The organism is Bradyrhizobium sp. th-b2 (assembly GCF_000426785.1).
In the GTDB taxonomy this organism is placed as follows: Bacteria; Pseudomonadota; Alphaproteobacteria; order Rhizobiales; family Xanthobacteraceae; genus Bradyrhizobium; species Bradyrhizobium septentrionale.
Map to the genome: position 1 here is coordinate 229702 of NZ_AUGA01000002.1, position 230686 is coordinate 460387.

Annotated in this window: 185 protein-coding genes and 3 pseudogenes (2 of these 188 running past the window's edge); 77 read left to right on the forward strand and 111 right to left on the reverse strand. The window is 63.2% G+C overall.

Going from position 1 to position 230686, the window contains the following annotated elements; genetic code table 11:
- Both K359_RS0103990 and K359_RS0103995 read left to right on the forward strand, forming a co-directional pair.
- A protein-coding gene (locus K359_RS0103990) for a selenium-binding protein SBP56-related protein (RefSeq protein WP_029078196.1) crosses the window boundary here: on the forward strand, window positions 1–1243 show its 3' portion. 158 nt of this gene lie to the left of the window's left edge; 1243 of the gene's 1401 nt are visible here — the last part of the coding sequence; its start codon lies beyond the left edge, outside the window; its stop codon occupies window positions 1241–1243.
- A 2-nt stretch (window positions 1244–1245) separates the two neighbouring features.
- Window positions 1246–1914: a hypothetical protein gene (locus K359_RS0103995; protein ID WP_029078197.1), complete on the forward strand. Its 669-nt coding sequence runs from the start codon at window positions 1246–1248 to the stop codon at window positions 1912–1914.
- 270 nt (window positions 1915–2184) lie between these two features.
- Here K359_RS0103995 and K359_RS0104000 read toward each other — a convergent pair whose 3' ends face one another.
- The 8 genes from K359_RS0104000 to K359_RS0104035 all read right to left on the reverse strand — a co-directional run bounded on the left by K359_RS0104000 (window position 2185) and on the right by K359_RS0104035 (window position 10399).
- Window positions 2185–2640 (reverse strand): MarR family winged helix-turn-helix transcriptional regulator, encoded by a 456-nt coding sequence (locus K359_RS0104000; protein WP_029078198.1) that lies wholly within the window; start codon window positions 2638–2640, stop codon window positions 2185–2187.
- Window positions 2641–2655: 15 nt separating this feature from the next.
- A complete protein-coding gene (locus tag K359_RS0104005; RefSeq protein ID WP_029078199.1) occupies window positions 2656–3360 on the reverse strand; it encodes an ABC transporter ATP-binding protein in 705 nt (234 codons plus the stop codon).
- Window positions 3357–4148 (reverse strand): ABC transporter ATP-binding protein, encoded by a 792-nt coding sequence (locus K359_RS0104010; protein WP_029078200.1) that lies wholly within the window; start codon window positions 4146–4148, stop codon window positions 3357–3359. The genes K359_RS0104005 and K359_RS0104010 overlap by 4 nt, the downstream gene beginning before the upstream one ends.
- Complete coding sequence (locus K359_RS0104015) at window positions 4145–6034, reverse strand: ABC transporter permease (protein WP_029078201.1); 1890 nt, start codon at window positions 6032–6034, stop codon at window positions 4145–4147. Before K359_RS0104015 ends, K359_RS0104010 begins: the two co-directional genes overlap by 4 nt.
- A 163-nt stretch (window positions 6035–6197) precedes the next feature.
- Window positions 6198–7412: an ABC transporter substrate-binding protein gene (locus K359_RS0104020; RefSeq protein WP_029078202.1), complete on the reverse strand. Its 1215-nt coding sequence runs from the start codon at window positions 7410–7412 to the stop codon at window positions 6198–6200.
- A 28-nt stretch (window positions 7413–7440) separates the two neighbouring features.
- Entirely contained in the window at window positions 7441–8025 is a 585-nt protein-coding gene (locus tag K359_RS0104025) for an amino acid synthesis family protein (protein ID WP_029078203.1), read from the reverse strand.
- 20 nt (window positions 8026–8045) lie between these two features.
- Entirely contained in the window at window positions 8046–8954 is a 909-nt protein-coding gene (locus tag K359_RS51005) for a UPF0280 family protein (RefSeq protein ID WP_051345967.1), read from the reverse strand.
- Window positions 8951–10399, reverse strand: a complete 1449-nt coding sequence (locus K359_RS0104035; protein WP_029078204.1) for a hypothetical protein — start codon at window positions 10397–10399, stop codon at window positions 8951–8953. The genes K359_RS51005 and K359_RS0104035 overlap by 4 nt, the downstream gene beginning before the upstream one ends.
- 276 nt (window positions 10400–10675) lie before the next feature.
- Here K359_RS0104035 and K359_RS0104040 point away from each other — a divergent pair, with 276 nt between their 5' ends.
- The 5 genes from K359_RS0104040 (at window position 10676) to K359_RS0104060 (ending at window position 18163) form a co-directional block, all read left to right on the forward strand.
- Window positions 10676–11143: a (2Fe-2S)-binding protein gene (locus K359_RS0104040; RefSeq protein ID WP_029078205.1), complete on the forward strand. Its 468-nt coding sequence runs from the start codon at window positions 10676–10678 to the stop codon at window positions 11141–11143.
- A complete protein-coding gene (locus K359_RS0104045) occupies window positions 11143–14673 on the forward strand; it encodes a molybdopterin cofactor-binding domain-containing protein (RefSeq protein WP_029078206.1) in 3531 nt (1176 codons plus the stop codon). Before K359_RS0104040 ends, K359_RS0104045 begins: the two co-directional genes overlap by 1 nt.
- A 61-nt stretch (window positions 14674–14734) precedes the next feature.
- A complete protein-coding gene (gene pncB, locus K359_RS0104050) occupies window positions 14735–16039 on the forward strand; it encodes a nicotinate phosphoribosyltransferase (RefSeq protein ID WP_029078207.1) in 1305 nt (434 codons plus the stop codon).
- A 45-nt stretch (window positions 16040–16084) separates the two neighbouring features.
- The gene (locus tag K359_RS0104055) at window positions 16085–17380 is read left to right on the forward strand and encodes an O-acetylhomoserine aminocarboxypropyltransferase (RefSeq protein ID WP_029078208.1); all 1296 of its coding nucleotides are present in this window, start codon (window positions 16085–16087) and stop codon (window positions 17378–17380) included.
- Window positions 17381–17383: 3 nt separating this feature from the next.
- A complete protein-coding gene (locus K359_RS0104060) occupies window positions 17384–18163 on the forward strand; it encodes an alpha/beta fold hydrolase (protein ID WP_029078209.1) in 780 nt (259 codons plus the stop codon).
- 1124 nt (window positions 18164–19287) lie between these two features.
- Here the strand turns inward: K359_RS0104060 and K359_RS58580 are convergent.
- From K359_RS58580 to K359_RS0104100, 7 genes and pseudogenes are all read right to left on the reverse strand, one after another.
- Window positions 19288–19620, reverse strand: coding sequence for a lipocalin-like domain-containing protein (locus K359_RS58580; protein ID WP_084518254.1), 333 nt, complete (start codon window positions 19618–19620; stop codon window positions 19288–19290).
- A gap of 245 nt (window positions 19621–19865) precedes the next feature.
- Window positions 19866–20300, reverse strand: coding sequence for a DUF4440 domain-containing protein (locus tag K359_RS0104070; protein ID WP_029078211.1), 435 nt, complete (start codon window positions 20298–20300; stop codon window positions 19866–19868).
- A 1003-nt stretch (window positions 20301–21303) separates the two neighbouring features.
- Entirely contained in the window at window positions 21304–21858 is a 555-nt protein-coding gene (locus tag K359_RS61050; protein WP_156928346.1) for a hypothetical protein, read from the reverse strand.
- A gap of 566 nt (window positions 21859–22424) precedes the next feature.
- Complete coding sequence (locus tag K359_RS0104085; protein ID WP_029078212.1) at window positions 22425–23447, reverse strand: S1C family serine protease; 1023 nt, start codon at window positions 23445–23447, stop codon at window positions 22425–22427.
- A gap of 85 nt (window positions 23448–23532) precedes the next feature.
- A complete protein-coding gene (locus K359_RS0104090; protein ID WP_029078213.1) occupies window positions 23533–23982 on the reverse strand; it encodes a hypothetical protein in 450 nt (149 codons plus the stop codon).
- A gap of 7 nt (window positions 23983–23989) precedes the next feature.
- Window positions 23990–25564: pseudogene (locus K359_RS66110) on the reverse strand (GMC family oxidoreductase).
- Window positions 25565–25671: 107 nt separating this feature from the next.
- The gene (locus tag K359_RS0104100; RefSeq protein ID WP_029078214.1) at window positions 25672–26889 is read right to left on the reverse strand and encodes a cytochrome P450; all 1218 of its coding nucleotides are present in this window, start codon (window positions 26887–26889) and stop codon (window positions 25672–25674) included.
- Window positions 26890–27126: 237 nt separating this feature from the next.
- On the opposite strand from K359_RS0104100, the gene K359_RS0104105 reads away from it, so the two are divergent.
- On the forward strand, window positions 27127–28761 hold the full coding sequence (locus K359_RS0104105; RefSeq protein WP_051345968.1) for an NAD(P)/FAD-dependent oxidoreductase: 1635 nt from the start codon (window positions 27127–27129) through the stop codon (window positions 28759–28761).
- 400 nt (window positions 28762–29161) lie between these two features.
- Here the strand turns inward: K359_RS0104105 and K359_RS0104110 are convergent, their stop codons facing one another.
- The 5 genes from K359_RS0104110 to K359_RS0104130 form a co-directional block, all read right to left on the reverse strand.
- Window positions 29162–32476 (reverse strand): carboxyl transferase domain-containing protein, encoded by a 3315-nt coding sequence (locus K359_RS0104110; RefSeq protein ID WP_029078216.1) that lies wholly within the window; start codon window positions 32474–32476, stop codon window positions 29162–29164.
- A gap of 137 nt (window positions 32477–32613) precedes the next feature.
- The gene (locus K359_RS0104115) at window positions 32614–34020 is read right to left on the reverse strand and encodes an amidohydrolase family protein (protein WP_029078217.1); all 1407 of its coding nucleotides are present in this window, start codon (window positions 34018–34020) and stop codon (window positions 32614–32616) included.
- Window positions 34021–34124: 104 nt separating this feature from the next.
- Window positions 34125–35150 (reverse strand): ABC transporter substrate-binding protein, encoded by a 1026-nt coding sequence (locus K359_RS0104120; protein ID WP_029078218.1) that lies wholly within the window; start codon window positions 35148–35150, stop codon window positions 34125–34127.
- A 38-nt stretch (window positions 35151–35188) separates the two neighbouring features.
- On the reverse strand, window positions 35189–35965 hold the full coding sequence (locus tag K359_RS0104125) for an ABC transporter permease (protein WP_029078219.1): 777 nt from the start codon (window positions 35963–35965) through the stop codon (window positions 35189–35191).
- A gap of 2 nt (window positions 35966–35967) precedes the next feature.
- Entirely contained in the window at window positions 35968–36822 is an 855-nt protein-coding gene (locus K359_RS0104130) for an ABC transporter ATP-binding protein (protein WP_051345999.1), read from the reverse strand.
- 201 nt (window positions 36823–37023) lie between these two features.
- Here K359_RS0104130 and K359_RS0104135 point away from each other — a divergent pair, with 201 nt between their 5' ends.
- Window positions 37024–37782 carry a GntR family transcriptional regulator gene (locus K359_RS0104135; RefSeq protein WP_029078221.1) on the forward strand — a complete coding sequence of 253 codons (759 nt, stop codon included), beginning with the start codon at window positions 37024–37026 and terminating at the stop codon, window positions 37780–37782.
- Window positions 37783–37942: 160 nt separating this feature from the next.
- On the opposite strand, the gene K359_RS0104140 is transcribed toward K359_RS0104135, so the two are convergent.
- Together K359_RS0104140 and K359_RS0104145 are read right to left on the reverse strand one after the other, a co-directional pair.
- Complete coding sequence (locus K359_RS0104140; protein ID WP_029078222.1) at window positions 37943–40504, reverse strand: fused MFS/spermidine synthase; 2562 nt, start codon at window positions 40502–40504, stop codon at window positions 37943–37945.
- A 265-nt stretch (window positions 40505–40769) separates the two neighbouring features.
- Window positions 40770–41189: a hypothetical protein gene (locus K359_RS0104145; protein ID WP_029078223.1), complete on the reverse strand. Its 420-nt coding sequence runs from the start codon at window positions 41187–41189 to the stop codon at window positions 40770–40772.
- 153 nt (window positions 41190–41342) lie between these two features.
- Between K359_RS0104145 and K359_RS0104155 the strand changes: the two genes are divergently transcribed.
- Together K359_RS0104155 and K359_RS0104160 are read left to right on the forward strand one after the other, a co-directional pair.
- The gene (locus tag K359_RS0104155) at window positions 41343–42602 is read left to right on the forward strand and encodes an amidohydrolase family protein (RefSeq protein WP_029078224.1); all 1260 of its coding nucleotides are present in this window, start codon (window positions 41343–41345) and stop codon (window positions 42600–42602) included.
- A 257-nt stretch (window positions 42603–42859) separates the two neighbouring features.
- Window positions 42860–44074 (forward strand): mandelate racemase/muconate lactonizing enzyme family protein, encoded by a 1215-nt coding sequence (locus K359_RS0104160; protein ID WP_029078225.1) that lies wholly within the window; start codon window positions 42860–42862, stop codon window positions 44072–44074.
- A 157-nt stretch (window positions 44075–44231) separates the two neighbouring features.
- Here K359_RS0104160 and K359_RS0104165 read toward each other — a convergent pair whose 3' ends face one another.
- The 3 genes from K359_RS0104165 to K359_RS0104175 form a co-directional block, all read right to left on the reverse strand.
- Window positions 44232–45464, reverse strand: a complete 1233-nt coding sequence (locus tag K359_RS0104165) for an ABC transporter substrate-binding protein (protein WP_035976100.1) — start codon at window positions 45462–45464, stop codon at window positions 44232–44234.
- A 106-nt stretch (window positions 45465–45570) separates the two neighbouring features.
- Entirely contained in the window at window positions 45571–47610 is a 2040-nt protein-coding gene (locus K359_RS0104170; protein ID WP_029078227.1) for a hydantoinase/oxoprolinase family protein, read from the reverse strand.
- A gap of 7 nt (window positions 47611–47617) precedes the next feature.
- Window positions 47618–49270 carry a hydantoinase B/oxoprolinase family protein gene (locus tag K359_RS0104175; protein WP_029078228.1) on the reverse strand — a complete coding sequence of 551 codons (1653 nt, stop codon included), beginning with the start codon at window positions 49268–49270 and terminating at the stop codon, window positions 47618–47620.
- 264 nt (window positions 49271–49534) lie between these two features.
- Here K359_RS0104175 and K359_RS0104180 point away from each other — a divergent pair, with 264 nt between their 5' ends.
- The 4 genes from K359_RS0104180 to K359_RS0104195 are packed head-to-tail and all read left to right on the forward strand — an operon-like array spanning window position 49535 to window position 52758.
- Window positions 49535–50002, forward strand: a complete 468-nt coding sequence (locus K359_RS0104180; protein ID WP_029078229.1) for a DUF305 domain-containing protein — start codon at window positions 49535–49537, stop codon at window positions 50000–50002.
- A 13-nt stretch (window positions 50003–50015) separates the two neighbouring features.
- Window positions 50016–51473: a YncE family protein gene (locus K359_RS0104185; RefSeq protein ID WP_029078230.1), complete on the forward strand. Its 1458-nt coding sequence runs from the start codon at window positions 50016–50018 to the stop codon at window positions 51471–51473.
- Entirely contained in the window at window positions 51470–51997 is a 528-nt protein-coding gene (locus K359_RS0104190; RefSeq protein ID WP_029078231.1) for an RNA polymerase sigma factor, read from the forward strand. Before K359_RS0104185 ends, K359_RS0104190 begins: the two co-directional genes overlap by 4 nt.
- Entirely contained in the window at window positions 51994–52758 is a 765-nt protein-coding gene (locus K359_RS0104195; protein ID WP_029078232.1) for an anti-sigma factor, read from the forward strand. The genes K359_RS0104190 and K359_RS0104195 overlap by 4 nt, the downstream gene beginning before the upstream one ends.
- Before the next feature lie 96 nt (window positions 52759–52854).
- On the opposite strand, the gene K359_RS0104200 is transcribed toward K359_RS0104195, so the two are convergent.
- From K359_RS0104200 to K359_RS0104235, 8 genes and pseudogenes are all read right to left on the reverse strand, one after another.
- On the reverse strand, window positions 52855–54090 hold the full coding sequence (locus K359_RS0104200) for an MFS transporter (RefSeq protein WP_029078233.1): 1236 nt from the start codon (window positions 54088–54090) through the stop codon (window positions 52855–52857).
- A gap of 146 nt (window positions 54091–54236) precedes the next feature.
- A complete protein-coding gene (locus K359_RS0104205) occupies window positions 54237–55082 on the reverse strand; it encodes a CmcJ/NvfI family oxidoreductase (RefSeq protein WP_029078234.1) in 846 nt (281 codons plus the stop codon).
- Between the two features lie 365 nt (window positions 55083–55447).
- Window positions 55448–56390, reverse strand: a pseudogene (locus K359_RS51020) (ABC transporter substrate-binding protein).
- The gene (locus K359_RS0104215; protein ID WP_029078235.1) at window positions 56387–57481 is read right to left on the reverse strand and encodes an LLM class flavin-dependent oxidoreductase; all 1095 of its coding nucleotides are present in this window, start codon (window positions 57479–57481) and stop codon (window positions 56387–56389) included. Before K359_RS0104215 ends, K359_RS51020 begins: the two are co-directional and overlap by 4 nt.
- 33 nt (window positions 57482–57514) lie before the next feature.
- Entirely contained in the window at window positions 57515–58687 is a 1173-nt protein-coding gene (locus tag K359_RS0104220; RefSeq protein ID WP_029078236.1) for an acyl-CoA dehydrogenase family protein, read from the reverse strand.
- A complete protein-coding gene (locus tag K359_RS0104225) occupies window positions 58681–59478 on the reverse strand; it encodes an ABC transporter ATP-binding protein (RefSeq protein WP_029078237.1) in 798 nt (265 codons plus the stop codon). Before K359_RS0104225 ends, K359_RS0104220 begins: the two co-directional genes overlap by 7 nt.
- Window positions 59472–60488, reverse strand: coding sequence for an ABC transporter permease (locus K359_RS0104230; RefSeq protein ID WP_029078238.1), 1017 nt, complete (start codon window positions 60486–60488; stop codon window positions 59472–59474). Before K359_RS0104230 ends, K359_RS0104225 begins: the two co-directional genes overlap by 7 nt.
- On the reverse strand, window positions 60466–61560 hold the full coding sequence (locus K359_RS0104235) for an ABC transporter substrate-binding protein (RefSeq protein WP_029078239.1): 1095 nt from the start codon (window positions 61558–61560) through the stop codon (window positions 60466–60468). Before K359_RS0104235 ends, K359_RS0104230 begins: the two co-directional genes overlap by 23 nt.
- Window positions 61561–62036: 476 nt before the next feature.
- Between K359_RS0104235 and K359_RS0104240 the strand changes: the two genes are divergently transcribed.
- Both K359_RS0104240 and K359_RS0104245 read left to right on the forward strand, forming a co-directional pair.
- On the forward strand, window positions 62037–63023 hold the full coding sequence (locus K359_RS0104240) for an ABC transporter substrate-binding protein (protein ID WP_156928347.1): 987 nt from the start codon (window positions 62037–62039) through the stop codon (window positions 63021–63023).
- Between the two features lie 312 nt (window positions 63024–63335).
- Window positions 63336–64115, forward strand: a complete 780-nt coding sequence (locus K359_RS0104245) for an SDR family oxidoreductase (RefSeq protein ID WP_029078241.1) — start codon at window positions 63336–63338, stop codon at window positions 64113–64115.
- Between the two features lie 163 nt (window positions 64116–64278).
- Here K359_RS0104245 and K359_RS0104250 read toward each other — a convergent pair whose 3' ends face one another.
- Entirely contained in the window at window positions 64279–64578 is a 300-nt protein-coding gene (locus K359_RS0104250) for an HU family DNA-binding protein (RefSeq protein WP_021077434.1), read from the reverse strand.
- Window positions 64579–65010: 432 nt separating this feature from the next.
- On the opposite strand from K359_RS0104250, the gene K359_RS0104255 reads away from it, so the two are divergent.
- From K359_RS0104255 to K359_RS0104270, 4 genes are all read left to right on the forward strand, one after another.
- A complete protein-coding gene (locus K359_RS0104255; protein ID WP_029078242.1) occupies window positions 65011–66624 on the forward strand; it encodes an ABC transporter substrate-binding protein in 1614 nt (537 codons plus the stop codon).
- Between the two features lie 219 nt (window positions 66625–66843).
- On the forward strand, window positions 66844–67821 hold the full coding sequence (locus K359_RS0104260) for an ABC transporter permease (protein WP_029078243.1): 978 nt from the start codon (window positions 66844–66846) through the stop codon (window positions 67819–67821).
- A 2-nt stretch (window positions 67822–67823) separates the two neighbouring features.
- Entirely contained in the window at window positions 67824–68654 is an 831-nt protein-coding gene (locus K359_RS0104265; RefSeq protein WP_029078244.1) for an ABC transporter permease, read from the forward strand.
- Window positions 68651–70276: an ABC transporter ATP-binding protein gene (locus K359_RS0104270; RefSeq protein ID WP_029078245.1), complete on the forward strand. Its 1626-nt coding sequence runs from the start codon at window positions 68651–68653 to the stop codon at window positions 70274–70276. Before K359_RS0104265 ends, K359_RS0104270 begins: the two co-directional genes overlap by 4 nt.
- A gap of 29 nt (window positions 70277–70305) precedes the next feature.
- On the opposite strand, the gene K359_RS0104275 is transcribed toward K359_RS0104270, so the two are convergent.
- A complete protein-coding gene (locus K359_RS0104275; RefSeq protein ID WP_029078246.1) occupies window positions 70306–71673 on the reverse strand; it encodes an FAD-binding oxidoreductase in 1368 nt (455 codons plus the stop codon).
- A gap of 135 nt (window positions 71674–71808) precedes the next feature.
- Here K359_RS0104275 and K359_RS0104280 point away from each other — a divergent pair, with 135 nt between their 5' ends.
- The 4 genes from K359_RS0104280 to K359_RS0104295 all read left to right on the forward strand — a co-directional run bounded on the left by K359_RS0104280 (window position 71809) and on the right by K359_RS0104295 (window position 75951).
- Window positions 71809–72663, forward strand: a complete 855-nt coding sequence (locus K359_RS0104280) for a VOC family protein (RefSeq protein ID WP_029078247.1) — start codon at window positions 71809–71811, stop codon at window positions 72661–72663.
- Between the two features lie 119 nt (window positions 72664–72782).
- Window positions 72783–74105 carry a sugar ABC transporter substrate-binding protein gene (locus K359_RS0104285; RefSeq protein WP_029078248.1) on the forward strand — a complete coding sequence of 441 codons (1323 nt, stop codon included), beginning with the start codon at window positions 72783–72785 and terminating at the stop codon, window positions 74103–74105.
- Between the two features lie 158 nt (window positions 74106–74263).
- Window positions 74264–75115 carry a carbohydrate ABC transporter permease gene (locus K359_RS0104290; RefSeq protein ID WP_245284505.1) on the forward strand — a complete coding sequence of 284 codons (852 nt, stop codon included), beginning with the start codon at window positions 74264–74266 and terminating at the stop codon, window positions 75113–75115.
- Window positions 75116–75126: 11 nt separating this feature from the next.
- Entirely contained in the window at window positions 75127–75951 is an 825-nt protein-coding gene (locus tag K359_RS0104295; protein WP_029078250.1) for a carbohydrate ABC transporter permease, read from the forward strand.
- 166 nt (window positions 75952–76117) lie between these two features.
- Here K359_RS0104295 and K359_RS0104300 read toward each other — a convergent pair whose 3' ends face one another.
- A complete protein-coding gene (locus K359_RS0104300; RefSeq protein WP_029078251.1) occupies window positions 76118–77080 on the reverse strand; it encodes an AraC family transcriptional regulator in 963 nt (320 codons plus the stop codon).
- A gap of 216 nt (window positions 77081–77296) precedes the next feature.
- Here K359_RS0104300 and K359_RS0104305 point away from each other — a divergent pair, with 216 nt between their 5' ends.
- The 4 genes from K359_RS0104305 (at window position 77297) to K359_RS0104320 (ending at window position 80325) form a co-directional block, all read left to right on the forward strand.
- Entirely contained in the window at window positions 77297–78067 is a 771-nt protein-coding gene (locus tag K359_RS0104305; RefSeq protein ID WP_029078252.1) for an alpha/beta fold hydrolase, read from the forward strand.
- Between the two features lie 191 nt (window positions 78068–78258).
- Window positions 78259–79134, forward strand: a complete 876-nt coding sequence (locus K359_RS0104310) for an alpha/beta fold hydrolase (RefSeq protein ID WP_029078253.1) — start codon at window positions 78259–78261, stop codon at window positions 79132–79134.
- A 60-nt stretch (window positions 79135–79194) separates the two neighbouring features.
- Window positions 79195–79689 (forward strand): DUF302 domain-containing protein, encoded by a 495-nt coding sequence (locus tag K359_RS0104315; protein ID WP_029078254.1) that lies wholly within the window; start codon window positions 79195–79197, stop codon window positions 79687–79689.
- Between the two features lie 108 nt (window positions 79690–79797).
- The gene (locus K359_RS0104320; RefSeq protein ID WP_029078255.1) at window positions 79798–80325 is read left to right on the forward strand and encodes a hypothetical protein; all 528 of its coding nucleotides are present in this window, start codon (window positions 79798–79800) and stop codon (window positions 80323–80325) included.
- 109 nt (window positions 80326–80434) lie between these two features.
- Here K359_RS0104320 and K359_RS0104325 read toward each other — a convergent pair whose 3' ends face one another.
- A complete protein-coding gene (locus tag K359_RS0104325; protein WP_029078256.1) occupies window positions 80435–81112 on the reverse strand; it encodes a cysteine hydrolase family protein in 678 nt (225 codons plus the stop codon).
- A 163-nt stretch (window positions 81113–81275) separates the two neighbouring features.
- On the opposite strand from K359_RS0104325, the gene K359_RS0104330 reads away from it, so the two are divergent.
- Window positions 81276–82289, forward strand: a complete 1014-nt coding sequence (locus tag K359_RS0104330) for a formamidase (protein WP_029078257.1) — start codon at window positions 81276–81278, stop codon at window positions 82287–82289.
- Window positions 82290–82532: 243 nt separating this feature from the next.
- Here the strand turns inward: K359_RS0104330 and K359_RS0104335 are convergent, their stop codons facing one another.
- Window positions 82533–83603, reverse strand: coding sequence for a YeiH family protein (locus K359_RS0104335; protein ID WP_029078258.1), 1071 nt, complete (start codon window positions 83601–83603; stop codon window positions 82533–82535).
- An 86-nt stretch (window positions 83604–83689) separates the two neighbouring features.
- Between K359_RS0104335 and K359_RS0104340 the strand changes: the two genes are divergently transcribed.
- Window positions 83690–84661 (forward strand): LysR family transcriptional regulator, encoded by a 972-nt coding sequence (locus K359_RS0104340; protein WP_029078259.1) that lies wholly within the window; start codon window positions 83690–83692, stop codon window positions 84659–84661.
- Here the strand turns inward: K359_RS0104340 and K359_RS0104345 are convergent.
- From K359_RS0104345 to K359_RS0104355, 3 genes are all read right to left on the reverse strand, one after another.
- A complete protein-coding gene (locus K359_RS0104345; protein ID WP_029078260.1) occupies window positions 84609–84830 on the reverse strand; it encodes a hypothetical protein in 222 nt (73 codons plus the stop codon). The genes K359_RS0104340 and K359_RS0104345 overlap by 53 nt on opposite strands.
- A 149-nt stretch (window positions 84831–84979) precedes the next feature.
- Window positions 84980–86218 (reverse strand): ATP-binding protein, encoded by a 1239-nt coding sequence (locus K359_RS0104350; protein WP_029078261.1) that lies wholly within the window; start codon window positions 86216–86218, stop codon window positions 84980–84982.
- 174 nt (window positions 86219–86392) lie between these two features.
- Window positions 86393–87664, reverse strand: coding sequence for an allantoate amidohydrolase (locus K359_RS0104355; RefSeq protein WP_035976025.1), 1272 nt, complete (start codon window positions 87662–87664; stop codon window positions 86393–86395).
- A 374-nt stretch (window positions 87665–88038) separates the two neighbouring features.
- Between K359_RS0104355 and K359_RS0104360 the strand changes: the two genes are divergently transcribed.
- From K359_RS0104360 to K359_RS0104380, 5 genes are read left to right on the forward strand one after another with little or no spacing between them, the layout of a single operon-like run.
- The gene (locus tag K359_RS0104360) at window positions 88039–89148 is read left to right on the forward strand and encodes a BMP family ABC transporter substrate-binding protein (protein ID WP_029078263.1); all 1110 of its coding nucleotides are present in this window, start codon (window positions 88039–88041) and stop codon (window positions 89146–89148) included.
- Window positions 89145–90257, forward strand: coding sequence for an ABC transporter permease (locus K359_RS0104365; RefSeq protein ID WP_029078264.1), 1113 nt, complete (start codon window positions 89145–89147; stop codon window positions 90255–90257). Before K359_RS0104360 ends, K359_RS0104365 begins: the two co-directional genes overlap by 4 nt.
- A 1-nt stretch (window position 90258) precedes the next feature.
- Complete coding sequence (locus K359_RS0104370) at window positions 90259–91185, forward strand: ABC transporter permease (protein ID WP_029078265.1); 927 nt, start codon at window positions 90259–90261, stop codon at window positions 91183–91185.
- Window positions 91186–91204: 19 nt separating this feature from the next.
- Window positions 91205–91888: a cysteine hydrolase family protein gene (locus K359_RS0104375; protein WP_029078266.1), complete on the forward strand. Its 684-nt coding sequence runs from the start codon at window positions 91205–91207 to the stop codon at window positions 91886–91888.
- Window positions 91885–93417, forward strand: coding sequence for an ABC transporter ATP-binding protein (locus K359_RS0104380; protein ID WP_029078267.1), 1533 nt, complete (start codon window positions 91885–91887; stop codon window positions 93415–93417). Before K359_RS0104375 ends, K359_RS0104380 begins: the two co-directional genes overlap by 4 nt.
- A 202-nt stretch (window positions 93418–93619) precedes the next feature.
- On the opposite strand, the gene puuE is transcribed toward K359_RS0104380, so the two are convergent.
- Together puuE and K359_RS0104390 are read right to left on the reverse strand one after the other, a co-directional pair.
- Complete coding sequence (gene puuE, locus K359_RS0104385; RefSeq protein ID WP_029078268.1) at window positions 93620–94558, reverse strand: allantoinase PuuE; 939 nt, start codon at window positions 94556–94558, stop codon at window positions 93620–93622.
- Window position 94559: 1 nt separating this feature from the next.
- The gene (locus K359_RS0104390) at window positions 94560–94973 is read right to left on the reverse strand and encodes a DUF3830 family protein (RefSeq protein WP_029078269.1); all 414 of its coding nucleotides are present in this window, start codon (window positions 94971–94973) and stop codon (window positions 94560–94562) included.
- Window positions 94974–95172: 199 nt separating this feature from the next.
- On the opposite strand from K359_RS0104390, the gene K359_RS0104395 reads away from it, so the two are divergent.
- The 3 genes from K359_RS0104395 to K359_RS0104405 all read left to right on the forward strand — a co-directional run bounded on the left by K359_RS0104395 (window position 95173) and on the right by K359_RS0104405 (window position 97414).
- Window positions 95173–95907 (forward strand): SDR family NAD(P)-dependent oxidoreductase, encoded by a 735-nt coding sequence (locus tag K359_RS0104395; protein WP_029078270.1) that lies wholly within the window; start codon window positions 95173–95175, stop codon window positions 95905–95907.
- 206 nt (window positions 95908–96113) lie between these two features.
- Window positions 96114–97130, forward strand: coding sequence for a tryptophan--tRNA ligase (gene trpS / locus K359_RS0104400; protein WP_029078271.1), 1017 nt, complete (start codon window positions 96114–96116; stop codon window positions 97128–97130).
- An 83-nt stretch (window positions 97131–97213) separates the two neighbouring features.
- On the forward strand, window positions 97214–97414 hold the full coding sequence (locus tag K359_RS0104405; RefSeq protein ID WP_029078272.1) for a hypothetical protein: 201 nt from the start codon (window positions 97214–97216) through the stop codon (window positions 97412–97414).
- 21 nt (window positions 97415–97435) lie between these two features.
- Here the strand turns inward: K359_RS0104405 and K359_RS0104410 are convergent, their stop codons facing one another.
- The 3 genes from K359_RS0104410 to K359_RS0104420 all read right to left on the reverse strand — a co-directional run bounded on the left by K359_RS0104410 (window position 97436) and on the right by K359_RS0104420 (window position 99717).
- Window positions 97436–98326 carry an aldose 1-epimerase family protein gene (locus tag K359_RS0104410; protein WP_029078273.1) on the reverse strand — a complete coding sequence of 297 codons (891 nt, stop codon included), beginning with the start codon at window positions 98324–98326 and terminating at the stop codon, window positions 97436–97438.
- Between the two features lie 111 nt (window positions 98327–98437).
- Window positions 98438–99205, reverse strand: coding sequence for an enoyl-CoA hydratase-related protein (locus K359_RS0104415; RefSeq protein ID WP_029078274.1), 768 nt, complete (start codon window positions 99203–99205; stop codon window positions 98438–98440).
- Window positions 99206–99282: 77 nt separating this feature from the next.
- On the reverse strand, window positions 99283–99717 hold the full coding sequence (locus tag K359_RS0104420; protein ID WP_029078275.1) for a MarR family winged helix-turn-helix transcriptional regulator: 435 nt from the start codon (window positions 99715–99717) through the stop codon (window positions 99283–99285).
- A gap of 267 nt (window positions 99718–99984) precedes the next feature.
- On the opposite strand from K359_RS0104420, the gene K359_RS0104425 reads away from it, so the two are divergent.
- A complete protein-coding gene (locus K359_RS0104425; protein ID WP_245284506.1) occupies window positions 99985–100884 on the forward strand; it encodes a CHAD domain-containing protein in 900 nt (299 codons plus the stop codon).
- Window positions 100885–100944: 60 nt separating this feature from the next.
- Window positions 100945–102183 (forward strand): annotated as a pseudogene (locus tag K359_RS0104430) (SulP family inorganic anion transporter); the annotation flags it as partial.
- A gap of 156 nt (window positions 102184–102339) precedes the next feature.
- On the opposite strand, the gene K359_RS0104435 reads toward K359_RS0104430, so the two are convergent.
- On the reverse strand, window positions 102340–103338 hold the full coding sequence (locus K359_RS0104435) for a LacI family DNA-binding transcriptional regulator (RefSeq protein ID WP_029078278.1): 999 nt from the start codon (window positions 103336–103338) through the stop codon (window positions 102340–102342).
- Between the two features lie 109 nt (window positions 103339–103447).
- Here K359_RS0104435 and K359_RS0104440 point away from each other — a divergent pair, with 109 nt between their 5' ends.
- The 4 genes from K359_RS0104440 to K359_RS0104455 all read left to right on the forward strand — a co-directional run bounded on the left by K359_RS0104440 (window position 103448) and on the right by K359_RS0104455 (window position 108218).
- The gene (locus K359_RS0104440) at window positions 103448–104320 is read left to right on the forward strand and encodes a phytanoyl-CoA dioxygenase family protein (protein ID WP_029078279.1); all 873 of its coding nucleotides are present in this window, start codon (window positions 103448–103450) and stop codon (window positions 104318–104320) included.
- 120 nt (window positions 104321–104440) lie between these two features.
- A complete protein-coding gene (locus K359_RS0104445) occupies window positions 104441–105787 on the forward strand; it encodes an MFS transporter (RefSeq protein ID WP_029078280.1) in 1347 nt (448 codons plus the stop codon).
- Between the two features lie 3 nt (window positions 105788–105790).
- Window positions 105791–106651 carry a sugar phosphate isomerase/epimerase gene (locus tag K359_RS0104450; protein WP_029078281.1) on the forward strand — a complete coding sequence of 287 codons (861 nt, stop codon included), beginning with the start codon at window positions 105791–105793 and terminating at the stop codon, window positions 106649–106651.
- Window positions 106652–106709: 58 nt separating this feature from the next.
- Complete coding sequence (locus K359_RS0104455; RefSeq protein ID WP_029078282.1) at window positions 106710–108218, forward strand: hypothetical protein; 1509 nt, start codon at window positions 106710–106712, stop codon at window positions 108216–108218.
- A gap of 14 nt (window positions 108219–108232) precedes the next feature.
- On the opposite strand, the gene K359_RS51025 is transcribed toward K359_RS0104455, so the two are convergent.
- Together K359_RS51025 and K359_RS0104465 are read right to left on the reverse strand one after the other, a co-directional pair.
- Window positions 108233–109084: a division plane positioning ATPase MipZ gene (locus K359_RS51025; protein ID WP_035976103.1), complete on the reverse strand. Its 852-nt coding sequence runs from the start codon at window positions 109082–109084 to the stop codon at window positions 108233–108235.
- 197 nt (window positions 109085–109281) lie between these two features.
- Window positions 109282–110070 (reverse strand): crotonase/enoyl-CoA hydratase family protein, encoded by a 789-nt coding sequence (locus K359_RS0104465; protein ID WP_029078283.1) that lies wholly within the window; start codon window positions 110068–110070, stop codon window positions 109282–109284.
- Window positions 110071–110175: 105 nt separating this feature from the next.
- Between K359_RS0104465 and K359_RS0104470 the strand changes: the two genes are divergently transcribed.
- The 3 genes from K359_RS0104470 to K359_RS0104480 all read left to right on the forward strand — a co-directional run bounded on the left by K359_RS0104470 (window position 110176) and on the right by K359_RS0104480 (window position 112779).
- Window positions 110176–110745 carry a TetR/AcrR family transcriptional regulator gene (locus tag K359_RS0104470; RefSeq protein WP_029078284.1) on the forward strand — a complete coding sequence of 190 codons (570 nt, stop codon included), beginning with the start codon at window positions 110176–110178 and terminating at the stop codon, window positions 110743–110745.
- A 37-nt stretch (window positions 110746–110782) separates the two neighbouring features.
- Complete coding sequence (locus K359_RS0104475) at window positions 110783–111541, forward strand: SDR family NAD(P)-dependent oxidoreductase (RefSeq protein ID WP_035976030.1); 759 nt, start codon at window positions 110783–110785, stop codon at window positions 111539–111541.
- A 203-nt stretch (window positions 111542–111744) separates the two neighbouring features.
- The gene (locus tag K359_RS0104480) at window positions 111745–112779 is read left to right on the forward strand and encodes an LLM class flavin-dependent oxidoreductase (RefSeq protein WP_029078286.1); all 1035 of its coding nucleotides are present in this window, start codon (window positions 111745–111747) and stop codon (window positions 112777–112779) included.
- 154 nt (window positions 112780–112933) lie between these two features.
- On the opposite strand, the gene K359_RS0104485 is transcribed toward K359_RS0104480, so the two are convergent.
- Both K359_RS0104485 and K359_RS0104490 read right to left on the reverse strand, forming a co-directional pair.
- Window positions 112934–114604, reverse strand: a complete 1671-nt coding sequence (locus tag K359_RS0104485) for an arylsulfatase (RefSeq protein WP_198031110.1) — start codon at window positions 114602–114604, stop codon at window positions 112934–112936.
- Between the two features lie 29 nt (window positions 114605–114633).
- Window positions 114634–115557 carry a formylglycine-generating enzyme family protein gene (locus tag K359_RS0104490; protein ID WP_371261122.1) on the reverse strand — a complete coding sequence of 308 codons (924 nt, stop codon included), beginning with the start codon at window positions 115555–115557 and terminating at the stop codon, window positions 114634–114636.
- Window positions 115558–116071: 514 nt separating this feature from the next.
- Between K359_RS0104490 and K359_RS0104495 the strand changes: the two genes are divergently transcribed.
- The gene (locus K359_RS0104495; RefSeq protein ID WP_029078289.1) at window positions 116072–117142 is read left to right on the forward strand and encodes a transporter; all 1071 of its coding nucleotides are present in this window, start codon (window positions 116072–116074) and stop codon (window positions 117140–117142) included.
- 324 nt (window positions 117143–117466) lie between these two features.
- Here K359_RS0104495 and K359_RS51030 read toward each other — a convergent pair whose 3' ends face one another.
- The 11 genes from K359_RS51030 to K359_RS0104555 all read right to left on the reverse strand — a co-directional run bounded on the left by K359_RS51030 (window position 117467) and on the right by K359_RS0104555 (window position 138984).
- Complete coding sequence (locus tag K359_RS51030) at window positions 117467–119158, reverse strand: arylsulfatase (protein WP_084518257.1); 1692 nt, start codon at window positions 119156–119158, stop codon at window positions 117467–117469.
- Window positions 119159–119445: 287 nt separating this feature from the next.
- Window positions 119446–120294 (reverse strand): helix-turn-helix domain-containing protein, encoded by an 849-nt coding sequence (locus tag K359_RS0104505; protein WP_029078290.1) that lies wholly within the window; start codon window positions 120292–120294, stop codon window positions 119446–119448.
- Window positions 120295–120410: 116 nt separating this feature from the next.
- Window positions 120411–121412 carry a helix-turn-helix domain-containing protein gene (locus tag K359_RS57105; RefSeq protein WP_029078291.1) on the reverse strand — a complete coding sequence of 334 codons (1002 nt, stop codon included), beginning with the start codon at window positions 121410–121412 and terminating at the stop codon, window positions 120411–120413.
- Between the two features lie 608 nt (window positions 121413–122020).
- Window positions 122021–123592: a porin gene (locus K359_RS0104515; protein WP_029078292.1), complete on the reverse strand. Its 1572-nt coding sequence runs from the start codon at window positions 123590–123592 to the stop codon at window positions 122021–122023.
- A 731-nt stretch (window positions 123593–124323) separates the two neighbouring features.
- Window positions 124324–127428: a helicase-related protein gene (locus K359_RS0104520; RefSeq protein WP_029078293.1), complete on the reverse strand. Its 3105-nt coding sequence runs from the start codon at window positions 127426–127428 to the stop codon at window positions 124324–124326.
- An 887-nt stretch (window positions 127429–128315) separates the two neighbouring features.
- Complete coding sequence (locus K359_RS0104530; RefSeq protein ID WP_029078295.1) at window positions 128316–128840, reverse strand: DUF3455 domain-containing protein; 525 nt, start codon at window positions 128838–128840, stop codon at window positions 128316–128318.
- A 74-nt stretch (window positions 128841–128914) separates the two neighbouring features.
- The gene (locus tag K359_RS0104535) at window positions 128915–130369 is read right to left on the reverse strand and encodes an HlyD family type I secretion periplasmic adaptor subunit (RefSeq protein ID WP_029078296.1); all 1455 of its coding nucleotides are present in this window, start codon (window positions 130367–130369) and stop codon (window positions 128915–128917) included.
- A complete protein-coding gene (locus tag K359_RS0104540; protein ID WP_029078297.1) occupies window positions 130356–132494 on the reverse strand; it encodes a type I secretion system permease/ATPase in 2139 nt (712 codons plus the stop codon). Before K359_RS0104540 ends, K359_RS0104535 begins: the two co-directional genes overlap by 14 nt.
- 25 nt (window positions 132495–132519) lie before the next feature.
- A complete protein-coding gene (locus tag K359_RS51040; RefSeq protein ID WP_051345970.1) occupies window positions 132520–135351 on the reverse strand; it encodes a calcium-binding protein in 2832 nt (943 codons plus the stop codon).
- A 190-nt stretch (window positions 135352–135541) separates the two neighbouring features.
- Complete coding sequence (locus K359_RS0104550; protein ID WP_029078298.1) at window positions 135542–138013, reverse strand: two-component system VirA-like sensor kinase; 2472 nt, start codon at window positions 138011–138013, stop codon at window positions 135542–135544.
- Complete coding sequence (locus K359_RS0104555; RefSeq protein WP_029078299.1) at window positions 138010–138984, reverse strand: cytochrome c peroxidase; 975 nt, start codon at window positions 138982–138984, stop codon at window positions 138010–138012. The genes K359_RS0104550 and K359_RS0104555 overlap by 4 nt, the downstream gene beginning before the upstream one ends.
- A gap of 29 nt (window positions 138985–139013) precedes the next feature.
- Between K359_RS0104555 and K359_RS0104560 the strand changes: the two genes are divergently transcribed.
- Window positions 139014–139778 carry a response regulator gene (locus tag K359_RS0104560; protein ID WP_035976035.1) on the forward strand — a complete coding sequence of 255 codons (765 nt, stop codon included), beginning with the start codon at window positions 139014–139016 and terminating at the stop codon, window positions 139776–139778.
- A gap of 157 nt (window positions 139779–139935) precedes the next feature.
- Here the strand turns inward: K359_RS0104560 and serA are convergent, their stop codons facing one another.
- A complete protein-coding gene (gene serA, locus K359_RS0104565; protein WP_035976037.1) occupies window positions 139936–141186 on the reverse strand; it encodes a phosphoglycerate dehydrogenase in 1251 nt (416 codons plus the stop codon).
- 1050 nt (window positions 141187–142236) lie between these two features.
- Here serA and K359_RS63120 point away from each other — a divergent pair.
- Together K359_RS63120 and K359_RS0104580 are read left to right on the forward strand one after the other, a co-directional pair.
- Window positions 142237–142374 (forward strand): hypothetical protein, encoded by a 138-nt coding sequence (locus K359_RS63120; RefSeq protein WP_165128587.1) that lies wholly within the window; start codon window positions 142237–142239, stop codon window positions 142372–142374.
- 116 nt (window positions 142375–142490) lie between these two features.
- Window positions 142491–144503 (forward strand): winged helix-turn-helix domain-containing protein, encoded by a 2013-nt coding sequence (locus tag K359_RS0104580; protein ID WP_165128585.1) that lies wholly within the window; start codon window positions 142491–142493, stop codon window positions 144501–144503.
- Window positions 144504–144647: 144 nt separating this feature from the next.
- Here the strand turns inward: K359_RS0104580 and K359_RS51045 are convergent, their stop codons facing one another.
- The 3 genes from K359_RS51045 to K359_RS51050 form a co-directional block, all read right to left on the reverse strand.
- Window positions 144648–146321 carry a hypothetical protein gene (locus K359_RS51045; RefSeq protein ID WP_051345971.1) on the reverse strand — a complete coding sequence of 558 codons (1674 nt, stop codon included), beginning with the start codon at window positions 146319–146321 and terminating at the stop codon, window positions 144648–144650.
- Between the two features lie 171 nt (window positions 146322–146492).
- Complete coding sequence (locus K359_RS0104590; RefSeq protein WP_029078304.1) at window positions 146493–147674, reverse strand: OpgC domain-containing protein; 1182 nt, start codon at window positions 147672–147674, stop codon at window positions 146493–146495.
- A gap of 159 nt (window positions 147675–147833) precedes the next feature.
- On the reverse strand, window positions 147834–149111 hold the full coding sequence (locus K359_RS51050; protein WP_035976039.1) for an OpgC family protein: 1278 nt from the start codon (window positions 149109–149111) through the stop codon (window positions 147834–147836).
- Window positions 149112–149497: 386 nt separating this feature from the next.
- Between K359_RS51050 and K359_RS66115 the strand changes: the two genes are divergently transcribed.
- The 3 genes from K359_RS66115 (at window position 149498) to K359_RS0104610 (ending at window position 151304) form a co-directional block, all read left to right on the forward strand.
- Window positions 149498–149860, forward strand: coding sequence for a hypothetical protein (locus K359_RS66115; protein ID WP_029078305.1), 363 nt, complete (start codon window positions 149498–149500; stop codon window positions 149858–149860).
- A 102-nt stretch (window positions 149861–149962) separates the two neighbouring features.
- The gene (locus K359_RS66120) at window positions 149963–150244 is read left to right on the forward strand and encodes a hypothetical protein (RefSeq protein WP_334262028.1); all 282 of its coding nucleotides are present in this window, start codon (window positions 149963–149965) and stop codon (window positions 150242–150244) included.
- Between the two features lie 214 nt (window positions 150245–150458).
- Window positions 150459–151304: an HD domain-containing protein gene (locus K359_RS0104610; RefSeq protein WP_029078307.1), complete on the forward strand. Its 846-nt coding sequence runs from the start codon at window positions 150459–150461 to the stop codon at window positions 151302–151304.
- 244 nt (window positions 151305–151548) lie between these two features.
- Here K359_RS0104610 and K359_RS0104615 read toward each other — a convergent pair whose 3' ends face one another.
- From K359_RS0104615 to K359_RS0104670, 12 genes are all read right to left on the reverse strand, one after another.
- Entirely contained in the window at window positions 151549–153261 is a 1713-nt protein-coding gene (locus K359_RS0104615) for an alpha/beta hydrolase (RefSeq protein ID WP_245284507.1), read from the reverse strand.
- Window positions 153262–153369: 108 nt separating this feature from the next.
- Window positions 153370–154581, reverse strand: a complete 1212-nt coding sequence (locus tag K359_RS0104620; protein ID WP_029078309.1) for an acyl-CoA dehydrogenase family protein — start codon at window positions 154579–154581, stop codon at window positions 153370–153372.
- Window positions 154582–154692: 111 nt separating this feature from the next.
- A complete protein-coding gene (locus tag K359_RS0104625; RefSeq protein WP_029078310.1) occupies window positions 154693–156693 on the reverse strand; it encodes an acyl CoA:acetate/3-ketoacid CoA transferase in 2001 nt (666 codons plus the stop codon).
- 34 nt (window positions 156694–156727) lie between these two features.
- A complete protein-coding gene (locus K359_RS0104630; RefSeq protein WP_084518260.1) occupies window positions 156728–158185 on the reverse strand; it encodes an NAD(P)/FAD-dependent oxidoreductase in 1458 nt (485 codons plus the stop codon).
- A 45-nt stretch (window positions 158186–158230) separates the two neighbouring features.
- Window positions 158231–159433, reverse strand: a complete 1203-nt coding sequence (locus K359_RS0104635) for an acetyl-CoA C-acyltransferase (protein WP_029078312.1) — start codon at window positions 159431–159433, stop codon at window positions 158231–158233.
- A gap of 48 nt (window positions 159434–159481) precedes the next feature.
- Complete coding sequence (locus K359_RS0104640) at window positions 159482–161866, reverse strand: 3-hydroxyacyl-CoA dehydrogenase/enoyl-CoA hydratase family protein (protein ID WP_029078313.1); 2385 nt, start codon at window positions 161864–161866, stop codon at window positions 159482–159484.
- A 130-nt stretch (window positions 161867–161996) separates the two neighbouring features.
- On the reverse strand, window positions 161997–162206 hold the full coding sequence (locus K359_RS0104645; protein WP_029078314.1) for a dodecin family protein: 210 nt from the start codon (window positions 162204–162206) through the stop codon (window positions 161997–161999).
- 179 nt (window positions 162207–162385) lie between these two features.
- Window positions 162386–163300, reverse strand: coding sequence for a bestrophin family protein (locus K359_RS58590; RefSeq protein WP_165128579.1), 915 nt, complete (start codon window positions 163298–163300; stop codon window positions 162386–162388).
- Window positions 163301–163356: 56 nt separating this feature from the next.
- Window positions 163357–163638 carry a DUF6489 family protein gene (locus K359_RS63125; protein ID WP_051345973.1) on the reverse strand — a complete coding sequence of 94 codons (282 nt, stop codon included), beginning with the start codon at window positions 163636–163638 and terminating at the stop codon, window positions 163357–163359.
- Between the two features lie 143 nt (window positions 163639–163781).
- The gene (locus K359_RS0104660; RefSeq protein ID WP_029078316.1) at window positions 163782–164234 is read right to left on the reverse strand and encodes a phasin family protein; all 453 of its coding nucleotides are present in this window, start codon (window positions 164232–164234) and stop codon (window positions 163782–163784) included.
- 71 nt (window positions 164235–164305) lie between these two features.
- The gene (locus K359_RS0104665; protein ID WP_029078317.1) at window positions 164306–164770 is read right to left on the reverse strand and encodes a MaoC family dehydratase; all 465 of its coding nucleotides are present in this window, start codon (window positions 164768–164770) and stop codon (window positions 164306–164308) included.
- Between the two features lie 442 nt (window positions 164771–165212).
- Window positions 165213–166301 (reverse strand): AraC family transcriptional regulator, encoded by a 1089-nt coding sequence (locus K359_RS0104670; protein WP_029078318.1) that lies wholly within the window; start codon window positions 166299–166301, stop codon window positions 165213–165215.
- A gap of 408 nt (window positions 166302–166709) precedes the next feature.
- On the opposite strand from K359_RS0104670, the gene K359_RS51060 reads away from it, so the two are divergent.
- From K359_RS51060 to K359_RS0104685, 3 genes are all read left to right on the forward strand, one after another.
- Entirely contained in the window at window positions 166710–168128 is a 1419-nt protein-coding gene (locus K359_RS51060) for a cytochrome ubiquinol oxidase subunit I (protein WP_035976041.1), read from the forward strand.
- Between the two features lie 2 nt (window positions 168129–168130).
- A complete protein-coding gene (cydB, locus tag K359_RS0104680) occupies window positions 168131–169135 on the forward strand; it encodes a cytochrome d ubiquinol oxidase subunit II (protein ID WP_029078319.1) in 1005 nt (334 codons plus the stop codon).
- 127 nt (window positions 169136–169262) lie between these two features.
- Window positions 169263–171164: a potassium transporter Kup gene (locus K359_RS0104685; RefSeq protein ID WP_051345974.1), complete on the forward strand. Its 1902-nt coding sequence runs from the start codon at window positions 169263–169265 to the stop codon at window positions 171162–171164.
- A 54-nt stretch (window positions 171165–171218) separates the two neighbouring features.
- Here K359_RS0104685 and phaZ read toward each other — a convergent pair whose 3' ends face one another.
- Together phaZ and K359_RS51065 are read right to left on the reverse strand one after the other, a co-directional pair.
- On the reverse strand, window positions 171219–172034 hold the full coding sequence (gene phaZ, locus K359_RS0104690; RefSeq protein WP_029078321.1) for a poly(3-hydroxyalkanoate) depolymerase: 816 nt from the start codon (window positions 172032–172034) through the stop codon (window positions 171219–171221).
- A 576-nt stretch (window positions 172035–172610) separates the two neighbouring features.
- Complete coding sequence (locus tag K359_RS51065; RefSeq protein WP_156928352.1) at window positions 172611–175661, reverse strand: winged helix-turn-helix domain-containing protein; 3051 nt, start codon at window positions 175659–175661, stop codon at window positions 172611–172613.
- Window positions 175662–175894: 233 nt separating this feature from the next.
- Here K359_RS51065 and K359_RS0104705 point away from each other — a divergent pair, with 233 nt between their 5' ends.
- Complete coding sequence (locus tag K359_RS0104705; protein ID WP_156928353.1) at window positions 175895–178573, forward strand: LuxR C-terminal-related transcriptional regulator; 2679 nt, start codon at window positions 175895–175897, stop codon at window positions 178571–178573.
- Between the two features lie 86 nt (window positions 178574–178659).
- Here the strand turns inward: K359_RS0104705 and K359_RS51070 are convergent, their stop codons facing one another.
- From K359_RS51070 to cyoA, 9 genes are all read right to left on the reverse strand, one after another.
- Entirely contained in the window at window positions 178660–181551 is a 2892-nt protein-coding gene (locus tag K359_RS51070) for a winged helix-turn-helix domain-containing protein (RefSeq protein WP_051345977.1), read from the reverse strand.
- A gap of 114 nt (window positions 181552–181665) precedes the next feature.
- A complete protein-coding gene (locus tag K359_RS0104715; RefSeq protein ID WP_029078323.1) occupies window positions 181666–184515 on the reverse strand; it encodes a winged helix-turn-helix domain-containing protein in 2850 nt (949 codons plus the stop codon).
- Window positions 184512–185099: a helix-turn-helix domain-containing protein gene (locus tag K359_RS51075; RefSeq protein ID WP_198031100.1), complete on the reverse strand. Its 588-nt coding sequence runs from the start codon at window positions 185097–185099 to the stop codon at window positions 184512–184514. Before K359_RS51075 ends, K359_RS0104715 begins: the two co-directional genes overlap by 4 nt.
- A 236-nt stretch (window positions 185100–185335) precedes the next feature.
- A complete protein-coding gene (locus K359_RS0104725) occupies window positions 185336–186154 on the reverse strand; it encodes an acetoacetate decarboxylase family protein (protein ID WP_245284508.1) in 819 nt (272 codons plus the stop codon).
- A gap of 114 nt (window positions 186155–186268) precedes the next feature.
- Entirely contained in the window at window positions 186269–187069 is an 801-nt protein-coding gene (locus K359_RS51080) for an acetoacetate decarboxylase family protein (protein WP_035976044.1), read from the reverse strand.
- Window positions 187070–187242: 173 nt separating this feature from the next.
- Entirely contained in the window at window positions 187243–187638 is a 396-nt protein-coding gene (gene cyoD, locus K359_RS0104740) for a cytochrome o ubiquinol oxidase subunit IV (protein WP_029078326.1), read from the reverse strand.
- Window positions 187635–188270: a cytochrome o ubiquinol oxidase subunit III gene (cyoC, locus tag K359_RS51085; protein WP_035976046.1), complete on the reverse strand. Its 636-nt coding sequence runs from the start codon at window positions 188268–188270 to the stop codon at window positions 187635–187637. The genes cyoD and cyoC overlap by 4 nt, the downstream gene beginning before the upstream one ends.
- A complete protein-coding gene (gene cyoB / locus K359_RS0104750) occupies window positions 188267–190249 on the reverse strand; it encodes a cytochrome o ubiquinol oxidase subunit I (protein WP_029078327.1) in 1983 nt (660 codons plus the stop codon). The genes cyoC and cyoB overlap by 4 nt, the downstream gene beginning before the upstream one ends.
- Window positions 190246–191124, reverse strand: a complete 879-nt coding sequence (cyoA, locus tag K359_RS0104755) for a ubiquinol oxidase subunit II (RefSeq protein ID WP_029078328.1) — start codon at window positions 191122–191124, stop codon at window positions 190246–190248. Before cyoA ends, cyoB begins: the two co-directional genes overlap by 4 nt.
- Window positions 191125–191212: 88 nt before the next feature.
- On the opposite strand from cyoA, the gene K359_RS64245 reads away from it, so the two are divergent.
- The 5 genes from K359_RS64245 (at window position 191213) to K359_RS0104775 (ending at window position 195062) form a co-directional block, all read left to right on the forward strand.
- Window positions 191213–191854 (forward strand): hypothetical protein, encoded by a 642-nt coding sequence (locus K359_RS64245; protein ID WP_245284509.1) that lies wholly within the window; start codon window positions 191213–191215, stop codon window positions 191852–191854.
- Window positions 191794–192675, forward strand: a complete 882-nt coding sequence (locus tag K359_RS64250; protein ID WP_245284510.1) for a threonine/serine exporter family protein — start codon at window positions 191794–191796, stop codon at window positions 192673–192675. Before K359_RS64245 ends, K359_RS64250 begins: the two co-directional genes overlap by 61 nt.
- Window positions 192672–193115 (forward strand): threonine/serine exporter family protein, encoded by a 444-nt coding sequence (locus K359_RS64255; protein WP_245284511.1) that lies wholly within the window; start codon window positions 192672–192674, stop codon window positions 193113–193115. The genes K359_RS64250 and K359_RS64255 overlap by 4 nt, the downstream gene beginning before the upstream one ends.
- Window positions 193116–193300: 185 nt before the next feature.
- On the forward strand, window positions 193301–194551 hold the full coding sequence (locus K359_RS0104770) for an NAD(P)/FAD-dependent oxidoreductase (protein ID WP_029078330.1): 1251 nt from the start codon (window positions 193301–193303) through the stop codon (window positions 194549–194551).
- 61 nt (window positions 194552–194612) lie between these two features.
- The gene (locus tag K359_RS0104775; RefSeq protein WP_029078331.1) at window positions 194613–195062 is read left to right on the forward strand and encodes a hypothetical protein; all 450 of its coding nucleotides are present in this window, start codon (window positions 194613–194615) and stop codon (window positions 195060–195062) included.
- Window positions 195063–195065: 3 nt separating this feature from the next.
- On the opposite strand, the gene K359_RS0104780 is transcribed toward K359_RS0104775, so the two are convergent.
- From K359_RS0104780 to K359_RS0104810, 7 genes are all read right to left on the reverse strand, one after another.
- Window positions 195066–195641 (reverse strand): NADPH-dependent FMN reductase, encoded by a 576-nt coding sequence (locus tag K359_RS0104780; protein ID WP_371261127.1) that lies wholly within the window; start codon window positions 195639–195641, stop codon window positions 195066–195068.
- Between the two features lie 98 nt (window positions 195642–195739).
- Entirely contained in the window at window positions 195740–196525 is a 786-nt protein-coding gene (locus K359_RS0104785; RefSeq protein ID WP_029078333.1) for an enoyl-CoA hydratase, read from the reverse strand.
- A 72-nt stretch (window positions 196526–196597) separates the two neighbouring features.
- A complete protein-coding gene (locus tag K359_RS0104790) occupies window positions 196598–197812 on the reverse strand; it encodes a CaiB/BaiF CoA-transferase family protein (RefSeq protein WP_029078334.1) in 1215 nt (404 codons plus the stop codon).
- Between the two features lie 36 nt (window positions 197813–197848).
- Window positions 197849–198670: an enoyl-CoA hydratase-related protein gene (locus K359_RS0104795; protein ID WP_156928354.1), complete on the reverse strand. Its 822-nt coding sequence runs from the start codon at window positions 198668–198670 to the stop codon at window positions 197849–197851.
- Window positions 198671–198725: 55 nt separating this feature from the next.
- Window positions 198726–199943 carry an acyl-CoA dehydrogenase family protein gene (locus tag K359_RS0104800; RefSeq protein WP_029078336.1) on the reverse strand — a complete coding sequence of 406 codons (1218 nt, stop codon included), beginning with the start codon at window positions 199941–199943 and terminating at the stop codon, window positions 198726–198728.
- Window positions 199944–200030: 87 nt separating this feature from the next.
- Window positions 200031–200981 carry a 3-hydroxyacyl-CoA dehydrogenase NAD-binding domain-containing protein gene (locus tag K359_RS0104805; protein ID WP_029078337.1) on the reverse strand — a complete coding sequence of 317 codons (951 nt, stop codon included), beginning with the start codon at window positions 200979–200981 and terminating at the stop codon, window positions 200031–200033.
- A 21-nt stretch (window positions 200982–201002) separates the two neighbouring features.
- Window positions 201003–201908: a hypothetical protein gene (locus K359_RS0104810; RefSeq protein ID WP_029078338.1), complete on the reverse strand. Its 906-nt coding sequence runs from the start codon at window positions 201906–201908 to the stop codon at window positions 201003–201005.
- Window positions 201909–202943: 1035 nt separating this feature from the next.
- Here K359_RS0104810 and K359_RS0104820 point away from each other — a divergent pair.
- The 5 genes from K359_RS0104820 to K359_RS0104840 all read left to right on the forward strand — a co-directional run bounded on the left by K359_RS0104820 (window position 202944) and on the right by K359_RS0104840 (window position 206937).
- On the forward strand, window positions 202944–204002 hold the full coding sequence (locus K359_RS0104820; protein ID WP_084518263.1) for a YeiH family protein: 1059 nt from the start codon (window positions 202944–202946) through the stop codon (window positions 204000–204002).
- Window positions 204003–204010: 8 nt separating this feature from the next.
- Window positions 204011–204901 carry a LysR family transcriptional regulator gene (locus K359_RS0104825; RefSeq protein WP_029078341.1) on the forward strand — a complete coding sequence of 297 codons (891 nt, stop codon included), beginning with the start codon at window positions 204011–204013 and terminating at the stop codon, window positions 204899–204901.
- Window positions 204902–205073: 172 nt separating this feature from the next.
- The gene (locus tag K359_RS61055; protein WP_156928355.1) at window positions 205074–205307 is read left to right on the forward strand and encodes a hypothetical protein; all 234 of its coding nucleotides are present in this window, start codon (window positions 205074–205076) and stop codon (window positions 205305–205307) included.
- A gap of 45 nt (window positions 205308–205352) precedes the next feature.
- The gene (locus K359_RS0104835) at window positions 205353–206594 is read left to right on the forward strand and encodes a molybdopterin-dependent oxidoreductase (RefSeq protein WP_035976051.1); all 1242 of its coding nucleotides are present in this window, start codon (window positions 205353–205355) and stop codon (window positions 206592–206594) included.
- Window positions 206595–206604: 10 nt separating this feature from the next.
- Entirely contained in the window at window positions 206605–206937 is a 333-nt protein-coding gene (locus K359_RS0104840) for a sulfite:cytochrome C oxidoreductase subunit b precursor (RefSeq protein ID WP_029078344.1), read from the forward strand.
- Between the two features lie 65 nt (window positions 206938–207002).
- Here K359_RS0104840 and K359_RS51095 read toward each other — a convergent pair whose 3' ends face one another.
- From K359_RS51095 to K359_RS0104860, 4 genes are all read right to left on the reverse strand, one after another.
- Window positions 207003–207230: a hypothetical protein gene (locus tag K359_RS51095; RefSeq protein WP_156928356.1), complete on the reverse strand. Its 228-nt coding sequence runs from the start codon at window positions 207228–207230 to the stop codon at window positions 207003–207005.
- Window positions 207231–207345: 115 nt separating this feature from the next.
- Window positions 207346–208062 (reverse strand): LrgB family protein, encoded by a 717-nt coding sequence (locus K359_RS0104850; RefSeq protein WP_029078345.1) that lies wholly within the window; start codon window positions 208060–208062, stop codon window positions 207346–207348.
- An 18-nt stretch (window positions 208063–208080) separates the two neighbouring features.
- A complete protein-coding gene (locus K359_RS0104855) occupies window positions 208081–208488 on the reverse strand; it encodes a CidA/LrgA family protein (protein ID WP_051345982.1) in 408 nt (135 codons plus the stop codon).
- A 12-nt stretch (window positions 208489–208500) separates the two neighbouring features.
- The gene (locus K359_RS0104860; protein ID WP_029078347.1) at window positions 208501–208806 is read right to left on the reverse strand and encodes a hypothetical protein; all 306 of its coding nucleotides are present in this window, start codon (window positions 208804–208806) and stop codon (window positions 208501–208503) included.
- Between the two features lie 260 nt (window positions 208807–209066).
- On the opposite strand from K359_RS0104860, the gene K359_RS0104865 reads away from it, so the two are divergent.
- A complete protein-coding gene (locus K359_RS0104865; RefSeq protein WP_029078348.1) occupies window positions 209067–209309 on the forward strand; it encodes a hypothetical protein in 243 nt (80 codons plus the stop codon).
- A gap of 230 nt (window positions 209310–209539) precedes the next feature.
- Here the strand turns inward: K359_RS0104865 and K359_RS0104870 are convergent, their stop codons facing one another.
- The 5 genes from K359_RS0104870 to rpoH all read right to left on the reverse strand — a co-directional run bounded on the left by K359_RS0104870 (window position 209540) and on the right by rpoH (window position 216113).
- Window positions 209540–210097 carry a hypothetical protein gene (locus tag K359_RS0104870; protein ID WP_156928357.1) on the reverse strand — a complete coding sequence of 186 codons (558 nt, stop codon included), beginning with the start codon at window positions 210095–210097 and terminating at the stop codon, window positions 209540–209542.
- 36 nt (window positions 210098–210133) lie between these two features.
- The gene (locus K359_RS61060) at window positions 210134–210295 is read right to left on the reverse strand and encodes a hypothetical protein (RefSeq protein ID WP_156928358.1); all 162 of its coding nucleotides are present in this window, start codon (window positions 210293–210295) and stop codon (window positions 210134–210136) included.
- A 239-nt stretch (window positions 210296–210534) separates the two neighbouring features.
- Window positions 210535–211800, reverse strand: a complete 1266-nt coding sequence (locus K359_RS0104880; protein WP_029078350.1) for an efflux RND transporter periplasmic adaptor subunit — start codon at window positions 211798–211800, stop codon at window positions 210535–210537.
- On the reverse strand, window positions 211797–214979 hold the full coding sequence (locus tag K359_RS0104885) for an efflux RND transporter permease subunit (protein WP_029078351.1): 3183 nt from the start codon (window positions 214977–214979) through the stop codon (window positions 211797–211799). The genes K359_RS0104880 and K359_RS0104885 overlap by 4 nt, the downstream gene beginning before the upstream one ends.
- Before the next feature lie 225 nt (window positions 214980–215204).
- Entirely contained in the window at window positions 215205–216113 is a 909-nt protein-coding gene (rpoH, locus tag K359_RS0104890) for an RNA polymerase sigma factor RpoH (RefSeq protein ID WP_029078352.1), read from the reverse strand.
- A 223-nt stretch (window positions 216114–216336) separates the two neighbouring features.
- Between rpoH and K359_RS51100 the strand changes: the two genes are divergently transcribed.
- Both K359_RS51100 and K359_RS57115 read left to right on the forward strand, forming a co-directional pair.
- Window positions 216337–216789 (forward strand): DUF305 domain-containing protein, encoded by a 453-nt coding sequence (locus tag K359_RS51100; RefSeq protein ID WP_051345983.1) that lies wholly within the window; start codon window positions 216337–216339, stop codon window positions 216787–216789.
- Window positions 216790–216987: 198 nt separating this feature from the next.
- Complete coding sequence (locus K359_RS57115) at window positions 216988–217677, forward strand: helix-turn-helix domain-containing protein (protein ID WP_198031101.1); 690 nt, start codon at window positions 216988–216990, stop codon at window positions 217675–217677.
- A gap of 96 nt (window positions 217678–217773) precedes the next feature.
- Here the strand turns inward: K359_RS57115 and K359_RS0104905 are convergent, their stop codons facing one another.
- Both K359_RS0104905 and K359_RS0104910 read right to left on the reverse strand, forming a co-directional pair.
- Window positions 217774–218181, reverse strand: a complete 408-nt coding sequence (locus K359_RS0104905) for a thioesterase family protein (protein WP_029078353.1) — start codon at window positions 218179–218181, stop codon at window positions 217774–217776.
- A 4-nt stretch (window positions 218182–218185) separates the two neighbouring features.
- Window positions 218186–220501 (reverse strand): FdhF/YdeP family oxidoreductase, encoded by a 2316-nt coding sequence (locus tag K359_RS0104910; RefSeq protein WP_029078354.1) that lies wholly within the window; start codon window positions 220499–220501, stop codon window positions 218186–218188.
- A 239-nt stretch (window positions 220502–220740) separates the two neighbouring features.
- On the opposite strand from K359_RS0104910, the gene K359_RS0104915 reads away from it, so the two are divergent.
- Window positions 220741–221988, forward strand: coding sequence for a cupin domain-containing protein (locus K359_RS0104915; protein WP_035976147.1), 1248 nt, complete (start codon window positions 220741–220743; stop codon window positions 221986–221988).
- Between the two features lie 131 nt (window positions 221989–222119).
- Here K359_RS0104915 and K359_RS0104920 read toward each other — a convergent pair whose 3' ends face one another.
- Window positions 222120–223028, reverse strand: coding sequence for a LysR substrate-binding domain-containing protein (locus K359_RS0104920; RefSeq protein ID WP_029078356.1), 909 nt, complete (start codon window positions 223026–223028; stop codon window positions 222120–222122).
- A gap of 429 nt (window positions 223029–223457) precedes the next feature.
- Between K359_RS0104920 and K359_RS0104925 the strand changes: the two genes are divergently transcribed.
- Both K359_RS0104925 and hemA read left to right on the forward strand, forming a co-directional pair.
- On the forward strand, window positions 223458–224921 hold the full coding sequence (locus K359_RS0104925) for a catalase (RefSeq protein ID WP_029078357.1): 1464 nt from the start codon (window positions 223458–223460) through the stop codon (window positions 224919–224921).
- A gap of 126 nt (window positions 224922–225047) precedes the next feature.
- Complete coding sequence (gene hemA / locus K359_RS51110) at window positions 225048–226307, forward strand: 5-aminolevulinate synthase (RefSeq protein WP_051345985.1); 1260 nt, start codon at window positions 225048–225050, stop codon at window positions 226305–226307.
- Window positions 226308–226546: 239 nt separating this feature from the next.
- On the opposite strand, the gene cydB (K359_RS0104935) is transcribed toward hemA, so the two are convergent.
- The 3 genes from cydB (K359_RS0104935) to fdhD form a co-directional block, all read right to left on the reverse strand.
- Window positions 226547–227536 (reverse strand): cytochrome d ubiquinol oxidase subunit II, encoded by a 990-nt coding sequence (cydB, locus tag K359_RS0104935; RefSeq protein WP_029078358.1) that lies wholly within the window; start codon window positions 227534–227536, stop codon window positions 226547–226549.
- Window positions 227537–227538: 2 nt separating this feature from the next.
- The gene (locus K359_RS0104940) at window positions 227539–228942 is read right to left on the reverse strand and encodes a cytochrome ubiquinol oxidase subunit I (protein WP_029078359.1); all 1404 of its coding nucleotides are present in this window, start codon (window positions 228940–228942) and stop codon (window positions 227539–227541) included.
- Window positions 228943–229094: 152 nt separating this feature from the next.
- Window positions 229095–229922 carry a formate dehydrogenase accessory sulfurtransferase FdhD gene (gene fdhD, locus K359_RS0104945; RefSeq protein WP_029078360.1) on the reverse strand — a complete coding sequence of 276 codons (828 nt, stop codon included), beginning with the start codon at window positions 229920–229922 and terminating at the stop codon, window positions 229095–229097.
- Between the two features lie 276 nt (window positions 229923–230198).
- Here fdhD and K359_RS0104950 point away from each other — a divergent pair, with 276 nt between their 5' ends.
- Together K359_RS0104950 and K359_RS0104955 are read left to right on the forward strand one after the other, a co-directional pair.
- The gene (locus K359_RS0104950) at window positions 230199–230648 is read left to right on the forward strand and encodes a DUF2231 domain-containing protein (protein WP_029078361.1); all 450 of its coding nucleotides are present in this window, start codon (window positions 230199–230201) and stop codon (window positions 230646–230648) included.
- Window positions 230645–230686 carry the 5' portion of a sorbosone dehydrogenase family protein gene (locus tag K359_RS0104955; protein WP_051345987.1) on the forward strand. It continues 1308 nt past the right edge of the window, so only the first 42 of its 1350 coding nucleotides appear in the window; its start codon is at window positions 230645–230647; its stop codon lies off the right edge, out of view. The genes K359_RS0104950 and K359_RS0104955 overlap by 4 nt, the downstream gene beginning before the upstream one ends.

Below are 230686 nucleotides of genomic sequence, written 5' to 3' on the forward strand. Positions count from 1 at the left end.
CAAGATCGTCCACACCGTGACGATGCCCAACAAGGGCGACGAGTTTCACCATTTCGGCTGGAACGCCTGTTCCTCGGCATTGTCCCCGCTTGCAGGACATGCCTTCATCGAGCGCCGCTATCTCATCGTCCCCGGCATGCGGTCGTCGCGGATATACATCATCGACACCAAGCCGGATCCGACGCAGGCCAAGATCCACAAGATCATCGAGCCCGAGGAGGTGTTCAGGAAGACCGGCTATTCGCGGCCGCATACCATCCACTGCGGACCGGACGGCATCTACGTCTCCACGCTCGGCGGCGGCGGCAAGGACGGCACCGATGGGCCGCCCGGCGTCTTCATCATGGACTGCGAGACCTTCGAGGTGCTCGGACGCTGGGAGATCGATCGCGGTCCCCAGACCAAGCACTATGACTTCTGGTGGAACCTGCCGCGCGACTACATGGTGAGCAGCGAATGGGCGCTGCCGCCGCAATTCGAGAACGGGATCGTGCCGGAGGATTTGCTCTCGAACAAATACGGCCATCGCCTCCACTTCTGGGATCTGCGCGCGCGGCGCAATGTCCAGACCATCGATCTCGGCGCCAATCATCAGATGGCGCTGGAGGTGCGTCCTGCACACGATCCGGTTCGAGAATACGGCTTCGTCGGCGTCGTGGTCGATACCACCAACCTCGAGGGGTCGATCTGGACCTGGTGGCGGGAGGGCGGCAAGTTTCACATCGAGAAGACGGTGACGATACCGCCCGAGCCCGCGCCGAAGGAGCAGCTGCCGCCGCTGCTGCAAGGCTTCGGCGCCGTACCGCCGCTGGTGACCGACATCGATCTGTCGATGGACGACAAGTTCCTTTACGTCGCCTGCTGGGCCACCGGCGAGATGCGCCAATACGATGTCAGCAATCCGCGCAAGCCGAAGCTTGCCGGATCGGTCCGCATCGGCGGTATCGTCAGCCGCACTCCTCACCCCAACGGCCAGCCATTTGCCGGCGGTCCGCAAATGGTCGAGATCAGCCGCGACGGCAAACGGGTCTACTGGACCAATTCGCTCTACTCGACCTGGGACGACCAGTTCTATCCGCAAGGCATTCCCGGCGCCCAGGTGATGGCGAATGCGAGCCCAGGCGGCGGCCTTGAACTGGCAAAGAACTACTGGGTCACCTTCCCCGACGGCTACCGCGCCCACCAGATCCGGCTCGACGGCGGCGACTGCTCGACGGATTCGTTCTGCTATCCGTCGGCCTGAATGTGAGTGCAGCCCACTGGACACCGGCCTGGCTTTGGCTGGCGGTCATCGCGAGCGGCCTCTACCACGGGATCAACCCGGGCATGGGCTGGCCGCTCGCGGTTTCAGCGGGTTTGATGCAAAGGAGTTCGCGCGCGCTGCTCGCCGCGCTTGGCCCGCTCGCAATCGGTCACCTGCTGGCGATGCTGCTCGTGATCCTGCCCTTTGCATTGCTCGTCGCTCTTGTCGAATGGCAGCGCACGCTCCGGATCGGCGCCAGCCTGCTTGTGATCGCCTTCGGCCTCTATCGGCTGATCGACCGGCGCCATCCGCGAGCCCTGGCGCGGATCCCGCCGACGCAACTCGCCCTATGGTCGTTTGCGGTGGCGATCGCCCACGGCGCGGCGCTGATGCTGGTACCGATCTATCTGGGGCTATGCCGCGGGGCTGCGCCGGACCAAGGCCACGCCGCCGCCAACAGCCTGATCGACACCAGCCTCACGATGGCCGTGCTGGTCTCCCTCGTCCATGCCGGCGCGATGATCGCCGCCGGCGGATGTCTGGCGTGGCTGGTCTACCGCTATCTGGGTCTCAAATTCGTGGCGCGGAGCTGGTTCAATCTGGACACGGTTTGGGCCCTCAGCCTCGTGCTGGTCGGCGCGGTCGCGCTGGCGCTCGGTGTTGCGACATAATTCGCGCGTGATGCGCCAGTCAGCAAGCAAGGTGGCGGAGGTCGTGGCGACGTAGGCGCGATAGATGACCCGTCATCCCCGCGCAACGGCTCTGCCGTTGTCGCTGGAGGTACGAGCCTTGCGGCGCACTTGCGCCGCGGGGCGAGCCTCGAAGGATGCACGGCCCATGGCAGACAGCCGGGCCGTCGCCCTTTCGAGACGCCGCCTTCCGCGCGGCTCCTGCAGCGACAAAGGCGAAGCCTTTGCGCGGGGGTGACGGTGATAGATAGATCACCGCAACTTGCCGAGCAGCGCCATCAGCGTCTCGCGCTCCTTGGCGTCGAGCGGCGCCAATGTCTCCTTGGAGATCGTAAACGCGTTCGGCGCGGCCTTGTCGGCCATCTGCTGGCCCGCGCGCGTCAAACTGACCATCAGCCGGCGGCCGTCGTCGGGATCGGGCGAGGTTTCGGTCAGGCCGCGCGCCGTCAGGCGGTCGATCACGCCCTTGATGGTCGCAACGTCCATCGAGGTCAGCCGCCCCAATTGGTTCTGCGAGCACGCGCCGACCTCCGACAGCTTCGACAGCGCCGCCCACTGCGTCGGCGTCAGGTTGATGCCGATCTCGCGGGCGAAGATCATGGCGTGGCGCTGCGACACCTGGCGCAGGATGAAGCCGATCTGCTCGTCCAGCACGTAACCCGGCTTCGCCGCCTTCCCGTTTCGCTTCTGTGCTGCGCTCCTCGCCATTGTTTTACCCCGCCCTTACAGCGACAGATGCGCGTCGCGGACATCCGGACGTGCATCGAGTTCCGCCATGGTGCCGCCGAAACAGATCCGGCCGCGCTCGATAATATAGGCGCGATCCGAGATCAGCCGAGCGAAATGCAAATTCTGCTCGGAGACGACGATGCTGACGCCCTCTTTCTTCATCGCCAGGATCGCATCGACCATCTGCTCGACGATCTTCGGCGACAGGCCTTCCGAGGGCTCATCGAGTAGCACCAGCGACGGATTACCCATCAGCGTGCGCGCAATGGTCAGCATCTGCTGCTCGCCGCCGCTCATACGGCCACCGGGCCGTCCCCGCATCTCGCCAAGGTTCGGAAACAGCTTGAACAGCTTGTCGCGGTCCCATTGCGGCGCGCCCGCCCGTTTCGGCTGGCGGCCGACCTCGAGATTTTCCTCGACCGTCAGGTCAGTGAAGATGCGCCGCTCTTCCGGCACATAGCCGAGGCCGCCGCGCACGATCGCGTGCGTCGGCAGCTCCGAGACATCCCTGCCCTCGAACATGATGCGGCCCGAGCGGTTCTCGACCAGGCCGACGATGGAGCGGAACGTGGTCGACTTGCCGGCGCCGTTGCGCCCGAGCAAAGCAACCACCTCGCCCTCGCCGACCTCGAGCGCGATGTCGAACAGGATGTGCGCCGGACCGTAGAAGCTGTTGAGGTCCCTCACCGTGAGCTTCATGCGGATGCTCCCTCGCGATGCCGCGCATCGTAAAGCAAGCCTTCGCCGAGATAGATCGCCCGCACCAGGGCATTGCCGCGCACCTCTTCGGGTGAGCCCTCGGCGATCAGGCTGCCGCGGTTGAGCACCAGGATGCGGTCGGCATGCTCGAACACGACATCCATGTCGTGCTCGGTGAAGAGAACGCCGATCGACTGCTCGCGCGCGATCCGCGCCGTCAGCCGCATCAGCTCGACGCGCTCGCGCGGCGCCATGCCGGCGGTCGGCTCGTCCATCAGCAGCAGCTTCGGCTGATTGGCGAGCGCGATCGCAAGCTCCAGCCGCTTGACGTCGCCATAGGCAAGCTCGCCGCAGGGCCGCTCCGCATAGGCGCCCATGCCGACCAGATCGAGCAGCCGTCCGGCCTCGCCGCGCGCCTGGCCCGCGGTCGAGGCCCACAGATTGAACAATTGCCCGCCATACGACACCAGCGCGACCTGCACGTTCTCGCGCACCGTCATGGTCGGGAACGTCGCCGCGATCTGGAAGGTGCGGCCGACGCCCATGCGCCAGATCACGCGCGGCTTCTTGCCGGTGGTCTCCGCCCCCAGCACGCGGATGCGGCCGCTATCGGGAATATTCTGGCCGTTGAGCATGTCGAAGCAGGTGCTCTTGCCCGCGCCGTTCGGCCCGATCAGCGCCAGGATCTCGCCGGCGCGCAATTCGAAGGAGACACCGCGCACGGCATGCACGCCGCCATAGGACTTCGTCAGCCCTTCGACCGACAGCAATATGGGGGCCATGCTCATTCGGCGGTCTCGATGCGGGAGGTGAGCAGCGGTGACGATGACGATCCGGACTTGCGCCGGCGATGCAGCAGCGCTTCCAGCGTGCCGACGATACCCTTAGGGAAGGCGACCACGATCAGCACGACGAAGCCGCCGAGCACGAGTTTTGACAAATCGGTCTGGCTGACCAGCCAGATGTTGAGCGCCTTATAGACGATCGCCCCGACCACCGCGCCCGATACGGTCTCGACGCCGCCGAGCAGCACCATGACCAGCGCATCGACCGACAGCGAGATGCTCATGTTGTCGGGGAACACGCTGCCCTTGAGATAGGCGAACAGCGCGCCGGCGAGACCGGCGACGGTGCCCGCGATCACGAAGGCGGTCCACTGGATGCGCTTGCCGTTGATGCCGACCGCTTCGCTGCGCAGCGGAGAGTCGCGCGTGGCGCGCAGGGCGAAGCCGAACGGCGAGAACACGATGATGCGGAGGATCACGACCGCGAGCGCGGCGACGCCGAGCGACAGCCAGTAGAAGTGCGCCGGGCTCGCCGCCCAGCTCGAAGGCCAGACGCCGAGAATGCCGTTGTCGCCACCGGTGACCGACACCCACTGGAACGCGATCGACCAGACGATCTGGGCAAAGGCCAGCGTCAGCATCGCGAAATAGACCCCGGAGAGCTGCACGGCGAAGAAGCCGAACACGGCCGCACCGAGCAGCCCGAGCAGCGGGCCAAGTAGCAGGCAGGCGATCATCGGCAGGCCCGCCATCTTGGCGAGCAGCGCCACGCCATAGGCGCCGAGGCCGAAATAGGCGGCATGGCCGAACGAGGCGAGCCCGCCGACCGACATCAGGAAGTGCAGGCTGACTGCGAAGATCACGAAGATCGCGATCTCCGAGCCGACCGTGAGCACGTAATTGCCGGCGACGAACGGCAGCGCCGCGGCGACGACGAGCACCGCGATCGCGGCAAGCCGCTCGTTCGCCGTCAGCGGCCGCCACGGGTTGACGGTGAGGCCCGGCGTGCGCCGCGCCGGCGCTTCCGGCTTGCCGAACAGGCCCCACGGACGGACGATCAGCACCACCGCCATCACCAGGAACACCAGGATGATGGAGATCTTCGGGAAGATCAGGATGCCGAAGGCGTTGAGCTCCGACACCAGCACCGCGGCGACAAAGGCGCCGATGATGCTGCCGAGGCCGCCGATCACGACCACGACGAAGACCTCGACGATGATGCGCAGGTCCATCGCGTGATGCACGGCATCGCGCGGAATCTGCAATGCGCCGCCGAGCGCGGCGAGGAAGACGCCGAGCGCGAACACGCTGGTGAACAGCCATTTCTGATTGACGCCGAGCGCTGCGACCATGTCGCGATCCTGCGTCGCCGCCCGCACCAGGACGCCCCAGCGGGTGCGCTGGAACAAGAGCCAGAGGACGCCAAGCACGACCGGCCCGAGCACGATCAGGAACAGATCGTAGCTTGGAATGTTCTGGCCGAAGAAATCGACCGCGCCCTTGAAGCCCGGCGCGCGGCGGCCGACCAGATCGTCCGGGCCCCAGATCAACACCACGAGGTCTTCGACCATCAGCGTCAGGCCGAAGGTCGCCAACAGCTGGAACAGCTCGGGAGCATGATAGATCCGGCGCAGCAGCAGCATCTCCACCAGCACGCCGATCACGGCAACGATCAACGCCGCAACGACGATGCCGCCCCAGAAGCCGAGCGCGCCGGCGAAGCGCTCGGTCAGCGTGAAGGCAACATAGGCGCCGAGCATGTAGAACGCGCCATGCGCGAAATTCACGATCCGCGTCACGCCGAAGATGATCGACAGACCCGAAGCGACCAGGAACAGCGACGCCGCGCTGGCAAGACCGGTCAGGAACTGGACGATATAGAAGGCCATGGGCGGTCCGCGTTGGAGAACACAAGCGTCACTTCGTAGGGCGGGTTAGCGCAAGCGTAACCCGCCGTTTCACCGCGAGGCGGTGGGTTACGCCTTCCGCCTTCGCTCGTTGAGGTACGGCGGACGTAGTCGGCTAACCCACCCTACGTAGAGAACGAGAGGCCTAATCCTTCGGCCGCAGCTTCTCGATTTCGGCATCGCTGGGCAGATAGTCCGAGCCCTTGCGATAGGCGCTGTCGACCATGATGCCCTTGCCGTCCTTCAGCGCCGTCTTGCCGGTGAAGGCCCCGAGCGTCGACTGGTGATCGATCTTGCGGAAGGTGATCTCGCCGAACGGCGACGGCATCGAGATGCCCTCGGCCGCCGCGATCAGCTTCTCCGGATCGGTCGAGCCGGCTTTCGCAAGGATCGCCGCCGCCGCCTTGATGGTCTGGTAGCCGACGATCGAACCGAGCCGCGGATAGTCGTTGTACTTGGCCTGGTAAGCCTTCAGGAACGCGTCGTGCTCGGGTGTCTTGATCGAATACCAGGGATAGCCGGTGACGATCCAGCCCTCCGGCGTCTCGTCCTTCAGCGGATCGAGATATTCCGGCTCGCCGGTCAGGAAGCTGACGACCTTGCGGTCCTTGAACAAACCGCGGGTGTTACCCTCGCGCACGAGTTTCACAAGGTCGGCACCGAAGGTGACGTTGAGGATGGCCTCCGGGTTTGCCGCGGCCACCGCCTGCACCACCGGGCCGGCGTCGATCTTACCCTGCGGCGGCCACTGCTCGTCGACCCACTGGATGTCGGGCCGCTTCTCCGACATCAGCTTCTTGAACACCGCGACCGCCGACTGACCATATTCATAGTTCGGCGCGATCGTCGCCCAGCGTTTTGCGGGAAGCTTCGCCGCTTCCTCGACCAGCATCGCGGCCTGCATATAGTTGGAGGGACGCAGACGGAATGTGTAGCGGTTACCCTTCGACCAGGTGATGGCGTCGGTTAGCGGCTCTGCTGCCAGGAAAAACACCTTCTTCTGATTTGCAAAATCGCTGACGGCGAGGCCGATATTGGAGAGGAACGTGCCGGTGAGCATCGCGACGTTTTCGCTCGACACCAGCTCGTTCGCCGCGGTCTGCGCATCCGCCGGCTTGCCGCCATCATCCTTGGAGACGACCACGAGCTTCTTGCCGTTGATGCCGCCGGCCGCGTTGATCTCTTCCACCGCCAGCTGCCAGCCCTTGCGATAGGGCTCGGTGAACGCCGGCAGCAGGGAATAAGAGTTGATCTCGCCGACCTTGATCTCGCTCTGCGCCAAGGCCTGCGTTGTCATGGCGCTCGTTGCCATGGTCGCAACCGCGATCGCCAATCCCGCCCCTACGAAATAACCACGCATCCCGTCCTCCAGTTGTTCTGCAAAAAGATTATCGCAATCCGTCTTCGCCCTTGACCTCATCGACCGTCAGCCCACCGACGCGCGGCAGCGGCCGGCCGCTGTCGGTCACCGCGACCGCGACCATGATCTCGTTGGCCCGCGGCGCGTCGTTGATCTGCACCTCCATGCCGTCGAAATGGCTGCGCACGAACGCGGCGTCCTTGTGCCCGAGCGGAATATCCAGCGTGGTGCCGGGCCCCGAGCGCTTCTTCGAGGACGGGATCAGCGCAGCGCCCTTCGACAGCACCTTGCGCACCGGCGCGCCCATCTTGGGATGCAAGATCGCGGCCGCGTGCTCGAGCTCGCCATTTTCGCCGACGGCGGCGGCCTTGCCGTAGCTATGCGCCTTGGCGCCGTCGATGCCGAGCGCGGCCACTGCCCGCTTCGAGAGCAACTCGCCGAGCTCCTCGCCGATCGCGATCAGCGGCGACAGATCCTCGACATAGCGGCCGGCAAAGGGGTTTTCGATCACCGCGATCGCGGCGGCGCGCCGGGTCGGTGGCGCAATGGTCTTGCCCATCTCCAGATGGGTCTCCTCGACCACGGTGACGATTTTGCGAATGACGGCGCTCATCGTATCAGCCTCGCTCCCGGTCATGCCTGCAGCATGCTGTCTGTCGTTCGTCCCTGAAACGCGTGCGACGCCGGCCCTCCGTCCCCAGTTGCACCGACAATTCGCGTTTCGCCCAGTAGACGCAATGCCGCGCCCTCGATCAATCCCGACATCAGGAGGTCGCGCGCCCGCGCCGCCCCCGCCTCGAGCGCCTGCTCGATCTCATGTTCCGCCAGACGTCCGACGTCGCGGGTCACCAGCCGTGCGCCGAGGTCGCTGTCGGGCTGCAACTCGCTCGCCGGAACGCGCAGGATCGCCGGATGACCCGGCAGATCGACCGCATTGGCGATCACGGTCGCCGCGGCATCGGCCTGCGACGCCGTGCGCGCCAGCACGGTGACGGCATCGGCAATGCCGAGCGAGAAGCTGCGGCCGTGGCGGCCGCTGGTCGCGATGCCGCGGACCGGCATGTCGCCATCTACGGTCATCGTGCGCATCACGCCATGACGGTCCGGCCGGTCCATCAGGCCGACGCTGAACTGTTCGCCATCGCCCAGATATAGCGCGATATCGCCGCCATTGTTGACATAGGCGCGGTCGAGCGTCGCCGCCGCGAGCATCGCGCCAAGGATTTCCTCGGCGACCGAGCCCGCGACCGCCGCCATCGGCGTGATGAAGCAACCGGCGGCAAACGGCGCGACCGCCGCATGCATCCGCCGCGCGACGACGCCTTTCAGCGCATTGTGCTTCGGGTTGGCCGCGCTGCGCAACTCAGAGAGTTCCATGCAGAGTTCGTCAAGCAAGCCGGTAAAGCGCTCCGCCGCAGCCTGATAGGCGGCCGACACGTCCACATCCCTGCCCTTGACCTCGACGACCAGATCAATCGGGCCGTCCTGCAAATGCAGCCGCTTTCCGTCAGGAAGAAGCGCGATTTGCGGGAGCCTGGTCATGCGCGCCGCCCGGGAAGATACGGCATCGGCCGAACTTCCGCGCTGTCCCGCAGCGACGACAGCGGCCGGACATAATCCATATGGCCGCCGAGCGCCGCATAGTCGGACAGTTTCATCGTGAACTCGATCGGCGCCACCAGCGCAGGCGTCGGCACATAGCCGAAGGCGCCGGCCGGCATTTGCGTGACATCGACCATGAAGGTGATGCCGCCGCCGGGCCAGACATAGACCGGCGCGCCGCCACTGGTCACCCGCGTCAGCGCGTCCTTGACCGAGCGCGTCAGCCGCACCGGATTGTCGGTGACCCCGGCGCGCAGCGATCCGCCCGCGCCGCCCATGAACAGCACGGTGCACAGCGCCGGCTCGCAATTCTCCTGGATGCGTTCGACCGAAAATCTGAGGTCCGCCGGCATCTCGGTCTCAACCGGCTTCAGCGCCTCGTCGAGCACGTAGTAGGAGGCATGCTCGCCGGTGGTCGAGACCATCAGCATGGTGAGCCCGGGCCGCGCCTCCTTGGCATTGAAGGGACCGAGGATCGACAGCGGATCGGAGATGTTGGTGCCGCCCCATCCGGTGCCGGGATCGGCGACCTGGAAATAGCGGCCGGGCGTCGAGCGCCGGCCCTTCATCTTGATGCCGGTATCGGCGATGTCGAGCAGCTTGCCGGCCTGATGCTCGCTGAGCACGCCGGTGATGTGGTCGTCGACCACCACGACCTCATCGACCTTGCCGTGCCATTGCTTGGCGAACATGCCGATGGTGGCCGAGCCGCAGCCGACCCGCATCCGCTCTTCCGCCACACCGTTGACGATCGGCGGCTGGCCGGCCTGCACCACGACAGTGGCGCCGCCGTCGATCACAAGCTCCACCGCCTTGCAGTTGGAGAGATCCATCAGCGTGTCGCAGGTGACGCGGCCTTCCTTCTTGGAGCCGCCGGTCAGATGATGCACGCCGCCGAGCGAGAGCATCTGCGAGCCATATTCGCTGGTCGTGACGTGGCCGACCGCCTCGCCCTCCGCGCGGACAATAGCGGTTTCCGGGCCGAGATAGCGGTCGGTATCGATCTTCACCTTGACGCCGCAATAGGAGAAAATGCCTTCGGTCACCACCGTCACCATGTCGACGCCGTCAACCTCCGACGACACGATGAAAGGCGCCGGCTTGTAATCCGGATAGGTGGTTCCGGCGCCGATCGCGGTGACGAAGAGATCGGGCTGGCGGACGATCTTGCCGTCCCAGTCGCCGCTCACCTGGAACGGCACCAGCTTGCCGCCGTGCGACACGGTGCGCTCCAACACGACATGCGGATCGACGCGCACCAGCGTGCCATCATGGTTGGCGTAGCGATCGCAGGCGCCGGCCGCGCCCGGCTTGATGTAACACATCACCGGACAGGCATCGCAGCGGATCTTGTCGCCGGCGGCGACGGTGATTGTGTCAGCCATCGTGACCCAGCCTGGACTTGCGGGGACGGTCGATCATACTGCGCTTCCGCCTCCCGACTATATCGTTCGTATACGAATGATCCTGCGCGCGAGCTTGAGACCTGTCAAGCGGCCTTTGCAATCAAACCCTGCCATTCGCTTGCGCACCCTGTTCATAAAGCGTGCACTCGCTGCAGCGCGGCATGCCGCCGCTTGCACGTTTGTATACAAACGTTATCCTCATCCGCGATTTGGACGCTGGCGTTGCAGCGCAAACTTCAGGGGAGAACCGGGGCAATGCGCCTGACCGTGAACGGCAGGAATCATGATGTCGACGCCGCTCCCGACACCGCATTGCTTTACGTGCTGCGCAACGATCTCGCATTGAACGGACCGAAATATGGCTGCGGGCTCGGCGAGTGCGGCGCCTGCGCGGTGCTGATCGACGGCGTCGCCGCACGCGCCTGCGTGATTCCGATCGAAGGCTGCGCCGGGCGCAGCATCGTCACGCTCGAAGGTCTCGGCAGCCGCGAGCATCCCGATCCCGTGCAGGATGCATTCATCCGAGAGCAGGCCGCACAGTGCGGCTATTGCCTCAACGGCATGATCATCACCACCAAGGCGCTGCTGACGCGCAACCCGACCCCTTCCGAGCACGAGGTGCTGGAAGCGCTGCGCTACAATCTCTGCCGCTGCGGCGCGCATATCGAGATCGTCCGCGCCGCGAGGCGCGCAGCTGGCCACACACTTGAGGCGCGCGATTGATGGCCGGTTCGGAGCAACGCGCGCGCGGCTCACTGTCCGTCCTTCGCCCTGCGGTGCTGGGCGCGGAAGGCGCGTTCGAGACCTTCATCACCGTCAGCGCGGACGGTTCGGTCAATGCCTATAACGGCCATGTCGATCTCGGCACCGGCATCCGCACTGCGCTCGGGCAGATCGTCGCCGAAGAGCTCGACGTGTCGTTTGCCCGCGTCGTCGTAATCCTCGGTGACACCGCAATGGTGCCGAACCAGGGCGCGACGATCGCGAGCGAGACCATCCAGATCACCGCCGTTCCCTTGCGCAAGGCGGCGGCGCAGGCGCGGCATTTCCTGCTCGCACGCGCGGCCGAGCGGCTCGAACTGCCGCTCGGCGACCTCACGATCGAGGACGGCCTGGTCCGCGGTCACGACAACCGCAGCGTCAGCTATGGCGAATTGATCGCGGACGAGACCATCCGGCTTGAGCTCGCCGACGACGTTCCGGTCAAGGCCGTCAGCGCCTATTCGGTCGTCGGCAAGTCCGTGCCGCGGGTCGACCTGCCGGCGAAGGCCACCGGCGAGCTCGTCTATGTCCACGATGTACGCGTACCCGGCATGCTGCACGGCCGCGTCGTCCGCCCGCCTTACGCCGGCGTCGATGCCGGACCGTTCGTCGGCACCAGCCTGATCGCGGTCGATGAGGATTCGGTGCGCGACATCCCCGGCCTCGTCGCGGTGGTGCGGATCGCTGATTTCGTCGGTGTCGTTGCCGAGCGCGAGGAGAACGCCATCAAGGCCGCCGCACAGCTCAAGGTGAGCTGGAAGCCGGGACCGGCACTGACCGATCTTGCCGACATCGAGAAGGCGCTGCGCGCCAATCCCTCGACGCCGCGCCAGCTGATCGACAAGGGCGACGTCGATGCCGCGATCAAGGCGGCGGCCAAGCCGATGCAGCGGACCTATCTCTGGCCCTACCAGATGCACGGCTCGATCGGGCCGTCCTGTGCGGTTGCCGACTATAGCGAGAGCGCGATCCGCGTCTGGTCCGGCACCCAGAACCCGCACATCCTGCGCAGCGATCTTGCGCTGCTGATCCAGCGGCCGGAATCCGAGATCGACGTGATCAGGATGGAGGCCGCCGGCTGCTACGGCCGCAACTGCGCCGACGACGTCTCCGCTGATGCGCTGCTGCTGTCGCGCGCGGTCGGTCGCCCGGTGCGCGTCCAGCTCACCCGCGAGCAGGAACATGCGTGGGAGCCGAAGGGCACCGCGCAGCTGATGGACGTCAATGGCGGCCTCAACGCCGACGGCAGCGTCGCCGGTTACGATTTTTCCACGCGCTATCCGTCGAACGGCGCGCCGACGCTGGCACTGCTGCTCACCGGGCGGATCGCGCCTGAAGCCGCCGTGTTCGAGATGGGCGACCGCACCGCGATCCCGCCCTACGACTACGAGAATATGCGCGTCGTCGCCAACGACATGCCGCCGATCGTGCGCGCGTCCTGGTTTCGCGGCGTGTCGGCGCTGCCAAACACCTTTGCACATGAATCCTATATCGACGAGCTTGCCGCCGAAGCCGAGGCCGATCCAATCGAGTACCGGCTGCGCTATCTGAAGGACAAGCGCGCGATCGATCTTGTCAACGCGGTCGCCGAGCGCGCCGGCTGGACGCCGCGCCCGGTGCGCGAGGCGCCCGAGGCGGAAGGCGACATCGTTCGCGGCCGCGGCTTTGCCTATGCGCTCTACGTGCACAGCAAGTTTCCCGGCTACGGCGCGGCATGGTCGGCCTGGATTGCCGACGTCGCGGTGAACAAGGCAACCGGTGACGTCAGCGTGACGCGCGTCGTGGCCGGCCAGGATTCCGGGCTGATGATCAATCCGGACGGGGTACGGCACCAGATCGAAGGCAATGTCATCCAGTCGACCAGCCGCGCGCTCATGGAAGAAGTCTCCTTCGAGCGCGGCGCGGTGGCGGCGCGGGAATGGGGCGCCTACCCCATCATCCAATTCCCCGATCTGCCCAAGATCGATGTGTTGATGCTGCCGCGGCAGGACCAGCCGCCGCTCGGTGTCGGCGAGTCCGCCTCGGTGCCGAGCGCCGCCGCCATCGCCAATGCGATCTTTGACGCGACCGGCGTGCGTTTTCGCGAGCTGCCGTTCACACCGGAGCGCATTTTGAAGGGATTGCGTGGCGAGCAACCCGTCGCGCCCGCGCCGCTTCCACCGCCCGCGCAGACGGCTGACCTCAGATGGCAGAATCCGTTTGCAAAGCGCGGCGGTCTGCTCGCCGGCATTGCCGCGCTCTGCGCCGCGGCGATCGGTGTCGGCGCGGCCGTGCTGCCCTGGCGCGCAATCGCGCCGATCGCCCGGCCCGATACCGCGGTCTATTCCGCCGCGACGATCGCGCGCGGCAAAGAGCTTGCGGCACTCGGCGCCTGCGCGGTCTGCCACACGGCGGAGCATGGCATCGTGAACGCCGGCGGCCGGCCGCTCGAGACGCCGTTCGGCGTCATCACCACGACCAACATCACGCCCGATGTCGCGACCGGGATCGGTGCCTGGTCCTACCCCGCCTTCGAGCGCGCGATGCGCGAGGGCATTCATCGCGACGGGCGCCATCTCTATCCGGCGTTTCCATACACGCATTTTGCCAAGACTACCGATGCCGACCTGCAGGCGCTGTATGCCTATCTGATGGCGCAGGCGCCGGTGCGCGCCGAGACGCCGCCGAACACGCTGGCATTTCCGTTCAACCTGCGGCCGCTGCTCGCCGGATGGAATGCGCTGTTCCATCAGCCGGGTACGTTCCAGCCCGATCCATCGAAATCAGTGATATGGAATCGCGGTGCCTATCTGATCGAAGGTCTCGGCCATTGCAGCGCCTGTCACTCGCCACGCAACGCGCTCGGCGCCGAACGGCAGGCCGCCTATCTCGCCGGCGGCTTCGCCGAGGGCTGGGAGGCTCCGGCGCTGACGTCGCTGTCGAAGGCGCCGGTGCCCTGGAGCGAGGATGAGCTTTACGCCTATCTGCGCACCGGCGAGTCCCGCTTCCACGGCGTTGCCGCGGGCCCGATGGCGCCGGTCGTGCAGGAGCTCGTCGCGCTGCCCGATCAGGACATCCGCGCGATGGCGGTCTACCTCGCCTCGTTCAACGAGCGCGCTGACCGGCCGGCTCACGATGCACTGGTAGCCAAGCTCGAAACCGCCACCGCCGTCACCACCGCCGCGTCCGCGGGCGGGCGGATCTATCAAGGCGCCTGCGCCGTCTGCCATGAGGTCGGCGGACCGCCGCTGTTCGGCAGCCGGCCATCGCTGGCGCTCAACAGCAATTTGCACAGCGATGTCCCCGACAATCTGATCCAGGTAATCCTGCACGGCATCGCCAAGCCGGCCGTGACTGATCTCGGCTACATGCCGGCCTTCAGGGACAGCATGAGCGACGGCCAGATCGCCGAGCTCGTCACGTTCCTCCGGCGGCAATTTGCCCCGGGCAAGCCTGAATGGACCGATGTCGCCGCCACGGTCGGCCGTATACGGCGGACCATAGCGCGCTGACCTGCCATGTTCCGCTGGATACCCACTGGGCGGGCGGCGTTCGGCAGGCTAAGGTTCCCGCATGACCGTGACAGATATCGCGACCCGGACCTACAACCATGGCTGGCGGCTCGACCCGATCGTGCGCAGCCTGCTGGACACCGATTTCTACAAGCTGTTGATGCTGCAGATGATCCGGGAATGCTATCCGGACACGCGCACGACCTTTTCGGTGATCAACCGCTCGACCCATATCCGGCTCGCCGAGGTCATCGACGAGGGCGAGCTGCGCGCCCAGCTCGACCACGCCCGCACCATCCGCTTCACCAAGAAGGAACTGATCTGGCTCGCCGGCAACACGTTCTACGGCAAGACCCAGATGTTCTCGCCCGACTTCATCAACTGGCTCTCGGCCTTCCGCCTGCCCGAATACGAGCTGCACAAGGTCGACGGCCAGTACGAGCTGCATTTCCACGGGCCGTGGACCCACACCACGATGTGGGAGATCCCGGCGCTCGCGATCCTCAATGAGCTGCGCTCCCGCGCCGCGACCAAGACCTACGGACGCTTCGCGCTCGACGTGCTCTACGCCCGCGCCAAGGCCAAGCTGTGGGCCAAGGTCGAGCGGCTGCGCAAGCTGGATGGCTTGCGGCTGTCCGATTTCGGCACGCGCCGCCGCCACGGTTTCCTATGGCAGCGCTGGTGCGTCGAGGCGGTGAAGGAAGGTCTCGGTCCGTCCTTCACCGGAACGTCGAACGTGCTGCTCGCGATGGACAACGACCTCGAGGCGATCGGCACCAACGCCCATGAGCTGCCGATGGTGGCGGCCGCGCTCGCCAATGACGACGAGGCGCTGCGCTGGGCCCCCTATCGCATCCTCGACCAGTGGCGCCACACCTATGGCGGCAACCTGCTGATCGCCCTGCCCGATGCGTTCGGCACCAAACCGTTCCTGCGCGATGCGCCCGACTGGGTCGCCGACTGGACCGGCTTTCGTCCCGATAGCGCGCCGCCGATCACGGCCGGCGAAGACATCATCAAGTGGTGGAAGCAGAAGGGCCGCGATCCCAAGGAGAAGCTTTTGGTGTTCTCCGACGCGATGGATGTCGGCTCGATCGAGGAGACGTTCCATCACTTCAAGGGCCGCGTGCGCGTCAGCTTCGGCTGGGGCACCAACCTCACCAACGATTTCGTCGGCTGCGCGCCCGACGGCACCGCGGCCCTCGATCCGATCTCGATCGTCTGCAAGGTGACGTCGGTCGACGGCCGGCCCGCCGTCAAACTCTCCGACAATCCGGAGAAGGCGACCGGCATCCCGTCCGAGGTCGAGCGCTATTTGCGCGTGTTCGGCAATGTCGGCCGTGTTCGCACCGCAGTTCACGTCTAAATCAACGCACCGATCACTCCGATCGACTGACCTGACGAGTTTCGCATGCCCGCACCCAAGCCGCCTGCCTTCGAAACCCTGAGCCTGCACGCCGGCCAGCGCCCCGATCCCGCGACCGGCGCGCGCGCGGTTCCGATCTATCAGACCACGTCCTACGTCTTCCAGGACGCCGACCACGCCGCGGCGCTGTTCAACCTGGAACGCGCCGGTCACATCTATACGCGGATCTCGAACCCGACCACCGCGGTTCTGGAGGAGCGCATCGCCGCGCTCGAATGCGGCGTCGGCGCGATCTGCACCGCCAGCGGCATGGCCGCGATGCATCTGGCGATCGCAACCCTGCTCAATGCCGGCGACCATATCGTCGCCTCGGCCTCGCTCTATGGCGGCACCATCAACATTTTGGCACATACGCTGCCGCGCTTCGGCATCACCACCACCTTCGTGAAGCCGCGCGCGCTCGACGAATTCCGCGCCGCGATCAAGCCGAACACGCGGCTCGTGATCGGCGAGACCATCGGCAATCCTGGCCTCGAGGTGCTCGATATCCCGGCGGTCGCGCAGATCGCGCATGATGCGAAGATTCCGCTTCTGATCGACAACACCTTCGCGACGCCTTATCTGAGCCAGCCGATCGAGCTCGGCGCCGATATCACGATGAATTCGGCGACCAAATGGATGGGCGGCCACGGCATCGCGATCGGCGGCGTCATCGTCGACGGAGGCCGGTTCGACTGGCGCGCCTCCGGCAAATTCCCGCAGATCACCGAGCCCTATGCCGGCTATCACGGCATCGTCTTCGACGAGCAGTTCGGCAAGGCCGCCTTCATCATGCGCGCCCGCACCGAGGGCCTGCGCGATTTCGGCGCCTGCCTGTCGCCGACCAACGCATTCCAGCTGTTGCAGGGCATCGAGACGTTGGGCGTCCGCATGGACCGCCATGTCAGCAACACCCATGCGGTGCTGGACGCCCTCGCCGCGAACAAAGCGGTCGACTGGGTGCTGCATCCGTCGCTGGAGACGCATCCGGACTACGCGCTGGCAAAGAAGCTGCTGCCGCGCGGCGCCGGCTCGATCATCAGCTTCGGCATCAAGGGCGGCCGCGCCGCCGGCAAGAAGTTCATCGAGTCCCTGAAGCTGATCAGCCATCTCGCCAATGTCGGCGACGCCAAGACGCTGGTGATCCACCCCGCCAGCACCACGCATCAGCAGATGGATGCCGATCAGCTCAAGGCCGCCGGGATCGGCGAGGAGCTGGTGCGGCTCTCGGTCGGCATCGAGACCGCGCAGGACATCATCGACGATCTCGGCCAGGCGCTGCGCGCCTCGCAAAGGACCTGAGCCATGCAGCTTTCCGTCAACGGCATCGACACCTTTGTTGCGACCGGCGGCAAGCCGTTCGATGCGGAGCTCGCCACGGTGGTGATGATCCACGGCGCCGGCTTCGACTCTTCGACCTGGGCGCTGCACAGCCGCTGGTTCGCACATCATGGTTTTTCGGTGCTGGCGCCAGATCTCCCCGGCCACGGCCGCTCCGCCGGCAAGCCGCTGAAGACAATCGCCGAGATGGCCGACTGGACCGCAGCGCTGATTGCCGCGGCCGGCGCAGCGAAGGCCCGGCTGATCGGCCATTCGATGGGGTCGCTGATCGCGATCGAGACCTCGGCGCGGCATCCCGACAAGGTCTCCGGCCTTGCGCTGATCGGCACCGCCGCGACCATGACGGTCGGCCCCGACCTGTTGAAGGCCGCCGAGGCCAACGATGCCGACGCGATCGACATGGTCTCGATCTGGGGCCTCGGCTTCAAGGCCGAGCTCGGCGGTAGCCTCGCGCCGGGGATGTGGATGCACCAGGGCGCGCAGCGGGTGCTGCAGGAGGCGAAGCCGGGCGTGCTGTACAACGACCTCAACGCCTGCAACGCCTACCAGAACGCGCTCACGGCGGCGGCCGCGGTCAAGGTGCCCGCGACCTTCGTCCTCGGCGAGCGCGACATGATGACCCCGGCCAAGGCCGGCAAGACACTCGCCGCTGCGACGCCGAATGCCCGCATTGTGGTGCTGCCGGGCGCGGGCCACATGATGATGGTCGAGCAGCCCGACGAACTGCTGGCCGCGCTGCAGTAACAGCCCTCTTCCCTTCTCCCCTTGTGGGAGAAGGTGGCGTAGGCGGCCTACGGCCGCCGTCAATTAAATGACGCCGACGCATAGCGTCGGCTACGGCGCCGGATGAGGGGTCTGTCTCCGCGGATAGAGACCCCTCAGCCGGCTCCGATGCTTTCGCATTCGAAGTGCCCAGCCGCCACTACTGCTGGTGACGCTGGAGAACTCAAAAATATCGAAAACAACCCCATGCAAAGTAGCAGGGCGGCCGCCGGCAACCGGACAAGCAACTTGACGCGTCGGGCAAATCAGCGATATCTTCTATTATTCAGAAATCCCGCGGACATCCCGGCGCAAGAGCGTAGGCGTCCGTCGCGATTCTCACCCACCATGCCGGTGCAAGGGCGACTTGCCGGGTAAGCACTCGATTCCTATCAATCACCAATGGCGGGTCGTATTCCGGTGAACCGACACCGGTCCGGCGGACGTGGAGATAATCGACTACCACTAGCTGGGGCGTGTACTCATAAATCGAGGTGGCTCGGATCACGCGTGTTGGACGTCTGCCATGGCCCTGACAGGAGCGCGACAGCGGGCATTGCCGCAAGTCCGAGAGGGGCCAGAAGCGGTGATTCAAGCCAGCCAAGAGCGAATTAGCTTGCCTTGCTTTGAGTCCTTTTGCACTCTCAGGTTAGGAGGCCGATGCATGAAGATGAAGATTATGACCGTCGTGTGCACTGTCGGAGCGGCCCTGGTGCTGTGTAACCTCGGGGCGTCCGGTGCTGAAGCCCGGGCGCGGAAGGTACAAGTCGTTCATGAACGAACGAGGGTCGTTATCACGACGCCCGTGATAAGGCCGACTCCGTGGGACTATTATATTGTTCCACGATATCGCTATCGCCCCGAAGACGACCGGGTCGATCCATATGCGCCGCCCCTGGTGTCGTCTTGGCGCCTCTATGAGGGGTGGCGGTGGCCATACTGGTGGTGAACAGCGATCACGCCAAACAGATCGCATTCCGGGAAAAGTGGTGATCGCTGGCGCGGTCCTGCCCGGTGTTTTCTTGTAGCCCGACGCTGTGGCGCGCTCTAGGGCCTTCTAATGGCCGAGCCGCTCACGCCTGTTCCTGAAGCTAATGACGCATTAATTACTTTTCGCGACGCCATCTTAGATCGCCAAATCCTCTTCGACCGGGATAGCGAGGGTGTTCATGAATTGGTGTGCGCAAGGAAAGAATGTCGCCGTCGAGGTGTACATAACGAAGCTGCTCCGTACCCAGCCACTCGGTAACCCAACTTATATCGACGGTCGTTGTAAATGTGTCGCCGCTCAGTTTGAATTTTCCCGAATAAGCCAGCATCGTGTTGAATAGCTCGGCTTTGCTATGGTCGTCACCCGTTGTGGGGCGATTATTGGCGGTCAAGATAGCTATCATCCTCCCTTGTTCGCCAAAAACCACCGCCCATCGGATTTGGGCCATAGATTTCGATAATTTCCCCGTCCTCAAATTCAAAGTTCGCGGATTGGAGTACCCATCCGCCCGTCAAAAGCTTCATGGAAACATTCATCACGTACCTTCGGCTCGTAGTGTTTATCGAGAGCCGCACGCCAGCGTACGCATCACCGCGAGCCGGCATCGAGCGCGCACGCGCGATGACGTGATGCCGTTCGCTATCGGTCGCCCTCTCTTGTCGTGGTGATCAAAATCAAATGCGCCTTGGCTGGTTATTCCCGAACGAAAATATGGGACTTAACCTTCCATTCGCCGTTGGACTGGTGTTCGTAAAGCTTAACGGTACTTCCGGACAGCTTGGTCGTTTCCTCGCCTTTGACCAAGGAAGCTTTGAAGCGCGAGGTCACGTATGCGTAGTTCCCCATTGGTAGAACCTCGACAAGCTCGAGCTTGTGATTTCTGACGCTCGTCCCCCTTTTGGCAAAGAAGTCGCGTATCGCAGTCGCACCCGAAACGGGCGGTGCGCCGGGCGGGATTAGACTGGCATCGGTTTCATACATTGGCAGCAAGGCATCGAAATTTGGATCGTTGATCGCGGCGTCCCATTGCGCATTGAGTTTCGTCATGTCCTCAGTGAGCGGGTCCGCCCGCGCATGGCCGATAGTGACGAACAACAGCACCAGTAGCAGCGACAAGGTTTTGCTCATGACTTTGCCCTCTTTGATCTAATCGTGTCCGACAGTCGGGCGCACCTGTACAGCGCGCACGCTGGTGATCTGTGAATGGCCAGTTCTGAAGATCGCGCCTGCCAATGGCACCAAGGCTGCAATTTGAAGAGAAGCGGAGAGTTCGGCGTGTCTCCGTTTTGTGGGCAGCGGCTTCCGGCAAGCAAAGGGCGTGACGGTGCGAGGAAGCTACACGGTTCTCGGAATAATGCCTACGATTGCTTTTGCCTCAAGCGCGGACACCCCATTGTCGATGGCTCGCACCGTGTCGTCGGATGACGTGATGTCCGCGACAGTCTGGCGGGGATCGTCGAAGGATGGCGGTCCCTCCGCAATCTGTCGGCAGTCGCGACATAACGTGACGCCGTCGGCTATCGGTCGCCCGCTCCTGTCGTGGCGGTGCTGTCGCTGTTGTCGTCGGTCGTGATGATGCTATGAGCGCGAAGGGCTCCGGCAATGGCCGCTGGCCTCGTCCTCGACCAGATCATCAGCCGCGCGAACTCCCCCGACGCCGCTATCCGATCCCAATTTTTTCGATTTCCTCCTGAATGGCACGCATTAGCTTGCGCAACTCGTCCAGTTCGCGTTCAAACTGCAATTAGAGAACGGGGTCTTTCCCAACATCGTCACGCGCGCGCTCCGCAACGGCAACTGCCTCGGCGAACAGCTTCACTAGCTGCTGCTTTCTTTCGTCGGTCGTTTTTCCATCGCGACCTCGCTCAGGCTTCCTCGGCGTCGCTCTCGACCCGTTGAGCATAGCGCAGCTCGTCCATCAGCGCCCGCCGTCGTCTCGAAGCGGACAGTGGCGGTGGCGGCAGTGGAAGACCGGACTGGTGTGGGCACCACATTTCGGGCAGACCGGCTACGCCGGTGTGGTGTCGCCTGATAACGCGGCGGGGCGTTTTGCTGTTGACGCGCCACACAACAATCAAAGCACCAACAGCCGTATATGTGCGAACGGTATAATCGCCTTTTCTTTAGGAGATCAGCATTTGACAACGTTCTTTCCAACACGGTTCTGCAGGAAATAATTGCCGATATACATCCGCATCTCGGATATGACGCCGGCACCGATGTGTTGAGCAAATCCAAAAACTGTAGGTGTCATAATCTTCGATACGAGCTTGCCATATGAATGCGCCGTATCGCAGCCTGCGATCAGAACTCGCCCGCCGTCGCCGATTCCCCAACCAATTCGCCGCCAAAATCGGAGCGCCTCATCGCTAAGTGCGGTGCCCGCCCCGGTGGTGGGCCAAGGTTGCTCACCTTCCGGACCTATCATCGGGCCGTCTTGTATGCCGCTATGGGAAAGCGAAATGAAAGTATCTGCTGCGGCGACTGACTCCCAAAAATTCGTGCTGAACCCTGTTGGAACTCCACCAATAGGAGAAGCCGAAGGCCCGGTTGAGGGCGTCCCATCCCAGGTAACCGCAAAAATAACTGATTTCTTGCAAAAATTTGCTTTCAGGTCACGCGCTACGGCGAGGAAATTATCTTTACTGTCGCCCTGATTAGGGACAAGCAAGAGCGCAATCGTCATTTCAACTCTCCGCAGTAACGTCACATTTCGGACTAACGGGTTCCGGTCTGTGAAGGGTGATGCATACAACACCCCGCCGCGAATTATCCGGCGTCGGTCACTAAAAACCGTGACGACGCAATCGCGTGTCGTAATACGATCTGGGCTCGGATTGAGCTCAACAAAATACTGTCGAGCTTAGCAACAGCATAGCAATCGCAGTCGTCATGCAAGGAAGCATCGTAATTCCTTGCTTCACGTAAAGCTTTAAGACTAAGCGACGCGAGACGGTCGCGCGCAAATGGAAGTGCAGTTTACTAGAAAATGGATCGGATTTCAACCTTGTAGGAAGACCGGCTGACTTCAACCGAGTATACGAGCACTCTAGCGGCCGCCGAAAGGCTTGGGCTTGACGGCCCCGAACACAGACCGATGGTGTTCTTGGGAGAAGGTGGCGCGAAGCGCCGGATGAGGGGTTCTCTCCACAGATGAGATCGCGGAGAAAGACCCCTCACCCCGCTTCGCTGCGCGAAGCGACCCTCTCCCACAAGGAGAGAGAGTGCATCTCGTGCGGGGATGGGATTGTCTTACTGTTTCGCCGGCTTCCTCTCGATCGGGTGGATGTCGATCGCGCGCAGGCGGCCGAGGCGCAGCACGTCCATCGACAGCGTGCGATCGATCCGGCTGTGATCGAGCGCGCGGATCAGATCGTCGACACCGTTGATCTCGATGCCGTCGAGCCTGATCACGACGTCGCCCGGCAGCAGCGCCGCGCGCGCGGCCGGACTGTCCGGCTCGATCTGCATCAGCAGCGCGCCCATCTTGTTCTCGACGCCGGCGAGCACCGCATGCCGCCGCGGCACCGGCGCGGTCTGGCCTGCGACGCCGATATAGGCGCGGCGGACATAGCCGTGACGGATGATCTCCGACAGCACGAATTGCGCGGTGTTAGAGGCGACCGCAAAGCAGATGCCCTGCGCGCCGTTGATGATCGCGGTGTTGATCCCGATCACCTCGCCCTTCGACGACACCAGCGGGCCGCCGGAATTGCCCGGATTGAGCGCGGCGTCGGTCTGGATCACGTCCTCGATGGTCCGCCCGCTGACCGAGCGGATCGAGCGTCCCAGCGCCGAGACCACGCCGGCGGTCACCGTCGATTCGAAGCCGAGCGGATTGCCGATCGCGACCACGAGCTGGCCGCGCCGCAGCGTCTTGGAGTTACCGAGCGAGGCATAGGCCAGATCTCGCGCGCCATCGGCGCGCAGCAGCGCGAGATCGGTGTCGGGATCGACGCCGAGCACATGGGCGTCGGTGTCGAAGCCCTCGGTGTCGCGCAGGCGGATCTCCTTCGACGATCCGACCACATGGCTGTTGGTGACCACGAGCCCGTCGGGCGAGATCACGATGCCCGAACCGAGCCCGCCGCGCTCGCGCGCATTGCGTACCTTCGGCCCGGTTTCGACGCGGACCACGGCGGGGCCGACGCGTTCGGTCACATCGATCACGGCATTGGAATAGGCATCCAGCAAAGCCCGGTCATCGTCACGGGCAGCGTCAGCCGCCCGCGATGACAGCGTGTCACCGGCGGTATCTGAGGTAAAATCCAGCATGGCGAGAGTCCTTTGGTCTCCTCAGATGGTGACCGGCTCCCGCCGCCGCAAGTGGTTACGCGCCCGCGCAGGCCTGCCCGGCTGGCTAGGGCACCCGCCGCAGCACCCCGCCGCGCTCCCTGACCGGATCGAGCAGCGACCAGTCGCCGTCCGGCAGCACGTGCCCCTTGGGGAACGGTGCGCGCACCTCGAGCCCGAGCGAGCGCAGCACGCGGTCGTCGCGGTAGTAACATTGCAGCACGACGCGAATGAGCGTCGCCGCGGCAGGGCCGCCGCGGGCGCGAAATTCCTGCGCCACCGCGCTGCGCCCGGCAACGTCGAGCTCGGCGAGCGGCTTGCCGGCGAGATCAGCCAGATGATCCAGCGCCTGCGCGACCGGCGCGGTGTCGCGGCCGAGCGTTGCCAGCATGTCGGCCTGGATCGCGGCATCGTCCGCGCCCGGTACCTTGTACTCTTCACTTGCGGGAACGATCATCGCGGCGACGGTGCGGAGATCGGCGCGCTGGGCTGCGGTCAGTTCTTTTACATCGGACATGACGGTCTCAGTCGAACAGATTGGCGAGGCGCTGCTTCATCTGGTCGGCGATGTAGAGCGCGAGGGCCTGGATGGTGGAGGTCGGGTTCACGCCGCCCGAGGTGACGAAGATGCTGCCGTCGACGATGAAGAGGTTCTTCACGTCGTGCGAGCGGCCCCATTCGTTGACCACGGAGCGCGCGGGATCGGTGCCCATCCGCGCGGTGCCGAGCAGATGCCAGCCGCCCCACGAGATCGGTGCGTTGATGCAGAAATCGGTCGCGCCGGCGGCTTCGAGTACTTCGCGGCCGCGCGCCAGCGCGTGGTCCATCATCTTCCGGCTGTTCTCGCTGATCGTGTAGTCGATCCTGGGCGCGGGAATGCCGTGGCTGTCCTTCAGCACGGGATCGAGCGTGACGCGATTATGCTCCTCCGGAAGGTCTTCGCAGATCGCGGAGAATCCGAGCCGATGACCGTTGAGCTTGCGGAACGCACGGTGATGATCCTTGCCCCAGGGCAGAATGCCCTTCTGCTCGCTCGTCACGGCCTCGAATACCGGTCCCGCGCCGCGGACGAACTGGACGCCGTAGCCGCGGACGAAGCCGCGCGACAGGTCCGTGTCATACCACTCCTTGCTCCACAGGCAGGTCGGCGGCGCTCGGTTGGAATCGGTCGGCTCTTCGACATAGCCGTAAATCTGCGCATAGGGGTGGAACATCAGGTTCTTGCCGATCAGGCCGGACGAGTTCGCCAGCCCGTTCGGAAATTTCCCTGACACCGAGTTCAGCAGCAGCCGCGGCGTGCCGACGCCGTTGCAGGCGATGATGACGACCTCGGCCGGCTGAAACTGCTCGACGCCGTCCTTGTCGTAGTACACGACGCCGGACGCCATGCCGTGCTCGTTGGTCAGGATCTCGCGTACCCGGCAATGAGTCTTGACCTCGACCCCGGCGCGGATCGCGTGCGGCCAATAGGTGATGTCGGTCGAGATTGATGCAGCGCGCCCTGCCCTCATAGTCCATCGTCGCGACGGTCGTGTCCGATGGCCACCAGTGCCAGCCGAGCTTGTTCATGGCCTTGCCGATCAGCGGGCCCGATAGACCGAGCGGCTGCGGCGGCATCGGCGGATGGCTCAGCGGCGACAGCGGATCGCCCGACAGGCCCGACGTACCCATGATGCGATCGTTCTCCTCGAAGAACGGCGTCAGCGCGTCGTAATCGATCGGCCAGTCGTCGGCGACACCGTCGAGCGTCTTCACCTTGAAGTCGGACGGATGCAGCCGCGGCCAATGCGCGGTGTACATCACGGTCGAGCCGCCGACGGCGTTGAAGTTGACGACCTTGATCGGCGAATTGTCGTCGTTAACAGGGTAATCCTCGGGCCGCTTGCGGATGTTCGGGCTCGACGACCAGTCGCCGTAGAACTTCGCCTCCCAGTCGCGCCCGGTGCTCGGATATTCGGCGGGATTCATCCAGCCGCCCTGATCGAGGCAGAGGATATGCATCTTGGTATCGGCGAGGCTCCAGGCCACCGCGGCGCCGGAGGCGCCGGCGCCGATGATCAGGACGTCAACGGGATCGTTCTTCATTCTTATTCCTTGATATGTCCTCTTTCGTCATTGCGAGCGAAGCGAAGCAATCCATTCTTTCCCCACGCGACGAGATGGATTGCTTCGTCGCTTCGCTCCTCGCAATGACGGGTAATGCGGCTCAATCCACGATTATCACCGGCAAGCTTCGTATACCGCGGATGAAATTGGAATAGAGCCTTTGTGGTGGGCCCATGATCTCAAAGCGGAGGTCGCGCGCCAAAACCTCCTCCCAGAGGATGCGGAGTTGCTGCTCGGCGAGGCGGTCGCCGACGCAGCGGTGGATACCGGCGCCGAAGGCGAGATGCTGGCGCGGCTTGGCGCGGTCGATGATGAATTCATCGGCACGCTCGATCTTGTCTTCGTCGCGGTTGCCGGAGATGTACCACATCACGACCTTGTCGCCCTTCCTGATCCGGCGGCCGGCGAGCTCGACATCGTTGCGGGCGGTACGGCGCATGTGCAGCACCGGCGTGTGGTAGCGGATGGTCTCGGACACCAGGCTCGGGGTCAGCTCGCGGCGGGCGCGGACCAGCTCGAACTGCTCGGGGTTCTCGCACAGCGCCATCAGCCCGGCCGACATCGAATTGCGCGTGGTGTCGTTGCCGCCGACGATCAGAAGCGCCAGCGTGCCGAGGAATTCGCGCGGTTGCAGGTTTCGCGTCGCCTCCGAATGCACCAGCATCGAGATCAGGTCGAAGGTCGGCGGCGCGTCGGCGCGCGCATCCCACAATTTGCGAAAATACTCGCCCATCTTGACCATCTCCTCGAAACGCTCGTGCTCCGAATGCACGACAGCGTCGGGCGAATCGACGTTGGCGATTGCGACATCGGACCACCAGGTCAGCTTCATGCGATCTTCCCAGGGAAAATCGAACAAGGTCGCCAGCATCATGTTGGTGAGATTGGTCGAGACCCGCTCGACCCAGTCGAAGGTCTCGTTGCGCGGCAGCGCGTCGAGCACAGCAGAGGTGCGTTTGCGGATCAGCGGCTCGAAATTGGCGAGGTTGGACGGCGCCACGATAGGGGCCACCGTGCGGCGCTGCGCCGTATGGCCCGGCGGATCCATCCTGATGAAATTTGCGATTTCCTGGCCCTTGGGCTGATCGACCACCTGAATCCCGCCGATTTCCGACGAATAGTTGTCGTGATCCAGCTCGACGTCGAAGATGTCGTCGTAGCGCGTCACCGACCAGTACGGGCCGTAGGCCGAAGTCTCGCAATAATGCACGGGATCGTCGCGGCGAAGCTGCGCGAACAGCGGCCGCCAAATGTCGTCCTGATAGAGCCGGGGATTGCTGACATCGATTGATGCCGGCCTGCGCAGCGCCTCTGCCATCGCTTCACTCCCGCTGGTTCCGTCGCCGCTTGGCGGGCGATCGTTGTGCCGGGCCGACGATAAAGGGAATCCCGCGGCCGAGTAAAGCTGTGGAGCCCGCGATCCGCCTCACGGAATGTCGTGGACAGGCCGACGCACCCGGCAAATCCCGATAGCTGCCCCGCTCCTCGATGTTTGTCGGCAGCGGTGAGACCGGCTAGCCTTCCCGGCAATCAACCGATCAGGGAGCAACGACAGGTGGCCGCACTGCGCCAGGACAACACCCCCCAGACGGCTGCGCTGGACTACGACGTCATCATCATCGGCGCCGGCCTGTCCGGCATGTACCAGCTCTACCGGCTGCGCGAGCTCGGCCTCAAAACGCGGGTGTTCGAGGCCGGCACCGGCGTCGGCGGCACCTGGTACTGGAACCGCTATCCCGGCGCGCGCTTCGATTCGGAAAGCTATTCCTACGGCTATTCGTTCTCGAAGGAGCTGCTGCAGGAATGGGAATGGTCGGAGCATTTCGCCGGCCAGCCCGAGACCCTGCGCTACTGCAACTATGTCGCCGACAAGTTCGATCTGCGCCGCGACATCCAGTTCGAGAGCCGGATTACCGCCGCGATCTACCAGGACGAGACGCGAAGCTGGCAGATCACGCTTGAGAACGGTGCGCGCCACTCTTGCCGCTTCCTGATCACCGCGATCGGCCCGTTGTCGACACCGACCTTGCCGCGCATCGAGGGCCGCGACGATTTCAAGGGCCAGTCGTTTCACACCGCGCGCTGGCCGAAACAGAAGGTGGATTTCGCCGGCAAGCGCGTCGCCGTGATCGGCACCGGCGCGACCGGCATCCAGACCATCCAGACCATCGCCGGCGAGGTCGGACACCTCACCGTGTTCCAGCGCACCGCCAACTGGGCGGCGCCGCTGCACAACGGCAAGATCGACGCCGAGACGCAAGCGAGGATCAAGGCCGGCTATCCCGAGATCTTTGCGCGCTGCAAGGAGACCTTCGCCTGCTTCGTGCACACGCCCGATCCGCGCGGCGCGTTCGAGGTCAGCGATGCCGAGCGCGAAGCGTTCTACGAGAAGCTCTATGGCGAGCGCGGCTTCGGCATCTGGCAGGGCAATTTCAGGGATATCCTGATTGATCGCGCGGCGAATGCGACGATCAGCGATTTTGTCGCGCGAAAAATCCGTGAGCGCGTGAAGAACCAGGCGGTGGCCGAGAAGCTGATCCCCAGGAATCACGGCTTTGGCACAAGGCGGCTGCCGCTCGAGACCTTCTATTACGAAGTCTACAACCGCGACAATGTCGAGCTGGTCGACATCTTGGAGACGCCGATTGAAAAGATCACGCCCGAGGGCATCGAGACCAGCGACAGGGATTACGCCTTCGACATCATCATCTACGCCACCGGCTTCGATGCCATCACCGGCAGTTTCGACAAGATCGATTTTCGCGGTGCGCATGGTGCGCGGCTGAAGGAGAAATGGACGCACGGCCCGGAAACCTATCTCGGGCTGATGGTCGACGGCTTCCCCAACATGATGATGCTGATGGGCCCGCACACCGCGCTCGGCAACATCCCGCGCAGCATCGAGTATAGCGTCGACTGGGTTACCGGCCTGCTCCGCTTCGCGCGAGACAAAGGCCTGACCTTCCTCGACGCCACGCCCGAGGGCACCGCCGGCTGGACCGATCATGTCAAGACGCTCGGCACAGGCCTGCTCTCCAACGAGGTCGATTCCTGGATGACCGGCATCAACCGCAACGTCGAGGGCAAGCAAACTCGCATCGTCGCCCGCTACAGCGGCAGCGCGCCGGCGTATCGCGAACGCTGCGACGCGGTCGCGGCGCAGGGGTATGTTGAGTTGAGGTTGGAGTAGCTCTTGTGTCGACGAGAGGTGCCCTCCCCATCCACCGCCGTCGTCCCGGCGAAGGCCGGGACCCATACGCCGCGGCGGATGTAGTGAACGGGACTCGTCATTCCAACGACGCGCAACAAGCAGCATTTGTGGTTATGGGTCCCGGCCTTCGCCGGGACGACACTGCGTGTGTGGCGCGGCCTGTGAATCATACGTCCGCGTTCTCGCGTGAGAGAGACACCGGCGGAAGGGTTCCCTCTCCCCTTACGGGAGAGGGTTAGGGAGAGGGGTGCCGCACGACGTGCGCTCTCCGAATTCAACCCCGTAAGATGGGTGGAGCAAAGCGATACCCATTATTGCACCGCGGATGAAGAATTGATGGGTTTCGCTTCGCTCTACCCATCCTACGCATCCAGCTTCCCTACCACGCATCGATGCACGGCCTTTTGCGGTGGGTCCGCGGCTCCACCTTCGGCACCGAGCGGAGGCCGGCCATGATCCAGTGCCTGGTGTCGGCGGGGTCGATCACCTCGTCGATCTCCAAGACCGACGCGATCGAGACGGCCTTGCCGTTGGCGTAGAGCTCGGCGACCTTGGTCTGGAAATATTTCTCGCGTTCGAGGGGGTCCGCGATCGCCTCCATCTCCTTGCGGAAGCCGAGGCGGACATAGCCTTCGAGGCCCATGCCGCCGAACTCGCCGGTCGGCCACGCCACCGTGAAGAACGAGGCGTGGAAGCCGCCGCCGATCATCGATTGCGCGCCGAGACCGTAGCCCTTGCGCAGCACGATTCCGAACAGCGGCACCGTGATGCTGGCGCCGGTGACGAACATCCGCGCGACATGGCGCACGATCGCGGTCTTCTCGGCCTCGGGCCCGACCATGAAGCCCGGCGTGTCGCAGAGCGAGACGATCGGTATGTCGAAGGCGTCGCAGAGCTGCATGAAGCGCGCGGCCTTGTCGCCGGCCGCAGCATCGATCGCGCCGCCAAGATGCTTTGGATTGTTGGCGATCAGGCCGAACGGCTTGCCTTCGATGCGGATGAAAGCGGTGATCATGCCGACGCCGAAATCGCGCCGGATCTCCAGCACCGAGCCCTCGTCGGCGATCAGGTCGATCACATTGCGGATGTCATAGACCCGCAGACGATTTTCCGGGATCGCGCGGCGCAGCAGCCGCTGGTCCGGCGCGGTCCAGTCCTTCACCGCGCCCTGGAAGTAGGACAGATATTTCTGCGCCACCGCCGTCGCCTCTTCCTCGTCCTCCACGAGGATGTCGATCACGCCGTTCGGCGACTGGAACGACACAGGGCCGACCTCGGCCGGATGATAGACACCAAGCCCACCGCCCTCGATCATCGCTGGGCCACCCATGCCGATCGAGGCATTCTTGGTGGCGATGATGACATCGCAGACGCCGAGCATCGCGGCGTTACCGGCGAAGCAATAGCCAGAGACCACGCCGACCACAGGCACGAGCCCGGAGAGTTTTGCGAACTGCACGAAGGACGGACCGTCGAGGCCGGTCATGCCGAGCCGGTCGGTATCGCCGGGACGGCCGCCGCCGCCCTCGGCGTAGAACACCAGCGGAAGCCGCCACTGCTCCGTCAGCGAGAGCATGCGATCGATCTTCTTGTGGTTCATGTGGCCCTGGGTGCCGGCCAGCACGGTGTAGTCATACGAGATCACCATGCAGCGCGCGCCTTCGGGACCGAAGTCTTTCGCGTTGACGGTAGCAACGCCGGAAATCAACCCATCGGCCGGCGTGTTCTTGATGAGGTCCTCGACCTTGCGTCGGCGGCGTTGTGCGGCGATCGCGAGCGAGCCGTATTCGACGAACGAGCCCTCATCGACCAGCTGCGCGATGTTCTCGCGCGCGGTGCGCTGGTTGGTCTTGCGGCGGCGCTCCACCGAGGCCGGACGGTTCTCGTCCAGCGTGATCGCCTTGCGCGCGATCAGCTCGGCCAGATCAGGGCGGATGTGATCAAGATCGATCGCGGCCTCTTCCGCCGCATGATGGCCGTCGACCTCGGCAGGCTCGAGGAACAGGATCGGCTCGCCATGCATCAGGGTGATGCCGGGACCACCTGCGATCTTCGTCACCCGGCCGCCATGCGGCGCTGTGACGAGATGCTCCATCTTCATCGATTCCAGCACCGCGATCTGCTGGCCGGGACGGACCAGATCGCCCTCCGCGACCTCGATCGCCACGATCGTGCCCTGCAGCGGCGCGGGCACCGGCAGCGAGCCCTCGGGTGCCGCCTCAGTGGCGACGGCCTTCGTCGCTGCGGCCTCGCTCACCTCGACCAGTGGCGCCGCGAGGTCGTTCGCCGTGCCGACCAGCGCCGCCACATGGGTATCGATGAAATTGGTGCTGATCTTGTTCCGCGCAAAACTCTGATGCGCCAGGATGGCACCGAGCAAGGGGATGTTGGTCGCAACGCCGCCGATGCGGAATTCGCGCAAGGTGCGCGACGCCTTGTGCACCACGTCGGACCATTCTTGGCTCGGCGAATGCACGATCACCTTTGCCAGCAGCGAGTCGAACGCGGCACTCGTCCGGTAGCCGGAATAGCCGAACGTATCGACGCGGACGCCGGGGCCGGACGGCAGGTCGAACACACTGAGCGTGCCGCCGGTCGGCTTCGTCACGCCCTTCTCGTCCATCACCTCCATGTTGACGCGGAGCTGCATGGCATAGCCGCGCGGCAGCGGCACCGCTGATTGTGCCAGCCCAAGTGAGGCCAGCGTGGCGCCGGCGGCGACCGCGAGCTGCGAACGGACGAGATCGACGCCGAGCACCGCCTCGGTGACGGTGTGCTCGACCTGCAGCCGCGGATTGGCCTCGATGAAGGCGAAGGCACCCTCGCCTTCGCCTTTGCTTTCCTCTGCCTCGTCATCGACCAGGAACTCGAAGGTGCCGAGATTGTCGTAGCGCGCGGCCGACGCGAGCTGCTTTGCCGCCTCGATAATGCGGACGCGCAAGCCATCGCTCAGCGACGGGCTCGGCGCCACCTCGATGAGCTTCTGGTTGCGGCGCTGGATGGTGCATTCGCGCTCCCAGAGATGGCTGATGGCGCCGTGACGGTCGCCGATGATCTGCACCTCGATATGGCGCGCCTTGCGGATCAGCCGCTCGACATAGACGGCATCGTTGCCGAACGCCGCCTTGGCTTCCGACTGGCAGCGCGCATAGGCCTCCTCGAGTTTTGCGGCATCCTCGACCACCCGCATGCCCCGCCCGCCGCCGCCGGCGATCGCCTTGATCATCACCGCGGCGTTCGCGCCGAGCGAGGCGAAGAAGGCTTTTGCCTCGTCGAGCGAGGTCGCGTCGGCGGTGCCGGCAATGATCGGCACGCCGCATTTCTTGGCGAGGTCCTTTGCCTTGGCCTTGTCGCCGAACAGATCGAGCGCCTCCGGCGACGGGCCGACGAAGGTGATCTTTTCCTCGGCACAGCGCCGCGCCAGCTCCGTGTTCTCGCTGAGGAAACCATAGCCCGGATGCAGCGCATCGCAGCCCGCAGCCTTGGCCGCCGCGATCACCGCCTCGATGTCCAGATAGGCGCGCGCGCCGCGGCCGGGGATCTCGCAGGCATCGTCGGCGGCGCGGACATGCAACGAGGCCGCATCATCGGCGGGATAGATCGCGACGGTTGCAATACCGCTGTCGGCCGCGGCACGGACGATACGGATCGCGATCTCACCGCGGTTGGCAATCAGCAATTTCTTGAAGGACATGATCGATTCCAGCCTTGCGCTTCTGTTTGAACTTGAAGCCGTGCGCCGAAAGTGATGCAAGTGGAATTTTCTTCCGTTTGACGGAATTCGCGCGGCCGACCGCGCTTGCCGCGCGATGCGAAGCGAATGCTCTCAGCTTAGTTGCAGGTGAGTTGTGTCTCGAACCAGTCTTGCAACGATACTGAAAGCCGCGGCCATGCGCCCAGCACATGCGCGTATGTGGCCGCGCTCGCCCGGTAGAGGCCACGCAGTTCCTGCTCGATGGCAGGAAGGTCGACACCCACGCACCGACCATTGCTGACGATGGTGCGTCCGTTGACGACCACGTCGCGGACCAGCGACGCATTGCCGCGCGCGAACAAGAGATCGATCGGATCGGCCGGCAAGATCTGATCGCCCTCGAGGCGGTCGAGATCGATGCGGACGAAGTCGGCCGGCGCACCGGTGACGCGGCGGCCGTTGCCGATCGCGAGCGCGAAGAAATCCTGCGCCGTCCAGGTGCGCTGAAAGCCGAGACCGCCCTGCATCATCTGCACCAGGCGCGTCTCGCGCAGCACATCGTCATCCTCATCGAGCGCCAGACCATCGACGCCGACCGCAATCGCGCAGCCGCAAGCGTGCGCCGCCGCGATCGGCGCCAGCCCGGACCGCAGATGCAGGTTGGAGGAGTAATTGGTGACGATGCGCGCGCCTGACGCTGCGATCATCTCGATCTCGTCGGGCCGGGCATGGATGCAATGCGCGAGCGTCAGCCGCCCGGAGAGGAAGCCGATGTCGCGGAGATAGCGGACGATGCCGCCGGGAAAATGCTGATCGGCCCAGGCACGCTGATAGATCGTCTCGAGCAGATGCATGTGGATGCGGCGGCCGGTGTGCGCGGAATTGTCCGCGACCGCCTCCAAGAGCGGCTTCGAGCACCACTGTACCCCCGCGGGCCCGAGCTGCACATCGACCTTCGGCCCGCCGATCGCCGCGGCGATGGCATCGGTCAGCTCGATATAGGCCTTTGGCGACATCGGCGCGCGGACGAACAGCTCCTCGATCGTCTTGCGGTCGTCGCTGGCGAGACTTGCGAGCACCGGTTCGCTGTCGCCATAGACGATCGGGTTCTGGTCGCGCACCGCGATCGCAAAGCCGATGCGGATGCCGACATCGCCGGCGGCCCGCGCAATCGCTCTGGTCTCGTCGAGCAGCGGCATGATGCCGCTCGGCCGGGTGTAGTGCACCATCATCGCCGCGCAGCCGGCCTGCGCCGCGCGCGCCAGCGCGGAGGCCGCGGCGAAACAAGGATCGACCGGCGTGCCCACCACCGTGCGCAGGATCCAGCTCTCCAGCGGCATGCCGACCGCGCCGAAGGCGGACGCCCGCGGGCGGGCGTGGTCGTGGGCGTTGACGAAGGCGGGGAGGATGAGGGAGCGCGGGCCTGTCGCTGGGCTCGTGGCTTCGGAGATGTCGGTGATGACGCCGCCGTCGTGGCGGAGCACGACATTGTCGCGCGTGCCGCGGTCAGGTCCAGAAAACAGACGGGTTGCCGTGACGTCCATCGCTAACCTCCGCCGTCATTGCGAGCGCAGCGAAGCAATCCAGGTCTCAACACGAGGAGAGATGGATTGCTTCGTCGCTTCGCTCCTCGCAATGACGAGTAAGCTCAGTTCGCAGTGTACACCAGCTCCCGCTCCGCGCGCGGCGGCAGAAATTCGCGTGAAAACACTTCCGCCGGGGTCGGCGCACGGGCGAGCTGGTAGCCCTCGACGATGAAGCCGATGTTGCGGACCATGCGGTCGTCCTTGATGTCGCCGACACCGATGTCCTTCATCTCCGGCGAGACGATCAGCTTCTCGAAGGAATATTGCAGCCGGCGCTTCTCGACATCGACATTGATCAGATTGTCATAGTTCAGCGCGGCCTTCATGCCGGCATTCTGGTCCTTGGCAACCGCGATCGCGCCCTTGTTGATGGCACGCACCAGGCCGGCCACCGCCTTCGGGTTCGAGGCGATCAGCTTGCGCGACACCATCACGCCATTGGAATAGAGATCGAGCCCGTAATCGCCGAACGAGAACCATTTGAAGTCCTTGTCGGGATCCTGGCGGTTCAGCACGAGATTAAAGTAACTCGTGATGTTGAAGACCAGCGCGGCATCGATGTCACCCTTGATCAGCATCGGCTCCTGCAGGTTCGGCGCCATGTTGGAGATCTTGATCTTCTCGCCGTCGAGCCCGTTCTTGTGCACGAACACCGGCAGCAGCCGCGTGGTCGGCGTGCCCTGCGCGCCGCCGAGCGTGTGGCCCTCGAAATCCTTGATCGACTTGATGCCGCTCGAATTCTTGGCGACGATCGCGAACGGCGGCTGGTTCCACATCATGTAGACCATCACAGGCGCATCCTGCGGCCTGGTCGAGGCATTCTGGATGATGGCGTTGACGTCGCCGAAGCCGGCGTCATAGGCGCCCGACATGATGCGCGTCACCGTCGCGCCGGAGCCCTCGCCCTGGTCAATCACGACGTTGAGGCCTTCCTCCTTGAAGTAGCCATTGTCCTTCGCATAGAAGAACGCCGCATCGCTGCCTTGCGTCTTCCAGCCCAGCGTGAACTTGATGGTGGTTTCCTCGGCACGCGCCGCTCCCGCGACCAGAGCCAATCCCACGAGCGCAGCGCCTATTGTCTTCAGCATGACGACCTCCTCAACTCCAGCGATGGACGAAACAACCTTCAGGTGGCGATGACGTTGTCCTTGCGCGTCGCCCAGCCCGTGACCTGGCCCTCGATCAGCGAGAACAGGACGTAGAGCGCGACACCGAGGCCGGCGAGCACGAACAGCCCGGCGAACACCAGCGGCACATTGAAATTGGAGGACGCCGTCATCATCACGTTGCCGATGCCGCGGTTCGAGGCGACGGTCTCCGACAGCACCGCGCCGACAAAGGCGTAGGACACCGCGACCTTCAGCGAGGCAAAGAAGAACGGCATCGTCCGCGGCAGGCCGACATTCCAGAGGATGTCGAACTTGCTGGCGCCGAGCGCCTTCAGGACATCCTCGAGCTCGGGCTCGGTGGTGGCAAGACCGGTGGCGATGTTGACGACGATCGGGAAGAAGCAGATCGACAGCGAGGTCAACACAGCGGGCACCGTGCCGGAGCCGAACCACAGCACGAAGATCGGCACCACCGCGACCTTCGGGATCGACGAGAAGCCGACCAGCAGCGGATAGCAGGTGTCGTAGGCGGTCTTTGACACCCCGATCACGGCGCCGAGTGCGACGCCCAGCGCCACGCCGAGCACGAAGCCGATCATGGTGGTGACCAATGTCTGGATGATGTGCGGCCAAAGGATCGGGAATTTCTCGAACAGCGTGACGAAGATCTGCGACGGCCGCGGCAGCACGAGATCCGACATCCCCGTCATCAGGCAGAACAGCTCCCAGGCGACGAAGAACAGCACGATCAGGGCCGCGGACCAGGCCTTCTGCCTGATATCTGACACGGACATGGTCAGGCTCCCTCTTGCGCAGCGGTGCGCGCATCGACGATGAAGGCGCGGAGTTTCTGGTTGAGCGCGACAAAATCGGGCTCAAAGGTCATCGCCACGGTGCGCGGGCGCGCGAAGTCGACGCTGGAGTCGTCGAGGATGCGGCCGGGCCGCGCGCTCATCACGCAGATGCGGTTGGCGAGGAAGCCGGCCTCGCGCAGGTCATGGGTGACCAGCAGCACGGTCGGCTTGTGCGTCATCCAGAGCGCTTGCAGGATTCCCCACAGCTCCTCGCGGGTGAACTGGTCGAGCGCGCCGAACGGCTCGTCGAGCAGCAGCATGCGCGGCTCATGGATCAGCGCGCGGCACAGATTGGCGCGCTGGAGCATGCCGCCGGAGAGCTGCCAGGGATAGCGGCCGCCAAACCCTTTCAGCCCGACCTGCTCGAGCAGCGCATTGGCCTTGTCGCGGAACTCGGTCTTGCGCAGCCGGCGGAACTGCGAGCGGAACGGCTCGACGATCTTCAGCGGCAGCATGATGTTCTTTTCGATCGTCATCCACGGCAGCATGGTCGGGTTCTGGAACGCCATGCCGACCCGCAGCGCGCGCGCCGCGACCTCGCGGCCGCCGACGATGACGACGCCGGTGGTCGGCCGCACCAGGCCCGACACCAGCCGCAGGATGGTGGACTTGCCGCAGCCGGATGGGCCGACCAGCGCGACGAACTCGCCATCGGCGATCCGCAGCGTGGTCGTGGACAGAGCCGGCACGGCGCGGGCGCCGCGGCCGAAGGTCACGGAGGCTTCCGACAGCTCGATCGCGGTCGGCGCAGATCCGGCGGCAACAGGCTCGCCGGCAAATTCGGAATTTGGTTGCATGCGCATCACGAGCAAAGTGCATGCAAGCTGGATGCCAGCGCGCCGCCCGTTGAAAATCAAGGGGATCGCGCGATCAGCAGGCAAAACGCGGGATTCCTTTTAGGCAATCGGCGGCCAAAACTGCATGCAATTCGAGCGCCCGATTGTTTCGCCGGTATGATAAAGAGGCGTTCGAAGCACATTCGAGAGGGAATCGCGGCGATGGCGGGGCGCGCCGGCAACAGCAAGACGGCTGAATCGTCAGACAAGGTCAGCGTGATCTGCCGCGCGCTGCGGCGCGCGATCATCGAGCAGGCGCTGGAGCCCGGCGCAAAACTGCCCGAAGATTCGCTCGGCGAGCGTTTCGGCGTCAGCCGCACCATTGCGCGGCACGCGCTCGGGCAATTGGCCGCGGAAGGCCTCGTCGAGCTGCGCCGCAACCGCATCGCGGTGGTGGCGACGCCGAGCTGGCAGGAGGCGCGCGATGCCTTCGACATCCGCATCGAGCTGGAGCGGCTGGTGGTGCGGCAGCTCGCCGGCAAGCTGACCAAGGCGCAGGTCGCCGAACTCACCGCCCATGTCGACGCCGAGGATCGCGCCCGCGACGGCACCGACGCGGTCTCGATCCGGCTCGCCACGGAATTCCACATCCTGCTCGCCCAGATGACCAACAGCCCGATCCTGGTGCGTTATGTCAGCGAAGTCGCCTATCGCTGCTGCCTGACGCTGTCGCTGTACAGCCGGCCGCACTCCACGGAATGCGCGATCAATGAGCACCGCGCGATCATCGCTGCGCTGGTGAAGGGCGACGTCGCCAAGGTGATGGAGCTGATGCACCACCATCTGGATTCCGTCGCCACCCGCGCGCTGGTCGCACCGAGCCCGCAGCGCGGGCGGGATCTGCTGGATATTCTGGCGCCCTATGCGGATGAGGCGACCAGCGATCGGGTGGTCAAGCTGCCGAAGGCGGTGCGGCGCTGACGGTTGCGGCTACTCTATCCCCGTCATCCTGAGGAGCGCGTAGCGCGTCTCGAAGGATGCACGGCCACCGGCCGGGCCGTCGACCCTTCGAGACGGCCGCTGCGCGGCCTCCTCAGGATGACGGGGAAAGAGTCGTCACCTGGTGCCGGATGCTACCCGCTCACTCGCGCAGCTTGCGGTCCAGGAAGCCGACATAGGAATTGTCCGGCTGCAGCTTGACGGCCAGGCGAAGCGCTGCACGGGCGGCGGATTTGTCGCCGTCAGCCGTGGCTCTGTGCTCATCCAGAATCGCATCGGCCACCGTGCGCGCGGTGTCGAGACGGGCCTCGTCGATGGAATGAGGGGCAAGATAGTCCTCGACGGGCTCGCGGAGGCGCTTCAATTCGTCCACGCTGATCGAACTCAGCGGATACCAGTTATAATATTCGAGGCGCGGCCGATCATCGGTGAGGCTCGGCACATCGCCGACAAAGGCCGCGAGCTTTTCATCAGCGGCGATGAATGTCGCCAGGAAATCCTCTGGCGAGCGCAGGCCGTTTGCGGTCAGGTCTTCAGCCACCGCGGGCGCGGACATCCGCATGGCGAGCGCGCGAGGATCGATGTTCAAGGGTTCATCGGAGGCGATCGCCACGCCTTCCATTCTGGACGGCAGCCACAGCGAGACATGCTTGAACTGGCCCATCATGGCCTTGAGGATCATCTTCGGAAGAATGCCGCGGTTGAAATCCAGCGGCACCCATTGCGCGAGAACGCCGCCGAGGCGCATCCTCTGCTTTGCCAGCGCATAGAATTCCTCGGTGTAGAGGTTGATGACGCCGGCGTCGTGGGGCGGCGGGGGCTCGAGGGTGATGACGTCGAACGTCTCCTTTGTCCCGAGCAGGAAGTGGCGCCCGTCCGCGACGATCTGATGAACCCTGGGATTCTGATAGAACTGCTGGTTGATCGGCACAAAATGCGGCGCAAACTCGAAGACCGTCGAGGCCAGATCGACCGCGTCGATGGATTTTAGTTCCTGATGGGTGCTCACCGCGCCCACCGTGGTTCCGGTCCCGATGCAGATCACGACAGCCGTTTCAACCGGGCCCCGGTGCAGCAGAATAGGATAGTGCCCCATCGCGGCCATGTAGCGTCTGCCCTCGGGACGGTTGTTGGCATAGCTTTTCGAATTCACCACCAATTGCTGATAGGTTCCTGCCGCCTTTTCGCGATACTCGACCACCGCAAATGTTGCTTGCCGCGTTTCTCGCAGCTCGAGGACATCAGCGCCTTCGATCGCGGTCAGGACCCGTTCCAGATAGTGTGGGGTGAGGAGCAAGAGCGCAAAGGCGATGACGCTTGCGGCGATTGCCCCTTGCCGCCACAGGCTGCCTTCTCTCAGAAGAGCCGGTTGCGATAGTGTCGTCGCGACAAACAGCAGGACGTTCAGAACAATCAGTGCGGTGAGCGCCCCCTGGCTGCCCAGATAGGGAATCAGAAGGAATCCCGCCGCCAGCGAGCCGAGGACGCCACCGATCGTGTTCAAGGCGTAGAGCGTGCCTACCCTGCGGCCCAGTGCGCTCATCTGCATCACGGTCAGTTCGCTGGCCAGCGGAAAACTGATGCCGATCAGCGTGGTCGGCAGCAACAGGGCAACGGCGCAGATCAGGAAGAATGAAACGTCACCGCCCAAAAGCTGCTGCACCGGGACCGGGAGCAGGCCCGACACGATGGGAGACAGCACTGCTCCCACAGTACGCGCCTTGCCGAGGATTGCGACGGTCAGCGTGGCCGCAACCGCGATCAGCAGCTGCGTCACGGCGAAGTAGCGCAGCAATTGATCCTTGCGCGGCGCGAGCAGCCTGGCGCAGATCAGGGCGCCGATCACCAGGCCCAGCAGGTAAACGCCGAGCATGCCCGAGAAAGCGAAAACGCTCGAGGTGCTGACATTGGTCAGGAAGCGGAACCAGACGACTTCATAGGTGATCGACACGAAACCGGAGCACGCGAAGATCCCGATCAGGATGGACGTCCTGCCGTGCTCCCGCCCTTCGGTTTGCACCGGCGCGGCTGCCGTGACCGGCGACAGCGGGCTTGCGTTGCGCGCAACTACGAGGGCCACGCCGCCGACGCAGATGTACAGCGCCGCGGCAACCAGGCTCGATCCCGTGATCCCCCAGAGGCCCATCAGGACAAAGCCGACAACGAGCGTGCCGATAGCGGCGCCGAGGGTGTTGAACCCGTAGAGCAGGCCGATGCGATTGGCGAGGTCCGTTTGCGTGCGGGTCAGGAATTTCACCAGGAACGGCAGCGTCGCGCCCATCAACATCGTCGGCAGCGACAGGATGGCGAGCGACAGCGCGACCATCAGCGGCAACCGGAATGGAGACTCCAGGTCCAGCATCGGCGACAGCCAGCCCACCCATGTCGACCAGTGCGACAGGAACGCGGTCACCGCCAGGGAAACGACTGCGAGGGCGAGTTCGAGGAAGCCGTAGATTTTCAGGGGGCGGCTGACCGTGTCGGCGATCCGGCCGCCGAGCGCGCTGCCCAGCGAGAGACCGAAAAAGAAGCTCGCCACCGTGACGCTGACCGAGACGGTGGCACTTCCCAGCACGAATTGCAGTTGCTTGAACCAGAGCACCTGAAGGATCAGGGATGCCGCGCCCGATGCCAGAAAGATCGCGGTGACCAGAACCCGGCTCTTCAGGCCTATGGTGTCTCGAACACCACCACGATTGCGCACTGGACGGCTCTCCCGCTGAACGGGAGAACAGGTAAGGCAGATGCGGTTAATATTGCCCTTATGGGGCGGCGGACGAGGCGGGTGCAGACCGGATGGTGAAGCTGCCGAAGGTGGGCGGAACTGACGACAGCCGCGCTCTATCACCGTCATCCTGAGGAGGCCGCAACGCGGCCGTCTCGAAGGATCGACGGCCACCAGCCGGGCCGTGCATCCTTCGAGACGCCGCTTCGCGGCTCCTCAGGATGACGGGAAAAGTGCGCTGCGCCTAAGCCTCGATCCCTCGCTGCACCAGGATCCGCTCGGCGCTGTCGTTCCAGACGTCCATCTTGACGATCTGGCCACCTTTGACCACGAAGCGGTCGACATAGCGGTTGCCTTCGAACGGTGTGCCGTCGATCCACTCGCCGTAGAGCGTGCCGACGCTGTAGACGACGGTCTCGCCCGCGCCGGGGCAGACGTCGAACCGGTCCATCCGCTTCTTCACCCAGCGATAGCGCTTGGCGTTGAAGCCGGTCGGCCCGCGCGGATGGTCGAATTCGCGCCCGCCGGTGAAGGTGATCACCGTGCCAGGCTTCATATAGGCCGCCGCCGCATCGGGGTCGGGGATCATCGACGCGGTCAGGCAGGCTTCGACGATCTCGGCATCGGACAGCGGGTGGGCATCGGCTTTGGCGGTGACGGACATGGCGGGCCTCCAGGAATTCGCAAAACTCTACAATCCGGTCGGCAAAGTGTATGCATATTTTTTGGACAATCTGACTGACAAACTGCACACAATCTGGTGCTGCCGCTTCCCTGCCCTTCCGCTAGGCTGAGACCAACCTGAAATCTGCTCTCGATGATTGCGAAACCTGCATTCGACCTGGTCTTCCGTCATGCCGTGACGCGCACCTCCGCGTCGACGGTCGATATCGGCGTCGCCGGCGGCCGGATCGCCGCGATCGCGCCGCACCTCTCCTGCGAGGCCGTCGAGATCGACCTCGCGGGACGGCTGGCGCTGCCCGGCTTCGTCGACACCCATATCCATCTCGACAAGGCCTGCCTGCTCGGCCGCTGCGGCCACGACCATGCCGGCGTCGCCGAGGCCATCCGCGCGGTGGCGGCGATGAAGCGCGACTTCACGGTCGAAGACGTCTATGCCCGCGGCGCAAAAGTGATCGAGCGAGCGATCACCGCAGGCACCACGCGGATGCGGACCCATGTCGAGGCCGACCCGCGGATCGGGCTGCGTGGCTTCGAAGCGGTCAAGGCGCTGAAGCGCGACTATGCCTGGGCGCTCGATCTTTCTCTTTGTGTCTTCCCGCAGGAAGGCCTGACCAACGATCCCGGCACTGATGAGCTGTTGGTCGCGGCGCTCAACGACGGTGCCGAGGCGATCGGCGGCTGTCCTTATGTCGACAGCGATCCGAACGCGCAGATCGCGCGCATCTTCGACCTGGCGCAGCAGTTCGATATCGATGTCGACCTGCATCTCGATTTCGACCTCGATCCCTCCTGGTGGCACATGGAGGAAGTCTGCCGGCAAACCGAGCGGCGCAACTATCACGGGCGCGTCGCGATCGGGCACGCGACAAAACTCTCCGCGCTGCCGCCCGAGCGGCTGAAGACGGCGAGCGCGCGCCTCGCCGCGGCCGGCGTCGCGGTCACCGTACTGCCGGCGACCGACCTCTATCTGATGGGGCGTGAGGCCACCCACAATGCGCCGCGCGGCCTCACCGCCGCGCATCGCCTGGTCGCCGATGGCGTGCTGTGCTCGGTCGCGACCAACAATGTGCAAAATCCCTTCACGCCGTTCGGCGACGCGTCGCTGCTGCGGATGGCCAATCTCTACGCCAATGCCGCGCATGCCGGGATCGGCGAGTTCGATGCCTGCCTCGATCTCGTCACCGAGCTGCCGGCGCGGCTGATGAATCTCAGGGATTACGGCATCGCAGTCGGCAACCCCGCCGACATCGTCGTGCTCGACACCGACAGCGCAACCAACGCGATCGCCGAACTGCCCGACGTGCTCCTGGGCTTCAGGCGCGGCCGCAAGACGTTCGAACGGCAAAAGCCGACGCTGTTCCGGCCTGTGACTGCTCTCCCCCCGTCATCCTGAGGAGCCGCGAAGCGGCGTCTCGAAGGATGCGCGGCCCCGCCCTTTCCGTACGGAGAAAGCCGGGCCGTCGACCCTTCGAGACGCGCGCAAGAGCGCGCTCCTCAGGGTGACGGGACAGCAAAGCGAGCTAACACCAACGTCCGTATGTCGCAGCACCCACCTGTACGCATTGTCGCCCTGCCCTGGCGCGAATTGACGCGTCAGGCGATCCGTTGTTGGTATCCGCCCAACACCAACAACAAGCCGGGCAGGAAACCATGAGCATATCACCCACGATCAAAAGCGTCGAAACGCTCGCCTGCGATGCCGGCTGGCGGAATTATCACTTCGTTAAGGTGACGACGTCAGACGGGCTGGTCGGCTGGAGCGAATATGACGAGGGCTTTGGCGCGCCCGGCGTCACCGCGGCGATCGAGCGGCTGTCGGCGCGGGTGATCGGCAAGAACGCCTTCGAGCATGAGCGGATCTATGTCGAGCTGTTCGCCGCGACGCGTCCCGCCGCCGGCGGCGTGGTGGCGCTGGCGTTAGGTGCCATCGAGAACGCGCTGCTTGACGTCAAGGCCAAGGCGCTCGGCGTGCCCTGCTACGATTTGCTCGGCGGCAAGATCCGCGACCGCGTGCGGGTGTACTGGTCGCATTGCGCGACCTGGCGCATCAATCATCCCGACTGGTACAAGCCGGCGATCACCGACCTCGACGGCGTCAAGGCGATCGGGGCCGAGGTGCGCGAGAAGAAATTCTCGGCGATGAAGACCAACATCTTCGTCTACACCGACGGCAAGCCGATGGGCTGGCGACCCGGTTTCGGCGCGCCGTTCCAGCCCGAGATCAATGTCGACCGCACGGTGCTGCGCAATCTCTGCATGCATCTGGAGGCGATCCGCGACGGCGCCGGGCCGGATGTCGATCTGCTGCTCGACCTCAACTTCAACGCCAAGACCGAAGGCTATCTCAAGATCCTGCGCGCGATCGAGAAGATGGACATGTTCTGGGTCGAGATCGACACCTTCAACCCGCAGGCGCTCGGCTACATCCGCCGCCAGAGCCCGCACCCGATCTCGTCATGCGAGACGCTCTTGGGCTTACGCGAATTCCTGCCCTACTTCACCGAGCAGGCGATGGACGTCGCGATCATCGACACGCCGTGGAACGGGGTCTGGCAGTCGATGAAGATCGCCGCGGCCGCCGAGCATTTCGAGGTCAACGTCGCGCCGCATAATTTCTACGGCCACCTCTGCACCATGATGAACGCGCATTTCTGCGCGGCGGTGCCGAACCTGCGCATCATGGAGACCGATATCGACCGCCTGGCCTGGGACCACGAATTGTTCACCCACGTGCCGGAGTTTATCGACGGTCATCTCGTGATCCCGGATCGACCGGGCTGGGGCACCGAGCCGAACGAGGAAAGCCTGCGCGCGCATCCGCCGAAGAACAAGGGCGGGTTGTTGAATTATGGGTTGAAGAAGTAGCTCTCCCCACGCCGTCGTCCCGGCCTAGTGCGCAATTGCGCACGGGAGCAGGGACCCATAACCACCGCTCTGCGATGTGAGCGGTATCAACGCCCCAGCGGAGCAAAATAACTTCCAGTTGGGTAATGGGTCCCGGCCTTCGCCGGGACGACAAGAACTAATTATCGTCCCGCACGGTCGTGAACGCGCTATCGACCACGTCGCCGATCGGCTGCCAGGCGTTGCCGTCGAACTGCACCAGCCGCATCTGCTTGATCGGGCGGAAATCCTTCGGCCCGGTGTTGATCACGATCCCGGGCAGCGCGATCGGGCTTTGATAGTCCTTCAGCGAGGCCGCCTGCCGCATGATGTTCTCGCGGGAGAAATCATCGCCGCATTGGCGCAAGACCTGGTGCAGCGTATCGGCGGCGGCATAGCCGAACATGGCGTAGATGTCGTCCTTGCCGCCGTCGGGGAAATATCTGTCCATGAAGTCGGACCACGCCTTGATATGCGGATCGTCCTTCCAGGAGGCGTCGCCGGCGTCCTTGAGGAACGAGGTCGAGATCACGCCGAGTGAATTCTGCAGGCCGGCCGGCTGCAAGGCGCTGGCGATCGAGGCCGACGCATTGTCGAGGATGAACACCGGATGCCAATCCATCCCGGCCACGATGCGGATCGCGCGCGCCGCGATCGCCGGCGCGCCGTCGAACACCAGGATGTCGGCGCCGGAGTCCTTCAATATCCCGAGCTGGTTCTCGATCCTGGTCTCCGACGCGTCGAAGGCGAGATCGGCGACGATCATGCCGGCAGTGTCGCCGAGCCCCTCCTGCAAACCCCGGAACAGATCGCGGCCGAACTGGTCGTTCTGCCAGAGCACCGCGATCTTGCGCGACGGATAGGCGGCCTGGACGTAATTGGCGTAGATCCGCCCCTCGGCGCGGAAGGTCGGCTGCCAGCCCATGGTCCAGGGAAACGTCCTCGGATGCGCCCATTCCTCGTCGCCGGAGGCGACGAATAGCTGCGGGATATTCTTCTCGTTGAGGTACTTTCGCACGGCGAGGTTGCTCGGCGTGCCGAACGAGCCGAACATCAACAGCACGTCCTGCTTCTCGACGAGATCGCGGGTCTGCTCCATCGCGGTCTTCGGATTGGAGCTGTCATCGACCGATACGAATTTGACCTTGCGGCCGTTGATGCCGCCATGCTCGTTGACCATGTCGAAATAGGCCGCTTCCGCCCGCCCGATGGTGGCGAACGCAGCGAGCGGCCCGGTGTATGGCATCACATTGCCGACACGGATCTCACCGCCGGCGGCTTGCGGCGCCTGCTGCGCGGCGAGCGGCGCCGCCGCGAGCATCGCTGCGAAGACAAGAGATATCGAAAGCGCCGTTTGTCTTTTTGTTTGCATCAACATCGCCACAAACGCCGGCAGCGACCGGCGCTCCTCCCGAGGACTCGACCTTATCGCCCAAGGCAACACCGGGACAATGAAATGTTGATGGCGGAGGCTCACCTCAGCGCAATGTTATGTCGAGCCATCCCAACGCATTGACCGCGACGCGGTCGCCATTGCCGACCAGAACCGTCGTGGTTTCGGCCTCGATAATCGCCGGGCCGGCCAGCGAATGGCCGGGCTTGAGATCGTCGAGCGCATAGACCGGCACCTCGCGCCAGGCACTGAGCCAGGCCTGCCGCTTGCCGCGCGGCGCGCAGGGCACAGCTGACGCAGCCTCGCCGACATCGCCGCCGCCGCGCGCAACCTTGCCGACCGCGGCGACACGGGCATTGACGAACACCACCTCCTGCCCGCGCGAGGCATAGGTGTAGAGTTCCTCGTGGCGGCGATGGAAGCGGTCCTCGATCTGCGCCACCAGGTCGGCGGCGCCGAGATCGAGGTCGCCAAGCGGCACATCGATCTCGAACACCTGCTCGCCATAGCGCATCTCCGCCGAGCGCTCGATCGCGATATCGCCCTTGAACCAGTCGCGCAGCCGGCCAGCCGCCTGCTCTTCGAGTCCGGCGAACAGCTTACACACCTCATCGGCGGAAATCCGGCCCGCGCCATAATGGGTGCGGCTGACCTCGTAACGCAAATCGCTGGTCAGCATGCCCCAGGCCGACAGCACGGAGGCAACCGTCGGCACGATGATGCGCTTGATCTCGAGCTCGCGCGCGACCTCGGCGGCATGCATCCCGGCGGCGCCGCCGAAGCTGAGCAGCGCGAAGCGCCTGGGATCGACGCCACGGCGCAGCGTCATCAGGCGGATGCCGTCGGCCATCTTCAGATTGATCATCTTGTAGATGCCGGCGGCAGCCTCGATCCGCGACAGCTCCAGCGCTTCGGCAATCCGATCGACGGCCGCTTCCGAGGCCGCGCGATCGAGCGGGCGTGCGCCGCCCATGAAGGCGGCGGCATCGAGATAGCCGAGCACGACATTGGCGTCGGTGACCGTGGCCGCGGTGCCGCCATTGCCGTAGCAGGCCGGCCCCGGCACCGAGCCTGCGCTCTCCGGCCCCACGCGCAGCGTGCGGCTGCCGTCGACACCGGCGATCGAGCCGCCGCCGGCCGCGATGCTGGCGATGTCGAGGCTGCGCAACGCGATGCGCTGGCCCGCCAGCATGCCGTCGGCGGAGAGCGAGGCCTCGCCGTCTGCGATCAACGAAATGTCGGTCGAGGTGCCGCCCATGTCGAACGGCACGAGGTCGGGAATCCCAAGCATCTCCGCGCAGCGGCGGCTGCCGGAGATGCCGCCGGCAGGACCCGACAGCACGGTGCCGGCAGCGAGCCGCGAGGCCTCTTCCACCGGCGCCATGCCGCCATGCGACAGCACCACGAACAGCGAGCCCTTGAAGCCGGCTTCATGCAGGCTGCGTTCCAAATTGGTGAGATAGCGCCGCACCGTCGGTTCGACATAGGCGTTCACGATCGTGGTCGAGACGCGCTCATATTCCTTGATCTGCGGCAGCACGTCACTGGAGCGCGACACGCTGACATCGGGCAACTCCCTGGCGAGCCGTTCGACCGCGGCGAGCTCATGCGTCGGGTTGAGATAGGCGTGCAGGAAGCAGACCGCGACCGAGTTGGCGCCGGAGCGTTTCACCTCGGCGATGACCTCGCCGAGGGCTGCGGCATCCAGCGCAACCGCGGCACTGCCGTCGGCCTTCAGCCGCTCGCGCACGCCGAAGCGGCGCTCGCGCGGCACCAGCGGCTCCGGCGGCGGCGTACGCAGGTCGTAGCGATCCGGCTTCAACCCTTCGCGCATCTCGACGACGTCGCGATGGCCCTCGGTGGTCAACAGCGCAACCCTGGCGCCCTTGCGTTCCAGCAGCGCGTTGGTCGCAACTGTCGTGCCGTGCACCAGGCGATCGGTCGCGGCCAGCATTGCCGCGCGCGTCACGCCGAGCCGGCGCGCCAGTTCCTCCAGTCCCGCCATGACACCGATCGATTGATCGGCCGGCGTGGACGGTGATTTCGCGAAAACCGTGCGCCCGGTTTTGTCAGTTGCAACCAGGTCGGTGTAGGTGCCGCCGACGTCTACCCCAATCGTGTACATCGCTGCCCTATACCGCTTTCGAAACCAGACCCTGCGCGGTGTCGCGCGCCCGCGCCTCCGCCGATCGCTTCTCCGGCGGACCCCAGCCGCCGCCACCGGAGGAGCGGATCTCCAGGCAATCGCCGGGACGCAGCTCGATGCCGACCTCCTTGGTCTTGAGGACGCGCGGCTCGCGTCCCTCAGACAGCAGCCGGTAACGATGCGGCTCGCCGTCCTTACCGCCGAGCATGCCGCAGGGGCCGTGGCGCGCGCCGTCGCCGGCGGTGTTGCCCTTGGCGGGCTTTGCCGTCTCCAGCACCATGTCGAGCGCGACGCCGAGCCCGCCTCGATGCTGGCCGTCGCCTCCGGAATCCGGCCGGAATTCGTGCTGGCGGAAATGCAGCGGAAAGCGCACCTCGGCGACCTCGATGCTGCCGAATTTGAGGCCACCGACCGAGTGCCACTCGCCGATCGATGAATAGCCGTCGCCGCCGGGCGATGCGCCGCCGCCGGGCCGCGCCTGGAACATGTGCCAGATGAAGTTACGCCCGTTACGCGGGTCTTCGCCCTGAATCGCGATGCGGAATCTGCGGCCCCAGCCGCCCATCACGCGGTCCGGACAGGACGCCGACATCGCCTTGATGATCGCTTCGACGATCTCGTTGGACGGATGGCTGGTGCACAAGGTCACGGGACGGCCGGGATCGGCCCACACAATCGTGCCCTGCTTCGCCACCACCTTCAGCGGCCGCAGCGCGCCGGTGTTTTTCGGGATGTCGGCATCGATCAGATAGGCAAAGGCCATCGCGACCGCGGCCTGCATGTTGGCGTGCGAGGAGTTCACAAAACTGGTCGATTGCGGATCGGAGCCGGTGAGATCGACCTCGATGTCACTGCCTTTCTTGGTCACTTTGGCCGCGATCTTGATGTCGGTGCGGCCGTGGCCGTCATCGTCGAGCAGCGCCTCGCCGTAGAACACGCCGTCCTTCCAGGTCGACACCACGGCGCGGGTCTGCTGCTCGGTGGCGTCGAGAATGGCCTCGATCGCAGCTTCGACCGTCTCGGCGCCGAACTCGCTGAACAGTTTTGAGACGCGGCGCTCGCCGAGATGTGCAGCGCCGAGCATCGCCGCGAGGTCGCCGCGGAATTCCCTGGGATTGCGGATGTTCAACGCCAGAAGGTCGAGCAGATCCTCGCGCGGCTTACCGGCCTCGTAGAGTTTGATCGGCGGAATGCGAATGCCTTCCTGATAGATCTCGGTGGCGGCCGGATTGTAGGCGCCGTGGGTGGCGCCGCCGATGTCGCTCTGATGCGCACGCACGATGGTCCAGAGCAGCCGCTTGCCGCCATCGAACACCGGCACGAAGGCGGTGAGATCGGGCAGATGGCTGCCGCCCTGATAGGGATCGTTGAGCAGGATGACATCGCCCGGTGCGACATCCTTGAAGCGCTCCTCGACCGCGAGCGTCGCCCACGGCAAGGCGCCGACATGCACCGGGATGTGATCGGCCTGCGCGATCAGCCGCCCGCCCGTGTCGCAGATCGCCAGCGAAAAATCGCGGCTGGAATTGAGGATCTGCGAATAGGAGGTGCGAAGCATGGCTTCGCCCATTTCCTTCACGATCGACGACAGGCGGTGCTGGACGACGGAGCGGGTGATCGGATCGATCTTGGCGGACATCTTGGCCGTTGTTGGCGCCCGGATGGCGCGGGGAGGATCGGGGAACCGGCCCACCGGAACCGGAATTCCTTCTTATAGCCAGCGGCTTGCCGATCGCAAATCGGTCGGCTCGGCGGCAACGGGTCATTCCGTCGATCAGCAAGTCGTGATCGAGAAGAGACTACCCGGCGACGGAATAGAACTCACGCTGCTGCGTCCCACCCATGCAAGCCGGCCCGAGGCCGGACCGCTCGGGCTTCCCCGACAACCCCAGGGTAAACGTAGATGCTTCCTCGATCCTTCAGACCCGCTCTCGCGCCGCTCGGCGCGTCCGTCCTGCTCGCCTTTGTCGCCGCCGCGGCGTTCGCGCAAGACGCCCATCATCCGGACCAGACCGCGCAGTCGACTGAGGAGAGCGCCTTCCTCGCGGAAAACGATGCCGCGATGACCAAGATGATGAATGACATGGCCGCCAAGCCGAGCGGCGATATCGATCGCGACTTCGTTGCGATGATGACGCCGCATCATCAGGGCGCGATCGACATGGCCGTGATCGAGCTCCGCTACGGCAAGAACGAGCAACTGCGGCGGATCGCGCAGGAGATCATCGTCGAGCAGCAGCAGGAGATCGACGCCATGAAACTTGCGATCGGTGATCCGGTCACGGCATCCGCGCCCGCCCCGACGCAGCCGAGCGCGGCGCCCGCCGCGGCTCACGATCACATGAACATGTCCCACGGAATGAAGAACTAGGAGTTTTCGAACGATGAACCGTCAAGTCCTGAAGTGCCTGCTGGCCACGACCGTGCTGGCGATATCGAGTTCCGCCTTCGCCGGACAGGCGCCGGACGCGGCATCCTCGCCCGACATTGCGATCAGCCATCACGACCGCGTCTATGCCGCCGAGCAGTTCTCGAACACGGTGTCCGTCACCGATCCGGTCGACAACAAGCTGCTCGGCGTGATCCGGCTCGGCGATCCGCAACCGGGCAATTTCAGCCCACTCTACAAGGGACAGGTGCTGGTTCACGGCATGGGCTACTCACCCGATCATCAAACCCTTGCGGTGGTGTCGATCGGCTCCAACTCGGTGACCTTCATCGACACAGCAACCAACTCGGTCAAGCACACCACTTACGTCGGGCGCTCGCCGCACGAGGCCTTCTTCACGCCCGACGGCAAGGAGGTCTGGGTCACCGTTCGCGGCGAAAACTACATCTCGGTGATCGACGCAAAGACGTTCAAGGAAACGATGCGGATCGAGGTGCCGGCCGGACCGGGCATGCAGATCTTCTCGCCGGACGGCAAGTACGGCTATATCTGCTCGTCGTTCAATCCGGAGACCGACGTGGTCTCGGTGGCCGACCATCAGATCGTCGGGAAAGTGAAGCAGGAAAGCCCGTTCTGCCCGAACATCGCGGCTTCACCCGATGGCGAGCAGGTGTGGTTCACGCTGAAGGATACCGGCAAGACGCAGGTGTTCAACGCCAAGCCGCCGTTCAACCCGATCAAGACCATCGACACCGGCCCGATCACCAATCACGTCAATTTCGCCAGGACCTCCAAAGGCACATTCGCCTACGTGACCATCGGCGGTACCAACCAGGTCAAGGTGTTTCGAACCGACGACTTCTCGGAAGTCGCGACCATTCCCGTGGGCAATCTCCCGCATGGTGTCTGGCCGTCCGGCGACGGCACAAGGATCTATGTTGGTCTCGAGAATGCCGATGCGTTGGCCGCGATCGACACCGCGACCAACAAGGTGATCGCCAACATCCCGATCGGCCAGGCGCCGCAGGCCATCGCCTATGTGCCGAACGCCGCGCCGAATCCGGATGACCGCCAGAACCTGCAGGCGCTCGGCGTCGCCGGCCAAGCCGCCCATCTCGCGCTCGCGCCGAAGAAGAACGCCAAGAGTGACAAGCCGCCGACCAGCGTCTCGCTGTTCGACCAGGGGCTGATCCAGGTGCTGCAGGCATCGGTCACCGGGCTCGAACCCAAGCAGCACTACGTGCTAGGATTGGCCGAACGTGCCGATGGCACGGGATCGGTGGAGCCTCTCGCAGCCTTCATGACCAATCCCGCCGGCTCCGCCATCGTCAACGTCACGGGACCGATCCGCCAGATCGTGCAGAGCGCAGCCAAGGCCGAACGACGCTATCTCGTCATCACGTCAGGCGAACCGACGAAGCTCGGCGCGGTCATTCAGGTGCAAACGCCATGAACGACATGCTGCGCCTGGTCGAGCCGCTGATACCCGCCTTGCGGCGGTATGCGCGGGCCCTGGTCCGCGATCACGCGGCGGCCGACGACCTGGTGCAGGACTGCCTCGAACGCGCCGTCACTCACTGGGAGCAGCGGCGGTCGGACAATCCGCGGCCGTGGCTGTTCGCGATCCTGCATAATCTCGCCATCAACCAGTTTCGCCGCGCAACGGGACGCGGCGTCCATGTCGCGATCGACGAAACCAACGAGGATACATTCGGTCAGGAGGCGGAACAGGAGCATAAGGTGATGTATCGCGATGTCATGGCGAAGCTCGCAAAGCTTCCGCATGACCAGCGTGCAGTGCTCCTGCTCGTCGGCGTCGAGGATCTGTCCTATGCCGATGCCGCGAAGGTGCTCGGTGTGCCGATTGGCACGGTGATGTCGCGCCTGGCGCGCGCCCGCGAGCGGCTCCATCACGAGCTAGAGGGGACGTCAGGCCAGCTGAATCATAATATCGTGCAGTTGCGGAACAAGACATGAGCAATCGACCCATCACCGAAGACGATCTGCACGCCTATGTGGATCGCGCGCTCGAACCGGAGCGCGAGGCGGAAGTCGGCGCCTATCTGGAGAAGCATCCTGATGTGGCCAGGCGCATAGAAGCCTACTCCAATCAGCGCACCCTTCTGCGATCGGCATTGCTGCCGATTGCCGAGGAGCCGCTGCCGCCGCAGCTCAACCTCGCCAGGATGATCGAGAGCCCGCGCCGCCGTCCCGCGTCATGGCGCTGGGCCATCGCGGCCATGCTGATGATTTCGATCGGCGGCCTCGGCGGCTGGGTGATCCGTGGCGCGACGCTGGCGCCAGCCGGCGGGATTGCAGCGCTCGCTGAGGAAGCGAGCGATTCCTACAAGGTGTACGCCTCCGATCGCACGCGGCCGGTCGAGCTGCGCGACAGCGCCGAGCTTGTGCAATGGGTCTCCAACCGGTTGCGTCAGCCGGTCAAGCTGCCGGACCTGACGAAGTCGGGCTATCGCTTCATGGGCGGACGCGTGGTGCCGACCGCGCACGGCCCTGCGGCGATGTTCATGTACGACGACGATCGCGGCGACCGGCTTGTGGTCCTGACCCGTCCGATGACGTCAGACAAGAACGCCGCGATGGCCCCGCATTCGGGCGGTGACGTGGCCGGCCTGTCCTGGGCTGACGATGGCACAGGCTACAGCCTCGTGGGGCCACGCGGGCTCGGTGCCTTGAAACCGCTTGCCGACGAAATCCGCAAGCAGGCGCAGACGATCTAAAGCGTTTTCGAGCGAAGTGAACGCCGGTTCGCGTGAAGAAAACGCGTCAAAACAAAAAAACAGAGCATCGGTCCTGATTCAATCAGAACCGATGCTCTAGGCCCTGGTGTAAACCAGGAACAACACGATCCCGATCACCAGCGCACCGGCGATGAACAGCAGCACCGCCGGCAGTCCGAACAGCGCCGCGACGCCGGCGGTGCTCGATTGCAGCAACGCCGCGCCCAGGAAGAAGGCGAGATTGACCGACGACAGCGCCTTGCCGGTGTTCTGGGCGTCGACCAGCTGCCGCGTCATGCCGTAGATCAGCGGCTGCGCCGAGGTCGCGAGCCCGATCAGGATCAGCAGCACCAGATCATATTGCGACGGCATCACGGCAACGCCAAGCAGGTTCGAAACCGGGAAATGCGGCGCGCCGGCCGCCATCAGCACGAGCAGCAGCGCGGCAACGGCATGCGTTGATGCCACCATGGCGCGGCGATGTCCGAACTTGCGATCGAAGGCGCCGATGCAGGCCGGCCCAACGATCATCGCCAGCGTGAACAGGCCGAGCACATTGCCGGCCTCGATGCGGCTCAACCCCTTCACATCCATCAGCCACGGCCCGCCCCACAGGCCGCGCAGCACCAGCGAGGCGCCGAGCGACACCAGCGACAGTGCGATCAAACCGCGCAGGCCGCGCGACAGGCCGAGCCGCAGCACCTCGGCCATCTGCTGCAGCGGCGAGGAATCGTCCGCATGCGCTGCCGGCTGCCGCGGCACCAGTGCAAACACCGCGATCAGCACCACAATGCCGAAACCGGCAGAAACCCAGAAGCCGGCGCGCCAGCCGAACTGATCGACCACGAAGGCCAGCGGGCTCGCCGACAGCAGCATGCCGATATTGCCGATCGAGAGGATCAGCCCGGACCACAGGCCGAACTTCGCCGCCGACATCTGCTTGGCCGCCAGCGTCATCGGGCACATCAGCATGCCCGAGGTGGCGACGCCGAGCATGAATTGTCCGAGCACGAAGCTGGCAGGACCCGTCGCAATCGCCGAGACCAGTGTTCCGACCACGGTGCCGGCAAGCAGGCTGAGCGACACCGGCCGCACGCCAAAACGGTCCATCGCGGCGCCGACCGGGATTTGCGAGGCGGCAAAGGAGAAATGATAGATCGAGGTGAGGCTCGCCAGCGCCTGCGGCGAGGTGCCGAAATCCCGCGCCATCAGATCGAGGCTGATCGCCGGGATCGTGCGCAGCAGCGTCGACAGCATGTGGCCAGAGGCCAACGCCAGAAGCGCAAGAACCAGGGCGCGGAAACCGATCCCCGCCTCTTCCTTCGTCACCACGCCATCCACGAATCGCCTCTTCCCTGAGCGCTTTCGGGAGGGCGTAACACTATTGGGTGCGGGGTGCCAACTTTAGAGGCAGTGCAACTTTACCTCCCCCGCAAGCGGGAGAGGGAGCGCACCTATCTCGCGGCTACTCTTCACCCTTACTGCTTATGGAACACCAGCGTACGCAGCTCGATGCTCTCGCGCGGCGCGGCGTCCGCCGGCGTGGTCGGATCGACAAACGCCGTGTGCGGCCCAAATCGCGTGCGGCCGTCGGTCGCCGAGTCGTAGCATTTCAGCAGGATCGCCTCGTCCGGCGTCATCTCGGGAATGTAGAACCAGCGATGGTTCGGATTGTACTTCACCGAATAGGTCTCGCCGCTGCGGTTCGGATAGATCAGGTCGGAGGCGATCAGATCCTCCGGCGCCACCGTGGTGCCGTCAGCCATCGCGAGCGGTGAATCGCGCAGGGGACCGCGGATCGGACGCCACAGGTTGATCACCTGGACGCGCCCCTTGACGAGTTCATTGGCTTCATTGGGCAGGTGCTCGAACACGCGGTTGTGGCCGGAGATTGCGGTCTGGTCGACGTGAACGCGCGTCGCGGGCTGGCGCGGGCCGCCGCCGCGGATATCCGCTGCACCCTCGACGCGCTTGCGCACGGTATGGTCGAAGACGAAGACGCGGTCCGCCTTCAGCGTCGCCTTCAGGAAGGCTTCGACGGCGGGGTAGTAGACGTTGCGGACTTCGTTGTCGTCGTAATAGTCCTTCACGCTGGTCGGATGCTTGACCAGCGCAAAGCCCTCGCGGTCGAGCGAGAAACTGTCGGCGATCAGGCGGCCGTCAAAGATCGGAACGTTGTGGGCTTCGGGCAGCGCGGTGGATTTGGCTTCGCCGGGCGGCGGATCGAAAGCGTAGGTCCGGGGCTTGCCCGGCGTCGGTGCGAGATAGTTCAGTTCAGCGGTCACAAACGGCAGCGACTCGATGCGAGTTTGTTGAAGGCCCATGGTGATCTCCCGGACTCGATTGTTCGTCCGTCTGATCTTGGCAGCGCCGGTGGGTACGACAAGGCCGCGGCGAAAATAGCAACGTTGCGGTTTTGGAAGGCGCCGAACGGGGAAAATCCTTGCTGGGCGGCGCTTGCGGACCGAATGGATGTTTTGAGGGATCACGGATTCGTTAGCGGCGCGTTGACCAGATCGCTTCCGCAGACCGATCACCTCTCCCGCTTGCGGGGGAGGTCGGATCGCATCGCCAGATGCGATCCGGGTGGGGGCTCTCTCCACGATATGACACGCGGAGAGAGCCCCCACCCCGGCCCTCCCCCGCAAGCGGGAGAGGGACTGCAATGCCGATGCGGCGCTTAAGCGCGCTACAACCCCGCGCCCTTCTCCACGGCTGCGCCAAACGACCGGTCGACGATGTCGGCGGCGCTGACCTGCTGCCGAATCAGGCCCCAGCGGTCGTAGAGATCGATGGTCTTCTGCTCGTCGGCCACGACGCCGTCGTCGATCGGCGCGATGCGGATTTTTGCCCGCGTCAGCCAGTTCAGCGGCACTGCGGGCGGGATGTTCATCAGCCTGCCCCAGGTCGCCGCGTACCCCTCGACATTGTTCTGCGACCAGGCGCGCGCGGCCGCGAGGCGGCGCACGAAATCCTCCGAGCTCGGCGCGCTTGTCCTTGATCGCGTCAGGTGTCGCGACCTGGAAGCCGAGGCCGGGCGTGATGCCGTCGGCCGTGATGACGCGGCGCGACTTGAACAGCACCTCCTCCTGGCTGACATAGGGCTCCCAGGTCGACCAGGCGTCGACCGAGCCTTGCGTGTAGGCGACCTTCGCATCCGACGGCGCGAGGAACACGATCTGCACGTCGGCCGCCTGCCATCCCTTCGCTTCCAGCGCCGCCAGGATCAACTGATGGCCGATCGAGCCGCGGCCGGTTGCGATCTTCTTGCCGCGCAGATCGTCAAAGCTCTTGATCGCGGAGTTCTCCGGCACCACGATCGCGAGCCCGTCGCGCGACTGCCTGACAGCCGCGATCGCCTTGACCGGAATTTTCGCGGCGGCCGCAAAGGTGAACGGCGCGTCGCCGACCAGGCCGGTGTCGATCGCACCCGCCCCTAGCGCCTCCAGCAGCGGCGCCGCCGCGGCGAACTCCTTCCATTCGATCTTATAGGGAACATCCTTGAGCACGCCGGCTGCTTCCATCACGGCCTGCGAATTGCCCTTCTGGTCGCCGACGCGCAGCGTGGTCTGCGCGAAGGCTGCATCGATGCTGGCGAGCGCAAGCGCCGCCGCGACAATGAGACGGATCATTCGGCCGCGATCCCCCGCTGCTGGTCGCGTGCTTCGATCAGCCTGCGGGTCAGCGGGATCAGCTCACGGCCGTAGTCGATGGCATCGACCAGCGGATCGAAACCGCGGATCAGGAAGTGGCTGACGCCGAGATCGTAATAGTCGGCGAACACCTCGGCGACCTGCTCGGGCGTGCCGACCAGCGCGGTGGTGTTGCTGTTGGCGCCGGTGAGTTTTGCGATCTCGGTCCACAGCCGCTTGTCGATCCGGGTGCCCTGATCGGCGAGCGCCAGCAGCCGCTTGGCACCGTCGGTCGCGTGGTTGGGGCGGCGATAACCGGTCTGGTCCTGCAGCGCGGTGGCGCGCTCGAGGATATGCTCCGCCTTCGCCCACGCCTTCTCCTCGGTGTCGGCCAGGATCGGCCGCACCGACAGGCTGAAGCGCGGCGTCGGCCGGCCATGCCTGGCCGCAGCGGCGCGCACCCGCGCGGTGACGTCGCGCACCTGGGCGTAGGATTCACCCCACAGCGCGAAGGTGTCGGCGTGCTTGCCGGCGACCTCGACCGCGGCGTCCGAGCCGCCGCCGACGAAGGTGTAGATGCCGCCCTTCTGCAGCGGCTTCACCTGCGAGAAACCGTTCTCGACGTTGTAATACTTGCCGCTGTAGTTGAACGGCTTCTGGCTGGTCCATTCCAGCCGCACCACGTCGAGGAATTCGCTGGTGCGGGCGTAGCGCTCGTCCTTGTCGTCGAGCGTGTTGCCGTCCTGGCGCAGCTCGATGGCGTTGCCGCCGGTGATGACGTGCAGCGAGACGCGGCCGCCATAGAACTGATCCAGCGTCGCGAGCTGACGCGCCAGCAATGTCGGCGCGGTGAAGCCCGGCCGCTGCGCGATCATCACCTTCAGCTGCTTGGTGATGGTCAGCACATGCTGCGCGACCTGCAATGCGTCCGGCGTCGTCGAGTGGAATGCCAGCAGCGCGCGATCGAAGCCGGCGAGCTCATGGGCCTTGGCGACCGTCTCGATATAGGGCGGATCGAGCACCGGGCCTGTGCGGACGATGGTCTCGGAGGCATTGTTGTTGGTGATGAAGCCGATGAACTCGACCGGCATGACGGGAAACTCCGTTGTTGTTGGCTATTGTTTTCAGACGCCCAGCGCGGAGCGTCCGGCGGAGACACGGGTGGCATCGTCCTGCGGGGTATGGACGCGGCCGCACAGCACGTCACGGTAATGCCGCTCCAGCGGATTGGTTCGCGACAGGCCGTGATTGCTGGTCAGCGACAAGGCATCCTCCACCACTGCTGCGGCGTTATTGGTCACCGTCAGCTTGATGATGTTAGACTCGATCGCGGAAAGCGGGAAGCCGTCATCGAAATCGGTTGCAAAGCTGTCGATCAGGCGGGCATTGACCGCCAGCCGCGCTTCAATCCCGCCGACAACCTCCTGCATGCGCGGCAGCGTCGCCAGCGGCGCGCCGAGATTGGCGGGCACCCGTTCCTTCAGGAATTTGACCAGCCAGTCGCGGGCCGCACGGGCGATACCGTCATAGATCGCGGCGACGAAGATCGCGTGCACGGTCGCATGGGTGACGTCAGGAACCTTCCAGTCGTCGGGCTTGCGGACGTCGATCTCGTAATCCAGCGGAAACAACACGTCGTCGAAGACCACTGTGTGGCTGCCGCTGGCGCGCAGGCCGAGATGATCCCAGCTTTCCTCGATCCGCGTTCCGGGAAGCCCGGCGGGAACCAGAAACAGTCCGACACGGGTCTCCGCCTCGTCGGTCTTCGCCCAGACCGCGTACCATTTCAGGATCGGCGCGCCGGTCGAATAGATCTTGCGGCCGGTCAGCCGCCAGCCGGTCTCGGTGCGACGCGCCGTTGTCGCCGGCAGGCCGCCGCGCGCGGGCGAACCGAGCTCGGGCTCGACGCGCAACGCATTGATCAACGCCACGCCCTCGACGGTCTCCTTGGCGAGCTTGCGCGACAGACGGGTGGGCCAGCGCGTGCTGCGCGCCATCACCAGATGCTGGATATAATGCATCGACAGCACCAGCGCGGTCGACGGATCGGCCTTGCCGATGATGCCGAGCACGCGGGTGGCATCGCGGGCGCCCGCTCCGCCGCCGCCGAGCGCCGCCGGCACGGTCAGCGCCAGCAGCCCTTCGCGCGAAAGGTCAACGAAATTCTCGAACGGAAAGCTGGCGTCGCGGTCATGTGCGGGTGCACGCGCGGCAAATACCTCGGCAAGCCGCAACGCGCGCGCGATGTGCTCCGGCTCGTTCGCCGGCGGCAGCTCCCTCGCCGCTGTCGTCACCATGTCGCCTCCAGCCCGAGCAGACCGAGGATCTGCTTGCGCAACTCGGCCAGATAAGGATCGCCGCGATGCCGCGGGTATGGCCGGGCGACAGCGATGTCGGCCTTGATCCGCGCCGGCCGGTCGGAGAGCACGATGACGCGGTTGGCGAGCACCAGCGCTTCCTCGACATCATGGGTGACCAGCAGCGTGGTAAAGCCCTTGCGCTGCCACAATGCGACGAGCTCGGACTGCATCGCGATCCGCGTCAGCGAGTCGAGCTTGCCGAGCGGCTCGTCGAGCACCAGGATTTTCGGATCGTTGACCAGCGCACGCGCCAGCGCCACGCGCTGCGCCATGCCGCCGGAGAGCTGGTGCGGATAGGCATTCCGGAACGACGACAGGCCGACCAGCTCGATGACAGCATCGACCCGGTGCCGCTGCGCCTTCAGGATGCCCTGTGCCTCAAGCCCGAGCGCGACATTGTCCCAGACCGAGCGCCACGGAAACAGCGTCGGATCCTGGAACACGACGACGCGCGACGGATGCGGGCCGGCAATCCGCACTTCATCCTCGCGCAGCGTGCCGCTGCGCGGCTTCTCCAGCCCGGCCACCAGCCGCAGCAAGGTCGACTTGCCGCAGCCCGACGGACCGAGCAGCGCGACGAACTCGCCCGGCGCGATCGAAAGATTGACATTGTCGAGCACCGGCAGAACAGCTCCGTCGATGTCGAAGGCATGGCTGACGCCTTCGATGTCGAGCTCGGCGCCGACCGCGGGATAGGTGATCGCCTCGGCGGCGGATTGCACTACCATTTGACGACGCCCTTCTGCCAGACCAGCAGGCGGTCGCGGGTGCGGAACAGCAGCGTGATCGCGCCGGAGCAGAGCAGCGACATCACGATCAGCGCCGCATACATGTTGGCATAGGCCGCCCAGCCTTGCGCCCATTGCAGGTACCAGCCGAGCCCGGCCTTGACGCCGATCATCTCGGCGACAACGAGCACGGCAAAGGACGAGCCGAGCCCCATGAACAGGCCGACGAACACATGCGGCAACGCCGCCGGGATCGCGACCTTCAGCACCAGGAATGAGGGCTTGGCGCCGAGCGTGCGCGCGACGTCGTAATAGGCGCTGCTGACGCTGGCGACACCCGACCAGGTCAAGACCGTCACCGGGAAACCGGTGGCGAGCGCGATCAGGAAGGTCGAGGCGCTCCAGCTCGACGGGAACGTGAAGAAGGCGATCGGCAGCCAGGCGGTGGCCGGCAGCGGGCCGATGAAGCGCAGCACCGGATGCACCCAGTAGCCGATCTTCTGCGACCAGCCGATCGAGACGCCAGTCACGAAGCCGACCGTCGCGCCGATGACGTAGCCGCCGAGCTGCAGCTTGATCGAGGCGAACACGCTGTCGAGCAGTTTCGGCAGATCGTCGGTGTAGACCTCGAGGATCGACTGCGGCGGCGGGAAGAACGGCAGCGGCAGCCAGGCGAATTTCGCGGTGGCGACCTCCCAGAGCGTCACGAACGCGCCGAAGGCCACCAACCATGGCGCCCGCTTGCGCAGCGCCTGCCCGGCGCTGCCGAGATAATCGGCGGCAAATGTGCCGAACAGGATGAAGGCCGCGATCACGATGGCGCCGATGCCGAGCGACGAGGTCCGCGACCAGTCGCCGACATCAGGCCAATACAGGCACGACAGGCCGAAGGCGAGCCAGGCGAGGCTCGCCGCGAGCCCGACGCCATAGCTGCCGGAGAGGTTCGAGAACGTGACCGTGGCGCGCGGCGCGGCCGCGGCCGTCGTGTCAGACACTGAATACGTCGACATAGATCCGCTCCGCGAATTTGGCCGTGTCGGTGCTCTGCTTGAACACCTGCACCGATTTCAAATCGTCGGCGTAGCCCTTCAGTTCGCTCTTGAGCACCGCGCCGGTCGGATGATGGTGATGGGTGTGGTAGCGCGCCATCGCCTCGAGATCGGCGAGGCTCGCCGCCTTCGGCGCATAGGGCTGGAACGATTTCGCCGCCTTGTCCGGGTTCTGCGAGGTGAACATGGCGGCATCGAGCAGCGCCTGGGTGACGGCGCGCGCGACGTGAGGCTCTTCCCGTACCAAACTGCCGCGCAGGCCGACGATGCAGCAGCTCTTGTCACGGTACTCGCCGTCGAGATTGGAGGCGACCTCCTTGTACTGCGCGTCCTTCAGCCAGAGATAGGCCAGCGGGTCCGACGACAGGAAGGCCTGCACCTCGCCCTTCTCGACCGCGACATTGAGCAGGTTGCCGGGATAGGCGCGCCAGTCGACATCCTTGACCGGGTCGATGCCGAGCTTGGAGAGCTGGATCGAGAAGAAGTTCTTGTCGGGTCCGGCAAGGTCGCCGACCGCGACAATCTTGCCCTTGAGATCGGCGAGCTTGTCGACGCCGGAGCTGGTGCGGGTCAGGACGCGCATGCAGCCGCCGTGGGTGCCGGCGGCGATCTTGACGTCAAAGCCCTGCTCCAGCGGCTTCAGCCAGCGCAGCGCCATGCCGAGACCGGCGTCGCTCTTGCCGGTGGCGATCGCCTCCAGCAGCTGGTCGGTCGAGCCGGAATAGTTGACGAGCTCGACGTCGAGGTTCTGCTTCTGGAAGAAGCCATGGTCGATCGCGACCGGCAGCGGCGCGAGGCAGACCGCGCCGGCGTTCCAGGACAGTTTCAGCTTGCGCGGCGCGCCGGTCAGAGGCGGCGCATCGGATACGGTCTTGCAGATCGGGAATTCCGAGAAGTCGATCGCCGGCGTGATCGCCCGCGGCGCGAAGGCCTGCGCGCTATAGGCCCCGATCGGCGCGCCAAAGGCCGCAGCGGCGCCCGCACGCAGCAATGTGCGGCGATCCATCACCGTCTTCTTGTTGTCGACAGACATGTTCACTCCTGCATTTCGGCAAGGCTCCGCCCCGCGCGCAAAACGTCGTCGTCTGCGCGCCCCGTCGTTCGAAGCTCATGGTTTTAGAAAAAGCGGATTTCTCCGGCGCTATTGCACTCAAAGCAACGCGCAAATGATGCGGCGCGACAAGTTCATCGTCAATGAAATGGAATTTCGAATGTTGTCGGCGCGACAGCTGATATCTCCACGATCGCATCGCGCAACGATGAAAGGATTTTGCTGTTATCGCGACGCGCGACATGCGGCGTCGTCACCGCGACTGCATCAAATTTGAGCGTTTTGCGGCCGCGTGCGCGATGTCTTCTACGCGCGGCACGCTTGACGAGATCATCCTTGCCGTGCGGGGAGCGAATTCAGATTTCCGTTTCGTTGACGGCGAACGGCTTGCTCATAGACTCGATCAAACGCTGCCGCGCGTTCCGCCGCGCAGCGAACTTCTCGGAAAGAAAAGTCATATGCGCAAACTGACCCGCTCGGGCCCTCCTTATACCTTCACCCGCCGCACCGCGGCCGCGCTGTTTGCCGCCGCGATCACGCTGTCGACATCAGCAGCGGCGTTCGCGACTGACGCGATCGTGCTGCGGGTCGGCGACCAGAAGGGTGGCAACCGCTCGCTGCTCGAGATTTCCGGCCTCGCCAAGGGCCTGCCCTACAAGATCGAGTGGTCGGAATTTCCGGCCGCAGCACCGATCCTGGAGGCAATCAATGCCGGCGCGCTCGACGTCGGCTACACCGGCGACCTGTCGTTCCTCACGGTCTATGCGTCGGGCGCGCCGATCAAGGCGATCGGCGGCACGCGCTCCGACGCGCGGACGCAGGCGATCCTGGTGCGTGGGGATTCGCCGATCAAGACGGCGGCCGATCTCAGGGGCAAGCGGCTCGCCGGCACGCGGGGCGGCTGGGGCCAGTTCCTGATCAACGCGACGCTGGAGAAGGCCGGCAGCAAGATCGAGGATGCTACCTTCGCGCCGCTCGGCCCGGTCGACGCCAAGATCGCGCTGCTCGCCGGCTCGATCGACGCCTGGGCGGTGTGGGAGCCCTGTATCTCGTATGCCACGCTGAAGGACAACGCGCGGGTCGTCGCCGACGGCGAGGGACTGACGCCGACCATCACCTTCATCGTCGCCTCCGACAACGCGATCGCGACCAAGCGCGCGGCGGTGCAGGATCTGGTGCAGCGGCTCAACAAGGCGCGGCTGTGGTCGCTCGACCATGTCGCCGAATACGCCAGGAACACGGCCGAGCTGACCAAACTGCCGGAGGACGTGCTGCTCGCCGCCTACACAGCGCAGAAGACCTCACCGATCGCAATCGACGAGGCCGTGGTGAAGGAAGTGCAGGCCGCATCCGATCGCGCCACGCGCTACGGCATCCTCGGCAAGACGCTCGATGTCAGCAAGGCCGTCGACCGCAGCTTTACGGCGGGCGCAAGCTTGAACTAGCGGCGTCTTCACCTCCCCTTAAAAAGGGGAGATCGGTTTGCGCAGCAAACCGGGTGGGGATCCTGCCTCCGCAGACGCCAGCGCCCGCGGCGAGCAACCCCCACCCGCCCTCCCCCTTTCAAGGGGGAGGAAGCCTGAGCGGCGGTGCTCACCTCACTTGGCATTCGTCCGCGCCCCATAATGGAGACATCCGATGTCCGGCCCGCTCCATCTCGCACTAATCGTCACGGCACACCTGCTCTGCATGACCTTGTTGGTCGCATTGTCGGTTTGATAGCGTTCTCGCCGGGATCATGCCCAGGGAGAACAACAATGAACCTATCAATGAAAGACCGCGTCGCCGTGGTCACCGGCGGCAGCAAGGGCATCGGGATTGCGGTTGCGCGGCGGTTTGCGGAATCCGGCGCCAGGGTCGCGATCCTCGCCCGCGGCGCCGCCGACCTCGCCGCGGCGCGCGAAGCGCTTGCCAGGGATGGCCTCGTGGTACGCGATTACGTCTGCGACGTCGCGAAGGCCGCCGACATCACCAAGGCGCATGACCGGATCGTGGCCGATCTCGGCAAGATCGACGTGCTGGTCAACAACGCCGGCACGGCGCGCACGCTGGCTTTCGAGAGCATCAGCGACGAGGACTGGCAGGAGGACCTCGACCTGAAGCTGTTTGCCGCGATCCGCTTCAGCCGGCTTGTCTGGGGCGGCATGAAGCAGCGCAAATGGGGCCGCATCATCAACGTGCTCAACACCTTTGCCAAGGCGCCGGCCGGCAATTCCGCGCCGACCTCGGTGTCGCGCGCCGCCGGCATGGCGCTGACCAAGGTGATGGCCAACGAAGGCGGCGAGCACAACATCCTGGTCAATGCGCTCCTGGTCGGCCTGATCATGAGCGATCAATGGGTCAAGCGGCACGCCGCCCAGGCGCCGGACACGGATTTCGGGGAATTCGCCAAGGGTCTTGCCAAGGGCACGCCGCTCGGCCGCATCGGCACGGCGGAGGAGTTCGCCAACCTCGCCTGCTTCCTGGCCTCGGAGCAAGGCTCCTACATCACCGGCACCGCCATCAATGTCGATGGTGGCCGATCGCCGGTGGTCTAGAGCTCCGGTTCCGGTTCAACCAGAACCGAAGCTCCAGATTTTGCTTTGGCGCGTTTTCTTCACGCGAACCGGTGTCCACTTCGCTCGAAAACGCAGCTGGCAACCTACGGCAGGAAGCGACGGCTCAAAAGCAAAAGGCCTCCGTCACCGGAGGCCTTTCATCTTAAACCGCGTCCTTGGCGGCCTTGACCGGCCGAGCGCGGACGATCTTCCGGGCCGGCTTGGCCTTGAACATCATCTCTTCGCCGGTGAAGGGGTTGGTGCCCTTGCGCGCCTTGGTCGCAGGCTTCTTGACGACAACGAACTTCGCGAAGCCGGGGACGAGGAATACCCCGGCCTTCTTCAGCTCCTTGTGGCCGACATCGACAAGCGAGTCCAAGACGTTCTTGACGTCGCGCTTGGAGAGTTCGGTGGTGGTCGCGATCTTCTCGATCACTTGCGACTTCGACAATTGGGTAGCCATGGTTGCTCCATTGATTCTGGAATGGGCACGATATGGCGGAAAACGCCGAGAAAAACAGTGTTTTCTGCACTCCCCACAGCAATATCGCTGTGGACAGCCCCCGAATCAGGGATTTTTCCAGTGTTTTTTCAAGTCAAGGTGCTTCCGACCCCTAAAATTACAGGGTTTGCGCGGCTTCGGGGCTCCCGAAACAGGCCCCCGAGAGAATCACCGCACACACCTTGAAGCGTCCGGGAGCGACAATGCGGCGCGCAATTCGGGTTGCGACGCGCTGCGACACGCCACTTCAGGTTTCGGAAACGATCCTCCAAAAGGGCGAGGCATTAGAAAATGACTCGGGTTCCCATTCCATCGTAACATCGTCAAAGGCCGCCACAACCGACCAGCTGGCCGGCCGATACGTGCCCTTATGTAAGTTCTGGAGACCCGCGTATGGATTTGACCCGCCTTGAGATTAACCGCCGCACGGCCCTGCTGACCTCGGCCGCGATTGCGGCCAATGTCATCAATCCGATGCGGGCATTCGCGCAGGAAACCCCGCGCAAGGGCGGCGTGTTCAACGTCCATTACGGCGCAGAGCAGCGCCAGCTCAACCCGAGCATCCAGGCCTCGACCGGCGTCTACATCATCGGCGGCAAGATTCAGGAGAATCTGGTCGACCTCGACGCCCAGGGACAGCCGATCGGCGTGCTCGCCGAGAGCTGGGAGGCGGCGCCTGACGGCAAGACCGTCACCTTCAAGCTGCGCAAGGGCGTCACCTGGCACGACGGCAAGCCGTTCACCTCGGAGGACGTCGCTTTCACCGCGATGAACATGTGGAAGAAGATCCTCAACTACGGATCGACGCTGCAGCTGTTCCTCACCGCGGTCGACACGCCCGATCCGCAGACCGCGATCTTCCGCTACGAGCGGCCGATGCCGTTGAACCTCCTGCTCCGCGCCCTGCCCGACCTCGGCTACGTCTCGGCAAAGCATCTCTATGAGAGCGGCGACATCAGGCAGAACCCGACCAATCTGGCGCCGGTCGGCACCGGCCCGTTCAAATTCGTCAAATATGAGCGCGGGCAATACATCATCGCCGACCGCAACCCGGACTATTGGCGGCCGAACGCGCCCTATCTCGACCGCATCGTCTGGAAGGTGATCACCGACCGCGCCGCCGCGGCCGCGCAGATGGAGGCCGGCGAGCTGCACTACAGCCCGTTCTCGGGGCTGACGATCTCGGACATGGCGCGGCTCGGCAAGGACAAGCGCTTCATCGTCGCGACCAAGGGCAATGAGGGCAACGCCCGCACCAACACCATCGAGTTCAACTTCCGCCGCAAGGAACTGTCCGACATCCGCGTCCGCCGCGCCATCGCGCATGCGGTCAACGTACCGTTCTTCATCGACAATTTCCTCGGCGATTTCGCCAAGCTCGGCACCGGGCCGATCCCCTCGACCTCGACCGACTTCTATCCCGGGCCGAACACGCCGCAATATCCATACGACAAGGCCAAGGCGATCGCGCTGCTCGACGAGGCCGGCTTCAAGGCCTCCGGCGGCAACCGCTTCTCGCTCAAATTGCTGCCGGCGCCGTGGGGCGAGGACATCTCGCTGTGGTCGACCTTCATCCAGCAGTCGCTGGGAGAAGTCGGCATCCAGGTCGACATCGTGCGCAACGACGGCGGCGGCTTCCTCAAGCAGGTCTATGACGAGCACGCCTTCGATCTCGCGACCGGCTGGCACCAGTACCGCAACGACCCCGCGGTCTCGACCACGGTGTGGTACCGCTCCGGCCAGCCCAAGGGCGCGCCGTGGACCAACCAGTGGGGCTGGGAGGACAAGACCGTCGACAAGACCATCGACGATGCCGCGACCGAAGTCGATCCGGCCAAGCGCAAGGCGCTCTATGCCGATTTCGTCAAGGAGGTGAACACCGAGCTGCCGGTCTGGATGCCGATCGAGCAGATCTTCGTCACCGTGATCACGGCCAAGGCGCGCAACCACTCCAACACGCCGCGCTGGGGCTCAGCGAGCTGGCACGATCTCTGGCTTTCGGCCTGAGGCTCCTTCTCCCTCTCCCCGTTCTTCACGGGGAGAGGGTTGGGGTGAGGGGCCGTCTCCGCGAGATTAGTCTATCGATAGACCTGTACCCCCTCACCCGGATCGCATCGTGCGATGCGATCCGACCTCTCCCCGCAAGCGGGGCGAGGTGACCGAGAGACCTGCGCCAATCCGATGCAGACCGGTGTCCACGTCGTCTGAACACGCTATAGATAACGCATGCGTATCCTGAGCCTTGCGGGGCGGCGGCTTGCTGCCTCGATCCCGACCCTGTTCCTGATCCTGATCGGCGTGTTCCTGCTGTTGCAGCTGGCGCCGGGCGACACCGTCGATGCGCTGATGGCGCAGATGGGCGGCGGCGATGCAGCGACCGCAAAGGAATTGCGCAAGTTCTACGGGCTCGACCTCTCGGTGCCGGCGCAGCTCGCCAACTATCTGTGGCGGCTGGTGCGGCTCGATCTCGGCTTCTCCTCGATCTACGGCAAGCCGGTGGCGACCGTGATCCTGGAGCGGCTGCCGCCGACCATCCTGTTGATGACCGCGTCGCTGTCGTTCGCGTTCTTCTTCGGCCTGCTGTTCGGCGTGATCGCCGCGCGCGGCGTCAACCGCTGGCCGGATACCATGATCTCCACCCTCGGCCTGATCTTCTACGCCACCCCCTCATTCTGGTTCGGGCTGATGGCGATCGTGGTGTTCTCGGTCTATCTGCAATGGTTGCCGCCGGGCGGCTTCGAGGACATCGGCACGGTGCAGACCGGGATCTGGCGCGTGCTCGATATCGCCGCCCATCTGGTGCTGCCGACGCTGACGCTCGGGCTGATCTTTCTGGCGATCTATCTGCGCATTATGCGGGCCTCGATGCTGGAGGTCTTGAACCTCGATTTCGTGCGCACCGCCCGGGCCAAGGGTCTCGACGAGACCCATGTCATCACCCGCCATGTGCTACGCAACGCGCTGCTGCCGATGGTGACGCTGATCGGACTTCAGGCCGGCACCATGCTCGGCGGCTCGGTCGTGGTGGAGAGCGTGTTCTCGCTGCCCGGCCTCGGCCGGCTCGCATATGAATCGGTGGTGCAGCGCGACCTCAACACCCTGCTCGGCATCGTCTTCGTGTCCGCGCTGCTGGTCATCATCGTGAACTTCGTCGTCGACCTGCTCTACGCGCGGCTCGATCCGCGCATCGCGGCGGAGGGCTGACGATGGACGCGGTGAAACGCTACTTCCGCAGCCCGGCCGCGGTGATCGGCCTGATCCTGCTGCTGCTTGTGATCGCGATGGCGATCAGCGCCGGTTTGCTCTATCCGCGCGATCCCCTCGCTTTGGCGGGCCGGCCGCTGATCTGGCCATTCTCCAATCCGCGCTTCCTGCTCGGCACCGACAATTCCGGCCGCGACATCGCAGCTCAAATCTTTTACGGCGCGCGGATATCGCTCCTGATCGGCGGCGTCGCCACCGTGATCGCGATCCTGATCGGCATCCTGGTCGGCGCCTTCGCCGGCTATTACGGCGGCTGGGTCGACAATGTGCTGATGCGGATCACCGAGGCGTTCCAGACCCTGCCGAACTTCGTGCTGCTGCTGGTCTTGGTCGCGGTGTTCGGTTCGACGCTGACCACGGTAACCATCGCGGTCGGCGTGGTGTCGTGGCCGGCGCCTGCGCGGCTGACCCGCGCCGAATTCCTGTCGCTGCGCAACCGGGAATTCGTGCAGGCCGGCAAGACGCTCGGCATGAAGGACGTCCAGCTGATCCTCGGCGAGATCCTGCCCAGCGCGCTGCCGCCCGTGATCGTCTATGCCAGCGTGGTGATGGCGGTCGCGATCCTCCTGGAAAGCGCGCTGGCGTTCCTGAGGCTGTCCGACCCCAACGTCGCCTCCTGGGGCAATCTGATCGGGCTCGGCCGCGATGTGCTCCGCGTGCAATGGTACGTCTCGGCAATCCCCGGCATTGCGATCCTGGTCACCGTGCTCGCGGTGTCGCTGGTCGGCCAGGGCCTCAACGATGCGCTCAATCCGAGGCTGAAGAGCCGATGAGCGAGACCGTCCTTTCGCTCAACGGACTGACGGTGCGCCTGCCCAAAGGCGCCGACCGGCCGCACGCGCTGGCCGACGTTTCCCTGTCGATTGCATCGAATGAAATCCTCTGCGTGGTCGGCGAGTCCGGCTCCGGCAAATCGATGATGGCGAACGCCATCATGCGGCTGCTGCCGAATGAGGTGACCATCGAACAGGGCCGGATGATATTCGATGGGCGCAACCTCTGCGCCGCAGATAGTGCCGAGATGCGCGAGGTGCGCGGCGCCGGAATCGCGATGATCTTCCAGGAGCCGATGACTGCACTCAATCCGCTGCGCACCATCGGCGACCAGATCGGCGAGATGTTCTCGATTCACACCGGCCTGTCGAAGGCCGAAATCAATGCGCGCGTGTTGGCGCTGCTCGAGGACGTCCGCATCCCCGACCCCAAGGCTGCCGCAAAGGCCTATCCGCACGAGCTCTCCGGCGGCCAGCGCCAGCGCGCCATGATCGCGATGGCGCTGGCGCTCGACCCCAAGCTTTTGATCGCGGACGAGCCGACCACCGCGCTCGACGTCACGACGCAGGCGCAAATCCTGAAGCTGATCCGCGACCTGCAGCAGCGCAAGAAGACGGCGGTGCTGTTCATCACCCATGATTTCGGCGTCGTCGCCGAGATCGCCGATCGCGTCGTGGTGATGCAGCATGGCGCGATTGTCGAGCAAGGCGCCGCCGACAAGGTGCTGAGCGATCCGCAGCATGCCTATACGAAGCAACTCATATCAGCGGTTCCGCCGCTGAAGGCGCCGCCGCCGCGCATCCTTTCCGGCAAGGACATCCTGACCATCGACGGCGTCTCCAAAACCTACCGCACCGGCGGCTTCCTCGGCCGCGGCGCGCGGATCACGGAAGCAGTCAAGAACGTCTCGCTGCATTTGCCGCGCGGCGCGACGCTCGGCATCGTCGGTGAGTCCGGCTCCGGCAAATCGACGCTCGCGCGCTGCATCGTGCGACTGATCGATCCCGACACCGGATCGATCGTGCTCGACGGCAAGGACTGGGCGAAGCTGACACGCGAGGAGATCAGGCGCGAGACCCGCCACATCCAGATGGTGTTCCAGGATCCGTTCGCCTCGCTCAACCCGCGCCGCAAGGCGGCCGAGCTGGTGGCGCAAGGACCGATCGTGCACGGCACCGACCGCACAACGGCGATCGCGGAAGCACGAAGGCTGTTCGAACTGGTCGGCCTCGACCCGTCCGCCGGCGACCGCTTCCCGCACGAATTTTCCGGCGGGCAGCGGCAGCGCATCGGGCTCGCGCGGGCGCTGGCGCTGAAGCCGGACGTGCTGGTCGCCGACGAGCCGGTCTCGGCGCTCGACGTCTCGGTGCAGGCGCAGGTGCTGAAACTGCTCGCCGGACTGCGCCAGCAGCTCGGCCTCTCCATCATCTTCATCACTCACGATCTGCGGGTTGCTGCACAAATCTGCGATCTGGTCGCCGTGATGAAGGATGGCGCCGTGGTCGAGCAAGGGCCGACCGCGGAGGTGTTCGGCAGGCCGCAGCATCCCTACACGCAGGCGCTGCTGTCAGCGATCCCCGGCGGCGACTTCACGCGCAAGCGCGATGCCTTGATCGCCTAATCAGGGCATCGCGTAGCGTTGGTCCGCGTTCACCGTGAGCGGCGCGAAGCCAGGAAATACTCCGCCCAGCGCAGCAGCTCGAAGCGATCGCCCTTGACCAGCTCCTGTGCATCGCGGCGCCGGTACAGCACCAGCATCCACGGCGCGAGCTTGCGCAGGAGTCCGTGCGCCACATACTGCACCGGCTCGGTGAACGGCAGCGCTAGCTCGCTTTCCGGCACGCCCTGGACCGCCCGCGCCAATTCGCGGCCGAGTGGAATCGTCAGCGCCACCGCGCGGCCGTTGCAGCCGGTCCAGCCATAGGCGTTCGGTCCCAGCCGGTGCATACGCGGCAGGAAATCCGCCGTCATCCCGACATAGCCGTTCCAGACATAGTCGAAGGACACGTCGCCGATCTGCGGCCATATCAGCTGCAGCCGCTCGGTCACCCGCGCCTTGAGCCGCGCGGTCTTGTCGCCCGGGCCGAGCACGGCGCCGCCGGTGACGAGCCGATTGCGCGCGTCGTAGCGCGCAAAATACAGCTCGCCATGGGTGTCCGACATCGCCTGCCTGGCGGGGATGATGGTCTTGCGGACATTGTCCGACAGCGGCTGGGTCGCCATCTGCCACGACAGCACCGGCATCACCTCGGTTGCGATCTCCGGCACCAGCGATTTGGTGAACTCGCCGCTATAGGCATTGGTCGCGACCACCAGCGCGCGGCCGGAGATTTCGCCCTGCTCGGTCTTCACCACCCAGCGGTCACCACGGCGCTCGAAACTCGTCGCGGGCGAACGGGCATAGATCCGCGCACCGAGGCCGAGCACGGTGCGCGCAAGGCCACGCGCCAGCGCCAGCGGATTGACGTGACCGCCGGTCCGGTTCCAGAAGCCGCCATACCACGCATCCGAGCCGAGCATGTCCCTGGTCTGATCGCGCGACAGCAGTTCGACCGGCGCGCCGAATTTCGACCATTGCTGCACCCGCCGCTCCGCGATCTTGATGCGGCCGGGCGAATGCACCGGCTGCACCCAGCCGGCCTGCTCTTGCTCGGCCGCGATGTCGTAGCGCTTGACGACGTCGAACAGCATGGACGCACTGTCTCGCAGCATCGCGACGAAGCGCTCGCCAGCCGCGCCGTGCCTGGCAATGATGTCATCGGGATCGGGACGCGACAGCGTCGGAATTACCTGGCCGTTGTTGCGGCCGGAGGCGCCCCAGCCCGGCTCCGCAGCCTCGACGATCGCGACGTCGACATTGGCCTCGCGCAGATGCAGCGCGGTCGATAGACCAGTGAAACCGCCGCCGATGATGACGACGTCGGCCTGCTGCGCGCCGGTCAGTTCGGGACAATCAGGGCCGGATGGCGTCACTGCTGCCCAGAGCGAATTGGGCGAGCGCACGGCATTGCTGCTCATCATGATCCTTTCTTGCGGGCGCCCGATCGTTCTGGTTAGATTTATAGCGTTTTCGAGCGAAGTGGATACCGGTTCGCGTGAAGAAAACGCGTCAAAACAAAAGCCAATCCCTCATTCCAGCCGGGAAGACAACAAGTGGCACTCAAGAACGTCATCGGAATCGATCACGCCGTGGTCATGGTCAAGGACCTCGACAAGGCCGCCGAGAATTACAAGCGGCTCGGCTTCACCGTGTCGCCGCGCGGCACCCACAGCGCGCATATGGGATCGGGCAACTACACCATCATGTTTGATCCCGATTACATGGAATTGCTCGGCGTGCTGACGCCGACGGAGCACAATGCGCCGGCGCGCGCCTTCCTGGAGAAGCGCGGCGAAGGCATCGAACGCATCGCATTCACCGCGGTGGATTCCGCTGCCGGCGCCGAGGAGATCCGCGCCCGCGGTTATACGCCGGTCGGGCCGACCGATTTCGAACGCCCGGTGATGCTGCCGAACGGCACGGTCTCGGCGGCGAAATTCCGCACCTTCCAGTGGCCGACCGCGGAAGCGCCCGGCGGCGTCCGCATCTTCGCCTGCCAGCACAAGACGCGCGAGACGGTGTGGATTCCTGAATTGATGACGCACGCCAATGGGGCAAAACGCCTCAAGCAGGTGCTGATCGTCTCGCCCGATCCCGCGACCGATGCCGCGCATCTCTCCAGGATGATCGATATCGCCGTCAGGCACGATGCCGACGGTGCCGTTGCAGTGCCGTCCGGCGGCGACCGCGCCGACTTCGTGTTCCTGACCAAAGACCAACTCGGCAAGCGCTACCCCGGCGTATCGCTGGATGGCCTGTCTGAGCGCGGCGGCGCCGGCCTCGTGATCGCGGCCGACCTTGCCGCGACCGAGAAAGCGCTGGGCACGAGCGGCGTGAAGAGCGGCGCCAGCATCACCGTGCCGCCGGCTGCCGGCAATGGCACCCTGCTCGCCTTCGTCAAGGCATAGCTGCCATTACATTACATGCGCGGCGCGGCGTTATGCAGCGGCGTCGCGCATGTGGGACTAGGCAGATCGAGTTGAGACGCTAGTATCCCTCCCAAACAAGAACCGTCTGGGAGAGAAACATGTCGCATCACCTGATCTCGCGCCGGCAGATGCTGGCCGGCACCGCCGCCGCCGGCGCGGTTGGATTGACCGGATTTCCGGCCCGCGCCGAGGTCAACTGGAAGAAATATTCCGGCACCACGCTCGAGGTGATCCTCGCCAAGGGGCCGCGTGGCGACAATCTGCAAAAATACATCAGGGAATTCACCGAGCTCTCCGGCATCAAGGTCGAGTCGGAGCAGATTCCCGAGCAGCAGCAGCGCCAGAAATGCGTCATCGAGCTGTCCTCGGGCAAGCCGAGCTTCGACGTGGTTCACCTGAGCTATCACGTGCAGAAGCGGCAGTTCGAGAAGGGCGGCTGGCTCGCCGATATGAGCGGCTATCTCAAGGACCCGAGCCTGACGCCGCCGGACCTGATCGAGAGCGATTTCTCCGCGGCCGGCCTGCAATATGCGCGCAACGACAAGGGCCAGATGTTCTCGCTGCCGTGGTCGGTCGACTATTTCATCCTCTACTGCAACAAGGAGTTGTTCCAGAAGAAGGGCGTCGAGGTCCCGAAGACGCTGGAGGAGATGGCGGTCGCCGCCGAAAAGCTGACCGATCCGAAGGAAGGCATCTACGGCTTCGTCGGCCGCGGCCTGCGCAATGCCAACATGGCGATGTGGACCAACTTCTACCTGAACTTTGGCGGCGAATTCCTCGATGCCAAGGGCAACATCCTGACCGACGGCCCCGAGGCGATCGAGGCCACAAAACTCTATCAGCGGCTGCTGACCAAATGCGCGCCGCCCGGCGTCGCCGGCTTCAACTGGATGGAGTCGATGGCCTCGTTCACGCAGGGACGCTCGGCGATGTGGATCGATGCCGACGGCTGGGCGCCGCCACTGGAAGATCCCGCCGCCTCGCGCATCGTCGGCAAGGTCGGCTACACGCTGGTGCCCGCCGGACCCAAGGGCAAGTTCTCCTCGACCTATGGCGACGGCATCGGCATCGCCGCGGCGAGCAAGAACAAGGAAGCGGCCTATCTGCTCTGCCAATGGGTGGTCTCGCGGGGACAGGGCGCCCGCCTGCTGCAAGCCGGCGGCGGCGTGCCGTTCCGCAACTCCATCGTCGACGATGCCGAGGTCGCCAAGGGCGTGAAGACCAAGGAATGGCTGCAATCGGTGATCGACTCCGCCAAGATCTCGAAGCTCGGCCTGCCCGTCATCATCCCGGTCGCCGAATTCCGCGACATCGTCGGTGCGGCGCTGACCGCGACGCTGTCAGGCGCCGATCCCGCCACCGAGCTGAAGAAGGCGCACGAGCAATTCCGGCCGATCCTGGAGCGCAGTGAAAAAGCGTGAGCGTGGTGACACAGGCTGAGCCGGCGGCAAAAGCGTTTTCAAGCGAAGTGGGTACCGGTTCGCGTGAAGAAAACGCGTCAAAGCAAGAGTCCAGAGCCGATGGCTCTGGAGACGCCGCGCCGGCGCGTGAATGGCGTCCGCCGTCCTACTGGCCGTTCGTGATTCCAGCGCTCGTCGTGGTGCTGGCGGTGATCATCTTTCCGTGGGTGTTCACGATCTGGATGAGCATGCAGGAATGGAAGGTCGGCTCGCCGACCACCTTCGTCGGGCTTGCCAATTATTTGCGGCTGCCGACCGATCCGCGCTTCGTCGAGGCGGTCGGGCACACGCTGTCCTACACGGCGCTGTCGGTGCTGCTGCCGTTGGTGTTCGGCACGCTGGCGGCGGTGGTGTTTCACCAGAAGTTCGCCGCGCGCGGCTTCTGGCGCGGCATCTTCATCATGCCGATGATGGCCACTCCCGTGGCGATCGCGCTGGTGTGGACCATGATGTTCCACCCGCAGCTTGGCGTGCTGAACTATCTGCTGTCGCTGGTCGGCCTGCCGCCGCAGCTCTGGGTGTTCAACCCGGCGACCGTGATCCCGTCGCTGGTGCTGGTGGAGACCTGGCAATGGACGCCGCTGGTGATGCTGATCGTGCTCGGCGGCCTCGCCGCGATCCCGACCGAACCCTATGAGAGCACGCAGATCGACGGCGCCAATTTCTGGCAGGTGTTCCGCTTCATCACGCTGCCTTTGATCATGCCGTTCCTGTTCATCGCCGGCATGATCCGCATGATCGACGCGGTGAAGAGTTTCGACATCATCTTCGCGATCACCCAGGGCGGGCCGGGCTCGGCGTCGGAAACCATCAACGTCTATCTCTACAGCGTCGCCTTCGTCTATTACGACCTCGGCTACGGCTCGGCGATCGCGGTGGTGTTCTTCCTTCTGATCGTCGCGCTCGCAGCGCTGCTGCTTTACTTACGCAAGCGCATGCTGTGGACGTCAGAGCTCGGAGACGGCGCATGAACCCGCGTCAGATGGCTTTGCGTCAGATTCTGGGCCGGATCGGGCTGTGGCTGTCGGTGTTCGTCATCGTCTCGCCGGCGATCCTGTTCTTCCTCTGGATGGCGTCGCTGTCGCTGAAGTTCGAGATCGACAACGCCTCCTATCCGCCGGTGTTCATCCCGGAGCATTTCGCGTGGAAGAACTACGCCGACGTGTTCGCCTCCAACCGCTTCCTGACCTATTTCACCAACAGCCTTGTTGTCACCGGTTGCGCCACCGGCCTCGCGATGCTGGTCGGCGTGCCCGCCGGCTACGGCATTGCCCGGATGGCCGCGCATAAATCGGCGATCGTGATTCTGATCGCGCGCATCACGCCGGGCCTGTCGTACCTGATCCCGCTGTTCCTGCTGTTCCAGTGGCTCGGCCTGCTCGGCACGCTGGTGCCGCAGATCATCATCCATCTCGTGGTCACGGTGCCGATCGTGATCTGGATCATGATCGGCTATTTCGAGACCACGCCGCTGGAGCTGGAGGAAGCCGCATTGATCGACGGCGCCACCCGCTGGCAGGTGTTCCGCCATGTCGCGCTGCCGATCGCCAGGCCCGGGCTCGCGGTCGCCTTCATCCTCGCGGTGATCTTCTCCTGGAACAATTTCGTGTTCGGCATCGTGCTGGCCGGGCGCGAGACCCGCACGCTGCCGGTCGCAGTCTACAACATGATCTCGTTCGACCAGCTGAGCTGGGGCCCGCTCGCCGCCGCCGCGCTGATCGTGACGGCACCGGTGTTGCTGCTCACCGTGATGGCGCAGCGGCAGATCGTCGCCGGGCTCACCGCCGGCGCGGTGAAAGGCGGTTAGAGCGATATGAACTTATGGGGCCGTCGCAGGGCGCGCTGCCAAAATATCGAAAACAACCCCATGCAAAGTAGCCGGCGGCGTCCGGCGTTCGACCAGGCAACTTGACACGTCGGGCAACTCAGGCACATTCTTCTAATATTCCGAAATGCGGACATCTGGGCCAAGGTCATTCGGCAACTTCTGCTTCCTGAACGTCCCCTTGCCTTCCTCCGCCGTCAGATCGTCGAGCCGCTCGGTACCGGCCAGGCGATAGGCCGTGATGCCGGTGGAACAGCTTCGAAAACGCTGCCGCTGTCTCGTAACCGACCCGGCTCGCAATTCGTGCGATCGGCTCGTCGCTGGTTTCGAGCAGGAACGCTGCTTCCGCCATCCGGCGTTCGATCACATAGCGGTGCATGGACTGGCCGACGAGCCTGGTAAAGCGCGCGGAAAATACCGAGCGGCCGAGCCCCACGCGGTGGCCAAGGTCGCTCAGGGTCCAGGGGCGCTCCGGGTTTTCGTGAATCAGCTTGAGCGCCGGTCCGATATGCGGATCAGATATGGCCCCGAGCCAGCCGCCTTGTCCGGGGCTGAGAGACGCGATCCAGTTTCGGAGCACCTCGACAAAGAGCACTTCCGTCAGTCGTGAAAGCGCGACGCGTTGGCCAGGACGCTCGAGCGCGGACTCGCTGACCATGCGGCGCAAGATTGCTTCAAGCCAACCACCGTCCGCCGTCGGCTTCAGCAGGAGCACGGGCGGAAGTAGCTCCAGCACGCTACCAAACAGTGGCCGTGACACCGTGAAATTTCCGCAAATCATGGTCGAGAGCGGCTTTGCACGGCCGCCGTGACGAACGACGCCAAGACGCGGCGACGATCGATCGATATCCATAATCCGCAACGGCTCGGCCCGGCGATCCGAATAAAAGACGTGGGGCTCTCCGCGTGTGATGACGACAAAATCGCCCTCGGTCATCTGGATTTCCTCTCCCTGTTCGAGCGCGAAGGTCGCCGAGCCCTGGCTGAGATAGTGAAACAGGGCGTAGGGGCGCGCCGGCAACTCAAGATGCCAGGGATGGCCGAGCTCGAAGTGAAAGAGCAGCGTCCCGCTGAGACGAACGCGATCGAGCACTTGGGCGAGGATATCCATGTCGCCGAGATTAGACCGGTGGACGATAGGACACAACATCCGGACGATTGATCTCTATCGTCCGAAAGGCCGGCGGAATAGGTCACGTCGCGGCGGGCCGACATCACGTACGGCAACCATTTAGCCAACGGCAGATGGAAGAACCGCGACCTTGCTGGGAAACGCCTGTCCAGTCCCCCGGACAGTGTTCGTCCGACATGCCAACAGGAACAATCAATGCGAAATATCCTCCTCTCAGCCGCCACCGCACTCCTGGCCGGATCGACCTTGGTCGGCTCCGCCCATTCCGCCGAACTGCCCAAGGGAGCAGCCCACAACATCGTGCTCGTGCACGGCGCTTTCGTGGACCAGACGAGCTGGCAGCCCGTTGCCGATATTCTCACGAAGAAGGGCTACAGCGTCACGCTCGTGGAAAATCCGCTCACCTCGCTCGCCGCTGATGTCGATGCCACCAAACAGGCGCTTGCGAAGCAGGATGGCAAGACCGTTCTCGTCGGCCATTCATGGGGCGGCGTGGTGATCACGGAAGCCGGCAACGATCCCAAGGTCTCGGCGCTGGTCTATGTTTCCGCCTTCGCGCCGGAGGTGGGCGAATCCCTGGCGTCGCTGGCAAAGGCCGGCCCGCCGACCGAAGGCGGCAATGCGATCCATCCCGACGCGAAGGGCAATTTGTACATCGATCCCAAAGTGTTTCCGTCAGCCGTCGCGGCCGACCTTCCTCCGGAAATCGCTGAGCACCTGGCCAACTCGCAGCTTCCGTTGAATCACGTTGCGTTCGAAGCCCCCGTCGACATTGCGGCCTGGCACGACAAGCCGACGTTCTATGTCATCAGCACGAAGGACAAAGTCCTCGCGCCCGAGGCCCAGAAGTCGTTCGCAGCCAGGATGAAGGCTCAGACCACGGAAGTCGCCGGCAGCCATGCCTCGCTCGTCGTCCATGCGAAGCAAGTTGCCGAGGTCATCGAAAAGGCCGCGCTCTCGAAGTGACGGTACCGCTCCCGGCGCTTTCGCGCCGGGAGTGCGCACGCTCGCTCAGAGAATTCAGTACTCATCGGACCGCGACGGCGAAAACCAGCCAAGGCCGCGGAAGCGCCAGCGCCTCCCGAAGGAAGGCCTCGGTCGCTGCGTCGCGCCGGTCCCCCACTCGAATATTTTATGCCAAGCATCCGGAGGATGACATGACTCAACCCGACATCGCGAGCCAGGACGCCGCCACGCTCGAAACGGCGCCGACCCGCTACATCGAAGGCCACGGAATCCGCTTCGCCTATCGCCGCCTCGGCTCCGCTACCGGAACGCCGCTTGTTCTCCTGCAGCACTTCTCGGGCAACATCGATGCATGGGATCCCGCCGTCGTCAACGCTCTCGCCACCGATCGCCCTGTAATCGCATTCGACAACGCCGGGGTCGGTCGCTCGACCGGCCAAACGCCCGACAATATCGCAGCGATGGCAAGAGATGCAGTCGCCTTCATCAATCTGCTCGGTCTTTCTGAGGTCGACCTGCTGGGCTTTTCCCTCGGCGGCTGCATCGCCCAGCAGATCGCCGCCGAGCACGGACGGCTCGTCCGCAAGCTCATCCTCGTCGGTACCGCGCCGAAAGGCGGAGAGGAACACCTGCTGGCGGTTCTGCGGGAAGCGTTTTCGCAAACCGATGCGCCGGATCCCCGTCTGCCGCTGTTCTTCACAAATTCATCCGCCAGCCGGTCGTCCGGCTTGGCCTTCCTGAAGCGGACGAAGGTGCGCAAGGACGATCGGGACACCGATAACGGCAGCGCGGTAACCGATCCGCAGGCCAAGGCGCTGATCACATGGTGCGCCACACCTGACCCCGGGCACGCCATTCTGCGCGCCATCCACCAACCCGCCCTTGTGGTCAGCGGCAGCCACGACACGATGCTGCCCGCGAACAACGCCTACGCAATGTTCAAGGAGCTCAGCAACGCTCAGCTGGTCCTCTATCCCGATTCAGGGCACGGCGCCCTGTTTCAGCACCACGAGATGTTCGTCAGCCACGTCCGGACCTTCGTGGATGCGCAGTCCGCGGCTGTATGACACCCGGCGCGTTCCGACGCGATCAGGCACTTTATCCATGAGAGTTGTTACGGAGGACAAATGACAATCGTCAAAGTCGAGGTGGAGCGTTTCAGCCTCACGAGCTCAAAACCATTCGACGCTGTTGTGGCTGCGCTCAAGTCTGCGGTCGGGCACCCCAACATGGTCGAATTTTTCAAGGAGACGAGGGCGACAAAATCCTTCCCGGATTTGGAGCGCGTTGTACAAAGCGGCCTCGGCCGAACAGACCTTATGCTCTTCGCAGAATTTGACCTGGGCGACATTCTACGTCGCGAAACCGGATCCAAGACGCCCAGGATCATACGGCTTGTGATCGGCAATCCACTCATCATGAAAGAAATGGTCAAGCACGTGCCCGATGCTGGATCCTACGCTCCAGTCACTGTGCTCATCGATGAGCGTCCCGATGGCGTGCACGTCTCTTATGACAAAATGGAGAGTTATCTGCTGCATTATGGCAGCGCCGAAGCCCTTGCCGTCGCCCGAAATCTCGATACGAAAATCGCAACCTTGCTAAGCGAATGTGCGAGCTAAAACGTCCTGATGACGCCTTCGGCCGATGGAAGTGGTAACTCATACCAATCGCGGAACGCGGCGGGTGTTGTCATGACGCGAGCCAGACATTCGAAGGGAAATTCCTGCATGTACAAGACACTTCTTGTCACTCTCGCTGCCTCGGCTCTTGCCACCGGGAATGTCGCGTCTGCTCCCGCCGTCAGGAAAGAGCCGCTGGATGCTGCTACTCTCAGCGCGATAAAATCGAAGTTCGGCAGGCTGATGGAATTGGCCAACAACCACGATTTCAAGGCTCTGCATGGGATGTTCTGGCAATCGCCCTCGACCCTGTTGGTGGCCAAGAGCGCGATCCAGTCCGAAGGGAACTGGGCCGGCTTTTGGGGCACCGAGGCGGTTGATCAAAAGCTGCATGATATCGGTAGCTCCGGTCCGGTCGTGCTCGAGCCGGATTATTCGAAGCTCAAGGTTGTCGGCCTGACGCGCGACGTCGCCGAGTCCTACGTGCCGATGAACATCACGGTCTCTTATGCGGGGCAGGATGGAACAGCCAGGCCGTTTCTAATGATCATCAATTGGCTTCGCGTCGGGAAGGACTGGAAGGTCGCTTCCGAAATCATTCTGCCGGTGCCGCCCGTACCCGCCGCGAAGGGCTAGGTACGGGCCTCAACTGTTCGGCACGACGCCTCGCATTCTTCGGCACTGAACGCAACGACCCGGGACCGTCTTCACACATTAATGAGTCCGCATCCCATCTCATCTTGCTCTAGGCAGCGAGCGCCTTCAACACGGCGGCAGAATCGGCGACCCAGCCGAAAATGCCGCCCTGGGCCTTGATCATCTTCAGGCCCATCTCGTGGAATTCCGGGAAGTAGGACGCGCAGCCGTCGGAGATCACGACGCAGCGGTAGCCGCGGTCGTTGGCCTCGCGCACCGTTGTGTTGACGCAGACTTCGGTGGTGACGCCGCACACCAGCAGATTCTCGACGCCGTATTTCTGCAGGATGTCGCCGAATTCGGTGGCGTAGAACGCGCCCTTGCCGGGCTTGTCGATCACGATCTCGCTGTCGAGCGGATAGAGCTCGGGGATGATGTCGTGGCCGGCTTCGCCGCGGATCAGAATTCGTCCCATCGGCCCGGGATCGCCGATCCGCAGTGACGGCGCGCCGCGCTCGAGCTTTGCCGGCGGCGCGTCCGAGAGGTCAGGCAGATGGCCCTCCCGCGTGTGGACCACGAGCAGCCCTGCGTCGCGCACCGCCGCGAGCACCGCGGCGATCGGCCTCACCGCGCGGGCAAGCTGGCTGACGTCGTTGCCGAGCGTCTCGCCGAAGCCGCCGGGCTCCATGAAATCGCGCTGCATATCGATGATGACGAGCGCGGTCTTGCTCCAGTCGAGCGCGATCGGCTCCGGCTCCGCCGCGATTGTCCCGCTTGAATCCGCCATGACGCATGCCTCGAATGCGAAAAGACCCGCGCCTGATTAAGCAAACCGCATGCCATCATGCAACAATGATGCTGGCATGATCGTTGCTAGCCGAGAGCCGGATCGAACGACGTTGATCGTTCGCGAAAAGACCCAAGCGTCTCAAACAAGCGGGAGGACAGGCATGAATGGACTTGGCGGTCTCAACAAATCACCCAACGGCGTGGTGATCGGACTGGTGCAGCTGCAACTGCCCGTGGTCGCGACCAAGGCCGATCTGGCGCGACAGACCGAACGCATCGTCTGGATGGTCGGCAAGGCGCGGCGCAATCTCGGCACCATGGATCTTGTGGTGTTCCCCGAATATTCGCTGCACGGCCTGTCGATGGACACCAATCCGGAGATCATGTGCCGGCTCGACGGGCCTGAAGTCGCGGCGTTCAAGAAGGCCTGCATCGACCACAAGATCTGGGGCTGCTTCTCCATCATGGAGTTCAACCCGCGCGGCAATCCCTACAATTCAGGGCTGATCATCGACGACCACGGCGAGATCAAGCTCTATTATCGCAAACTCCATCCCTGGATTCCGGTCGAGCCGTGGGAGCCGGGCGATATCGGCATTCCCGTGATCGACGGACCGAACGGCGCGAAGATCGCACTGATCATCTGTCACGACGGCATGTTCCCGGAAATGGCGCGCGAATGCGCCTACAAGGGCGCGGAGATCATGATCCGCACCGCAGGCTACACCGCGCCGATCCGCAACAGCTGGCGCTTCACCAACCAGGCCAACGCGTTCCAGAACCTGATGGTGACAGCCAATGTCTGCATGTGCGGCTCGGATGGATCGTTCGATTCGATGGGCGAAGGCATGATCGTCAATTTCGACGGCAGCATCATCGCGCACGGCACCACGGGACGTGCCGACGAGATCATCACCGCCGAGGTGCGGCCCGACCTCGTGCGCGAGGCGCGGATCAACTGGGGCGTCGAGAACAACATCTATCAGCTCTGGCACCGCGGCTATGTCGCGGTGAAGGGCGGCGCGATGGATTGCCCCTACACCTTCATGCAGGACATGGTGTCCGGCCGCTTCCGCCTGCCCTGGGAAGATCAGGTCAAGATCACCGACGGCACGTCCTGCGGCTTTGCTGCGCCGACACGGGTGTTCGGCAAGACCGCGAAGGCCGCCGAGTAGCCGGCTAGAGCGGTATGAGTTTTGGTTGACTCGGCTTGCCGCGCTTTCGGTTCACCTCTCCCCGTCGGGGAGAGGTCGGATTGCTCTCGGCGATGCGATGCATCGTCCGGTGCAATCCGGGTGAGGGCTCTTGCTCTTTCGATAGACCGTAACCCCTCACCCGATTTGCTGCGCAAATCGACCTCTCCCAAGGGAGAGGTGAACTTTCGACACCCTTCCAGCTCAACCTGATCTCATCATGCTCTACTTGAAGAAATGCACGAGGCCGATGCTGAGGCCCAGCAGTAGCAGCAGCGACAGCGTGACCGCTGCTGTCACCCGGCCGCCGACGGTCGAGAGCACGCGCACATCGACGCCGAGCCCAAGGGCTGCCATCGAGACGACGGTGAGGATCGCCGCCGTCTTGGTGACCGGCACAATCGCGATGTCAGGCACGAGCTGGAACGAGCGCAGCGCGGCCAGCACCAGAAAGCCGATGATGAACCAGGGCACCAGCTTGAACGGGCTGATCGACGTCGCCTTTGTGTCGCCGGCCTTGGCGGTACCGGCCTTGCGCCGCCGCGCCACGAACAGTGAGAGACCGACCACGATCGGGCCCAGCATCAACACCCGCACCAACTTCACCAGCGTGCCGATCTGGGTCGAGACGATGCCGGCCGGCACGGTCGCCGCCAGCACCTGCGGCACGGCATAGACCGTGAGCCCGGCGAGGATGCCGTATTGCGTCGCGGTCAGCTTCAACAGCGGGATCAGCAGCGGCAAGCCGAGCACCATCAGCACGCCCAGAATGGCGGTGAACGAGATCGACGAGGCGATGTCGTCGCCATCGGCCCCGATCACGGGCGCCACCGCTGCGATCGCGGAGTTGCCGCAGATCGAATTGCCGCAGGCGATCAGGATCGCAAGTTTGGTCTTGAGCCCGAGCAGGCGGCTCAGCCCATAGCTCACCGCCAGCATGATCACGACGGTCACGGCGATGGCGCCGATCAGGACATAACCCGAGGCCACGATCGCGGCGAAGCTGATCGACGCGCCGAGCAACATCACCGCGACCTCGAGCAGCTGCTTGGCGCTGAAGGCAATGCCCGAGCGCCAGCGCTCCGATGGCGCCCAGGCGGTGCGCACCGCCATGCCGAGCAGGATCGCGACCACCAGCGCCTCGATATAGGGATGGTCGAAAACGCGCTCCTCGGCGGCCTGGATGCCGAGCGAGATGACCGTGACCACCCCGCAGAGCAGAATGCCCGGAATGAGCCGGAAAATGCGCTTCAGCGCCCCCTGCTTCTGCCCCTGGTCTCGTTCTTGTTCCGGCACGGAATCCTCTTTTCGGAGAAGATTTTATGCGCCAGAGGACGCCGCTTGGCTAATATATTTTCGGACTGCCCCGATAGAGAGAAGTTATGTCCCTCAACCTGCATCTGCTCCGCCTGTTCGCGGCCGTGGCGAAAACGGGGAGTTTCTCCCGCGCCGCCGAGCTCCTGCACATCAGCCAGCCGGCGATCTCCAAGGGCGTGCGGGATTTTGAGCTGCAGGTCGGCTGCCGTCTGCTCGACCGCACGCCGAAGGGGGTGCGACCGACCCGGGAGGGCGCGGCGCTGGCGCGGCATGCCGAAACGCTGTTCGCGGCCGAGCGTGCCGCCGAGGACGAGTTGCAGGCGCTGCGCAACCTCGACAGCGGCTCGCTGCGCATCGGCGCCAGCACGACGATCGCGACCTATATGATCCCGGAATATCTCGGCGTCTTCCACCGCGCCTTTCCCGGCATCGACCTGCATGTGGTGAGCGCCAACACCTTCGATATCGCCGCGCTGATGCTGGGGCATGAGATCGAGATCGCCCTGGTCGAGGGGCCGGTGGAGGACGAGAACCTGACCAGCGCAGCCTGGCGCACCGATGTGATGGCGCTGATCGCGGCACCCGATCACCGCTTCGCGGCGGCTCAAGCGCCAATCGACATTCGCTCGCTGAACGATGAGATCCTGATCGTGCGCGAGCCGGGCTCAGGCACCCGCGAGGTGGTCGCGCAGGCGCTCGCCGCCCACCGCGTCGAGCCGCAGCGGACGCTCGAGATCGGCAGCACCGAGGCGATCAAGCAGGCGGTGGCATCAGGCGTCGGCGTCGCCATCGTGTCTGTTGCGACGATCGACGATCAGGTCAGGCTTGGGAAATTGCGGGTAATCCCGATCAAGGGCGTCCACATCGAGCGCACGCTCTGGCAGCTGAAATCGCCCGGCCGGCTGGACGTGCCGGCGGCGGTCGCGTTCGAGGGGATCATTCGGGAGACGCAAGCGGCGAAGACGGCGCCGCGGATGCCGGCGGCTAGAGCGCGGCGAACAGACCCTGCGCCCAGGCAACGGCACGCTCGAAGCTGAACACGCCGGGCTCGAAATAGACGGCGCGGGCCAGCACGATGCCGGCCACCAGCACCCAGAACACGCTGGTGCCTGCGGTCTTCAGCCATTTCGACACGCCCTCGCTCGCGATCGAAGGATCGACCGCGGGGACCGGCTCGCCGAAGGGATCGAATGCGGATTGGCTCATGTCGTGACCACCAGGGAATGTCAGGAGAATGTCGCGACGATGGGGCCGGAAGCAAGGGTAGTGGAATGCCTTTTGCGGCGGTTACTTGGAAGGACCTTTTCCGGTCCGGAGGCCGGGGAGTATTTCCTTCTCGACGCCCCCTTTGGGCGTCAACTGTCGGTCCCGCGCTGCGGCGCCACGCGTGGCAGCGTGATCCGGACGCTCGTCCCCCTGCCCGGGGAACTGTCGAGATGGAGCTCTCCGCCCAGCCGGTTGGTGACGATATTGTGGACGATGTGGAGGCCGAGCCCGATCCGGCCGATGTCGCGGCGCGTGGTGAAGAATGGATCGAAGGCTTGCCGCAGCACGTCGCGGTCCATCCCGCAGCCATCGTCGGCGAACAGGATTTTCACGTGGTCTGTGCCTGACGCACGCAGCCGGATCGCAATGGTGCCGCCTTTGCCATCCGGAAAGGCGTGCGCGACCGAATTGACGAACAGATTGGTCAGCACCTGGCCGTAAGGGCCGGGATAGCTGTTCATCGCAAGACCGGGCGGGCAATCGACCTCGAGCGCCAGATTGTTCTTCGGCAAGGCCGGCCGCAGGTTCGAAAGCACCTGCTCGGTCGCCTTGCCGAGATCGAACCGGCTGCGGTCGAAATAGCTTCGATCGACGGCCACCTGCTTGAATGATTGCACAAGATCCGCGGCGCGCTTGAGATTGCCGACCAGCAGCGACGATGCGCTTTCGACAACCTCGATGAAATCGCTCAGGCTGGAGCGCTTCAGCTTGCCGCGCGCCGCTTCGGCGGCGAAGTCGGCGCATTTCTGCTCAAGGACCGAGGCGACCGTGAGGCTGGTGCCGACCGGACTGTTGATCTCGTGCGCGACGCCCGCCACCAGCCGTCCCAGCGCCGCAAGCTTTTCCGCCTCGATCAGGGACGCCTGGGTCTCCTGCAGATGGTGCAAGGCCTTCTCGGCCGCGTCGCGGGCGGCACGGATCTCGCGTTCGCTGCGCTTGCGATCCGTGATCTCTTCGGCCGCGACATTGACACCGACGATGCTGCCGTTCGGTTCACGCTGCGGATGCCAATGCGTGATCCAGCATCGCTCGTCATTGTGGCCCGGACGCTGGCCGTAAACCTCCACTCCGGTCACGGGCTCTCCGGTCTCCATGATCGACCGGACGATACCCTCGACCGCCGTGGCCAGCGCGGGCACGCAATCATGCACCGTACGTCCGAGATGACCTTCGACCGAAATGCCGCAGATCTCGGTGAGCCGCTGGTTGATCTGAAGGTAACGGCAATCGGGAGAAAGGTAGGCAAGACCGATCGGCGCAGTGTCATAGATCAGCTGCAGCGCCGGTTGTTTTGGGAACTGAACGTCCTGGACGACGGACGACCTCATGTCCTTTCCCCCGTTGACGCAAGTCTAGCGCTTCACGGCGAGCCCGCAAAGAGCCTCAACCAGGCCGGGAGCGGCGGTCAGACCTGTCCAAATTCGGCACGAGCCGGACCATGGCGAAATCAAGGCAGGGTACCGCGCATGCCGATGCGGCACTGACCGCCAAGCGCGCCAGCTTCAGCTGTTCGCCGCGTCGCGCGGCCGGAAATTCTCGATGACACGCAGCAGCACCCGCGCGGCGGTGTCGGCATCGGCGAGTTCGACGTGTTCGGCCGGATTGTGGCTGATGCCGCCGCGGCAGCGCACGAAGATCATGCCGATATCGGCGACATCGACCATTGCCATCCCGTCATGCCCTGCCCCGCTCGGCAGCTCGAACACGGCATGGCCCTCGGCCGCGACGGCCTCGGCGATCTGGGTTTTCAGCCACGGCGCGCAGGGCACGCTGCGGTTCTCATGGGTGACATCGATCTGCAGTGCGAGCTCGCGGCGTCTTGCGATCGCCTCGATCTGCCGCACGATGTCGGCAACCGCGCGCTTGCGATGCATGTCGCTCTGCGAGCGGATGTCCATCGTAAAGGACACCTTGCCTGATATCACGTTGGTGGCGCCGGGCATGGCGTCGATATAGCCGACGGTGCCGACCAGGCCGGCTTCGTCGCTCCTGCAGAATTCCTCGATCGCGACGATGCATTCGGCGGCGCCCGCCAGCGCGTCACGCCGCAGCGGCATCGGCACAGTGCCGGCATGGCCGGCGACGCCGGTGAGATTGGCGGCGAGCCGGGTCGCGCCTGAAATCGCGGTGACGACGCCGACCGGCAGCGCCTTCTCTTCCAGCACGGGGCCCTGTTCGATGTGCAGCTCGACATAGCCGAACAGCTCGCGGCGGGCGCGCGCCGCCTTGCCGATATGATCGGGATCGAGCCCGAAGGCGATCAGCGCGTCGCGCATCGACGTTCCGGCCCGATCGCGCGTGTTGAGCACGCTCTCATCGAACGTACCGGCCACCGCGCGGCTGCCGAGCAGGGTCGAGGCGAAGCGCACGCCCTCCTCGTCGGCAAAACCCACGATCTCGATCGCGAATGGCAGCCGCCTGCCGCGCCGGTTCAGATCGGCGACGCAAGCGATCGCGGTGATGACGCCGAGCGGGCCGTCCCATCTGCCGGCGTCGCGCACGGTGTCGTAATGCGAGCCGAGCATCAGGGCCGGCAGGTGCGGCCGCTCGCCCTCGTAGCGCCCACAGACATTGCCGATGGCGTCGAGATGCGCACTCATGCCGGCCTCGCGCATCCAGGACAGGATGAGATCGGCCGCCTTGCGATGCTCGTCGGTGAGGAAGACGCGCGCCAGTTGCTCCGGCGTCTCGGAGATTGTCGCGAGTTGATCGATCCGCGCCACGATCGCGTCGCCAAGGCAGGACGGATTCGAGGACGGTTTCTTCTCGCTCATACTGTTTCCCATCAGTCCAACCCGACGCCGCAGCCCGCTTCACTCGTAGCAGGCCCGGTCCGATTCACCAGCCGGCAAATCGGGTGCCCGGAGCCGATCCCGACCGGGGGCGCAGCGGCCGCCCGGCGGTTGGCGGGTGCTTAACGGCATTGCATACAACGGCGATTGATCGCTCATAAAATAGGCAGATCAACCTCGATCGACATCCGATGCCGCTCACGTTGATCCTTATTTCCATTCATATCCAATTACTTACCGAATCTTGATTGCCAAACATGCTCTGGCACGAAGCTTGCGACACTCCGTCTGAGCGCCGCCGTCACGACGGTTGCGACAAGGACAGGCGGGCCGGACCCCGCCGGAGGGAGCACGCGATGGATTTTGGCAGGATTTCAAGACGGAATTTATTGCAGGGAAGCGCCGCGCTGGCGCTCGGCGGCACGGTCGGCATTCGCGGCGCGGCTGCAGCGGAAACCACGATCGGCTTCATCTATGTCGGGTCGCGCGACGACTACGGCTACAACCAGGCCCACGCCCAGGGCGCGGCGGCGGTGAAGAAGCTGCCCGGCATCAAGGTGGTCGAGGAAGAGAAGGTGCCGGAGACCGATGCGGTCGAGAAGACCATCGAGTCCATGATCAACCTCGACGGCGCGACGCTGCTGTTTCCGACCTCGTTCGGCTACTACAACCCGCACGTGCTCAAGATGGCGGCCAAGTTTCCGAAACTACGTTTCGAGCATTGCGGCGGCCTGTGGTCGGACAAGGACCCGAAGAGCGCCGGCAGCTATTTCGGCTACATCGACGAAGCCCAATACATCTCCGGCATCGTCGCCGGCTATTCGACCAAGAGCAGCAAGCTCGGCTTCGTCGCGGCCAAGCCGATCCCGCAGGTGCTGCGCAACATCAACGCGTTCACGCTCGGCGCCCGGCTCGCCAATCCGAAGGCGACCACGCAGGTGATCTTCACCGGCGACTGGTCGATGCCGGTCAAGGAAGCCGAGGCGACCAACAGCCTGATCGACCAGGGCGTCGACGTGCTGACCTGCCATGTCGACGGACCGAAGACGATGGTCGAGAACGCCGCGCGCCGCGGCGCCATGGTCTGCGGCTATCACGTCAACCAGTCGCCGCTGGCGCCGAAGGCCTATCTGACCGGCGCCGAGTGGAATTGGGAGGCGCTCTATCCGAAATTCGTCAAGATGATCACGGCGGGCGAAGCGATCCCGAACTTCTATCGCGGCGGCCTGAAGGAAGAGATCGTCAAGGTCTCGCCCTATGGCGAGATGGTCTCGGCGGAAGCGCGCAAGCATGCCGACGACGTCAAGGCCAAGTTCATGGCCGGCGAGTTCACCATCTTCAAAGGCCCGATCGCCGACAACAAGGGCAAGACGGTGATCGCTGGTGGCACCGACCGCGGCCAGCAGGATCCCGAACTCGAGAAGATGGATTATCTGGTCGAGGGCGTGATCGGAGCCACCGCGTGACGACGGAGGCGGCGGAATCGGTGGAGGCGGCCGGCGGCGTTGCTCCGGCCGCCGATCCCGGATTTCTCCAGCGCTACGGCGCGAGCATCGAGTACATCCTGATCCCGGGCGCGGCGCTGATCGGCGCGCTCGCGGTATTCGGCGGCTTTGTCGCGCTCTACGGCAAGAACCCGCTCGACCTCTATTTCTACATGTATTACGGCGCGTTCGGCACCTGGTTCTCGTGGCAGAACACGCTGACCCGCGCCGCGCCCTTGATCCTGACCGCGCTGTGCACGGCGCTGCCGGCGCAGCTCGGCATGGTGATCATCGGTGGCGAAGGCGCGCTCCTGATCGGCGCGCTGTCGGCGACCGCAGCCGCCCTGGCTGTGCAAGGCGCGGCGCCGATCGTGGTACAGATCGCGATGGTGATCGCGGGCATGATCGGCGGCGGGCTGTGGATCACGCTGTCCGGCGGACTACGGCAATATCGCGGGGTCAACGAGACGATTTCGAGCCTGCTGCTGGTCTATATCGCGCTGGCGATCCTCAACCATCTGGTCGAGGGGCCGATGCGCGATCCGGCGAGCCTCAACAAACCATCGACGCGCGAGATCGGCGCCGCCAACATGATCGGCAGCATTCCCGGCACCGACGTGCATTGGGGCCTGGTGTTCGGGCTGATCGCCGCCGTCGCCGCCTACATCTTGATCTATCACACCACCTTCGGCTTCGCCGCGCGCGTCGCCGGCGGCAACATCCGCGCCGCCAAGATCGTGGGGCTTTCCGTCGGCAAGCTGATCCTGACCATCTGCTTCCTTGCCGGCAGCTGCGCCGGGCTTGCCGGCATGATCGAGGTCGCGGCCGTGCAGGGCCGCACCAACGCCAACCTCGCCGCCGGCTACGGCTTCACCGGCATCCTCGTCGCGTTCCTGGCGCGGCAGAATCCGCTGGCGATCATTCCGGTGGCGATCCTGCTCGGCGGCATCTCGGCCTCCGGCGGCCTGTTGCAGCGGCGGCTCGGCCTGCCCGACGCCTCGGTGCTGGTGCTGCAGGGCATCATCTTCGTGTTCGTGCTGGCGAGCGATGCGCTCTACGGGCGGATCGGCTTCCTGAAGGGAAAATCCTGACATGGCGGATGCTTCGCTCGGGCTCTGGACCGTTCCGCTCGCCGTGTTCGGCGGCGCCATCCGTGTCTCGACGCCGTTCCTGTTCGTCAGCCTCGGCGAATGCATCACCGAGCGATCTGGCCGCATCAATCTCGGTCTCGAGGGCACGCTGGTGATGGGCGCGATGAGTGCCTACGGCATCTCCTATCTCTCCGGCTCGCCATGGCTCGGCGTGCTCGCCGCCGGGATCACCGGCGCCCTGTTCGGCGCGCTGCATGCCGGCATCTGCTCGTTGCCGCGGGTCAACGACATCGCGGTCGGCATCGCGCTGATGCTGCTCGGCACCGGGCTTGCCTTCTTCCTCGGCAAGCCGCTGATCGAGCCCACTGCCCCAAGATTGCCGGCGATCGATTTCGGCTGGTGGAGCGACATCCCGCAACTGCGCGCGGCGCTGCGCATCAACGTGCTGTTCCTGATCGGCGTTGCGATCGCGCCGCTGCTCTATTGGGCGTTCAAGACCACGCGCTGGGGCCTGTTGATCCGCACCGCCGGCGAAAGCGCGGACGCGGCGCGTGCGATGGGCCATTCGGTGCTGTTGATCCGGCTGCGCGCCACCATGGTCGGCGGCTTCCTCGCCGGCATCGGCGGCTCGTTTCTGTCGCTGTTCTATCCAGGCAGCTGGAACGAAGGGCTCTCATCGGGCCAGGGTATCACCGCGGTGGCGCTGGTGATCTTCGCGCGCTGGGACCCGATGCTCTGCCTGTGGGCCTCGCTCGCCTTTGGCGGTGCCGCCGCGCTCGGGCCGGCGCTGCAATCGGTCGGCATCACCTCCGGCTATCATTTGTTCAACGCCGCGCCCTACATCCTGACCCTGGCGATCATGATCATCACCTGCTCGCCGAAGCGCACGCTGACCGGCGCGCCGGCCGAATTGTCCATCACCCGATAGCATCTCGCGAGATCATTCCATGCCCGAGCGCTTCATCAAATCTGAGCCCTACGCCTGGCCCTACAATGGCGACCTGCGGCCTGAGAACACCGCGCTGATCATCATCGACATGCAGACCGATTTCTGCGGTGTCGGCGGCTATGTCGACAAGATGGGCTACGACCTTTCGCTGACCCGGGCGCCGATCGAGCCGATCAAGAAGCTGCTCGCCGTGATGCGGGCGCAGGGCTTTCACATCATCCACACCCGCGAAGGCCACCGGCCCGATCTGGCCGACCTGCCCGCCAACAAGCGCTGGCGCTCACGCCAGATCGGCGCCGGCATCGGCGATCCCGGCCCCTGCGGCCGCATCCTGGTGCGCGGCGAGCCCGGCTGGGACATCATCCCCGATCTTGCGCCGTTGCCGGGCGAGCCGATCATCGACAAGCCCGGCAAGGGCTCGTTCTGCGCCACCGACCTCGAGCTGATGCTGCGGCTGCGCGGCATCGAGAACATCGTGCTGACCGGCATCACCACCGACGTCTGCGTCCACACCACGATGCGCGAGGCCAATGACCGCGGCTTCGAATGCGTGCTGGTCGAGGATTGCTGCGGCGCGACCGACCGGAGCAACCACGACCACGCGCTGAAGATGATCAAGATGCAGGGCGGCGTGTTCGGCGCGGTGGCGAAATCCACCGACCTGATCGGGGCGCTGTCGTGATCATCGGCGAGCCGCCGCTACCATCAGGCGCATTCGGCGTCGACGCCATCGCCATGACGATGCGGTTCGGCGATTTCACAGCGCTCGACAATGTCGAGCTCAAGGTGCGTCCCGGCTCGTTCCATGCGCTGCTCGGCGAGAACGGCGCCGGGAAGAGCACGCTCGTGAAATGCATCATGGGCTATTACCACGCCACCGAAGGCGAGATCATCGTCGGTGACCGCCAACAGACCATCGCCAATCCGAAGGATGCCCACGCACTCGGGCTCGGCATGGTCTACCAACACTTTACGCTGGTGCCGGCCATGACAGTTGCGGAAAACCTGGTGCTGGCGCGCGACGACGTTCCGGCCGTCGTGGACTGGCGCAAGGAGAAGAAAGAGCTCGAGGCCTTCCTAGCGCGGATGCCGTTCAAGGTGCCGCTCGACGCGAGAGTCTCCGACATCTCCGCCGGCGAACGGCAGAAATGCGAGATCCTCAAGCAGCTCTATCTGAAGCGCCGATTCCTGATCCTGGACGAGCCGACCTCGGTGCTGACGCCGGGCGAAGCCGACGAGGTGCTCGGCATGCTGCGCGCGATGGTGGTCGCGGGCGAACTGACCATCCTGATGATCACGCACAAGTTCCGCGAGGTGATGGCGTTTGCCGACGACGTCACGATCCTGCGCCGCGGCAAGCTCGCCGGCACCGGCCGGGTTGCCGACCTGACGCCCGACGAGATGGCGCGCACCATGATCGGCGCCGAGCAGTTGACGGTGCAGCCGCCGCGCACCGGCGAGACCGGCGCGCCGCGGCTCGAGCTCGACAAGCTCACCGCGCGCGACGATGCCGGCGCGATCGCCGTGCGCGGCGTGTCGCTGACCGTGAAGAGCGGCGAGATCGTCGGCATCGCCGGCGTCTCCGGCAACGGCCAGCGCCAGCTGGTCGAGGTGCTGGCCGGCCAGCGCGAAGCCGAGAGCGGCGTGATCCGTGTCCAGGGCGAGAGTTACGCGGCGAGCCGCGAGGAGATGCGCCGCCACAAGATGTCGCTATTGCCGGAGGAGCCGCTGAAGAACGCCTGCGTGGGCGGCATGAGCGTCGCCGACAACATCGCGTTCCGTGAATTCGACCGCGTCCCGTTCGCACGCGGCGGCTGGTGGCTGAACCGCGCAGCATTCCGCCAGGATGCCGAGCGCAAGATCAACCGCTACAAGATCAAGACCCGCACGCCTGATACGCCGATCGCGGCGCTGTCGGGCGGCAACGTGCAGCGCGCAGTGCTGGCGCGCGAACTCTCGGGCGATGTCGAGGTGCTGATCGCCGCCAATCCGTGCTTCGGGCTCGACTTCGCGGCGGTGGCGCAGATCCACGCCGAGATCATGGCCGCCCGCAACCGCGGCGCGGCGGTGCTGCTGGTCAGCGAAGATCTCGACGAGCTGCTGGAATTGTCGGACCGGCTGGTCGTGATGTTCCACGGCGCCTTCGTCCACGACGTCAGCGCCAGCGAGGCTGACCTGACCGAGATCGGCCGCCACATGGCGGGGCATTAGGAGCTGAAGCAGCCGCAACGGCACCGCGCTCCCTCGCCCCGTTCTTACGGGGAGAGGGTTGGGGTGAGGGGCTGCTGCTGCATATTCACTAACAGGGGGCCTCGCGGTGGATCCCCCTCACCCGGATCGCATTTCATGCGATCCGACCTCTCCCCGCACGCGGGGCGAGGTGAAGGAGAGCCCCCAAACGCTCCATCGCAAATCAGCCGATCTCGAACGCGTCCGCGGCGAGATGCTTCAGATTGGCGTGCCAGTGCTCGGCGATCGCAAGCCGGGTCGGCACCCAGACCCGCTCGTGCTTCTGGATGTAATCGAGGAAGCGCATCAGCGCGGCGGCGCGGCCGGGACGGCCGACGACCCGGCAATGCAGGCCGACCGACATCATCTTCGGTCGCGTCGCGCCCTCGGCATAGAGCACGTCAAAACTGTCTTTCAGGTAGGTGTAGAACTCGTCGCCGCCGCCAAAGCCCTGCGCGTTGATGAAGCGCATGTCGTTGGCATCGAGCGTGTAGGGGATCACGAGATGCGGCTCGGTCCCCGGCGCCTTGATCCAGTACGGCAGATCGTCGGCATAGGAATCGCAGAGATAGCGCAGGCCGCCGGTCTCCATCAAAAGCCGCAGCGTGTTGATCGAGGAGCGGCCGGTGTACCAGCCGAGCGGCCGCGCGCCGGTCGCCTCGGTATGCACGGCCATGGCGCGCGCGATCTCCGCGCGCTCCTCATCCTCCGACATGTCCTTGTGCTCGACCCAGCGCAGGCTGTGGCTCGCGATATCCCAGCCCGCCTCCTGCATCGCCGCAACCACGTCCGGATTGCGCTTCAGCGCCATCGCGACGCCGAACACCGTGGCCGGCAGCTTGCGCTCGGTGAACATCCGCCACAGCCGCCAGAAGCCAGCGCGCGAGCCATACTCGAACATGGTCTCGATATTGGCGTGACGCTGGCCGACCCAGGGCTGCGCGCCCAAGACGTCGGACAGGAATGCTTCCGAGGCGCGATCCCCATGCAGGATGTTGTTCTCGCCGCCTTCCTCGAAATTGACCACGAACTGCACGGCGACGCGCGCAGCGTCGGGCCATTTCGGATCGGGCGGATTGCGGCCGTAGCCGCGGAGATCGCGCGGGTAGCGGGCCTCGGTCACATCAGATTTCCTCGATGCGGATCTGCTGCGCGCCCTTCCACAACACGGTCTTGCCGAAGGTGGTGAGGTTTTCCAGCCCCGAGGTCAGCGTGATGAAATGATTGCCGGCGAGCTGGCCCATCTTGCTGGCGAAGTGCACGCCACCATAGGCGAGCAGGATCTCGGTCTCGCTGATGCCGCCGGGATAGAGGATGATCTGGCCCGGCGCCGGATAGCTGGTGTGGTTCTCGTAGGAGACGCCGAAATCGAGATCGCCGAGCGGCATCCAGACGCCCTCGCCGCTCCAGCGCACATGGATTGCCTGGCTCTCGAACGGCATCGCCTTGCGGAAGGCGGCGACCGTCTTCGGCGCCAGCTGCTCCTCGAAACGGGCGTCAAAGGTGAACTCGCCGGCGCGGACAATCAGTTTGCTCATCGATCTCTCGTGGGTGGGCTGGAAGGAGTGACGCCCCAACCATTGCCGCCGCCCCGCGCCGGACGCAAGGCCGATTCCGGCCGGGAACGCCGGTTTTACGCCGCATGCGGCCCGCGGCAACGCAGATTTGAGCAGGGTTGCGTTGCACCTCGCCTCCCAGTTTGCGAACCTGCCGCAGCACGTCAAACAGGGTGAGGCGATGACAACAAACAGTCTGCATGGACATGTGGCGCTGGTGACCGGCGGCTCGCGCGGCATCGGCGCTGCGATCGTAAAGCAGCTGGCGGACGCCGGCGCCGCCGTCGCGATCAATTATCGCGAACGCTCGGCTGAGGCGGAGACGCTGGCGAAGGGCATCATTGCCGCCGGCGGCCGGGCCGTCGCGATCGCCGCCGACGTCTCGGAAGCTGGCGCTGTCACCCGCCTGGTCGAGCGCGCCAAATCCGAGCTCGGCCCGGTCGACATCCTCGTCAACAATGCCGGCATCGCCATCGTCCGGGGCGTCGACGACCTCACCGAAGAGGATTTCGACCGCACCATCACGGTCAATCTCAAATCGGCGTTTTTCTGCACGCAGGCGGTGCTGCCGATGATGCGGACGCGGAAATGGGGCCGCATCGTCAACATCTCCTCCGGTGCTGCGCGCGGCGCAGGCTCCATCGGACCGCATTACAACGCGTCAAAGGCGGCGATGGAGGGCCTGACCCGCGGCTATGCCGCGCGCCTCGTCAAGGAAGGCATCACCGTCAACGCCGTCGCGCCCTCGCTGATCGAGACCGACATGATGAAGGGACAGAGCGGCCTCGTCAGCCGGATCCCGATCGGCCGCTTCGGCACCGCCGAGGAGGTCGCGCAGGCCGTGATGCTGCTGGTCAACAATCCCTACATGACCGGACAGACCATTGCGATGAGCGGCGGCATGGCGTTCAACTAGGGCTGGCAATGTCTTGACCGCATCGCGTGTTTGCCCTACCGCTTGTGGCATGAACCGCTCGATCCTCATCAGCAATTTCTGGTGGCTCGCCGACTGACAGGCGGGCCGAAACGCGTTCATGCATTTTCGGGGCCGCCGCATGGGGCGGCCTTTTTCATCTCATCCAGCCCGCATGCGGTGTCCCCATTCAACCGAATGGAGATACCATGACCAAACCGATCATCCTCACCGGCGACCGCACCACCGGGCCGCTGCATCTCGGCCATTACGTGGGCTCACTGCGAAGCCGTCTTGAGTTCCAGGACAGCCATCAGCAGTTCCTGCTGCTCGCCGACATGCAGGCTTTGACCGACAATGCGCACGACATCGGCAAGGTCAGCCGCAACGTCATCGAGGTCGCGCTGGATTATCTTGCCGTCGGGATCGATCCGGAGCGCACCTCGATCTGCCTGCAATCGCAGCTACCGGCGTTGGCGGAACTGTCGATGCTCTACCTCAACCTCGTCACCGTGGCGCGGCTGGAACGCAATCCCACCATCAAGGACGAGATCCGCGCCCGCGGCTTCGGACGCGATATCCCGGCCGGCTTCCTGTGCTATCCGGTGGCGCAGGCCGCCGATATCACGGCGTTCCGGGCCACGGTCGTGCCGGTCGGCGAGGACCAGGCGCCCCTGATCGAGCAGACCAACGAGATTATCAGGCGCGTCAACGCGCTCGCCGGCAGGCCATTGCTGCCAGAAGCCGAAGCCATCATCCCGCGCGCTGGACGGCTGCCCGGCGTCGATGGGCGCGCGAAGATGAGCAAATCCGCGGGCAACGCAATTCCGCTTTCGGCCTCGCCCGATGATATCTCGTCCGCGGTGCGCGCGATGTTCACCGATCCGGATCACCTGCGCGTCGCCGACCCCGGCAAGGTCGAAGGCAATGTCGTCTTCACCTATCTCGACGCGTTCGACGACGATCATCATGCCGTCGAGGAACTGAAGGCGCATTATCGGCGCGGCGGGCTTGGCGACGCCACCGTCAAGCGGCGGCTGGAGGACATTCTGCAAGCCCTGATCGCACCAATCCGAACCCGGCGCGCTGAGCTGGCGACCGATCGCGACTACGTCGCTGACGTGATCAGGCGCGGAACCCTGAGGGCGCGCGAGATCACTGAGCGCACCAAGCGCGATGTCATGGAAGGGCTCGGTTTGGAAGGACTTGGCTTGTTCCAGCTCTGAACGCGCTGTCATCAAGCCATGGCAGGAACTGTGCTTGGCTGTAAACAGTTGTCCGCTTGGCGAAACCGGATTTGGAGCATGTCGTGATCGATCCGAAAACGCTTCTCGAACGCGCCGCGCAGCTGGCCGATCAGGCCAAGGGCGAGGAAGATACCGGCATCCGCGACCGACTGCTACGCATGGCCGAGCATTACCGCGATCTCGCCGCGCACGAGGCCTGGGCTCACGAAAATCCGCCGTCGGTCGGCGCGCTCACGAGCGCGCTCGGCCCCCGCGCGCATTGAGCTGATCGCGAGAGCAGGCCGTCAGCTGACGCGAACGCGATAGCTCAGCGACTGACGCGCGCCGGGCGCGATGTGCATCAGGCCCGGCTTGTCGGCGAACTCGCCGTCGAAATCCGCGGGGCTGGCAAAACCGTGCCACGGCTCGATGCAGAGAAACGGCGCGCCGCCGAGCTTCGACCAGATGCCGAGTTCGCGAAAGCCGCGCCAGGACATTTCGATCGCCGGGCCTTGCGTGGCTGCTGCCGGGCCTAGTGTCGCCGTGAAGAGGATCGATGTACTTGCGACCTGATCGAAGACCATCGCGTCGTCATCGAACAGCTCCTCCGACAGCGCAAGCGTTCTGCCCTTGACCGGATTGGGTTCAGGCTGCCGCCGCATCAATCCATCCTTCAACCGCCGGATCGGCGCGGGTTCAGTCTTGGAGAAGGTCAGCGTGTAAGCCTCCTTCGGCAGCCCCGGCACCAGCGGCCAGTTGAAAGCGGGGTGACCGCCGAGCGAGGCCGGCAGCATCTCGTTGCCGGTGTTGACGATGTCGAAGCCGACGTCGAGATCGGCGCCATCAACGGTGTAGGTGACCTCGAGCCTGAAGGTGAAGGGATAGCGTGCCCGCGTTTCCGCATCGTCGGTCAGCGCCAGCTTGCAGGATCGCGGGCCCTGCTCCATCCAGGCAAAGCGGCGGTCCCGCGCAAAGCCGTGCTGCGTCATCGGATAGGTCTTGCCGTTGTGGCGCAGCGTGTCGTTCTTCAATCGGCCGACGATCGGGAACAGGATCGGCGCGTGGCGCGGCCATTGCGGGCCGGCCTGCCACAGCAATTCGGTCCCCTCGGCATTCCTGAGCGACGACAATTCGGCGCCCTGTGCCGAAATGGTCGCGGCGATCTTCTCGCCGCGCAACGTATGACTGTCGCTCATGCTCGCCTCGCCGGGTTGCGCTGTGCTGTGACACGAGATGTGCGATGGCGGCGAAGCCGTCAACCCCGAAGTGATGGGGCCGCCCATGCGGGGCGGCCCCAAGCTCTGGGGTTACCCGGCGATCTTGGAAAAATCAGGCTGGCGGCGCTCGGCAAAGGCGGCAAACGCCTCGCGCGCCTCCGCGCTCATCAGCCGTTCCTGGAAGATCTCGCCCTCGCGCGCCATTTGCGCGCTGATCCTGGCGGGGTCGCGCATCAGCGCCTTGGTGTGCTGGAGCGAGCCGAACGGCCGCTTCGCCAGTGCGTCGGCCGCCGCGCGGGCCTTGGCGCGGAGATCTTCGAGCGGCACGACCGCATTGGCAAGACCGATCGCAACAGCCGTCTCCGCCTCGAGCGGCTCGCCGAGCGCGAACATCGCATAGGCCCGTGCGTAGCCGATCCGCTGCGGCAGCAGATAGGTCGAAGCCGCCTCCGGCACCAGCGCGAGGTTGACGAACGGCGTGATCAACCGCGCGGTCGGCGCGAGGTAAACGAGGTCGCAATGCAACAGCATGGTGGTGCCGATGCCGACCGCATTGCCCTGCACGGCGGCAACCAGCGGCCGCGTCGCCTTGGCGAGGCCGGCAAGGAACCGCGTCACGTGACGCTCGCCCTGTACGCCACGCGACACCGCGGCGAAATCGGCGAGATCGTTGCCCGCGGTAAAGCTGTCGCCGTCGCCCTGCAACAGCACGGCGCGGATCGAGGAGTCGCCTTCCGCGCGCTCGAGCGCGTCCGCCATCGCGCCATACATCGCGTTGGTGATCGCGTTCTTCTTGTCCGGACGCGCCATCGTCACGGTGAGAACGCCACCGTCCAGCGCTACGACCACTTCACTCATGTCTTGCTCCTGTTGCTTGCTTCCTGTTCGAGGCGTTTGCTTCACGCGGACCGGTACCCACTTCGCTTGAAAACGCTCTAGCCGTCTTTGTCCTTCGGGAATTTCTCTTGCAGGCTGGTCAGCCAGCGCGACACCACGTCGATTTCCGCTTCCGAGAACCCGTCCATCAGGCGGTTGTTGATCACCCTGGTCCACGTCGCGGCGCGCTTGCCGAGTTCCTGCCCCGCCACGGTCAGATACAGCCGCTGGCTGCGCCCATCCTCGCCGTCGCGCCGGCGCTTCACGAGGCCGGCACGTTCCATCCGGTCGGCGAGCCCGCTCATCGCCGACGGCACGATGTCGAGCGCCTGCGAGACGTCGCCGATCAGCGCGCCATCATTGCGCCCGAGAAAGAACAGCACGCCGGCCTGGGCCGACGTCAGATCGTGCGCGGACGTCTCCTGGTCCATGGCGCGCTGCAGCCGCCGATAGGCCACGGTCAGAAGAAAGATCAGCCGGTGTTCCGCTCTCATGCCGCCGTTATATATTTCGTATGCGAAATATCAAGATACTTCGCGTACGAAATATCCGGTGGTTTTTCGCCCTCCAGCACCGCGCGCGCAGCATACCGGCCAGAACGGGCGCCCTCCACCGGGTGTATTGCGACATTTTGATCGCGCCGCCGGATCGTTGCGCTGCGGTTCAGCAGAAAACCCTTGATCGCGATCGATCAAACGGGAAATCTTTCCGTCCGGGAGCCGCCCGTTGCCTCACGGTTCCGGCGGGGTCACGAGAGTGTCATGACGTTAGCGGCAGGTCCGGCCAGGGAGCGCGTTGTCCGCCCGAAGCGGCCGCGGCATCTCAGCGAGGCCATGCGTTGTGAGACTGCGTTTCGCCTGATCCTGTCCGAATGCCTCGAGGAAGTCGCGACCAACCACGAGGCCTTGAGCTCCGGCGATCCCGCAGCCCTCCACCAGACCCGTATTGCACTGACGCGGCTGAAGGCTGCGATCGCGTTCTACGGCCCGATGGTGGCGGACAGCGAATGGACGCGACTGAAATCCGAGCTGAAATGGCTCAGCGCCTATCTCGGCGCAACGCGCGATCTCGACGTCGCGATCGAGAACAGCAAGGGCTTGCCCGAAGAGCGCATGCTGATGACGGCACGAACCGATGCGTTCGAAGCCCTCAGGGAGGCGCTGCAAAGCGACCGGTACTGGCAATGGTTCGACGGCATGTGGGACTGGGTCGGCAGCGGCCCCTGGACCACGCGGCAGGATCCCCGCGCGGCGCAACGGCGCGCCGTGCCGGTCTCGGTCTTTCACGCGCGTCGGCTGGCGCAATGGCATGGCAAGCTGTGTCACAAGAGCCGCGGGCTGCAAGGCATGGGCAAGAACAAGCGCCACCGCGTCCGCCTCGCCAGCAAGCGGCTGCGTTACGCCATCGAGTTCTCGGAAGGCGGATTGCCTGCCGATGTCTATGCATCGTGGCGCAACGTGCTGAAGCATCTGCGCAAGGGACAGCAGCTGCTCGGCGAACTGAACGATGACGAGGTCCGCCGCAAGCTGTTCGAAAGTGCCGATGCACTGGATCAGGGCGCCGACGAAGGCAAGGCCAGGCACCAGCGCGTGCACGAGCGCAAACGCAAGAGCCAGCTGCTGCGCCGCGCCGCGGCGATCTACCGGAAGATTGCCGAATGAACGCAACTGCCCGCTCCCGCTCCGCCAATTTCCTTCATCCCCTTCCCTGCGGTCATCCCCATGCCTGACGGCTCCTCCACGGCACATCTCTATCGTCCCAAGCTTGTCACCACGCTGACCGAAGGCTACGGCGTTGCCGCCTTCCGACATGATGTGATGGCCGGGCTGACGGTGGCTGTGGTGGCATTGCCGCTGTCGATGGCAATCGCAGTGGCTTCGGGCGTGACGCCGGAGCGCGGGCTGTTCACCGCCATCGTCGGCGGCTTCCTGGTCTCCGCGCTGGGCGGCAGCCGCTTTCAGATCGGCGGACCGGCCGGCGCCTTCATCGTCCTCGTCGCGGCAACGGCCGCGCAGTTCGGTGTCGAGGGCCTCATGCTTACCGTGCTGGTGTCCGGCCTGATGCTGACGCTGATCGGCGCCTCGGGACTTGGATCGCTGATCCGCTACATCCCGCACCCCGTCACCGTCGGTTTCACCTGCGGAATCGCAGTCACCATTCTGGCGAGCCAGCTGCGCGATCTGGGCGGGCTGACGCTTGCCGGTGCCGAGCCCGGGCCGCTTCTGCCGAAGCTCGCAGCGCTCGGCCACGCGCTTCCGACCTTGAGCTGGTCCGCGCTCGCGGTCGGCGCCGGCTCGGCGGCCGTGATCTTCGTGCTGCGCGCATGGCGGCCAACCTGGCCGGCGATGCTGATCGCGATCGTGCTCGCGTCGATTGCGGTCGTGCTGCTGCATCTGCCGGTCGAAACCATCGGCAGCCGGTTCGGTGAAATCCCACGCGGCCTGCCGGTGCCGCATGTGCCGGAGTTCTCGTGGGCGCTGCTGCTGCAAATCCTGCCGGCGTCGCTCTCCTTCACGCTGCTCGGCGGCGTCGAGAGCCTGCTCTCGGCAAAGGTCGCCGACAGCATGACCGGCCGCAAGCACCGCTCCAACATGGAGCTGGTGGCGCAGGGCATCGCCAACATCGCTTCCGCTTTGTTCGGCGGGATCAGCGTCACCGGCACGATCGCCCGCACCGCGACCAATATCCGTGCCGGAGCGTGCAGCCCGCTGTCCGGCATGATGCACTCGGCCTTTCTGCTGTCGTTCATGATGCTCGCCGCGCCGCTTGCGAGCTACATTCCGCTCTCTGCGCTGGCCGCGGTCCTGGTCGTGGTGTGCTGGTACATGGCAGAGAAGGAGGAATTCCTGCGCTTGATCAGGGATCGGCGCAGCGCCGCGGTGCTGATCACGACCTTCGCGCTGACGGTGTTCAAGGATCTGACCTTCGGCATCATCGCCGGGTGCCTGGTCGCGGCAATGTTCGCCGGCATCGATCGCTGGACCGCAGACAAGAAGGGCTAAGCGGCTCCAGCATCGCTAGAGCTCGGTTCTGATTGAATCAGAACCAAGGCTCTAGATTCTTGTTTTGACGCGTTTTCTTTACGCGAACCGGTGTCCACTTCGCTCGAAAACGCTCTAGCCGCTGTCGCGCAGCACCAGCTCGAAGCCGAGATCGATGCGGCGCTCGCCGCCGCGCTCCAGCGTCAGCGTCGCCGCAGTGCGGCCGATCGCATCGCCATGCACGCTGATCGTGCTCAGCGTCGGCGAGATCAGCTGGCCCATTTCGAGATCGCCGAGCCCGATTACTGCGACCGGCTGCGCCGATGCAGGCCCTTCGCGCAGCACCCCGGCCTTGCGCAGCCCTGACATAAAGCCGATCGCATGCGCATCGTTGGCGGCAAACACCGCATCGACACCAGGCAGGCGGGCATGCGCCGCCACGCTTCCCGAATCCTTGCGGTCCAGGATCAGCCGGCGCGGCTCGGCGAGGCCGCTTGCCAGGGCCTCGTCCCTGAAGCCGAGCCAGCGGCGGGTGCCGCGCGGATCGTCGCCGCCGATGAAGGCAAGCTGCTTGCGTCCCTGCGCAACCAGATGCTTTGCGACGGCAACACCAGCCTTGTAATTGTCGAAGCCCGCGACCGCGTCGATCGGGTTTGCCGGCAGATCCCAGGTCTCGACGATCGGGATGCGCGCGTTGCGCAGCAGGCGGCTGCCCTCCGCCGTGGCGGGCGAGCCAACCATGATGATCGCCTCAGGCCGCCGCGACAGCAGCGCCGCCAGCACGCGGTCCTCGCGCACCGCGTCGTAGCGCGACTGCGCCAGGATCACCGAGAAGCCGAGCGGCTCGAGCTTGTCGGACAGGCCCTGCACCGTGTCGGCGAAGATCGAGTTGGCGATGGTCGGCACCAGCACGCCGACCGAATTGGTCCGCGCACTCGCCAACGCGCCCGCCACCAGGTTCGGGACATAGCCGAGGTCGCGCATCGCCAGTTCGACCCGCGCCCGGGTCTCCGGGGCGACCAGGTCGGGCATCCGCACCACCCGGCTCACCGTGATCGAGGAAACGCCGGCACGCTTGGCCACCTCCGAGAGGGTGGGTGCGGCGTCCGCTGGGCCAGTCCGGGGGGCAGTCACATCGGAGCTCATGGACAGACCCTGCACGATTCCGGGTTGCCAAGCCATTATGTTAGCGCTAGCATCGCCTCATGTTAGCGCTAACATGGAACAAAATCGGAGAAACAGCATGATTTCGGACGAGCAGGCCCAAGCCTACAAGCGCGATGGGGTGATCGTGGTCCCCGAGGTGCTCAACCAGGGGACCCTCGCCAAAGTGCGCACGGTGCTCGCAGAGCTGGTGGCCGGCGCCGCCTCGGTCAGCGAGCATACCGACGTCTACGACCTCGAGCCGGGCCATACGCCGGAGACCCCCCGCGTCCGCCGCATCAAGGCGCCGCACAAGGTGCACCCGATCTTCGACGAGATCATCCGCAGCCCCGCCGTGATCTCGATCCTGACCAGACTGATCGGCCCCGGGCTTCGCCTGCACGGCTCAAAACTCAACATGAAGTCGGCGCAATACGGCTCGCCGGTGGAGTGGCATCAGGACTGGGCGTTCTATCCGCACACCAATGACGACATCCTCGCGATCGGCGTGCTGCTCGACGATTGCGATATCGAGAACGGCCCGATGCTGGTGACGCCGGGATCGCACACCGGCAGCACGATGTGGGATCACCACGGCGAGGACGGCCACTTCGCGGGCCTGATCGATCCGGACCAGATCGAGGGCGACATCAAGCGCGCGGTGCCCTGCATGGGCAAGGCCGGCAGCATGTCGTTCCATCATGTCCGCGCGCTGCACGGCTCGGCGACCAACACATCGGACCGGCCGCGCAACCTCCTGCTCTATGAAGTCGCCGCCAGCGACGCCTGGCCGCTCCTGGGCGTGAAGGATTTTGACGAGTTCAACAGCCGCCTGCTGGCGGGTCCGCCGGTGGTCGCCCCGCGGCTCACCGAGGTGCCGGTGCGGATGCCACTGCCGCCGGCCAAACGGCAGGGATCGATCTACGAGACCCAGTCAGCTGCGAAGAAATCCTACTTCACGCGCGCCGCTTAAGACCGACGACAATGCCCGCGGGCCAAGCCGCGGGCATTACTGCTTTCACGAGCATGATCCGGAACCACGCGATCGCGCTCGAACAAGACGACCATAAAAACAGACATAACGGGGAAACGAATGACCAAGATGGCAAGAGAGGGTGCCAGCACATCGCGCCTGCGTGTGATCCTGGCCGCAAGCATCGGCTCCGCGCTCGAATGGTATGATTTCTTCCTCTACGGCACCGCGGCCGCGCTGGTGTTCGGCGAGCTGTTCTTTCCAAAGAGCGATCCGGTCGTCGGCACGCTGCTGTCGTTCCTGACCTTCGGCGTCGGCTTCGTGGTGCGGCCGATCGGCGGCCTGGTGTTCGGCATCCTCGGCGATCGCTACGGCCGCAAGCCGGTGCTGGTCGCAACCCTTCTGATGATCGGCATCGGCACCACCGCGATCGGCTTCCTGCCGACCTATGCGCAGATCGGTGTCTGGGCGCCGATCCTGCTGGTCGCGATGCGCGTCATCCAGGGTCTCGGCGCCGGCGCCGAGTATGGCGGCGCGGTGATCTACCTGGTCGAGAACGCGCCGCCGAAGCATCGCGGCTTCTGGGGCGGCTTCGCGCCGCTCGGCGTGTCCGTCGGCAATCTGCTCGCCGCCGCCGCCTTCGCGCTGGTGACGATGCTGCCGCGCGAGGATTTGATGAGCTGGGGCTGGCGCCTGCCCTTTCTGGCGAGCTTCCTCCTGATCGTCGTCGGCATCTTCGTCCGCATGCGGATCACCGAGACGCCGGTCTATACCAATGCGGTGGTCGCGCGCGGCAAGGTCGAGAGCAATCCGGCAATGGAGGCGTTACGCCGGCATCCGCGCAACTTCTTCGTCGTGCTCGGCGCGCGCATGGCCGAGAACGGGCTCGGCTATTTCTTCCCGGTGTTTGGGCTGAGCTACATCATCACCACCTTGGGCGTGCCGAAAGCCGATGCGCTCAGCGCCTTGATGCTGGCCTTCACGGTCGAGCTGTTTGCGATCCTCGGCTTTGCGGCCTTGTCGGACCGGATCGGACGGCGGCCGGTCTACATGTTCGGCGCGCTGGCCGGCGTCGCGCTCGCGTTCCCGTTCTTCTGGATGGTCGGCACCAAGCAGTGGATCATGATCGCGCTCGCCTTCATCCTGGCGCGCGCCGTGGTGACGGCGGCGATGTTCGGGCCGCAGGCGGCGTATTTCGCCGAGCTGTTCCCGCCGCAGCGCCGCTTCGCCGGCTTTGCCTTCGCCCGCGAGCTCGGCTCGCTGCTGTCGGGCGGCCCGGCACCGTTCGTCGCCACCGCGCTGGTGGCCGCCTACGGCACCTGGTGGCCGGTTGCCTGCTACGCCATGTTCCTGTCGGCCTGCACGGTGGTTGCGATCTGGATCGGGCCCGAGACCTATCAGGAGAACATCGCCGCCGACGCGAGCGAACAAGCCGAGCTGCCCGCGGCGATCCCGGCGCGAGCCTGATCGGTGGCGCAGCAACTGCGTGTCCTGCAGTCGCTCTGGGCGATGGAGCGACGGCTGGCCGATGAGGGCGAATGGCCGCTGCAAACCCAGCTCGCGATGATCCGCGATGCCGGGTTTGACGGCGCCGGCGTGCGCTTCATCGATCCCGCCTTCGCGCGCGAGGTGACGGGCTTCCTTCGCGCGCACGGCATGATCTGGCAGGCGCAATGCTACCCGAAGCGGGTCGACGATCTTAAGCCGGTGCTTGAGCTGGTGGCGCAGCTCGGCGCCGATCATGTCAACCTGCAGCCGGACATTCGTCCGCGCCTGCTCGCCGATTGCATTCCCCTGCTCGAAGGCTGGCGGCGGCTTGCCGCGGAAGCCGGCGTTGCCGTGCATGTCGAGACCCACCGCGACCGCATGACGACCGACCTGTTCTTTACGCTCGATTTGCTCGACTGCTTTCCCGATCTGCGGCTGACCGCCGATCTCTCGCACTATTTGGTCGGGCGTGAATTCGCCTGGCCGGTCGACGACGTCAACCACGCGATGATCCACCGCATCCTCGACAATGCCTGGGGCATCCACGGCCGCATCGCGAGCCGCGAGCAGGTGCAGATCTCGCTCGGCTTTCCGCAGCATCAGGGCTGGGTGTCGCTGTTCACGGACTGGTGGGACTACGCCATCCGCTCCTGGCGCAAGCGTGCCGGCCCCGATGCGACCCTGACCTTCCTGTGCGAGCTCGGTCCCTCGCCCTACGCAATCACCGGACCCGACGGCAGGGAATTGTCCGACCGCTGGCACGACGCGCTGGTCATGAAGGACATGATCCGCGCGCTGTGGGAGCGCATCGCCAACGAGCCGCAGGACCCGTTGCCGCGTTGATTCGAACAGGCCGCGGCGGCATTCTGAACCGACCCAATTCGGAACGCCGCGAGGACCCGTGCGCGACTACTCGGCCTACCCGCTTCGATGCCTCGCATCCATCGTCTGCGCCGCGACTGCCTTCGTCTGCACGACGGCGACCGCGGCGGAGCTGAGGCTCGACGCTGCGACCATGCCGCGCGTCGCGACGATCGACCCGCGCTTCCAGTCCTACAATATCGAGATGGTCGAAGTGACCGGCGGACGATTCTGGAAGCCCTATGCAGCCGCCAGGACACGTTCGCGTCCAGACGCGGAGCGGTTTGCGGCGCGTACGCCGATTGATCTGCATGATGCCAGGCTGCGAAACCTCGCCGCGGCGCTCTCTCCGGCCTATCTCCGCATCAGCGGAACCTGGGCCAACAGCACGTTCGTTGCGGAGTCCGAGACGCCGCCATCCGCGCCGCCGGCCGGCTTCAACGGCGTGCTGACACGGCAACAATGGCGCGACGCGATCGACTTCTCGCACGCCGTCGACGCGCCTATCGTCACGTCCTTTGCGATCAGTGCCGGCACGCGTGACGCTGCGGGGCGATGGCTTCCGGAGCAGGCCCGCCGCTTTCTCGACGTCACACGATCGGCCGGCGGCCACATCGCCGCAGCCGAGTTCATGAACGAGCCCGATCTGCCCGCCATCGGCGGCGCCCCTGAGGGTTACGACGCCGCGGCCTACGGCCGGGACTTTGCCGCGTTCCGCGCATTCATGAAGGACACCGCGCCTGACGTGACGATCCTCGGCCCGGGCACGATCGGCACAGGTGCGGATGCTCAAGCGCTGTTCGCGGCAACGGCTGTGGGCATCGACACGGTCTCCTATCATCACTATGGCGCGCTCTCGGCCCGATGCGCCGGCGATCGCACGCCGAAGCGAGCATTGTCGGACGAATGGCTGGCACGCTCCGGCAAGACATTCGCCTTCTACCAGGCGCTGCGCGACCAGCTTGCACCGGACAAGCCGATCTGGCTGACCGAGACCGCAGAGACCGCGTGCGGCGGCAACCGCTGGGCCGCGACGTTCATCGATACGTTCCGCTACCTCGATCAGCTCGGGCGCCTTGCCAAGGCCGGCGTCCAGGTGGTGATGCACAACACGCTCGCCGCGAGCGACTATGGGCTGCTCGACGAACAAACCCATCTGCCGCGGCCGAACTACTGGGCGGCGTTGCTATGGCGCCGATTGATGGGAACAACTGTGCTGAATGCCGGTATCGCTGGCCGTCACGGCTTCCACGTCTATGCGCACTGCGCGCGCGACATGCCGGGCGGAATTGCCCTGCTCGTCATCAACAATGATCGGCGAATAAGGCGCAAGCTGACGCTGCCGGCCGGCTCGCAACGTTACACCCTGGCGAGCGCCACGCCCGCAGACGGCAACGTCCAGCTCAACGGCGCGACGCTTTTGCTTGGGACCGCGGACCGGATTCCCGCGCTGCACGGCGACGCGACCGCTCCCGGGACAATGGTCTTCGCACCCAGAACGATCACGTTTCTGACCGTCGCCGATGCCGGCAACACCAATTGCCCGTAGCCCCCGACGCCGTCTTACGCGGCGTCGCGGCCGGCGTCGGCGGATTCGAGTGGGCGTACCACAAGATGGCCGAGCATGATCGCGGTCATCAGCCGCTCCATCTCAAGCCATGCGGTGACGTGTGACATGGTCGGTCGGCCACCACGCGCGAACTGATCGATGTCGTCGATCGCCGTCAGTCCGCGCGGATAGAATTCGCGGAAGATCACCCGTTCGGCCAATCCATCGACCAGGCGGAAATTCAGCGTCTTCGACAGCTCGCTCAGGGCCTCGCCGACCAGGCGTTTGTTGCGCGAGCCGAGCGTGGAGAGACGGTTGCGTAGCACCACCCATTCGAACGCCGGCAGCTCATGCGCGCTGCGCTCGCGCCGCGCTTCCTCCACCATCTTCGAATAGTGGCTGATGCCGGTCACCTTGAAGTCGTTCGGATCGACGGTGCCGAGCACGTCGAAATCGAGAAAGCTGTCGTTGAGCGGCGTGATCAACGTATTCGCCAGCGAATGCGTGAACGTCGTCAGATAAGTGTCATGGCCGGGGCAGTCGATGACGACGAAGTCATGCGACCGGCTGAGCCGCTCGACGATCTCGGCAAGCGCGCTGCGGCCGAGCGTCTCGACCTCGCTGCTCCTGCCGCCGACCGTCTCGAAGCACATATGCGTCGGGATGCCGAGATCGAGCGAGGACTCCCGCGCCCAGTCGCGCCGGTTCTCGACATAGTGCGTCAGCGACTTCTGCTTGTTGTCGAGATCGATGGTGGCGACACGCTGACCCGCCTTGATCAGCGCGATGGCGACGTGCATGGCAATTGTCGACTTGCCCGAGCCGCCCTTGTTGTTCCCGACGACGATGACGCGTGCGCTTGTCATGAGATTCCTCACCCGACGCTGGAGTCAAAGCAGGACGCAATTGAATTTAAGTATGGAATCGAATCTCACTGATTCGACGAATCTCGACAAGAGTCGTCGCACGATCGTCGTGATCGAAATTGATGCGGCTGCGACATCATTGCCACAACCAAGCCTTGTCAGAGCACGTACCGTGAACGCCGCGAACGTCCCTGGTACTAACGTCCCAGGAACACCGCAGCGCGCCGTTCGACAAACGACTTGATGCCTTCGGCCGCATCGGCGGTGTTGAGCACGCGTTCGCGGATCTGCGGAATGATTGCGATCGCCGCCTGCTCGCCGGCTTCGATGAACTTGCGGCCCGCCTCCTTCGTCACCTGGATTCCGAGCGGCGCGTTTCGCGCGATGATTGCTGCCAGTTCCATCGCACGTTCGATCTGCTGACCTGCCGGCACGACCTCCTGCACGAGGCCGATCCGATGGGCCTCGGCAGCGGAGAACTCGTCGCACAGCAGCAAATGATACATCGCATCGCCCCATCCGGCGCGGCTGATGTAGCGGAAATGCGCGCCCGCCAGCGGCGCGATGCCGCGCTTCGCCTCCATCTGGCAGAAACGGCTGTCGTCCGCGGCGACGACGATATCGCCGGCCAGCATCATCTCGATGCCGACGGTGAACACGATGCCCTGCACCGCCGTGACGATCGGCTTCCGGCACCGCTTCGACAAGCCGAACGGATCGACATTGCCCTCCGGCAACGGCTTGCGCGATGCGGTCGGACCGAAGAATTTCGGCATGTCGAGGCCGGCGGTGAAACTGCCACCGGCGGCGCAGAGCACGCCGACCCACAGGCCGTCGTCATTGTCGAGCAGCGTCAGCGCGTCGGACAGTTCAGACATCATCTCCGGGCTGAAGGCGTTCTTCTTCGCGGGATTGTCGATGATGATCTTCAGGATGCGGTCATGCCGCTCGTGACGGACCCGCCCCTCGCTCGCGCTGCCGGACATCTGCTCCTCCCTGCTTTGTGACTGACAAATATTCTGGATGATAGTTGTCATCCAGATGCATGATGGCCATAATCCGGAAAGAGAGTCAAACAGGGGCGATGCGAGATGGGCCATTCCCAGGCCGACAAGGCCAGGAGCCGCGAGCGCATTCTGAACGAGGCCGCGACGCAGATCCGCGACGCGGGGCTCGACGCGCTCAGCATCGGCAGCCTGATGCAGCAGGTGAAATTGACCCATGGCGGCTTCTACGGGCACTTCGCCTCGCGGTCGGACCTGATCGCCGCGGCGCTGGAACAGGCGCTGAATGCGGGCGAAGCGACGGCGCGCGCGTCGCGCGATCCCGACAAGCCGGTCAGCGTCAATTCACTGGCGCGAAGCTATCTCAGCCGCACCCATCGCGACTCCCGCAAGACAGGCTGCGCGATCGGCGCGTTGATCTCGGATGTCGGCCGCGCCGACGAGCAATGCCGCGCGGTGATGGAACCGCACATCGAAGCCTTCATCGCCAAGGTCGCTGATGCGTTCGGCGACGATGACGATGCCCGCGCAATCGTGGCGGTGAGCGCTATGATCGGTGCGATCGCGGTCTCGCGCGTCCTCACCGATCAGAGGCGGTCCGACGCCATCCTGCGCACGGTGCGCGACGGCATCGTCGCGATGGCCTCGGACGAATGATTTCGCCCGCGCTGCGGGCAGCATGATGGAGTGAGCCATGAACGACCGAACCGCGCTCGAGCCGACCGCCGTGCAGGGAAGCGTGCTGATTGCCGGCGTCGGCGCATCGCACGGCCTCGGCGCCGCGATCGCGCGGCGCTTTGCCGCCGGCGGCTATCCCGTCGCGATCGCCGGCCGCAATGCCGAGAAGCTCGCCGTGACCGCCGCCGAACTCGCAGCTGATGGCGCCAGGGTCACCCATGTCGTGGGCGATGCCTCGATTGCCGCGGATGTGGCCCGCTTCGTCGAGGCGGCCGGGAAGCTCGCGCCGCTCGCGATGGCCGTGCACAATGCCGGCTCCAACCGGCCGGCGCCGTTCCTCAAGGTCAGCGAACAGCGTTTCGAGGAGCACTGGCGCGAACATGCGCTCGGCGGTTTCCAACTGGCGCAGGCCGCGATCCCCGCTCTGCTGGCGCGCCGCGGCGGCACGCTGGTGTTCACCGGCGCCAGCGGCTCGCTGCGCGGCAAGGCCAACTACTCGCCGTTTGCTTCGGCGAAGGCCGCGTTGCGCGCGATGGCGCAGAGCGTGGCGCGCGAATTCGGGCCGCAGGGCATCCATGTCGGCCATGTCGTGGTCGACGGCGGCATCGAGGGCGATCGGCTGCTGAGCATGCGTCCGCAGTTGAAGGACGATCGCGGCCCGGATGGGCTGCTCAACATCGCGGCCATCGCGGAGGCCTATTGGGTGCTTCACCACCAGCATCGCAGCGCCTGGACGCTGGAGCTCGACCTGCGGCCGTGGGCGGAGTCGTTCTGACGGCGCCGCCAGCCAGCCGGACGGAAACCCAGCGTTTCGCCACGTGGCCTTGTTCCACCGTGAACGGTCCTTAGCTTCCCGGTATCTCCAACCGAAGGCTCCACAGCGCAGGTTGCGGACACGTCCGCAATGCGACTTCTCAACCTGCGTGCGATGGGTGGCCCGCGGCGGATGCTCCGCCGCGCCGACAACCGGACTGACTGATGACCACCTCCCTTGAATTCGGGCTCGATACATTCGGCGACGTCACCAAGGACGCCGCCGGGGCACCGCTGCCGCATGCCCAGGTGATCCGCAACGTCGTCGACGAGGCGGTGCTGGCCGATCAACTCGGGATCGATTTCATCGGGCTCGGCGAGCACCACCGGGCCGATTTTGCGATCTCCACCCCCGAGACCGTGCTGGCCGCGATCGCCGCGCGCACGCAGAACATCCGCCTCGGCTCCGCGGTGACCGTGCTGAGCTCGGACGATCCGATCCGCGTGTTCCAGCGCTTCGCCACCGTCGACGCGCTCTCGAACGGCCGCGCCGAGGTGATTCTCGGCCGCGGCTCCTTCACCGAATCGTTCCCGCTGTTCGGCTTCGACCTCAAGCAATACAACGAGCTCTTCGAGGAGAAGCTCGACCTGTTCACCGAGGTCTTGAAGCAGGAGCCGGTGACCTGGCAGGGCAAGCTGCGGCCGCCGCTCGGCAACCAGTCGGTCTATCCGCCGGTCGAGCACGGCCGGCTGAAGACCTGGATCGGCGTCGGCGGCAGCCCCGAATCGGTGGTGCGCGCCGCGCATTACGACCTGCCGCTGATGCTCGCCATCATCGGCGGCGATCCCAGGCGCTTTGCGCCCTATGTCGACCTGCACCAACGCGCCTACCAGCAGTTCGGCCGGGCGCCGCAGCCGATCGGCGTCCATTCGCCGGGCTATGTCGCCGAGACGGACGCGCAAGCCAGGGAGGAGCTGTGGCCGGACTACAAGGTCATGCGCGACCGCATCGGCAAGGAGCGCGGCTGGCCGCCAATGGGCCGCGACGAGTTCGTGGCTGAGGCCGAGCACGGCTCGCTCTATGTCGGCGCCCCCGAAACCGTGGCCCGCAAGATCGCGGCGACCGTGAAGGCGCTCGGCACTGCGCGCTTCCAGCTGAAATACTCGGCCGGCCCGCTGCCGCACGAGAAGCTGATGAAGAGCATCGAACTCTACGGCAGCAAGGTGGTGCCGATGGTGCGCGACCTGCTCGCGGCGTGACGCACGATCGCTAGCCCGAAAAGCAAAACCCCCGGCGTGTTGGCGCCGGGGGCTCTGTTAGATCGCAGCCAGATCAACCGGTATTACCAGTTGCGCCGAGCGCGGAGCGGGGCGGCCTCGACGCCGCCCCCACCATGCTGATCATGAATACATGTTATTTTGCCATCGCCGTCCTGGCGGCCTCGATTTTCGCCTTCACGGAATCGAGATTGAAACTCGCGCCTTTCTGCATCGGCGGAAACTCGATCGCCGTCATCGCCAGCTTTTCCACCTGCTGCTGAACAAACACAAAGCGCCAGAATTCGAATTTGAACCAGTCGAAGTATTGTTGCGCGCCGTATTTGGTCCCGCTATCGGGCCATCCCGTTCGCTCGAAAGGATCGAGGCGAAGGTTAATCAGGTAGGGCACGTCAGGCTTGGTTTTTTCACCCAGCCAGCCTCCAGGCTGGTCGATGAAGCGATACTTGTAGTCGTCGATGCGCACGGCACCCAGTTCGCTTTCCCCGAAGTACCAGATTTCGTGCCGATTCGACGGCCCCTTGCCGGTAATCATGTCCGTCTGGTTATAGCCGTCCAGATGACATTTGTAGGTCGTGTCACCGATCTGCTTGCCCTTCTTCAGCTCTTCGACAATGTTCGGGTTGCCGGCCGCCGCAAGGAGGGTCGGAAACCAGTCCAGCCCGGAGATGATGCCGTTCTCGATCTTGCCCGCCGGCACCTTGCCCGGCCAGCGGATCATCGCCGGCGCGCGGAAACCGCCTTCCATGACAGTACCTTTGCTCTGCGCGAAAGGCGTCTGTCCGCCATCCGGCCAAGTGAAGACCTCGGTGCCGTTATCGGTTGTGAAGATGACAATGGTGTTGTCATCCACGCCCATGTCCTTGAGCTTTTGCATTACTATGCCGACATCGTCGTCGAGCTGCGCCATGCCGGCCTCATGGATGGACCAGCCGTTCTTGGAGTTGCGCAGCGCTTCGTACTTCGGCGACAGATGGGTGACGATGTGCATGCGGGTCGGATTGAGCCACAGGAAGAACGGCTTGTTGTCGGCCTTGGCCTTGTCGATGAACTTGAGCGCCAAGTCGCGGATTTCGTCGTCCACGGTTTCCATCCGCTTGGGATAGAGCGTGCCCGCGTCCTCGATCTTCTGTTTGCCGACCTTGCCCCAGCGTGGATCCACGGTAGCGTCGTCGACATTGGTCGCATAACAATGGACCATGTTGCGTGGACCGACGGTGTTCAGCAACTCCTGAGGATAGGCGGGATGCGCTGGATCTTCCATCGCATCGAGGTGATACAGGTAGCCAAAGAACTCGTCGAAACCGTGCACCGTCGGCAGAAACTCGTTTTTGTCGCCAAGGTGGTTCTTGCCGAACTGGCCGGTGGCGTAACCCATTCCTTTCAGCGCGGTAGCGATGGTTACGGCCTGCGCGGGTATGCCTGTGGGTGCGCCGGCCTGGCCGACCGTTGTCATGCCGGTGCGGATCGGTAGCTCGCCGGTGATGAAGTTGGCGCGGCCTGCGGTGCAGCTCGCCTCGGCGTAATAATCGGTAAACAGCATGCCTTCTGCGGCGATCTTGTCGAGATTCGGCGTCCGGCCCGCCATCATGCCGCGGTGGTAGGCGCCGATATTCCAGATGCCGATGTCGTCACCCATGATGACGACGATGTTCGGCCGTTGTCCGGCGGGCGCCGTTGCCGGTTGCTGCGCTTGCGCGACGCTTGTCAGTCCGACGGCCGAGAGCGCGGACGCCGCGACGAGCGAACTGCCGCTCAACAAGAGATCGCGGCGTTTCAATCCTGCGCTGGTGGGTCCCGTGCTCATCTCAGGCTTTTCCGGAATCGTATCGTTACTCATGACGTGATCCTCTTCCTGGTGATGCACCTGAAGCCGACATGGCTTGCTGAGGTGTCGATCGGCTCGGCATGACGCGCGGCCGGACGATAGCGGCGGCAGTAGCTGGGGGCGCAAAGATGCGAGCCGCCTTTAAGCACCTTGCGTGGAATCCTGAGGTTCGGCTGACGAGAGTCGTAGCTCGCGCCCTCGGACCCGCCGCGGGGATTTTGCGGGATGCAGCAGGCTTTCGGGGCGTCTGCGTCGTGCTTCTGTGAATACCAATCAGCCGTCCATTCCCAGACATTGCCGATCATGTCATGAAGGCCGTAGCCATTGACCGGGAATGCGGTGACGGGCGAGGTGCGTTCGAAGCCATCAGCCACCAGATTCTGGTGCGGGAAATTGCCCTGCCAGGTATTCGCCATGTGCCTGCCGCCGGGAAGTTGCTCGTCACCCCAAGCGAATTCCGCGCCGTCGAGTCCGCCACGCGCGGCAAACTCCCATTCGGCTTCGGTCGGCAAGTCCTTGCCAGCCCACGCCGCGTAGGCCTCAGCATCACGATAGGCAATGTGGACCACGGGATGATCGTCGAGGCCGCTGATCGAACTGCGGGGGCCGTATGGCCGGCGCCAGTTGGCGCCAAATTTGAAACTCCACCATTGCGACCAGTCGCGCAAATCGACCGGACACTTCGGTGGCGTGAAAACCAGCGAGCCTGCCTTGAGCATGTGCGGCAGCGCGCCTGGATAGTCCTTTGCGTCAGGCCGCGTCTCCGCGAATGTCACGTAGCCTGTTGCGTTGACGAACTTGCGAAAATCGCGATTGGTGACCGGCGTCCGGTCCATCCAGAAGCCGCTCACCGAGACGCGATGGACCGGCGCCTCTTCGGCATAGTGCCTGTCGGAGCCCATGCGGAACGTGCCGCCCGGAATCCAGATCATGCCCCTTTGGCTGGGCCCATCCGACAAAGGTACGCCTGCCGCAACGCCAACGTCGTGCATGGGCTACTCGCACTGAACGAGTTTCAAAGTTACGAACGCTGCCCCGAGCAAGAATCTCTAGGCAGCTTTCTAGCTCGCCGATTGCTTGGGGGACGGTTTCACGCCTTGGTCAGTCAAAAGACGATCGAGTATCTGAAGTGCGAGGCCGACTACACAGCGTCTACGAACTAGACAAGATAAGATGCTTCCATCAACGCATCCTCATATTGATCTGGATCAATCGAGCTAGGTCGCCTCTTCATTATCGAGAGCCCCTGACGACTATGCAAAAACTGCCAAGGCTGTAGCGCCATGGACACAGCCTTTCAATAAAAGGCCGGCTGAACGCAAGTATGCCGATTTCGCATGGACCAACGGCGGCGTCAGCTTATTATTTCCGAGAGTTTCTACCCTGCCGGAGCAATGGCGGGATCGCGAGAGTCGGGGATCAGCGATGCGGTACCTTGGACCTGGTTTGGGACGCAGATTTTTTTCGCAGTGGCATTTCAGTGTTGGGGCGCTTGCCGCTCTGCTGGTGCTTTCCACCCAAGCGGCTCGCGCCGATGAAAATGGCATCAGCTTTTGGGTACCCGGATTTTTTGGCAGCCTCGCGGCTGTTCCGCAGCAGGCGCCGGGCTGGTCGATGACCTCGATTTATTATCACACCTCTGTTTCCGCCGGCGGCGACGTGGCGCGGTCGCGCGAAATCACGATTGGTCGCTTTCCCGCCAATCTGACGGCCAACGTGAACGCGACCGTCAATGCGAATGTGAATATTGGTTTTCTGGCCGGGACTTATACTTTTGCGACACCGGTGCTTGGCGGTCAGGCCTCTGCCACCCTGTTGGCGGCCTACGGATCCAACTCCACCTCGCTCGCTGGATCGCTTGTGGGGACATTGACGGGACCGGGCGGCGCCACGTCCCCCTTCTCCCGGTTTGACAGCATCGACAGCTCGCTCATTGCATTCGGCGACCTGATCCCGCAGTTCGCGCTGCGCTGGAATGCCGGCGTCAACAATTACATGACGTACGTTACCGCCGACCTCCCGGCTGGCGCCTACCAGTCGACCCGCCTGGCGAATATGGGGATTGGGCACTGGGCAATCGACGCGGGCGGCGGCTACACCTATTTCGATCCAAAGACCGGGCATGAATTTTCGACGGTGCTGGGATTCACCTACAACTTCGTCAATCCCTCCACTGACTATCAAAGCGGCGTCGACATGCACCTCGACTGGGGCGCGTCGCAATTCCTGACCAAGCAGTGGCAGGTCGGCCTCGTCGGTTACGTCTATCAGGGGCTCGGATGCGACAGCGGCTCCGGCGATCGCGTCGGCTGCTTTCGGTCGCGCGTGGTCGGCGTCGGCCCGCAGGTCGGCTACATTTTCCCGGTCGGCGACATGCAGGGATATCTGAACCTGAAGGGCTACGGCGAATTCGCCAATGAAAATCGGCCGGCAGGCTGGAATGTCTGGCTGACGTTCAATCTTCAGCCCGCGGCGCCAACGCCGCCGACATCCACAAGGCCCAGATTCACGAAGTAGCAGCGCCGGTGACACGGCCACCGGCGCCATGCTGAAGGATCAATCTGGCGCGGCGGTAGCAACGCAATCAGCCAATAGACACTCCGCAGGCGTGCGGACATCTCCGAGTTGGGTCACAAGGCGGCATTCCGGGGGCGCGGCCGAATGTCCGCGTTTCCCGTCGAAAGCGAACATCCCGAGTGTATGAGTACAGGCCCTAGCTAGGGCGCGTACTCATAAAATCGGTTCTGTGGTAGCGCTTCGCTGAATGTCCGCTTCGATCCGAAGCGACCGAATTGCTGCGTCGCCGCGAAGTGACGCGATGGGCCACGAGCGGACATGACTTCATTTGCTTGCCAGAAGAAATTTGCGGGCCGCCTCGAAGAGAAGTGGCCCGCAAGAGATGGCTTGGGATTTTGCTTCGACTGACTTCAGTCCTGCATTCCGCCCATGTGTCGGTGCGGCTTCTTCAGATCGAGTGCCGGAACCGGATTTTCCGGGTTCTGGAGATTCCAGGATCACCGGTTCCAGGAGCGCCATGGCCCATCCGTTATCCATTCCGGCATATTTTCCCGGTGAGTTCGTCAGCGCACGCGTTGCCACCGCACCGTTAAACATCATGTCGTATTTCTCATAGGGGTCCATGGTGAGATTGTAGACCGCGCCGATACCGCCCAAAGTCTGTGTCGGACCAAGCCATGTGTCCTTTGCGGTGAAAACGTACTTCCACGCGATGTTGAGGTCGGGATTGTCGGGATCGTCTCCAATATCCGCTCGTACTGCCCCGAAGGTCTCACCATTGATGTACACCCACGTCTTTCGGGCCGAGTGTTTTGCCTGACCGAGAATGTACGCGCTGTTGTCGATGCTGTCGAAATAGATCGGCTTGCCGTTGTTGTCGGTCCATGCGCCGTGCGGCGGCGGAGTCAAGCCGACCATCTTCGCGAGGGTCGCCCAACAGTCGATATGCGACATCATCTCACCTAATTGCGCGCCAGCCGGAATGTGGCCCGGCCACCACATGATGCCCGGCACGCGCCAGCCCGCTTCGAACGGCGTGCCCTTCTCGCCGCGGAATGGGTGGGTGCCAGCGTCGGGCCATGCGTCCTGCCACGCGCCATTGTCTGCACTGAAGATCACGATAGTATTCGGCGCATCGGCTCGAATTTCATCAAGGATTCGCCCGACGTTCGAGTCAAGCTCAAGCATCGAGTCCGAGTATCGACCAAGGCGTGTTTTTCCAGCGAACTGCGGCGCCGGATTGTTGGGGTTGTGCATTTTCAAGAAATTCACGTCCATGAAGAACGGCTTGTCGTCTTTGGCGTGCTTCTTGATGTAATCGATTGCAAAGTCAGTTTGGCGAACATCGAACGTGGCAAGGTAATTCCAGTCGATATACGCGCCCTTCCTCGGTGGCTGACCGGCCACGCCATCCCATTCGTACATGTTTACGATTTCGAAGTATTCCTTCTTGAAATCCGCGTTGAATGAAGGAAACCAGGGGTGGAACCACACCGACGTGTCGCTGTAGGTATAGACACCGGGATAGTAGGCTGCGAACGCCTTCATCTCGTCGAAGCCGTGCTCTATCGGATACGCTTCGGGCTTATCGCCGAGGTGCCATTTGCCCGAGTAGTAAGTGGAGTAGTCGTTCTTCTTAAAGAACTCAGCGATGGTTGGCGTCTCCTTGTGCAGAAAATTCTCATCGCCCGGACCCACCACCACCGAAAGCGCCGAGCGGATGGGGATGCGCCCCGTCAAGAACGAAGCGCGGCCAGCCGTACAGCTCGCCTGGCTGTACCAGCTTGTGAACATCGCGCCTTCCTTGGCTATCCTATCAAGATTCGGGGTCGGGTGACCAAGATTTGCGCCACCCCCATAGACACCAAGATCGTTCCACCCTGTATCGTCGCTCATCAGCATCACGATGTTGGGCCGTTTCTGCTGCTGCGCAGCCGTCGGCGTGCTCGCAACCGTAACGGCGGCGGCGCCACACAACACGACAAGAGCGCCCGAGATTGCTCTGAACCTGCTCATTGTGGTTTCCTCACTCGATGTTGCATCATCAAGCAATCGCTCGGCCGCTTGTGGTTACACTGATCCAGAACTAGCCGCTTGAGTAGACTTCCTTGAGCTGCTCTCATGTAGCCTCTCCCATGCCTTGAAGAACAACAAAGTGGTTTGACTCTGAACTGATCGCAGTCTCACCCGCTATGCGAAACCGGAAAGAAATTAGTCGGTGCGCATTTTTGTGGAGGGGGGACCTGCCGAAGGTCGGCCGCTAAGCTGCGGCAAGGCGCGAAGCTCCGAAGATCATCCTGGCCTCATGCCAATTCGGCCACGCTGCCCGAGGTCGAGCGACCGGCACGCAGAGCGAAGCGTGCCAACCTCAGGCGCCTGAGACGCAGATAACCACCGGGACCGATCCCAAGGAATTCGGTACAGCACGCCCGCAGGGTGCGTTCAGAGACGCCGATGTTCGTGCATAGCTGCGGCACGGTCATCAGCAGGTCAGAACTAGCTGCCAAGACCTGTTCAAACCGGTCCATGATACGCTGATGACCTTCCCGGCCGTCTGAATGGCTCTCGAATTCAGAGGTGAGGCAGCCGACCAGAGCTTCTAGCAGATCATGCTGCATACCTCGGATGACATCGGGGTCCAGAAGGAGCTTCGGGTGTTTGTCGACGAAACGCACGGCGGCCGCATGTAGTCGAAGCAGACGCGCAATATCGCGGCGAGCCGGTCGCAGTATCCGGCCCGATGGCGGAGCAACAAGTTCTTGTCCCGTCAAGGCCAACCCTGTAGCAGCAAGTCGCTGAGGATCCACCGATATCAGGCCCCACTCGGCCGGTCCGTTTGTTCTCTGGTGAAAATGCTCCGCGCGGCTGTGGAACACGATATGACCGCGCTGTAATCTCACGCCACACCACACCGAGGATGAGTCCACCTGCAACGGGAAGCCAACGCATACTTGCTCGGGGCTCAATGCAATATAAGCAGCGCGCGGCAGGCTTTCGCTGACCGCCAGGAGATGCAGGTGGGGTAGAGTCAATTGGGCCAGCCGAGCCCAGAACACACCGGGACTGGTGACCACGAGCATGATCCGCGCATCCCGCACCGCGTCCACGAAGTCTTCGATGTCGGTGAAAGTGCGCCCATCGCTCGCGGTCATCAGGCTTGAATCCTGCCACCGACGGCTCGCGCCCACCTTGCCGCTGAGCAAGCGCCGAACTGGCTGAGCCGGGTTATTCGCTTCTCACAATTGTCAGGCTTGGCGGGAACACAATGCTATGCGGATTTGGAAAATTCTCGCTCGGCAAAGACGTTTTTGTCGTGGAGCCGCCCACCGGCCGGCTGCCGTAAGGTCTCTGACGGTGACTCCTGAAACAGCTCGCGGTAGATCCTCGAAAATCGGCCTAGTTCCCAGAACCCGTGGCGCGTCGCGACCTCGGTAACCGTCGTATTTGCTGGATCGGCCATGCGCAGCACCCAATGGGCTTGATGTAATCGCCGCAGCGACAGATAGCGGTGCGCACTCATGCCCAAATCGTGCATGCAACAATTGTAGAACGTGCGTCCCGTTACACCGATCGCCTCGCACACTTCCGTCACGAAGAGGACTCGGTCAGCGTTGGCTTCGATCAACGCTTCGAACCGCGCCATGATACGTTGACGGTGGTGACCAGGGACTGAGATTTGATCGTCGGCGTGAGCCAGGACACCAAAGGCCGCCTCAATCAAGTGCTGCTGCAGACCAGTTGCGGCATTCGGATGGCTAAGGACTTCTTGCGCTAATTCTGAGAGATCGATCGCCGCCCGGTGCAGCCGACGCAGGCGGGCTAGAAGCGGCTGCTGTGAGGGTCGCAGTACTTGAGGGATTTCGTGTGACAACACCTCCTTTCCGGTCAGAATAGTGGAGTAACGGTGAAATTCTTCGGCTGGAAGCGACATCGCGGCCCATTCCGACGGCGCGGCGGATCGCTGAGACGCGATTGAGCCGGGACTGAGTAGCCCTAGATCGAGGTGTCCGATGGGCGAGGACAGCATCTCCATGGGAGCCTGCGGCGAGGCAAGGAACCACAAGATCACGCGATCCGGCGGCGTCACGACACGAAAGGTACGCTGTAGGCTTTCTCGCCCTCTCTGCATCCAGAGTTGACCAAGGTCGACCCGCGTCAAGCTCGCGTTGAAAACCCCCCGTCCCGACACAACCAGTTCCACGCGCCCGCCGCGGATTAGATGTGTGTATTCGTCCGGGTCGGAGGCTTTGTAACTTTTCGTGGCGAACATAGCGACGTTCCGCCCTCTGAGCAGAAAAGTTCACTGTTATGAGCACCAGTTAGTCAGAACGAATTTCTCTGGCCTTCCAGAGATTGGCATCGTCCAAGATGATCGGTCGCTGTCATGTCACTGTCATAAACGCTAAGGAGAGTTTAGGTCGGGTCCCCGCGCCATGCAACTTCGGCTGAGACAGAGCTCGCTGCCCTCGTCGGGTGCTGACGTCCCAACTGGTCCCGAGTTGCGGTGGACTACGGATTTCGAGTTGGCTGGTGGTGAGAGGGGACGGGCAGACAGAACAATCAAGGGACGATGGGTAGTTGCCGTAGTGGTGAGAAAGCTCAATGCCGAGATTGTCGACCGCGGCTTGCACGTCGGCGCGCGACACGGTCCATAGCGGCGCCACAGGCTCCAACCAGTCGTACTCCAATGGAGAAGGATCGCTTGTGGGCCAATCGCCTGCACGTTGCCCATGGATGACAACGCTGAGCCCGAACCGAGACATCGACATCGTACAAAAAATGGTTGTCCTATGAGAGCTGCCGCATCGGCGAATAAAGCAAAACCCCCGGCGTTTTGGCGCCGGGGGCTCTGTTAGATCGCAGTCAGATCAACCGGTATTACCAGTTGCGCTGAGCGCGGAGCAGCATGGTGTAGGTGTTCTGGTCCTTCAGCTCGTAGATCGCACCCGGCTTGCCGATCGTCGGGCTGCCGGGGAAAGCGACCGTACCAGCAAAGCTCTGGTCCAGACGGGTGTAGGTGAAGTCGGCCGAGAAGGTCAGGTTCTTGACCGGGGTCCACTGGGTCTGCGTGCCGATCTGCGCAATGCTGTAATCGGGGTTGCAGGACGTCAGGTTGGAACCAGCACCAAAGAAGTTGCTGAGCGAACCACCAACACCGTTGCCGGCCGGGCCGCAGATGTAGCCCTTGGAAGTGCTGTTGTAGTTAACCTGGGCCCAGGCACCGTAGATGCTGGTGTTCCAGTTCGGGTTCCAGTTGTGCACGTAGGCACCGCGGAAGCCGTAGGTCGTGATCAGCTGCTGCGAACCACCGTTGATGAACACCGAGTCAGGCGCGATGCCGAAGCCGATGCTCTGGTAGGCGCCGGGGACGTTGGTGCCGCCGAAGATGGTGTTGCCACCAGCCGAACCGGCGAGGTCCTGGATGTTGTAGCGCGTCGCACCGTTGGTGTAGACGCCCTGCAAGTTGATGGTATCGCCAGGTCCGGTCGGGATGTTCTTGATCGACAAGGCCAACTGACCAGCCCAGCCCCACTTGTCGTCCGGATGACCGGTCAACTCAGTGCCGCCATAGTAGGCCACGTGGTTGTCATGCGCCGCGAACGACGCCTGGAACAGACCCCAAGCCTGGTCGACGCGCAGCATCGCGACGAGGTCCGGAGCAATCGTGCCGGCGTAGTCGCTGGTGCCGAACACGTTGGTGTTGCCGGGCACGCCGAAGGTGACGGGAGCGCCGAGGTTGGAGACACCAGCCTGATAGTAGGCGGTCTGATCCTGAGCCGACAGAGACAGCGACACGCCGTTGCCGAACTGCGCGGTGTAGGTGAACTGGTTCACACCAGTGATCGTGCCGCCGCCGCCGACGAGACCGTCGAAGTTGTTGCCCGGATAGTTGGCCCACGGAGCCGAGAACTGCGAGACCGCCTTACCGATGGTGAAGCCGGCGAACTGGATGAAGGCGTAGTACACGCCGACCGTACCAGCAGCGACAGCACCGGAGTTGGCGTTGTTCGGAGCCGAAACCGCGCCGATCGGCGAGTAAACGGTCGCGCCGTTGCCCTGACCGGCGTAGCTGTCCGAGGTCCACGAGAACGTCGCATCGAAGAAGGTGCGGACCACGCCGTATTCGGTCGCGGTGCGCGTATCGATGTTCAGGTCTTCGCGCGAACGCCAGGTGTAACCGTTGGTGAAACGGTTGTTCGCACCAGCGGCACCCGAGGTGTTGCCGGTGTGATCCGAGTTCGTGTTGATGACGACGTCTGCACGCAGGTAGCCGCCCAGCTTGATGCAAGTGTCGGTGCCCGGGATGTAGTAGAAACCGGGACCATACAGGGAGCAAACCTTCACGTACTCGACCGCTTTGGCCTTGACGGGAAGATCGGCCGCCTGAGCTCCGCCGACCGCGACGAGTGCCGCCGCCGAGCCGAGGATAAGGCTCTTAACCATCTTCATGTTAAACCTCCAAGTTGCTCTATCTCAGGGAAGGTTCCGGATCCGCCGGGTAGACACCCTAGGTTGGTTCCCTTTGTCCCTTAAAACCCCGCTTAGTCGCTTCGCGTCTTCGGACACACCCGCATGAACGCGAGGGACTTAAGCGAACCACCTAAAACGGGACGACCTTGGGATGCCCCCCTCCGTCGCAGTTCCATATGAGACAGAAGGCCCCCGATCACGCAACAAAAGACCGCTCGGTTTGGTGCGAGTTGCGGCTGTTTTCGGGCAAATGTTGCACAAATATCACGGGCATTTGAACTGCGATGCCTCTGCAAGGCACTGAAATATAATGAGAATATTTATAATACCGTCAGCTGGCGTAACTTTGGGCAATACGGGGCGGAACGGTGTGCAAAACGCGTAATCTACTGAGATGCTGGAAATCGGAGCCCGTTTCAGCGGGGCTGATTCCAGGCTCGCACCACCCCGTTGCGCCTAAAAACGGCGGTATCTGAACAACATAGCCGGGGTCTGGATACCGCCGATTCTCGCTCGGACAGGCGGTATGCGGGTCGGCGGAATAGGCCGACAATAGCCGGCGGATCGCCACAGATGCGCACTAGCGGCTTTCCATGTCAGCGAGATGTCAGCGCACGCGACCGATTGGTTTGTTCTCCACAGCCGGCGCGCGGCGAAAAATCTCCACTGCGCGCGATGCACTGGCAGGACGCGCTGAAGTAACATCGTACTCACTCGTCCAGAATATCCAGCAGATGGTCGATCCGCTCGAAAGGCGGCTCGTTGGTCTTGTCCGAGTAGAACACGCGATCGCCGTCGCGCTGGAGCGATCGCGCTCTGGATTTCGGCAGCCTCCCCGGGAGGAACGTCGCTGCGACAGCCTCCGGCCCGACGTCGAGCCTCACGATACCTCGCCGCTTGCAATCGATCCTGAGGCGCGCCGCCGCGAAGAAATCTCGGCCGGCCGATGGCAGTCCGCCGAAGCGGCGCGAGGTCTCTTCCTCCAGATCTTCCAGATCGTCCTCGCTCCGGCACCTGGCGGCGCGGCCATAGATTTCAAGGCGCATCGTTTCCGATTGCACGTAGCTCCTGGGCAGCAGATCCGCGAGCGGAAGGTTGAGGTCGGGCACCCACAGATCGGCGGCCCGGTCGTTCGTCTTCTCCGAGGCCTGCTTCAGCAGGTGGCTATAAAGCACGGGGCCGAAAACCTGCACGTGGCCGGATTGCCGCTCGGAGAGCAGATCGCCTGCACCTCTGAGGTCCAGATCGCGCTCGCTGATGGCGAAGCCGGCACCCGGTTTGCTGAACTCCTCGAGAACAGCCAAACGCTTGCCGGATTGTTCCGAACTGGATTCAGTCAGCATGGAGGCGAAGGCGCGCGTCCCGCCACGCCCCACCCGTCCCCTGAGCTGATGGAGTTGTGCCAGACCGAACTTTTCCGGCCAGCAGACCACGATGGTATTCGCCCGCGGAATGTCGAGACCGCTTTCGACGATATTGGTCGCCAGGAGAACGTCCGCCTCGCCTTCGACGAAACTCATCATTCGGTCGTCAATCTCGTCGGCGGGTAGCTTGCCGTGCAGGCAAACGATGCGGAGCTCCGGGGCGACCGCCTGCACGCGCGCCAATAGCGGCTCCAGATCCTGGATACGCGGACAGATCAAAAAGCTTTGCCCGTGACGGCGCTGCTCGCGCAGCAATGCAGCGGCAATGGCCGCGTCCGAAAGTGGCGCGATCTTGGTCACGATCGGCAGCCGATGCACAGGCGGGGATGCGATCACGCTGAGATCCCTGAAGCCCGCGAGACCCGCCGCAAGCGTGCGCGGGATCGGCGTGGCACTCATCCAGAGCGTATGGACGCCCTTCGCCAGGCCCGAGAGCTTTACCTTCTCCGCCGCCCCGAAGTGCTGCTCTTCGTCGACAATGACCAGACTCAGCTTGGCGAATTTCACGTCCTTCGATGCGATCGCCTGTGTGCCGACCACGACCTTCATTTTACCGCTTCGCAGGCCCTCCTTGGTCTCCCTCGTTTCCTGAGCCGACGTCGCGCGCGACAAGCTTCCCACTTCGATGCCAAGCGGGGCGAACCGTTTGCGGAAGGTTGCGACGTGCTGCCTTGCCAGAACGGTCGTCGGCACGACGACAGCAACTTGTCTGCCCGACAGCGCAACGGCCGCCGCCGCGCGCAGCGCAACCTCCGTCTTTCCGAACCCGACGTCGCCGCAGACGACCCGATCCATAGGGTGGCCAGATGCGAGATCATCCAGCACGTCGCGAATTGCCTTCGCCTGGTCGACCGTCGTGAAATATGGAAAGCGCGCGACAAACCGCTCGTATGCGGGACCGGGAGCGACCAGCCTGGGAGCACGCCGGCGACGCCGTTGGGCGATATGTTTGGCAAGCTCCCTGCCGGCAATCTGAATGTCTTTCTCCGCCTCGGTACGCCGCGCCCACCACGTACTTCCATCGGCCCGGTCCAATGCCAGCTTGCCGCGCTCCGCCGCATACGGCCAGATCAGGGCGAGATCGGCCGGCGGAACGAGGACGGCGTCATCTCCCGCAAATGCCAGCCTGATCATCTCGCGCGACGACCCCTTCCCCATGTCGAGGGTCTGCAAGCCATCGAGCATGGCGAGCCCCCGGTGCAGATGAATGACAACCGCGCCTCGCTCCGGCACATCAGGATGATCGAAAGCCGCACTCCAGGCCCTTGCCATGGGCTGCGGATGATGGGCCCTGCTGCCGAGCACGTCGGTCGCCGTCACGACGATGAGCGGCTTGCGGCCAGAGCCGATGAAGCCGGTGTCGAAGTCAGCCAGCAATGCCCCGTCGCCACCGCGTCCCTTCGCCGCTTCGTTCCAGTCGGCGAAACGCTCCGTCTTGATCCCGCTCATTCGCTCCATCGCGCGCAAATCGTCCTCCACCGCCGCGACAAGAAGCAGCCGCGATCCGGCGCGCTGCGTGTCGGCGACGAATGCGCGAAGAGCCTTGCGCGACGACGCGACCTTGGAGAAATCAGGCGTGGGGATGAACGCCGCCTTTCGAGGCAGCGCACTCATGCGCTTGGTCAGCCGCTTCCAGTCACCGGGCCCAAAATACTCGCGCTCCGCCTCCCTGCGGCCGGCAGCCTCCTTGATCGTACCCAGCCAGCTGTCGGCGTGGCCCAAAACTCCTGCGTCCGCGATCCAGCGAGCGCGAGGGCAATAATCCGGCAGCACTGCGCGCTGCGTCCGCTTGCCTCTCAACGCGATCCGTTCGGACATCGGATCGATGAGCAGTTCTTGCGTGTCGAAGACGACGTCGTGTTCGACCGGATCGACGCCTGCGATTCTGCGGATCACTCCACCGGAATGCTCAATTCTGAACGGCCCAAGGGCGCCGGCGGGAAACACTTCGAACGTCATTCCGTGGAACAGCACGCTTCCGGGATAATCCGCCTCTTCGTCGAGATCGTACCCCAGCGCTTCCAGACGATCCTTGAGATCCTGCTCGGAATAGCTCGCCCCGACCTTCAGGCTGATGCTGAGGCGGCCCCAGCTCGCGGGTAACGGCAGCCGTTCCATGATCGCCTCCGCGGTCGACACCAGGAAGACCGGCTTCTTGCTCCTGGCGAGACGCCTCAACACCGAACTCCGTCTGCCGGCGATCTCCGGAGACGGTTCCAGCCCATCAAATGGCAGGGTATTCAGCCTCGGGAACACGAGCACCTCGAGCGAAGGATCGATCGAATGGAGCACGCTGCCCAACCGCTCGGCCCTGTTCTCGCTTTCAGAAAGGAAAACGATGCCGTCACGGCCGGACTTTTTCCATTGCTCGAGGAGATGGAGGGCCAACATGCCGAGAGGCGAGGAAGACGAGATCCCGGAGCGCGCCAATCCCTTGCTTTTCTTCTTCTTCGCGCCAGCAGCAGCGCGGGCTTTCCTGGGTTTCGCCACGTCGGATCCATCGCTATTTCGTCAGTACGATCGCCGGTCAGGGGGCGACTCGGCGCTTGTCGCCTACCGGCATGGAAACGAAACCGGCACAGATTTCCAGATAGCGGGGCAAATCGCTCGAAATGCCGGTGACGCCCCAGTCTGGAAGGAGCTCAATTTCTTTATTAAATCAATGATTCGCTTGCTGGCTGGGGCGGGAGGGATCGAACCTCCGAATAGCGGAAGCAAAATCAGTCTGATTATGCAACGAAATCAAGGCGCGCTTAGAAAAAACACCAAAATGCGCTCTAGTAACTTCAATAGCTTAGTTCTCGTTTCCAAATGACGAAACTACTTTCGTCGGGGCTCGGCGACTCGGCTCGAAGAACGATCATCGGGATTTCCCGCCGCACCGGCCTATGCGCGACGATCGCTGCTGCACTATGGAAGCGAACGTCAGAACTCGTTTGATTATATTGGCGTCGTTCAACCATTTGAAGTATGCGGCCTCGCGCATTTTCCACAACGTGGCGATCGCCGCTCGTAGCCGGCAACTTTGAATCCGAGTGAGCTAGCGATGATTGCGCTAGTCGTATTCGGGCTTCGACCACGTGCTTTTGCATTGGCCCGGAGGGTGCCGCTTGCTAGGTTCGCGTACTGTCTCTTGATCTTTGAAGCGCCGATATCAGCCGTTATGGACGGACTAGCAGAGATAGCTCGACGCGCGTCAGGCGATCACCTATCCAAGATACCAAGGTGGGTTAAAGGACGTCAGCCTTGCGCCATGAGGTACCGTGGGACCGGTACCATCAGCCGCTCTTGCGCAGGAACACGTAGTCCGCGGAATAGGGAGCGCTGCGGTAGTCCCCGGCTCTCTCGCACGATCCCCGCGCGACCCCGCCCTCGGTGTTGATGCGCTGGACAACGGTCGCGGCCGACAGCACACCGTTGCCGCGCTGGTCGACCACTTCGAGCTCGAGCGACGGAATGTCGTTCGAGGTTGCGCCGGGCGCGCTGGCGACGACCTTGCCCTTCACGGCACTACCGTCCGTGAGCTCCCAACTCGGTCCGCCGTAATGCCGTCCAATCGACTTTCCGTCCAGCATGAGCGTCGCGATCGGCTCGCGCAATTGCCAAGTCAGCGCGCGAACTCTCGATTGGGATTTCCCAGCGTCCGGCTTGCATTCGTAGACCTGCGCGCCCTCGGCATGGAGGGTGGTGATGACGGTCCTGTCGCGCACCGCAATCGCCAACGGCTCTTGCGCGGCCGCCCTGCTGACGAGCCAGAGGGCAGCAAACGAAACGGCGCGAAGGAAAGCAGTCGGAATCTTCATCGGTTTTCTCGGCTTGGTTGCAGTTTAATCGTAACGGGTCGGCTGACGGCGGCGAAGCCGGAGTGCTCGCCGGCCTAGCGCTCGCGCAAGACTTCCTGGCGGTAGCGCAGCAGCGGTGAAAGCAGATAGCTCAGGACCGTCCGCGATCCCGTCTTGATCTCCACGGTCACCGCCATGCCGGGTGAAAGACTAACGATCCTGTCGTCGATCTGCATTTCGGTGCGATCGAGCGAAATGCGCGCGCTGTAGTTCAGTTCCTGTCCCTTTGGCTCGCTGGTTTCGCTCTGCGTCACCAGAGCGCGATCGCTAGCGCGATCGTGCTGACGATCGCGGACGACAGCATCCTGCGAGACCGAAAGCACCTGACCATGCAGGAGCCCGTAGCGGGTAAAATTGAAGGTATCGATCTTGATCTCGGCTTGCTGCCCGGCATGGACAAAGCCGATGTCGTGATTCGACACCATGGCTTCGATTTCCAGCCGGCTGTCGCTCGGCACGACCACCAGCAGCGACTGCGCCGGCGTGACCACGCCGCCGATGGTGTGGATCGCGAGCTGCTGCACCACGCCGTCGACGGGAGCCGTCAGCTGCTGAAGCCTGGTCCTCTGCTCGGCCTTGATCAGGTCCTGCGCGAGCCCGTTCGCCTTCTGCTCGGACTTGGCCAGTTCGTCGGAGAGCGTATGCCGATACTCCGCCGCCGCCTGCCCGCGGGTCTCGCGGATCGCCGCGATCGCCGCCTCGGTCTCATGCAGATGGCTGTTCTGCACGTTGAACTCTTCCTGTTGCTCGACCAGCAGCTGGAGCACCTCGAAATAGCCGAGCTTCGAGCCCAGCTCCTTCTCGACCAGCGTCTTGCGAATGTCGACGCGCGACTGGATCACCGGAATGATCGTCTCAAGCTTGTGGATTGTCGCCGATGCGGTGGCTTGCTCGGCCTCCTTCTGCGCCTGCTGGCGCAGGAGTGCCGCGATCTTGGCGCGCTGCTCGGTCACCTGGTTGAGCAACAACTGACGCTGGGTCGCAACCAGTTCCGGGTCGGCCCCGGTGGGCGGCGTGAAGTCGGCAGCGGGATCGTCGCTGCCGGCGAGCGCCGCGCGCACGCGCGCGATGTTGAGCCGCTCGGCCAGCAGATCATTGCGCAAATGATCGCGCTCCGCCGCGTTCACGGTCGGGTCGAGTTCGATCAGCACGTCGCCGGCCTTGACCGCCTGCCCGTCCTGTACCCTGATCGACCGCACGACGCCGGTCTCGAACGGCTGCACCACCTTGGTGCCGTCGCCCGGCAGGATTTTTCCGGTCGCCGAAGCCACGATGTCGATGGTGCCCCACCAGGCCCAGAGCAAGGCCGCGCAAAACATCAGGGCGATGCTGGCCGCGGTCGCGCGCCCCAACGGCGACGGTGGCGTCTCTACGATCTCGAGCGCCGCCGGCAGAAACGCCAGTTCCTCGCTGCTTTTGCGTTGCGCAGGGCGGAACGGGATCACGCGTGGCTCGGATCCGGCGGCAACCGCCGCTTCAGACGACTTCATGGAATCCTCCTTGCAACCGGTGCAGCGACGCGTAGCGGCCGCCGGTCTTGATCAGCGTGTCGTGGCTGCCGTCCTCGACCAGGCGACCGCGATCGAGCGTGACGATGCGGTCCGCCGCGCGGACGGTCGAGAGCCGGTGTGCGATCACCAGCACCGTCCGCCCTTTGGCGATGTCCTTCATGTTCTGCTGAACGATGCGCTCGCTCTCGTAGTCCAGCGCGCTGGTCGCCTCGTCGAAGATCAGGATGCGCGGATCGCCCACCAGCGCCCGCGCGATGGCGATGCGCTGCCGCTGACCGCCCGAAAGCGTCGAGCCGCGTTCGCCGACCACGGTATCGTAGCCTTCGGCCAGTTCGAGAATGAAGTCGTGCGCTCCGGCGAGCCGCGCCGCCGCAACGATGCGTTCCATCGGCATCGCCGGATCGGCAAGCGCGATATTGTCGCGCACCGAACGGTTGAACAGCACGTTCTCCTGCAGCACGATGCCGATCTGGCGGCGCAGCCACGCTGGATCGGCCATGGCAAGGTCCATGCCGTCCACCAGCACCCGCCCACGCTCCGGGACATAGAGCCGCTGCACCAGCTTGGCGAACGTGCTCTTGCCCGAGCCCGAGGGTCCGACGATGCCGACGGTCTGGCCGGCCGGCACCTCGAACGAGACATCGTGCAGCGCTTCCTGTCCGTCAACGCGGTAGCGAAACGAGACGTGGTCGAATTTGATGTCGCCGCGGATCGACGGCAGCCGCGCCCGCCCGGCCGAATAGGTCTGCTCGGCGGTGGTGTTGAGGATGTCGCCGAGCCGCGCGATCGACAACCGTGCCTGGTGGAAATCCTGCCAGATCTGCGCCAGGCGCAGCACCGGTGCACTCACCCTGCCGGCCAGGATGTTGAAGGCGACAAGTTCGCCGACCGAGAGATCGCCACCGATGACGAGCTTGGCACCGCAATACAGGATGCTGGCCGTGACGATCTTGCTGACCAGCTGTACCGTCTGGCTCGCGCTGTTGCCGAGACTGAGGACCCGGAAGCTCGCCGCCACATAGCCGGCCAGTTGCTCTTCCCAACGGCGCTGCATCTGCGGCTCGACCGCCATCGCCTTGAGTGTTTCGATGCCGCTGACGCTCTCGACCAGAAAAGCCTGGTTCTCGGCACCACGCCGGAATTTCTCGTCGAGCCGCCGCCGGAACAGGGGCGTCGCCCCGGCCGATATCGCGATATAGAAGGGGAACGAGCCGATCACGATCCACGTCAGCAGCGGCGAATAGAAGTACATCACGCCCAGGAAGACGAACGTGAAGAACAGGTCGATCAGCAGGGTCAACGCCGAGCTGGTGAGAAAATTGCGGATGTTCTCCAGTTCGCGCACCCGCGCCACCGAATCCCCGACACGACGGGCCTGGAAATAGGCCATCGGCAAAGCCAGCAAATGGTGAAACAGGCGTGCGCCGAGTTCGACGTCGATCCGGTTGGTGGTGTGGGAAAACAGATAGGTGCGCAGGATCCCCAGCACGGTCTCGAACAGCGAAATCGACACCAGTCCAAGAACCAGGACGTCGAGGGTGGCTAGCGACCGGTGCACCAGCACCTTGTCGATCACCACCTGGAAGAACAGCGGTGAAACCAGGCCGAACAGCTGCAGGAAAAACGATCCGACCAGCACCTCACCGAGCAGATGACGATATTTGTGAATCGCGCCCAGAAACCAGGCGATGCCGAAGCGGCGAGTGATATCCGACAGACCGGCGCGACGGGTCATCAGGATCAGTTGACCGTCCCAGACCGACACCAGTTCGTCCTGCGTCATCAGTGCGGGCCGGGACGCCGGCGCTTGCACCAGAACCTTGCCCTCGGCGGCCTTGGCGACCACCAGGAATCCGCCGTTGCGCAGGGCCGCGATGGCGGGCAAGGGCGTGCTGCCGAGCCGGGACCAGTCGGTCCGGCAAGCACGCGCCTTGAGCCCGAGGTCTTTGGCACACCGGAGCATCTCCGGTGTGCCGATCTTCTCCGTGCCCAGCCGATGCGCGATCTGTCCGGCATCGGCCGCAACCCCCTGGAGATGCAGCAGCGTCACAAGGGCTTCGAGACCTTGATCGACCGGTCCCGTGCTGTTGGTTTCGTTGCTCATGGATGCTCTCCAGGGTGATGTTGCGTCAGGCCGCGTGCGGCTGCGTCAGCAGCGGCTGCTGGTCAGGCGCAGGATCGGCAAGCGGCATGCCGCCGAGTGCAGCCCCCGTCGAGACCAGGCTTGAGGCCATGAACTGGCCCAGCAGGGCAGCACTCGCCACAGACGAAGCGTTACTCACGGCACTGCCGGGATTCATCACCGCCTGGAACTGGAGGTTGTTGCCGGTGCCACCGTCGAGAACGTCGGTTCCGCCATTGCCAATCAGGGTGTCATCCCCTGCGCCGCCGCTCAGAGTGTCGCTGCCGCGGCTGCCGATCAGGATGTCGTTGCCGTCGCCGCCATTGGCGATGAACTGCATCGCCCCTCCGAGCCCGAAGGCGTTGACGACGTCATCGCCTCCGAGGCCGTTGATCACGATGCGATCGTTGGCCTCGAAGCCGGTGATCGTGACGTCGGTCGCCAGACCCGACACCGTGATCACGCCGTTGTTGTCGTTGATCGAGATCGCGTCGTCGCCATTGGTGGCGTTGATCACGACCGTGTCGACCTGACCGTCGCCCTGACCGCTACCGATAGGCGCGGACAAGTCGATCGCAACATGCTTCACGTCGGTCTTGGACAGGTCGCCCACCGTGATGGTATCAGCACCACCCAGCGCGTTGACGTCGATGGTCTCGATGCGATCGAGATCCATGGTGACGACGCCGACGTCGCGGCTGAAGATCGCATGGCTGCCACTGGCCGTGATATCCATGCTCTCGTTGACGTTGGCGCCGTTGAACAGCAGGGTGTCGTTGCCGGCCCCTCCGTCCACGGTGTCGCTGCCATCGCCCGGGTTCCAGACGAAGGTGTCGTCGCCGGCACCCATTTTCGCCACGTCATTGCCGCGCCCGCCAATGACGGTGTCGTTGCCCGCGCTGCCGGTGATGGTGTCGTTGCCATCGCCGCCATTGACGACAAGCCGATCGAGCCCGGCGTCCATACCACTGACCATCACTTGTGCCGCCAATCCGTTGACGACGACGGACGAGCCCGTGCTGACGACGCTGATGCGGTCGTCACCGGCGGTGCCATTGACGTTCACGGTGTCCGCCACGCCGTCGCCCTGACCGCTGCCCGGCGTCGCCGACAGGTCGATTGCGATCTGCTTGGCGTCGGTTCCGGAGAGGTCATTGACTGTGACCGTGTCGGCGCCGCCGAGGGTAGCGAGCTGGACGTGCTCGACGCCACCAAGATCCATGGTCACGTTGCCGACATCGCGGAACAGCCTCACCCGCGAGCCATTGGCCGAGATGTCGATGTTCTCGCCGACATTGGCGCCGTTGAACACCAGCGTATCGGTGCCTGCCCCGCCTTCGACGGTGTCGCTGCCGTCGCCCGGATTCCAGACGAAGGTGTCGTTGCCATTGCCAAGCGACGCGACATCATTGCCGCGACCACCGATCACGGTGTCGTTGCCGTTGCCGCCGATCAGCGTGTCGTTGCCCTGGCTTCCGGTGATGGTGTCGTTGCCGGCACCGCCATCGATGATGAGACCGATGACACCGGCCGCAAGGCCGGCAGCGGTGATGACGTCGTTGCCAGCACCACCCTCGACGATGAGCTGGTCGTTGGCCCCCTCTGATCCGGCAAGGGTAACCGTTGCGGGCAGGCCGGCGACCGTGACCGAGCCTCCCGCTCCCGTCACCTGAATGTTGTCGCTGCCATTGGTGCCGTTGACGGTCACGGTATCGGCCGCGCCGTCGCCGACGCCACTGCCAGGTGTGGACTCGAGATCGATCGCGACCTGAGTGACGCCGGTTCCGGTGAGGTCGCCGACATTGATGTTGTCGACGCCGCCGAGCGCGTTGAAATCGATGTGCTCGATGCCGTTGAGATCCATCGTGATACTGGCGACGTCGCGGCTGAACGTCACGCGGCCGTGGTTGGCGGTGATATTGATGTTCTCGCTGACGTTGGCGCCGTTGAAGACCAGCGTATCGATGCCGTCCTGGCCTTCGACGGTGTCGCTGCCGTCGCCCGGATTCCAGATGAAGGTGTCGTCGCCGGTGCCGCCGAGCAGGCTGTCGTTGCCGCGGCCGCCGATAATGACGTCGTTACCGGCTCCGCCGATCAGCGTGTCGCTGCCGTCACCGCCGGTAATGGTGTCGTTGCCATCGCCGCCGTCGATGGTGAGATGGATCAGGTTGGCGAGGCCGTTTCCGGCGGTGAAAACGTCGTCACCGCCGTTCATGTTAAGCACGAGGTTCTCGGTGGTTCCGATATCAAGCGAGAACGGCGCTGGGTTAATCCGATCGAAGCGCACGCGGGTGCCGTTGGCCGTGATCGAAAAGACTTCGGCGCCGTTGCCGCCATTGACCTCGGCGGTATCGATGCCGTCGCCGCCTTCCATCAGGTCGGTGCCCTCGCCCGGATTCCAGATCATGCGGTCGTTGCCGGCCCCGCCGAACATCTGGTCGCTGCCGGTGCCACCGGTCAGGGTGTCGTTGCCGTCTCCGCCAAACAGGAGATCGTCCCCGCCCTTGCCTTGCAGGACATCGTTGCCGGCGCCGCCGAACAGCAGATCAGTGCCCGAGCCCCCGATCAGGATGTCGTTACCCGCGCCGCCAAACAGTTGCACCGCCGGCATCGCACCGTTGGCTTCGTCGACCGAGATCGTGTCGTTTCCGGCCTGACCGAACACCTGAATCGTCGCGGTGTTGGCAACCGTCGGTCGGCCGCCGAGGATGGTCACCGCGCCGCCGTTGATGAGAATGTTGCCGGCCGCATCGCGGCTGGCGACGATGGAGTTGTCGAGGGCGTCGTCGAACACCGTCAGCACGCCGGAGCCTGCCGAAAAACTGGCTGTGATTGCCATTGAAGCGGTCCTTTCGAGGATTGATGAATCAGCGCGAACGCTCATTCCTGGGGTGGTGGTTTCGTTGGTGCTAACGCTCGATCTGGTCGCCGTTGTCACCTCCGTCATCTTGACGCGCGCATGCACGGCTGCGGGCCACCAGAAATGGCGGCCCTGCGCTACGGAAGTATTTCAGGCAAGGGTAATCGTGTTACGGCTGTAACCTGGCCGGCGTTCGCAGGCAGCGGTCCAATGCCGCAGCAAGTTCGGCGTTATCCAGCGGCCAGTGCAGCACTTCGGAGATACCGGCGTCCGTCAGCAAATCGATGCTGACATCGGCGGCAGTCGCGACGGCAAGCAACACGGGCTGCAACGGCGCTACCTCGTGCAGGGCTCGCGCCAATTCCACCCCGCCCTGGGGCCGCGAGGCGTGACCGACCAGAATGATATCGAATCGCGCAGCGTCGGAACGGCATGCAGCAAGGGCATCCGCCGCGACCTCAAAGCCGACCGGCTCGTATCCCAGCGCCGCCAGCTTCTCCTCATCGCGCAGCAAGCGTTCCCGCTCGCTTTCGACGATCAGCACCGTCTCGCCGCGTCCAAGCGGAAGCGCCGGCAATCCGTCAGCCGCGATGGAGTCCGCCGCCACAGCGGGCAGCCAGACTTCGAACCGGCTTCCACAGCCAGGTTCGCTCTGAACGTTGATGGCTCCATCATGATCGCGGACGATCTCGCGAACCGTTGCGAGACCAAGGCCAGTTCCTGCCACCCGCGTCGTGAAGAATGGCTCGAACATCCGCCGCGCCACGCGTTCATCGATTCCGCTCCCGCTGTCGCTGACGGAAAGGCATACGTAGCGACCCGGGGAGAGCCCACCCTCGCTCATCTCCACGAAAGCGGCCATCTGTTCTTGTTTCACGGCCACGCGGACACAACCGCCATCGGTCGTCGCTTGCGCGGCGTTGGTGCAGAGATTGAGAATGACCTGCTGAAGCTGCGCCGGTTCGCCTGATACGGCGACGTCGGCCGGAACGTCTTCGAAGACAAGCTCTACATCCGACGGCAACGAGGCACGCAACAACGAGGCCGCCTCGTTGAGCAAGGTGCGCACCTGAACCGGACGAGCACGCCCGTCGGTCCGCCGGCCGAAGGTGAGGATATTGTCGACGAGGTCGCGACCGCGCTCGGCGGCCCGGCGTATCTCGTCGATGTGCTGTGCCGGTTTGGAACCGCGGGTGATTTGCGGCTCCACCATCTCCGAATAGCCAAGGATCGCACCGATGATATTGTTGAAGTTATGCGCGATCCCGCTGGCCAGCGATCCTATCATCTGCATGCGACGTGCCCGCTCCAGCCGCATGGCAAGCTTGGTCCGCTCGCGTTCCAGAAATTCGCGCTCGAGCGCATTAGCTACGGCGTCACTGGCAAGCCGCGCGAGCGGGATAGGAGAGACCTTGTTCCGTATCGGGCGGAAGCGGTCAAAACCCATGATGCCCTGGACCCGACCCGGCCGAACCAGCGGCAAACAGGCCCACGCGCGCACGCCGGTGCCCGCCAATGCATCCCTGATAGCGCCGGGCGGCAAGGCGCTCGCGTCGGCAATCGTGACGCCGTCCCCTCCGCCGAGCTGCTCGGCCACCGCCAAGGCCCGTCGAGGCCAACCTGGCGGAAACGTCACTCCGTCCTTCGACCATGCGTGGACCCGGATCGGCCTCTCGTCCAAAACCACATACGCGCGATCCGCGTCGATGATCCGACTGAATTCACCCAGCACCTGCTTCAATCGCGTCCCGGTCTCGGCCGGCGAGCAGTTGATCAGACGCGTCGAATTTTCGGCAATGACGTGTTCGAATGCTGCCCGCCGACGCAACGCCACCGCCCGAGCTCGTAGCCGAAGGCCGAGAATGACGAGCATGACGACCAACAGCAGGGAGACAACGTAGAGCAGCAGCCGATAGCGCTGCTCCCCCGCTTCGACCACGGACCGACGGCGGGAAAACAGTTCGCGGACCTCCTCCAGGGCATGCGTGCTGGCCGCGGCGATGAAGGCCTTCAGCGTTTCATCGACCGCTGGGAGCTGCTCGGAGAGCAGCCGTGCATGCGCCAGCATCGCGCGCGCCGATTCCGCGTCCGGTCCCGTGGTGGGCATTTGCTGCGCAAACTGGTCGATCTTTTCCTGGAGCGCTCGCATCGCACCGGATGAGGTGTCTCGCGACAAATAGAGGATCGCGGCCGCCAACGCGCCCGTTGCCGGCGCGAGTTGCACGTCGTTGGCAAGGAACGCCGGGCTCGTGCTGAGCAGGCCTACATAGGAGAGCGAATTCTGCAACAATGCGTTGCTGGTCTTGAAACGCTCCAGCAGCTCTTCCTGCTCGACAACCGCCGACGCCAGCTGGTCAATTGGCTTCGGATCGAGACCTTCGGCCCGTGCGTGAGATCGGAGCCGACTGACCGCATCGTCCATCGCTCGCGCATCGACAGCAAATGCATCGTAGTCACGAAGCAGGCCGGCTCGCGCCTGAAGCACGTCGCGGTGAAGCGAGGCCTCGGCAAGCGCATATTCGTCGAGCGTCTGGAGCGTCACAGCATAAGCGGACGCGTTGGTATCTATGCCGCGCAACAACAGCCAGGTCAGCAGCGCGAGCAGAAATGAAACCCCGAGAATAAACGGCAGATTCCTCATGGGATCTGCGAGCCAGTGCGTGGTGTGGCGTTGGCCGGCCTTACGGCTTGACCTCGATATGTCCCGGTCAGCGTGTTGAGGAAGGCGACGATGGCGGCTGTTTGCTGATCGGTCAAAACGCGGTCGAGTTGGGCGACGCCCATCGCTTTGACCGCCTCCGGCAACGTGGCCGCGCTGCCATCATGGAAGTATGGCGCTGTCGTCGCCACATTTCGCAAGCTGGGCACGCGAACCAATGCCGGCTCCGGCGAGCCCAACGGATGGAAGATGCCGTGCCGTTGAAACAGATTGCCGCCCACATTGACACCCTGATGGCAGGCGATGCAGCCGAGCGATTTGAAAACCTGATAACCCGACAACTCGTCCGGCGTCATGGCGTTGGCTTCCCCGGCAAGCCATCGGTCGAAGCGGCTATCTGGCGTAACCAATGTCCGCTCGTATGTCGCGATCGCATCCAGCATGGCGGCGACATCAGGCTCCATTCCATAGGCATCACGAAACTGCCCCGCGATTTCGGGGTCAGCACGCAGTTTGCCCAGGGCTTCGTCAACGCTCGACGCCATAATCGCTGGATTGCGAAGACTGCCCTCGATTCCTTCTTCCAACGAGCGGAAGTTGCCTTCCCAATTCAGGCGGAAGTTCAGACTCGCATTGAAGACCGTCGGCGTATTGAGGGCGATCGGTTGGCCTTCACGCGTATCGTGGATCCTGGCGCTGGCGCCATTGGTTCCTATATCGTGGCACGATGAACAACTGTGTGTATTATCGTGAGACAGACGCCGGTCGCCGAACAATCGTTCTCCAAGCAGGACACGCTGTGGGTCTTGGGCACGCGGCGCGGGAATTGGCGTGATAGGCTCGCGGTCGGCGCGCGCCTCAGAGCCCGGCGATTGAGCGTCTGCCGGCGAGAACGCGCTGAGACAAACGAGCGCCAGCAGCAGACACGCGAAACCGCAGCTGTACACGGCCACCGGCGGTGCCGTTGAAGGAACTGGATGCAATGAGCGGCTCATCACTGAATGACCCGGGTCCTCGCGGAAGCGTTGATCGCCAAGTGTGCGTCCTCGTCGTGGAAGATGATCCTGCCTTGCAGCGCATGATCCTAAACTATTTCGCGGAGAACAACATCCGGACCCTGGCAGCAAGTAATCGGCAGGAAATGGTCGGTCGGCTTGGCAGTGCCGAGGTCAATCTGGTGATCCTTGATCTCCGGCTTGGACTAGAAGACGGACTGGATCTTCTTCGGGAGATCCGCTTGAACTCCGAAGTGCCCGTGATCATCATCACGGGTCACCGCCGCGACGACATCGATCGAGTGGTCGGTCTCGAGCTTGGCGCCGACGATTATCTGACGAAGCCATTCAACCTGCGTGAATTGCTCGCGCGTGTTCGCGCGATCCTGCGCCGGTTCGATGCCGGGAGGGCCACGCCGGCGCGCGATCCAGAGCGTGGCCGATTTCGATTTTCCGGCTGGCAGCTCGACCGCAGGATCCGGCAGCTTACGGACCCGGCCGGCGCCGCGGTCGCATTGACTAAGGGCGAGTACGCGATGCTGCTGGCCTTTCTCGAAGCGCCACAACGTCCGCTTAGCCGCGAGCACCTATTGCAGGCGACCCGCGTCCACGAAGATGTCTTCGACCGCAGCATTGACGTGCAGATTCTCCGACTGCGGCGTAAGCTTGAGCGCGATCCAAGCGCGCCACGCGTGATCCAGACCGAGCGCGGCGTCGGATATGTATTCGCCGTTCCGGTAGAGCGGGTTTGACGAGGCAATTGGCGGCCACCGCGGGAGCTTCACCCGCGGAACATTCCACTTCCGCCACAACCGGTGTTGCACTGCCACCGAACCGGTCCAAAGGCGGATGGAAGCCCTTTCGACTTACCGCCAACAGGACAGCATTTCGCCACGTACTGCCATCTCGTCACCCCTGCGGCCGGTTCTGGTCGTACAGCACCCGCACGCGGATCGTGCCGTGAATAGCCTTCAGCTCGGCCAGCAGCTCCTCGCCTTCACCGCCGACAACGTCGGTTTCGAGCACGACGTAGCCGACTTCCGGGTCGGTCTGCAGGTATTGCGCCTGGATGTTGATCCCGTGCCGAGACACTGCGTCGTTGACCTGACGCATCACGCCGGGAACGTTGCGGTGGACATGGATGAAGCGCGTGCCGGTCGGCCGCGCCGGCAACTGCACCTGCGGAAAATTGACCGCGCCGAAGGTCGAGCCGACATCGGAATAATCAATCAGCTTGCGAGCGACCTCCCCGCCAATACGATCTTGCGCCTCCTCCGTCGAACCGCCGACATGCGGCGTGAGGATCACATTGGACAAGCCTTGCAACGGCGAGACGAAGCGGTCGTTGTTCGACGCCGGTTCGACCGGAAACACGTCGACCGCAGCACCTGCCAGCCGGTCCTCACGCAGGGCGCTTGCCAGCGCATCGAGATCGGCCACGGTGCCGCGCGAGTTATTGATCAGATAGGCCCCCGGCTTCATCAGCCCAAGCTGGGCCGCGCCAATCATGTTGGCGGTGGCCGGCGTCTCCGGCACATGCAGTGAAACGACGTCGCTGGCCGCAAGCAGATCGTCCAGTGTCTCAACCGGCTCGGTATTGCCGTGACGCAATCTGTCGGTGTGATCGAAATAGATCACGCGCATGCCCATGGCTTCCGCGAGATTCGATAACTGCGAACCGATGTTGCCATAACCAACGATGCCCAACGTCTTGCCGCGCACCTCGCGGCTACCCTCGGCGGACTTGTCCCAGCCGCCAGCATGAGCGGAGATCGACCGTGGAAATATCCGGCGCAACAGCATCACGATCTCGGCGATGGTCAGCTCAGCCACGCTGCGAGTGTTGGAGTATGGAGCGTTGAATACCGGAATCCCAAAGCGTCGCGCGGCATCAAGATCGACCTGGTTGGTGCCGACCGAAAAGCAGCCAACCACCATCAGCCGGTCGGCAGCCTCCAGGATCTCCGCGGTCAACTGTGTCCGCGAGCGGATCCCCAGCATATGGACGCCGGAAAGTGCCTGCTTGAGCTCGCCAGCACCCAGCGCCTTCGGCAGACGTTGCAGCTCGGTATAGCCATTGCCTTCGAACATGCGTGCTGCCGAGTCGTTCACGCCCTCCAGCAGCAGGACGCGTATCTTGGTTTTAGGGAGAGACAACATCGTCGAGATTCGCCTTCGTCATTCCGGGCTCGATCTGGAAGAGCTACCATGCACAACTTCGATCAACCACACGCCAATATAGAGAACATATCGGTCGGGGCCTGCAGAAACGCCCTTTCAAGTTGGTAGCGTCTTGGAGTTGAAGTCCAACGAGAGGCAGGCCTCCCTTTGCCGCTCAAGCTCCAGATGCCAGCGCCCCTCCAGGTGCAAACCACCCGGTCGCATTCCGCATCGAGCGAATCCAGGTCGGCCATCGCCGTCGAAATTCGCTCGATCATCGCGAATGTCGTCGCCTCGGATCGCTGGTGGCAGGGGTGAATAGCACAGCGTGACCGTCCACATCAGAAGCGCAGGCGCCATCTGCGGGGCTCGAAACTAGACGGTATAAAAGTACCCAGAAAAAAATAACGGAGCCTGGAACAAGGTGGTCCGAGCCGATTTCCAAACCGGCCGCCAGCCAAGCTGGCCTCTGATTTTTTTACTAATAAAATCAATAGTTTAAATATGGTTGGGGCGGGAGGGATCGAACCTCCGAATGGCGGAATCAAAACCTGCTTGATATGTAATGATTTCAAAGCGCATTTGGAAGAAATGGCCAAGATGGCCTCCAGCAAATTCAATAGGTTGGCAGGCGTTTCCAAATGGCGAGGCCATCTTTTCGCTAATCTAACTCCGCGGATCAAGGCAGGCTAACACTGCAGGTGCCGAGCCGCCGGGATCGCAAATCGACGAATGGAGCATTAAATTAGCGCTCGACAGCGCTCTTCGGAGCGCGGCCGTCGCAACGTGTGAGCGGCAGGCCGGTGATGCGAGCGATCTCTTCCGGCGCGTTGACCGTTCGGACAGGCCCTTTGGCCGGTTTCGACCTCCTGCGGCAAATTCGGTTGCGGTATCTATGTCGGGCGATCGAGCAGGCCGACCGGCCACGGCGGCGCCAACGAGGCGCGTTCATTTGGCTCGTTCCATGTCGCCGCGCCCAATCTTCCCGCACGCATGTACGCAATCTTTACAGGGCTGAGCACTGTCCAGGAATTCTCGGCGCCGTGTCGATTGCGAGGGATCACAATCCGCAACGTCTACCCCGACCAGCAAGGAGCGGCCTCCGTCAATCCGATCTGCACCGTGGTGCGCCTCGCCCACCGCGCGCCGGTCTGGAAGAGTGCGACGGTACAGGCCGGACCCTACTGAGCCCAACGACCAAGCGAAACCATCGCGGTCAAATGGAGCATAAGCGGACTATGTCTGGCAGTGGTGTTCATAGAACGCTGAGATTTGGTCCGTTTGAGCTTTCCAGTAGCAAGAGGGTGCTGCGTCGTGATGGGGTCACGCTTTCCCTTGGCAGTCGGGCATTCGAGATTTTGTTCTATCTCGCTGAACGTCCAGGCAAGGTCATCGGAAAGGCGGAGCTCATCGATCATGTCTGGTCGGACGTCACCGTGGAGGAGGGCAGCCTCCGGGTTCACGTGGCCGCCATCCGCAAAGCGCTCGGGGATGGCCAATTCGGCAACCGATATATCGCAAGCGTTAAAGGAAGAGGCTACTCGTTCATTGAATCGGTCATTCGTCTCGAAGACAGCACGGAACAGAGGCGATCAGCGGCAATCTTGGCCGCTGATGTGGTCGGCTACTCTGCGTTGATGGAACGTGCGGCGGAAGCCACCTACGCCGAGTACGAGCGGCTGAAGCGAGAGTCGATCGCGCCCAGCCTCTCCCGCCACCAAGGGCGGCTCATCAAGACTACGGGTGACAGCGCGCTCGCCGAGTTTGCGAGCCCGTTGGCCGCTCTAAGATGCGCGGTCGAAGTACAGGCCCATCTCGCGTCAGGCGATAGTCCCCTGAGGTTACGCGTCGGGATCAACGTTGGTGACGCTATCGTTGGGCCGGAGGGCGATCTGCTAGGCGACGGCATCACCATTGCCGTCCGGCTGGAGAGGATCGCCGATCCAGGCGGCATCCTGATTTCCGAGCAGGTCTACAGCGAAGTCGAGGGCAAGTTGGAGGTTGGCTTCGAGGACCGCGGCGAGCAGCAGTTCAAGAGCATCGCCAAGCCGGTCCGCGTCTACGCGATATGCGCTCAAGCGCATAACGCGCCGATGGGTGCGGCCCCTTCGCTTCCCGACAAACCGTCCATTGCAGTACTGCCGTTCCAGAACCTGAGCAGCGATCCGGAGCAGGAATTCTTCGCGGACGGCATGGTGGAAGAGATCACCACTGCACTTTCGCGGTTCAAGGCACTGTTCGTCATCGCGCGCAACTCAAGTTTCACCTACAAGGGACGCGCGGTCGAAGTGAAGCAGGTGGGACGTGAGCTCGGGGTCCGCTACGTGCTCGAAGGCAGCGTTCGCAAGGCGGAAAACCGAGTCCGTATCACGGGACAGCTCATCGATGCCGCCACTGGCGCGCATCTTTGGGCCGACCGCTTTGACGGTGGGCTCGGGGACATCTTCGATCTGCAGGATCAAGTGACCGAGAGAGTGGTTGGCGCGATCGCCCCGGCGGTTGAAACAGCCGAAATAGAACGTGCCAGGTACAAGCCGACCGAGAGCCTCGATGCCTATGCCATCTACTTGCGGGGTCTGGCCAAGTTCTATCAGTACGGCAATCGGCTTGCCACGGCCGACGCGTTGCGCCTGTTCAACAGGGCGATCGAACTCGATCCGGAATTCGCGCTTGCGTACAGCCATGCCAGTCACTGTTATGCCCATGCCAAGACCAACAGCTGGCTTTCAGGCACAGCGGACGAGCTCGCTGAAGCGTCGAGGCTGGCTCAGCGAGCGCTTGAACTCGGCAAGGATGACGCAAGCGTGCTCAGCGGGAGCGGATGGGCCTTGGCGTTTGTTGTTCGTGACCTCGGCGTTGGCACAAGCCTCATCGATCGCGCGCTTATGCTCAATTCCAATTTGGCCGTGGCGTGGCGTTGCAGTGGCTGGATGAGACTCTGGCTGGGAGATCCGAAACTGGCCATCGAGCATTTTGCGCGTGCCACGCGCCTAAGTCCCCTTGGTTGGTGGCTCGCAGACATTCAAAGCGGGATCGCGCATGCACATTTTTTCCTGGACCGCTATGACGAAGCGGCATCGTGGGCTGCAATGGCAATGCAGAACAATCCGGATTTTCAAGCGGGCGTACGTATCAGCGCTGCAAGCAATGCAATCGCCGGACGGACCGAGGAAGCACATGAGACGACGGTCCGGCTGCAGCGGCTAAATTCCGCGCTGCGTGTTTCGACGCTCAAGCAGGTGCTTGGCCCTTATCGACATGCTGAAGACCTGACGAGATACGAGGAAGGACTGCGGAAAGCCGGGCTGCCCGAATGACATCCCAACCGGCATGCCTCACGAGCGGACAGGTTCCGCCCATTGCCCACGGCCCACCGCGCTACCTTCAGCTTCGTCGACCACAATTTCGGCAAGTCCAAATTGCGTAGCAACGTCATACACTGCGCTCGAAGTACGGCATTTCTAACGAAGATCGGATCCTTGAACTGGAATTGGCGACGCAACCGTCGCCAACGGCTGCTTCATGATAGCCCGTCGATCCTTTACATAGGCAATGGGAACGCCCAACCTCTCCACAGTACCAACGATCTCACCATCAAGATCGCGGTCGCAGTTCATGTGCGTTGGCGCAATGAAGAACTCCGACTCGTCCCATTCCGATCTGAAGTCCCAATGCAATTGCGGCAGCGTGACGGTGTGATCAAAGGCCGGACGTTCTCCGCACACCGCGACGGAATATATTCTCGGCGGCTGAAGCGACTGGTCGGGCACCTTGTCGCGCACGAACGCCTCCAGCGTGCGGATCGCCTCCGGCATGCTGTTGAACCAGTAATCGAGGTCGTATCGGCGGAATGCTCCCGGAAGGCCTCCCACCAGGAGATTATAAGAGAGACTCTCGTAAGGATGCAGCCTCAACAGCGTCACTCCCTCCCAAGCGAAGCAAGCACAGGTCAATGCCAGCGCAGCCGACGCCAGCTGGGCGCTTCGGGCTGCAATCGCATCGAGTCCTTCGCTGATACCGATACCCGCCAGCGTCGCAAGTGGAGGAAGCACGAACAGAAAATGCCGGATTCCCGTGAAGGCGGGACCGTGCGCTACCGCCTCGCACGCCAACGGCAAGATCACGGTCAGCGAGAGCAGAGTGATATCGCGCAGCCGCTGTTGCCTCCCTCGTTCGCGAACTTGCCAGAAGGACACTGTCGCGCCCAGGACGGCACCTGCCAAAACGATCAACGGCACGCGAACCAGGAGATACCCCGGAATATAGAGCCGCGGCACATCGACCATCGAATAGACGCGTCCCGCGAACATGGTGCGAATAGCGTAGTGAAACTCCGAGAATGCCACCAAGCCGCGGATTGGATTGAGCGGCGACAGCGCGGCCCACGGCCACGCTAGGATCATGATGAGATAGGCCAATGCCCAGGACGGCAACGTCTTCAAGATCGAATTCGCCACAAAGCGCAAGCGCGCGCCGGCGCCCTCATGCCAGGGCAGATAAAGAACGATCGCAAGACCCAGATAGATAAGCAGCAACAAGCCAATGCTACGCATTCCCAACGCTGCTCCGGCCATAGCACCGAAGCCCGCAATGTCGATTGCTCGAGGCGATGGCAACTTGCAGGCCGTACGGACCAGAAACAGCATCGCCCCCGCCATGGCTGCGGCAAACGGAATGTCTTTGGTGTGATTGAAGATTTCTCCGTACCATACGCCGCACGACGCAAGCGCAATCGCCGCGAAGAGACCTGCGCGCGGCCCCGCGATCGATCGGGCAATCGCACTGCTAGCGGCGATACCGCCGATTCCAGTCAACGCGCAGAGAATATGACGCAGTTCGTAGGGATCGACGGGAATCACAGAGGCAAGCGCGACCGCGGTCACGTCAAACAGCCCGCCATAGAGGTAGAGGTTTTCGAACGTGAAGAGATCTCGAACCGTGAATCCGCTGCGGTAATAGGCGATGATCAGCTCACCGTAGCGCTGCTGCACCCCTTCATCGTTTGAAATCGCGTAATCCTTGACGGAGAACCACGCAACGACCACGAGAGCCGCGAGGAGCGCCCGGGTCAGAAGATCATAAGCGTTCGAACGAGCGACCAGCCGGAGGCTCCATCCGGCCTGCCGGTCCAGCATTGCACTCACGGACGTGCGATCGTCTGCTGCTCTAGCTTCGATCCGCGGGAACGAATGTTCGGGTCTCATACGCCAGCTGTTCGACTACAAGCGGAGCACGTGGCCGCGTGCGCGTGGACGGTCGGGACGAAGACGGAGCCTTGCATTGCCGGACGCCACCTCACGACGGATTCATGCCGCGCTTGGCTGTGTTCCGGCGTCCGGCTGCGCGCCAAGTCCTGAGTCCACGAAAAGATTCGGAACCCTCCTCGCCCGATCCAGAGCCCATGCGGCGGCCGTCATGATCGCCATACCGGCGAAGCTGATCACCAATTGCTCGATCACCGCGCTCCTCCACTGCACCAGGATCCAGTGAGCACCAAAGGACAGGAACACGCCGAGGCAAAACAATGGAAGCGAATGCTGGCCGCACAAGACGAGCGGACGCAGCCAGTTCGACTTCAACCCGGTCCAATCGCGCTTGAGATAGCGCGAGATGATCACGACGAGCGCAAGGAAGTGGGTGAACCGCAGCATGTCCAGATCGGTCTTGTCGATCGGATAGATCATCTTGACGATCCATTTCGGCGTCAGAGCCTCCAGCATCGGAATATGCCAGGACATGGCGATAACGAATGCAAAGAGGATCCAGGCGACCGCGACGCCAAACACGATGCGCGACTGCATGAACTTCGAGATCTGCGCTGCACCGCCGCGGCCGCACCAGGCGGCGAAGAAGAACAGGAGCTGCCATGCAAACGGATTGAAGTACCAGGTTGCGCCCTTCGGGTATGACGGCAGATTCCAGTCGAAATAGCGCGCCAGCACGTAAAGCACCACCGAGCCGGCCAAAGTCAAATTGGGACGGCGCACCAAGCACCACACCACGAACGGCGCAGCCAAGACGAGCACGATGTAGAGTGGCAACACGTCGAGATCGACCGGCTTGTATTGCAGCGTGAGCGCCTTGCCGATCAACTCATCGGGATGCGCGAGAAAATTGGCGACGTTGAACTCGTCCTTGTACATCGGATTGTCCCACCGTCTCGCGGCGCGGGCGATCTGCGCCGTGAAAACGAGGAAGAGCATGAGATGAGCGACATACATCTGCCAGGCCCGCAGCCACAACCGCTTCAGCGCCGGCATGAAGTGGCCGGCAGCGACGATTGGCGCATAGATGAAACCGAGCAGGTAACCGGAAATGAAGACGAAGAACTCGGCCGCGTCGCAGAATCCGTAGTTGCGAAGCGTCAACCAGGAGACGACGTCATCCGGGATATGGTCGAGATAGATCATCCAGAGACCCAGACCGCGCAACAGGTCGAGCCTCAAGTCCCGTTCGACGACAAAAAGATCTGTGCCCTGCTTTGCCATGTCAGGCCCCATCCCGTCAGTTAGCGAGATCATCAAACCTTGGTTCGGAACCTGCGCAACCTTTCGACCACGGTCGAAAGGCAGTCATCACAAAAGCAGGCGTGTCCTCAAGAGATCGCGAGCCGAACATTGGCTTCCCGAACTGGTCGCAGACATCTATCATGCAACGTCCGTTGTCAGCTTGGATGGAACTGCTCTTGCGCGCTCGCGCTCCGATGTCGCCCATCTGTACCAGGCGAACATCCTGGCAACCCCGTACAGAATAAGGATTCCGGCGACGCCCACGATGAGGTGCAGCGTGAGGCCCGCATTCAGCTCTATCAGCAGCGTATAGCCGGCAAACGACAAAGCAACCCCGAGCGTGAAGATCTGAAGAGAATACTGGCCGCAAAGAACAGCAGGCCGCACCCAGGTCGACTTCAGTCCCGTCCAACCGCTCGGCACGAGGCGCAGGACGACGACAGTCAGGGCCAGGAAATGGGCAAATCTCAAGACGTCGAAGTCGGCCTTGTCGATCGGATAGATCAGCCGAGCGAGCCAGCCGGGGATCAGGCTTTCGAGACTCGGAAAACACCACGTCATAGTCACGAAAAAGGCCGCACATAGATAGGCGATGGCTACCCAGAGGATCCGCGGAGAGCTAAGGACCAGCGATACCCGCCGCCCACCCCCTTGCGCACACCAGACACCAAAGACGAATAGCAATTGCCATGCGAAGGGATTGAACGACCAAAAGCCGTCGGGATAAGTCGACAGGTGCAAATCATATCGGATCGTGAGGGCGTAGACGCCGATTGACAGGAAGATCGGCAGATCTCTTTGCAATCGTGCAAGCTGCAGAATCATTGGCAGAAAGGCCATGAGCACGACATAGAGCGGCAAGACATCCATGTTCAGCGGACGAAACCGCAGCAACAGGACCTGGATCATCACGGCGCCGGGTTGCTTGAAGAACTCCCCAACTTCCATTTCCTGAATGTAAAACGAGGGCTTCTCCGCGATTGTCGTCACGTAGACGATCTCGGCCATCAGGACCAGGAATAGCAGCAGATGCGCGGTGTAGATTTGCCACACCCGCCGTATCACGCGTGCCGTTCCAATCACGAATCCGGATTCGAAGGTCGCCCTGCCGTAGACCAGCGCTGCCGTGTAGCCCGAGATGAAGATGAAGATTTCGGCAGCGTCGCTGAAGCCGTAGTTTCGCATTGTGAACCAGCTCAGAACGTCGGGCGAGACGTGGTCGATATAGATGAGCCACAGCGCCAGTCCGCGAAACAGATCGAGCCGCAGTTCCCGCTGGCCGGATCCGAGAGCAAAAATTGGCTTCGATGCAGTCCGCGACAAGGCCTGCATGGTCGAGAGCCCGCCACCCCCGCACGCAACGGCAGCAACCCGGTCGGCAACCGACGATAACCGCGGACTAAAGGGGGCCGTCATCCCTCTCTCCCGGCTCGAGCCTACGAGCCATTCAAATTGGCATCCCGCTGCATACTCTGCTTCAGCTCACGCCGATGTTCCACGGCCTAAACGGACACAAATGGGTTCTTATCGGACTTCTACGTCGCGAGGGCGGCTTCCTCGCGATCGCCGAATGTCTCAAGATCCCATCCCAGGTCGGGAGAGAGCGCGCGGCAGCGTTACATAGCCCTTCGGCATGTCGACCTCGTGCGACCTTGCGCACGCGTCCGCACCCACAATTGATTTGATCAGCCTGCGCCGACTTGTCGATTCCTGCTGTTGTATTGGGCGAGCCGGTGCTGATGTCATCAAAACGCAACGCAACCGTGCCCGCTTCGCGGGCGGCTCGCTAGCGGATTCCAGCTATGAATACGGAAGAACTTGAGAATCTCACAAAATGGCTCACGGACGGCGCACGTGGCGTATCCTCGCCCGAAATCGTAGTGAGCCGGGTCTGTGAGTCCCTGGTGACGGCCGGTGTGCCGCTCTGCCGCGTCGGTGTCTTTGTCCAGACGCTGCATCCCGATGCATTCGGGCGGAGCTTCGTTTGGCAGCCGGACGCCGGCGTCGTGATCGATACCGCAGGGTTCGACCTTCCGGAGTCAGACCGCTTCAACCAGAGTCCGTTCGCGATCCTCTACGCCAGCCCCGTGAGGTCGGCTACCGGCTTGACGACCCCGAAAGCACGCGCTTCCCGTTCTTCGGCGAGATGCGCGCGGAAGGCGTGACGGAGTACGTCGTCCTGCCGCTGCACTTCACCGATGGTTCGCTGCACGCGGCGAGCTGGGCAACGAAGGAGCCTGGCGGGTTCACCGACGACCATCTTTTCCGTGTTGCGATCCACCCTTCTGCCGTTCACGCGACTCGCGGAGATCTTTGCACTACGTCGGACAGCTGCATCGCTGCTCGATACCTACGTCGGCAATCGCCCCTCGGTCAATCTCACCGCGCGGCTGGAGAAGATCGCCGGTAAGCTCAGCCGCACCGTGATGGCCTCGAGCGCGTTTGCAGGCGTCTCGGCCGGCGGCTGGACCGACCTCGGTGAGTTTCCCATTGCCGGCTTCTCGCAGCCGCATCGGGTGTTTGGCTTGAGCAATGAAGCTGCGATCTAAGCGAGACACAGCACGCCGCTGGATCCCGGGTCCTTACCGGCCACCACCAGCTGCAATTCGGCCATCGGAGCAGTTGGCTCCACGGAATTTCTCTTAAATGGTTGACCTATCGCGAAGCTTGATCCCAGATCATGGATCTGTGGAGTGGAGCCCAACATCGACATCACACACTCAAGGCGCGTGTGAGCTGAGCTCGAGCAGGTTGGAGGCCGATATGAAGACGATCGCTGCTGTGGCTGCAAGAAAGCTTGGCCGCTTTCTTGTCAGGGACTTTCGCGAACTCTTCGGACGGGCACATGACGATCAGGCAGAGCGCCTTGGGGCTCTCGCAAGAAGCATCATTGAGTGCATGGCACGGAGTGATGCGCTTTATCACAACTTCGAGCACACGATGCTGGTTACCCTGGTGGGGCGAGACATACTGCGAGGGTTGGCGCTGTCGACACGCTTGGCCCCCGAAGACTATGGTCATCTCATCGTGGCGTGCCTGTTGCACGATGTCGGCTATATGCGCGGCATACTGGCCGGAGATACGGAAGCCGAGTTCGTGGTGGACGGAAGCGGACGGACCATTGCCCTCGCTCGCGGCGCTTCAGATGCTGCGCTTGCCCCCTACCACGTCGATCGTTCGAAACTCTTTGCCTTCGAGCGACTGGAGAATTCGCCGATTGTCGAGGCCGAGCGAGTAGCGAGAGCGATTGAATTCACGCGCTTTCCATGCTCGATCGATCCGGGCAGCACGAATGACAATCTGGAGCCCAGGCTGGTGCAGGCAGCAGATCTCATTGGGCAACTCGGCGATCCCATGTATTCGCGCAAGGCCAATGCGCTGTATAGTGAATTCGAAGAGATCGGCATGAATCGACAACTCGGATATTCCTCCCCCGCCGATCTCATCGACAAGTATCCCTCCTTCTATTGGAACAGCGTGTCGATACATTTGTCGGCAGGAATCCAATATCTGAACTTGACGACCTCTGGGCGTCAGTGGATTGCCAACCTCCATAACCACATTCTCTGTGCCGAGCACGGCCAGCGCTTGATGGGACCACAGCCGTGAGGATCGTGATCCGATCGTCCGAAATTTCGTGCCAAAGACAATAGAACTGCGCTGCTCTCGCACTCGTTCAGTCGTGCGGAAGCTCTCCCCATTGAAGACGCCCGTCAGGCCAGCCTGCCGAAGCCGCCTCAATCAAATGATGAACGTTCTCACTGGATCGAATCGCGCTCGAAGAGCGTCTCCCCGGCCCCGATCCACATTCTCGGGCCTCCGCGTAATCCGCACGTCTTCCACAAGGCCCAGCTCAAGGTTCGAGTACATAGCTGCCTGGCGCCGGTCCTATCGGCTTTAGGCGCTCGCTGCCAAGCGTCGTCGGCGCCTCGCGCTTGCCCCCTGAACGTTCGCTCGACCAGGTCTGCCATAAGCTCCACCAGGAACCGCTCTCGGTCGTCGCCAGCCTCAGCCAATCGTCGGCCGAGGGGCCGAGTTGCGGATTGAGAAAGTACTTCGCCTTCTTGCTTGACGGCGGGTTGATCAGACTCTGGATGTGTCCGCTGCTGCTCAGGATGAAATCAGTCTTCCCGCCGAAAGCGCGCGCCGAATCGTAGACGCCCTTCCACGGCGTGATGTGATCGGTAGTCCCAGCGACGAACATCTTGTCGCAAGTGACCTTCGAAAGGTCGATTGGATTGCCGAGAACCTTCATCGCCCCGGGTCTGACCAGGCGATTGTCGGTAAACATATCGAGTATCTCGGAGTGGAGTGCTGCCGGCAACCGGGTGGCATCGTTGCTCCAATAGAGAATATCGAAGGCTGGCGGCGCGTTGCCCAAAAGATAGTTGTTGACCCAGTAGTTCCAAACGAGATCGTTTGGACGCAGCCAGGCGAAGATGCGATTCATCTCCATGCCGTCGAGCACACCAGCGGTTTGCGATTTCAGCTTTGCGGCCGCCGTGGTCTCATCCGTTGCGAATAGACTGAGCGTTCCATCGGAAGTCTGCCCAAGAACGGCTACCATCATCACCATGGCATGAATGCTGGTGTCACCGCTCGCTGCCAGGTGCCCGGCAAGCGCCGCAGCCGTCATGGCGCCCGAGCACGCCGCGTGGACGATCAGATCCGGCGAGCCGGTGATGTCGCGCACGGCCGCGATCGCTTCTCGAAGAGCTGCAACATAGGCATCCATGCCCCAATTCCGGTGTTCGGCCGTCGGGTTGCGCCAGCTCACCGCGAACATCTGGAGGCCATGGGCGACCATATACTCCACCATGCTCTTTCCGGGTGATAGATCGAAGACGTAGAATTTGTTGATCTCCGGCGGCACGATGAGATGTGGTCGTTCGTAGACGGTGTCTGTCGTGGGCGAATACTGTATCAATTCCAGGATTGGATTGCGGAACACGACCTTGCCGGGAGAAAGTGCGAGGTTGCCGCCAACGGCAAACGCCTTCTTGTCGACTTGCGAGGGAAGTCCACCATTGCTGTTGATGTCGTCGACGAGATTCTTGAACCCGTTGACCAGATTTTGGCCACGGTCTTCCCAGGTTTTCCTCAGAGCGGCCGGATTTCCAAAAAGCGTATTGGTCGGGGCGAGCGCGTCTGTCATGAGCGAGACCGCGAAGCGCGCCCGGCTCTTGGTCCTATCATCGAGTGCGGAACGATCGACGAACTGCTGGAGCGCGTTGGTCCAGGCCAAATACCCCTGGAGCACCATCCGGTAGAATGGATTCTCCTGCCAGGCTTGATCGCCGAATCGCTTGTCGACCTTCGGCGGTGCAAGTTCCGACTGCCCGGCCATGACCGCGATCAGCTCGCGGATCAATGCAGCCTCCTGCTCGACCACGAGCATCGGGTGCTGGATCGCCTGCTCTCCGATGGCGCGGAAGCTCGTGACGACGTCCTCGGCCCGCAGGCCGACGAACGGATTCGGACCGAGCAGACCGTCGGTCGCTTGCTCGGCCAGATCGATCTGCCCGGTCGCCGCCGTTTCCGAAGTTGACGCTTTCCCTGCCGACACCGATCCCTCCCCGATTTTTCGCCGCCCCTGCGAGAACCGCGCTGGAGCGATTGCATGGCCGTGGCCTTCCCCCGCCGACGGCGCTGCCGTCGCCGGAGGTCATCCCTGTCAGACGAAGGCGCTATGGCCAGTGATATCCCGGCCGACGATCAAGGACTGGATTTCCGCCGTTCCTTCGTAGGTCACCAGGCTTTCCATGTCGCACATATGCCGGATCACATGGAAGTCGAGCGTGATGCCGTTCCCGCCCAGGACATCGCGAGCCATCCGGCATACTTCCCGCGCCTTGACGCTGCAGTAATACTTGGCCAACGCCGCCATCGTTTCCTCCAGCTTTCCTTCGTCAATCAACCGGCCAAGTCGGATGCAGTAGAGCTGCATTGCAGTGACGTCGCCGAGCATGTTGACCAGTATCGACTGGATCATCTGGGACTTGGCGATGGGCCTGCCAAATTGAACTCTGCGCTGAGCATAGTTCAGTGAGATGTCGTAGGCCGCGACGGCATTGCCAAGGGACGCCCAGGCAACCGTATTGCGGGTGCCCATGAGAACTCTCGCGCAATCCTTGAACGAATTGCAGTTCTGCAACCGCGCATCCTCCGAAACCCGACAGTCGGTGAGCGTGATGTCGGCGTTCTGGACCATACGCAACGAAATCTTTCCCTGGATCTTGGTCGCCTTGTAGCCAGGATTGTCCTTCTCGACGACGAACGCCTTGACCTGCTTGTCGGCGACGTCGCGGGCATAGACCACGATGTAGTCGCACCATACGGCGTTGCCCGGCCAACGCTTGCGGCCGTTGATCACCCATTCATTTCCTTCACGCCTCGCCGTTGTCTCCAAGGCCACCGAATCGGATCCATGATCCGGCTCGGTCAGCGCGAACGCGCCAACCTTTTCGAATTTTGCCATCAGTGGCAGATAGCGGCGCCTCTGCTCTTCGGAACCGAGCAGGTTGATCGACTGCATCGCGAGCCCCATGTGTACTGCAAAGAACGTCGCGACACTGGAATCGATACGGCTCAGCTCCATCATCACGAGTCCCGCGCCGACCGCGCTCATCGGCCGACATCCGTGGTCGCGCATGTTGTAGTCCCCAATGAGGTTCAACGCCGCAATCTTGGGGACCAACTCGAAGGGAAACTCGCCCCGTTCCCAATATGAATTGACGACCGGTAAGATCTCCGCTTCGCCGAACTCTCGCACCTCCCTGAGGATCTCTGCCTCCTCCGGCTTCAATTGCTCTTTCATCAGGAAGTAGTCAGTGCCGCGCGCGCGGCCGATATTGTCTGCTAGTTTATCGGTGATCGGATCAGTCATGATGTGCCTCCCTATTGTTCCTCGTCCAGCGCTCTACGCGCTGACAGCACGGCTCCGCGACTTCGCCTCAGGGGTCAGCAAGCGGCTTCCTGTGCGCCCGGACACCAACGATCATGTGCGGGCCACCGTCTCCCTCACGACACCCTTCGCTTCGTCCTCCGATTCGTAGATGTGCGGCGCGACGCCCCTCTTTGCGAGAGAGTCGCCGAGCTTCGCCCGCATGAAGGCGCTCGTTGCAAAGCGCGTGACGCCGTGGAAATAGCGGTCCCCAATCTCCTTCACGGCGTCGAGATATTCACCCTCAACGTCCCGATCGAGCTCGAAGCCGTCGTAGTTGACGACAGCATAGACCTTGTGACCCAGAGGCTCGACGATCGAGCGGATCCGCTCGCGATATCGCTCGATGATGTCGCTTGTCTTCACCGCGAGTTCGGAAAGATTGAGGAAGAGTATGTTGTGCTCTTCGTCGTAGTTGAACCGGTCGTCGAACGGCAGCCGCAGAAGCTCTTCGCGCAGCCCCATCGGCTCGACCCTGAATATCCTCGGGTCCATCTCCCGCGGCTGACGAACGATCGGTTCGAAGTCCATCTTGTCGAGAATGTCGTGTTTGATGTCGATCCCCGGCGCCACCTCGATCAGCTCGAGTCCGTCCTTCGTGAGTTGGAACACGCATCGCTCGGTGATGTAGAGGACCTCCTTGCCGTTCCGCGCGGCGAAAGGGCCCGAGAACGTGCGGTGCTCGACCTCGTTGACGAACTTCTTCGCCTTGCCGTCCCGCTCGATCAGCAGCTTTCCGTCCACGATCGCGACTTCGAGGTCTCCGGCCGTGAACGTGCCGAGGAAATATATCTTCTTCGCGTTCTGGCTGATGTTGATGAAGCCGCCCGCCCCCGCCAGACGCGGACCGAACTTCGAAACGTTGAGGTTCCCCTCCCTGTCGGCTTGGGCCAGGCCGAGAAATGCTGCGTCGAGGCCGCCACCGTCGTAGAAGTCGAACTGATAGGGCATGTCGATGACGGCTTGCGCATTGGTCGCGGCTCCGAAATTCACGCCGCCGGCCGGAATGCCGCCGATGACCCCCGGCTCGGCGGTCAGCGTCATGAGGTCGGCGCACTTCTCTTCGGCAGCGACGGCGGCGACCCCTTCCGGAATGCCGACTCCCAGATTGACCACGCTGTTGGGACGTAGCTCCATCGCTGCGCGGCGAGCGATAATCTTGCGATCGTCCATCGGCATCGCCTCCAGCGAGGTCAGTGGAACGCGCACCTCGCAGGCGAAGGCGGGATTGTACGGGGTGGCGATGGTCTGCATGTGAAGTTCCGGAGTGGTCGCAACGACGATGCAGTCGACCAGCGCGCCGGGGACCTTCACCTGTCGCGGATTGAGCGTGCCGACATCGGCGATACGCTCGACCTGCGCGATGACCAGGCCACCCGAGTTGTGCGCAGCCATCGCGAGCGAGAGCGTATCTACCGTCAGCGCCTCCCGCTCCATCGTGATGTTACCATCTGCGTCAGCCGTTGTTCCGCGTATCAACGCGACGTCGATCGGAAAGGACTTATAGAAGAGGTATTCCTTGTCGCCGACGACCATCAACTCGATCAGGTCCTCGGTCGTTCTCTCGTTCAGCTTTCCTCCACCGAATCGAGGATCCGCGAACGTACCGAGCCCGACACGTGACAGATGGCCGGGCTTGCCCGCGGCGATATCACGGTACAGTTGCGACAACGGCCCGAGGGGAATGTTGTAGCCCTCGACCTGATTTCCGGCCACGAGTTGATAAAGTGCGGGCACGGCCGTCCAGTGACCGCCGATGAGGCGCTTGACCAGACCGGGGTGAGCGAGGCGTTGGGCTCCGCGCTGCTGGCCGTCTCCGGGACTGACGCACCATACCAGCGTCAGATCGCGAGGTTTGCCGAAAGACGCGGCTTCGGCATCGTGCGATTCGTAGCTCGCCGCCAGTTCGTGAACGACTTCCATAGCGAGGCCTATGCCGAAGAACCCGCCTATCGCCACCGTATCACCCGTGTGTATCAGCCGTGCGGCTTCACGCGCCGTGACAACTTTTCCCGTCTTGCCAGATTTTGCCGTCGGAACGATTGCTGCGCTCATCTGGATTCCCCAATTGTCTGTTCTGCGACCAATTTCAATGCAGCTTCACGCACGGCTCGGTGCGCCGCGAAATCAACTTGGCAGCGGTATCAAGCGCGGTCTTCAGCGTTCCGTGCAGCGCTCGCTGATGCATTTTGTAGAGCGATCGGTACATGAGGCGAGCGAACACGCCTTCCAGGTAGACGCTACGATTCCCGACCATCCCGATCAGGTTGCCGACCGTCCCGTACTCGGAGAGGTTCACGAGGTTGCCGAAATCCCTATACTTGAACTTCGGCAGGGCTTTTTTCTTGAGACGTGCGCGGACGGCTTTCTCGACCAGCGAAGCCATCTGGTGAGCCGTCTGGGCGCGCGGCGGGGTCGGCTTGCCTTCTTCCGGAAGGACGTAGCAGGCACAATCGCCGATCGCGAAGATGTTGTCGTCTCGGGTGGTCTGAAGTGTATCGCGAACCACCAACCGGTTGATGCGGTCGGTCTCGAGCCCGTCGATGTCCTTCAGGAAATCGGGCGCCTTTATGCCGGCGGCCCAGACAACCATCTCCGCGGGAATGAATTCACCGCTCGCCAGTCTTACCCCATCCTTCGTTATCTCGGCTGCTTGCCTGCCCGTCAGCACCTGCACACCGAGTCGATTCAGCATGTCCGCCGTCGACGCGGCCAGTTGCTGCGGCAGGGGGCCGAGAATTCGCGGACCCGCCTCGATGATCGTGAGCCTGATCGACTTGTCGAAGTCGATATTGTCCAGCCCATAGGCGGCAATGTCGCGCATAGTTTTGTGCAACTCCGCCGCCAGTTCGACGCCGGTGGCCCCGGCGCCAATGATGACACAATGCAACTGGCCCTCGTGCAGCGATTCGTATTGGGCGTTGGCCCTGACACATGCGTTGATCAGCTTGCGATTGAATCTCGCCGCCTCATCTGCGCTGTCGATGGCAATGGCGTGCTCCTTTACGCCCGGCGTGGCAAAGTCGTTGCCGACGCTTCCGACCGCGACGATCAGTGTGTCGTAGCCTAGAACCCGCGGCGGGATCAGCTGCCGGCCATCCTCATCGAGCATTGGTTCCACGAAGACTTGGCGCTTCTCGCGATCGAGCCCGCACATCGCACCGACACGGAAGCGATAATGGTGCGAGCGCGCGTGGGCGAGGTACTCGACCGAATCGACGTGGATATCGAGCGTGCCCGAAGCGACCTCGTGCAGGTGCGGCTTCCACACGTGCACCCGGGTCTTGTCGAGAAGTGCGATCGACGCCTTGCCCCGGCTGCCAAGACGATCTCCCAGTTGCGTCGCAAGTTCGAGCCCGCCGGCCCCGCCGCCGACGATCAGCACGCGGTGCAGCGAGGCTTCCCGGCCTTGCCGGCTCTCCGGAATCTCACCGTAGTCCACGAATCCGGTCGGCGTTTCCTTTAAACGTCGATTCGCCCGCACAGAAGCCGCAGCCCCGCCTACTTCGGCCGTATCGCCTCGATCTCCGCCGGCAGCCACCCGCATTCTCCCGCCATCCTCGTCGCTTCACTCGAAAAAATAATCCGAATCTCAGACCCGTTCGAATATCGCCGCGAAGCCCATACCGGTTCCGATGCACATCGAGACCATGCCATACCTGATCTTCGGATCTCGCTGCATGGCGCTGACGAGCGTGGCGACGCGTACGGCTCCGGTAGCCCCGAGAGGATGGCCCAACGCGATCGCGCCGCCATACGGATTCACCTTCGCGGGGTCGAGATTGAGCGTCCGCATGCAGGCCAGAGCCTGGGCTGCAAACGCTTCGTTCAATTCGATCCAATCGAGGTCGTCGTGCTTGAGCCCGGCGAGTTTCAACGCACGCGGGATCGCCTCGATGGGACCAATCCCCATGATCTCTGCCGGCACGCCGGCGACGCTTGCCGATACGAACCGTGCCAGCGGCTTGAGATTGTGCTCCTTCAGGATCTTCTCACTGACAAGGATGGCTGCACCGGCGCCATCGGACATCTGGGATGCGTTGCCGGCTGTCACGCTTCCCTTCGAAGCGAACACGGGCCGCAATTTGGCCAAGGCCTCCGCGCTGATGTCGGGCCGCGGTCCCTCATCAACCTCCACGGTGTTCTCGACGATCTTGACAGCAGCCGCTCTGGAGTCCGGCACATGGCTGCGCACGAAAACTGGCGCTATCTCATCCCGGAACTTGCCGGCGTTGATTGCCGCTGTCGCCTTTTGATGGCTCGCCAGCGCAAATGCATCCTGGTCCTCCCGGCTGACCTGCCATTTCTCCGCGACCCGCTCGGCTGTCAGCCCCATCCCGTAGGCCATGCCGATGTTTTCCTGCTTCTCGAAGATCGCGGGATTGTAGGAGGGCTTGTTGCCCATCATCGTGGGCATCATGCTCATCGTCTCCGTACCACCGCCGATCATCACATCGGCCTCACCGAGACGGATGCGGTCGGCCGCCATCGTTACTGCTTGCACACCGGAGCTGCAGAAGCGGTTGATCGTAAGACCGGGCACGCTGTCCGGCAGCCCGGCCAGCAGGACGCCCAGGCGAGCAACGTTCATTCCCTGCTCCGCCTCGGGCATGGCGCAGCCGATGATGGCGTCGCCGACCAGCTTCGGATCGAGTGCGGGCACCCGATCCATCGCCGCCCTTATCACGTGAGCGAGCATGTCATCGGGACGGACATTGCGCAGCGCCCCGCGGGCCTTTCCGACCGGGGTTCTGACGGCGGCGACGAGGTAGGCATCTTGAACCTGATTGACCACTTCTCTCTCCCTGCGATCATCGACAATCCGTAGCCGCACCACGCTGATTCAGTTCCGTAACGGCCTGCCCGTCTCCAGCATGGTCTTGATGCGCATCTGTGTCTTCTCGGTCTTGCCGAGTTCGACGAACATTTTCCGTTCGACCGCCAGCAACCAATCCTCATCGACCAGCGTTCCGGTCTCTACGTTGCCACCGCAGAGTCCGGTCGCGATGGCCCTGCCGACGCGGTAATCGTGCTCCGAAATCATCCCGCCGCCTTGCATGTTGGCGAGCGTCTGTTCGAGCGTCGCGATTCCGCTGCGGCCGCTGACTTTGACGGCTTTCGGGGGCAAGGGAGGTCGATAGCCGGCTTCGGAAAGCGACCGCGCAATCTGTTGCGCCACGTGGAGCACTTCGTTCGGATTGAACGCGACGACGTCGCTTTCGCGCAGAAATCCGATTTCCTTCGCGTCGAGTGCGTTGGTGGCCGTCCTTCCGCCCGAGATCATCTGGAACGGTCCGGTGAGAAACATCAAAGGGTCGTTCATGGTAGTCGCTTGGGCCAAACGCGCCGCCCGGACCGCGAACTCCTTCAATCCGCCACCGCCAGGTACCAAACCGACGCCCGCTTCCACCAATCCGATCTGCGACTCGAGCGATGCAACGACGCGCGCGCAATGCATCGCGATTTCGCATCCGCCGCCGAGCGCTGCACCGTTGATGGCCGCCACGACGGGAACCAGCGAATATTTCAACCTCGCCGTCATTTGTTGAAAACGCGCAATGAAGCTCTCCAGTCCGCCGAAATCGTTCTTCGCCGCGAATTCCATGAACGCGTTCAGGTTGGCACCCGCCGAAAACGGCGGCTTCGGCTGCCAGATCACCAGGCCTCTGTACCCGGCCTCCGCGCGCCCTACGGCATCGACGATCGCATCGACCACGTCCGGCCCGAGCGTGCCGGCCTTACTCTTGAGAGAAAGGATGGCCACGTCATCGCTGCCATCCTCGGCTGTTGTCCAGAGGCGCGCCGCATCGCTCTCGGACAACGTCTTGCCGATCTGCTGCACCTCACCGAATACCGACTCCGGAAACCGCTGACGCCGATAGATTGGAAGCATCGTTCGCGGCTTGGTCACGGCCTCGCGGGCTGAGTAGGATCCTGTCGGCATATGGACGCCGACGCGACCGTCGATAACCCAAGCGGGAAGCGGCGCTCTTGCCATCGTGTTGTCCGCTGCGATATCCGCCTTGATGGCATCGGCCGTGGTCTTCCATCCAGCCGACTGCCAGGCCTCGAATGGACCCTCACGCCAACCGAAGCCCCAGCGAACGCCAAGATCCAGGTCGCGCGCATTGTCGGCGATTGATCCGAGATGGTACGCACTGTAGTGGAACAGGTCGCGGAATGAGCGCCAAACAAGCTGGGCCTGCGGGTGGTCGCTCTTCCTCAGCCTGACGAACTTCTCCGCGGGGTCCTTGAGCTTGAGGATCACCTCGACGTCCGGATCGACCGTGGCGCCGGATGGAACATATTCCTGAGTGGCGGGGTCGAGCACCTTGGTCTCTCTGCCTTCCCTCCGGTACAAGCCAGCTCCGCTCTTCTGTCCCAGCGCGCCGCGTTGGATCAACGCGGTCACGTATGCAGGCACCTCGTAGTATTTGTGCCAGGGGTCGTCGGGCAGCCGGTCATTCATGGTCTTGACCACGTGCGCCATCGTATCCAGACCGACCACGTCGGCGGTACGGAAGGTCGCGCTCGTAGCCCGCCCGATCAGGGGACCGGTCACGGCGTCGGCTGCGTCGAATGTCAGCTTCAAATCCTGTGTGTGCCGCATTACCGCAAGCAACGAAAATACGCCGACGCGATTTGCGATGAAGTTGGGCGTATCCAGTGCGCGGACCACGCCCTTCCCGAGGGTCGTCGTCAGGAAACTCTCGAGATCGTCGACCAAATCCGGGGACGTTGCCGCCACGGGAATGATCTCAATCAGCGTCATGTAGCGCGGCGGGTTGAAAAAATGCACGCCGCAAAATCGAGATCGCAGGTTCTCCGGGAGTCCCTTCCCCATCTCCTCGATGGAAAGTCCCGACGTATTGGAGGCGATCACGACATTCGACGTGACGTACGGAGCGATTCGTTTGTACAGATCGAGTTTCCAATCCATCCGTTCCGCGATCGCCTCGATCACGAGGTCGCATTCCCCGAGCTTCGCCAGATGCTCGTCGTAGTTGGCTGGCTCGATATAGCCGAGGCGATCCTTCACAGCCGCTGGCGGCGGAGACAGCTTCCTCAGATTCTCGATCGCTTTCTTGGCGACGCCGCTCGGATCGCCATCCTTCGCGGCGAGATCGAACAGGACGACCGGGATATTCGCATTGACGAGATGCGCAGCGATCTGCGCTCCCATAACGCCGGCGCCTAACACCGCTACATTCCTGACCTGCAACGTCATGGGAATTCCTCTCTGTATGCGGCCATCGGTCGAATTGCCGGGAGATCGGTCGCCGCTATCGGCCGAGGCACGCGCCATCTCGCACGGCCCGCTGCTCAGTCTGCTGACGAAGCCGCGGCCCGATCGGCCATCAATCCTCGAACTTGAAGGAAAGCTTCACCCTTGCGCGATAGGCCTGCACCTTGCCGTCTGCAATCTGCAAGTCGAGCTCGGCGATCTCCGCGATGCGCAGATCTCTCAAGGTCTTCGACGCGCGCTCGACGGCGGCGGCCGCAGCCTTTTCCCAGGACTCGCTGCTGGTCCCGACGACTTCGATAATCTTGTAGACGCTCTCCGCCATGTCGTTCCTCCCTTTCTGATAGCTCTTCTTTGATCTTTTTTTGCCCGCCGTAACCCATCGACCCCGTGCCGCGACGTTCTCAAGCAGACAGTCGATCCTTTTCACAAATTTCCAGAATGCAAAGGTCGCAACCGGCCATACTGGCTTGACAATCGGTCAATGCTCTACCGAATGCCTGATCAAGTGAGCACAAAGCCCTTCGGACGAATCGGCTCGGGCAAATTCTTTTCGCCCAATGATTCCAGAACGTAGATCTCGAACCCCCGAGTCATCGCATCGAGCGGTATCACCATGGACGTGTCGTTGAAGGGGCCCTCCATGACTTCCGCGAGCACGTCGAGACCAAAGAAGATGTAGGAGATGATCACGGCGAGCAGAGGCGTCCAGTATGTCGACGTGTCGTGAATGCCGAGTGGAACGAGAAAGCAGAACATGTAGGTCAGGCGCCGCAGCGCCAGGGTGTACGAGAAGGGTATCGGCGTGGCCTTTGTGCGTTCGAGCGTGCCGCAGGCCAGGGCGAGGGCCGACACCTTCTCTTCCAGAGTTCGCGCCATCTGTGGCGACAGCCGACCGGCCGCGACTGCGCCGGCGATGTCGGCGCTGAAGTGTGCCAGCAAGCAACTCGACCCATTTCGGCTCGAAGCCACTGCCGCGCTCTCTTCAGGCGACAGATAGCGGGAGACTTCTTCCTCGCTATGCCGATCACGCAGGAAATCGCGCGTTACTTGCATGAATGCGATGCAACGAAGTCCGAAGCGACGAGGCAGATCGTCACCGGGTGCTTTCGCGATATAGCAATTGGCCTGACGCGATAGATTTCGCAACTCGACGATGATCAAGCCGGCGTTCTTGCGCGCCTCCCACCACCGTTCATAGCTTGCCGAGTTTCGAAAGGCCGCAAATATCGAGAGCGCCGCACCGATGACGGTGAGCCCGACGGTCGGCACAGATGGAATCTGCGCCCAACCATGCCGGGACAGTACGACTACGAGCAACGAGAGAGTCAGAACGCCCGCCAACTGCGGCAGGATCCGCGGAATCACCAAGGAAAGGTAGAATATTTCCCAGAATGTCGGTCTTCCACGGACGATCATCGCACGTCCCCTACAGCTGGTTACCGCCCTCTCCGCCTCGCCCCGAACAGACGAATCTATTCTCGACCGGTTTCCTTCCGCTTCGAGGCCGCCATGCCTCGCGCGAGACCCTGTGACAGCGCTCCGCCGACGACGTCGCGAAATGCGTCCATTGCCGGATTTGCTTTTGTACCGAACCACGCATCCAGCAGCCCGTCCGTCGAGAACGTTTCGGCCCGCGCCATGATCCCGTCCTGCATCTTGGCCAGCGCCGCCTCCTGCAACGGCTGAACATCGGGAAGACCCATCAGCTGCCGTACCTCCGCAGGAGTGAGGTTGATGTTTATCGTGACGTCCATGGCTATCCATTCCCCCGTACTGCTTTGCACGATCGCGAGATTCCTCGGACGCTCGCGATCGCGTCATGTCGACCTTCGTTCTGAAAACAGCGCCCGATTTGGCGGACAGGCCGCCGTCCGGCGCAGTCAAGCCCCCTGCCAGCCTAGCCGTCGGAGCGCCGCAGCCCCGCCCTAAGGTCGCTCAGACTGTCGCGCAGCCTGTCGCGGATGATTGCCGTCGCGTCGGTGGTGGTCTTGGTCGCAAGCTCGGCGACATCGCGCGTATTCTGAACGGCACTCTCAAACGCCTTTTTGGCGAATTCTGTCTGCTTCGCCACGATCTGCTGAGGGTCTCCCGTCGGCTTGAAGTCGCGCGCCATCGCGGCAGCCTCGGTGAGCGCGCTCTCCAGGATCTCGCGCTGCTTGCCGGCGAGCGACTTGGCTCCCCCGGCAGCCACCTGCGCCGAGCGGTCGAGGGCATCAAGGTTCTTGCGGTGGGCGTCGATGAGTTGGTCCACATCGATCTTGGGAAGTCCCAAGTCCCCCCCGAACTTCCTCAGCCTGTCGAGCCAGGATTGCGTATCTTCAGTCATGGTTTCCTTCTCCTTGCTGGCCACTTGAAATTCACTGGCGCTGGCCGCGCCGACTCCGATTCGCGTCGGCCGTCGCCGACTGATGTTTCCGGGGCTCACTTCTCCGGCACGATGAGGGCGAGGGATTCCGCGATCAGAGCCGGCTTGTCCGTCCCCTCGATCTCCAACGTGTTGCTCGACCTGATAATCAACTGCCCATCCTGCTTGCGTTCGACCCCGACGATCGCCACTCGCAGTCGCACCCGGGCACCCGCCTTGACCGGCGCAAGAAATCTCACTTTGTCCAGACCGTAGTTGAACGCGGCCGCGGCGCCCCGCGGGATCGCGCCGACCAGCATCGATAACGGCGCGACGAACGACAACGACAGATAGCCGTGGGCGATCGGTCCACGATAGGGACTCTCGCGTTTGGCGCGTTCGACATCGACATGGATCCATTGGCGATCGCCGCTACAGTCAGCGAATTTGTCGATCATCGCCTGGTCCACCGTCAGCCAATCCGACACGCCGAGCTCGCGTCCGGTATATTCCGAGATGTTCGCAACGGTGATTTCAGTCACGTCTGCTCCTCTTCACCTGATCTGGTCTCTCCGAGCGTTCGCTCGGGCGAGGCACTGACGTTTCAATTTGGGAGGGTCGTGCCAGTTCGCTGTCCGCCGGCCACCCCGACCGGAGTGAGCCGAGAGCGTCTAGACCTCGAATCGAGATCGGAATGTATGGCACGGCTTTTCGACTCAGCCTGCGACGTCGGCTTCTCAGAAGCGAACTCGAGCGACTGCGCAGCCGATGGCGCCTCAAAGCGTCCCCCCCATTCGTCGTTCTTGATCGCCATTCACCGCGAGCTAGTCACGGCAGCCTGAAGCTAGCGACGAGTGATCAAATTCGTTGTGGAGCAGCCTTGCGCGAATTGACAAGGAGGTGAAGGTTCCAAACGGTCGTCGATCGGTTCTATTCGGCCAAAAGCAGGAGTTTCGTTCTTACTTGTCGTCAAGCCGGAAGCAATCACCGATCGAACGGAAGCTTTGCATCTGTCGCGAGATGTTTGAATTCGCTTGGTGACTCTCTGGTCCACCGGCGGAACGCATGTCTGAAATTGGCAGCGTCGCTGAACCCGACCGCAACAGCGATATCCTCGCCGGTCATGTCGGTGTCGCGAAGATACTTGATCGCCAGTTGCATGCGGAGTTCATCGACCAGTTCCCGGAAGGAGGTCTGCTGGGCACGCAGTTGACGCCGGAGTGTACGCTCGGTGGTCCGCAAGCGCTTCGCCACGGTTTCGAAGTCGGCGCGGTTAGCGATGTTCTCGAGCAGCACCTCCCGGACCCTTCCCGCAACGCCGCTGCGCTGACCGAGGTCCACGAGAAGGCCATCGCAGATCTCAAGCACCGCCGCATGCGTCACGCGGTTGCCCAAGGTCGGCGCCTTGTCCAGCCACGCGGTATCCAGGACGATCTGGGTCGTGGGCTCCTCGACGAGCACGGGGCAACCTACCAGTTCCTGCGTCAGCCGGGTCTCCGAGCCGGGACAGACAACGGCAATCCTGGTCGGCGCGAACGACGCTCCCATCACGTCGCGCATCAGCGAGATGTGGATGCCGATCTGCAGCTCGGTGACAAACTGATAGAGGGGGGCATCGATTCGAGGATGCGCAAGCGGCACGATCGTCCACGTTGCGTACTTTCCCTTCTCTTCGAAGACGATGTTCGTCAGTGGCGTCGCCAGCTGATGATATCGGACGGCGAACTCCATCGTCCTTCGGAAGTCGGTGCTGCAGAGCATGGCATAGCCGTACATTCCGTAGGTCGAGAGATGTATCGATGAACCTACATCGAAGGCCAGATGTGGGTTGCGTGAGAGCTTCATCGCATTTCGGCAAGCCTCGAGCATTTGATTGAGAGAGATGCGCGTCGTGGGCAGATGGAGCTCACCGGCTTGCAAGTGAACCCCGCGCAGAGCCTCGGCCGGCGAAACCCCTTCCTCCAACAGCGCCTCGATCACGGCCGCAATTTTGGTCGCCGAATGCAGCTTTTCTCCAAACCCTATCTTAATCGTTGCTTCCACGGTCCCCCCGGAATTGGTCTTGGCTTCCATCAACCTAGTCGAACGGGTCCGAAGCGCAAAGGCGGGAGCAGTCGACGGAATTGAATGGAAGCCTTCCGTCAGCGCCCTTGACCTGTTCGGGTCGGACGATCATCGAACGCCGATCATGAAGCGGCGCCTGTCGAAGCGCAACCTTGGCCGCGAATGACCTTGCGGTGACCTCTATCAACCTTGAACAGGATGAGTGGGCCGGAGATGGTTAGGTCAAATGCCGGCGGAGCTGCGATAGCGCGCGAGCGCACTACCGACCGGCTTCGAGGGGACACGCGAGGGAGGACCGGATGAGGGATCGCTCAGGAGATTTCGGCGGTCCCCGCCTGCCCGCTCGACGGAAGCCCGTGCATGCGTGGCGACCGAACGAGGACGACGCTCTTCGTACCGCGCCGGAGGAGCTTCACAATGCTCGGTGACGCCGTTCTTCTGGCGCGCGCTCAATTCGCCTTTACGATGGCGTTTCACATCATCTTTCCGAGCTTCACGATTGGACTGGTTGCGTGGATCGCGACGCTCGAAGCGCTCTGGCTGTCGACCGGACGCGATCGCTATTATCAATTGGCGCGATTCTGGACCAAGCTCTTCGCCGTATCCTTCGCCATGGGCGTCGTGTCCGGGCTGGTCATGTCGTACCAACTCGGCACGAATTGGAGCCGCTTCTCGCGCAATCTCGGCAACATCATCGGGCCGATGATCGGCTACGAGGTCGTATGGGCGTTCTTTCTCGAGGCAACGTTCCTCGGCATCATGCTGTTCGGCTGGAATCGGGTACCGCGCGCACTGCATTTCGCCGCGACCGTCTCCGTCGCTCTCGGCACCACGATGTCAGCTTTCTGGATCCTTTCCGCCAACAGCTGGATGCACACGCCGGCGGGATTTGAGATGCGCGATGGGGTCGCCTATCCGCTCGACTGGATCGCCATCATCTTCAATCCAAGCTTTCCCTACCGCTTCGGCCATATGATGGTCGCGTCGTATCTTACGGTGGCGTTCGTCGTCGCAGCAGTCGGCGCGCGCTATACGCTCGAAGGCCATCACCCGGCTCTGGCGAGAACCATGCTGAGAATGGGCTTGGGATTGGCGCTCATTCTGGCGCCCTTGCAGGCGCTCATCGGCGATATGCACGGCCTGAACACCCTCGAACACCAGCCGGCCAAGATCGCCGGCATCGAAGCTCATTGGGAGAACGACGGCCCCGTGCCGCTGGTCTTGTTTGCGTTACCGAACGAGAAGGCGGAGCGAAACGACCACGAAGCGGCGATCCCCTATCTCGGCAGCCTGATCCTTTCGCATAGCCTCACCGGCCCGATTCCGGCACTCAAGGACTTCGCCTCGAGAGATCGGCCTCCGGTGCTTCCGATCTTCCTATCGTTCCGCATCATGGTCGGAATAGGATTCCTGTTCATCTTCATGGCCGGCGCAGGAGGCATCCTGTGGCTGTTCGGCAGGCTGGATCGCACGCGGATCTATCTACTGGCCCTCCGCTCGTGCTGGCCGCTGGGCTTTGTCGCCGTCATAGCCGGATGGACAACCACGGAAGTCGGCCGCCAGCCGTGGGTGGCTCAAGGAATACTTCGGACAGCCGACGCGTCCTCTCCCATTCCCTCGGCGAACATAGCGATCTTCATCGCGCTTTTCATGCTGGTCTATGGCGTGGTGTTCGGAGCCGGCATCAGCTACATCCGCCATCTCATCAGGAAGGGACCGGAAACGAATCCGGCAGAGGCGCTCGAGGCGCTCGCGAACCGTCCGATTTCAGCCGCGCTCGCTGACGACGTCCGCTCATCCGAGAGCGGCGCGGTCGCGGCTCGTTCCGCGGAGTGACCATGGAAGACCAACTCGCTACGATCTGGGGCGTCCTTCTCGGATTCGCCGTCGCTATGTACGTCATCCTGGATGGTTTCGACCTCGGCATCGGCATTCTATTTCCGTCGACGAGCATCGAGACGGAGCGCGACCAGATGATGAATACGATCGCGCCATTCTGGGATGGCAACGAGACCTGGCTCGTCCTCGGCGGCGGTGGTCTTCTCGTGGCATTCCCGCTCGCCTACTCGATCCTGATGCCGGCATTGCATGTTCCGATTCTCGTCATGCTGCTTGGCCTCGTGTTGAGAGGAGTCGCGTTCGAGTTCCGCTGGGTGGCCAAGCCACATCATGGCTGGTGGGACCGTGCGTTCTTCTGGGGATCCCTCATCGCCGCCTTCTCGCAGGGATGCGTGCTGGGCGGCCTCGTCCAGGGCGTGAGGGTCGAAAACAACGAGTTCGCCGGCGGGTCGCTGGATTGGCTGACGCCCTTCAGCCTCTTTTGCGGCGCCGCAATCGTAGCGGGCTATGCCTTGCTCGGTGCGTGCTGGCTCAACCTGAAGACGACCGGGCTCCTCCAGAATCGAGGCCGCCGTTACGCGAAGGCGGCGCTGGCCCTCGTGTTGCTGTTTCTCGTCGTGGTCAGTCTGTGGACATCTTCGGAGATTCCTCGTATCGCGGAACGGTGGTTCGCTGGACACAACCTCGCATTCCTTTGGCCAGTGCCGCTGGCTACTACCGGCGCTGCCGTCTTCACCTATGAATCACTGCGGCGACGGCGGGAGCTGGCACCATTTCTGGGAGCGATAGCTCTCTTCCTGTTGGGTTTCGTGGGTCTCGGGATATCCATCTTCCCCTACGCCGTGCCGCCGACAATCACGATCTACAGTGCCGTCGCGCCCCCAGCCTCTTCGATCTTCGGACTGCTCGGGGTGCTGTTCGTGTTGCCGCTCGTTCTTGTCTACACGGCGTTCGTCTACTGGACGTTTCGAGGCAAGATTATACCCGGTCACGGCTATCACTAGACGGGCGCGCCTGCGGACGTGCACGCAAGAGCCGAGGATACGATCGAGAACCCTCAAGCCGTCCGGCGTCCGCCGATCGACCAGAGCGCATTGGATTGCGGACCACAACATCGCCCGTGAGGATCTTATGACCGTTCGCACAGGTGAATTGACTGGGAGTTCGCAACTCGCCGCCACGATAGGCGCCCTCGGCGTCGTCTATGGCGACATCGGGACCAGTCCGCTGTACGCACTGAAGGAGGCCGTCAAGGCAGCCGCGGCCCCCGACGGATCGGTCGGTGTCGATGCCGTTCTTGGCGTCGTGTCGCTGATCTTCTGGGCCCTCATCCTGATCATTTCCGTCAAATATGCATTGCTCATCTTGCGCGCGGACAATCGCGGTGAAGGCGGCGTCGTTGCAATGTTGGCGCTGCTTTCGGCGAGGAATGCGAAGCCGGGAACGCCGCAAGCGCGCTTATTGATCATCGGACTCATCGGCGCCGCGCTGCTCTATGGCGATGGTGCAATAACGCCAGCGATTTCCGTGCTCAGCGCGGTCGAAGGGTTGAAGGTCGATGCGCCTGCGCTCGCGCCCCTGATTGTTCCCCTGACGATCGTCGTTCTGATCGCACTATTCCTCATGCAGCGGCAGGGAACGGGCTTCATCGGACGCATCTTCGGACCCGTCACGTTCGGCTGGTTTCTCGCGATCGCCCTGCTCGGCATCAACGGAATCGTACACGCTCCCGTGGTCCTACTGGCGGTCGACCCAACCTACGCGCTCGATTTTCTGGCGCATCGGAATTTGCATATCGGGTTCGCCGTGCTCGGCGCGGCATTCCTGGCCGTGACCGGCGGAGAAGCGATGTATGCCGACATGGGTCATTTCGGTCGGCATCCGATCCGGATCGCATGGTTCACGATCGCTCTCCCCGCGCTCGTACTCAACTATTTCGGGCAGGCCGCTCTGTTGATCACCGATCCTGCCGCGCTTGAAAATCCGTTCTATCAGCTCGCGCCCGGCTGGGCGCACTATCCCCTCGTCGTCCTGGCGACGGCTTCGACCGTGATCGCGTCTCAGGCGATCATCTCCGGCGTCTTCTCGTTGACTCAGCAAGCGATCCAGCTCGGGTTTCTCCCGCGGATGCAGATCCGACATACCACCAGTCATGCGATCGGTCAGGTTTACCTACCAGTGGTAAACTGGCTGCTCGCGTCGGCCACGCTCGGAGCCGTAATCGGATTCGGAACATCGGACGCCTTGGCCGGGGCCTACGGAATTTCGGTGTCGCTACTGATGGCGATCACTACACTTCTTGCGGCGCTGGTTGCAATTCACTGGGGCTATTCGCCGTTCGTTGTGTCCGTCGTGAACGGCTTTTTCCTGATCATCGACTTGATCTTCTTCGCCGCCAATTCAACAAAAGTGCTCGATGGTGGCTGGTTCCCGCTCCTGCTCGCGGGCACAGTCGCATTCCTGATGATCACCTGGCTGAGAGGCACCAGGCTCGTGGAGACCGCCCGCACCAAGTTGCGCCAGCCCGAATCCGATCTGATCGAGACCGCTACAAACAGATGCAAGGCGCGATTGCCTGGTACGGCCATATTCCTGGCATCGGCGGCCAATGGCGTCCCGCTCGCGCTGACGCAGTTCATCAGGCACAATCACGTCATGCATCAACGCATCTTGCTGTTGACGGTGAGCATCGAGGAAGTCCCGCGCGTTGCTGATGAGAGTCGTGTCGAGGTTCGCGAAGTCGTCGAAGGACTCTCGCGGGTCATTCTCCATTTCGGGTTCATGGAGAGCCCCACGATCGAACAAGGCCTCATCCTCGCCTGCGGTCAAGGTAAGCTATTGTGCGTCGATCCTTCGGAGGTCAGCTACTACGTTGGTCGTGAAACGATCATCCCGAGCGAAACGGTGGTCGGGATGGCAGTTTGGCGCGAGACGCTTTTTGCGTTCCTGCAGCACAACGCCAAGGGCTCGGCGGCGTTTTTCGGCGTTCCCGCTCAGCAGGTTGTCGAATTCGGCACCGAGATTGAAATCTGAGACGGACCGGTTCACATCGGTAGGTCTCCGCTCCGGAGATGCGGTCGCTTCGGATCACTTTCGCAAAAATGACCCCACCTTTTGCGCGACCGTGTCGGGTTGACTGACGATGAAGAGATGGCCGTCGTCGAGCACTTCATACGTGGAGTTGGGAATTAGCGCCGAAAGGATCCAACCGTTGATCGGTCTAACGATCGGATCGTCACTCCCTGAGACCACGAGCGTCGGCTGACGCAGGGAATGGAGCCATGGCAGACTGCTCCACCCCGCTGCCGCCAGAAGCTGATAGAGATATCCGAGGCCGTTAATCTTGCTGGTGGCGCTGGCATAACTCGCGACAAGGGTCGGATTATCGCGAAATGCGCCGCCGTAGATTTCGGCCGCGATCGCAGCCATGTAGCTGCGGTCGATATAGCGCCGCGGGCTGACCAATTTGAGGAGCACCGACAGTCTGGCAGGCACCATGATCGAGCCCGGCGCCGTTGCGATCAGGACGAGCTTGCGGCACAGGTGCGGGTACTGTTGGGCAAACTGTTGGGCGACGGCGCCTCCCCAGGATACTCCTGCGACATCCACCGAATCATGGCCAAGTGTCTTCATCAGATCGGCACCGAGCCTTGCGATCGTAGACAACCGATACGGCAGCTCGAAACCTGGCGATCCTCCGATACCTGGCACATCGAAGATGACGACCTTGCTCGTCATGGACTGCATGAACGTCGCCGCGAGTTCGAGACTGGCTCCAATGCCGTTGAACAGCAGCAACGGCGGCATGTCGTCCGGTCCATGCTTGATACCAACGCGCAGTATCCGATCCCCGACCTTCATGGTGCGGATTTCTAGATCGGGCCGGTTCGATTTCATCGACATCTCTCAGCACTCTCCTTGCGGTATCTCTCGCTCATCGGCACCGATGGATGGCGCCTCGTCGCATCGTTGGTCTCGAAGCAGCGTCGGACGCCCGACATCGAGGACAACTTCCCATTCCACTCGCATCACCATCGCCCCGACGGGCAGGAACGCAGCTAATGGTCTTTCACCGAATTCACGGCGGGGGTGCCGAAGAGCGAATAGCTGTGTGTTGATTTGGTATCACCAGCTGCCGCCACGACCATGCCCCTTGGTAGCTCGCTCGCCCACGACGGACGCGCCGTTGATTCGAGCGAACCCATCGAAAGCTAGCTCAGAAGGGACGTGAACACAGGTTGTCGATGGCCATTTTCCGGTGCCTGTCGGACAGAATGCTGGTCTCGCTCCTCGTCAATTGCAGTCGAACTGCGCTTCCGCCCTCCACGCAGGCGACGACATTCGTCGGCTTCGATGCACCTGCCGCATGCGAGCAACGGAAAGGGCGCCGCCGTGATCAGCTCACGGTCCCGCTTGTATCGGAATGCGAAAACTTGAACCCGGCTGCGCTCGCAACGTTCGGCAATGAACCGGCACGGTCTAACCGACGGCTCCGATGCGCGCTTGCAATTGACCGAGGATTTGCATAGCGCGTTCATGGGCTGGAAATGCCATTCCGGCCGGCATCCGCTCGAGAGCCGCGCTGAGATGCTTGAGGGCTTTTGGTGAGCGATCCCGTTTCAGCGACAGCTCGGCAAGGTCGGTTGCGGCCTTCAGTTCAAACAGCGTGGCGGACTGGCGTTTCGCCCAGTCGATTGCCGAGAGCAGGTTGCGTTCCGCCTCGGGATAATCTTCATCGGACCGCGATGCCAGGACGAGTCCTTTCATCCTGAACAAGGCGGGCATGTACAGGAACTTCCCGCCGCGATGTTGCGCATCAATTGCGTTGGCGATCATCGTCAGCGCCTCCTGGTGCTCGCCCATCGCAATAAGACCTGCAGCGAGGTCGCAGACGAATTCCATATTGAGCGAATCGTGGTGATGAGTGTGAAGCTCCTCCAAGGCCTTCTTGAGCAGCGGAATTCCCTCCCGCAGATCATTTTGAAGAAGCAACCACTGGCCTCGCAGACCCGTCGCAACTGCGCGAAACGGCTTCAAGGAGTAGGCCGCGGCGAGCTTGGTCAACTGTGCGATATAGCGTTCCGACCGGCGCGAGTCGGCCAGGGCCAGATAGACCGGAAGAACGAAGCTCAGAGATCGACACAGCGTGGCCGGGTGATTGGATTTTTCTCCTTCGTCCACGGCTCGTCTCGCGCAATCAAGTGCGCGGTCGAGCAAGCCCATGTACAGCAGGCTGCGCGCGATCCCGATGAGCAAAAGGCTGTTGTCATGAAACAAGTATTGCCCCGCGCGAAATCGCGACCCGGATGCCGAGTGTTGCAGCCCTGATTCGAAATGCTTGATTGCGACGGGGTGATTTCCGATCAAGAAATGGACGACACCCAACATCGATTCAGCCAGCGCCAGATCGTCGTGATCCCCGGTCTTCAGAGCCGTGTCTTTGCTTCGAGAAGCGATATCAAGCGCGGCATGAATGTCGGTATTCCAGCGATAGTACATGAACAGCCCGCTCAGGAGCCGCAGCTCGTGGGCAGGGTCTCCCAGTATGGACGCAACGTCCAGCGCCCGGGAAAATGCCTTGTGCACCAACTCACCGCTCCCTTCGGAGTGCATCAGGGCAAAAGACAGTGACGTGTAGATTTCCATCTCACGGCGAGAGTTCCGATACTGTCCTCCGAGCCGGTCGACCGCTCGTTCAGCCCAAAGCAGGCATTCGATCAACAGTGACAATTCGAGAAGTCGCTGCGTCGCGGCGGCTGCGAGCCTCGTCGCGATCTCGTCATCACCATGCGGCCCGAAACTCCATTCCAGCGCCGCGCGGATGTTGCCCAATTGGCTGAGATGCGCCGAAGCGGCGGCGAGTCCCGCCGCGACCCCGCTGTTGCCGCGTCGCACATCGTTGCGCTCTGCCGCGGGATGAATCGCGCCCAACCGGCCGGGAGAGCCAGCGCCACTTTCCGCCTTTGCCAGCGCCGCTCGTTGCGATTCCAGGCTTCCAGCGACGTATTCAGCATGCCGGCGGAGCACCGTATCGGCTTCGGCATGCTCCTCCAGCTTCTCGAGTGCGTAGGCCCGGGTCGTGTCCAGCAATCGATATTGTGTCTGCGTTTCGTCGGTTCGGGTTGCGACCAACGACTTTTCGACCAGGCCGGCGATGGCGTCGAAAATCTCCGCGTCGGCGAAACCCTGCTCGCTGGCGACATTTACTGCGCCATCAAGGCTGAAATGGCCCGCGAAGGGAGCGATGCGTCGAAGCGCAATCCTCTCCCCGTCGGACAGCAGATTGTAGCTCCAGTCCAGCGTCGCCTTGAGGGTCCGGTGTCTTGGAACGGCAGTCCGATGGCTTAGTTTCAACACTTGCAGTTGAGACCCGAGGCGCGCCGCCGTGTTCTTGAGACCGAGTGCTGCGACCTGGCCGGCCGCCAACTCGATCGCCAGCGGCATCCCATCCAGCTTTCGGCATATGTCTGCGACAAGCGGCGCCTCCTCATCGGTGAGAGTGACGCTTCCCGCCCGCGCCGCAACCCGCCGGACGAACAACTGCGCAGCCGGAAATCGCAGCACAGCATGCGCCGTCTGGTGTGAACCGTCTGGTGGAAAATCAAGGGGAAGCACCCGGAAGCAATGCTCGCCCTCGACTTTCAGCAACTCGCGACTCGTCGTCAGCAGGTGCACCCGCTCCGTTCCCTGGTAGAGTTGCTCGGCCACCAGCGCGACCGCCTCGATCACGTGCTCACAGCTGTCGAGAATGACGAGAAGCTTCCGCGGCCGAACCAGTTCGACCAGCTCCGGTCCGGGATCCTTCGATTTCAGCGCAAGTCCGAGGGATGTCGCGACGGCCCCTGTCACCAGGGTCGGATCAGTCAGGCTCTCCAGGTCGACAAAATGAACGTCCCCGTCAAACTCATCGGCAACGGCGCGGCCAACAGCCAGAGCGACCGTCGTCTTGCCGATGCCACCGGGGCCGAGCAGCGTGACGAACCGCTTATCCCGGAGCGTGCCGCTGACCTGGCCGACCACGGCTTCGCGCCCGATCGTCGGCAGCGGTCGGTCCAGCGGCCGACTTCCCCGCCGGGACCTCTCCTTCCTGCCCTCACGACTGTGTGCGAGAGACACGATGGTACCGACGAATGAGTAGCCACGTCCCTTGATGTTTGCGATGTAGCGATTGCCAAATTGCCCATCACCAAGCGCCTTGCGGATCGCCGCCACGTGGACGCGAATGCTTCCGTCTTCGACCGTTACGTCCGGCCAGACGTGCTGGATCAACTCCCGCTTTGTGATCACCTCGCCTGGACGCGCAGCAAGGTAGAGCAGGATGTCGAGGGCTCTGCCGCCCAGGGGTAGCTCCACCCCTTCGCGCCGCAGCACCCGCTGCCGGCTCGAAAGCTCAAACGGGCCGAAACGCAGATCGCTGTCAAAACCGTCAGCCATGGCTCTCAACAAGGACGTCAAATGCCGTTTCGGGTTGCCCGACCGGAAGCGCAAAACCCAGGCGTGTCCTTTGTCGACATGTGCCTGCTTCGGCACTCTGCGCACAGCCTTTACCCAAAGCGATCAGCGATGGCGACCGATTGCGGAATGAATAGCGAGATGCCGGGGCGCTTCCCTCCCGCTAACAGAGATCGTACATTTGCCGCTCTGTGCGCACCCCCCGAATGGGGGAGCGCCGTCGCACGTAAGGGGGCCCCTTGGTCCGGCCGCACTCGAGCCATCCTGCACCCGGAACCGGCAGCTTGCCCGGCAGGGCCGAGCTGCCGTTCTTGTCGACCAAAATCGTACCGGCACGATTCGAAGGGCTGGTTGCACGCCCTCGGCTTCTCGCCATCCTGGCTGAACTCACGGACAAGCGGCTTGGCGTGATCAAGGCTCCGGCGGGATTCGGCAAGAGCTCGTTGGCTGCTGCCTGGGCAGAGCAGCTCAGGCAGGACGGCAATTGTGTCGCGTGGCTGACGATCGATTCGGACGACGATGAGGCTACGCGGTTTCTATTTTATGTATCTCAGGCTCTGCACCGTGCCTGTCCGGACGTCGGCGCCGAGGCAATTGAGCTGATCCTTGAGAACAATCTGATCGACCCGACGGCTGTCCTGTCCAGCCTGATCAACGACCTCGCCGAGATCGACGACGATGTCTATCTGTTCCTGGAAGACTACCACTGCCTCAGCGCTTCCCGCATCCATCAGACAGTCGCGTATTTCGTGAAGCACGCACCGTCTCACTGTCACGTGATACTGACAACGCGCACTGAGCCTCCCCTGCCGCTCGCGACCCTGCGAGCGCACAATCAGCTGATCGAGACAGACGCCGAAGCCCTGCGTTTCGACATGCAGGAGACACACGCCTTTCTGGACAGCGTCAGGCCCGGCGGCGTGGAGCTCTCCGACGTGCAGCTGCTGCAACGCAAGACCGAGGGGTGGCCGGCGGCCCTGCGCATCGTTGCGTCGATGCCGTCGCAATCCGAACTGGCGTTCAAGGAGTATGTGCACTCTCTCTCAGGTTCACAGCGTCCAATCGCAGCCTATCTGTCGGAGATGTCGGATACGCTTCCGGTCGAAATGCTCGACTTCATGTTGCGAACGGCCATTCTTGACCGGCTCTCCGGTCCTCTCTGCGAGGCCGTCACCGGCTTGAGCTCGAGCCGTACAATCCTGGCATCCCTTGCGCAGCGTCAGATGCTGCTCACGCCGCTCGACAATGATGGTGTCTGGTTTCGTTACCACACGCTGCTTGCCGAATATCTCCGACAGCGGCTGGAGGCGGACCGCGGCATTGAAGTTCCCGAACTGCACGGACGCGCGGCTCTTTGGTATGCTTCCCGCGAACTCTGGACTGACGCAGTCCAGCACGCGATCGCGGCCGGCGCTTCGGACCGTGCGATCGGCTGGATCAACAATTGCGCAATGGCTCTGATCAAGCGAGGTGATCTCTTCACTTTGCTCGAATGGCAACGCCAGTTTCCCGATGAACTCATGCGGGGCCAGTGCGAAGTCCGGTTGGCAATTTCCTGGGGGCTGGCGCTCGCGCTGCGATTTGACGAGGCGCTGAAGCTTGCAGCCGACATCGAGCGCGATATCGCCGCAACTCGTCCGTCGGATGACAATCTGCTGTACGAATGTCAGGCAATCCGCAGTGTTGCCATCGCGCTGAAGGATGACAGCGAGCAGGCGCTGCCTCTGGCAAACGATTGCGTGAACCGTTCGTCCGACCCATGGGCTGCGAACGTTGCTTCGAATGTTGTTCGTTTCGGTCATCTGAAAGCCGGCGACCTCAAGCAATTCCATGCGACGCCGTGGATCGCCTATTCGGTCGAGGAGGATCGCAGGAACGTATTTGCCTCGGTGTATCGACACTGCCTGAACGGACTCGCGGAAGAACGGCAGATACGTCTCGCAGCGGCCGATGGGCACTACCGCGAGGGCTTGCGGATTGCGGAGCAGGACGTCGGGCCGAATTCAATTGCGGCTGCCTTGCCTGCAAGTCTGATCGCGCGAATTGATTATGAACGAGGCCAGCTCGATGAGGCGGAGGCGTGGATCATCGATCGTGCATCGCTGATCAACTCCGCCACGATGCTCGACTGCGTGTGGAGCGCCTATTTCGTGATATCGCGAGTCGCAACCGCCCGGATGAATTTCGAGCGGGCCCGCACGCTGCTGGAGCGGGCTGAAAATCTCGGCGTCGCACGAGGTTGGGGACGGCTTTCAGCCGGCGTGATCTCCGAGCAAGCGCGGCTCCACATCAACGCTGGCCGCCTCGATGAATCCGCCGCATGCGTCGACCGCCTGGAGCACCTCGCGCTGAAGTACCCGGCACCAAGGCCTTGCGCGTGGACGGAAATCGGGTGGCATCACAGGCTGGCGCATGCCGGCTTGCTTGCGCAACAAGCCCACCACGAACAAGCCATCTCTATTCTGCAGCAGCTGCAGCGCGAAGCCGAAGCAATGCAGCATCGTCAGTTTCTGATCTGGGTTGCGATCCGCCTATCGGCGGTACAGCTCGCCGCGGGCAAGGTCGCGGAGGCCGTGAGCCGCTTCGGGCGCGTGCTGAGCGCGTGCGCTGCAGCCGGCCTATATCAGAGCGTCGTTGACGAGGGGCCAGTCGTTTCCGGCTTGCTCCGGGCGACCCGGGAGAGTGGCAATCTCAAGACGGATCTGATCCCGTATGTCAATCGCATCGAGGCTGGACTGCAGCAGACGGGCCAGGATCGTTTAGCGCCGACGTTCAGTGCACCGGTTCTGAGCGCACTAAGCCGTCGCGAAACCGGCATTCTCAAGCTGATCGCCGAGGGCCTGTCCAACAAGGAAATCGCCCGCAACCTCGATATCGGCCCCGAAACCGTGAAGTCGCACCTCAAGAACGTTTTCAACAAGCTGGGTGTCGAACGGCGTGCGCAGGCGGTATCACGGGCTCAGACCCTTGGCCTTGTCACCACGCATTGACAGGCCGGACCTCCATTCGTATCGACGACAGAACCAGCGAACGACCGATCGCCCCGGATTCAGCGCGGGCGGTTCGCTCAAGCCCTTCACGATACCCGATGATTTCGCAGCCCGCCCCGGGACTTTTGCGCCGACACGTCGGCCTGTTCGAGGATCTGCCTTGCTGCAATGAGATCTGGTGTCGCAAAACCTTCGGTGAATCGGCCGTAGAGCGGTGCAATGAGACCGTGCGCGCCACGGACCTGCCCCCGCTTGATCCCAAGCCGCGCAAGCTGCAAGCCCGCTCGCAACTCGAACGATAGCGCAGATTGTTGCCCTGCAAGCGCCATCGCCTGCTCAAAACAGCCGTGAGCGGCATCAATCTGTCCGTTTCCCCCGTACGCCAGCGTCTCGCCCTTCGCCAGGAAGAGCGCCGGAAGATGCAGCGGCCTGTTCAACTTCAATTGCGTCGCAATCGATTCGTCGATGAGGGTTAGCGCTTCGGTGCGCCGGTCTTGCTTCGCCAGACTGACCGCCAATTCGGACACGAAATCCGTCACAAGCATTTCGTATCGTAGAGCCTGCAGCTTCTCCAAGCTATCCTGCAGGTAGCACACACCCTGCTCCGCCTGACCGGCGCGAACGAAATGCCGTCCTCTAAGTCCCATGGCGACCGCACGGAATGGTTCTAACGCGTATCTCTCCGCGATCAACTCGAGCTTGGAGAGATTCCGTTCGACCTGCCCCATGTCATCGATCCAGAAATAGAGCGGCATCGTCAGAATCAGAGCGCGACACAGAGCGATCGGATGATCCGATCTCTCGGCCTCCTCGACGGTTTGTTCCGCGCAGCCGACAGCCCTGTCGAGATTGCCGGCGAACCAATGCGACCGCATCAGGTTGAACAGCGAAGCGTTGCGCAGATCAAACAAATGCTGAGTTGCATTGAAGCGCCGGGGCGCTGGAGACCTGTGCAAGGACCGTTCAAGGTATTTCAGCGCGTTGACATGGTCGGCGAGCATGTAATGCGCCGCTCCCAGCATCGAATCCACAAGTGCGGCGTCATCGGGGTCGCCGGTCGTGCTCGCGACGGCCTCCGCGCGCAGTGCGATCTCGAGACTGCGGCCCGCATCGATCGTACGGTGAAAATACATCGACAGCCCGCTCAGGAGACGCAGTTGCTGGTAGGCATCCTCGCAGCGCTCCGCAAGCGCCAACGCTGTGTTGAAGGCATCGCGAACCCGCTCGCTGTTTCCGGCGGTGAACATCAGCGACAGCGCCAGCGACGCGTGGATTTCCATCTGGTCACGCGGATCGCAGTCCGCGGCAATCCGATCGATCGCCTTCTCCATCCAGCCTCGGCACTCGGCCAAGAGAGACGTCGCCAGGAACAATCGGGAGGCGGCCGCTGCCATTCGTACGGCAGCGCGGTCGTTGCCGTCCGGTCCAAAGCTCCATTCAAGTGCCGCGCGGACATCCCCGAGATAATGTTCCATGGCGCTCGCCAGAGATGGCCCGGGCTGGATATCGCTGCTGTACCTCTCCAGCAATCGGTCGAGACGGCGCGCGTGGCGTTCCGCCACCGAATTACGCTCACCGCTCGCGGCGAGCTTCTCCAAGGCATAGCAGCGCGTGGTGTCGAGCAACCGGTACCGCGTCCCTTGGTAACCGGGCCACGCCGCGACGAGCGATTTGTCGACAAGATTTTCGACCGCGCCCGCGACTTCAGACCGGTCAAGTCCGGTCTGCTCCGCCACGGCGATCGCAGTCTCCAATGAAAAGTGCCCGACCATGATCGCGATGCGCCGCAACACTGTCTGTTCAAGCTCGGAAAGGTGATCATAGCTCCAGTCCAGCGTCGCCTCGAGCGTTTGATGCCGCGGATTGGCCGTTCGGCGACCAAACCTCAGCAGATCGAGGCGCGAACCCAGCTTCGCCACGGTATTGCCGACGCCAAAGACGGCGGCTCTTCCCGCGGCGAGCTCGATGGCGAGCGCAATGCCATCCAGCTTGCGGCAAATCTCGGCGATCATGGCCGCTTCTTCGTCGCCGAGCGACAGGTTGCCGCCGCGGGCGCTGGCACGTTCGGCGAACAACCGTGCAGCGGGATAGGCGAACACCTCCGACGCCGTCAGCCCAGGCTGCTCCGGCGGGCAATCGAGCGGAGCAAGGCGGAGCAGATGTTCACCCGGGACCTTCAGGGCCTCCCTGCTGGTTACAAGCAAGCGCACATCAGGCGCATTCTGAACAACGCTGCCGGCGATCTGCGCGATTCCTTCGGTCAGGTGTTCGCAGCTGTCGAGAATGATCAGGGCCCTTCGATCGCGCAGACAATCGAGTAGCACATCCGCGCGATCGACGAACCGCGAGTCCAGGCCAACAGCGGATGCGATCGCACCGATCACATGCGCCCCATCGCTTACGGTCGAGAGATCGACAAAATATGCGGCACCCGAGAAGTCGGCCAGTGCGCCGTGTCCGACCGACAAAGCAACCGTCGTCTTGCCTATGCCCCCTGTACCCAAAATCGTAACCAGACGCCGTTCAGCCCCCAGCAAACGCAGAATCTCGGAGACAACATCGTCACGACCGACCATGCGGCCCAGTGCCGGCGGTACGTTGGACAATCCGGAAGCTGCGTCGTCACGGTCCGCGGGAAGGCGGGTGACAGCCGCAATGAAGCTGTAGCCACGTCCCTGAAGGTTCGTGATGTACTTGTCGCCGAACTGTCCGTCGCCCAACGCCTTGCGCAGCGCCGACAGATGGACCCGAAGACTCCCTTCTTCGACGGTGACGTCAGGCCATGCCTTTGCGATCAATTCGGACTTCGGGACAACCTCACCGGCTTTCTCGAGAAGAGCGATCAGGATGTCGTAAGCCCTGCCGCCAAGCGAAATGACCTGGTTTGCCTTGGTGAGAGAGCGCTCGGCGACATTCAACTCGAATGGGCCAAACCGCAGCCGGATTGCACCCGGTGAGCCAATTGGTTGGAGCGACATGAATTATCCCGCCAAGACCGTCGACGATCTGGTTGTTGCACCATCCGTCGTCAGTATTGTGCAAACTCCCCGGGCCATCCAGTGTTAGCCCAAACCTCCTTCAGCAACAAGCCGTTACCGCATCGAGACGACGACACCGTCCCGCTGGGATGGACCGCCGAGCACGTGCCTTGCCAAGCGCAGATCGTGCGTATCAAGCCCCTCCTGAAATTTCGCGTAAGTGGATTGCAGGGCATGCCATGCCGGTTCCCTTCGCCCTTCCGATTTTTCTGCAACAACAAGGCTGGTCGCAGCCCTGAGCGCCCACGACAAGCTCGCCTGCCTGTTTGCCAACTCGAGCGCGCGCAGAAGATATTGCCGACTGACCGCCAATCCCTCGCCATTGCCCAGCGCCAGCTCACCCCTGATGCGATGCAGTTCCGGGCCATACCAGCGGCTTTGATCGAGATCGATCTTCGCCCGCTCGAAGGCCTCGAGCCCTTCCCTCGGCCGGTTCGCCTGGGCCAGGCATCGCGCAAACTCGGCCTGCAGGAACCAGTCGAAGATTCCGTAGCGTGCCGTCGACAGCTTCTCGAGACCTGCCTGAAGCATTGCCGAAGCGGCGCCGATCTCCCCTCCCTGCCTTACCTTATAGAAGGCCTGCATGCCGAGACAAAATCCCTGGTAATTATGCAGCGCGTGTTTGTCGGCGTAGCCGGCAAGCTCGCCGACAAGTGCCACGGCTTCGCCGTCATCCGGATCGGTCAGATATGCGATGAAGCATGCAAAGGTCAGCGCTCCGCAAAGGTTCACGGCCCGATTGGATTGCCGCGCCTCAGCGACAGCCATCCCGCTGAACCTGCGGGCCTGATCCGGAGAGCCGCGCAACCACGCCAGGGTGGCGAGGCCGGCCAGATTATCGACCTTGCGGTCGTAGCCGAATCGCTTGATCAGCAACTGCCGGGAAGCCTCGTCGTCGCGATGCAGCGACAATTCGAGCAGGCCCTGAGCCTCGACAATTCGGCCCGTATGGTAGTACGTGATACCCCGCATGTAATTGGCGGTCGCGACAGCGCCGAGATGACCCGTTCCTTGCGAAACCTCGCCGCAGCGGTCGGCCAGTCTGATCGCTTCCGGATAATTCGGTACGCGCAACTCGTGCGCCCACAACACAAGCAGGGCGTCCACCTGATAATCGACATCGCCAAGCCCTTCGGCGAGCCGCAGGGCCTTGGCCCAGGTCGTGTACGATCGATCCGTCATGCCACCTGTGAACATCACGCAGCTGGCGAATGCTGCCTGAAGGACCATTTCCTGCCGTGTGCCCGAATTCATCCGGTCGAGATGGCTGATGGCCTTCCCCATCCAGTCACGGCATTCGGTGAGCAACGCCATAGCCATCCAGGCACTTGCGGATGCCGCAGCGAGTTCGACGCCGATTTTAGCATCGCCTGTCGCCGAAAATGCCCAGTTCAGGCCGGCTCTGAGATTGTCGATCTCGATCGCGAGCGCCTTGGATCCGCCCGATCCATCCATCGCCGCGCCCTGCCTGAACAGGTCGGTGAAATAAAGCGCGTGACGGCGACAAAACAGATCCTGCTCGCCGCTCTCGGCCGATCGCTGCAGGGCAAACCCGCGCGTGGTGTCAAGCAGACGCAGCCGCCCATCCTGTCCCTGAGCTGCAATCATCGATTTGGAACGCAGCTCCCAAACGCAATCCGAAGCGCTCGCTTCTTCCACGATCTCATCGGCCACAACCGCGACCGCCGCTTCCAGCGTGAATCCACCGGCAAAAACGCTAAGTCGGCTCAGGACCCGCTTCTCTGCCTCGCCAAGCAGATCAAAGCTCCACTCCAACGTGGCGTTCAGTGTCTGGTGCCGCGACGGGGCGGTTCTACGGCCTGGCCATGACAGGTTTAGCCGCTCATCGAGAAGGCGGGCGGTCCCGGACAGGCCGAATATGTCAACCCGGCAGGCTGCGAGTTCGATCGCCAATGGAATGCCATCGAGCCGTCGGCAAATTCTCACAGCAATCGGCGCTTCCTGATCGGTCAACGCGAAGTCGTTTCGCACAACCCGCACGCGGTCGACCAGCAGTTGGACAGAAGGATATTGCAGCGCGTCTCGCGCCGACAGGCCGCCATCTTCCGGAGGGCAATCAAGTGTGCCGAGTTCGTAGACATGTTCACCTTCGACACGCATCGCCTCCCGGCTGGTCGCGAGCAGATGCAGTGTCGGGACGTTTCGAACCAGCTCTTCCGCAACAGCGGACACACCTTCAATAGACGGTTCGCAGCCGTCGAAAATGACAAGTGCCGGCGTCTCCCGCAAACGATCGATCAAGGCCGGCACGACATTGTTTGTTCGTACCGATACGCCGAGAGCTGCGGCCAAGGCCGGGGCGACGAGCGAAGCGTCACCGAGCGTGCTCAGGTCGACGAAATGAACGTGGCCGTCAAAAGCGGAGCTCATTTCATGAGCCACGGCGACCGCCAATGTAGTCTTGCCGATGCCGCCGGTCCCGACGATCGTCACAAATTTCTGCTCGACCAGCTTCATCTGAATGACAGCCAGGGCATCGCTTCGCCCAAGCATCCGCATCAGGCGCGCAGGGAGCCGGTGCTTTGAAGGGCGGTAATCCTCCGACGCCGGTGGGGAAAGCGCGGTTACGGGGACGATGAAGCTGTACCCCCGACCGGGCACATTCGCGATATAGCGCCTGCCGGGATCATTCTGATCGAGAGCCTTGCGCAGCGCCGAGATGTGGACGCGAAGGCTGACCTGCTCGGCTCCCCGCTTCGGCCAGACCCGCTCAATCAGAGTCCGTCTGCCGACGACCCTATTGGCGTGCTCCACCAGGACGATGAGGAGATCCATCGCGCGCGCGCCGAGCGGCACAACCGTTGCGTCTTTGCTCAGAAGCCTGTTTCGGATCGAGAGTTCGAAAGGGCCAAAGCTCAGCACCCTGCCCCGCGGATCGTTCATGCGGCGCTCGCGTCCGCGTCAATTCTGGCGGTGACATCGCCCGGAATTCCGCGCTCGCGCCGCCAGTTGGCCGGGCTTTGACCAAAGGCCTGCCTGAAGAGCCTGCACAGATGGGCTTGATCCGAGAAGCCGACACTCAACGCTATTTCGCTCAGTGACGCCGTACTTGTCATCATCAGGTGGCAGGCGCGCTCGATACGCCTTCTGACCACATAGGCATGCGGCGACTGGCCGACCGCCAGTTTGAATTTCCGGGAGAAATGCGCCGGGCTTCGGCGCGCGACCATACTGAGATCCCGGATATGTATGGTACGGTGCAGATTGCTGTCGACATAGGTTCGCACACGCAGGATCTGCCATGCCGCCAGACCGCCCCTTGAAGCGTCATGGGCGGACGAACAGCGGTCGATCTCGGCTTGCAGGATGTGGGACGCCGTGGCCAGCGACGCCTTGGCCGCCTCCCGGTCACACTCCAGCTCTCGCCTTGCGGTTTCGAGCAGCCTGGCCACGCTGTTCGCAACCAGGTGAAATTGCTGGTCAGCGGCAGGGGACGATTCCGGTGCGGTCGCTTGAAGTGCTGCCATCATCGTTCTCCCACGACCGTCCGAAACCTTGGATCGACGAGAGAATGCCGCACGGGGCCGCGCTTGGCGCGTTAATCAGCGTTATGGAAGGTTAATGTCGCGGTGTGCGCGCCGGGCATTTTTCGTATTTAACAACAATGGGTTGACCGCCACATTGTCAGAATTGCAACACCCTCCGGCAACTCCTGAGGATCCGGACAGGGCCGCCCAAAGCTCGAAGGTCGGCGCCGGCTCCGCTAGGATCCATGGTCCTCCAGCACTTTCAGATCGCTGACCGAGTAAGACAGCGAGTAGCGGAATCCTCCGTCGATCCGCTTCGGCGCGAGCGCGTGAAGTTCTTCACCTCGCGCTTCCGGAAAATTGAGCTCAGCCTTGCCAACCCACGCGCCGGAAACGGCAAGATTGTCGGTGATTGACATCGCCAGTTCGTTGACCGCCGGCCGGTCCCGGGAACCGGCCGCCAGCCTCGGGAAGTATCGCAACAGGACGGTCGGGCGGCTGAGGAGGGACAATCCGTCCTCGACTGGCTTTCGCAAGGTGACGCAGGCCTCTGCAAGACGCTGGCCATGCGCGGAAAGGCTGGCACCGAAGCGGCTGCCGGACGCAACCGGCACGGCCGCCGGACCTGAAGCCGCAAAGGAGCGCGTCTGAAAGATACTGCCCATCTTCTTCGGAAACCCCCGCGTCCAGCCGCATGCAAGCGCGGCGTCGTTGTCGACATAAATGTAGGGGCACCACATGACCGGCACGTCGCCATACATCGCATCGACCAAAATCAACGCCTCGCGATACTGATAACGCGCCGGATCGAGATATTCGTCGTCCTGGGCCGTGAACTGCCAGTCCAGAAACATCATCACGGCGTGCCCATTCGACTTCGGATCGCGGGAAAGGCCGTTCGGCAGTGTCGCTGCCGTGGCGGCCGGGTCGGCCCAGAACTCAACTCCGACGGCATCGCCGGCATAATGCCAGGGTGGCGATGGAGTGAGCGCGGCCTGGCCGAATGGCGACTTCGGAACCGTAAAGCCCTTGAGCATTCCCATGTCCTGGTCCATCACCTGTGGCACGGAGACTATTGGAACCAGCGCATCATTAATTTGCTTGAAATGCGTCGACTTGTTTATTTCTGCCGCAATTCCGCAACGCTCGTTGGTGGCAGTTGCGATTGGCTAGGCGGTCAGGTCTGCCAAAACCTCGATGCCGGTCACCGAATAGGAAACCGAGAACCGATATCCGCGCCCCACCTTGAGCGGGCCCAACATCTCCAGTTCCTCGCCGTAGGCTTCCGGGAAATCGAGTTGCGCCTCGCCGACCCAGATATTCGTGAGCAGCAGATGATCCGAAACCGATCGAACGAGTTCGTCGACGGCTGGCTTATCGTGCATCCCCGCGGATAGCCGCGGAAAATGTCGTCGTCCGACAATCTGCCGATCGAGCAAGCCGACCAGACGCTCGGCCTTTTCGCGCAAGGTGACACCGGCCTGCACCAGCAAACGGCCGTGGGCGGACATGCAGGCTGAAAACCTACCGTCATGCGCGAGCGGCGCCGAAGCCATGCCGGCGGTTCCAAATGTCCGGGTCTGATGCACAATACCGAGCTTTCTCGGATAGCCCTGAATCCACCCCCTCATCAACGCGGCGTCATTATCGACGTAGCAATATGGACACCATGCTATTCGTCGTCCCTTCCACATCGCGTCGAGCAGGATGCTAAATCCGCGGCACTGATATCTGGCAGGATCGAGATACTCATCGTTCTGCGCGGTGAACTGGTAGTCCGTGAACAGTGCAACAGAGTGGCCTGGGCTCGTCTCGTCAAGCTCGACGCCGGCCGGAAGAATCTGGACCGACGCGTCAGGATCATTCCAGAACTCCACAGCCAGAACGTCGCCTGCAAAGTGCCAGGGCGGCGGCGGCACCAGCGCAGCAACACCGAGGGGAGAGCGGGGGGCCGTGAATCCCTTCAGCATGTCTTGTCCCCACCACCAGCGGCGCGCGGTCTTTCAACGTGGAACTTTAGCGTTGGCATCGTCCTCGACGCTTGGACGAACGTGCGAGGACTTGGTGGTTCATGCGCGCCGAGGTCGATCACCGCTCCAACCCCGGCGGGACCGCACCGCGTATCATGCCTCGCCTGGCGCGTTCAGCGCTGCATCTGCAGGTTCATCAGCTCGGGAGGCAGCATCATGTTGTCGTTCAGATCCGCCATGATGAGGAGCGATCCGACGACGACGAGAACGACGATCAGCACACCGAACGCCAGTGCCATTACATTGTTGGTGTTGTCCGGGCCCGTGGTGACGTGCAGGAAAAACACCAGATGGACGCCCATTTGCGCGATCGCAAGGACAGTCAGACCGAGTGAGACACCGCCGGCCCAGAGCAACGATGTGTTGGCGACCCAGAACGACAGGGCCGTGAGGCCCACCGCAAGAGCCAATCCGATAGTGTAGACCAGTGCGCCGGTCGACGTACCCTGTTCCACGTCGGGCAGTGTCGCCGCATCGCCGGGTGCGCGATCGTAGCCTGTGTCGGTCATGAACGGACTCCCATCAGATAGACCACCGTAAACAGCCATACCCAAACGATGTCGAGCGCATGCCAGAACAACGAGAAGCAGAGCAGACGCCGTTCGACATTCGCACGAAAGCCCTTGATCGCGACCTGCGCCATCATCACCGTCAGCCAGACCAGACCGGCGGTGACGTGCAGCCCGTGACAACCGACAAGGGTGAAGAACGCGGACAGGAAGGCGCTGCGTTGCGGTCCTGCTCCGGCGGCGATCATGCCGGCGAACTCCCGCACTTCGAGGACCAGGAACGCGGCCCCCAGCACGAAGGTGATGAGCGCTCCCAGATAGGTGATGCTATAGCGCCGCGCGCTGACCGCCAGAGACATCAGTCCGCAGGTATAGCTTGACGCGAGCAGGCAGCCGGTCTCGATCGCAACGCTGCCCTGGCTGAACAGCTGCGCGCCGCTTGGCCCGCCGGCGGTTGCGTGCGCCAGCACGGCGTAAGCGGCAAAGATCGCCGCAAACATCACGATGTCGCTCAACAGGAATATCCAGAAGCCAAAGCCGACCACGACCCGCTTCGCGGCGGGTCCGGCCTCGCTTGCATGCGGCCGCGCCTCGTCGCGGACCTCGCCGTCAACTGCAACTGCGACATTCATACTGCAATCTCCGCCTGGTGCGCGCGTTCGAATCGTGCAACCTGCTCGGCCGCAATTTCGACTTCCTCCTCGTCGCGAAATGCGAAGGCAAGCATGGTCAGGAAGATGCCGATTGCCCCGACACCCGCCATCCACCAGATGTGCCAGATCATCGCAAAGCCGCCAATAACCGAGAAGAATGCGACGACGAAGCCGGTTGCGCTGTTCCTCGGCAGTTCGATCGGCTCGAACTTGCGCTCCTTCGCCGGCTGGGCTTGCGTGCGCTGGCGCTGCTTCTTTTTCCACAAGGCATCGATGTCGGTCACCTGCGGCAGCACGGCGAAATTCCATACCGGCGGCGGCGAAGCCGTCGCCCATTCCAGCGTACGGCCGTTCCACGGGTCCGCGGTCACCTTCAGCTGCTCGCGGTCGCGGATCGACACCACGAGCTGGATGACCTGGCTGACGATGCCAACGAGGATGACGACGACGCCGACCGCCGCGACCACCAGCCACGGTTGCCAGCTGGCGACGTCGTAATGCTGCATGCGGCGGGTCATGCCCATCAGACCCAGCGCGTAAAGCGGCATGAAGGCGATATAGAAGCCGATCAGCCAGCACCAGAACGACACCCTGCCCCAGCGTTCGTCGAGCCTGAAGCCGAACGCCTTGGGAAACCAGTAATTGTAGCCCGCCATCAGGCCGAACACCGTGCCGCCGATGATGACGTTATGAAAATGCGCGATCAGAAACAGGCTGTTGTGCAGCTGGAAGTCCGCAGGAGGCACCGCCATCAGCACGCCGGTCATGCCGCCGATCACGAACGTCACCATGAAGCCGATCGACCACAAAATCGGGACGGTGAACCGGATGCGGCCGCCGTACATCGTGAACAGCCAGTTGAAGACTTTGACACCCGTCGGCACGGCGATGATCATGGTCATGACGCCGAAGAACCCGTTGATGTTCGCGCTTGCGCCCATGGTGAAGAAATGGTGCAGCCACACCACGAACGACAACACGCAGATTGCCATCGTCGCGGCCACCATCGAGCGATAGCCAAACAGCGGCTTGCCGGAGAAGGTTGAGACGACCTCGGAAAAGATGCCGAACGCGGGCAGCACCAGGATGTAGACCTCCGGGTGCCCCCACACCCAGAACAGATTCACGTACATCATCGCGTTGCCCTGGCCGTCGATCGTGAAGAAATGAAAGCCGAGGTAACGATCGAGCAGCAGCATCGCGAACGTCGCAGTCAGTACCGGAAAGGCCGCAACAATGAGCAGGTTCGCTGCGAGCGACGTCCAGCAAAACACCGGCATGCGCATATAGCTCATCCCCGGCGCACGCGTTTTCAGGATCGTCGCAACGAAGTTTATCCCCGTCATCAACGTGCCGACGCCGGAGATCTGCAACGCCCAGAGATAGTAGTCGACGCCGACCCCGGGCGAGAATTGCAGCCCGCTCAGCGGCGGATAGGCGACCCAGCCGGCCTTCGAGAATTCGCCGACTGCCAGCGAGATGTTGGTCAACAGAATACCCGACGCGGTCAGCCCCAGGGCCACCGAGTTCAAGGTCGGAAACGCCATATCGCGGACACCGAGCTGCAGCGGCACCACGAAATTCATCATTCCGATCACAAACGGCATCGCCATGAAGAAGATCATGATCGTGCCATGAGCCGAGAAGATCTGGTCGAAGTGCTCGGGCGGCAGGTAGCCTTGCGCGCCACCCGCCGCGACCGCCTGTTGCGCCCGCATCATGATGGCGTCCGCAAAGCCACGCAGCAGCATCACCAGCGCCAGGATGATGTACATGATGCCAATGCGCTTGTGGTCGACGGAGGTCAGCCACTCTCGCCACAGATAGGGCACGTAGCCCTTGAGGGTGACCCATGCAAGAATCGACACGATGACCAGCACCATTCCGCCCGACGCGCCCATGATGATCGGCTGGTCGAGAGGAATCGCGCTCCAATTGAGCTTGCCGAGTAGATTCATTTTTCCGCCCTTGTTGACGTCGGAGACTTGCGGCACATCGCATCGTCGGACTGCATCTCCGAGACCGAGATCCTGTCGAACAGACCGGGCGCTACCGAGCGGTAGGTGAACGGCGCTACCGCCCGGCCTGGCTTCGCCAGCTCCGCATAGGTCTCCGCATCAAGTGACGGACCGGCATTGCGCGCCGCAGCGGCCCATTGGGCGAACTTTTCGCCCGTCACGGCTTCGGCGTTGAAGTGCATGTCGGAGAATCCTTCGCCGCTGTACTGGGCGGAGAATCCCCGGTACGTCCCGGGATGGTCGGCCTGCAACTGCAGGCGGGTGATCATCCCCGCCATGGTGTAGATCTGGCTGCCGAGCTGCGGCACGAAGAAGCTGTTCATCACGCCAGACGAGGTCAGCTCGAGGCTGACCGGGGTGCCGACGGGAATCGTCAGTTGATTGACGCTGGCGACACCCTGATCGGGATAGATGAAGAGCCATTTCCAATCGAGCGAAGCAACCTGGATCCGCAACGGCTTCACCGAGGATGCGAGCGGCTTGGTCGGGCTCAAATCGTGTGAGCCGACCCACGCCACGCCGCCAACCAGGAACACGGTCATGGCCGGAATCGACCAGACGAGCATCTCGAGACGGCCGGAATATGCGAAATCCGGCCGATACCGCGCACGCTGATTCGAGGCACGAAACCAATAGGCAACACCGAGCGTGGCAAGGATCACCGGGATCACGATTGCCAGCATGATGCCAAGCGCATTGAGCAGAATCTGCCGCTCGGCAACGGCGATCGGCCCTTTCGGATCGAGCACGCCGTCGGAGCAACCGCCAAGCGTCACCGCTCCGATCAAGACCATGGCCGGCAAAGCGTATCGCATGTCAGACCTCGCCGGACGTGATGTTCATCGCGATGCTCCAGGCTTAATCGGGAATGCAGGCTGACGTGCTCGGTTCGAGCGGCCGTCGGTGCGCGCATTCAATATGCCGCTCGCCTTCGGCGCGATTGAACGTGGCTGCTCGATTGGGGCCAATCATGCTCAAAACCGGCCGCCGGCCGGCACGGACCTGACGACACGGGTTGCGATCGCACCTTTTCAGGATAATCTGAAGCACGTTTCGACAGGCGCGCCATGCCAGCCTTTTCTAAAAGCAGGTCATCGTTCGGCAGCACGCCGCATCGCGGTTCACATATCGATGACGCTGTTCCGCTTGATCGAAAGCGACCGCTTGCCCCATGGAGAACTATCGATGAAGGCGTCTTCGTTTTGGCTGCTTGCAGCCGCCTGCTCTATCGTCTCGGCTTCGACGGCGCACGCGCGTTCGGCCTACGACGGCTCCTGGGACCTCGTGTTCGTGACGCAACGCGGCGCGTGCGATCCCAGCTACAACTTCACCGTCAATGTTTCCGACGGCATTGTGACCCATCCCAACCTCGTCAAGTTCAGGGGATATGTTTCGAGGTCCGGTTCGGTTCGCGCGTCGGTGACGGTTCACGATAAATCCGCTTCCGGCACCGGCCGGCTGTCCGGAACCTCGGGAGGCGGAAAGTGGAGCGGACGCGCGGGCGGCGCGCGATGCTCGGGCTACTGGACCGCGCAGCGCAATTGACCGAAGGCGAGACACCGTGCGCCGAGCCGCTCGCGCGCGAGGCGATGCTAAGAACGACCGCGCTGGCGGCCACGCTCCTGTTTGCTCACGGCCAGACCACGGAGCGCACGGTAGCCGCCGCCGAGCGGCTTGGGCGCGCATTCGGCGTGACGGTTAGGGTGCTCCCGTACTGGGGCGAGCTCACCGTCGTGCTCGACGGCGAGCCTATTTCGCAGATCGTTCCAGCCAAGCCGCTCGGCGTCGACATGAGCAGAGTGCTGGCCGTCACGACGGTGATCGATCAGGTCTGCAGCGGCTCGTTGGCGGTCAAGGCTGCGCAGTCGGCGCTGGGGGCGGCTGGCCGGCTGCCACCGGCCTCGACGCCGCGCTTCACCCTGTTCGCGGCCATCGGCGCCGCTTCACTTGGCGTCATCTTCGGGACACTGGATGCGGCAAGCCTGCTGTTGATCGCGGGCAGCGCCGCCATCGGCGCGCTCGTGCGTCGCTGGTTCTCCGGTTTCAGCCACAATCCGCTGATCCAGCCGCTTTGCGCCGCGTTCATCGCGGGCATCGTCGCTGCCGTTGCGAGCCGTTTCCAGCTCCCGGTAGCAACGGCGCTGGTCGCCTTCTGTCCCTGCATGGTGCTGGTCCCCGGTCCGCATATCCTCAACGGCGCCATCGACCTCGCACGCACCCGCATTGCACTGGGAATCGCGCGCCTCGCCTATGCCGGTGTCATCGTGCTGCTGATCTGTGCCGGTGGCCTGTTCGGATTCATGGCCGTCGGCGCAAACCTGTCGATAGCCGGATCGTCCCGCCCATACCCCTGGCCATCGACGTGATTGCGGCAGGATGCGCCGTCGCTTCCTTCGGCACATTCTTCTCGATGCCGTGGCGTCTGCTGCCATTCCCCATCGCCGTCGGCATGCTGGCGCACGCAGTACGCTGGGCGGTGATCTCCGTCGCCGGAGGAAGCGCGCCAGCCGGGGCACTCGTCGCCTGCACGCTCGTCGGCATCCTCACGACGCCGGTCGCCGATCGCCGGCATCTGCCCTTCGCAGCTCTCGCCTTCTCCGCCGTTGTCTCATTGATGCCGGGCTTCTTCCTGTTCAACGCTGCGACAGGCCTTGTCGAATTGCTCTCGATCGGGCCGAGCGCGCCGCCCGCTCTGCTGACAGGCATCGTTGCAAGCGGCACCACGGCATTTCTGATCGTCATGGCGATGACGTTTGGGCTGATCCTCCCACGCATGTTGTATGAGCGCTTCCTGCCCTCGGTATGATGAGGCACGGCCGTTCAATGCGCCGCAGCGCCGTCCAAGAATAGCTGGTGGCTCCGCGGTACCCGATGTGATCGGACCTGCCCCTCGAGAGCGTCGGTACATCCATGACTACAGTTCTGACCAAATCGTTCCCGCCGGAAACGCAGCTTTCGACAAAAGCGGTCCCGGGCAAAAAACGTGTCCTGATCGTCGGCGGTGGCTTCGCAGGTATCGCGGCGGCGCGCGCCCTGAAGCGAGCTGATGTCGACATCACGCTGATCGACCGCCGCAACCACCACATCTTCCAGCCGCTGTTGTACCAGGTCGCCACCGCTGTCCTGTCGTCATCCGAGATCGCGGCGCCGATCCGGCAGCTCGAGGCCAAGCAGAAGAATCTCAGCGTCATGCTGGCCGAGGTCAAGGGCATCAACCTGGGAGCTCGCACCATCGAGGCCGTTTGCCCCGAGATCGGCAGTCGAAAGCTCGAATACGACTTCCTGGTGATCGCGACCGGAATGCGTCCGAGCTATTTCGGTCATGATGAGTTTGCGCGGTTTGCGCCAGGCCTCAAGAGCCTTATCGACGCTGAAACGATCCGAACCAAGATCCTGAGTGCGTTTGAATTGGCTGAGACGACCGACGACCCGAAGGAACGCGCTCGCCAAATGACCTTTGTATTGGTAGGCGCTGGCCCGACCGGCGTCGAGCTTGCCGCTTCGATTGCTCAACTGGCCTCGGTGACTCTACGCAACAACTTCCGCAGGATCGACCCAGCCAAGAGCCGAATTCTGCTGCTCGATGGCGGCGCCCGCATCCTTCCGACCTTTGCCGAGTCGCTGTCACAAAAGGCAGCCAAGCGTCTGGCCAAGCTCGGAGTGGAAGTTTCGACCGGCGTCAAGGTCGAGAAGGTCGACGATCAGGGCGTGATCGCGGGCGGGGTTCGGATTCCCAGCGCCACCGTGCTTTGGACCGCAGGGGTCAGCGCCTCGCCGGTGATGAAGATGCTCGGGACCCAGACAGACCGCGCCGGGCGCGCATTCGTTGGCGCCTTCATGGATATCCCCGAAGCGCCCAACGTATTTGTCGCAGGAGATGCAGCCACGATGAGCCAGGACGGCCACCCGGTGCCCGGTGTGGCGCAAGCTGCCATTCAGCAGGGACGATTTGTCGGGCGCGTGATCGCCAATCGTGTCAGGGGACACGAGGACGGTCGGCCGTTTCGCTACCGCGACAAAGGCAATATGGCGGTGGTCGGCAAGAATTTTGCCATCCTCGAGTCCGGCCATTTGCACAGCAGCGGGTTTTTGACCTGGCTGGTTTGGGCGGCGCTGCATGTGCTTGCCCTGCCGCAACTCCAGAACCGCTTCCGCGTCCAGACGCAATGGCTGTGGTCCTATCTGTCCGGGCAGCGGAGCTCACGGTTGATTTCCGAGGGAACGCGGCCGTCCGCGCCGTAACAGTGACCACGGCCGGTGGTCATTACCGCAGGATCCCGCGGCAAAATTTAGGATTGCACCTGTGGACGCTTCCATTATCTCCGCCCTCGCCGCCCTGACCGGAGCGGCGGTTGGCGGCCTGACGAGCGGAATTGCCAACTGGCTGAATCACCGGAGCCAGGTCCGCGCTCAGTGGATTCTGCATGAGACGACCCGCCGGCAGCTCCTTTATAGGGATTTTATCGATGAAGCCTCCAAGTGCTACATCGATGCGCTCCAGCACGGTGAGGCCGATATCGCCAGCCTGGTCGGTCTCTACGCGAAGCTGAGCAGGATGCGGGCGCTGTCCTCGAAGCAGGTGGTCCACCAGGCCGAAGATGTCGCCCGGAAGATCCTGGACACCTATCTGGAGCCGGACAAGAGCTTCGTCGAGCTGCGTCAGATGGCCATCGACGGTTCGATCGATCTGTTACGAGGCTTCAGCGACGCATGCCACGACGAATTCGAGGGACTGCAACCGGTCCATTTTTGACCGTTAGCCCGCGATTTGTCGGTCACGAGACCGGATCGTCTCGACCCAATTCGCGAACGCCTGCATGAATCCCTGCAGGAGCTTGTGGATGCCGTCACCGGCCAGCTTGCCATGTTCATCAAGCAGCTTGTCGGCATGGCCGAGATAGGCCTCGGGCTGCTGCATGGTGGGCACGTTCAGGAACACCAGCGACTGCCTGAGATGATGATTGGCGCCGAACCCCCCGATCGCGCCGGGCGAGCTGCTGACGATCGCGGCAGGTTTGCGGTCCCACACGCTGCCTCCATACGGCCGCGATCCGACATCCAGTGCATTCTTCAGAGCGGCTGGTACCGATCGGTTGTATTCAGGCGTGACGAACAGCACCGCATCCGCGGCCTTGATGCACCCGCGGAACGTGGTCCATTCCGCCGGCGGCGGGTCAATCACCCGCTCAAGGTCCTCATTATAGAAAGGCAGATGGCCGATCTCGACGACCTCGAGCCGCATTGAGGATGGCGCGAGCGAGATCAGCTCGTTGGCCAGCATCCTGTTGAGTGACGCCTTGCGCAGGCTTCCGACCAACACGCTCACATTCATCGGCTTCACGGTCATTCTCCATGTTCAGATCTTGATGTCCGGGTCCTGATGTCAGGTCTTGATTCCAGGTCCTGGACCGAACCGAAGCTGGCTCGCGCCTATGCTTTCGCTGAAGATTTGGTCGTCCGCGTGAAGTCAGGCTTGCGCTTCTCCAGGAAGGCTGTGAACGCCTCTTTTGCGTCGTCGGAGCGAACCTGCGCGCTGAACTCGGCGTTCTCGGCTTGCATCGCGGCTTTGATCTGCTCGCGGAACGGCTGCTTCATGAGCCTCTTGCTGGCTTGCAGGGCGCTCGCCGGCTTCGCCGCCAACTTCCCGGCCGTCTCAGCCGCCCTCGTCAACACATCCTTGTCGGAGACGACCGCGGTCGCCAGCCCCAATTCCACCGCACGCCGGGCGTCGAACGGCGCGCCCATCAAGATCAGTTCCGCCGCACGGAGGTGGCCGATCCGCGCCGGCACGGAGTAGCTCGACCCGAATTCCGGCACGACGGCCAGATTGATGAAAGGCATCTGGAAGTGCGTGCTCTCGCCCGCGTAGATGAAGTCGCAGTGCGTCAGCATGGTGGTGCCGCCGCCGATCGCGGCGCCATGGACCGCAGCGACCACCGGCTTGTCGAACTTGACCAACGCATCCATCAGCGCGGACTGCGGTGATTCCCCCGGCCCCGGCGGATTCTTGAGGAAATCCTCGATGTCGTTGCCGGCGCAGAACGAATCTCCCGCGCCGTGCCACAGGACCACACGCGTGCTGTCGTCACCGGCCGCTTCGTTGAACACGCTTGCAAGTGCCAGGTACATCGCCGACGTCATCGCATTCCGCTTGGTCGGGCGGTTCAACTGGATGCGCAGGATGCCCCCGCCATGTTCGGTAACGATATCATCCATTGTCGACGTCCTGATCCCGGTGAATTTGATGCAGGCGGAGCGGCGCGCGCCGCCCGCCCGGGTCGTCTCGCGTCACTTCGCCTTCGGAACGACCCCGCTCTCATGCAGACCGGCAATTTCGGCGGCGCTGAATCCGAGTTGCTGGAGGACCTCGTCGTTGTGCTCGCCGATGTTGGGGGCACGTTTCGCCGGCACCTTGGCGACGCCATGCACCTGAAGCGGGCTGCTGATGGTGGACGTCAGCTTGCCGCCGGCACCGCTGAGCGGAACGATGATGTCGTTCGCCTGGAGCTGGGGATCGTTGATCACCTCTTGCGGTCCACGCACCGCGCCGAACGTCACGTGCACGCCGTTGAACACCTCGTACCAATGTGCCATCGGTTGGGCACAGAAGGTCTCGTCGAGGATTGCCGTGAGCTGCGGCATGTTCGCCGTCAGCTTGGCCGGATCGGAGAAGCGCGGATCGGTCAGCAGATCGGGGCGGCCGATGGCCTTGGCGACGGCGGCCAACTTGTCGGGCGTGACAATGAGCACGAACCAGGTGTCGTCCTTGGCGCGATAGACGTTCATGGCCGCATTCGCAGGATTCTTGCGATCGTGCAGTCCGAAGAATTTTGCATCGCACAGCGCGGCCTGGATCGAGACGCTGGCCGACCAGACGCCTTCGGCGAGCAGTGATGTCGTGACATGCGCCCCCTCGCCGGTGCGCTCACGACGATACAGGGCCGTGACGATCGCCGAGTACAGCCCGACGGCAGTGGCATTGTCGCCGCTGCCGGCCACCGGCCAGGTCGGCGGCGCACCGGCATCGCGCGTCATCGACAGCAATCCGCTACGTGCCCAGTACGAGGTGATGTCAAAGCCGGGAAGGTTCGCATCCGGCCCCTTGTCGCCGAAACCCGTGAGGTCGGCGTAGATCAGTCGCGGGTTCCACCCCACCACATCTTCATATTCGAGTTTCAACTTCTTGCGCGCCGGATGCGGCGTGTTGACGATGAGAACGTCGGCCCATTTGACCAGCTTCTCGAGAACCTGGTGGGCACTCGGAGACTTCAAGTCGAGCGCGATGCCCCGCTTGTTGCGGTTGGCGAGGTGCCAGGGATAAGGATCCTCGGCGACCGGCTGCGGTGGCATGTGGTTCGCGTGCCGCCACAGCTCGCCGCTCGGCGGCTCGACCTTGATGACGTCGGCGCCGAAATCCGACAGGATCACCGCGGCACTGGGGCCCGCGATGAAGCTCGCCAGATCGACGACCTTGAGTCCGGAGAAGATGTTGTCGCTTGCCATAGCTGTGTTTCCTAATCGCTGTGTGCGAGGGCTGCTTCACCGACCGTGAAACTGCGGCGCGCGTTTCTCGAGGAAGGCAGCGGTGCCTTCCTTCTTGTCTGCAGTGGCGGCGCAAATGCCGAAAAAGGACGCTTCGAGCACCAGGCCTTCGCTTTGGCTGATCTCCATCCCCTTGTTGGCGGCCTCAAGCGAGAACTTCACGGCAATCGGCGCGTTGGCCGCGATCTGGTTCAGGATCGTCTCGGCCCGCGCGATCAGGTCCGCCGCAGGTACGACTTCGTTGACGAGGCCGATGCGATAGGCGTCCTGCGCGGTGATCGTTTCGCCGGTGAGGATCAGCTGCAATGCGCGCCCCTTGCCCACCAGGCGCGGCAGCCGCTGCGTTCCGCCGCCGCCCGGCAGCAGGCCCAACTTGACCTCCGGCTGCCCGAACTTGGCGTGCTCTGCCGCAATCCTCATCGTGCAAGCCATCGCGGTCTCGCAGCCACCGCCGAGCGCAAAGCCGTTGACCGCTGCGATCACCGGTTTGCCGAGATTCTCGATCAGGTCGAGCACACCCTGCCCGAACCGGCTCGATTCCTCGGCGTCGTAGGCGTCGACATGCGCGAGTTCGCTGATGTCGGCACCGGCGATGAAGGCCTTGTCCCCGGCACCCGTGAGGATCACGCCGCGCACGGATGCATCGGCCTTTGCTTCGCTGAATGCGGACCGCAAATCCGTCCAGGTCGGCGTGTTGAGTGCGTTGAGCACTTTGGGCCGATTGACCGTTACATAGGCGATCGACCCCTTCTTCTCGTATTGGACATTCGCAAGCGTCAAAGCCTGCGAAGGATTGGGCGATGCGGTTCCCGAAACCATGGTCATATCTCCTGGGTGTGGCGGCCGGCGACGATGCGCCGGCACCGCTGCGGCGTCACAGGAAGGCGCCGTGGCCGGTGATGGCCTTGCCGACGATCAGATTCTGCATCTGATACGTGCCTTCATAGGAGTAGAGCGCCTCGGCATCGGCGAAGAAGCGCGCGACATTGTAGTCGGCGACGATGCCGTTGCCGCCCAGAACCTCACGGCCCCATGAGACCGTCTCGCGCGATTTCGCCGTGCAGAATGCCTTCGCCAGCGCCGCATGATGGTCGCCGAGCTTGCCTTCGTCATCGAGTTGCGCCAGGCGGAGCATCAGGCACTGACACGCGGTCAGATTGGCAAGCATCTTGGCGAGCAGGTCCTGGACCATCTGGAACGACGCGATTGGCTTGCCGAATTGCAGTCGCTCCTGGGCGTATTTGAGGGTTGCCTCGAATGCGCCCATCTGGATGCCGGTCGATGCCCAGCCCACCATGTAACGCGTCATCCGCAGCACACGCGCGGTGTCACGGAACGAATTGCCGCTCTGCAGACGGTTGGCTTCAGACACCCGAACATCCTTGAGGGTGATCTGGCCGTTCTGAACCACCTTGAGCGCGATCTTGTGCTCGATCTTCTCGACGCTGAAGCCCGGCGTCGACTTGTTCTCGACGATGAATCCCTTCACCTGGTTGTCGGCGAGATCGCGCGCCCAGATGATCGAAAGGTCGCACCATGGTGCGTTGCCGATCCAGCGCTTCTGTCCGTTGAGGATCCAGGTATCGCCTTCACGCTTGGCGGTCGTGGTCAGACCACCGCTCGTTCCCGAACCGACCAGCGGCTCGGTCAGCCCGAAGCACCCGATCTTCTCGTAACGCGCCATCTGCGGCAGCCATTTCTGCTTCTGTTCCTCCGAGCCGTCGAGATAGATCGAACCCATCGCGAGGCCATTGTGGACGCCCCAGAACGTGCAGATCGACGCGTCGACGCGTGCGATCTCCATCGCGACGAAGCCGAACAGTTTCTGGCTGCCGCCGGCGCAACCGTAGCCCTCAAAGCCGAGACCGCCGATGCCGAGCTCCTTGAACGACGGCAGCAATTCAAACGGAAAAGCGTCATCCGACCAGTATTTGTTGATGATCGGCTGGACCTTGGTCTGCATGTAGGCCCGCACCTTTGCGACGATCGCCTTCTCCTCCGGCGTGAGATGCTCGACCAGCTGATAAAAGTCGCCATCGGGTACGGGGACCGGTTTCGCTGCGGCCTTGCCTGAGGCGGTGGCTGTGCTCATGTTGAACTCCTGATGCTGCGGCCGGACGGCCGGCGTATTGTGAAAAGGTCGAATGGCTGATCGATCTCGGCTGGTGCGCCGGGGGGGTCACCGTTTCCTGGCAACCTTGTTGCGCAGCTCAATCAGGCCGAGCAGGACTTCGTCGCGCTCCGCTTCCAGCTCCGCGATGCTGCGTGATCCAGCCTCGGCATGGACGCTGTCGATGAGCTTCTTTTGCACCTCCGGTGTCAGCACCGGCGAGCCGAGGGTCTTCCACCAGGCCGTCATCGGGCCGGTGAATTGCTGGAAGAAGTGCTCGATACCGCCTGGACCGCCGCCGAGATGGTTGAGCATCATGCCGCCCATGACGCCCCAGCGCAGGCCCGGGCCCCAGCTCAGGGCGGTGTCGACGTCGGCGGCGCTCACCACACCCTCGGCGACAAGGTAGTAAACCTCGCGGCTTAGCGCCGCCTGCAGACGGTTGGCGACATGCCCCGGCATCTCCTTGTTGACGCGCACCGTCCGCTGCCCGATCGAGGTGTAGAATTCATCAACGCGCCGGATCGTCGCTTCCGAGGTCTTGGCCCCGCCGACGATCTCCACCAGCGGGATCAGATGCGGCGGATTGAACGGGTGAGCGATCACGCAACGCTCCGGATGGGCCGCTGCGCCCTTCTGGATTTCGCTCATGGTGAGCCCCGACGAACTCGATGCGATGATCACATCGGGCTTCAGCAATTCGTCGAGCTGCCCGTACAGCTTCTGCTTGAAATCGATCCGCTCGGGCCCGTTCTCTTGAACGAGATCGACCCCGTCGACCGCCTGCGCCAGCGCGGCCGTAAACTTCAGGTTCGACTGTGAGGCTCCGGGTGACAGGCCCAATCGCTCGAGCGCCGGCCATGCAGTCTCCACGAACTTGCGCAGCGCGGCTTCCGCGTTCGGCGCGACGTCGGTCGCGACCACCTGCAATCCCTTGGCAAGATACAGCGCAGACCAGCTTGCGCCGATCACGCCGGTGCCGATGATTGCGATACGGCGAATGGGTTTGGTGTCGGTCATGTCATATCTCCGATCGATTCGTTAGATTTCGGCGTAGGCAATGCCGGTAAGGTTGCCCTGAGCGAAGAGGACATTTCGCTCGCCGGATCCATCAAGCCGTGCGGAGTAGATCGAGCCGGCAAAATCAGTGACGAACATGCGGTCGTTCCGAACATCGAGTGCGATGCCGATCCCTTCCATGAGATGGGTCACCACGATCTCCGGCTCGGCCGGCTTGTTGTCGATCGAAGCGCGGTTCACGGTGTTGCCGCGTGGAGGATCGCCGCGGTCGGTCCAGTAGAGGACGCGGTTCTCGTGGTCGAGTTCGAGATCGATCGGCTCCGGCAGGCCGTCGTAGAAGATCTCGATGTCGGACCTGTTGGCTGCGGTCTGGCCTGCGGGAATTTCGACATTGGCCCGGAAGATGCGGCCGAGCCCGGCATTGTCAGGCCCTTTTTGCGTCCAGTAGAGATGTCCGAATTTCGGATCGATCGTCAGTCCGACGCACCATCGCGTCTGATCCCGGCTATCGGATTCGCCCCGCCCGGCCTCGATCAGCGTCTCGAGCTGCGAACCATCGAGATTGCAACGCATGACGCGCATTCCCTCGCGGTCGCACCAGTAGAGCTTGCCGACGCTGCTATCGAGAATGATCTGCTTTGGAGTGTGAGTGGCTCCCTGCGCGATGATGGTCTTGCGGTTCTTGCCGTCGAGGTCGGCGCGTTCGATGGTCCCGTCATTCAGGTTGGGGATGCCCATGTTGGTCCAGTAGATATGACCGGCTTCGGCATCGACGACGATGCCGTCCGGGAGGTGGCAGCCGGTCACGATGGTCTTGCGATCGGAGCCATCCGTATTCATGGTGTGAATGCATCCGGCATTCAGTTCGAGCACGAACAGACGCGGCACTGTGACGTTTGCGGATGGGCTCGTAGCGGCTTTTGGCATATCGCACCTGCATTGTGGCCCGACCACGAACCGGTCAGGTGAGCGCGACTATGATCCGATCGCCGATGCGCGGCTTGGACAGGAATGTCTTCGCTGGGATGGGCTTGCTGCTCGATCCGCTGCGAGCCTTCCGTCGATCGGGACGGGATAAGCGCGAGAATCGTCCGGCCGCCAAATTCGGCTGCTTGCACCGAGATTCGTTCGCGGCAAGCGCAACGAGTTGAGCACGCATCGCGACGACCATCACCGATGCGAAGGCAGCAGTTTTCGCCAAACAGCGCGCCAAACGTTCAAGCACAACCGATGGACAAGCCGGATGGTTGACGTTGCATGGACTGCGGGGAGTCGCCGCCGTACGGATGATCGTCGACGCGACGAGATCCGTTTTGTCAGAGCGGCTCGATGGGTTCGATACGAGAGCTGAGTAGCGCCCGATAGCCGGTGAGGCCGGCGCCGCGCCAAGACGCTGGCCGGGCAAGGCAACGCGCTGCAGGCGCGCTTCGAGCCGATGAGGTACCGCAGTCCGCGCTCACCGGAACCGGGAAGGCCTCAGCGCGTCTTTCGTGGCACCGGAAACATGCCCCAGTGAGAGCAGCTGATCCAATCCTCGTGATCTATCGCTAACGTAGATGCGGATGCTGTGGTCGTCATGATCGTCTCCTTGGTTGTGTGTACACTTTGAAGTTGGGAGACCATCAACCCGTCACAACTAAAACTCTCGTTAGGGATCGCGCGGCTCGCGCATGATTGCCGACCGGCGCGAATTCAGTCACGCCGCGATGGCAGGGTTTGAGCCGGCACTTGGTCGCCTGAAGACCACGATCCGCGCGCGGCCGGTATGTCACGGCATACGTATTGTTGGGGCTCGGCCAGACGATCGCCAGGCGCCGCGCACGTTATGCGGCGCCAGTCCGACGAATGCGGTCCGGTCCTGCAGCAGAAACAATCGATTTGATCGATCAGAATGTATAAATAAATCTGTTGGATCGATTTGTCGTCGCGAACCACAATTGGCGCAACCCAGGAGACACGCCAATGACCATGACGACAGACTCCAGCAACTTCTCAGCCAAGTCTTCCCTACGTGACACCCTCCTGCCGCATCTAAGGCCCGCCCTTACGATCGTCCCCGGCATCGCCCTGGCCACGATCATCGCTTTCGGCGCCAACCTGATGCGCGGCATTCCGCAGATCGCGACATTCAGCCCCATGATCCTGGCCATCGCGATCGGAATTGCGGTGCGCAATCTGGTCGGCACACCATCTTCCGTCCGCCCTGGAATCGCTTTCAGCATGCGCCGTCTGCTTCGGTTCGCGATCGTCCTGCTGGGATTCCAGATCACGCTGACTCAGCTTGCAGCCGTGGGGGCAAAGGGACTCTTCATTGTTGCTGGCACACTCGTTGCCACGTTCGTCTTCACGCTTGCAGCAGGCCGCGCCCTGGGCGTCGAGCGAAAGCTGACCGAACTGATCGCCGCGGGCACCTCGATCTGCGGCGCCTCGGCGGTGGTCGCCACCAACAGCGTCACCGAGGCGTCCGACGAGGACGTCGCCTACGCGATCGCCTGCGTGACGATCTTCGGCTCGATCGCCATGTTTGTCTATCCATTGCTGCCCCGGCTTCTGCATCTCGACAGCCACGCCTACGGCCTCTGGAGCGGCGCCTCGATCCATGAGATTGCACAAGTGGCTGCCGCTTCCTTCCAGAACAGCCAGCGCGCCGGCGAGATCGGAACGGTTTCCAAGCTCGCCCGCGTCCTGCTTCTCGCACCCGTCGTGCTGACCCTTAGCCTCGTGACCCGGTTCACGGTGCAGCGCACTCGCGAACAGTCCGCGAGGCCGCCGCTCCCCTGGTTCGCGCTCGGCTTCGTCGCGGTGGTCGCCGTCAACAGCGTCATCACCATCCCGGGCGGCGCCAAGAGCGCGATGATCTCCCTGGCGACATTCCTCCTTACCATCGCGCTCGCCGCCATGGGCCTCGAGACCGACGTGTCGAAACTCTACGCTGCAGGCCTGCGTCCGGCTATATTGGGCGCGCTGGCCTTCCTCTTCATCGCCAGCTTCAGTCTTGTGGTCATCAAGCTCATGGGATGATCTGCTCAATGACGCTCGAACAGCTCCGGGTCTTCGCCGCAGTCGCCGACAAGCAGCACGTGACGAAGGCTGCCCGCGAACTGAACCTCACCCAATCGGCTACGAGCGCGGCAATCGCCGCGCTCGAAGCGCGTTATGGCGTCAAATTGTTCGATCGGGTCGGCCGGGGCATCGTCCTCACGCATGAGGGCCGCACATTCCTTTCCGAGGCGCGGGCGGTGCTGGCGCGTGCCCACGACGCCGAGCAGGTTCTGAGGGATTTTGCCGGGCTCAAGGCCGGACAGTTGACGATTGCCGCGAGCCAGACGGTCGGCAGCTATTGGCTGCCCGCAAGGCTGCTCGCATTTCAGGCGGTCCATCCCGGTATCAAGATCGACGTGAGGATCGCCAATACCGAGCAGGTCGCAACCGACGTTCGCGAAGGCATGGCCGATGTCGGTTTCATCGAGGGCGACATCGACGACCCCGCATTGTCCGCGCGTCGCATCGATAGCGATTCGCTGGTCGCGGTGGTGGGCGCACAGCACCCGCTGGCGGAGCAGCGAAAGCTGCCGCCTGATTGGATGAGCAAGACGCCATGGATCCTTCGCGAACCCGGCTCCGGAACACGTGCAATGTTCGAGCGGGCGTTGAAGAAACGCGGGATACGCCTTTCCGATCTGACCGTCCAACTCGAACTGGCGTCGAACGAGGCGATTCGAACGGCGGTTGAAACGGGCCGCTGCGCCGCGGCCATTTCCGATCTGGTCGTCGAGAAGGCCGTCGCGGCAAAGCGGCTGGTCAAACTGGACAGCGAGTTGGCAAAGCGTTCGTTCTACGTCCTCCGTCACAAGGAGCGGCACGTGAGCAAGGCAGAAGCCGCACTGATGTCCAGCATTGCGACTGGCGCTGCCCCCTAGATATGCCGAGGAGGTGATTGGCGTACCGGGCTCGCGCGTTTCAATCGCCGCAGACGATCAGAATGACCTGACAATCGCGTTAGACCACGACGGAGCCAGGCTCTACGCTTCGGGACATGGCAAGCACATTGAAAATCGCAGCTTGCCAGAGCGCAATCAAAGGAGACCTACAATGCTTCGATCCCGTCATTCTCTTCTCGCTATTGCTTCGCTGGCCATCGCCGCTTGCACGCTGGGTGCGCCGGCCGCACTGGCCGCCACTAACGCTACGCATGTCCCGCACATCCGGGACGCCGTGCACGCCGAGCAACTCTTTCCCGGTGTGAACGTGCGAGTTCCGAACGCTCGTGCGCAGCAACCACGAATCCATGCCGACGCCCCCTTCGCCGACCTGATCCTCGGATAAGTGGCAGGGCAGAACGGGTCAACCCATCCCGAAAAGGAGCTATCGATGACACATCATCAAAGCGATACACGTACTCAGGCTCTGTCTCGCCGTGCCCTGCTCCGCACCATGGGAATTGCAGGCATCACGCTTGCCAGCTCGTCGGCCTGGGCCGATCAGTCGATCCGGCTGCCGATTGCCGGGGAACCGCGGGAACGGCCCATGACGCACGAATTCCCGCAGAAACGGGACATGATCCTGCAGCGCACGCGACCGCCACTGCTGGAGACGCCGATGGAGGTGTTCGATCGGGGCGTATTCACCCCGAACGACCGGTTCTATGTGCGTTGGCACTGGGCCGTGATCCCCACCTCGGTCGATGCAGGCACCTTCAGGCTCACTGTGCGCGGGCACGTCAATCAGGTGCTGTCCTTGTCCATCGACGACCTGCTCAAGATGCCCCGGGTGGAGCTTGCCGCGGTCAATCAATGTTCGGGCAATTCGCGAGGCTTTTTTGCGCCCCGTGTTTCCGGCGCGCAATGGGCGCATGGAGCGATGGGCAATGCACGATGGACCGGCGTGCGGCTCAAGGACGTGCTGGATCGCGCGGGCGTCAAATCGGGAGGCATCCAGGTCCGCTTTAAGGGACTGGATGAACCCGTGGTGCCCGAGGCGCCAGACTTCAAGAAGTCGCTCGACATCGACCACGCCCGTGACGGCGAGGTCATGATCGCCTTTGCCATGAACGGCGAGCAGCTGCCGCTGCTGAACGGCTTCCCACTGCGTCTGATCGTGCCGGGGTGGTACTCGACGTACTGGGTCAAGATGCTGAGCGATATCGAAGTGCTTGATCGCCCGGACGACAATTACTGGATGGCCACCGCCTATACCATCCCAGATACCCCGCACGCCAACGTCACACCCGGCCAGACCGGCGTGAAGATGGTCCCGATCAGCCGCATGACGCCGCGATCGTTCATCACCAACATCGCGGACGGCGCGTCACTGCCGTCGGGAGCAAGCGCCGAGATCCGGGGAATTGCCTTCGGCGGCGACACAGGTGTCGCCAAGGTCGAGTATTCCGTCGATGACGGCAAGACCTGGCAACCCGCGACGCTGGGCGAGGACCATGGCAAGTACAGCTTCCGCCGCTGGCAAACCAATCTCCCGCCGCTGGCGACGGGCCGTCATTCTCTCATGGCGCGCTGCACGAATCTGGCGGGCGATGTTCAACCGGCAGAGCCCAACTGGAACAACAGCGGCTTCATGCGCGACGTCATCGAGCCGGTTCACATCACGACGACCTAGGAGCAGCACGATGCGACACGCAGCTATCATCGTCGGCGTATTGTCCGCAGCCCTGCTGACGTCCACCCCCGCGTGGGTTCAACGAGCCCCCGCGATCACATCGACGACCGTTGAGCTTCCTTCGGGCGACCAAATGTTTCCCGGCGGCTCGGACGCGAATGCGATCAACAACAACTGCCTGGCCTGCCACTCGGCAGACATGGTGCTGAACCAGCCTCCCTTGCCAAAAGCGGCCTGGGAGTCCGAGGTCGGCAAGATGATCAAGGCCTACAAAGCTCCTGTTGATGAGAGCGATGTGCCTGCAATCGTCGACTATCTCGTCAAGACCAAGGGCAAGACCTAGCGCCAACCGCCGGGCCGCGGTCGTACGCTTCGGACTATCTCGAGCGCGCGAGAAGGGTCGCGTCGCTAGGCCTGCGACCAGGACGAGCTGGCGTTGTCGAGCCAACGCTCGGTGTCTTCATCGGTCCAGCCGGGAACGGCGATTCGGGGTTGCCCACGTGTGAAGGCACCCGACGGCACCGCTTGTCCATGATGCGCGGTCAACCGGTGCTGGTTGTACCTGCCATGCAGGGTGCCCGCGCTCACATGGCCGGACATCGCGATCACAAAGGCCAAAGAGAAAAGAAAACGCATCGACGTGCTCCATCCCCTGCCCTCTCATCAAGTAGTGCATGTCGTACGCGCTCCCAACCCGCACGGGCCGCTCGGCGGTTCACGTTGGCGACATGCTCCCGCTCTCTCGTCCCTGTTACTTCCAGAGCTGGACGAGCGCAGGCGCAATGAACCCAATGATGAGACCATTGAGCCCGATGCCCAGTGCTGCGAACGCGGCGCCAAGCTCACTGCGGGCAGCCACCTCTGCAGCGGCAATGCCGCTCCCGGCAATTCCGGCAGCCAGACCATGGGCGCGCCAATCGTCGATCTTCAGCATGGTCAGCATCTTCCGACCGAGAGCCGCCGCCAGAATGCCGCCAAGGATCGCGAGCGCAGCCGTCAGCGCCGGAACGCCGCCGATCTGGCTGGAGACTGCGACCGCGATTGGCGTGGTGGCCGCCTTCGGCGCCATGGAAAGGGCAATCATGCGGGAGCCTCCGAACAGCCACACCAGACCTATGCCGGAGCCGATCGAGGTAACCGAGCCGGCGAGCACCGCCAACCCGACTCCGAGCAGGTTCTCCCTGACCAGCCGGACGCTCCGCGCGAGCGGAACGGCCAACGCGACAGTCGCCGGTCCAAGGAGAAAGCTCATGAACTGGGTCTGCGCTGCGTAGACCTTGTAATCCGTCCCGCTCACCACGACGATTGAAGCCACGAGCATGATAGCCGCAAGCACTGGACTTGCGAGCGCCGAGCCGCCACACGCACGCTGCAGCGCGTTGCCGAGCATGTAAGCCCCCAGCGTCACGGCGAGCCAGAATACCTGCATCGCGCCGAGCGAAGTCCAGAGATGTTGAATAGCGCTCATGGCAGACGAGGCTTTCGCTCAGCTTCTCTCCGAGGCCTGCAGGACGACCGCCGACCGGTTCGCCGCGCGCCGGCGGATACTAAAATGCATGACCCATCCGGTGACCGCAAGGCTCAACAGTGTCGATCCGATCAAACCCGCAGCGATCGGCAACCATTGCAGCCGCAATGCTCCGATCTCCGTGATGATACCGACGCCGGCCGGCACAAACAGAAGTCCCATGTTACGGACCAGCGTCTCGGCAGTGTGTTCGAGGCCGTCGACTGTCGGCGACTTGCTGGTCGTCTTTCCCGCCCTGAACACCAGGACCACGGTGAGGATTGACATCCCGATCACGGGTCCCGGTACGGGAAGCGCAAGCGCCTGGCGCAGCAGGTTGCCGGCGAGTTGGCACGCCAGCAGGATCAGAAATGCGGGTATCGTCATTCGTGGACAGACTCAACATCCGCGACAGATCGAACTCTCGATCATCTTCTGAAGCTGTGCATCCTCCTGGTCGATGGCGGGGTTGGTGCCGAGCGGCGGCCCCTTCATGGCATGGCCGCCGACACCGGACGAAGGAAGGGCCGTGCCCAACGAGTTCGTTCCTGGCGTCGCGGCGCTCGTGCCGAGCGCGCCACCCATGCCGAGCCCGCTACCCATCGACATATGCGACCCCATACCCCCCATACCGCCGCGGGCGAAAGCCTCGGTGCCGGAAAGGATGAGACAGAGGGCGAAAAAAAGAAGGGATATCAGCTTCATGATTACTGCTCCAGATGCTGCGGTGATCTGAACTCGAATTTGGGCGCCACATGCGCGCGGGCCACGCACGATCGCGAGAGCGATCATGACAAAGAATACAGAGTCCGGCGTCGACAGTTCTCGCAGGAGTGATCCTCGTCAACGCCCGGCAACACCTACATGACCGTGTACAGAACAGTTCATCGGGAAGCGCTACCGCCAGAGCAGCAGAGATCGCCAGTCGCAGATTCTCCGCACGAACAACACAACGGAGAACAGATATGACTATCTTCAAGACCTTGATTGGTGCGGCGCTGATCCTGACGGCAACAAGTCCATCAGCCTTTGCATCATGGTCCTTCGCAGACCAGGAGCCCGCCGCTTTCTCGGCGATGTACCCGAACCGGGATGCGCTCAATGGTGGCGCCTTGACGCCGGCGGGCCGGATGGGCCTCGAGTACCCCGGTGGCGCAGCACCTGTGTTCGTCGGCAGAAGCGTCCATCTCGGGATGCGGCATCACTAAGCGGACGCCCGGACAGGCATACGGAGTGCTGCTGCGACCCGCAGCGCACTCCGCCTTTCGCGCGAACTTTGGGCGCCAATGACGTGGCAGCTCGCGTGCCGGATCGGGGCGTTTGACCAAGATCCGCGAAGGCGATTGTCAGCCGAACGTGAATTGAGGCCGCCGATCTCACCGCTTACCTCCTGTTGCAACTGCCAACCAACGTCGGAGCCTCCAATGCGTGCACTTCTCTACGCAACGGCTGCACTCGTGCTGAGCGGCAACAGCAGTTTCGCGCAGGTCTCGACCATGGGCACGACCGCCATGGGAATTCCGACGACGCCTGGCGCGATTGTGTCATCGGCCCTAGCGGGACCGAGTCCATTTTCGAGTCTTTTCTCAGCCGCGACCGTTCCCGGAGCGCCGGCAACCACTCTGGCCTCACCTCCGCTGGCGGACGATCCAACGCTCCCCGGAACCAGCGTGAGTTGCTCGCCCACCGAGGTGGAGCTTTCGCCTTCCGTCATGAGTGTTACCTCGACAAACACCAACACTCCCATAAGCCCGAGTGCGATGAGCACGATGGGCAGCATCACCGGCATGCCGGGATCGACACCACCCATGACGAGCACAAGCCTGCCGCTGACCTTGGCGCCGGCCCTGCCCGTCACCATCGTGGGTCCGATCACGGGCAGCACGACCGGCACGATCGCGCCGCCGTCCGCTCTCGGCAGCTCCACGCCGGGCAGCTCCTGCACGGCCGCACCAGGCAACACGGAGATCAATGCCGCGGCGTTGCCCGTCTCCACTCCCGATATTCCGCCAGCGCCGCCGCCCGGCACCATTCAATCGCCGATGGCCGATCCCGACACGACCAACACCAGCATAAGTCCCGCGCCGAGCGTGATGCCTACGCCGAACACGCCTGCGTGCACCGAAGCCGTTTCGATGAACCTCGCCAATCCGGCGTCGATGTTTTCTTCCAACCCCAACGGCGCTTCGGCCACGCCGGGCACATCACCGCCTTCTGGTTGCTGAGCTGAGCTTTCCTGCCGGGATATCGATTTTCGCGCACACCTCGTGGAGGGGTCTGCCGATCACCGGCCGGCGCCTCGGGATATGCGCTGGCGGGCGCCAACTTCCAGAAAGGACCCGGATCAGAATCGAAAAATGGTGGACGCCTGGTCCGGAGGCCCCACTTCAGCGCTGGCTTCGCGCATCGCGGCCGTCGATCGCCAACGGCAATTCAGCTCGTCTGCGGCCCGCGCACTGTAACCTTGCTTCCCTCGGTCAGGTTCACCATCGGATTGAGAACGACTTGATCGCCTGGCTTGACGCCATCGTGCACTTCGACATCCTTGCCGAAATCGCGCGCGATCGAAATCTTGTGCAAATGAACTGCGCCGTCCTCCACGACCGCGACATGCAGACCGTTCTCGTCGAAGACGACGGCGTCGGCCGGAATGATCATCGACGGCGTCTTGCGCGGAATCAGCAGCTCGACGGTGCAGTAGATCCCCGGCTGAAGCGCGCCGTCCGAATTGGGCACGTCGATCTCGGTCAACAATGTACGGCTGCCGGGCTGCAGCGCCGTCGCGATGCGTGTGACCTTTCCCGGAAACGCCCGCCCGGGGATCTCCGGAACCCGGATGACAGCATCGACCCCCGGCTCCACGCCGAAAGCCTCGTCCTGGGGTACGAATACCTGCGTGCGGATGACATCCGCGTGCATCAACGTGAACATGAAGGTCGATCCCGACTGCACGAGACTGCCGTTGTCGATATTGCGCTGGGTGATCACACCGTCGAACGGAGCCACCACGCGTTGATAGGCCTTATCCTGTTCCAGAACCTTGATCTGGGCCTGCTGGGCCGCGATATTCGACTTCGCCGCTTGCTCCGCGGCCTGCTGCGCACGCAGCGTGAGGCGGTCATTGTCGCCCTGTTGCGCGGTGAGCCAACCCTGCTTGACCAGATTGCTGTCGCGCCCGTTGGTGACCTCCGCGAGCTCGCGGCTCGCCTGGGTCTGCTGCAGGTTTCCCTGGCTCTGCGCCAGAGTGGCTTGGGCCTGTGCGATCTGGTGATCGAGCTCGGGCGCGACGATCTCGGCAAGCAGCGCGCCCGCCTTGACCCGATCGCCGATATCGACATAGCGCTTTTCGACATAGCCGCTGGTCCGGGCGAAGATGTTTGCGGCCTCGAAAGCAGCCGTCGTCGCCGGCAATGTGACCTTCTCCGTGCCGTCGCTGGCACGAACGCTCGCGACGCGAACATCCGGCACAAACGTGCGCGCCTGCGCCGCCGTCGCGGCGACCTCGCGTTCAGCCTGGTAATGGCGCCCTCCGCCGGCACCAAGCCCGCCAGCAAGCAACAGCAGCACGGTTGCCCCGAAGATGGCTGTTCCGGATCTGCGTTCAGGTTTACCCTCGGTCCTCAAGACCGGGCCGGTCGCGGTGCCCGGAGCCTCAAGGTCCCCGAAGTTCTCGTGCGGACGTACATCAATCTCTGTCATGTCGGCAATTCCTCGAACACGCCATGGTGTGGCTTTCCGTCGTTGCCCTTGCGCAGCATGGCAAACAGGTAAGGAACGATGAGCAGGGTCGTGGGCGTGGCGAACAACAATCCGCCGATGACGGCGCGCGCGAGTGCCGCATTCTGCTCCTCGCCGGCGCCGCCGATCGCCATCGGGATCATGCCGACGATCATCGCAGCTGCCGTCATCAGCACCGGGCGGATGCGGGTGTGGCCGGCGCTCAATGCGGCCTCAAACGCCGAATGCCCCTTCAGTTGCTGCTCGCGCGCGAAAGTCACCAGCAAGATGGAGTTTGCCGAAGCAACGCCGACCGACATGATCGCGCCCATCAGCGAAGGGACGTTGAGCGTCGTTCCGGTGACAAACAGCATTGTCACGATCCCGCAGAGTGTCGCCGGGAGCGCCAGGATCACCACGAAGGGATCGCCGAAGTTCTGATAGTTCACGACCATCAGGAGATAGACGAACACCGCCGCGAACAACAGGCCGATGCCGAGATCCCGAAATGAATCGTTCATGCTCTGGATCTGGCCAAGCACCTGAATGGAATTGCCGGGCTTCAATTGCTTTTGCAGGTCGGCGGTGACCTTGCCGATCTCCGCCGCCACGCTGCCGAGGTCGCGGCCCTGCACGCTGGCATAGACCTCATAGACCGGCTGGACGTTGCTCTGGTTGGCATTGGTCGGCACGGTATCGCGCTTGAACGTCGCGATGTTGCTGAGCATGCCCGGCACCGTCTGGCCGCTCGCCGCAATCGACGTCGAGACGGGCGTGTTGGCAAGCGCATTCAGCGAATTGATCCGGTATTCCGGCGTCTGCACGGCGAGATAGTACGGAATGCCCGCGCTCAAATCGGTCCAGAAATTCGGCGACACCTGCACGGAAGAGCTGAGGCTCACGTTGATGTTGGTCGCCACCGTGCTGGCGTTCAGGCCGAGCTGGGCGGCCCGGGTCCGGTCGATATCCGTAAAGAACGCCGGACCGTCGATTTCCTGCTGGAGATGGGCATCAACGATGCCCGGAATGGCAGCCAGACGCTTCTGGAGTTCCTTGGCGACAGCCAGATTGTTGGTGCCATAGCCGACGGTCCGGACATCGATCTGCGCCGGCAGCCCGAAGTTCAGAATCTGCGTGACGATATCGGCCGCCTGGAAATAGAAAGTGTCCTCGGGGAATACCGCGGGCAATACATGACGCAGCTTCTTGATGTAGTCCGCGGTCGGCTTATGGCCGTCCTTGAGCGAGACCAGGATGACGCCGTCGTTGACGCCGATTGTCGAGCCATCGGCAAAGGCCAGATTGTAAGCCCGTGCCGGCAACCCGATATTGTCAACGATCAGCGAGCGCTCATTCTCCGGAATGACCTCGCGGATCTTGTCCTCGACCTTCTGGAAGATCGCCTCGGTGCTTTCGATACGCGTGCCCGCGGGGGCGCGCACGTGAAGCTGGATCTGGCCGCCGTCGATCAGCGGAAAGAAGTCCCTGCCGACGAGGGTCAGCATCACCGCGCCGAGGCCGAGGATCAGGACCGCAACGGCAGGCACGATGGCGCGACGTCGAAGCAACAGTGCCAGCAGCTGCGCGTAGCCGCCACGCAGCCGCTCGAAGCCGCGCTCGAAGGCTTCAGACATGCGCGAGAATATGCCGGTAGGGACTTCACCGTGAACACGCCGGCGCTCGCCCTTCAGCAGAAGTCCGATCGTGATCGGCGTCAGGGTTCGGGACAGCCCATAGGACGCCAGCATCGCAAAAACGACGGCAAAACCCAGCGGGGTAAAGAGATACTTCGCGGGCCCCTCCAGAAACACCACCGAAGTGAACACGCAGCTGATCGCAAGGGTCGACACCAGCGTGGGGACGGCGATCTCTGCCGCGCCATGCAAGGTCGCGTCCGCGAGCGGCATACCCTCCTCCGTCCACAGTCGATGGGAATTCTCGATCGTAACCGTCGAATCATCGACCAGTATGCCGACCGCCAGGGCGAGACCGCCCAGAGTCATCGTGTTCAAGGTCTCGCCGAGGAAATAGAGCACGACGAGCGACGACAGGATCGCCAGCGGGATAGAGATCATCACCACCAGGGTCGACCGCCAGGACCCCAGGAACAGCAGGATCATCATCGCGGTCAACCCCGCCGCGATGGCACCTTCCCGAAGCACGCCGTTGACCGAGTTCGTCACGAACACCGACTGGTCGAACAGCTCGGTGATCTTGAGCCCGGCCGGAGCCGCGGCGCGAATGGACGTCAACGCCTTCTTCACCCCCTTGACGACCGCCAGAGTCGACGCATTTCCGTTCTTGATGATGCTGAGCAAAACCGCGCGGTGACCATCCTCGCGAACGATGTTTTGCTGCACCATCGATCCGTCACGCACCTGCGCTACGTCGCTCAGCAGGATGGTCGCACCGTTGGTAAACTTGACCGGCATCTTGTTGAGATCGTCGATGGTCGCCGGCGTCGCATTGGTGCGCACCGTGTACTGAGTGCCTCCCATCTTGACCGTCCCCGACGGAAGCGTCAGATTCTGGGTATTGACCGCGTTCACGATATCGAGCGGTGTCAAGCCGCGGGACAGCAGCTTGTCAGGATCGATATCCACCATGATCTGGCGGTACTTGCCGCCGGCGGGCGTCGGCAGCGTGACACCGGGAACCGGAGCAAGCTGCTGGCGAACGCGATAGATACCGAAGTCATAGAGCTGCTGCTCGTTGAGACTGTCGGAATTCAGGCTGAGCTGAAGCACCGGAACGCTCGAGGCGTTGAACTGAACGACGATCGGCGGCTGGATGCCCGGCGGCATCAACGCGCGAATGGAATTTGTCGCCGAGACGATCTGCGCGATGGCGAGGTCGAGATTGACGTCCGGCTGGAAATAGATCTTCTGGACCGACAGACCGTTGAGGGTCTGTGATTCCATGTTCTTGATTCCATTGACGTTGGCACTGATGGAGTACTGGCTATAGGTGCTGACGCGCTGTTCCATCTCGGGCGTAGAAAGGCCGGTGTACTGCCAGATGACAGTCACCACCGGAATGCGAATTTCCGGAAAGATGTCGGTCGGCATCGACCACAGCGCGGCACCGCCGAGAAACAGGATCAGGGCCGCCACCACATAGAAGGTATGTGGAAATCTCAGCGCGAAGCGAACAATTCCCATGTCAAATCCTTGCCAGCTCCCGGTTGCGAGACCTCGGAGAGACATGAAGTCGATCAGTCGATCGCTCAACTGAAATGTAGTTTATTCGCGGTAATATGAACTGACGAAGCCCTCGCGCAGCCTCACAGTTCACTCATAATTCCGGCAGCCGTGATCGGCTGCGGCTCGTCTTTCAATCGAACGTGAGCGCGCGCGAACGCATGTCACGCGCTACGCTCCCGTGGTCTACTCATCCGTTGCGTCGCAGTTGGCCCGCGTGGCCGCTATCGTCGCCCGCCTGACCTTCGCGAAAGCCCGCGTCTCGATCTGCCGCACCCGCTCGCCCGAGATCGACAATTCGCAGCCGAGTTGATCGAGCGTCATCGGATGCTCGGCAAGACGCCTGGCTTCGAAGACGCGCCGCTCGCGCTCCGTCAGCACATCCAGCGCGGCGTGAAGAGCCCTCGACCTGCGGACCGTCTCATCGTGCTCCGCGACGATCGCCTCCACATCCGCGGTCTCGTCGACCAGCATCGACTCCCACTCGGTCGACCGATCTTCGTCCCCGACCCGCGTGTTCAACGAAAGATCGCCACCGAGCCGGCAATCCATTTCAACGACGTCACGGACCGTCACCTCGAGCTTGTCTGCAACCGCTTGTGCGACTTCCGGCGTAAGAACCGCGACATCGCCCCCAAGCTTCCTCATTTCGCCGCGCAGCCGGAAGAAGAGCTTCTTTTGCGCGGCCGTCGTCCCGATCTTCACCAGCGACCAGGAGCGCAGGATGTACTCGTGGATGGTCGCCTTGATCCACCACAGGGCGTAGCTCGAGAACCGTGCGTCGCGTCCGGGTTCGAAGCGGCCTGCGGCGATCACGAGCCCGAGATTGGCTTCCGCGACCAAGTCTGCCATCGGAAGGCCGTAGCCCTTGTAGCCTCGCGCCACCTTTGCGGCGAGGCGAAGATGACTCGTGATCAGCTCATCCGTCGCGCTCTTGTCGCGCCGCTCCTGCCAACGCCGCGCGAGCTGCTGCTCGCGGCCGCGTTCCAGCAGACCAAAACGCCTGATGGCCGTGGAATAGGCGCGAAGACCGACCGGTTGCGGAATCAGCGCTCCGGTCAGGTTGGTGTTGACGACGACGCTCTGAGATTGCATCTGCTGCTCCTGCGTTTTGGGTCCGGCACCTCAACTGTAGGAAGCCCCCAGCCGGAGCAGCCACTAAATTGGACTTCAGAAACCTGAATTCGCTTTCAGGCGGCGCAGAGAGTACCTGGCCGAGCGAACCTTAAATCCGTATTTAGTTGAGCGCGTGCATCACTCTTGGCATGTCTGAGGCTGGGATCGCACCAACGCGACGCCCATCCGATCAGTCAACGCCATGGAGCCCGACGTGCCGCTGTTCTCCCGCGGATTCGTGCGCAGACGCGCCATCTCGCTGGCAACCAGCCTCTCGGTTACGGCAACGTCATTCGCGCTGGCCCAGGCCCCGACGCATCGATCTCGCATCCTGACGGTGAGCGACGTCGGCGAGCGGCAATTTCTCTTCGAAAACGACCTCGCGATGAGCAACATGAACCGAAGCTTGCTCACCAGGCCGAGCGGCGACATCGATCGCGATTTCGTCGACATCATGGCTCCTCATCATCAGGGCGCCATCGACATGGCGCGGACTGAAATGAAGTACGGTCACAATGACGCGCTTCGACAGCTCGCCGAGAGAATAGTGAGGCAGGCAGAGCAGGATCTCGCCTGCATGCGGGGCACGAAGCCTGCCACCGCTGGCTCGACCCGGTCGAGCAGCACCGACCTCGACTTGAGAGCGCACAATTGACCACGCTTTCGCGGCCTTTGCGCGCGGTGCGGCAACTGTCGCTTCGCGACTTCGCCAAAGCGGCTTCGCGCCGTGTCGATGTCTCGTCCGATCAGATTCGATCGAGCTTCATGAATCGCAATTTAGTGGGACCCGCAGCCGGCCGGCCTACCTAGCTCATGACCGCTTGATCCGAAATCGGCTTTTGGAGCGATTCGAATGTCAGTCCAGACTTGCAATCTGCAGCCCATGTTTGCGCAACCTGTCCCCGGCCGGAATGATGCTGATGACAAGGTTGTCTTCGCAAAAGGCTTGCCGGCGCTGCCGTGCGCATCCCACGAAATCGAATCCGATGACGACGTCATCCGGTCCTTGCTTCATGCCATGAAGGTGGCGCTGCAGGGCAATGACCGCCAATCCGCCGATGCGCTCCAGCTTGCAATCGCCGTCAGACAGTTTGGCCTGAGGCCGGCGCATGGTGGAGCAGCGGCCGTTCGATCATCCACGAACGGCCGTCATATCCAGGCTCTGCAGAAGTGGCGCCTCAAACGCGTCGTCGACTATATCGATGCCCGCATATCGTCCAGGATCACCTTGGCCGATCTGGCCGCTGTTGCGGGGCTCAGCCGGATGCACTTCGCTTCCCAGTTCCGCGTGGCAACGGGCCTGCGGCCGCACGAGTTTCTGCTGCGGCGGCGCGTTCGAAGGGCCGAGGAGCTGATCAGGGAAACAACGATGACCATCGTCGAGATCGCGCTCGCGGTCGGCTTTCAGACTCAGGCCCATTTCACGACTGTCTTTAAGCGGTTTGCAGGTTGCACGCCGAGACGCTGGCGCAGCATCAACGACCTGCCTGCGCTCACCAGCGGGAGCCTGTCGTTGCCGACTTCCTTTGAAAAGCGCGCCTGATCTGTCGATAGGCCCCCTCAGGAGCGCCGGCTGCGCGAGGGTGCCAAACGCCAGAAGTCAAGCCAAGATTCTGTCAGGTCAAGACTTCCGTCAGGCCTAGACTTCGCGAACGCCGAACCGCTTCTCGAACTCGGCGACATTGACGATCCCGCGGCGATGCGTGCCGTCACCGATCTTTCCGAGATCGTTCCAGGTCTCGACCTCGAACGCCACGCATTTCCCCTCCACGCCGATGACCCGTGCAAACGCCCGGACCCTGCCCCCGATCGGCGTCGCGGCGAGATGTCTGATGTCCACGGACATTCCGACGCTGACGTAGCCCGGCGGCAACTCGGGAGCGATCGCCAAACCGGCGGCCATTTCCATGTGCAGGATCATCATCGGCGTCGCATAGACCTTCGGCATGCCCGCAACGAAATGTCCGACTGTCATCTCTGTCGTGACGACAATCGAGGTCTCGGCGGTCATGCCTAACGCCCGTGTCTTGAGAAGCTCGCCTTGCATTGCACTATTCCTTGGCTGACAGATCGCCCGCAACGGTCGCGCTGCTGCGCTCGAGCCTGACCGGGATGCCCTTCGAGGACGGTGTGAAGCTCAGCGGATCGTGGGCGTAGAGCGGCACCAGCGGGTTCGTCTCCGGATAGTAGGCGGCGCAGCAGCCGTTCGGGAACGAGTATCCTACCACTAGGAAATTGCGCACCCGGCGCTCGATGCCATCGACCGATGCGGTCACCAGATCGACGCGATCGCCATCCTTGAATTCCCGCTTGTCCATTTCGAGCTGGTTGAGGAACACGATGTCGCGCTGGCCGTACACGCCGCGATAGCGGTCGGACAGCGAATATACCGTCGTGTTGTACTGATCGTGGCTGCGGATCGTGCTCAGCCAGAGCGTTTCCGGGTGGTCGTCGTTCGGATCCTCGCCGAGGCCGTCGAACACCAGGAAATTGGCCTTGCCGCTCGCCGTTGCCCAGACGCGCTCTCGCGCAGTCGGAACAAGGTGGAAACCGCCGGGTACGCGGATTCGGGCGTTGAAGTCCTGGAAGATCGGCAACACATCCTCGATCGCATCACGGATACGGTCGTAGTCGGCGACGAAGCCATCCCAATCAACGACGGAACGGCCGCCCAGGGTCGCCCGCGCCATGCCCGCAACGATTGCGGGCTCGCTGAGCAGATGGTCGGAGGCCGGCTGATTGCGCCCGGCCGACGCGTGCACCATCGACATGGAATCTTCCACGGTGATGGATTGCGGGCCGGCTGCCTGGATGTCCACCTCCGTGCGGCCAAGGCAAGGCAGGATCAGGGCATCGCGCCCGTGGATCAGGTGACTGCGATTCAGTTTGGTGGAAATATGGACGGTGAGATCGAGGCTGCGGAGGGCGGCCTGTGTCAGCTGCCAGTCGGGGATCGCCGCGGCAAAGTTGCCGCCCATCGCGACGAACACCTTCACGTCACCGCAGATCATCGCCTCGAGCGCTGTAACGACATTGTGGCCATGTCCACGGGGCGGCTTGAAGCCAAAACGAAGCTCGAGCCGATCAAGGAAGTCTTGCGACGGCACCTCCGTGATGCCGACCGTGCGGTCGCCTTGCACATTCGAATGGCCACGGACCGGACAGATGCCTGCGCCCTCACGGCCGATATGGCCGCGCAGCAGGGCAAGATTGGCCAGTTGCTGAACGGCCTGCGCGCCACGCCGGTGCTGGGTGATGCCCATGCCGTAGACGATGATCGCGCGCTCGGCCTTCTTGTAGACGCTCGCGGCGTACTCGATGTCCGCGCGGCCAAGCCCGGAGCAGCGTTCAATCTCGGGCCATTGTGTCGCCTTCAGATCGCTCACCAGCGCGTCAAGCCCATCCGTGTGGTCACGGATGAAAGTCCAGTCCAGGACGGCCTGCCCGCCTTGCGCGCGCGCCGCGTCGTCTTCCTCGACCAGGATCTTCATGATGCCTTTGATGACGGCGACATCACCGCCGATGCGCACCTGGTAGAGCCGCGAGCTGATCTGCGTCGCGCTCAGGGTTGTCATCTCGATCGGGCTTTGCGGTGCCTGGAATCGCTCCAGGGCACGCTCACGGAACGGATTGAACGAGATGATGGACGCACCGCGGCGGGATGCGTTGCGCAGGTCGGTCATCATGCGCGGGCTGTTGGTGCCGGGGTTCTGGCCGAAGATGAAGATGCAATCCGTCTTGTCGAAATCCTCCAGCACGACGGTGCCCTTGCCGACGCCGATCGACTGCGGCAAGCCCACGCTGGTCGCCTCGTGGCACATATTCGAGCAATCGGGAAAGTTGTTGGTGCCGTACTCCCGAACGAAGAGCTGATAGAGAAAGGCGGCTTCGTTCGAGGTGCGGCCGGAAGTGTAGAACTCGGCCATGTTCGGGTCAGGCAGCGCGTTCAGATGGCGAGCGATGATCGAGAAGGCCTTGCTCCAGCGCACGGGAAGGTAGCGATCGGCGGCCCCGTCATAGGCCATCGGATGCGTGAGACGGCCGACCATTTCCAGATCGTAGTCGCTCCAGGCGGACAGTTCGGTCACCGTGTGATCGGCAAAGAACTCCGGCGTACAGCGCTTGGCGGTCGCCTCCCACGCCACGGCTTTCGCGCCGTTCTCGCAAAACTCGAACGACGATGTATGTTTCGGATCCGGCCAGGCACAACCCGGGCAATCGAACCCCTCTGGTTGGTTCATGCATCCGAGCGTGGCCGCGCCCTTCACCGGAATCCCCTGCTCGATCAGGTGTGCACCGACGGCCTTGAGCGCGCCCCATCCTCCGGCGGGATGGTGATAGGGCTGAATTGACTTCCGTTCCGACATCGCGGGGACCTCTGCGGATACCGATGTCAGATCAGTTACGTCGCTCGCCCGGAGCTTTCTTTCGAAAATGCCCGGATCGCAGCGGAGCGTCGGCCATGCGAGTTCGATCACGCACAATGCCGTAGTGCGTTCCGGAAAACCTGTCGCCTTTCCGGGATTGGGCCCTGCCAGCGTTCGCCTAAGTTGATGCAGGAGACCGCCGCTGGCGGCTCCAGAGCAATCCTTTTGAGGGTATGACCATGATTTCCAGACGTAACCTCCTGGCAGCCTCGGCGGTGGGCGCGGCCATGACGGTCTCCGCGGCAAAGGCGGCGACCTTTGGCAATCCGGACGAGCCGCCGCAGGGTGCAATCAACGCCAAGGGACCAGGGAATCTCGCTGATCCCGGTCCCCAGAGCCAGGCGCTCGGCAGTCAGTTTCCGTCGGCGCAAACGCCTCCGGCAACCGACGTCGGCGGCATGCCGACAACCTGGGCGTCATTCAACAATGCGCCGAAGCGAATTCAGAACGGCGGATGGGCGCGTCAGGTCACGGTCGATGATTTTGCAATCTCCAAGGAGATCGCCGGCGTCAACATGCGCCTCACCGCCGGCGGCATCCGCGAGTTGCACTGGCACCAGGCTGCCGAGTGGGCGATCATGACCTATGGCACTTGCCGCGTGACCGTTCTCGATGCGCAAGGCCGTCCATATGTTGCCGACGTCAAGGAAGGCGATCTCTGGTACTTCCCGCCGGGAGCGCCGCATTCACTTCAGGGCCTGGGTCGGGATGGATGCGAATTCGTCATCTGCTTCGATGACGGCCATGCCGACGAATTCAACACTTTGCTCGTCACCGACTGGTTTGCGCATACCCCACCCGAAGTGCTCGCCAAGAACTTCGGCGTCCCCGCCGAAACGTTCGCGAAAATTCCGTTGCACAATCTGTGGATCTTCCAGGGCACCGTCCCCGGCGATCTCGTCGCCGATCGTGCGGCCATTCAGAAGGATGCCCCCGTCGCAACGCATCCCTTCATCTTCCCGCTCGGATCCTCGCGCCCCGTCAAGTCGTCAGATACGGGATACCTCCAGGTCGCCGACAGCACCAACTTCAAGGTCTCCGCCGGCGTCGCCGCGGCATTGGTCACGGTCCGGCCAGGCGGCATTCGCGAGATGCACTGGCACCCGAATGCGGACGAATGGCAGTATTACATCAAAGGCAAGGCGCGCATGACCGTGTTCGATACCGGACCGAACGCGCTGACGACGGACTTCAATGCCGGCGACATCGGCTATGTCAAACGCAATCTCGGTCATTATGTCGAAAATGTCGGCGATACCGACATGCAATTCGTCGCCGTGTTCCGCGCTTCGCGCTACGAGGAGGTCTCCCTCTCCAACTGGCTCACGCACACGCCGCCGGCGCTCGTGGCGCAGCATCTCAACGTCGACGAGGCTACGATCGCGAAATGGCCGGACACGGGCCCGGGCATCATGCCGAAGAGTTAGGCACGATCTCGTTCAATCAACGATCGCAGCCGAGCATGCCGGAAGCCATTGATCATTCCATCTCGATCAATGGCTTCCCGGACATTCAGCGGTCATCCGGAGTGCTCACAGGGCACGACGAGGCGACCGCGTCAAATCGGCTCGACGCCGACGTCGAACGAATTCGCAATCTGCTTCAACTTCGCCGCGAGCGTCGAAAACTCCGTTGCGCGCGGATCGCTTCTGCGCCAGGCGAGCCCTACCTTTCGGGAATAGGTCGAGCCCTGCAGCCGCGAATAAACCACCGCATCACGCTCAGACACGGCAAGCGCCGGCACGAGCGTGCAACCCTCGCCGGCGGCGACCATGTATTTCAGGGTTTCCAGGCTGGTTCCCAGGCGATTGCTCCGTCGCGAGGTCGAGCAACCGGCGAGCGCCTGCTCACGCAAGCAATGCCCCTCCTCCAGAAGCAGCCGTTCATCCACATCCAGTCCGTCCCAGGTCGGCCCGCCCCTCCGCGAGGCGGGATGTCCTTTCGGGCAAGCCAGCAGGAAGGGTTCTGAAAAGATGGCAGCCGTCGCCAACGCGGGATCTGTCTGCGGCAGCGAGAGAAGCACGGCATCGATCTCGCCGCCGATCAGCTTCGGCACGAGATCGTCGGTCAGGCCTTCGCTGAGAACGAGGGAGACCTCGGAATATTTCTTGCGAAGTCCCGGCAGGATTCTTGGAAAAAGATATGGCCCGAGGGTCGAGATGGCGGCGAGCCGCAGCATGCCGCCGAGCGGCTTATCCGACCGTTGGGCGATCGCGAACAGAAGCCGCGCCTCCGCCAGCACGTGGCGCGCCTGCTCGATAAAGGACCTTCCCTCCGCGGTCACGATCACGCGCCGCGTGGTGCGCTCGAAGATAGCGATGCCGAGCCAGGTTTCGAGCTTGCGGACCTGCGCGGACAGCGAGGGCTGCGCAACGCTACAGTGCTCCGCGGCGCGCACGAAACTGCCCTGGTCGGCGATGGCGACGACATATTCGAGATCACGCAGCGACAGGCCACTCAGGTTCATCGCACCCGGCTCCAATAGATAACACCTATGGGAACATGGTGACGAGACCAACGTCTATCAATCTGCGTTCGGGATCGATTGGCGAGCCCATTTCAGTCGGGTCGACGGCCTGCCACGCTGCGAAGCAGGCCTCGCCCGCATGGTTCACCCGGCGCGCGCGAACCGCCCGCCCGAAGCGTCCCTTGACGCGCTCTCGACGTCTCAAACGGACACGCCATGGCCGGGATCGACGGACCTTTGGCCAGAAACGGCTGACTTCGCTCGTTGTAGCCGAACGGCATGAATTTTAGCTTCCGTATCGAAAGCACGGCCCGGAGAGACCACCCCGATTATGAGGCATTGCCTCTCAATCCGATAAGACCATTGTCATTCTCCTATTGATTGGAGAGTGACAAGGTTGCTCACAACACCAATGCAGGAGACCCCCCAATGAACGACAAGACTCAAAGACCGTTTCTGACCCACGCATCGGGCGCCCCGGTCACGGATAACGTCAACATCCAGACCGCCGGACGCCGCGGACCGGCATTGCTGCAGGATGTCTGGTTGATCGAGAAGCTCGCGCATTTCGACCGGGAGGTGATCCCGGAGCGCCGCATGCACGCTAAGGGCTCGGGTGCTCACGGCACCTTCACGGTCACCCACGACATCACCCGCTACACCAAGGCCAAGATCTTCTCGGAGATCGGCAAGCAGACGCCGATGTTCGCGCGGTTCTCGACCGTCGCCGGCGAGCGCGGTGCGGCGGACGCCGAACGCGACATCCGCGGGTTCTCGCTCAAATTCTACACCGAGGAAGGCAACTGGGACATGGTCGGCAACAACACGCCGGTCTTCTTCTTCCGCGATCCGCTGCGCTTTCCCGATCTGAACCACGCGATCAAGCGCGATCCTTATACGGGCATGCGGAGTGCCGACAACAACTGGGATTTCTGGACGCTGCTTCCCGAGGCGCTGCACCAGGTCACCATCGTGATGAGCGAGCGCGGTATCCCCAAGAGCTATCGCCACATGCACGGCTTCGGCAGCCACACCTACAGCTTCCTCAATGCCAGCAATGAGCGGGTATGGGTGAAGTTTCACTTCCGCACCCAGCAGGGCATCCAGAACCTGACCGACGCCGAGGCCGAGGCCCTGGTCGGCAAGGATCGCGAAAGCCACCAGCGCGACCTGTTCGGCAGCATCGAGCGAGGCGAGTTTCCGCGCTGGACGCTGTTCATCCAGGTGATGACGGACGAGCAGGCGACGAAGTTTCCGTTCAATCCGTTCGACCTCACCAAGGTCTGGCCGAAGGCCGAGTTTCCGCTGATCGAGGTCGGCTATTTCGAGCTCAATCGGAATCCGGAGAACGTCTTTGCCGAGGTCGAGCAGGCCGCGTTCTCGCCCGCCAATATCGTGCCGGGCATCGGCTATTCGCCGGACAAGATGCTGCAGGCGCGGTTGTTCTCCTATGGTGACGCGCAGCGCTACCGGCTCGGCGTCAACCACCACCACATTCCGGTCAATTCGCCGAAGTGCCCGTTCCATAGCTATCACCGCGACGGTGCGATGCGGACCGACGGCAATCTCGGCCGCACGCCGACATACTGGCCGAACAGCCGCGGCGAATGGACGGACCGGCCCCAGTTGAACGAGCCGCCGCTGGAGATCACGGGCGCGGCCGCGCATTGGGATCACCGTGTCGACGAGGATCACTGGCAGCAAGCCGGCGACCTGTTCCGGAACATGACCGCGGCGCAGAAGCAGACGCTGTTCGAGAACACGGCGCGCCAGGTTGGCCAGGCCGCAAGGCACATCCAGGAACGGCACGTGGCGAACTGCGCCAAGGCGGATCCGGCCTATGGCAAGGGCGTTGCGGATGCGCTGGTCAGGCTCGCGCAGGACAAGCGCTAGTCATCGCCGGGCGTCAACCCGCCACTGAAACGGGCCGCCCGCGCCAACCGGTGCGGGCGGAAGCAGGCAACGCGGGCCGCCCCAGGTGGGGCCCACCAATGGGATGCTCTCGCGAGGAACTCGATCATGTTCGACTATGTCGGCAATTTTGAACAGGCCATCGGCGCTCTCAAGCGCGAACAGCGATACCGCGTATTCGCCGATCTGGAACGCAAGGCGGGGCAGTTTCCCCACGCCGTCTGGAACGGTCCGGACGGCAAGAGAGATGTCGTCGTCTGGTGTTCGAACGACTACCTCGGCATGGGTCAGCATCCCAACGTCATCGACGCGATGTGCAGCACCGCACGCCGCATGGGAGCGGGCGCCGGCGGCACGCGCAACATCTCGGGCACGAATCGCGCACTCGTCGAACTGGAGGCCGAGATCGCGGACTTGCACGGCAAGCAGGCCGCGCTCGTCTTCACGTCGGGCTATGTCTCGAACCAGACCGGCATCGCGACAATTGCCCGGCTTCTTCCCGACTGCCTGATCCTGTCCGACGCGCTCAACCACAATTCCATGATCGAGGGCGTCCGTTCGTCCGGCTGCACCAAGCAGGTCTGGCGGCACAACGACCTCGAACACCTGGAACATCTGCTGTCGCGCGCACCGCACGACCGCCCGAAACTGATCGTCTTCGAAAGCGTCTACTCCATGGACGGCGACGTCGCGCCGATCAAGGAGATCTGCGACCTCGCGGATCGCTATGGAGCGATGACCTATCTCGATGAAGTGCACGCGGTCGGGATGTACGGCCCACGCGGAGGCGGCATCGCCGAGCGGGATGGCGTCATGGACCGAGTTAATATCATCGAAGGAACGCTTGCCAAGGCGTTCGGTACGCTGGGCGGCTACATTGCAGGGCGGAGCGCGGTCATTGACGCGGTGCGATCCCATGCGCCGGGATTCATCTTCACGACTGCTCTCCCGCCGGCGATTGCCGCGGCGGCCAAGGCGTCGATAGCCCACCTCAAGGCTTCCCACCGCGAGCGCGCCGGGCAGCAGCGGTCCGTCGCAGCGACCAAGTCCGCCTTGCGCAAGGCCGGCCTGCCGGTCATGCCGACCGAGACACATATCGTCCCCGTCATGGTCGGAGATCCCGAGCTGTGCCGGTGGGCGAGCGACCTGCTGCTGCACAGATGCGGGATCTACATTCAGCCGATCAACTACCCGACGGTGCCCCGGGGGACCGAACGTCTCCGCATTACGCCGACTCCGGCACATGACGACCGGCTGGTCGAGCAACTGACCGACGCCCTGATCTGGGTCTGGCGGGAGCTCGACCTTCCTTTGGCGAGACGCAATCGGCACACGAAGCCGCTGCGACTGGCTCTCGCCGCAAGCTGACAACGGCCCAAGCACGCCATCACCCAATAGCGACACCGCCGTCACACGGGCGTGGTCGCGTGGAATGGCCTGCGTAGCTTCGGCGCGGCGCTCGCTCGAGGATACCGACAGGCCGCCGCGGCGTGTGGTGTCGATCGTCCGGTTCACCAATCCCGATGTGAAGCGTTGCGTCCTCCGAGACGAATTAGCACCGCGCTCGAGCGAAATGCCGCGAACGTTTCGCGGACAATCTTGCCGGTTCAGTGGTGACCGGGCTTCGTTCCCACCTTGCCTCCGAACACGCGATATCCCATGGCTGCGTAGAGCAGCATCAGCGGAAAAACGAACAGACCTTCGCCCCAGAACATGAAGGCAAGACTGGCGTGAGGCGCGGCCGCCTCGTCAATCGTAATGGCAAACGGGATCATATAGGGCCAGAACGACAGCGCCAGGGTCCCAAAGGAGGCGCTGAAGATGACGGCGACGGCGAAGAACGGCCAGCGATCATTGTGATGCAGGATGCTGCTTGCCAGCACGACCGCGGCCGCAGCCCCGATCGCCGGAAACACGAAGAGATAGGGTCGGTCGAGCCAGCGATGCATGATCGGAAGGTTCTCGATCAACGCGTGCACAAAGACAATGATCAGAAACGCCAGGACGGCGGTCGCCAGCACGGGAATCTGGCGGCGCGCCGCGTCACGGACTTCGGAATGGCACTTCTGGACCAGCCAGGAAGCGCCCAGCAGGGCATAGCCAAGACACAGCCCGACGCCGCACAGGACGGAAAACGGACTGAGCCATCCGAATATGCCGCCGGTATAGACCCCGTCGGTGAACTTCAATCCCTGCACGAGGGCGCCGACCGTGACGCCCTGCATGAAGCTCGCGGCCAGTGACCCGCCGACGAAGCTCAGGTCCCAGATCCAGCGAAACCGCGATGTCGCCCTGTGACGAAACTCGAACGCGACGCCGCGCAGAATCAGTCCAAGCAGCATGACCACGACGGGCAGATAGAAAGCCGACAACAGCGTGGCGTAGACGAGTGGAAACGCGCCCCACAGGATCACGCCGGCGACGACCAGCCAGGTTTCATTGCCATCCCAGACCGGCGCGACGGTGTTCAGCATAGTGTCCCGGTCCGCCTCGCTGCGGGTGAGACCGAACAGCATGCCGACACCGAGGTCAAAGCCGTCGAGCAGCAGATAGATGAGGATGCTGACGGCGAGAAGTGCAACCCAGAACAAGACCATCTCTATTCTCCTGCGGTCGCCGGTTCGACGAGTTCGGGTTCGGCCAGCGACAACGGACGATTTGGCGAGGCACCATGCGGCGGCTCGACCGCGAGTCGCGTCGGCCCGGCGCGCAGCAACCGGTAGATGTAGAAAGTGCCGAACGAAAAGATGAAGAGATAGACTGCGCCGAACAGCACGAGCGAGGTCATCGCCGCCGGCGCCGTCAGGAACGGCGTCACGGCATCCGCCGTGCGCAGTAGTCCGTAGATCACCCAGGGCTGCCGTCCCACCTCGGCGACATACCAGCCGGTGAGGATTGCGACGAACGGAAGCGGGAAGCAGAGAAAGATCGTCCAAAGCATCAAGCGGTTCCGCCGTAGGCGACGCCTGATGCTGAGGTAAGACCCGAGCCAGGCGACCGCGAGCATGATCAGCCCGCAGCCGACCATGATGCGGAATGTGAGAAACGGTATCAGCACCGGAGGACGATCCTGCGGCGGGAAATCGTCCAGTCCGACCTCCTTCGAGGACAGGCTCATGCTGCCGATAATGCTTCCGAGGATCGGCACCTTGACTTCGTACTTGTTGCTTCCGGACGCCGCATCGGGCAGGCCGATCAGCACCTCGCTCGCCGGTTGCTCATCGTGCCAGCGGCCTTCGATGGCCGCGAACTTTGCCGGCTGATAGTCGTGAACGTAATCGCCGACCAGATGACCGAACAGCAGCTGGACCGGGAGCAGCAGCGCTGCGAGGAAGAGACCCGTTCGCAGCATCACCCTCGACTCCGCGTAGCAATCACCGCGGAGCACGTACCAGGCGCCGGTGGCGGCAACGCAGAACGCGCCGGTGAGATACGCCGCCAGCAACATGTGCGGAAAGCGCGACCAGACGACCGAATTGAAGATGATCCTGGTCCAGTCGTCCGGGACAAAGTAGCCGTTCTGGAGCAGATAGCCTACCGGCACCTGCATCCAGCTGTTGTTGACCATGATCCAGAAGGCGGACAGTGTCGTCCCGAGCGACACCATTGCGGTCGAGAACAGATAGAACCACGGCCGCACCCGCTTGCGACCGAAGATAAGGACTCCGAAGAAGCTGGCCTCCAGCATGAAGGCCGTGAAGGTCTCGTAGGAGAGCAGCGGTCCCTGGATCGGGCCGGACATCTTCGCAAGCACGCTCCAGTTCGTCCCGAACTGGAATCCCATGACGACCCCCGAGACGACACCCATTCCGAAGGCAACGCCAAAGATCTTGAGCCAGAATTCGAACAGCGACTGATAGACCGGACGGCCAGTCCGCAGGTGCATGGCCTCGAGCACGGTGAGCCAGGCCGCAAGGCCGATCGTGAAGGCCGGGAAGATGATGTGGAACGAGATGGTGAAGCCGAACTGTATCCGGGAGAGTAGCAGCGCCGTGGCGTCCATCTGATCTGTCCTTCACCTGACCGGCGGTATGTTTCCGCCTGGTTGCAGGTAGGCGGCCTTTCAAACGAGCCATTTCCGGAGCGAATGACTCTTGCGGATTTGCACGTGCGCAGCATCGCCTTGATGCGGCCGCGCGTGACCGCGCGCAGCGTTCAGGCTGCGACGGTGCGAGACTCCGAGAAGTCGATGCGATCGGGGTGGGTAAAGATCTCGTAGCCGTCCGCACGGGCAACCGCAATCAGGCAAATCCCGGCCTGATCCGCCGTCTCGATCGCAAGCGAAGTAGGCGCCGACACCGCGACGAGGACAGGCGCGCCGATCCGCGCGGTCTTCTGCACCATCTCCACCGACACCCGGCTGGTCAGGAGAACGGCTCCGTCGGCTCGCGCGATGTTCTGGCGCATGAGCGCGCCGGCGAGCTTGTCGAGTGCGTTGTGACGCCCGACATCTTCCCGCACCAGGCCGACGCCGCCGTGCGGTCGCCAGAACGCCGCTGCGTGAACGGCCTGTGTCTTCTGATTCAGCTGCTGCAACGGCGCGAGCGCCCCCATGGCTTGCAGGAGGTCGCGTGCATGAAATGTCGCCTGGCTCGATACGCTCGGCGGCGCCTGGCTGGCCTGCTCCAGACTCTCGATCCCGCACAATCCGCAACCGACCGGACCGACCATCGCGCGGCGACGCGCCCTGAGCTCATCGGAACGGTCGCGGTCCAGCCAGATTCGAACCTCGACCCCGAGGTCGCTCTCGATGAACTCGATGCTCGCGATCTCATCGGCGCGCTCGATGATCCCTTCAGTCAGGGCAAAGCCGAAGCCAAAATCTTCCAGATCGGCCGGCGTCGCCATCATCACGGCGTGGGTCGATCCGCCAAAGGTGAGCGCGGTCGCCTTCTCCTCGGCAACGAGCCGCGATGACAGCGTGGGGTTTCCGCCCCGCCAGATGAGCTTGGCCCGTTGCTTGAGCGAACGATCGACGATCATTGCTGTCCTTCCGGCTTCCGTTGCTGGGCAGACTGCCCCGATCATCGACAAGTTATTTCACATCACGCCTGGCGATTTCCTGTTTGCACGATTGCGAATCCGCCGTTCCTGGATCGTGTCAGGTCGCGCGGCTGCGATGCGTGCGTGCGAATTCGAAAGATGATCCGCCCGAGGTGACGATACTTCCAGGACAGGCGCCTTCGTTTGGGCATGCGGGCCATAGAGCTGCTTCCTCCGGCGCAAGAGCGCGAACCTGAACCAACGGAGCAAACAACCGTGACCGAACTGACAAGCACCGCCGATGCCGGCCAGCGACGGGCAAAGCCCGACAGACAACCGATTCACCAGATACTGGTGCCCTTTCCAGTCGCCTACTTCGCCGCAGCGTTCGTCGCCGACCTGGCCTACTGGCGAACCGCCGAGGTGACGTGGGAACGCTTTTCCATCTGGCTGATCGCCGGGGGACTGGTCATGGCCGCGCTGGTCGCGCTCGTTGCCGTGATCGATCTCTTCCGTGGCCAGAGACCGGCATGGGCCCGTGCACTGGCCTACGCATCCGCGGTCGTACTGTCTGTTCTCAATGTCCTCGTTCACAGCCGCGACGGCTACACCGCGGTCGTCCCCGCGGGGCTGATACTTTCGGGCGTGACCCTGGCCCTTCTGCTGTCGACGGTCTCGCCGCGCTGGACGTTGACCAATCGCCGTCACCCGGGAGCAAAAGCATGACCGAATTCAAGAAGAGCTTGCCGCGCGTCGCCGCCGTG

What these genes read in the sequence shown, in the direction of transcription:
- K359_RS0104000 (WP_029078198.1), bottom strand. Translation starts at nt 2,640, where the DNA reads ATGGCGAGGAGCGCAGCACAGAAGCGAAACGGGAAGGCGGCGAAGCCG.
- K359_RS0104005 (WP_029078199.1), bottom strand. Translation starts at nt 3,360, where the DNA reads ATGAAGCTCACGGTGAGGGACCTCAACAGCTTCTACGGTCCGGCGCAC.
- K359_RS0104010 (WP_029078200.1), bottom strand. Translation starts at nt 4,148, where the DNA reads ATGAGCATGGCCCCCATATTGCTGTCGGTCGAAGGGCTGACGAAGTCC.
- K359_RS0104015 (WP_029078201.1), bottom strand. Translation starts at nt 6,034, where the DNA reads ATGGCCTTCTATATCGTCCAGTTCCTGACCGGTCTTGCCAGCGCGGCG.
- K359_RS0104020 (WP_029078202.1), bottom strand. Translation starts at nt 7,412, where the DNA reads ATGCGTGGTTATTTCGTAGGGGCGGGATTGGCGATCGCGGTTGCGACC.
- K359_RS0104025 (WP_029078203.1), bottom strand. Translation starts at nt 8,025, where the DNA reads ATGAGCGCCGTCATTCGCAAAATCGTCACCGTGGTCGAGGAGACCCAT.
- K359_RS51005 (WP_051345967.1), bottom strand. Translation starts at nt 8,954, where the DNA reads ATGACCAGGCTCCCGCAAATCGCGCTTCTTCCTGACGGAAAGCGGCTG.
- K359_RS0104035 (WP_029078204.1), bottom strand. Translation starts at nt 10,399, where the DNA reads ATGGCTGACACAATCACCGTCGCCGCCGGCGACAAGATCCGCTGCGAT.
- K359_RS0104040 (WP_029078205.1), top strand. Translation starts at nt 10,676, where the DNA reads ATGCGCCTGACCGTGAACGGCAGGAATCATGATGTCGACGCCGCTCCC.
- K359_RS0104045 (WP_029078206.1), top strand. Translation starts at nt 11,143, where the DNA reads ATGGCCGGTTCGGAGCAACGCGCGCGCGGCTCACTGTCCGTCCTTCGC.
- pncB (WP_029078207.1), top strand. Translation starts at nt 14,735, where the DNA reads ATGACCGTGACAGATATCGCGACCCGGACCTACAACCATGGCTGGCGG.
- K359_RS0104055 (WP_029078208.1), top strand. Translation starts at nt 16,085, where the DNA reads ATGCCCGCACCCAAGCCGCCTGCCTTCGAAACCCTGAGCCTGCACGCC.
- K359_RS0104060 (WP_029078209.1), top strand. Translation starts at nt 17,384, where the DNA reads ATGCAGCTTTCCGTCAACGGCATCGACACCTTTGTTGCGACCGGCGGC.
- K359_RS58580 (WP_084518254.1), bottom strand. Translation starts at nt 19,620, where the DNA reads ATGGCCCAAATCCGATGGGCGGTGGTTTTTGGCGAACAAGGGAGGATG.
- K359_RS0104070 (WP_029078211.1), bottom strand. Translation starts at nt 20,300, where the DNA reads ATGAGCAAAACCTTGTCGCTGCTACTGGTGCTGTTGTTCGTCACTATC.
- K359_RS61050 (WP_156928346.1), bottom strand. Translation starts at nt 21,858, where the DNA reads ATGACGATTGCGCTCTTGCTTGTCCCTAATCAGGGCGACAGTAAAGAT.
- K359_RS0104085 (WP_029078212.1), bottom strand. Translation starts at nt 23,447, where the DNA reads ATGCTGGATTTTACCTCAGATACCGCCGGTGACACGCTGTCATCGCGG.
- K359_RS0104090 (WP_029078213.1), bottom strand. Translation starts at nt 23,982, where the DNA reads ATGTCCGATGTAAAAGAACTGACCGCAGCCCAGCGCGCCGATCTCCGC.
- K359_RS0104100 (WP_029078214.1), bottom strand. Translation starts at nt 26,889, where the DNA reads ATGGCAGAGGCGCTGCGCAGGCCGGCATCAATCGATGTCAGCAATCCC.
- K359_RS0104110 (WP_029078216.1), bottom strand. Translation starts at nt 32,476, where the DNA reads ATGTCCTTCAAGAAATTGCTGATTGCCAACCGCGGTGAGATCGCGATC.
- K359_RS0104115 (WP_029078217.1), bottom strand. Translation starts at nt 34,020, where the DNA reads ATGGACGTCACGGCAACCCGTCTGTTTTCTGGACCTGACCGCGGCACG.
- K359_RS0104120 (WP_029078218.1), bottom strand. Translation starts at nt 35,150, where the DNA reads ATGCTGAAGACAATAGGCGCTGCGCTCGTGGGATTGGCTCTGGTCGCG.
- K359_RS0104125 (WP_029078219.1), bottom strand. Translation starts at nt 35,965, where the DNA reads ATGTCCGTGTCAGATATCAGGCAGAAGGCCTGGTCCGCGGCCCTGATC.
- K359_RS0104130 (WP_051345999.1), bottom strand. Translation starts at nt 36,822, where the DNA reads ATGCAACCAAATTCCGAATTTGCCGGCGAGCCTGTTGCCGCCGGATCT.
- K359_RS0104135 (WP_029078221.1), top strand. Translation starts at nt 37,024, where the DNA reads ATGGCGGGGCGCGCCGGCAACAGCAAGACGGCTGAATCGTCAGACAAG.
- K359_RS0104145 (WP_029078223.1), bottom strand. Translation starts at nt 41,189, where the DNA reads ATGTCCGTCACCGCCAAAGCCGATGCCCACCCGCTGTCCGATGCCGAG.
- K359_RS0104155 (WP_029078224.1), top strand. Translation starts at nt 41,343, where the DNA reads ATGATTGCGAAACCTGCATTCGACCTGGTCTTCCGTCATGCCGTGACG.
- K359_RS0104160 (WP_029078225.1), top strand. Translation starts at nt 42,860, where the DNA reads ATGAGCATATCACCCACGATCAAAAGCGTCGAAACGCTCGCCTGCGAT.
- K359_RS0104165 (WP_035976100.1), bottom strand. Translation starts at nt 45,464, where the DNA reads ATGCAAACAAAAAGACAAACGGCGCTTTCGATATCTCTTGTCTTCGCA.
- K359_RS0104170 (WP_029078227.1), bottom strand. Translation starts at nt 47,610, where the DNA reads ATGTACACGATTGGGGTAGACGTCGGCGGCACCTACACCGACCTGGTT.
- K359_RS0104175 (WP_029078228.1), bottom strand. Translation starts at nt 49,270, where the DNA reads ATGTCCGCCAAGATCGATCCGATCACCCGCTCCGTCGTCCAGCACCGC.
- K359_RS0104180 (WP_029078229.1), top strand. Translation starts at nt 49,535, where the DNA reads ATGCTTCCTCGATCCTTCAGACCCGCTCTCGCGCCGCTCGGCGCGTCC.
- K359_RS0104185 (WP_029078230.1), top strand. Translation starts at nt 50,016, where the DNA reads ATGAACCGTCAAGTCCTGAAGTGCCTGCTGGCCACGACCGTGCTGGCG.
- K359_RS0104190 (WP_029078231.1), top strand. Translation starts at nt 51,470, where the DNA reads ATGAACGACATGCTGCGCCTGGTCGAGCCGCTGATACCCGCCTTGCGG.
- K359_RS0104195 (WP_029078232.1), top strand. Translation starts at nt 51,994, where the DNA reads ATGAGCAATCGACCCATCACCGAAGACGATCTGCACGCCTATGTGGAT.
- K359_RS0104205 (WP_029078234.1), bottom strand. Translation starts at nt 55,082, where the DNA reads ATGGGCCTTCAACAAACTCGCATCGAGTCGCTGCCGTTTGTGACCGCT.
- K359_RS0104215 (WP_029078235.1), bottom strand. Translation starts at nt 57,481, where the DNA reads ATGCCGGTCGAGTTCATCGGCTTCATCACCAACAACAATGCCTCCGAG.
- K359_RS0104220 (WP_029078236.1), bottom strand. Translation starts at nt 58,687, where the DNA reads ATGGTGACGACAGCGGCGAGGGAGCTGCCGCCGGCGAACGAGCCGGAG.
- K359_RS0104225 (WP_029078237.1), bottom strand. Translation starts at nt 59,478, where the DNA reads ATGGTAGTGCAATCCGCCGCCGAGGCGATCACCTATCCCGCGGTCGGC.
- K359_RS0104230 (WP_029078238.1), bottom strand. Translation starts at nt 60,488, where the DNA reads ATGTCGACGTATTCAGTGTCTGACACGACGGCCGCGGCCGCGCCGCGC.
- K359_RS0104235 (WP_029078239.1), bottom strand. Translation starts at nt 61,560, where the DNA reads ATGTCTGTCGACAACAAGAAGACGGTGATGGATCGCCGCACATTGCTG.
- K359_RS0104240 (WP_156928347.1), top strand. Translation starts at nt 62,037, where the DNA reads ATGCGCAAACTGACCCGCTCGGGCCCTCCTTATACCTTCACCCGCCGC.
- K359_RS0104245 (WP_029078241.1), top strand. Translation starts at nt 63,336, where the DNA reads ATGAACCTATCAATGAAAGACCGCGTCGCCGTGGTCACCGGCGGCAGC.
- K359_RS0104250 (WP_021077434.1), bottom strand. Translation starts at nt 64,578, where the DNA reads ATGGCTACCCAATTGTCGAAGTCGCAAGTGATCGAGAAGATCGCGACC.
- K359_RS0104255 (WP_029078242.1), top strand. Translation starts at nt 65,011, where the DNA reads ATGGATTTGACCCGCCTTGAGATTAACCGCCGCACGGCCCTGCTGACC.
- K359_RS0104260 (WP_029078243.1), top strand. Translation starts at nt 66,844, where the DNA reads ATGCGTATCCTGAGCCTTGCGGGGCGGCGGCTTGCTGCCTCGATCCCG.
- K359_RS0104265 (WP_029078244.1), top strand. Translation starts at nt 67,824, where the DNA reads ATGGACGCGGTGAAACGCTACTTCCGCAGCCCGGCCGCGGTGATCGGC.
- K359_RS0104270 (WP_029078245.1), top strand. Translation starts at nt 68,651, where the DNA reads ATGAGCGAGACCGTCCTTTCGCTCAACGGACTGACGGTGCGCCTGCCC.
- K359_RS0104275 (WP_029078246.1), bottom strand. Translation starts at nt 71,673, where the DNA reads ATGAGCAGCAATGCCGTGCGCTCGCCCAATTCGCTCTGGGCAGCAGTG.
- K359_RS0104285 (WP_029078248.1), top strand. Translation starts at nt 72,783, where the DNA reads ATGTCGCATCACCTGATCTCGCGCCGGCAGATGCTGGCCGGCACCGCC.
- K359_RS0104295 (WP_029078250.1), top strand. Translation starts at nt 75,127, where the DNA reads ATGGCTTTGCGTCAGATTCTGGGCCGGATCGGGCTGTGGCTGTCGGTG.
- K359_RS0104300 (WP_029078251.1), bottom strand. Translation starts at nt 77,080, where the DNA reads ATGGATATCCTCGCCCAAGTGCTCGATCGCGTTCGTCTCAGCGGGACG.
- K359_RS0104305 (WP_029078252.1), top strand. Translation starts at nt 77,297, where the DNA reads ATGCGAAATATCCTCCTCTCAGCCGCCACCGCACTCCTGGCCGGATCG.
- K359_RS0104310 (WP_029078253.1), top strand. Translation starts at nt 78,259, where the DNA reads ATGACTCAACCCGACATCGCGAGCCAGGACGCCGCCACGCTCGAAACG.
- K359_RS0104315 (WP_029078254.1), top strand. Translation starts at nt 79,195, where the DNA reads ATGACAATCGTCAAAGTCGAGGTGGAGCGTTTCAGCCTCACGAGCTCA.
- K359_RS0104320 (WP_029078255.1), top strand. Translation starts at nt 79,798, where the DNA reads ATGTACAAGACACTTCTTGTCACTCTCGCTGCCTCGGCTCTTGCCACC.
- K359_RS0104325 (WP_029078256.1), bottom strand. Translation starts at nt 81,112, where the DNA reads ATGGCGGATTCAAGCGGGACAATCGCGGCGGAGCCGGAGCCGATCGCG.
- K359_RS0104330 (WP_029078257.1), top strand. Translation starts at nt 81,276, where the DNA reads ATGAATGGACTTGGCGGTCTCAACAAATCACCCAACGGCGTGGTGATC.
- K359_RS0104340 (WP_029078259.1), top strand. Translation starts at nt 83,690, where the DNA reads ATGTCCCTCAACCTGCATCTGCTCCGCCTGTTCGCGGCCGTGGCGAAA.
- K359_RS0104345 (WP_029078260.1), bottom strand. Translation starts at nt 84,830, where the DNA reads ATGAGCCAATCCGCATTCGATCCCTTCGGCGAGCCGGTCCCCGCGGTC.
- K359_RS0104350 (WP_029078261.1), bottom strand. Translation starts at nt 86,218, where the DNA reads ATGAGGTCGTCCGTCGTCCAGGACGTTCAGTTCCCAAAACAACCGGCG.
- K359_RS0104355 (WP_035976025.1), bottom strand. Translation starts at nt 87,664, where the DNA reads ATGAGCGAGAAGAAACCGTCCTCGAATCCGTCCTGCCTTGGCGACGCG.
- K359_RS0104360 (WP_029078263.1), top strand. Translation starts at nt 88,039, where the DNA reads ATGGATTTTGGCAGGATTTCAAGACGGAATTTATTGCAGGGAAGCGCC.
- K359_RS0104370 (WP_029078265.1), top strand. Translation starts at nt 90,259, where the DNA reads ATGGCGGATGCTTCGCTCGGGCTCTGGACCGTTCCGCTCGCCGTGTTC.
- K359_RS0104375 (WP_029078266.1), top strand. Translation starts at nt 91,205, where the DNA reads ATGCCCGAGCGCTTCATCAAATCTGAGCCCTACGCCTGGCCCTACAAT.
- K359_RS0104390 (WP_029078269.1), bottom strand. Translation starts at nt 94,973, where the DNA reads ATGAGCAAACTGATTGTCCGCGCCGGCGAGTTCACCTTTGACGCCCGT.
- K359_RS0104395 (WP_029078270.1), top strand. Translation starts at nt 95,173, where the DNA reads ATGACAACAAACAGTCTGCATGGACATGTGGCGCTGGTGACCGGCGGC.
- trpS (WP_029078271.1), top strand. Translation starts at nt 96,114, where the DNA reads ATGACCAAACCGATCATCCTCACCGGCGACCGCACCACCGGGCCGCTG.
- K359_RS0104410 (WP_029078273.1), bottom strand. Translation starts at nt 98,326, where the DNA reads ATGAGCGACAGTCATACGTTGCGCGGCGAGAAGATCGCCGCGACCATT.
- K359_RS0104415 (WP_029078274.1), bottom strand. Translation starts at nt 99,205, where the DNA reads ATGAGTGAAGTGGTCGTAGCGCTGGACGGTGGCGTTCTCACCGTGACG.
- K359_RS0104420 (WP_029078275.1), bottom strand. Translation starts at nt 99,717, where the DNA reads ATGAGAGCGGAACACCGGCTGATCTTTCTTCTGACCGTGGCCTATCGG.
- K359_RS0104425 (WP_245284506.1), top strand. Translation starts at nt 99,985, where the DNA reads ATGACGTTAGCGGCAGGTCCGGCCAGGGAGCGCGTTGTCCGCCCGAAG.
- K359_RS0104440 (WP_029078279.1), top strand. Translation starts at nt 103,448, where the DNA reads ATGATTTCGGACGAGCAGGCCCAAGCCTACAAGCGCGATGGGGTGATC.
- K359_RS0104445 (WP_029078280.1), top strand. Translation starts at nt 104,441, where the DNA reads ATGACCAAGATGGCAAGAGAGGGTGCCAGCACATCGCGCCTGCGTGTG.
- K359_RS51025 (WP_035976103.1), bottom strand. Translation starts at nt 109,084, where the DNA reads ATGACAAGCGCACGCGTCATCGTCGTCGGGAACAACAAGGGCGGCTCG.
- K359_RS0104465 (WP_029078283.1), bottom strand. Translation starts at nt 110,070, where the DNA reads ATGTCCGGCAGCGCGAGCGAGGGGCGGGTCCGTCACGAGCGGCATGAC.
- K359_RS0104470 (WP_029078284.1), top strand. Translation starts at nt 110,176, where the DNA reads ATGGGCCATTCCCAGGCCGACAAGGCCAGGAGCCGCGAGCGCATTCTG.
- K359_RS0104475 (WP_035976030.1), top strand. Translation starts at nt 110,783, where the DNA reads ATGAACGACCGAACCGCGCTCGAGCCGACCGCCGTGCAGGGAAGCGTG.
- K359_RS0104480 (WP_029078286.1), top strand. Translation starts at nt 111,745, where the DNA reads ATGACCACCTCCCTTGAATTCGGGCTCGATACATTCGGCGACGTCACC.
- K359_RS0104485 (WP_198031110.1), bottom strand. Translation starts at nt 114,604, where the DNA reads ATGAGCACGGGACCCACCAGCGCAGGATTGAAACGCCGCGATCTCTTG.
- K359_RS0104490 (WP_371261122.1), bottom strand. Translation starts at nt 115,557, where the DNA reads ATGATCTGGATTCCGGGCGGCACGTTCCGCATGGGCTCCGACAGGCAC.
- K359_RS51030 (WP_084518257.1), bottom strand. Translation starts at nt 119,158, where the DNA reads ATGAGCAGGTTCAGAGCAATCTCGGGCGCTCTTGTCGTGTTGTGTGGC.
- K359_RS0104505 (WP_029078290.1), bottom strand. Translation starts at nt 120,294, where the DNA reads ATGACCGCGAGCGATGGGCGCACTTTCACCGACATCGAAGACTTCGTG.
- K359_RS57105 (WP_029078291.1), bottom strand. Translation starts at nt 121,412, where the DNA reads ATGTTCGCCACGAAAAGTTACAAAGCCTCCGACCCGGACGAATACACA.
- K359_RS0104515 (WP_029078292.1), bottom strand. Translation starts at nt 123,592, where the DNA reads ATGAAGATGGTTAAGAGCCTTATCCTCGGCTCGGCGGCGGCACTCGTC.
- K359_RS0104520 (WP_029078293.1), bottom strand. Translation starts at nt 127,428, where the DNA reads ATGTTGGCCCTCCATCTCCTCGAGCAATGGAAAAAGTCCGGCCGTGAC.
- K359_RS0104530 (WP_029078295.1), bottom strand. Translation starts at nt 128,840, where the DNA reads ATGAAGATTCCGACTGCTTTCCTTCGCGCCGTTTCGTTTGCTGCCCTC.
- K359_RS0104535 (WP_029078296.1), bottom strand. Translation starts at nt 130,369, where the DNA reads ATGAAGTCGTCTGAAGCGGCGGTTGCCGCCGGATCCGAGCCACGCGTG.
- K359_RS0104540 (WP_029078297.1), bottom strand. Translation starts at nt 132,494, where the DNA reads ATGAGCAACGAAACCAACAGCACGGGACCGGTCGATCAAGGTCTCGAA.
- K359_RS51040 (WP_051345970.1), bottom strand. Translation starts at nt 135,351, where the DNA reads ATGGCAATCACAGCCAGTTTTTCGGCAGGCTCCGGCGTGCTGACGGTG.
- K359_RS0104550 (WP_029078298.1), bottom strand. Translation starts at nt 138,013, where the DNA reads ATGAGGAATCTGCCGTTTATTCTCGGGGTTTCATTTCTGCTCGCGCTG.
- K359_RS0104560 (WP_035976035.1), top strand. Translation starts at nt 139,014, where the DNA reads ATGAGCGGCTCATCACTGAATGACCCGGGTCCTCGCGGAAGCGTTGAT.
- serA (WP_035976037.1), bottom strand. Translation starts at nt 141,186, where the DNA reads ATGTTGTCTCTCCCTAAAACCAAGATACGCGTCCTGCTGCTGGAGGGC.
- K359_RS51045 (WP_051345971.1), bottom strand. Translation starts at nt 146,321, where the DNA reads ATGCTGGACCGGCAGGCCGGATGGAGCCTCCGGCTGGTCGCTCGTTCG.
- K359_RS0104590 (WP_029078304.1), bottom strand. Translation starts at nt 147,674, where the DNA reads ATGGCAAAGCAGGGCACAGATCTTTTTGTCGTCGAACGGGACTTGAGG.
- K359_RS51050 (WP_035976039.1), bottom strand. Translation starts at nt 149,111, where the DNA reads ATGACGGCCCCCTTTAGTCCGCGGTTATCGTCGGTTGCCGACCGGGTT.
- K359_RS66115 (WP_029078305.1), top strand. Translation starts at nt 149,498, where the DNA reads ATGAATACGGAAGAACTTGAGAATCTCACAAAATGGCTCACGGACGGC.
- K359_RS0104610 (WP_029078307.1), top strand. Translation starts at nt 150,459, where the DNA reads ATGAAGACGATCGCTGCTGTGGCTGCAAGAAAGCTTGGCCGCTTTCTT.
- K359_RS0104620 (WP_029078309.1), bottom strand. Translation starts at nt 154,581, where the DNA reads ATGACTGATCCGATCACCGATAAACTAGCAGACAATATCGGCCGCGCG.
- K359_RS0104625 (WP_029078310.1), bottom strand. Translation starts at nt 156,693, where the DNA reads ATGAGCGCAGCAATCGTTCCGACGGCAAAATCTGGCAAGACGGGAAAA.
- K359_RS0104630 (WP_084518260.1), bottom strand. Translation starts at nt 158,185, where the DNA reads ATGCGGGTGGCTGCCGGCGGAGATCGAGGCGATACGGCCGAAGTAGGC.
- K359_RS0104640 (WP_029078313.1), bottom strand. Translation starts at nt 161,866, where the DNA reads ATGACGTTGCAGGTCAGGAATGTAGCGGTGTTAGGCGCCGGCGTTATG.
- K359_RS0104645 (WP_029078314.1), bottom strand. Translation starts at nt 162,206, where the DNA reads ATGGCGGAGAGCGTCTACAAGATTATCGAAGTCGTCGGGACCAGCAGC.
- K359_RS58590 (WP_165128579.1), bottom strand. Translation starts at nt 163,300, where the DNA reads ATGATCGTCCGTGGAAGACCGACATTCTGGGAAATATTCTACCTTTCC.
- K359_RS63125 (WP_051345973.1), bottom strand. Translation starts at nt 163,638, where the DNA reads ATGGACGTCACGATAAACATCAACCTCACTCCTGCGGAGGTACGGCAG.
- K359_RS0104670 (WP_029078318.1), bottom strand. Translation starts at nt 166,301, where the DNA reads ATGGAAGCCAAGACCAATTCCGGGGGGACCGTGGAAGCAACGATTAAG.
- K359_RS51060 (WP_035976041.1), top strand. Translation starts at nt 166,710, where the DNA reads ATGCTCGGTGACGCCGTTCTTCTGGCGCGCGCTCAATTCGCCTTTACG.
- cydB (WP_029078319.1), top strand. Translation starts at nt 168,131, where the DNA reads ATGGAAGACCAACTCGCTACGATCTGGGGCGTCCTTCTCGGATTCGCC.
- K359_RS0104685 (WP_051345974.1), top strand. Translation starts at nt 169,263, where the DNA reads ATGACCGTTCGCACAGGTGAATTGACTGGGAGTTCGCAACTCGCCGCC.
- phaZ (WP_029078321.1), bottom strand. Translation starts at nt 172,034, where the DNA reads ATGTCGATGAAATCGAACCGGCCCGATCTAGAAATCCGCACCATGAAG.
- K359_RS51070 (WP_051345977.1), bottom strand. Translation starts at nt 181,551, where the DNA reads ATGTCGCTCCAACCAATTGGCTCACCGGGTGCAATCCGGCTGCGGTTT.
- K359_RS0104715 (WP_029078323.1), bottom strand. Translation starts at nt 184,515, where the DNA reads ATGAACGATCCGCGGGGCAGGGTGCTGAGCTTTGGCCCTTTCGAACTC.
- K359_RS51075 (WP_198031100.1), bottom strand. Translation starts at nt 185,099, where the DNA reads ATGGCAGCACTTCAAGCGACCGCACCGGAATCGTCCCCTGCCGCTGAC.
- K359_RS0104725 (WP_245284508.1), bottom strand. Translation starts at nt 186,154, where the DNA reads ATGGACCAGGACATGGGAATGCTCAAGGGCTTTACGGTTCCGAAGTCG.
- K359_RS51080 (WP_035976044.1), bottom strand. Translation starts at nt 187,069, where the DNA reads ATGCTGAAGGGATTCACGGCCCCCCGCTCTCCCCTCGGTGTTGCTGCG.
- cyoD (WP_029078326.1), bottom strand. Translation starts at nt 187,638, where the DNA reads ATGACCGACACAGGCTACGATCGCGCACCCGGCGATGCGGCGACACTG.
- cyoC (WP_035976046.1), bottom strand. Translation starts at nt 188,270, where the DNA reads ATGAATGTCGCAGTTGCAGTTGACGGCGAGGTCCGCGACGAGGCGCGG.
- cyoB (WP_029078327.1), bottom strand. Translation starts at nt 190,249, where the DNA reads ATGAATCTACTCGGCAAGCTCAATTGGAGCGCGATTCCTCTCGACCAG.
- cyoA (WP_029078328.1), bottom strand. Translation starts at nt 191,124, where the DNA reads ATGCGATACGCTTTGCCGGCCATGGTCTTGATCGGAGCGGTGACGCTT.
- K359_RS0104780 (WP_371261127.1), bottom strand. Translation starts at nt 195,641, where the DNA reads ATGAATGTGAGCGTGTTGGTCGGAAGCCTGCGCAAGGCGTCACTCAAC.
- K359_RS0104785 (WP_029078333.1), bottom strand. Translation starts at nt 196,525, where the DNA reads ATGGATGATATCGTTACCGAACATGGCGGGGGCATCCTGCGCATCCAG.
- K359_RS0104790 (WP_029078334.1), bottom strand. Translation starts at nt 197,812, where the DNA reads ATGGCAAGCGACAACATCTTCTCCGGACTCAAGGTCGTCGATCTGGCG.
- K359_RS0104795 (WP_156928354.1), bottom strand. Translation starts at nt 198,670, where the DNA reads ATGGTTTCGGGAACCGCATCGCCCAATCCTTCGCAGGCTTTGACGCTT.
- K359_RS0104800 (WP_029078336.1), bottom strand. Translation starts at nt 199,943, where the DNA reads ATGAGCACAGCCACCGCCTCAGGCAAGGCCGCAGCGAAACCGGTCCCC.
- K359_RS0104805 (WP_029078337.1), bottom strand. Translation starts at nt 200,981, where the DNA reads ATGACCGACACCAAACCCATTCGCCGTATCGCAATCATCGGCACCGGC.
- K359_RS0104810 (WP_029078338.1), bottom strand. Translation starts at nt 201,908, where the DNA reads ATGCCAAAAGCCGCTACGAGCCCATCCGCAAACGTCACAGTGCCGCGT.
- K359_RS0104820 (WP_084518263.1), top strand. Translation starts at nt 202,944, where the DNA reads ATGACCATGACGACAGACTCCAGCAACTTCTCAGCCAAGTCTTCCCTA.
- K359_RS0104825 (WP_029078341.1), top strand. Translation starts at nt 204,011, where the DNA reads ATGACGCTCGAACAGCTCCGGGTCTTCGCCGCAGTCGCCGACAAGCAG.
- K359_RS61055 (WP_156928355.1), top strand. Translation starts at nt 205,074, where the DNA reads ATGCTTCGATCCCGTCATTCTCTTCTCGCTATTGCTTCGCTGGCCATC.
- K359_RS0104835 (WP_035976051.1), top strand. Translation starts at nt 205,353, where the DNA reads ATGACACATCATCAAAGCGATACACGTACTCAGGCTCTGTCTCGCCGT.
- K359_RS0104840 (WP_029078344.1), top strand. Translation starts at nt 206,605, where the DNA reads ATGCGACACGCAGCTATCATCGTCGGCGTATTGTCCGCAGCCCTGCTG.
- K359_RS51095 (WP_156928356.1), bottom strand. Translation starts at nt 207,230, where the DNA reads ATGCGTTTTCTTTTCTCTTTGGCCTTTGTGATCGCGATGTCCGGCCAT.
- K359_RS0104850 (WP_029078345.1), bottom strand. Translation starts at nt 208,062, where the DNA reads ATGAGCGCTATTCAACATCTCTGGACTTCGCTCGGCGCGATGCAGGTA.
- K359_RS0104855 (WP_051345982.1), bottom strand. Translation starts at nt 208,488, where the DNA reads ATGACGATACCCGCATTTCTGATCCTGCTGGCGTGCCAACTCGCCGGC.
- K359_RS0104860 (WP_029078347.1), bottom strand. Translation starts at nt 208,806, where the DNA reads ATGAAGCTGATATCCCTTCTTTTTTTCGCCCTCTGTCTCATCCTTTCC.
- K359_RS0104865 (WP_029078348.1), top strand. Translation starts at nt 209,067, where the DNA reads ATGACTATCTTCAAGACCTTGATTGGTGCGGCGCTGATCCTGACGGCA.
- K359_RS0104880 (WP_029078350.1), bottom strand. Translation starts at nt 211,800, where the DNA reads ATGACAGAGATTGATGTACGTCCGCACGAGAACTTCGGGGACCTTGAG.
- K359_RS0104885 (WP_029078351.1), bottom strand. Translation starts at nt 214,979, where the DNA reads ATGGGAATTGTTCGCTTCGCGCTGAGATTTCCACATACCTTCTATGTG.
- rpoH (WP_029078352.1), bottom strand. Translation starts at nt 216,113, where the DNA reads ATGCAATCTCAGAGCGTCGTCGTCAACACCAACCTGACCGGAGCGCTG.
- K359_RS51100 (WP_051345983.1), top strand. Translation starts at nt 216,337, where the DNA reads ATGGAGCCCGACGTGCCGCTGTTCTCCCGCGGATTCGTGCGCAGACGC.
- K359_RS57115 (WP_198031101.1), top strand. Translation starts at nt 216,988, where the DNA reads ATGTCAGTCCAGACTTGCAATCTGCAGCCCATGTTTGCGCAACCTGTC.
- K359_RS0104905 (WP_029078353.1), bottom strand. Translation starts at nt 218,181, where the DNA reads ATGCAAGGCGAGCTTCTCAAGACACGGGCGTTAGGCATGACCGCCGAG.
- K359_RS0104910 (WP_029078354.1), bottom strand. Translation starts at nt 220,501, where the DNA reads ATGTCGGAACGGAAGTCAATTCAGCCCTATCACCATCCCGCCGGAGGA.
- K359_RS0104915 (WP_035976147.1), top strand. Translation starts at nt 220,741, where the DNA reads ATGATTTCCAGACGTAACCTCCTGGCAGCCTCGGCGGTGGGCGCGGCC.
- K359_RS0104920 (WP_029078356.1), bottom strand. Translation starts at nt 223,028, where the DNA reads ATGAACCTGAGTGGCCTGTCGCTGCGTGATCTCGAATATGTCGTCGCC.
- K359_RS0104925 (WP_029078357.1), top strand. Translation starts at nt 223,458, where the DNA reads ATGAACGACAAGACTCAAAGACCGTTTCTGACCCACGCATCGGGCGCC.
- hemA (WP_051345985.1), top strand. Translation starts at nt 225,048, where the DNA reads ATGTTCGACTATGTCGGCAATTTTGAACAGGCCATCGGCGCTCTCAAG.
- cydB (WP_029078358.1), bottom strand. Translation starts at nt 227,536, where the DNA reads ATGGTCTTGTTCTGGGTTGCACTTCTCGCCGTCAGCATCCTCATCTAT.
- K359_RS0104940 (WP_029078359.1), bottom strand. Translation starts at nt 228,942, where the DNA reads ATGGACGCCACGGCGCTGCTACTCTCCCGGATACAGTTCGGCTTCACC.
- fdhD (WP_029078360.1), bottom strand. Translation starts at nt 229,922, where the DNA reads ATGATCGTCGATCGTTCGCTCAAGCAACGGGCCAAGCTCATCTGGCGG.